Below are 230686 nucleotides of genomic sequence, written 5' to 3'. Positions count from 1 at the left end.
TTGCCAAGGGAGCAGCACCCTTGACATGAAGATCAATGCCATCGCCTTTGACCGGAATGCGGCCATTTGCCGACATATTAAGCCCTTGCGGCCCATTTGCATTGAATTGCTCAAGATTAAGAACATTATTTTCATAACGCGCCTGAGCATTCAAACTGATTGGCGTAAGGCCGTTTTTTGCCAACAGATCGGCTCTCAAGCCTTGGCCTGAAAGATTGAATGTTGCCGTCGGTGCTTTCAACTGTCCGCCGACGTGGGCGTGACCGGAGACGGTTCCACCAAGATTCTGATTGGCAACAAAACCATTTGCCAGAGCAACGGGCAAGTTTTTCAAGCTTATATCGAGATCGAGATTTCCTGCATCCAGCGGTACTTTGCCACTGGCTTCGACATCAAGACCGGAACCGGAAATTCTTGTATCAACATTGACCGATTTGCCATTGGTTCTGCCTTTGGCATCAAGTGCAAATGGTGCTATCTTTTTGTCTTTAAGAAGGCCGATAGACAGACCTTCGCCTTTCATATCAAAGGCGACATCAGGTGTATCCGGCGTTCCTTTTATATCGGCTTGACCGGTTAAAGTACCGGTTGCACGAAGATCCGGTTTTACCAGATTGGCAAGTGAAACGGGCAAATGATCCATTTGCAACTCTAAATCAAGTTTTGCTCCGCCATCGCCTTTAATCGAAAATTTCCCGCCATTGACATCCAATATCAAAGGCGAAATCCGGTAACTATCGTCAAACAAAATCACCGAAGCCGGATTTAAAAGCTTTGCATGAACCGTATCCTGTGTAACGTTCAAAGAATCCAGCGCGATCGTCAACCGCCGATTATCCCCTTGACCGTTTTGCACTTCATCCCCGTTTGCTGGAGGGTAGATCGAGAGACCGGAAAGATCGGCCTTGATATTGTTCTGGACATCCGCAGAAACCTGGAAAGCGGTTTTTCCATCCATGTCTTTTGCAGTCGCTTTTATCGTATTGACGACAAAATTGGCAACACGAATATCCGAAGCATTGACAAAACCATTGACACGGAAAGCGCCTTTCGGGTCATCGAGCGTCAAATTCATATCAAGGCTTTCAACATGATTTTCGCCTATAACCAGTTTGTCGATATGAGCCTTCAGACGACCGCTCTGTTTTCCTTCACTTTCGCTTAAATTAAAGTCACCCGTCATACTGCCATGGCCGTCGGTGAGCAAAAGCGCACTCAATGTTGAAATATCGCGTGCGTCAACATGGATATTGCCGTCAATCAGTCCTTCCAGATTTTGCTTCAGATTGCCGTTCACATGCGTTTCGCCGACAAGAATGTCGAGATTGTTCAGACTTTTGAATTGGTCACTATCGGAAAAACTTCCGCTTAGTTTCAGTTTTTCACCTCCGAATAGGCCGCTACCGTCTACATAACCGCTCAAATAGGTGGCGACAGGAGAGGTGTTATCAAGAACGGCATTGGCAAAAATTGCCGTATCCTGCATTTTCTGACCTGATAAAGTTGCTTCTTTTATCTTTGCTCCAAGACTTAAAGCAACAAGACGGTTATGACCACGGGCAGCACCCTGCAATTCAACGGCTCCATGCATACGGGAATTGACGAGATTAAGGTCGGAAAGATCAAGCTGATAGTCCATATCGGCTTCATCACTCGAGAAGCTGCCATTCGCTTCAAGCTTGATATGGTCGTTACCAAGCTGAAATTGGCGCGTTGTAATTCCGGTTTCGTCGCGTTTTATTCCGCCCGACAATCTGACATTGCCAGCCAACAAACGATCAAGCGTCTCATTGCCGGTTTTCAAAGCCACAGTTTTTCCGGAAAGGTCAAGGTCGAAAGAACCACCGACAAGGCCGATGATACCATTTGCCTCAATATCGGCTGCTCCTGAAAGCGGTTTTCCGCTCAACATTGCCAAAGGTTCCAATGTATCGGCTTGAATGCCGAGATTTCCCTTGAATTGAAGCTTCTCGACCTGCCCCTTCAGCCATAAAGTAAGCCCGTTAGCAGAAAGATTGACAGTGCGTATAGTCACCGGCTGACGGGCAAGAATATCGGCATCGACTTTCAAATTGACCGATTTTCCCAAAGCATCCGAAATCTTGCTCTTGGGCGTTGCCATGCCGTTGATTGCGCCGCTGATCTGCAACCCGACATGACGATTATTCACATCATCGAGATTTTCCGAGTCCCCACCCATATCAACAGTAATATCATGGGCAATGAAATTTTCGTTTGCAAAATTATTGACGATAAATTGCCCATTCCACATTGAGCTTTCATTGCGCCCATAATCAATATTAAGAGCAATATTATCGGCACGTGTCTTGCCTCCGGCGACAGGCAAAATAATTGCCTCACCTGTTTGCGCTTTGACTGATGCTTTGACCGCCAAACGGCGCAAAAAACCGTCTGACAATGTTTCTGCATTTGCCGCTATATGAACGCCCTCACCATTGATCGAAAATTTGTCAAGCCGAAAACCGCCGTCCTTTTTCAGCAAAGCTGCCAATTCAAGATCCGTCCTTGCCCCGAAAAATGCCCGATATTCGTCCGGCATCAAAAGGACAATTGGCCCCGACAGGTTAACATTTATCGATTTTCCGCTTTCTGTGCCCTGAAGCTTGAATTTGCCATTCAACACCGGATCGGCACCGGCTTTCATAGAAAGACCAAGCTCGAAATTATCAAGCGGTCCTTCGCCTTTTGCTATCAAAGCAACAGAGGGGCGATTTTTTATTTTTAAAAGATTGGCAACAATGCCGTTTTCCGGCTCCGAGACTTCAATATCGATTTTTGCCTTATTGGTGCTGTTGGAAATATCGGCCAACACGTCGAAATTGCCGGGCTTGTCCAGACGTTTCATAACAAGTCGGGCTGCGAGATCACCATCGGCAAGGGTTATACCGCCTTGCAACGACACTTCGGAAGGAAGATTGAATAGTGGTTCTCCGAATGCAACTGTCTTTGCATCAAGCGATTTGATGCTTATTGCAACTGGCAAGTCCGGTATAGAAAAGCCCTTGGACTGGGGACTGGGTGCCGAAGTATCAGGCAAAGGTTTTCTGAAAATATCAATTTTTTCGGCTGACAATTCGTTAATAGACACTTGCCCGCGCAATAGTGCCAAACGATTCCAGTCAAGCTTGGCATTGGTGATCTTGAGCCAAACGCCTTGTCGATCGGCAATCGTAATCGAGCCGATTGTGGCATTCGACGACAAAGCCCCTTCAATATCGGCAAAACGGATTTGCCGGTTGGGTGAGGAAATCTTGCTTTCAATAAATGACAAAACCCACGATTTTTCGGCCGCAGCCGTATCATGACCGGCGGGTGAAGAAGTCTCGGCAAAGCTTGCCGTCAAGCCTGCAAAGATCAGGAACAATGCGGTCATAAAAGCTGAAAGTGAAAAATTTTTCATCATCAGAACGCCTGCCCTATGCCAACATAAAAACCGAGATCGGGGTCGCCGACCGCACCATCAAGAGGTGCTGCGACATCAAAACGCAATGGTCCGAGCCCTGTCATATAACGAACACCAATACCGGCACCGACTTTGGTGTTTTCGGAAAAATCCGGTGTGGAATCAGCCCCCACAACACCGGCATCGACAAAACCGACGAGACCGATTGTATCGGTCACCATTGTGCGCAGTTCCGCCGACCCTTCGACAAGTGAACGGCCGCCAATTGTATCGTGCGTATCGGTTCTGATACCAATATTGCGGTAGCCATAGCCACGTACCGAACCACCGCCACCGGCAAAGAAGAGCATATCGGAGGGGATTTCGCGCGCTTCCGGACCGGTAATCGAACCGATCTTTGCCCGCGTTGCAATGACATAGCGATCTTTTGAATCAAGTGAAAAATAGGAACGGCCTTCCAATGTCATCTTGCCGATAAAGTTTCCATAATGAATTTCGTAAATCGGCTCCAGAACAGCTTCGCCATAAAGACCATGTTTCGGATTGGATTTGTTGTCACGGCTGTCATAAAGCAAACCTCCCAAAAATCCGACTGTTGTAAAATCGCGATTGCCGAAATAATCGTCTTCCGATTTGGTTTGGGCAGCATTGAAATAAAGGCGTCCCGATAACTCGTCGCTAAAAATTTGCGTTAAACCAAGCTGTCCGGTTAACCCCGTGGTTGTATAATTATCAAGAACCTCACGTTGACCTTTGAGACTCGCGACGAAATCGGTGTCAGGCGTAATAATACCCGGACGGGTGAAAGTCGTTCCCAACAGATAACTGAAATTTTTCGGATTATACGAATCATCCTGACTACCACCAATGCCGCTAATCTTGGCATCAAAACGCAAGCGTTCCGCATGACCGAACAGATCTCTGTGCATCCAATAGGCTTCAAAGCCTGCGCCATCAAGTGTTGAATAGCTGCCGCCAACGCCGAAACGATGGAGTGGCCGTTCTTGCACCGTAAGATTGAGCGGCAAACTGCCATCAGCCTTGATCTTGTCTGCTTCCCTTACATTGGCAGCACGAAATACATCAAGCCGTGCCAGACGTTTATTGGCCTTGGCAATATCATCGGGGTCATATTCCTGCCCCTCTTTCAGTCCTGTCATCCAAGCAACATAGGCTGAATCCATGCGCGGTTTTTCACTGACGTTTTTAACTGTCAAGGGACCGTAATGTGCCTTCTGACCGGGCTGAACCTCGATATTGGAATCGACAGTGCGACTGGCATGATCGGCAACCACATCGCGATTTTTTACGCTAGCCTTGGCGTAACCCTGCTGGCGCCAGCCCTCGATGGCTAGCTGTTCCGCCTTGAAGACCGAACCGGATTTTGCAACATCCCCTGACGCATATCCAGAATCGGCCGGAAGAGGAACTTTGTCTTTTTTGTCGTCGGTTTTTGGCGCGAGATCATGAACGCTCGCAACACCGAAATGATATTGCGGTCCGGTATCAATTGTGATGACAATGTCGGATTGGTCGGGCAATTCTGTATCTGGTCGAATATTGGCTGCTTCTGCGCCATTTACAGCAATGCTGATTGTTCCCCCGTAATAACCATCGGCATAAAGAGCGGCCAGAATTTTCCTGTAATCACCGCGCGCTTTGGCCAAAAGTCCTGCAGAACCGGAGGCAGCTTTATCTTCATCCTCGACAAGTGAAGACGCTGCCTTGACAATTTTTACGCCCGCTTCCGGTGCATTCGGAGCATTGGTCACTTTAACTTTATAATGTTTGGGAACACCGATAACATCGGAATTTTTGTCGGTCTGGTCTTTCTTTCCCCATAAATGGATACCGAAAAGATCAAAAGCAGTTGCTGCTTGCGGGTAAGAAAAAGCGAGTGCAAAACAGGCTCCGAAAGCGACAAAAGCGCTTCCCCTCTTCAACCTCGACTTTGTACTCGTTGTTACCAAAACACTTAACTCTTTATCGCAAAACTCTGAAATTGACCCGTTTATTCACTGAACATAGCGCCCCATAGTTCCGATTCCACGTTTTTGCCGACGGCAAAAGACAAACATCACCTGATGTTTTAAATATGTCTTTTTCTTCGATACCATAGGTTCTTGTCTATTCATACACAACCAAACATGATTTTGCTTCATTTTCGTCAAGGAAGTGTTAAGCGTCAATTTTCAACCGGATATAGAAACAACTATAAATTTATTATTTGTTCATGAAATGTTCTTGATTTTCACTAAAAATAATGGTTGTCTCATTTTGATACAACTCACATGAGAACAAGACAAATGGTTGCACGTATTACGACTGTTGCCTTTTCCGGCATTGACGCTTTACCTGTTGATGTTCAGGTTATGATTGCCAATGGTAAAATGGGGATGTCGATTGTCGGCCTTGCCGACAAGGCGGTTGCAGAAAGTCGCGAACGCGTGCAGGCAGCACTTCATGCCTGTGGTTTATCCATGCCGATTAAACGGATTACTGTCAATCTTGCACCGGCCGATTTACCCAAAGAAGGTTCGCATTATGATCTGCCGATAGCCGTCGGGCTTATGGTCGGAATGGGGCTTTTACCCCCTGAAATCGGGCAAAAATACGTTGTCATGGGGGAATTGGGGCTGGATGGTTCTATCGCACCGGTGAGCGGTGTCTTGCCCACAGCCATGACCGCTGTCGCTTCCGATAAGGGGCTGATCTGCCCCGAAAAATGCGGGCCGGAAGCCGCCTGGGCAGGATCCGACATCGACATTTTAGCTCCTTCAAGTTTGCTTGCTCTGGTCAATCATTTCAAAGGTTCGCAATTTCTTTCGCCGCCACAGCCACGCCAATATATTGTTCAGAATAATTTGCCTGATCTTGCCGACATAAAGGGGCAAAATGCCGCCAAACGTGCACTCGAAGTTGCCGCTGCCGGACGCCATAATTTGTTGTTTGTCGGCCCTCCCGGAGCTGGCAAATCGATGTTGGCCGAGCGTTTACCTTCCATTCTACCGCCGCTCGATGCCCGTGAACTTCTTGATGTTTCGCTGATTGCCTCGATTGCCGGAGAAACAACGAACGGTTCTGTTTCCATTCATCGGCCTTTCCGTGCGCCCCACCATTCGGCATCCATGGCCGCTATGGTCGGCGGCGGCATTAAAGCTCGCCCCGGTGAAGTTTCACTTGCCCATAATGGTGTGTTGTTTCTCGACGAGTTTCCCGAATTTTCGCCACAGGTTCTCGATTCTTTGCGCCAGCCGCTTGAAAGCGGAGAATGCGTTGTTGCGCGTGCCAACCGGCATGTCAGCTATCCGGCGCGTATCCAGCTTGTAGCCGCCATGAATCCTTGTCGTTGTGGCATGGCAGGTGAACCGGGGCATGTTTGCGCCAAAGGCCCGAAATGCCAGCTTGATTATCAGGCACGCATTTCCGGACCATTACTCGACCGCATAGATTTGCGTATTGATGTGCCGGCCTTATCGGCACTTGATCTCATCAAACCGGCTGAAGCCGAACCAAGCCGCATTGTCGCCGAGCGCGTTAGAAAAGCACGTGATATACAGACTAAAAGATATGCAGAACTGGGAATACCCCAAATCCGCACCAATGGCGATTGTCCTGCAAATCTGATCGAAAAAGTTGCTGTTCTTGATGGTGCCGCAACAATATTATTACAAACGATAAGCGAAAAAATGCGCCTTTCAGCGCGCGCCTACCATCGTGTCCTGAAAGTTGCTCGTACGATTGCCGATCTTGACGGTGAGACGCATCTTACCAAACGCCATCTTGCCGAAGCGGTTTCCTATCGTTTGGGAAACGAGCGACTTGCAGCCGTTGCCTGAATTATTTTCTGAAATGTTCCAATATTACTGAATATGTTGCATGAAATATTGATGAAGTAAAAGACTATCATTTGTGACTATGATGGTCTGTGCCACTAAACATTCATCCGTTTTAAAACATCATAACAATCTTCCTGAATTTTTCAGAAAACAAATAAAATTTATGAGAAGAAGTGGTTTTAGTGCCGGTGCAAGTTTTTGAATGTTTCGATCAGAAACAGAAAATTGCCTGCACCATAATTCAAAACATTTGCACTACAATGCTTGAGGCAAACCGGATTTATGTAAACACATTTATATAAATTCGCGGCATTCCGATTTCACCTGAAAAGATAATTAACCTATAATAAAATCATTAAATAAATTAAATTTCATTACAATTAAAAATAATGTAAACATGAAAAATAACTTAAATATAACAATAATTATATATATAAGTTAAAATTTTAAATAAATAAAACAAATTTATTTAAAATTATAATAATTAGCAAAAATTAAAAAATATTATATAAAATATTCATTTCTAATATCATTAAAAAACTTACATTTTTTTTATTCATTATCACATCATGAAAAACCGAAGAATTGAAGATTAACCGATAGACGGACTTTCACCTATTCAATTCTTGACAATGTTTTTCTCTCAATCCTGCAAAAAGCAGGAGCGAAATTTCGCAAATATTAAAATTTCGCAGATATTTCGCAGATATAAAGACAGTAGCATTATCGAAGACGGGTTGGACGAAAGTTTTAATGGAAATCGCGGGATTTTGGCAGAGCACGGAACTGACGGGGATGGTGTGCCACAGGTTCGCTTTCAATTGCTGCAAAATGTTCGGGAATTTCGCTCAGATTGATAATGTCCATACTTCTATCTTCAATATAAGAGGCAACAAGATGGGTAACACCGGAAGAATCCCGTTGTATTTTACCTGTTATCAATAGGAGTTTTCCCCCCATGACCTCGCGGCGAAAGCGCAACATTATTTTTGGCCAGACAACAATATTGGCAATGCCGCTTTCATCTTCCATTGTCAAAAAGACCACGCCTTTGGCACTGCCGGGCTTTTGCCGGACTGTAACAATACCGGCTATTGTTGCAGAAGATCCACCTGCAATTTCCATTGCCTCATGACAGGTAAGCACACCCTTTTTTATAAGGTCGTTTCGCAAAAAACTGACCGGATGGGCTTTGAGCGACAGTCGTGTTGTTTCATAATCGGTAATAACATGTTCACTCAATTTCATCGGCGTAAAGATAAGCGGCTCTTCTTCACCGAGATCGGATTGTTGTGCTGCCGCAAATAATGGCAAATTTCCATGATCGGGCAAACGGCGCACTGCCCATAAAGCCGAGCGCCGCTCTTTATTGATACTTAAGAAACAATCGGCATCAGCAAGAAGTTCAAAGGCGCGTTTTGGTAGCACCACCCGACGATGCAATTCTTCAATCGAAGAAAACGGCCCTTCAGCTTGTTGAAGTTCGATTCTTTTTCCCCATTCAATGGCAAAACCGTTGATTTGGCGAAATCCCAATCGCAAAGAAAAACCAGTGCCGTTTTTTTCCAGACAATGGTCATAATGGCTATGATTGACATCGACCGGTAAAACCTCGACACCGTGATTGCGGGCATCCCGAATAATCTGGGCGGGGGCATAAAATCCCATAGGTTGGGAATTAAGAAGAGCAGTCGCGAAAATTTCCGGATGATGGCATTTGAGCCAAGCCGAAACATAAACAAGGTGGGCAAAGCTTGCAGCATGGCTTTCAGGAAAACCATATTCACCGAAACCTTCAATCTGTTTGAAACAATTTTCGGCAAAATCGCGCTTGTAACCTCGCCTGACCATTCCCTCGACCATTTTTGCCTGCATGGTATGAATGGTTCCAACCCGCCGGAATGTTGCCATGGCACGGCGCAAAAGATTGGCTTCATCGGGAGTAAATTTGGCAGCTTCTATGGCAATGCGCATTGCCTGTTCCTGAAAAAGCGGCACGCCCAAAGTTTTCCCCAGAACACGTTGCAATTCGTCAGGCGGGCCGAATTGTGGTGAAGGTGAGGGATAAACAACTTTTTCCATATGGTTGCGACGGCGCAAATAGGGGTGCACCATATCACCCTGTATCGGGCCGGGGCGGACAATAGCCACTTCAATGACCAGATCGTAGAATTGTTTCGGCTTCAATCGCGGCAACATGTTCATTTGTGCCCGGCTTTCAACCTGAAAAACTCCGATTGAATCGCCTTTCGACAACATTTTATAGACGCTTTCGTCTTCCCGCGGCACATCATGCAAGCCAAGGCTGATATTTTTATGACGTTTCAAAAGATCAAAAGCTTTGCGGATCAAGGTCAACATCCCCAAAGACAAAATATCGACCTTCATCAATTTGACCGTGTCGATGTCATCTTTATCCCACTCGATGAAGCTGCGGTCTTTCATGGCAGCAGGGCCGATCGGTACGGTTTCGTCAAGCCTTTGCTCAGTCAAAACAAAACCGCCGACATGTTGTGACAAATGCCTTGGAAAGCCGACCAATTCATGAGCAAGACGTACCGTCAGACCAATCATCCGGTTTGTCGGGTCGAGTCCTCTTTGAGCAATCTCCTCATCGCCCACTTTTTTACCGGATGTGCCCCAGACAGTCGAGGCAATCGCTCCTATAATATCTTCGCTCAAGCCCAAAGCTTTGCCAACATCGCGAATGGCACTGCGACTGCGATAACAGATGACCGTTGCAACAATTGCTGCTCTATGGCGACCATAACGACGATAGATATATTGCATCACTTCTTCGCGTCGCTCATGCTCGAAATCGACATCAATATCGGGTGGTTCATTGCGTTCTTCGGAAATAAACCGCTCGAACAACAGATCAATCTGTTGCGGATTGACATTGGTAATGCCCAAACAGAAACATACCGCCGAATTAGCGGCCGAACCGCGCCCCTGACAAAGAATGCCTTGTGATTTTGCAAAACTGACAATGTCATAAACAGTCAGAAAATAGGGAGCATAGCGAAGCTTCTTGATAAGCTTCAATTCTTTTTCCAGAAGCGGTTTTAGGCTCTCATAAGCTGTTTTTGGAAACCTTTCAGCCATGCCTTTCCAGGTCAATTCTTCCAGATAGGATTGGGGCGTTTTACCGGCAGGAACCGGCTCGTCCGGATAGGAATAGGAAAGGTCATCAAGTGAAAAGGAAATGGGAGCTACAAAATCCTGTTGCGTCTTGATTGCTCCGGAAAAATTCCGATAAAGCCGTTCTATTTCTTTCACCGGCTTCAGATATTTTTCGCTATTGGCTTGAAGCACAAATCCGGCTTCGTCAATTGTTTTATGAAGGCGGATTGCTGTCAGAATATCTTGTAAAATGCGCCTTTCTTCACTGTGATAGAGAATATCGGCAGCAGCAATGAGGCCGACGTTAAAGTTTTTGGCCATTGTTGCCAGATATTCGCCATAGCGGGCATCCTTGCCGGTAAAATTCATCGGCAAACCCAGAAAGACTTGCCCCTTTGCCACCTGTTGCAAATTTTTCAACGTGTCTTCCAGTTTTTCGCCATCTGTAACAATGATCTGGAAACCGCGCGCACGAAACAAAAAATCTTCAAACTTTAATTGGCAGGCTCCTTTTTCGCCGGATTTTGCTTTTCCTTCACTCAACATCCGGCACAACATGCCATAAGCTTTTCTGTCTCGTGGATAGACAACAAGATCCGGCGTTCCATCCGAAAACACCAGCCGGCAACCGACAAGATAGCGGAAGGAAGGGTCAAGTTTTAAAACTTCCCGTGCCATGGCAAACCCGCGAACCACACCGGCCAATGTGTTTTCATCGGCAATGCCGATGCCTGCATAGTGGAGACGTGCCGCCTCGCGCACCAGCTCTTCGGGATGGGAAGCGCCTTTTAAAAACGAAAAATTGCTTCTTACAGACAATGCAAACATGTTGACGCCTTATTTTGTCCGGTCGTTTCTTGGCGGAAAGATTTTTTTGCCCGACGTAAAGACATGTTTTTCAAAAAACCGGACTTTCTGGTAGAGAACAAAAACCAATGCATAATGCGTAAACTTGCCTTTGGAGCCTCTGGAAACTGAAAAATTTCAGGCAAATAATCCATGCAGAAACCATTTGGTTTTCGGATATTCGCCATAACGGAATATCCAGAAACGTTCGCCATTTTCATCTTCCACGCGATAATAATCACGATCGGGACCCGAATGTTTCCACCATTCCGCACTGATACGTTCAGGCCCTTCGGCAAGGCGGATTTTATGGATAACCCTTCGCCAGCGAAAAGATGCTGGCGGATCATCCGGCAAAGCGGCAATGACATCAATAGGCTGTGGCGGGCAAAAAAGCCTGATAGGGCGTTCTGGCGGATTGGAATGAAGCGGGAAAAATCCTTGTGCCTTCAATTGTGCATCCAAAGCTTTCAAAGCTTCGGTGTGCGGTTTATGGTGCTGCGCTATTCCCCAAAAAGCCGCATATTCGGGAATATGACTTTCTTTGCTACCGGCAACCAGAACATGATCTGCCCCCAGACGGGTTGAAAGCCGATCAACCAGTTGCCCGATTTCTGCCGGTTCGAGATCATCATTGACAAGCTCTGTCTGAAGGGGGCGAAGGGGAGCGGAACGACTTGCCGAAAGAGCCAAAGTATCATAGCCATATCCCGCATCGAGTGGTGTCTTCAAGCTTTTCAGCCGTTCCTCAAGAAGCGACAGGAATTGTACGGGGTCGCTCAAAGGGCGACCGGTCTCGATGCCTATCCGGTCAATATGTCCATCAACCCGATAAAGGATGATGTTTATCATCAGACACCCCAGACCGAGCTTCGTCAGACGCTTGAAAAATTCTTTTGCCAGAACAAAAAACTGTTTTTCAACCATTGTTACATCAATCAATGGCTCTTCCAAACGTAATGACAAATAAAGGGATGGAGGCGGGTTTATGAATGAAAGCGGTTCCTGTCTTTTTCCATAAAGGGCATCAAGGCGGGCAGGCAAAACTTCGCCAAAGCGTGCAGCCAAAGCTTTTGGTGAAACCGCCTGAATATCTTTCAAACAATAAAATCCGGCACGGCGAAGTGCCATCTGGACATCCGGCTTTGCTTCAAGTGCCGGTAGTTTCAGCCGATCCAATGTTAAAACAAAATCTTCTTTTGTGACAAAACGGTTGACACCAAAACGGGCAAAAGCCCGTGCAGCTGCCGGTGTTATTGTCAGTGCAGAGAGTGTCTCAAGCCCCAGCCCCTTATAATAAGCGGTCACTTTTTCGAGCATTTTTTGTGGCCCCCCGAAAAGATGATCGCAGCCTGTTACATCGAGTATCAAACCAAAGGGAAGGCTATAGGCTACAAGAGGGGTGAACCGTCCGGCATTTCGGGCGAGATATTGAAGATAGTCCTTGTCGGCCTCTTCCGCTTCATTGACTGTTTCTATTCTTTCACAAAGGCTGCGTGCATGAACCAGAGAAAGCCCCGGATAAAGGCCGGCATGTATAGCCGCCTCATTGACACAAACAAGCCTAAGTCCGTGAACAGAACGGCCAACAATTGCAAAAGGTTTTGTGAAATCCGGTGCTTTTTCAGGCGGCAAAACCGTCTTCAGACGGTCTATTGGCAGGCGAGGAAAAGCGAGTGCCAAATAGAGCCGGCCGTGTGTGCCGTATTTCTTGGGGGTTTGTAAAAATCTGGTCATGGATGTTCCATTGCATCAACCAATGTCCGGTATATCCGGTTCTATTTCGCAAAAGCGTGACATCATAATTTGTTAGCCCCGGTGCTTTTGCACCCGAACTTTCGGAAGGTGCTGCTTTGATTTGCCAACGTGTGGCAGCGTTGCTGTTTTTCAATGCTTCTTTGCCAAGCACCAGAACAACCGGCGAATGTGCTTTTTCTGCTGCCAGATGCAAACGTCGGGTGGCTGTAAAATCAAGCGCCCGACAAGCCCCCGAAAGGCTTAACAACAAACCACCAACACGAGACGTTGCCAATGCATCATCAGCCGCTTTCAATACATCTTCGGCTTTCGGACAACGCACCAGAATAAATCGCGCCGGATCAAGCCCGAAAGCAGAAATACCGACCGGATAAGGAATGCCATATTCTATTTCTGTGCTTTCTTCTTCCAGCCAGATGAAAGGGCAGTTTGCCTTTTCATTGCGTTTGAGAAGACCGAGAGAAAAACCGGTTGCACTATTCATGGCGGCTGGCCCTGAAATAACTTCATGCAAGGCATAAGAGGGAAATGGGCCGGCCATAAAATCGGCTGTTTCGTGACCGAGATTAAAATAGCCTTCAGGAAGAACAGGCTTTTCTTTGCCCTTCCTCTTGCCATCTGTAGAAAAAGCGACAGGTTTTCCTTCAATGCGGGCAATGAGGCGGCGTAATTGGGCTATATCCGGCATAAAAGACTCACACAATGTTCTTGTTTTGTTCTATTATTGAATCGAATATAAATGAGAGTCAAGCGCCGAATTTTACAAAAGAAATTCCTCTCTTCAATTTTGAAATATCTTTTGACAAGTCAATTCCGGAATATCCCGTAAAAAGGATTCCTGAAACAGGAAACTTGTAAAATTATGCGTCCTTCCTACTTCTATCATTGTTAACGGGGCGTGCTTTGAGAACATTTTTCCTTATGGGATTTTAAGATGGATAAAAAAACAATTGATAAAATTCTGAAGCCCGAATCAGAAGAAACGCAAAAAAGCCGCGCTGCAAAAGTACGGGCGACTTTCTGGAAAACAGTTCGCAAAGCGGCTGGCCACATTCCTTTTATGGAAGATGTTGTTGCCAGTTATTATTGTGCATTCGACCCTCAAACACCGACACGTGTACGCGGCATTCTTCTTGCAGCACTCGCCTATTTTGTGATGCCTTTCGATCTTATCCCCGATATGTTGGCCGTTATCGGCTTCACGGATGATATTGCAGTCCTTACAATTGCGATTTCCGCAGTACGCGCCCACATTACCGACGCGCATTATCAGGCAGCCCGCAAAATATTGGAAAAAAACCCGATTGAAACGCCAAAAAAATAGTTTTTCCGCAGAAATTGATATTTTTACGCGAAACTTCACCTTTTGGTAACCATAAACTAGTCAAAATTGCATGTAACAACTGTCGGCATGTTGCAAGAATGATATGCCGGTTTTTGAAAATCGCCGGTTTGAAGCCACATGGCTTTGCCAATAGAAAATTAAAAGTGAGCTGAGTATACGATGTTTGGAAAAACTTTTGTTGCTGCGTCTGTCATGATTATGGCTATTGCCGGAACTGCTTCGGCACAAACACCAACACGCATCAACCAATTCGATGCATGGGGTGCCTATTCCTATAAATCCGGAAACAACACAGTATGTTATGTGCTTTCCGCCCCGATCACTGCGGAACCAAAATCGGTCAACCATGGCGACAATTATTTCCTCGTCAGCAAACGTGCCGGAAATCCGGTTACATATGAACCCCAATTCATGGCGGGTTATGCCTTGAAGGATAAAGTTACCGTTTCTGTTGACGGCAAGAATTTTGAATTCTTTACCAAGGATTCATCGGCATGGGCAGCTTCGCCGGCAACCGAAAGCCAGCTTGTTGCAGCTATGAAAAATGGCTCCAATCTTTCTGTCAAAGCTGTTTCCCAACGTGGAACAAATACGAGCTACACCTATTCCCTGAAAGGAATTACGGCAGCCCTGAATGCTGCACAGAAATGTAAATAAATAAAACTTTTTGTTTTTCATCAATTTCAGGCACTGCAACATAATAATACCATGTTGCAGTGTTTTTTATGGAGCATAAGTGTGGTGACGTTTGTTTGCTTTTGTGCTAAATGCGCATGGCAGAACTTTATTCAGAGCATTTGAAAGTATGAGCGTATCCTACGATCTTAAACCTATTGGCGCGGCATCACTTTTGCGTCCGGCAAAAATGGATGAAACAAAAGCATCCCTGATCGGTCTGTCGCGCGCTGAAATGGCTAGTGCTTTACAAGAAATAGGCGTTCCGGAACGTCAGACACGTATGCGTGTGAGCCAGCTTTGGCATTGGCTTTATGTGCGCGGTGTTTCCAATTTCGACGATATGTTCAATATTTCCAAGGATATGCGGGAAAAAATGAAAAAGCATTTTTCCATCGCGCGTCCGGAAATTGTCGAAGAACAAATATCCAACGACGGGACACGCAAATGGTTGTTGCGCTTTCCTTCCCGTGGAGCCGGAAAACCCGTCGAGGTTGAAATGGTCTATATCCCCGAAGAGGGGCGCGGCACTTTGTGCATGTCCTCGCAAGTGGGATGTACGCTCACATGTTCGTTCTGTCACACCGGAACCCAAAAGCTGGTTCGCAATCTCACGGCGGAAGAAATTCTTGGACAATTGCTGATCGCCCGCGACCGGCTCGGCGATTTTCCTGATAAAGACACGCCAGATGGCGCTATTGTACCGGCAGAGGGGCGCAAAATCACCAACATCGTCATGATGGGAATGGGCGAACCGCTTTATAACTTTGAAGCGGTCAAACAGGCATTGTTGATTGCTTCGGATGGTGAAGGGCTGTCACTTTCAAAACGCCGCATCACATTGTCGACATCCGGCGTTGTTCCGGGAATTTTCAAAACCGGTGAAGAAATCGGCGTTATGCTTGCCATATCGCTTCACGCAGTTCGCGACGAGTTGCGCGATATATTGGTTCCCATCAATAAAAAATATCCTTTGGCGGAATTGCTTGATGCCTGCCGCGCTTATCCGGGGCTATCAAATGCAAAACGGATAACGTTTGAATATGTCATGCTCAAAGATGTCAATGACAGCCTCGACGATGCCAAACGGTTAATCAAACTTCTGAAAGGTATACCGGCTAAAATCAACCTTATTCCTTTCAATCCCTGGCCGGGAAGCAATTACCAGTGTTCGGATTGGGAACAAATCGAACGGTTTGCCGATTTAATCAATCAGGCTGGCTATGCTTCACCGATTAGAACACCGCGCGGACGTGATATTCTTGCTGCATGCGGGCAACTCAAATCACAATCGGAACGTTTAAGAAAGTCGGAACGGTTAAAACTTGAAGCCATGATGATTGCCGGACACGGCGACTGAAAATGGTGGCTCGAATAGGAAGTGACATGAAAAGTATTACAGCATTCCACATTACATGGATTTTGGTCGGTTGTATTTTTGCCGAAGCGGCATTTATGATTGTACAAATCGGCTTGACTGTTTTGTTACTCGAACATGACATAACATTACATGATTTATTGTCACCGAATAATCCGCTTTATGATATTCCGCCGCATTTCATGATTGTGGGTATTGTCTTTATTGCTGCGATTATTTATGGCGAACACCGCCATTTCTACAAAATGCACTATTATTTATTGTCAGCCGTCATTGCCGCTATTCTTTATTTCATCTCGCTCTGGTTGAGTGGAATGGCGCTATCTTTCGGAGAGACTGTCATCAATCTCGTTGCATCACTCGTTTCCGGCGGGGTTTACTGGTGCATCACGCCGCGTCGGTATAACCGTCGTACTTTGGCAGCTCTGAGACATCAATAATTCGACCACGCTAAAATAATTTTACCGCATCAGTCTTGTTAACCGGGCAGCAAATTTTGCAAGCCCGGTTTTTCAATTGCCCAAGTCCGGAAAATTTCCTATCGCCGGTTTTCAATTATGATCCATTATTTTAATGGGCTTTATTCAAGCCTTGCGTTCCTGGCGCAAAGCATGTTCCCTTCACCCGCTTCCCAAGGCTTCCCAAGACGATAGTTTATATCGGGTCAATTGTAGTTTTGATTTTCTATTGAAGGCATTATTTTGCTCTTCATGCTCTGTAGAGCCGGGATGCTAAACAACCTATAAAGTCGGCTCAGGAAAAATGGTATCCTCGAACCAACAAACGCCGGTGGCGCTCTGCAAGCCGGTCTTTCATTTTGCCGTCTCTTACCATTTGGCGCAATTTTTCAATGTGTTTACGGCGCAATTTCGGCGAAGCACGACGCACCATCGGCCACAAAATCCATGGCAAGGCAAAAATATGAAACATCGCAAAAACAATGATTGTTGCGACCTTCGATGCCATAAGATAAGACCCGCGCGAGCGCAAAATGTAATAAGGAATGCTGGCGCATATGGCTACGAGAACCGCCCATAAAGCCGGTATGATAATAGCCAGAAGAAATACCCCGAATTTTCCCAGATTGATGAAAAATGTCAGGTTCCAAGCGTGGATAATCCAGTTCGACAGACCAAGCAGACCAACCAACAAGGCGCCATAAATAAAGATAATAAACATGATGAGAAAAGTAAGCGGCGCGGCTATACCCGGCTCGCGAAAGCGGTCATCATTCTGATGGGCCAAAGAGGTCATTATTTTGTCCTGCCATTGAAATTTACCGGACATATCAACTTAAATCCGGTCATAAAAGCCTATCAGTGGTCTTGTTGCCGGTCAACTCTTGAAAGCTGAGCCACCTCACCATAAAAATAAATGCCCGCAATCGGCATTGATTCCGGGCATATAGAATATCTCAAGCAATCAACGCGATCTCAAGCAGCATTCGACGCAGCCGGATGCTGGGTGAGAAACGTATGAATGGCTGCCGCATCATGTGTATTGCGCAATTTTTGCACCATATCACTATCACGCAAAACGCGGGCAATGCGCGAAAGTGCTTTTAAATGATCGGCACCGGCACTTTCAGGTGCCAGAAGCAGAAAAACAAGATCAACCGGCTCGTCATCAAGTGCCTCGAAGTCGACCGGTGTTTCAAGACGGGCAAAAACCCCGATAATACGGTCGACATTATTAAGTTTGCCATGTGGAATAGCAATGCCATTGCCAACGCCGGTGGAACCAAGCTTCTCCCGCTGGAGAATCGTTTCAAGCACCGTGTGTGCATCGAGCCCCGTCAAAGAAGCGACTTTTTCTGCCATAATTTGCAAAACCTGTTTTTTGGAATTTGCCTTAAGTGCAGGAATAACCGCTTCAGGTGCTATCAAATCACTGAGATCCATGTGGTTTCCTTTTTCCATCCCGAATCCTCTCTCAAGCTGACAATCATGCCCGGAGAATGAAAGGGTGTGGATGATTCCCTTTTTATCGTATTTGTAAAACCGTTAAGGAAAAGGTTTTTCCCCGATTCAAGCTTTATTGGTGATGGATGACGGGTCGATCCAACCGATATTGCCGTCTGCACGCCGATAAACAATATTGATTTTTCCATCGGCTGCATTGCGAAACACCAGAACAGGGTTATCCATCAAATCAAGTTCGACAACAGCATTGGCAACAGACATATCGCGCAATGTCATGGATGTCTCGGCAACGATTGTCGGCGCATAATCTTCCGGCAAGCCCTCGTCTTCATCGGGCACCGGTTCCATAATGTGGTATGCAAATTCGGCAAAAGCGGCATTATCATTCTGCTTGTTGCTGCGGGATTTCAAACGCCTTTTATAACGACGAAGACGTGTTTCCAACCGTTCTGCTGCCGCATCGAAAGCGGCTTGCGGGTCTTGTGCCTGACCGGTTGTTTGCAACACTGCTCCGGAGCTTAAATGCAATACGCATTCCGCCGAAAAACGTGAACCCGATTTGACAACGGTAACATGTCCGGTAACGCCGCCGGCGAAATATTTTGAAATCGCATCATTGATACGGTCTTCAATCCGCGTACGGAAAGCTTCACCAATATCCATGTGCTTTCCTGAAATGCGCAAGCTCATTATAAACCTCGTTCATAATTCGTGATTTTTGCAGTTTAACGACATCTTCGAGAGGAAGCAACTCAAAGCACGCCCTTTTCCTGAAAAGACAGGAAAACCGCATTTTCTGGGCGGGCTTCTAGTCATTTATCAACAACAAGTCAATCGACAAACTCATTCTGGAATTGTTCCAAGTTTTGCCTTTTTTTCTCTTCTGCGTAACACCGAGGAAGATATATTCATTACTTCTCTATATTTAGCGACAGTTCGTCGGGCGAGAACTATATTTTCTTTTTTGAGCAATTGAACAAGTGTATCATCGGAAAGAACATGATCGACGTTTTCATTGTCTATCAGCTCGCGAATACGATGGCGAACAGCATCGGCTGCGTATTGCTCGCCTCCTTCGGTCGATTGCAAAGCAGCCGAAAAGAAACTGCGCATCTCGAAAATGCCGCGCGGCGTTGCCACATATTTATTTGCTGTTACACGACTTATTGTCGATTCGTGCATGTGAACCGCTTCGGCGATTGTCGCAAGTGTGAGGGGTTTTAAAAAAGAAATGCCGCGCCGCAAAAATTCCTGCTGATGGCGAACAATCTCGGCACTCACAGTAATCAATGTTCTTTCCCGCTGATCGAGCGCCTTTATCAACCAATTGGCATTCTGGACACAGCTATTGATGAAGCTGCGATCAACACTGTCTTTACCTATTTTGACAGCATAATCCCGATGAATAACAAGCTTTGGTAAAACCGCAGGGTTCAGTTCGACGAAAAATTCTCCATTCGGCCGTTTTGAAATAATCACATCCGGTATGACAGGCACTGCTGTCGATGTATTATAGGCGGTGCCGGGTTTCGGATCGAGACCGCGAATCTCTTTTAAAATATCCGAAACTTCACTTTCATCGAGACCGGAAAGCCTGGAAAGCATTACAAAGTCCCGCCTTGCCAGAAGCGGAAGATTTTGAAGCACAATTCCGATTGCCGGATCCATGCGATTTTGTCGTTCAAGCTGCAATGAAAGGCATTCACAAAGCGAGGTCGCAAATATTCCCGGCGGGTCGAATTGCTGAAGGCGTTTCAAAATATTTGAAACCAATGTTTCGGATACCGAAAATTCTTCGGCTACTTTTTGAATTGAACCGGTAAAATATCCCGCGTCATCCAGATCGCAAGCGAGATAACAGGCAATGTCGTGTTCATTTTTATCTTTGAAGGCAAAAGCAATCTGCTCGGCAACAAAATCCTGTAAATTCGGCTTTTCGGCAATCGACTCGATAAAATTGAAATCTTCGATTGGTAAAGCTTTCGCGGAAGCACCCGTCCATTCAGAGGAATAACCGTCTTTTTGGTTCCCGTCAAATGTCGGGCTTTGTGAAATACCGACCTCGTCGGCGCCATCAAACATGTTGGAGAGTGTTTCAGGATCAAATGTTTCGTATGGCTGCCCGTCTTCGACAATTTTTTCTTCCGGCATTTGCGCGACACCGGAAAAATCTTGAAATTCGCCTTCTTTGGCGCCCGCATCATCTAAATTGCCGCCATTATTGTCATCAACTGCCAAGCGTTCAAGCAACGGATTTTTTTCCAACGCTTCCTCGATGAATTGTTCCAATTCACCGGCAGTCATCTGCAAAAGTTTGATGGATTGCATCAACTGGGGTGTCATCACCAGCGACTGCGATTGGCGTAACTCGAACGATGGTGACAGCGCCATAAACCTTAATCCTCCCCAATGGACCCCGCGCGAAACGGTAAATGAACATCACGCAAACGAACCGACATGTTTAACTTCGGTCGGATAATTTTCGTAAAAATCTATCCTTCAACGAAAATGGTATGATCCTTGCTTGTCAACTAAAAAATGATAAAAAATCAAAAGCTGCGTTTCGGCTTGTGCATTTCAACAATTTTTATATTTTTTCACCGGTGTGCGATGTGTTCGTCAAATGAAATCAATGAATGAACATTCAATTCGTTGTGTCGTTGTTTCCGACAAGAAAAAACCAACAAACGGATTTTATGTTGACGATCCGGTAAAACCGGATTGATTTATCAATAATCACCCGCCGTTTTTGATATTTCACTCCTCCATTTCGCGTTTTTTATTTCCTGCTTGCTATTTCCCGTTTTCTTTTCTCGATTGGCACACTGCCCCGTAACCGGAAATAAAAACATCGCCATGCGGATTTTTCAGCATGAAAAACAACTATTCTGTTTTGGCTCGCATCCGGAATGCGTGTGCAAGCATAGGCACATGTCAGAATTTGATTATGAAAGAGCGGTTCATCGCCGCCAACCGGTTTTTGTTCGGCCGTTTATCATGTGCAAAGGACAGCCGCTTTACCACAATCTATGTGTTTTACAGTGTTAGCGTGTTTTTTAGCGCCAGCCGCTTATAGCTGATAGTGCAAAAACATCCCCGCGCACCCATTACAAAGCACATTGAAACATATTTTCATAAGTTCCTTGCATTTTCACCTTGCGTTATTAATTTCCGAAAAAAATAAATAGTGCCGACGACAGCCTCAGGAAGGCTTTGGCATATCTTACCCAAACTCCGCCTGTTGGAAAATCTGTCGCCATCAGGAACGACAAGCCTTGCTGCACGCCATAATTTTTTTAATGACAAGCGCTTTCAGCCATTCTTGTCATCAAACATAATTCAGGCAAACACGAAGAACTCAGAGAGAAAATTGATCGCCGAGATAAAGCCTGCGTACATCCGCATTGGTGACAATATCGTCCGGCTGGCCATGGGTGAGAACCTGACCATCATGGATAATATAGGCGCGATCGACAAGCCCCAGTGTTTCACGAACATTATGGTCGGTCACCAGAACGCCGATGCCGCGGCTTTTCAAGTGCCGTACCAATTGTTGAATGTCGGCTATCGCAATCGGGTCGATACCTGCAAAAGGTTCATCGAGCAACATGAAGTTCGGACGCGAAGCAAGCGCACGCGCAATTTCCAAACGCCTTCTTTCGCCGCCGGAAAGAGCCAATGACGGGCTTTTGCGCAAATGCGCAATCTTGAATTCATCAAGCAGCGCATCAAGTTCTTCCGCGCGTTTTTTGCGGTCTTTTTCGACCACTTCCAAAACCGCTTTGATATTATCTTCCACTGAAAGACCACGGAAAATAGAGGCTTCCTGCGGCAAATAACCGATACCCAAACGGGAACGCCTGTACATCGGCATATCGGTGACATCAAAACCGTCGATTTCAATGCTTCCGCCATCCACTTCGACAAGTCCTGTCACCATGTAGAAACAAGTCGTTTTGCCGGCTCCGTTGGGGCCCAGAATGCCGACAATTTCTCCGGCGCGCACACCGAAAGATACACCTTTTACAACCTGACGCCCGCGGTAGGTTTTCGTCAAATCGCGAGCAACCAACGTTCCTTTGAGGCGTTCTTTGAGGCTTTTACCCGAACCATCTTCATAGGCTATTTCTTCAAAAGCCATTTGCGAATCACTTTGTGACATAAAACGCTCATTTTCCGTTTTGTTCGTTGCGATTCATAATGATCGATACACGACCATTTTGCCCCGCCGATTTACAGCTTTCGAGAAAAGCTTTGCCTGTATCCATATGGGCCGTCAATTTACAACCGGTTGCTACATTATCACCATCTGCCAAAATGACGCGTTTTCCTGTCAAAACCATCAATTTCGATTTGCCATCGAAAATACCTTCATCGCCGGTCGCGACCTGTGTGGCTGTTTTGATATAGACTTTGCCGGATGCTTCCATTTTTTCAACACCCGTCGAGCCAAGGCCACCGGCACCGGCGACGGCTGTTTTGGTGGCAGCATCCCCTTTGCCCTGATCGGAAGCGTCGCTTGCTGTTGCGGACTTGTCTTTATTGGCATCGTCAGGTGCTTTGGCGTAATGCACAATCAATTTGGAAGTGCGCAAAATCCGGTCGCCCTGCACAACAGAAACATTGCCGGTAAAAATTGCGACGCCGTCTTTGTCACGCATTTCCAGATTATCGGCGTTGAGTTCAACCGGCTCTTTCCCGCCCGAAAGATTAACCCCGAAATTTGTCTGTTGAGCCCATAAAGGCATTTGTCCGAGGCTCATGAAAGCCAATCCTGTTGCCGTCACTGCACCAAGCTTAGAAAAATACTGCTTTAAAGGCTTCATTTTACAATCCTCGAATAAACGAAACACCGCACATTTTTAAAATGGCAAGTGCCCCTCATTTTATTGCGCATTTGCGTTGTCAATGACAAGACTGACACCACGATTAAAAAACAACACTTGCCCATTATCACGAATTTGTAAACCGTTCGCTTTCAAATGTTGCCCGCCACGACGAATATCAACCGGCTTGTCTGTGCTTAATTGACTTGTCGCCAGGTTGACATCGGCAGCATCAAGCTTTGCGACCATTCCATCATTTGTTTTTACTTCAAAAGGTTTATCGAATTGCAGGCGACCATTGACATTGTCATAGAACGCGCCCACCGCATTGACAGCGGCTTCGCCACGTTCGCCCAAGGGGAGTGTCGCAATAATCCGTTGCAGTTCGATCATACCGGGATGATGCGGATCCTGAATGGCCTTGTCGGCTTTGAGCGAATAGGGTTTGTTGGCCGAAGTATAGCCTTCAAGCTTGGGGTCGGTCATCGTCAATTGTCCGCCACTGCCCTGATCTCCGTTCAAAACAACGAGATCGCTCGTGCTCGGCGTTGCAAAAAATGTAAACCAGGAAAAAACCAGAGCAATAATAATAGCCACGACCGGCAGTAGAAATTTCAATATGTGGACACGCACTGAATGACGGCGTGCAGCATCAAAAACAGCATCAGACTTGAAGCTCGGTGAAAATATTTCTGAACCGTCGTCCATCATACCTCTGAATTTTTCCTGAGTTTTACAAAAACAAACGCCTAGACGAAGTTCCCATATACCAGTTCAATATTTAGAGCAATTCTGCTTTCCATTCAACTTTTCATTGGACCGCCTGTTCTTATCAAATGTCAAAAGCCCACAAGGTAACGTTGAACGTGGCAAACTGCCTTTTTCAAAATTTTTTACCGAACACAAATATTTTTTAATCAAATAACGTTGACGAAATGCGATAGACAGACAATAAACTATTGCGTTAACTGGATTTTGTAGTGAATGATAAAGGACTTCTGGCAAAATTTTTGAACAGAAATTCAAAATGCCTGCCAGTCACGGGATCTGAAAATCGACGAATCGTTATGATCGTTGTTTTTTAGCGGGTCATTGTCACTATGCGGATCAAAATTGGAGGCTGTTTTGATTAAGTCGGAACTTGTGCAGATTATTGCTAACCGTAACCCTCATCTTTTCCAGCGGGATATTGAAAATATTGTGAGTTCTGTATTTGATGAAATATCTACCGCTTTGGCCGAGGGAAAACGGGTAGAGTTGCGCGGATTCGGGGCTTTTTCGGTTAAAAACCGGCCTGCACGCTCCGGCCGAAATCCGCGTACGGGTGAATCGGTCTCGGTTGAAGAAAAATGGGTACCGTTTTTTAAAACCGGCAAGGAATTGCGTGACCGCTTGAACAACGAGTGAAATCATGAATCTGAAACAGATTGTTAGTCTGATAATACTGATACCGGTTGGCATCATCCTGATTGCTTTTATTATTGCCAATCGGACAAGCGTCGCGTTAAGCCTTAACCCGTTTGATACAACAGATAGCAATCTTGTCTATCATGCTCCGCTGTTTGTGTGGCTGTTTCTGGCTCTGGCAATCGGCATTATCATAGGTGGTATAACAGTCTGGTTCAGCCAACATCGCTTCCGCAAAGCCCTGAAAGACACGCAAACCGAACTGCAAGGGCTTAAAATGGATATGTCGAAAAAGTCGAATTTGACAACGACCGAATTGACAATCGCCGACCATTCTTGAATCTGCCAAGCATTTTTGAAACTACCAAGCATTCTTGAAGCTACAAAACAATGGAAAGCATCGTGTTTCGATTCCGCTTCACCATTGAAGAACACTATTTCACATAAATTATTCGCTCTCGAAATAGAATCTCCGCATTAAAAGAAGCCGACGCGCCTATAGAGGTTCGGCGCGGATATAAATCAATGTGAAAATTATTATTCTTTTAATTTTTTCGTCCGGCATAGGCGATTACATTCGCGCAGATTTTTATTTTACACCCGCCTTCCTGGTTCAAAGTTTTGACCAACTTTTACATAAATCGACATATCAAGGCGTTATAACCAAAATCCAAACCTAAAATTATGCTCAAAACACAAAATTATAGTGAGCCCATGTCAATTATAGTGAACCCATGTCATCCATTTAAAAATTCAAAGACCATTTTAATGATTGAACGGTTTATTGACCGGATCATTCAGGATTGCGATGTTGCAAGAAAAATATACCTTTTTGGAAAAGATGTTTTATAAGCAAAGAACGTTCTGTTAATTATGGAAAATGCAAGACTTGTGAAAGCACAACACCCGAAAGACAAGAAAAGGGGAATGAAAACACCGCGCAACGGTGCTGCCCCCTATGCTCCGAAAAAGGCTCTTGAGACAGGAAACAAGCCTGAAAGACGGAAAGCTGTGCACGCCAATAATTCAGGCAATTATCGCAAAATCGTCGAACAGGATAACCAGAGACGCGAGAATCAAAAATTGCAGGCGGAAAATAGCGGCGGAGAAGCACAAAAAATCAAAAGCCGCTTCCTACCTCGCCCGTCAGGAAAAAGACCAGAAGAAAGATTACCGGTTATTCTGGAAACAAGTGCGAACGAGAATTATGCATTGATCGACAGTGGTAATGGCCTCAAACTCGAACGTTACGGCAATTTGCGCATTATTCGCCCCGAAGGACAAGCTTTGTGGCAACCGGCATCAAGCGAAAAAGAATGGCAGGATGTCGATGCGATTTTCACCGGAAATACCGATGAAGAAGGCATGGGGCGCTGGAATTTTCCCAAACAACCCCTTGGCGAAACATGGCCATTGTCATGGGATGGAATGCCGTTTCTCGGCCGCTTTACGTCATTTCGCCATGTTGGGGTCTTTCCCGAACAGGATGCCCATTGGCGTTTTATGGAAGAGCTTATTAAAAAAGCAAACCGCCCCGTCAAAGTATTGAACCTTTTTGGCTATACCGGCCTTGCCTCGCTTATTGCGGCAAGAGCGGGAGCCGAAGTCACCCATGTCGACGCGTCCAAAAAAGCGATCTTATGGGCCAAAGAAAATCAGGAAGTTGCACATTTGACAGATCGCCCCATTCGCTGGATCTGCGATGATGCGATGAAATTTGTCGAACGCGAAGGGCGCCGCGGCAAACATTATGACATTATTTTACTTGATCCGCCGGCTTACGGACGCGGCCCCCATGGCGAGGTGTGGCAACTTTTCGATCATTTGCCCGAAATGGTCAAAGGATGTCGCGCTATTTTATCCGACAACCCGATTGCCGTAATATTGACTGCCTATTCTATTCGTGCCTCATTTTTCGCAATCCACGAATTGATGCGTGATGAATTTACCGGCCTTGGCGGGCGCATCGAATCGGGTGAACTTATTTTGCGTGAAGAAAAAGCACAAAGGGCACTTTCGACCTCTCTTTTCAGTCGCTGGATTTTTTAATATGACAACACAAAAACAACACGGTCAGGTTAAAGAAATTACCTCGCTTGCCAATCCGATCATCAAGGATATGAAATCCTTGTCGCTTAAAAAAAATCGCGATCGTGAAGGCGTTTTCATGGCCGAAGGGTTGAAGCTTATTATTGATGCCCTTGATCTCGGCTGGACAATACGCACACTTCTGTTTTCCAAAGCAGGCCTTGGCAACCCGTTAATTGAAAAAACGGCAGCCCGCACAAAAGCTTCCGGTGGTCTCATCATCGAAGCAAACCAAAAGGTTATGGAATCGGTAACAAGGCGCGACAATCCGCAAATGGTGGTTGGTGTTTTTGAACAACGCTGGCGTGACATGTCTACCTTCAACGCAAAGGGAGAGGATGTCTATGTTGCACTTGACCGCATCCGCGATCCCGGCAATCTTGGAACCATTATCCGCACTGCCGATGCAGTAGGTGCAAAGGGACTTATCCTTGTCGGCGATACAACCGACCCCTATTCGCTTGAGACTGTACGTGCAACCATGGGTTCGATTTTTGCTCTTCCGCTTTTTAAAATAAGTGCCGACGAGTTTTTAAAATGGCGCACCGGATTTCATGGTCAAATCATCGGTACACATTTAAAAGGTTCCGTCGATTACCGCACAATCGACTATAACAAGGGGCCTATCATTCTTTTTATGGGCAACGAGCAACAAGGCCTGCCGGATAATCTTGCCGATAGCTGCGATCAGCTTGCGCGTATTCCGCAGGCAGGACGTGCTGATTCACTCAATCTTGCTGTGGCAACCGGTGTCATGCTTTATGAAATCCGCCGGCATAACCTGACACTTGATCCACGCGAGGCCCGTTCATGAAGGCAAAATCCCTCATCACACTTATAGCGGGGCTTATCATCACTGTCGGGCTTGACCAATTAATCAAATATTGGGTGGTCAATACATTGGCAGTCGGGGAAGAAATCGACCTTTTGCCGTTTCTTTCACTTTATCATGCCCGCAACCCCGGAATTGCTTTTTCAATGTTGTCATCCGTCTCCGATTGGGGGCTTATCGCATTGACATTTTGCATTATCTGCTTCGTTATCTGGTTATGGAAAAACGCCGGTCCGGAAAAATCACTGTCGCGATTTGGCTTCCTGCTGGTCATTGGTGGTGCCATCGGAAATCTGATAGATCGCATACGTTTTCACTATGTCATTGATTACATTTCTTTCCATATCGACGATATTTTCTCCTTTGCAATTTTCAACCTTGCTGACAGCTTCATAACAGTCGGCGCCGTCCTCATAGTGGTTGACGAATTGCTGCACTGGAAACGTGAAAAACAAAAAACTAAATAGGTTTTTCAATAATCATCGCCCAGATGAACGAGCTTTTCCATTTTCATAAAATATACGATTGTCAAAAAGTGGTCTTGCAACAAGTCGACTGGCTAGTTTTGACCGCTTTTCAAATTTTTATAAAATAGCTAAAATTCCGCTTTTAAACCGGTCATTTTATAAAGCCGCAGAACCGCGACAATCTCGAATTTCCATTGATCCGGTTGCTGCGCAAAAAGACAAAAAAGACCGGAAAGACATATCCGTTTTTGACACATTGCCAGCCCGATAAAGCCCGATGCCATTTTTTTGACAGAATGAAAACCGTTTCTTTTCGTCGGAAAACTATAAGCAAGCGATTGATAACAATAAAAAAGAATAATCATTTACTTGTTATTTACTATATTTCGGGCGGAATGTGCATTGCCTTGAAAAAATCACTTTCCCGTCATTGTCATGCAACAAGAGAGTTCTAAATCGACAACATGACATGTTGTTGATTGCTTTTGATCGACAGCGCTTCAATAGGAGCATTGAAATGGTAGCTTATGCAAGGACAGTTCTCGAACAACCGGATCATCAAAATTGCGATACGAGCGATACACTTGTACTTGCAACATTCGGTTCTTTGGAAGCCCGTTTGCGGAGATTATCACATGACCTTATGCCAAAAGTTCCGGCGTCAACAAAAGGCCATATATCCGATGATGGTGACCAATGGTTGATGACTGTCAATGATATTGAAGACCCGCAAAATCTTCTTGCAAGCTGCTGCATGACATTGACAAACGTGTTAGGTGCCGATCAAAATCTCGAAGCGACAAGCCTCGGCGACAGTTTCGAGGTTGAAAGCGGCCGGAATGCATCGGTTTTTTTAACAATTTCACCGTTTAAATGTTTCGACAAAGCGAAAGCCCATCGTGCCCAAGGGCTTTTGTGGCAGGCAATTTCCCGCTTCTGCCTTCTCCAGAATGTCGATTACGTGATTGGAAGTCTGGCATTCAACAGCCGCTACCCTGCCGCACATGCATTGGAACTTTCCTATCTCTACCATTTTTGCCGCTCGCAATCAGGGGTTCATTTGCGCGCTGCCCATGGTGTGACAATGGATATTATGCCGGAAGAAGCAATCAAGCCCGATGAGGTCTTTTCTTCGCTTCCGCCCATGCTACGCTATTGCTTGCGTGTTGGAGCCAAAGTTGCCGACAATGTGGTTGTTGACCGCGCAAGCAACGAAACCCGCATATTTTTGTTATTTCCTGCCAAAAAAATTATCGGCTGAAACAATACGCATGAAAAGCAGAAGTGTTTTTTGCCAACAAACCAAAGTTCAAGAACGGAAGCCGTAAAATGCTTCCGTTTTTTGTTTCCAGAGTTATTTGAAATTCGCTCATCCGCCGCATCCAAAAACGGCTAACGCACTTGATTTATTGACAGATTTTTTAAAACGCGCCAAACGACATGAGACCGTTTTGGTGAATGAACGGGGTATCTTATTTTTGCAGTTTACCCCTGTTTAATCCAGATAAGCTTAATTTAGTGGGCATGTTTGGCTCCAGAATGTTTTTTATCATGATGTCCAACATCACCTGCTTTCAGCCAATGGGCGGAGATTGCATTATATTCGCCGTTTTTCTGCATCAAATGCAGCCATTGGTCGACATAAAGTTTCCAACTGATGTCGCCTTTCGGGAGCATGTAGCCCTTCTCGAAAAACTCCAAAGGCTTATCGGGATTAACGGCGCATAAAGTCGGGTAATACCGTTTTTGATAAAGTGCTTCGGATGCATCGGTAATCATGACATCGGCTTTTTTGTCGACAAGATTTTTAAAAATTGTTGTATTGTCATGAAAAAGTTCGAGTTTGGCATTCGGCATATATTTTCTGACAAATGCCTCATTGGTTCCGCCTGCCGGCTCGATCGCGCGAACACTCTTTTGGTTAAGTGCATTTAACGTATTATATTTTCTTGCGTCTTCACAGCGGACAAACGGAATTTTACCGTCCACTCCAAGTGGTTCAGACATATAAACCTTTTGTTGGCGGGCAAGCGAAATCGAAATTCCGCCCATTGCAATATCACATTTATCGTCAAGAAAATCGGCCATCAGCGTTTTCCAGCTTGTCGGCACAAATTCAACCACCGCACCAAGAGATTTGGCCAAAGAATGCGCCATGGAAATGTCGATGCCTTCGTAAGTGCCATCCGTTTTCAAAAAACTATAAGGTTTATAGTCGCCGGTGGTGCAAACGCGTAATGTTTTAACGTCGAGGACATCATCGAGTTTCGACGCATCGGCGTCTGTCAGCGTTAAAAACGAACACCCCAAAAAAAGCATCATCAGAGTTTTCTTCATCATCATTCCCATCCGGCAATTTAATATGTGTTTTTGTTTTATCCCCGTAGATTTGAATTATAGCTCTTCTAAATTTGGCCACTCAACTTTCAAGCAAACCAATAAAAGCACCAACTGCTTTGGTTTTGAAGCGTTGCGGATTGAGTAACAGTAAAAAATCACGTTTTACGGATAAAAAATTCAACCTTTCAACAAGCCCTGCGGCAAGCAAAGCCGAAACCGCACGTTTTGAAATGGCAGTCAGAGCATTTGACGCAGCTACTGCCGAAAGCACTGCTTCATTCGACGGGAAAGTCTGCATCACCTCAAGATCGGTGAAGTCATAGCCATGGTTTGCAAGTGCCTGCTCGAAAATTGCCCGTGTTCCTGAGCCATTTTCACGCAAAATCCACGGAAACGCCGAAATATCTTGAAACTTCACCGACGATTTAGTTGTAAGAGGATGGTTTTTTGCGGCAATAATGAACAATTCGTCATCAGCCACTTTTTGACGATGAAGGCTTTCATTTTTGATAGTCCCTTCGGCAAAACCGATGTCTGTTAGGCCTGATAGAACAGCATTTTCAACCTGTTCGGTGTTACCGATCGACATTTTGACCGTTATTGCCGGATATAAATTGCGAAATTTTGCAATGACCGGTGGCAAAAAATAATTGGCGATTGTCTGGCTCGCATAGAGACCGAGTGCTCCACGTTTAAGCCCGCTAAATTCACGCAAAGTTGTTTCGGCAAGTTTGACTTGCGCCAATGTGTGGCGGCAATCTTCCACGAAGACAGAACCCGCATCACTCAACTGGATACGCCGTCCAATCCGATTAAAAAGGCGCACCTGATAATGTTCTTCAATCATGTGGATGGCACTGGAAACGGCTGAAGGTGTCAACAAAAGAGCTTTGGCCGCTTCGGTCAAATGCTCGCGTTCGGCGACAGCCAGAAATATCCGCATCTGTTCAAATGTAATCATTGCCGTGCCAATGTTCGATCAAATCGAACAATTCATAACATATTTGAAAATTGATTACATGATTAAACCGCGCTAGCAGATTTTAAAAAAGGATATTTCACTATGACAAGCCGAGTTCAGGCCATTTTTTTTCGTTTTGCACCGGGCATCATATTATGCGCGATTATTTCGGCTGTGGCCATTGTTCTGGAAAAGCTTGAAAAACTCATCTTCGGCGAGGCCTGGCTTGAAAGTCTGGTTCTTGCCATTCTGATTGGCGCAGTCATCCGGACAATCAAAGGCATTCCATCCCAATATGCGGAAGGGGTGGGATTTTCGGCAAAAATTCTTCTTGAATGCGCGGTTGTGCTCTTGGGGGCAAGTATCAGTGTGAGCGCGGTCGTCGCTGCCGGTTTCGGATTGCTTGTCGGTATTATCGTCATTGTGGCCTGTGTGATTGCCGTAACTTACGCAATTGGCAGACTTTTGGGCCTTGGCCCCCGTCTCGCCTTGCTTGTAGCTTGTGGAAATTCGATTTGCGGAAATTCGGCGATTGCCGCTGTTGCACCTGTCATCAAAGCCGAAGGCTCGGATGTGGCTTCATCAATTGCTTTTACAGCAGCACTCGGTATTGTTGTCATTCTGGTCTTGCCACTTGCTGTCCCGCTAGCGAGCTTAAGCTTTACACAATACGGCGTTCTTGCCGGTATGACTGTTTATGCTGTGCCGCAAGTTTTGGCTGCGGCAGCACCTGTTTCACTTATCAGTGTCCAGACAGCGACACTTGTCAAACTTGTCCGTGTTTTGATGCTTGGGCCGGTGATATTTGTGATCGGCCTCATTTACGGCCTCGGTGCCAACACCAAACTCAAATTCGGCAAAATGGTGCCGTGGTTCATTATCGGCTTTGTCATTCTTTTGCTTGCCAATTCCTGCAATATTATTCCCCAATTGGCACTCGATACCATGGCTTTTGTGGCAAAAATCCTGACTGTTATTTCAATGGCTGCTTTAGGACTGGGGGTTGATATAAAGGCTTTGAAAAAATCCGGACCGCGGGTTGTCCTGACAGCTTTCATATCCATCATCATCCTGGCGACCGCAAGCCTGACAATGATCTCGCTTCTTCATTTGTCATAAATAGTCGGAAGTGCGTAAAAGGCTGCTATATCCAAAATAAAACAGCCCCGAAGGGCTGTTTTTGATAGACTATATGCACTCTGTTAGTTTTGAAACTACAGAATAAACCGCGACAAATCGGCATTGGCGGCAAGGTCACCCACTGCTTTTTTGACATAAGCGGCATCAACCTTGAAGGTTGTTCCCGATTTATCCGGTGCTGTGAAGGAAATTTCGTCAAGAACGCGTTCCATCACTGTTTGCAGACGGCGGGCACCGATATTTTCCACAGTAGAGTTCAAATCCACTGCTATATCGGCAAGAGCATCAATGGCATCATCGGTAATTTCGAGTGTCACATTTTCGGTCGCCATCAAAGCAATATATTGCTTGATAAGACTGACTTCCGTTTCGGTCAGAATGCGGCGGAAATCTTCCCGCGTGAGCGCATTAAGCTCGACCCTGATTGGCAAACGTCCCTGAAGTTCCGGCAAGAGATCAGAAGGTTTCGATACGTGAAACGCACCAGAGGCGATAAACAGAATATGATCGGTTTTAACCTGACCATATTTGGTGGCAACCGTTGTTCCTTCAATCAAAGGTAACAGATCGCGTTGCACACCTTCACGCGAAACACCGGCACCGAGGCCGCCTTCACGGGCGGCGATCTTGTCGATTTCGTCGATAAAGACAATACCGTCATTTTCAGTGGAACGAAGCGCTTCCTGAACGATCTGGTCCTGATCGAGAAGTTTGTCGGACTCGTCTTCGATCAATGGTTTGAATGCATTTTTGACCGTTGTTTTCCGCGTCTTCGTGCGTCCGCCCATTTTACCGAAAATATCGGACAAATTCATAATGCCCATTTGTGCGCCCGGCATACCCGGAATATCGAAGGTGGGCGCATTATTCGGGCTGTTATCGGCAATCTCTATTTCAACTTCATTGTCATCAAGCTCGCCCTCACGCAATTTTTTGCGGAAACTGTCGCGGGTTGCGGGACTTGCAGTTTTGCCGACCAGCGCATCCAGAACACGTTCTTCAGCGTTGATGTGGGCTTTGGCTTTCACCTCTTCACGTTTTTTCTCACGGACAAGATTGATTGCCACTTCAACAAGGTCGCGAATAATCTGCTCGACATCACGGCCGACATAGCCGACCTCTGTAAACTTGGTGGCTTCAACCTTGACAAAAGGAGACCCTGCCAGTTTTGCAAGGCGGCGGGCAATTTCGGTCTTGCCGACACCGGTCGGCCCGATCATCAGGATATTTTTCGGCATTACTTCTTCGCGCATTTCGCCTTGAAGCTGCTGACGACGCCACCGGTTGCGCAATGCAATAGCAACAGCACGCTTGGCATCTTTTTGTCCGATAATAAAGCGATCAAGCTCGGAAACTATTTCGCGGGGGGAAAATACAGAACTCATCTAAAAGTGCTCTCTCTTTCACACGTCTTGTCAGGTTTTACGCATGACTGACAAGAAGTGACATGGAAACATTCAATCATTATTCGGCATCAAGCGTTTCAACAATAAAATTGCTATTGGTGTAAACGCAAATATCGGAAGCGATCTTCATGGCTTTGCGGGCAATTGTTTCGGCATCCATATCGGTGTCGATCAGTGCACGCGCTGCCGAAAGAGCAAAGTTGCCGCCAGAACCGATTGCCATAATACCATCTTCAGGTTCAAGCACATCGCCAAGCCCTGTCAAAGCCAGCGTCACATTTTTATCGGCCACCAGCATCATTGCTTCCAGTTTACGCAAATAACGATCGGTGCGCCAATCCTTGGCAAGTTCAACACAGGCGCGCATCAATTGGTCGGGATATTGTTCAAGCTTGGTTTCAAGCCGTTCAAGCAAGGTAAATGCATCGGCTGTTGCACCGGCAAAACCGGCAATAACCGATCCATTCTTGCCAATACGGCGTACCTTTCTTGCATTACCCTTCATGATTGTCTGCCCTAATGTCACCTGTCCATCGCCGGCAATGACAACCTTATTGCCTTTGCGCACTGTAATGATGGTCGTGCCATACATTGTATCGGGCTTATGTTCTGTCACAAGTAAACTCCTTTTATCCACACGCTCCATCCTCGTTAAAAGCAATGAAAAGCGGCTATATAGAGTGCATATTTAGGAACTCGCACATTAAAACTCAACCATATTGACGAAGACATTTTAAAAACCTTCTTACTTTTTAAAAAACGCTTCGGTCATTCCGGAACCCCCATTCAATGATGACTTGCAATGAATGCTCATTGTTGGTGTGAAGAAATCCTGCTAAGAGTTGGCCGGTATGAACATTCAAAGGAAAACATAAAATGCCATTGCCGAGGGTTGCTATAGGTGCATTGGGCGGCACAATTGCCATGGTCTCCGGGAAGTCCGGTGGTGTGGAACCGGAACTTTCGGCAGAACAACTCACCCGATCGGTTCCCGGAATTTCGGGATTGGCTACAATAGATGCCGAAACATTGGCGAAATTACCAAGCGGTTCACTCTCCTTCAAAGTATTGTTTGATGCTCTTGATTGGGCAAATAACCAGATTGATAAAGGTGCAAAAGCCGTCATCCTGACACAGGGAACCGATACACTTGAAGAAACGGCATTTCTCCTTTCACTTTACTGGCAAAAACCCCAGCCGCTCGTTATAACCGGTGCTATGCGGGCACCGATGGCAGCCGGTGCCGACGGGCCGGCCAATCTTTTATCCTCGTTACTCGTGGCAATAGATGAACAAAGCGTGGGCCGCGGCGCTATGGTGGTGATGAATGACGAAATCCATTCCGCCTATTTTGTGAGAAAAAGTCATTCGCTTAAAGTTGAAACATTCAAATCAGGTTTAGTCGGCCCGCTTGGCGTGATTGTCGAGGCAAAACCGGTATTCTTCCACTCTATCGATAGACGACCAAAACCGCTAAGCCTGCCGAAAACGCTTGATAAAAAAGTTGCCCTTGTCGAAGCGTGTCTTTCTTCAGGCGGAGATCATCTTGAACTCGTATTTTCAAGCGGCATTTATCAGGGCGTTGTCGTTGCCGGTTTCGGATCAGGCCATGTCAGTTTCGAGGAAGCCGACATTATTAAAAATTATGCGGGCACTCTGCCGGTTATTGTGGCAACACGGGCCTATAGCGGGCCAACGAGTGAAAGAACCTATGGTTATAAAGGTTCGGAAATTGATCTGATAAGAGGCGGCGTGCTGATGGGCGGGTGGCTTTCGCCCTTAAAAGCGCGGCTGTTATTATGGGCTCTCCTTTCAGCCGGTCATGATAAAGAGAAAATTGAAAAAGAATGGGGTCACTGGCAAATCGGTGAGACAGTAAAAACCGTTTGAAGTCACAAAAGCGGTTCGCCAATGAAAAAAACGTGAAAGCAATTGGATATTTTACACGAATGATTTAACATATTTTACTTCAAAAGTGACGCTGATAAAGCTTATAAATAATACCGCTTCATTAAGCCTTGTGCTCATCGTCAGGTTTTGAAAATAATAACGGGTGAAGCACCTTTGAAGCTTCTTGGAACGGGAACAACATGACGCGCACAGCAACTATAAAACGCAAAACCAATGAAACCGATATTTCGGTTTCGGTCAATCTTGACGGTACGGGAATATTTGAAATTGATACCGGCGTAGGGTTTTTCAATCATATGTTGGAACAACTTTCCCGCCATTCCTTAATTGATATGAAAATCAAGGCTGTCGGTGACACCTATATAGACGATCATCACACAGTGGAAGATTGCGGAATCGCATTGGGTGAAGCTATCAAACAGGCTTTGGGGGAGCGGCGCGGCATTCGCCGTTATGCTTCGCTTGATCTCGCTATGGATGAAACCTGTACGAGAGCGGCCATTGATGTATCAGGGCGCCCGTTTCTTATTTTCAAGGTCGAATTTCCGACACAAAAAATCGGCTCGTTCGATACCGAATTGGTCAGAGAGTTTTTCCAGGCTTTTTCCCAGCACGCCGGAATTACGCTTCATATTGTCAATCATTACGGTTTGAATAGCCACCATATAGCCGAGACCGCATTTAAATCGGTAGCCCGTGTTTTACGTGCTGCAATCGAGGAAGACCCGCGCCAGAAAAACGCTGTACCCTCGACCAAGGGCACTTTGAAAGGCTGATAAAATGCAAGTCGCAATTATCGACTACGGCTCCGGCAATTTACGCTCGGCCACAAAAGCTTTCGAGCGCGCAAGTCATGACCATAGCATAAACGCAAATATTATCCTCACCAATCGGGCAGAAGATGTTATGAAAGCCGACCGCGTGGTTTTGCCGGGCGTCGGTGCCTATGCCGATTGTCGAACCGGACTTGATGCCGTTCAGGGAATGGTTGAAGCTTTGAACGAAAGGGTGCTGAAAGGTGGCTATCCCTTCATGGGGATTTGCGTTGGTATGCAGCTCATGGCTTCCCGCGGAATGGAAAAAACAATCACCAACGGTCTTAACTGGATTAAAGGTGATGTCACTTTGATAAAGCCTCAAGACGATGCTTTGAAAGTGCCCCAGATCGGCTGGAACACCCTCGAACTGAAACGGAGCCACCCGCTATTTTCCGGCATCCGTACCGGTGAACAGGGGCTTCATGCCTATTTTGTCCATTCCTATCAACTTGATTGTCAAAATCCTGATGAATTATTGGCAGTAACCGATTATGGCGGGCCGGTCACAGCAGCAGTTATCCGCGACAATATGTTCGGGACGCAGTTCCATCCGGAAAAAAGCCAGCGTCTCGGCCTTCAACTCATTGCCAATTTTCTGGAATGGAAACCATGATTCTTTACCCTGCAATCGATCTAAAAGACGGCTTTTGTGTCCGCCTGAAACTCGGCGATATGAACAAGGCAACGGTTTATAGTGCCGATCCTGCCGCGCAAGCCCACCACTTCCAGTCGGAAGGTTTCAAATGGCTTCACGTTGTTGATCTCAACGGTGCATTTGAAGGCGTCACAGTCAACGGTTCGGCCGTTGATGCAATATTAGAGGCAACAACCAATCCTGTCCAGCTTGGTGGCGGTATCAGAACCCTTGCCCATATCGAAAACTGGCTGAAAAAGGGGCTCGCCCGCGTAATTCTCGGCACTGTTGCTGTCAGAAATCCGCAACTGGTTCGTGAAGCTTGCAAACTTTTTCCTGGAAAAATAGCCGTTGGTATTGATGCCCGCGGCGGCAAAGTTGCCGTTGAAGGGTGGGCTGAAGAGTCCGAACTTTCCGCCCTTGAACTGGCAAAACGTTTTGAAGGTGCAGGTGTTGCCGCCATTATCTATACCGATATTGATCGCGATGGCATCCTCACCGGTATCAACTGGAATTCAACCCTTGAGCTTGCCCGTTCTGTGACAATACCGGTTATTGCTTCCGGCGGTCTTGCCTCGATGGAGGATATAAAACGGCTTTGTTCACCCGAAGCTGCCATATTGAACGGCGCAATTTCGGGACGCGCTCTTTATGATGGGCATATTGATGCGAAAGAAGCATTGGCATTGATTGACGAGGCAAATAAAAAAGCCGGAAAGAGTGGGCAATTATGACACTCAAAGCGCGTATTATTCCTTGTCTTGATGTTAAAGACGGACGTGTCGTCAAAGGGGTCAACTTTGTTGATCTCGTTGATGCCGGTGATCCGGTTGAAGTTGCAAAAGCCTATGACAGCGCCGGTGCCGATGAATTGTGTTTTCTCGATATTACAGCAAGCAGCGACAATCGCGAGACATTGTTCGATGTTGTAGCCCGCACCGCCGACCAATGTTTCATGCCTGTCACGGTTGGCGGAGGTGTGCGCACTGTAAACGACATACGCAAACTTCTGCTTGCCGGTGCCGACAAGGTGTCGATAAACACAGCCGCTGTTAAAAACCCCGATTTTGTTGCCGAAGCCGCCGACAAATTCGGCAATCAATGTATTGTGGTTGCCATTGATGCCAAAGAGGTCGCAGGGGACGGTAAAAACCGGCGTTGGGAAATTTTTACCCATGGCGGCAGAAACCCGACCGGTATTGATGCTATCGAATTTGCCCGTCTTGTTGAAAAAAAAGGTGCCGGTGAAATTCTGCTCACCTCTATGGACCGTGACGGGACAAAAGAAGGTTATGATATTACATTGACCCGCACCCTTGCCGATGCAGTGGATATTCCTGTTATTGCATCGGGCGGCGTTGGAACACTCGACCATCTCGTGGCCGGTATCCGTGACGGACATGCAACGGCGGTGCTTGCCGCTTCAATTTTCCATTTCGGAACCTATAGCATCGATGAAGCAAAACATTATATGGCAAAAGCCGGCATTCCGGTACGTCTGGATGAATTCGGAGAAGGTGAATGACTGATTTTAGTTTGCATACCCTTGAACATACGATTGCCGAACGTGCAAAAGTTGACGATGGCAGTTCCTATACGGCAAGCCTCGTACAAAAGGGAATGGGACGTGCTGCCAAAAAAATGGGTGAGGAAGCGGTTGAAACTGTTATCGCCTCGATTGATGAAGATGACAAACATTTCATCAGCGAGAGCGCCGACCTGATCTATCATTTGCTGGTTATGTGGCATATACGCGGAATAAAGCTTGATGACGTTATCAAAGAACTTGCAAGGCGCACAGCTCAATCCGGACTTGAGGAAAAGGCATCCCGAAAGAATGGTTGATACACCAGAGCCTACTCACCAATCCGGCGACCTCGGTGATTTTGTTTTCGGCCGTTATTCGCCCTATAGCATTTTTACTGCCTATGAATGGTCTGTCTTTCGTGCCGATACGCCACTGACCCTGACCTTTGACGAGGTCAAGCGATTGCGTTCCATCGGTGATCCGATTGATCTTCATGAAGTGCAACGCATTTATCTTTCCCTTTCCCGCCTGCTTTCGACCCATGTCGAAGCAATCCAGATGCTGTTTCAAAAACGCAAACGTTTCTTGCGCACACAAGACACAGCTAAAACACCGTTCATCATAGGTATTGCGGGTTCTGTTGCGGTTGGTAAATCGACCACCGCCCGCATTTTGCAAGAACTCCTCAAACGTTGGCCATCCAGCCCCAAAGTTGACCTGATAACAACAGACGGTTTTCTTTACCCCAATGCGGTTTTACGAGCAGAAAACCGGATGGATAGAAAAGGCTTTCCTGATTCCTATGATGTCGGCAAACTCTTACGTTTCCTTTCCGCAATCAAAGCAGGCATGGGTGACGTTGTAGCACCGCTTTACTCCCACGCGGCCTATGATGTTTTGCCAAACGAGCAGATTGTTGTCGACCGGCCGGATATTCTTATTGTCGAAGGTATTAACGTGCTTCAGGTCAGGGATTTGCCGCGTGATGGAAAAGCCGTGCCATTCGTTTCCGACTTTTTCGATTTTTCTATTTATATTGACGCAAAAACCGAAATTATCCGCCACTGGTATATGGAGCGGTTCCGCCGTTTCCGGCTCACAGCTTTCCAAAATCCCCAATCATTTTTCCATCGTTATTCAAAAATGACTGAACAGGAAGCGATGGCGGTTGCCGAAAATTTGTGGAACACAATCAATCTGAAAAATCTTGAAGAAAATATTTTACCAACACGGCCACGTGCCGATCTTATCTTGCACAAGGGTAGCGATCATCTGGTGGAATATGTTGCGCTTAGAAAATTATAGGTGAATTATGTCGCGAATATTGGCTCCGATAACATCTTGCCCGATTGAATTTACAACAGAACAATCCGAACACAGCCACCCGATCATTCTGGTCGCAGAAAATGATTTCTCCTTTGCTTCCGAAGACACTGTTGCAGGCTCGTGGGCAAAAGCCAATCACTTCACCGGCAAAAGCGGTGACATATTGGTGGTTCCTGATAATGACGGGATAGCTTCCAGAGCCTACCTCGGAGCGGGCGACGGTAGCGATGCCTTTATAACCGGAAATTTGTTCAAACAATTGCCGGAAGGTGAATGGCATTTTGAAAATTTGCCGGAAAACCCGCTTAATCTTTTTCTGGGACTTGGGTTAGGAAGTTATAAATTCCGCCGCTATCTCCAGACAAAAGCACAAAAAAAACTTAAAATCACCCTTCCTGACAATATTGATAAAGATGAACTGGAACGTCTTACTGAAACAACATTTCTTGTTCGCGATCTCATCAATACGCCGACCAATGACATGGAGCCCGACACAATCGAGGAAGCAATACGCCAATTGGGAAGAACTTACGGCGCGACTGTTACAAGTATTTGGGGAGATGATCTTCTCAAACAAAATTTCCCGATGGTTCACGCTGTCGGGCGTGCCGGCTCGGTAGCCCCGCGTATTATCGACCTCCGCTGGGGAGACATGAACCACCCTAAAGTGACATTGGTGGGAAAAGGAGTGGCATTCGATAGTGGTGGCCTCGATATAAAATCCGCAAATGGCATGTTATTGATGAAAAAAGATATGGGCGGAGCTGCCAATGTCATGGGGCTTGCCAAACTCATCATGGATGCAAAACTCCCCATCCGGTTGCGACTTATCGTTCCCGCTGTTGAAAATTCGATTTCCGGAAATGCTTTTCGGCCCGGAGATGTTTTAAAAAGCAGAAAGGGATTGACTGTCGAAATCGGCAATACCGATGCTGAAGGGCGGCTTATTCTGGCGGATGCGCTCGCCTTTGGCGACGAGGAAAAACCGGATTATCTTTTTGACATGGCAACCTTGACCGGTGCGGCACGTGTCGCATTGGGACCGGATGTCCCGCCCTTTTATTGCAACAATGAAAATCTCGGTCAAAAAATCTCCCGCATTTCAATGGAAATTCAGGATCCGCTATGGCAATTGCCACTCTGGAAACCTTATCAGAAAAAACTCGCCTCCCGCATTGCCGATCTCAACAATGTAACTACAGACGGATTTGCCGGCTCTATTACGGCTGCTTTGTTTTTACAGAAATTCGTCGATCAGGCGGCAAACTGGGCACATTTTGATATTTATGGCTGGACACCGGCCGAAAAGCCCGCTTTCCCGATTGGTGGTGAAGCCCAAGGAATTCGCGCTCTTTATACAATTCTGAAAGGTCTTTGATGGATAAACTTGACCCGCGTCTTCATGCCTATCGCCTCGACCTTGCCGACGAAGCTTTGCGTGGCAAAGTGGAGGCATCCCGATTTGTAGCCGGTTCTTTGAAGCGCATTGTCGCACCTGTTGCTGCTCTTTACAAAATTCCGGACGCGCTCTCAGAACGGCAAAGCGAATGTCTCTTCGGCGAAAATGTAAAAGTCTTTGAAGAAAAAAACGGCTTTTGCTGGGTTCAAGCCCAACAAGATGGCTATGTCGGTTACGTAGAACAGTCAAAAATCGGTTCTATTGGTAATCAACCCACCCATCGGGTGAACGTGCCACGCACTTTCCAATATCGTGATGCGGACTTGCGCAGCCCCATGATTAGCCCTTTATCCATGGGAAGCCGCATCAGCGTGGTTGCAGAGGCCGAAACACGCGGCACCCGTTATGCTAGGCTTGATAACGGAGATTTTGTTGTTTTCAACCATATCATGCCTGTCACCACGGTGGCAGATGATTATGTAACAATAGCAGAATCTTTCATTCACACGCCCTATCTTTGGGGGGGCAAAAGTGGTTTGGGAATTGATTGTTCAGGCCTTGTGCAACTTGCGATGATGATGACGGGACGAACAGTCTTGCGTGATACCGATATGCAGCAGGCAACAATCGGAAAAAATATTTCGCCGGATGACGGCCTCAAACGCGGCGATCTGGTGTTTTGGAAAGGTCATGTAGCCATTATGATTGATTCCGGAACGCTTATTCATGCCAATGGCGCATCAATGGATGTGAAAACAGAGCCCCTCGATCAAGCTATTGCACGCATAGCCCTTCATCACGCCCGACCGACTTGTTATCGCCGTCCGGATTAAAGAAAAAAATTGTCATACCGGTGATGTGGCTCGAAGATTTTCCTGAACCCGCCCGCACCTGTGGTTTCACGAAAGCTACCATATTACCCGTCCGGCTTTCGGGCGAGGCATAAAACTTCCGGAAGAATGGGTGGGAATTCGACTTGTTGAATGGAAAAACCGGTCGAATTGACACCCGACAGTCTCATTATGATGGAAGCGGCGATATATCGGGAACAATCCGCCTGTTTCACAAACGGGTGGCCGCGCGAAAAAGATGATCCCCGACCGGATTCGGGAATAGCGACAAGTGTAGCATTATCGATAAGTTTTTTTCCGCAATGGTATAAAGAAATAAATGAAAAAGCCGGTACTTTTCATACCCGTGTCATTGCCGGAAGTAATGGAAGCGCAATTCTTTTGCTTGCAAATAATGAAACAGATCTTTTATTGGCCTATTCCGGTTATCACGAGACTGCGCGCCAATCGGAAGAAATTCAATTGATTGACAATTGCACATGAAACACTGGTTCCCGTCAGTGTTGTTGATAAAAACGGAAAGCCCGATATTGACCGGAATGACAGAACAGCCTGATCCATTTTTGTTTTTTTACCGCCAACCTTGAAAACGATTATCGCCCGTCATATCGCAAGCTTGGATGAAAAGCCGAATCTGCATGGCGTGCATGAAACCCACTCTTTCAGTTCCTTGGTCGGGCTAAAAGCTACCGTTACTGGTATGGCCTTTCTACCCTATCAACTATGTAAACCGGCAATAGATAGCGGGCTGATCGTGGAAATTGAAAATTTTGCATGGCTTATGCCGCAGGGGACATTGCTCTTTATCGTAAAAAATTTTCAAACCATCCGATCGTTGATAAAATATGGGCTTATTATGTCGACGACCGTTTAAAATAAGCACAAGTATATTTACCTCATTCCGGTTTGGAAATTGATAAAACTGGTTGTTAAAAACCGGTCATATACACGTTTTATTGCGTGAAATATCCGTTTAAATAATATAAAGGCGGTCTTGACTGTATTCGGCTTGGACGAATTTTTGAAAAACCTGAAACCGGCGAGGGGGAAAATGGGGCATCAAGCTAGCGAAGGTAACCGGTCAATCCGGCAAAGCATCAAGGAACACTGGCGCGAATTTGCTGCCGCAAGTGCCGGTAATGCATTGGAATTCTATGATATTCTGATCTATGGTTATTTTGCGATTACAATCGGGAATTTATTCTTCCCGAATAAGGACAGTGCCGTATCATTGCTGATTGCTGTCGGAACATTCGGTATATCTTTTATCACCCGCCCACTCGGCTCGATCGTATTGGGAAGCTATGCCGATAAAGCCGGTCGGAAAGCATCTATGTCTCTTTCCATCTCGCTGATGGTTATCGGCACTGCAATGATAACCTTTTGTCCTACTTATGAAACCATCGGAATTCTGGCCCCGCTTATCATCATCATAGCGCGCATGTTACAAGGATTTTCAACCGGCGGGGAATTCGGTTCGTCTGTTGCTTTTATGGTAGAACATGCCGGAATTGACAAACGTGGATTTTTTGCCAGTTTCCAGATGTCGACACAAGGGCTGGCAACCGTTTTTGCAGCCGGTTTAAGTGCCCTGCTATTTGCTCTTCTTTCTCCCGAACAGCTTAATTCATGGGGTTGGCGTCTTGCCTTTGCCTTTGGTTTGTTAATCGGTCCGATCGGCTTTTATATACGCCGCGGTGTTGCCGAAACAGCCGATTTCGAGACTGTCAAATCCAATCGCCCGAAAAATACGCCTCTACACGATCTCTTCAAATATAATTGGCATGATATTCTGCTTTGCATTGGAGTTGTAGCGGCGGCAACAGCATTCAATTACGTACATAAAATTTACATGCCGACTTATGCGATCAAACAATTGCATTTACCCGAAACTTTTTCTTTCATCGGAGCAGTGATTACCGGATTTATGCTGTTAATCGTCTCGCCGATGGTCGGCACGATTTCCGACCGGTTCGGACGTATCCGGATCGTCGCTATTTCATTCGTATTTCTTGGTGTTACATCCTGGCCGCTATTCTATATTCTTAACGCAATGCCTACACCTGCGGTACTCTTTGCGGTACAGGCTTTTGTCGGTTTTCTTCTGGCGTGCGGCCTTGCGGCAATACCTGCACTTATTGCCGAGATTTTCCCGACCAATGTGAGAAGTACCGGTCTTGCGGTCAGTTACAATCTGTCGGTCACTATTTTCGGCGGTTTTGCACCGCTGATAGCAACCTGGCTTATTCAGACTACGCATAACAACATGTCGCCAAGCTTTTACGTCATGTCCACGGTTCTTCTGAGCCTGATATCAATCCTCCTATTGGCTCGTCGCCATAAAGCGACAGATAAAAACAAGGATTTCAGTTAAGATCATGAATACCAATCTCGAACAATATCCGATCGAATTGCCGTTCCCCGACCTGTCGGCGTGGAAACAAGGTAATTGCGGTGTCGATTATATTTATCAGTTCAAGTCGGGGCATCCCGGTAAACACGCTATGATTATGTCGCTCATCCATGGCAACGAAATCAGCGGCGCATTGGTTGTCGACAAGCTCTTGCGTGACAAATTCAAACCCGAACGTGGTACACTTACTTTGGGTTTTGCCAATGTTGCCGCCTATGAAGCATTTTCTCCCGATGCACCCGATGCTACGCGGTTTCTTGACGAAGATATGAACCGCGTCTGGAGCGAAGAAGCCCTTGATGGATCCCGTGACAGTCTGGAATTGCGTCGGGCGCGTGCGTTACGCCCCGTTGTCGATCAGGTTGATCTGCTGGTGGATCTTCATTCTATGCATGAATCCGATCCGGCAATCATGATGGGGGGTTACCTTAAAAAAGGGGAAGATCTCGCCCGCCAAGTCGGTGTTCCTGAATATATTGTAATGGACAAAGGCCATAAAGCAGGAAAACGGCTGCGTGATTACGGTGATTTCGGCAATCCGCAAAGTCGCAAGGCTGCAATTTTATTTGAATCAGGTCAACATTTTGAAAAACAGGCCTACCCCGCAGCTCTCGATGTTGCTGCGCGATTTTTGATGGTTGCCGGTATTGCTGATAGAAAAACTGTTGAACATTACCTCCTGCCAACAGCTCCACAACAACAGAAACTGGTTGATATTACCGAAGCTGTTACAATCAAAACAGATAACTTCCGTTTTTCCGACAATTTTAAAGGCATGCAACTGATTGGCAAAGCTGGCACTATCATAGCCTATGATGGTGACGAAGAGATCAAAACGCCTTACGACAATTGCATTCTCGTTCAACCGTCAATGCGCCATGCCCGCAAAGGTAACACGGCAGTACGTCTGGGAAAGCTCGTTGAATAAAATCCGGAATATAAATTTGAATGGCGGTTTTTTCCCGCCATTCGATTAAAAACCTTCAACGACAAGTTTGCCGACCGAGCGGTGCGTTTCGATCAAACGGTGGGCTTCTCTCAAATTGGCAGCATTGATTGGCGACAAAACCTTTGAAAGCGTGGGAACAAGCTTTTTCTCGTCGATCAATTGCGCGACATGATGCAGAATTTGTCCTTGGCGCGCAATATCGTCTGTCACGAACATGGAACGGGTAAACATTGATTCCCAATGAACCGAAACGCTTTTCATCTTTAGCGGGTTAATATCAAATGTTTTCGGTCCATCAATAAGACCAAGTCGTCCTTCGGGGGCGATAATATTGACATATTGAGGTAAATAACCGTCGGAATTTGCTGTCGAAAAGATGAATGACGGATTGGGGAAGCCGATCTTTTCAAGTTGTGGAGCAAAATCTTTTGTGTGGTCAATGACGTGATGCGCTCCCATCTTCAACGCCCATTCCTGTGATTGCGGGCGGGAAGCGGTTGCAATAATTTCAACATCGGAGAGTTGACGAGCCAATTGAATGGCTATCGAACCCACTCCACCAGCACCGGCAATCATCAAAAGGGCATTTTTGCCATTGTGAACCGGTTTCAAAATATCAATGCGGTCAAACAACATTTCGTAAGCGGTAAGCGATGTGAGCGGCATCGCAGCCGCTGTCTTGAAATCAAGACTTTCCGGTTTAAGTGCAACAAGGCGGCTATCAATAGCTTGAAATTCACTGTTTGAACCTTGCCGGTTGATAGCACCGGCATAAAAAACTTCATCTCCCTCGTGAAAACCGGTAACATTTTTACCAAGTTTTTGCACAATGCCGGACGCATCAAACCCTAAAATTCGTGGGCTACCGTCAAATGGTTTACCGGTCTGGCGCGTTTTCACATCAATCGGATTGACCGAAACAGCCTTCACCGCAACCAGAAGGTCGTAATCGCCGATTTCCGGCATTTCCAAATCGAAATCCTGCAAAGACCGATCATCAGTAATCGGCAAATTCTCGAAATATCCGACGGCTTTCATAATGGTTTTCCTTTGGCGAGAAACATTTAAAACATCTATAAAATGGCTAGGGTAGAAGCTAATCGTTCTCCTACCCTACCAATTTAGAGTATTTTTGAAAGAAAGCCAATTCAACCTGACAAATCAGTGATCGCATTATTTTGCATCTGATAGAGATGAACAATGCCGAATAGAACCGGAATTTCAAAAGAACCCGAATTATTTGGCAATTTTTTTCTGATCTTGTGATGAATCCTCTACATGGTCAATATCGTCGAAATCGGGATCTTTGAACTGTAAATCATGGAGGTGCTTATAAAGGCCGCCTTCAATCTTCAACAATTGATGCTGGGTTCCCTGTTCGACAATCCTGCCGTTTTTCATAACAACAATTTTGTCGGCACGCGAAATTGTCGAAAGCCTGTGGGCTATGACAATGGTTGTGCGGTTGGTGGTCAGACGTGCCAAAGCTTCCTTGATTAACGATTCCGATTCCGAGTCGAGAGCACTTGTCGCCTCGTCCAGTATCAGAATTTCACTATTGCGCAACATAGCGCGTGCGATAGCAATACGCTGTTTTTGACCACCCGAAAGATTGCCGCCATTATCACCGACATCGGTATCGTAACCGTCTGGCAGTTCCATAATAAAATCATGTGCATTGGCAAGCTTGGCAACTTCCTCTATTTCTTCTTCGGTCGCCCCTTCGCGCCCTAACCCGATATTATAGCGGACAGTGCCTTGGAAAAGAAACGTATCTTGCCCGACATAAGACATCAATTCGCGCAATGATTTGAAACTGGCATCACGAATATCCTGACCATCAATCAGAATGCGGCCTTCCTGCGGATCATACAGGCGCATGATAAGGTTAATCATTGTCGATTTCCCCGATCCGGAAGGCCCGACCAATGCCGTCATCTTTCCTGCCGGAATATCAAGAGTGATGTCATGCAGAACCATGTGATCCTTCACATAGGAAAAGCCGACATGTTCAAGCCGGACATCGCCCTTCGAGCGGTCAAGATCAACCGGATTTTCTTTTTCCATAAGGGTAAGCGGATGATCGAGAATTTCAAACATCATACGCACACCGATCATGCCTGATTCGATTTTGACACGCACATTGGCAACCCGCTTTGCCGGTTCATAGGCCAGAAGGAGTGCGACAATAAATGACATCAGCTCGCCTTGAACGCCAACTCTTTGCGTCGCCATATAACCGGAAAAACAAATAACAACAGCAATTGCAATACCGGCAAGAGTTTCCATAATCGGACTGGTTGCAGCTTCCAGCTTGGCAATGCCGTTTGAACGTACTTCGACATCGGTAATCGCCTTATTCATGCGCCGTTTCATCAGTTCTTCGAGCGAGAAAGCTTTAATGACACGAATGCCAATTGTTGTTTCCTGCATAACTTTAATGATTTCAGCAATGGAAGAGAGTTCCTTTTCCATTAACCCGCGAACGCGCTTCAAAACCTGACGGACCCCGATAAAAGCGATAGGGCCAACCGCCAAAGCGACAATGCTGAGTAGAAAATTCTGATAGAGCATGACTGCGAGAAGGCTGATAACCGAAAAAAGATCACGTACAAACGTGGTTACAATCGTATCGATAATGTTGCGAGCAGCATTTGCATTTTGCGTTACACGCACAAGCAGATCGGATGAAGACGTATTCTGATAGAAAGCAACACCTTGTTGCATAAGGCGCGAATAAATACGGCGCTGTTGTTCTGCAACGATACTGTTTCCTGCCTTACTCAAAAAATAGGTCTGCGCAAAAGTGGAAAATCCTTTGATAATAAAGATAACCGCCACTCCGGTCGAAACCATCGCAATGACCTTGAAATCATTTGCTTCGATGATGTGATTGACTACATCACGCATAATCCAGGCACTTGCGCCGGTCGTAGCAGATATGACGAGCATTGATATGATTGCGCAAATATACCAGAATGCATGTTTGCGGAAATTATCATGCAGCAAACGAACAATCAGTCTTTTATCAAATGATGATAACTGTTTCTTTTTAGCCATAAATAGCCGAACCTTTTTAAATGACTGCCTCTAGTAACAGATAAGTAGAAGCATCATCAACGAGCACTACTGGTAGCTTGTTCCTATCCTGTTGAAGATCGAGATGCAAGAATTCCATCCACTCTGCCATATGTTTCAAGTTTAATGGAACCGACGGTTATGTGCAATATTACGCGTTTATGTCATTTTGATCGGTACATTATCTCAAAAGTGCACAGATGCCGGACGCCTGTGGCTTTTCCTGCCTGTCAAAAAGCCGCCACCCGATTTTGTGCACATCTTTTTAAAAAAATCCGCCGATTCATTATTTTTAAAACTGCCCTTATAGGCTGCAAACTCTTACGTCGGGCCAACTCCTATGTTCGACCAGTTGTTATGTCGACTCAGCTCTTAGACCTGAAACGGGAACCGGATTGCGAATTGCCGTCATTGCGATTCGATACATGGTTGAAATGTCCGGATTTTATACGGCTTTGCCAAAAAATATAAAATAGCCCCGACGGCAGGCTCTCAAAAGCCGCTCATCGGAGCTCAAAAAGCGATACCGAAGGTTATCCTTCGACTTCCGGCACTGTCGAGAGTTACTTCTTCTCGTCGTTTCTCAGTTGTATGCTATCGGCTGTCTTTTCAATTTCATCGCTATAGGCAGCCAATGTTCCCTTCTCGCCGGTTGCGTGCATGAAAATCGGATGCCCGTCATTGCCCACAGCCGCATAAATAACAAGATCTACCGGATCGCCTTTCATCTCTGCTGTCGCCTGCAACCTCAAACCGGGGTGGCCAGCGAACTTTGTGTGCGAGGTCTTGCGATCTGCGACATTGTTAACGGTCCCTTTGATAGAGTTAAGATAATTATCGACAACCTTGTCGAGAGGAGCACCCTGAGCCGTTTCAAGCCCCTTTGTCACCACAATATCGGGACTTTCAGCACTATCTTTTGTATAAGCCGGAATGGTCAACATTGCCGAACTGTTCATAATGGAGCCAACAAATTCAAATGGCGGTTCAACACCAAAAGTAAATGGAAGAGCGCTTAATTGATCGCCTTCATCATTATGACGGGCAAGCGAAACGGATGCGAAAATCTTCATCGCATCATCCAATGCGAAATGTTCTGTTTCAGGAGCCTGTACGGTAATCACGTAAGAAGCATTCTGTGCAAAAAGCATTGAAGACCATTTATCAAAAACACCATTGGCGGCAGTTTGCTTTCCCTGATAAACAAGCAAAGCATTACCATCACGCGATTTCGTGCGGGAACGTGAAGTAATTGAATAATGATGATTATCCATAGCGGATATGAATGTTTTTTCGTCGTTAAATAACTTTTTCACACTGTCACTGGCTGGCGGCATTGTTGCAACGATAATAGATGCACCGGACTTTTTGTCTATAAAACCGCTAAAATCGGTTGTCAGAGTAAAGCTGTCGGGCACACTAATATAGACCGCTGTTCCCGGAACTTTCTGGTATACAGCCGCTTCCGCAGCCATCGGCGCCAGGCATAAAGCAATAACAGCTGAAAAGAAACTTATTGGTTTATACACTTAAACATACCTCCAGCATGGCAAACTATCTAAATGTAACATTCTGTCCGAACAACACTCGTGAATATAATATAATAAATAAACGCATTTCAGAAAAAAACGTTCATCATAAAATGCCATTAAGAGCGGTCATTCACGGAAATGTGACGCGCTATGTTACTTTTCCTGAAACCGTAACAAAAATAGAGTACGATGCCAATAAGGTTCCACAACAGAAAATAATATTGGGTTTTCGATGGAAGGCTGAAAAACAGATAAATGCAGCCTATTGCACTGAGCGGGCCGACAATAAAGACCAAAGGTGTTTTGAATTTTCTGGGAACATCGGCTGCTGTTTTGCGTAAAACAATCAGGCATATGCCAACAGAAGTGAAGGCAACCAGCGTTCCGGCATTGGCAAGTGCAGCTATTTCATCAAGTCGGAAAAGCCCGGCAATTGCGGCAATAATGACGGCGGTAAAAAGCGTCGTTGCAACCGGCGTTCCGGTTTTTGCGTTGACGCGCGAGAGGAAACCGGGAAGGGTTCCATCGCGTCCCATAACAAAAAATATACGTGTCTGGCCATAGAAGAATGCCAGTAACACTGTCGGCAATGCTATAACAGCCGCAATGCCGATCAGACCGGCAATGCGGTTCGAGCCTAATGTACGCAAAATATGGGCAAGCGGTTCTTCACTATGCGCAAAACTGGTGTAATGGAGTGCACCTACTGCTCCAAGGCCGACGAGAACATAAATGATGATACACGCAATCAGCGAACCGACGATACCGATAGAAAGATCCCGACGCGGTTGTTTGGTTTCCTCGGCAGCGGTTGCAATTGTATCAAAACCATAAAATGCGAAAAATATAATAGCGGCCGCAGCCATCACACCACGTTCTACACCATCCGGTGACATGACTTTGGAAAATCCGTTCGGCATGAAGGGATGAAGATTTTCAAGATTGAAATGGGGAAGTGTGACAATAATAAAAAGTACCAAAGCTGCTATTTTGATAACAACAAGGAACAAATTCAATGTCGCACTTGCTTTGGTACCAATCATCAACATGCCGGCAATAACAAAAACAATAAACACAGCCGGAAGATTGACAAACCCGTGCACACCGGTTGCCGGATCTACTGCGTTGTAACCTGCCGAAAGCCAGAACGGCAAATGAATGCCGATGCCGTGCAAAAATCCTGTTGCGTAAGCCGACCAGCCAACGGCCACAGTGCTGACCACAAGTGAATATTCAAGAATAAGGCTCCACCCGACAATCCAGGCAATCAACTCGCCTAATGCTGCATAGGAATAGGTATAGGCTCCGCCTGCTAGCGGAATAAGAGTTGCAAGTTCCGCATAGGCAAAAGCGGCACATGCACACACAACACCGGCAATGACAAAGGATAACAGCACGGATGGCCCTGCTCTGTCGGCACCAATACCGATGAGGGTATAAATACCGGTCCCGACAATTCCACCGACACCTAACGCGACAAGATGGGGCCAACTTAATGTCGGAATGAGTTTTCGTTCCCTTTGTGACGTTTGCCCAATCACCGGTTTACGTCTAAGCCATCCTGACATTACATATAATCCCTACTCTTGCCGCATAACCATGCTTTCTATATTTCAAAAAAACATGTTTCCCTTCGCGGTATAAAACTCGAAACACAACTTCTATGCTTTGAACAGCATAAAAACAAAATACGATATGTTTACTATTTCATTTGCCGATTAGGGTTTGCAACTAAAAGTTAATAAAAAAGCACCGTTATCAACGGTGCTTTTTAAAAAATACACAAAATTATTTGGGCGCAATAACCATCATCATCTGTCGCCCCTCAAGTTTTGGCTCGGCTTCAACTTTTGAAATACCGGCTGTATCCAATTTTACACGTTCGAGAAGCTGCATGCCCAATTCCTGGTGCGCCATTTCGCGGCCACGGAACCGAAGGGTAATTTTGACCTTGTCGCCACCTTCAAGAAATTTTCCGATTGCCTTCATTTTTACCCCGTAATCGTGGGTATCAATGTTCGGCCGCATCTTGATTTCTTTGATTTCCACGGTCTTCTGTTTCTTGCGCGCCTCGGATGCCTTTTTCTGGTTCTGATATTTCAGCTTTCCAAGATCAATGATTTTGCAAACCGGTGGTTCGGCATTTGGAACAATCTCGACAAGATCGAGACCTGCCTCTTCAGCCATTGCTAAAGCATCTTGCGTCGGAACGACCCCGTGATTATGCCCCTCATGATCGATAAGTTGTATGCGAGGAATGCGGATATCCTGATTGGAACGCGGCCCATCTTTTGGGGTTGGCGTTGTTTTAAACGGTCGGCGAATGGTCGATTCTCCCTATAATAGTTTCAATTATCCAGTTCAGATACAATTTATCCTTTAAAACCTGTGTGATAACTTGGTTTACCCAAGATTTCACACCGGATATTTTATTTCAGTCGAATAAATTCATCTGTTTTTCGTCATATACAAATTAACGTTCAAAAACAACCGAAATGCTAGGTTTTATTGAATATTGGCTTTAAAGCGGCATTAAGGGTTTATGTTCGCGATTTTCCGGCTAAAATAAGTCTATCTATAATATTTGTTATCGTTCCGGCGATGTAAGGAGTTTTTCATGCAAAATGGTGATCTTGAATTTTTAACTGTCGGCCATCAAAAACTCGCAATACGTGCCCTTGAAGGAACAAAACACCCCGGTTTGATGTGGCTACCGGGTTACCGCTCGCACATGATGGGGGGAAAAGCCGTTGCATTGAATGCATTTGCAGAAAAAAACGGCTATCCGTTTTTGCGCTTCGATTATTCGGGCACTGGCGAATCGGAGGGCGATTTTTACAAGGGAAGCATTTCCTTGTGGTTGCAGGAAAGCCTGACGCTTTTTGAAAAATTTTGCCGCGGCCCGCAAATTATAGCAGGTTCATCAATGGGTGGATGGATAGCGCTTCGCATGGCGCAGGAATTGGCAAAGAAACACATTCCGCTTGCCGGTTTGTTGCTTCTCGCCCCTGCAACTGATTTCACCCGTGACCTTGTTCGCCCGCAAATGACAAGCAAACAAAATCGGGAACTGGAAGAACGCGGCTTTTTTGAAGTCCCTTATGAAAACGAGCCGGAACCGGTTCCTTTTACCAAAATCTTTCTTGATGACGGTGATAAAAATCTGGTTATGGAAGGCCTTATCGATATTCATTGTCCGGTTCATATCATTCAGGGAATGGCCGACAATGAAGTTCCTTATCAGCATACGCTTGAACTTGTCGAACATCTGCCTTTCGATAATGTTACACTCACTTTGATTCGTGATGGCGAACACCATCTCTCCCGTCCGCAAGATATTGCCGCCATCCTCAACGCTTTGGAGATGCTGATAGCAAACGGTGCGCGTTGAATATGCCTGATCGATATGACAAGGAAAGAATAAAACCGGTTCTTCATTTTAGACGAATTGATTAAAAGGCAAAAACGGAAGAGAATAAAAAGGATTCCCTTTTATAAGGAAATCCGGCTCTACCCGCCGATATGTTTGCGGTGGGTGTGACATGGTTTCAGTCCGTTGTGATAATAATTTTCCTATAATATGATTAAATCTCTTCAAAAAACGCTTTCATTTCCTAAATAAGGCCCATGTTTTCTAGCCTCTCCCGCTCGCCTGATTTGAAACCGGAAAAGCTGCAATTGACACTTCAATTGTCAGACCGTTCCTTGCCGCTTACAATCGTGAAAACTGCGCGCGCAAAAAGGCTGACATTGCGCATAGAAGCCGGCGGAAAAGGCGTTCGTGTCACTGTTCCTCCGAAAACATCGGAAAACGAGATTACGAGCTTCATTGAACGTTATAAAGGTTGGATAGAAAGCCGCATTTCCCGTTTGCCAGCGCCTCGCAATACGCCGATGTTGAAAGCCGGTGCTGCTATACCTATTCTGGGCCATCCCTATGAAATCATACATCGGGAAGGGCGGGGCACAGTCACCATCATTGCCGATGATAATGGTAAGGGTGGAAAAATAATTGTTTATGGTGACGAGCGTTATTTACCAAGGCACATTGGAGACGCACTTAAAAAACAGGCCGCTCATATTATTGCTCCGCTTGTCGAAAAGCATTGCGCTACCGTAGGCCGGAAGCCGGTTTCCGTCCGCTATAAGGACACCAGAAGCCGTTGGGGGTCGTGTTCTGCTGACGGGCATTTGTCATTTTCATGGCGAATTGTCATGGCTCCTTTGGGAGTTATCGACTATCTCGTTGCCCATGAGGCTTCCCACCTTGTTGAAATGAATCATAGTTCCAAATTCTGGGCTTTATGCGAAAAATTATGCCCGCGAACGAAAGAATGTAAAGCATGGTTGAAACGCAATGGACAAGCCTTGCACGCCATTGACTTCAAATAGATCGGTTGAATGATCGTCAATTATTACGCATCAAGCCCCATTTGCCAGAATTCGGTTTCGAGACGCGTAGCCGTGTTGAATATTTCGCTCAAACGTTGAAAACGCACTTCCCCTTCATATTTTTCCGCAAGCTTGTTGAAACTATCAATAAAGGCTATCACCCCTTTGATATATTCTTCGCTTTCGTAATTTTTAATCCATTCCGAATAGGGATTGCCATTAAAGACAGTGGTTTTGGAACCTGCAAGCCGCAAGCCGACTTCGGCATAACCGGCAACGCAGGGCAATAGAGCGGCCATCAAATCAAGCCGGTCGCCGGCATATCCGACATCGAGAACGTAGCGCGTATAGGCAATTGTTTCCAATGCCTCGGTTGCTCTACTCATTTCCTGTTCGGAAATTCCCCATTTTTTGGCATAAGCGACATGAAGCGGCATTTCTTCAATAATGGATTTGAGGCCATCAAGTGCTTCCCTGATATCTGCAATATTTGTCGATTTTGCCGCGAGAAGCGCATAACCGCGGGAAAAATGAACCAGAAACAAATAGTCCTGCGTCAAAAATTTTCTGAAACATTTCTCGGCCAGTGTTCCCGCTGCCAATTGATTAACAAAGGAATGGCCAACATAAGCCTGCCACAGCTCGCCAGCCTTCATCCGCAACTTTCCGAAAGGACCTCGTTCAAAATCAGGTTTTTCCATTAATCCTCCGCTATATCGGCCTGACAGGACTGTAAAACGACTTTTTCTGCCTTTGACTGGTCGTTATCTTTATAGGTGAGACTTGCGTCGTTCCCCTTTATATGGAAACGATAATTATCCTGATCGTCAACAGCAATAAAAAGCCTTTCCGGCCCTTTGACATCTTCATGCATTGCTACCAATTTTCCATCAACAAAAATAACCGCATAAGAATCATCTTTATCTTTGATAAAAATCGCCTGCAACGCCACACCACGTTCACAAATATAGGTTTGATTACGCACTGAAGAAGCTTGTGCATTGGCCGCAAAGCCATAAAGAGCAGCCAGGATAAATGTCATAAGGAAAGTCTTTTTCAACATTCTTCAAGCCCTTTTGAATGAAATCAAAATTTTTTGGAACTTTATATTCGGCCACTCGTTTAGTGAGCACCAGGACGAAACCTGGTATCCCCCAAGGTGCCCGATAGAGTTGCCCCCGCTTGTCTAGTCGGGCACCCCTTTCTTCTCATTATACGCCTCCTCCCATATAATGAGGACTAACCTACTACAATCGGTGTTCCAACCGGAACCCGATTGTAGAGGTCGATAATATCCTGATTCATCAGCCTGATACAACCGGATGACATTGATTGCCCGATGGACCACCATTCCGGTGAACCATGGATTCTATATCCCGTATCGCGCCCGTTTTGATAAATATAAAGCGCGCGTGCACCAAGCGGGTTGGTCGGCCCCGGTTCCATACCATTACGATATTCGACAAGTTCGGGTTTTCGACCAATCATTTCAGCAGGCGGTGTCCAGCGCGGCCATTCACGTTTAAACTGGACATTGGCACGCCCCGACCATTGGAAACCGGCTGCACCAATACCGACACCATAGCGCAAAGCATCGCCGTCAGGCTGGATGAAATAAAGAAAATGGTCTTTCAGGCTCACAACAATTGTACCGGGTGGTTCGCCTGTCGGATTGGGTACAATCTGCCGTAGAAATTGTTTTGGAACTTTATCATAAGGTATGGCGGCAAGCGTATAAGGACCTTCATGAACGGCCGCATACATTTTGTCGGGCGTTGTAAAACCTTTATCAATTCCGATCGGGGGGCGCGGGATTGCTCCGGTGGTCATATTACTATAACCATCTCCCAAAATTCCGCTGCTTGTGCAGCCACTCAAGACCCCGATAAAAGCTGTTCCGCTTCCGACAAGGAAAGTGCGGCGAGTCAAAGAGGGGCATGATTTTTTCATAAAATACCTGAACTCGTCTTCAAAAATTTGCAATTCAGAACGGATTCAATTTCCGATCATTTCCGTTCAACCAATATTCAACTTTTGCGATAATGCATAAGGATGGTTTCCGATTGGTTAATTCTGTTTTAAAACTGCTTCCACAAGTGCACACCAGAAAATTGCTCCATCCACCAGATTGCGATCGTCAAAATTATAGTGAGGGCTATGAAGGCTTGCACTGTCGCCATTGCCGAGAAAGAAAAATGCTCCCGGACGGGCTTGTAGCATAAAGGCGAAATCCTCGCTTACAGTGGTCGGTATTTCATTCTGGACGATTTTATCAGCTCCCAATCTCTGTTTTGCGACATCAAGAGCAAAATCGCTGTATTCAGAATGATTGACCAGCGCCGGAACCAGCCGGTCATATTGCACAGAAGCGCGCGCTCCGAAACTTTGCGCCTGCGCTTCAACGATTTTTTTGATCCGGTCTTCAACAAGATTTTGAATATCTGCCGAGAAACTGCGCACCGTCAGTGAAATTGTCACACTATCCGGAATGATATTGAATGCTTCACCGCCATGTATCGAGCCGGTCGATATAATGGCTGATTGGAGTGGCGGAATATTTCGGGAAACAATTGTTTGCAATGCCATGACGATTGAAGACGCTACAATGATCGGGTCGATTGCAGTTTCAGGGCGGGCTCCATGACCACCCTTTCCATAAACGACAATTGTTACGGAATCGACAGAGGCCATCATTGCATTTTTGGTAAATTGGATTTTCCCTTGCTCCAATCCCGGCCAATTATGTAGCCCATAAACCGCATCACAAGGAAATCTTTCAAACAATCCGTCTTTAATCATAGCCATTGCACCGGCACCGATTTCTTCGGCCGGTTGAAAAATAAGATGCACTGTTCCGTCAAAATTTCTTGTTTCGGCTAAAGCGCGCGCGGCTGTAAGAAGTGTCGTTGTATGCCCGTCATGTCCACAAGCATGCATCACACCTTCATTTTTGCTGGCATATTCGAGATTTGTTTCTTCCCTTATCGGCAAAGCGTCCATATCGGCTCTGATGCCGATGGACTTTCGCCCATTGCCATTTTTCAATGACGCGACAATACCGTTCCCACCGACGTGACGTGTGACTTTATAACCATATTGTTCGAGAAGTTCGCCGACACGAGCCGATGTTGCCGTTTCCTTTCCCGACAATTCCGGATTTTCATGAACAGTATGTCGAAAAGCTGTCATTTCCGGCAAATAGGAGAGAACCAAATTTTCGATTGTTTTTTCAGTCATCTTTCCCGTCCCCGTTGATAATCCTGCCTATTATGGATGGTGTAAAAGATGATTATCAAGAAATGACCAACCAAATTTTCTTTTTGTCCGGATATTTTTTCTCGCTACCCGATGTTTCCCGCCGGGTTGCTATTCTAAATAATTGGCGAGGTGCGATTGCATATAAATTGCATATAAATTGCGTAAAAATAGTCTTTCCGAATGAAAACCCGCCTGTTTCCCGTGAGTGGATTTTTAAAAACAGGCGGGCAAATAGTAGATGACAAGTTGGTTTTCCGGCTAGATGCAACGAATATCTGTTGAATATCCGGTTCGCAAAAAAGCAACTTGAAATTTTAAAATGTTCAAGCTTTGGCGAGATATTTTTCAACCAGCGCACCCCACAGGGTTGCTCCTACAGCAATACCATCATCGTTGAAATTGTATTGGGGAGTATGGAGGCCTGTACTGTCGCCATTACCCATAATGATATAAGCACCCGGAACTTTCTCCAGCATATAGGAAAAGTCTTCACTCGGAGTTAGCGGCTCGGCATTTTCGACGACATTTTTGTCGCCGACAATCTGTTTTGCGACGTCCAGCGCAAAATCGATCGATTCGGCATCATTCACAGTAACAGGATAGCCACGTTCATAATTGATAATGGCTTCGGCACCATAGCTTTCGGCCTGCGATTTGGCGAGTTTACAAATCCGTTCCTGTAACAATTTTCTGACTTCAGGTGAAAATGCGCGGATCGTCAGCTCCATCTTGACTTCTTCTGGGATGACATTGGAAACACTGCCCCCCTTGAACATACCGACAGTGATAAGTGCGGCCTCAAGCGGTGGGACATTACGGGAAACGATGGTTTGCAAGGCCATAACGATAGACGATGCTGCAACAATCGGATCAATTGTTGTTTCCGGCCGTGCCCCGTGACCACCTTTACCGCGAACTGTAATATAAGCGGTATCGACAGAGGCCATCATCGGCCCCTTGGTGAAACGCAATGTTCCGGCAGGAAAGCCCGGCCAGTTATGCAGGCCGTAAATCCGGTCGCATGGAAATTTTTCAAACAATCCGTCATCAATCATTTTCTTGCCGCCGCCAAGACTTTCTTCAGCCGGCTGGAAAATAACGCGAACTGTGCCATCAAAATTCCTGGTTTCGGCAAGATAACGGGCGGCAGTCAGAAGAATGGTTGTATGCCCGTCATGACCGCAAGCATGCATGACACCTGCATTTTTACTCGCATAAGGCAAATTCGTTTCCTCTTCTATCGGAAGGGCGTCCATATCGGCACGTATACCGATGATCTTTTTGCCATTACCGACTTTCAATGTGCCAACAATGCCGGTTTTACCGACACCCCGCACAACGTCAAAGCCCCAGCTTTCAAGAAGGCTCGCTACTTTATCGCCGGTTTTATGCTCGTTAAAGCCCATTTCAGGGTTTTCGTGAATTTGGTGGCGGATTGCCACCATTTCATCAATGGTTTTCTCAATGTGTTCGCGAATATGTTTCATAGATTTAAGTCCTATATCCTACATTTTTCGGGAATGTAGCCTTCAAAAGTCATTTCAAATATGTTTCAGCCAATGAAACCCAATAACAACCACCAAGAGGCAGCAATTCATCGTTGAAATTGTAATTGGGACTATGCAAAGGTGCACTATCTCCATTTCCGATGACAACATAGGACCCTGGCACTTTTTCCAACATAAAGGCAAAGTCTTCACTTCCCGATGGTTTCGTCATATTGTCATCAACATGGTCGCGCCCGAAAACTTTTGCCGCAACATCGACAGCAAATGCCGTCTCTGCTTCGTGGTTGACAAGAACAGGATATGAACGTTGATAATCAACTTCAGCGGTTGCACCAAAACTTTCCGCCTGTAACTTGGCGAGACTTTCGATACGCGATTGCAGTAAATCCCTTACGTCCGGACTAAAGCAACGGACAGTGAGCAACATTTCCGCACTATCGGGAATAACATTTGCGGCAAACCCTGCATGAAAGCTGCCAACAGTGACGACGGCTGTTTCAAGCGGTGGCACATTTCGCGAGACAATCGTTTGCAGGCTTGAAATGATCGCAGCACTTGCTGCTATCGGATCAATTGCCTTATCCGGAACAGCACCATGGCCGCCCTTGCCAATCACTTTGATTTTGACAGTGTCGCTTGAAGGCATGAATGCCCCTGTATTAACAGAAATTTTGCCGGTTGGAGACCCCGGCCAATTGTGCATACCAAAAACGGCATCACACGGGAATTTTTCAAAAAGGCCATCATCAATCATTGCTTTTGCACCGGCAAAACCTTCTTCTGCCGGCTGGAAAATGAGGTTGAGTGTCCCGTTGAAATTCTTCGTTTCGGCAAAATAGCGTGCGGCCGTTAACAACATGGTTGTGTGGCCGTCATGACCACAAGCATGCATTTTGCCTTCATGACAACTGGAATATTCAAGATTGGTCATTTCTGTAATCGGCAGAGCATCAAAATCGGCACGCAAACCAATGGATTTTTTGCCATCGCCAACTTTCAAGCGCCCGACAACACCGGTCTTGCCAAGGCCTGTTGTAACTTCATAACCCCATTTTTTCAAAAGATCGGCAATAACTTTTGCCGTTCTATGCTCTTCATAAGCTGTCTCTGGATGGGCATGCAAATCGTGGCGCACAGCTTCCATTTCCGGCACATAGGATGCCATGGTTTGAAGAATTTTTTTCGCGTCTGGCGAAAGGTGTTCATTACTCATCGGAATTCCCCTGTTTTCTATCATTAAATCTCATTCTTTAAATCTCGTGGCGCTTTTCATCGAAAGCCAGATATGCCGCCATACCAACGACGATAGCAACGCCAAGATACCAGAATGGCGCCATAATATTGCGGTCGGATATTTTAAGAAGAAATGTTACAATCATCTGTGCTGTACCACCAAAAATTGAAACACCAAAAGCATAGATAACCGCCGTTGCAGTTGCGCGAATTCTCTTCTCGAATGCTTCTATAATGAAAAGAACCGATAAAGTTAGCATCAACCCCATACAAATCATTGACACGGTGTAAAAGGCAAGAAAAACATGCATATTTTGCACAAAGTGGAATGCAAAATAGGACGAGATAAAGGTGACCGCCAGAACTGTGACAGCCGCGCCTTTACGCCGTTCCAACCGGTCGCAAAAAAAGCCTGCAAAAACAGTTACAACGATAACAATGACACTTGCATAACTCGATACAAGGAACGATTGCGAGTTTCCGATTTCCGTGACCGTTTTCAGATAATTCGGCATAAAAAACACCAAAATATACATCATGACGGTTGACGGGAAAACCATAAGAATACCGAGTATCGTCTGTTTTGTATGTTGGCTGATAAGCTCTTTGAACGGATGTATTGTGTGTGCTTCAGCAGTTGGTGCCTTATATGTTTCCTTGATATGGGCGCGGATATAAAGCCCGACAGGAATAATAAGGAGTGAAAAGATAAACGGTACGCGCCAACCCCAGCTTTCCATGGCTTCCGTGGAAAGACACCCCATTAATAAGGCGGCAAGTAGTGAACCGGATAAAGTACTCAAGCCTTGTCCGAAAAACTGCCAGCTCACGAAAAATCCGCGCTTGTTACGTTCGGCCGATTCCATAAGAAGCGTTGTTGCCGCGCCAACTTCTCCACCGGCTGAAAATCCTTGACAGAGACGCCCCAAAACAATCAACAGTGGTGCAAAAATACCGATTGCTTCATAAGGTGGTGCAAATCCTATCAAGGCACTGCCAATGGCCATCAATACAATTGTCAGTAACATTGCGGCTTTACGCCCATGGCGATCGGCATAGGCACCGATAATAATACTGCCTAATGGACGCATGACAAAGCCTACACCGAAAACCGATACCGATATCAGCAATGAAATCAGCTTATCTTCAGAATTGAAAAAGACGTGTCCGATAATAGCGGCAAAAAAACTATAAACCGTAAAATCGAACATTTCGAGAAAATTGCCGACACCTGCTCCGACAATCAATTTCGTTTTACTACCGACAGGTGTAAGGGCAACATTCCCCTTATCATTGTCAGGAGTATCTACCAATCCGGCCATAATAGTTATCCCTTGATAATTTCCCCACCAATTTAACCCGATCGACGAAATTCGGGCACGCAATTTCTTTAGCAGCCGGATAAAAATATTAACAATATATTTTCTTAATTATCATCAAATTGGTGAATAATAATTGTAGATACTGTTTGAAACAAAGGACAATAGCAATGATGACACTCAAGGATCCTGTAGCTTTGGCGCAGGCACTTATCCGTTGTCCATCTGTTACGCCGCATGAAAACGGTGTATTAACGCAAGTTCAAACATGGGCAAAAAGCCTTGGTTTTTCTGTTGAACGACCCATTTTTACAGATAAAAACACACCCGATATTGAAAATCTTTATGCGCGTGTCGGCAAGAACGGGCCGCATCTTGCTTTTGCCGGTCATACCGATGTTGTACCGGTTGGTGACGAAAAAGCGTGGAACTTTCCGCCATTTGAAGGTGCGGTAAAAGACGATAAACTTTACGGCCGTGGCGCTGTTGATATGAAAGGCGGAATTGCCTGTTTTATTGCAGCGGTTGCCCGTTATTTGGAAAAAAATCCGCTTGAAGGCTCGCTCAGCCTGTTGATAACAAATGACGAAGAAGGCCCCGGTATTAATGGCACGATAAAGCTTTTGAAATGGGCAGCCGACAAGGGCGAAACGTGGGACGCAACAATTGTTGGCGAACCGACAAACCCGAACCATTTAGGTGATATGATTAAAGTGGGTCGACGCGGTTCGCTTTCAGGGGTTATCACAGTGCAAGGAAAGCAAGGGCATGTTGCTTATCCTGACCGTGCTGCCAATCCACTTTATTTGACGATCAAGCTGTGTGAAGCCCTGAAAAATACACCCCTTGATGAAGGTTCAAGTCATTTTCAACCAAGTAATCTTGAAATTACCGCGATTGATACCGGCAATCCGACAACCAATGTTATTCCGGCACAAAGCACGATCCGCTTCAACATCCGGTATAATGACAATTGGAATATCGACACGCTAAAACAGGAAATTGAAAACCGTTTGGCTAAAGTGAAATTGCAGCATGGCAATGCATCTTCGGCAAGTTACCGGCTTGACTGGATGGTAAGTCCGGGTGGTGTATTTTTGACAAAAAACGAACGGCTGGTCAGTCGTTTGAGTGCCGCTATTGAAGCTGTGACAGGTCGTACTCCGGAATTATCAACCTCTGGCGGAACATCCGACGCAAGATTTATCAAAGATTATTGCCCTGTTGTAGAGTTCGGGCTTGTCGGGCAAACCATGCATATGATCGACGAGTGTGTTTCCATTAACGATCTTGAACAGCTCACAGAAATATATGAAAAATTTCTGGAATTTTTCTTTGCCGATAACAGCAATGAATAAATAACGGCATTGCCCTATGTTCAATATCCGGTTTTTATTGGAAATGAAACTCGCGCCCATAATCAAAAAGGCGGAACAAATAATCAAATAACAGAACACAAGCCCGAAAGGGCGAACTATGTTTCCGCCTTTCTTCTTTTCCAAAAAGGTCATGCATAAAAGGCCATGCATAACATGACGTTTCTATGGAGAATTTGTTAGTTTTTGCTGTTATCGGCGTTATTGCCGCCAATGCCTTCAAAAAATTCTTTCATACGGGCAAAAAATCCGTGTGACTGCGGCGAATTTTCATCGACTGACAATTTGTCGAACTCTTCCAGCAACTCGCGCTGCCTTTTACTCAATTTTTGCGGCGTTTCAATTGCCACCTGAATATAAAGATCGCCGGTTGTCTGTTGGCGCAAAACCGGCATACCTTTGCCTTTCAAGCGGAATTGCCGGCCATTTTGCGTACCTTCCGGTACTTTGACACGTGTTTTCATGCCATCAAGTGTGGAAACTTCAAACTCGCCTCCGAGTGCGGCTGTTGTCATGGAAATAGGCACACGGCAGTAAAGATCGGCTCCGTCACGCTGGAAGAATTCATGCGGTTTAATAGACAGGAAAATGTAAAGATCGCCAGCCGGTCCGCCATGGCTTCCGGCATCTCCTTCTCCTGCAAGGCGAATGCGTGTTCCATCTTCAATCCCTGCCGGAATATTGACAGTCAATGTACGCTCTTCTTCTATGCGCCCCTGTCCATGACATTTCGGGCAAGGATCCTTGATCGTTTCGCCACGCCCCTGACATGTCGGGCAGGTTCTTTCAATCGAGAAGAAACCTTGAGCGCTACGAACCCTTCCTGTTCCGCCACAGGTTGCACAAGGTTGCGGTTTTGAACCTTTCTTGGCTCCCGTTCCCGAACAAAGATCACAGGTGATCGAGCCCGGCACTCTGATTTGTGCGGTTTTACCGTGATAAGCCTCTTCCAGAGTAACTTCCATATTGTAGCTGAGATCGGCACCACGTTCGCGCCCGTCAGCGCGTTTGCGCCGTGCACCGCCCATCATCTCGCCGAAGAAGTCTTCAAAAATATCGGAAAAACCACCGGCAGCAAACCCGCCGCGTCCGAACGGATTTCCACCACCGCCACCACCATTTTCAAAAGCGGCATGGCCAAAACGGTCATATGCGGCACGCTTTTGCGGATCTTTTAAAACCTCGTAGGCTTCGCCGATTTCTTTGAATTTCTGTTCCGCCTCTTTGTCGCCCGGATTCCTGTCGGGGTGGTAACGCATGGCAAGTTTACGAAAAGCAGATTTGAGCGTTTTTTCATCGCATTCCCGTGAAACGCCCAATGTTTCATAATAGTCAATTTTCATCACTTATTCCTGCAGTTCTTCTGCCGTTCACTGATGAGACGACATTTGCCGTATTTGTTTCCGCTCAGGCTGTTGTCATTGGTTCTTTGAAACAGATTATAGTTCCGGTTTTCCATTGCGAACGGATTGGTTGTTCCATAACAAAGCCCGCCCTTTTGATTAAAAGGTCGGGCTTTTTTCAATTTACAGAGACATAAGAGCAATTATTTCTTATTGTTCTTATCGTTATCGTCGACCTCTTCAAAATCCGCATCGACAACATCATCGTCCTTATGTTCTTCTTTTGCCGCATCGTGAGCAGCGTCGGCTTCAGCCTGTGCTTTTGAAGCAGCATACATTGCCTCGCCCAGCTTCATGCTGACTTCGGACAATTTCTTGGTTTTCTCAGGAAGACTATCAACATCATCCGATTCGATAGCTTTCTTGACATCAGCCATTGCAGCTTCAATTGCGGACTTGTCTTCAGCCGAGACTTTGTCACCATAATCGGCAAGCGATTTCTCGGTTGTATGAACAAGAGCCTCTGCCTGATTCTTGGCTTCAACGCCTTCACGACGCTTCTTGTCATCGGCAGCATGAGCTTCGGCATCCTTGACCATCTTGTCGATATCGGCATCGCTCAAACCGCCAGAAGCCTGAATGCGGATCTGGTGTTCTTTTCCTGTGCCTTTATCTTTTGCCGAAACACTGACAATACCGTTGGCATCAATATCGAATGTAACTTCGATTTGAGGAACACCACGCGGTGCGGGCGGAATACCGACAAGGTCAAACTGGGCAAGCAACTTGTTATCAGCCGCCATTTCACGTTCACCCTGGAAAACACGAATGGTTACAGCATTCTGATTGTCTTCCGCAGTCGAGAAGGTTTGCGACTTCTTGGTCGGAATTGTCGTATTACGTTCGATCAAGCGTGTGAACACGCCACCCAATGTTTCGATACCCAAAGATAGCGGTGTAACATCAAGCAACAGAACATCTTTGACATCGCCCTGCAAAACGCCACCCTGAATAGCAGCACCCATGGCAACAACTTCATCCGGGTTGACGCCTTTATGCGGATCCTTGCCAAAGAAGGTTTTTACAATTTCCTGAATCTTCGGCATACGGGTCATACCGCCAACGAGCACGACTTCGTCAATATCACCAGCGCTCAAACCGGCATCTTTCAATGCAGCCTTACACGGGTTGATTGTGCGTTGAACCAGATCTTCGACCAATGACTCGAATTTTGCACGGGTCAATTTCATGGTCAGGTGTTTAGGACCGGTTGCGTCAGCAGTAATGAACGGCAAATTGATTTCTGTTTGTTGCGAAGAAGACAATTCGATCTTGGCTTTTTCGGACGCTTCTTTCAAACGCTGCAAAGCCAATTTGTCTTTTCTCAGATCAATGCCGTTTTCTTTTTCAAATTCTTCGGCAAGATAGGTGACCAGACGCATATCAAAGTCTTCACCACCAAGGAATGTATCACCATTGGTCGATTTAACTTCAAAAACGCCATCACCGATTTCGAGAACCGAAATATCGAATGTACCGCCGCCCAAGTCATAAACAGCAATTGTCTTACCGTCTTTCTTGTCAAGGCCATAAGCCAAGGCAGCAGCCGTAGGCTCGTTGATGATACGCAAAACATCAAGACCGGCAATCTTACCGGCATCCTTGGTTGCCTGACGCTGGGCATCATTAAAATAGGCAGGAACTGTAATAACCGCCTGCTCGACTTTTTCGCCCAAATAGGACTCAGCCGTTTCTTTCATTTTCTGCAAGACCATTGCAGAAACCTGGGAAGGTGAATATTTCTTGCCTTCTACTTCAACCCAGGCATCACCATTTTCCCCTTTGACGATTTTATAAGGAACAAGTTCTTTGTCCTTGGTAACCATCGGGTCGTCAAAACGACGGCCAATCAAACGCTTGACCGCAAAAATAGTGCCTTCAGGATTGGTTACAGCCTGACGCTTCGCCGGCTGTCCAACAAGACGTTCGCCACCCTCTGCAAATGCTACAATAGAAGGTGTGGTACGGGCACCTTCCGAATTTTCGATAACTTTCGCGTTTTTGCCATCCATGACGGCTACGCAAGAGTTTGTCGTACCTAAGTCAATACCGATTACTTTTGCCATTTCTACTCTCCATTCAGCAAGCTGTCGGGACCTCTAGCGAGCATTCCTGTCAGACAGCTCCTTATCATATGAAAAGCCCGTAATGGCCACTCAAAAATCGGCAACCATAACGAACCTCGTTGAGGCGTATATAAGGGCACCCCTGTAGACGTGCAAGAGATGTTGAAAAGATTCATTTGATAAAGCGGTTTTTTAGAGGTTTTTCATGCAATTGAACGGCATTTATCATGCATTTTTCCGGCAAAACTATTGTTTCTTTGGCGCTCACAAATTTTCAAAAAAGCCGGTAAAGCTGTTCATAATCGTGTCCAATCCTGCTTTCAAAGCTTATCAAGATAAAAAACAACGTTCTGTATTTGCAAATAAAATCCGATTATGTTTCTATGACCGCGTCACAAAGCAAATGTCCTCGTGCAATTTCGTGACTTGAATAAAGCACTGTTTGGAACATTTCTTTATTGATGGTTCTAAAATAAAGAGTTTTAACAAAAGCAGTGTGTGATGACATGGAGCATCAACGCTTCAAAAACAGGAGAAATTAAAATGAAAAAGATTCTCGCAGTCTCTTTGGCTGGCCTATTGGCAGCAGGATCAATGGTATTGGCCGCCGAAGCCCGTAATGCTTCAGGTGACGGTTCGGTAGAAGATAGCTATGTAGAAGGTCAAAAGGCAAAAGCACCGGAAGGCAATGTCCATCACGATCACGGTGGCAAAGCCGGTCGTCACGATGGTGATGGTTCGCGCGAAGACAGCTATGTTCCCGGTGAAAAGAAAGATTCGCCGTTGGATAAAACTGTGATTCAGGACGACGAAAAAGGTGAATCCGACGACGGTACACCGAGAAAATAATTGCAGTTTTTTAAAAAAACGAGGCGGGTTTAACCCGCCTTTTTTAATCCACCTTCACATGGTTCAACAAAACCATTCCGGCCAATTCCGTCTGGCCTGACAAATCCCGTTTCGGTTTTCACTTTAAAACCGGTGCCGAGGCATTCAAAAAAATAGGTTCAAGCACCTTTGCCCGCCAACAAAAACCATCATCGCCGCCGCTTGATAGGCGCATAAACTACATAAAATTTGCTGAACTTTTCTGCCGGTTATGCGGCTCTTATTTTGCCGGTTCGGCGGATATGACTTGTTCTTTTTCCACCATTTCATCTTCTTCCGACATTTCGCGGGAGATCCGGCAAAAATACCGGCCGCTAGGCTCGAATACCGTCAAAGATGCCGAACCGGACAAAATTTCTGGCTTTTAACCGGCTTTGACATTGTGGCTTTGCTTGAAATTGCGGGCTATCAGCGGGAAAATCCGGCGGAAAAATCTCCCTCCTTTGCTCCTTTGCCCCTTTTCCCCCCATTTGCCCCGCTTTTGAAACCGGCAAAGTGCACAGGCTCATCAATTGTCACGATCGGCGTGATGATGACAAACGCCGCTGCCAATTGTTCCACTCACAGAAAATGCAAATGGCACGTTTTCGGATGAAACAAAAACCGGATAGAACCGGATTTGTTCGCCATTGCTATTCATTTGCCATCGTTGTTTTGAAAAACCGGTCTATTTCAAATCGTAAAACTGACGGATAATGTCCCAACCCTCGTCGGCACTTTCGACGTAAGTTATCAATTTCGCGTCATCGGGCGAAATTGTTCCCTGTTCGGCAAGATATTTCACATTCAGCACATTTTTCCAGAATTCACGCCCGAACATCAATATGGGAACACGTTTCATTCGACCCGTCTGAATAAGCGTTAACGCTTCAAACAATTCGTCAAGAGTGCCGAATCCACCCGGAAAAATAGCAATCACCTTGGCGCGCATCAAAAAATGCATCTTGCGCATCGCAAAATAATGGAAATCAAAACAGAGGGCAGGTGTTACATAAGCATTCGGTGCCTGTTCATGGGGTAAAACAATATTAAGCCCGATACTGGGAGCGCCGACATCGTCCGCGCCACGGTTACCGGCTTCCATCACACCGGGACCACCGCCGGTAATAATGACAAATTCATGATGGCCGGTAGAGGCCGAATAAAGCGAGCAAAGTTGTGCGAATCTGCGCGCCTCGTCATAATAACGGGAGGCTTTTTCAAGATTTTGCTTTTGTTCGGGATTTTTTGCCGATCTGGCTTCTTTACCGGGTTCGGGAATACGGGCTCCGCCAAACAGAACAACGGTCGATTTGATACCATGTTCGACAAAGCCGACTTCCGGTTTCATCAGTTCCAGACCGATTCTTACAGCACGCAATTCGCGCCGCATCATGAAATCTTCATCGACATAGGCAAGGCGATAAGCTGGTGAACGCGTTTGGGCCGTATCGGGAACTTCATGAACTTTACGGGCATCCTCTTTCGAGTGCCGAAAAGGTGTCCAACCGTTTTTTTCGCCATTAGCCATTCAGGATCTTCCTTTTCATTGACCACAATTGTTTCTTGCATTAGGCCGAAGAGAATAAATGCTGATGCTTTCGACTTACTTAACGGAGACCTAATGCCATGACCAATCTGTCCCAACTGGAATCCATCATTGAAAAGGCGTTTGATGAACGCGAAAAAGTCAACATCCTGACAAAGGGAGAAATACGCGAGGCGGTCGACCATGTGCTCGACCTTCTCGACAAGGGAAAACTGCGCGTCGCCGAACGTGAAAATAACGGCAACTGGAAAGTTCACCAATGGCTCAAAAAAGCGGTTCTGTTATCTTTCCGGCTCAATGCCATGGGACTGATTTCCGGTGGTCCCGATCAATCTTCGTGGTGGGATAAAGTTCCATCGAAATTCGACGGCTGGAACGCCGACAATTTTGAAAATGCCGGTTTCCGCGCGGTTCCGAACGCTATTGTACGACGGTCTGCCTATATTGCTCCAAGCGTCGTTTTGATGCCGTCATTCGTCAATATCGGGGCTTATGTCGGTGAAGGCACAATGGTCGATACATGGGCTACTGTCGGCTCTTGCGCGCAAGTGGGTAAACACGTCCACCTTTCTGGCGGAGCCGGAATTGGCGGCGTTCTGGAGCCGTTGCAGGCAGGTCCCACAATCATCGAGGACAATTGCTTTATCGGTGCGCGTTCGGAAGTTGTAGAAGGTTGTATTGTCCGTGAGGGAGCCGTGCTCGGTATGGGCGTTTTCATCGGCAAATCGACAAAAATTGTCGACCGCGCAACCGGTGAAATTTTCTATGGCGAAGTACCGCCCTATTCCGTTGTTGTTGCAGGAACCATGCCGGGAAAACCACTTCCAAATGGCGAGGCTGGCCCCAATCTTTATTGCGCCGTCATTGTCAAACGGGTCGACGAAAAAACCCGCTCAAAAACATCTGTCAACGAATTGTTGCGCGATTAAAAAACCGGTTCTCCGGAATCTGTTTTTCTGAACCATCAGTGAAACCGGTCAAAACCGGTTTCTGTTAAATTGTTGATCGAAGTCGTTCAAATTTTGTTGATTTAATCATACCGATCTACGCAATCAAACAAAACAAAAAACAGGTGAAAAAGCATAATGCCTCTTCACCTGTTTTCCATTTCAAGCACCTGTTTTTTTACAGGCAAATAAGTGCAGCAGAGTATGCGGGGGTGTAACTCTGCTGCGCCGGGTCATGGTCATAAGAATGACATAACCCAACTGGTTATCAGCCCCCTAAGGTCCGAATATCAAAACCTTTTTTGAAATTTATGGGGCAAATTATTAACCGGCTTATTATTTTGCGTCAACACCCAAACGCGATAAAATGCGAGAAATAACCCTCGTCGCAGCATCTTATGATTGAAGCCTTTATTCCACGTGCAGTGTAGATTGCATTATTTTGGATTCAACCGGTTTGAAGATCCAAAAACGGGGAAAATTGATAATTAAATCGATTAATTTGCTCTCGAATGCGAATCAGTTGCTTTTTGTGGTTTTTTATAAGAACCGTTTTTCAAACGTTCCTTTTCAAGGTCTGATGGTAGCGGATAGTCTGGCACTAGCAAATTCAAAACGTCCTTCCACTGCGGCAGTTGATTAGTCTGTCAATTGTTTTCCATTGCAATGATTTTTCCGGCATTTTTCCGGCATGTTTTCTTTCCGGAAGTTTTCCGGCAGTTTTTTTGCCAGATTTTCAAATCAAGTTCAGCTTTGACGAAATTTCCGGTGTGTTCAACCCGATGTGTTCAACCCGATGTGTTCAAAAAAGACGGAATATTTTTCAACCTGAAATCACGCAGATCATTTTTAATGATCTTAAATTGATATTCAACGTAACCAGCCCCATGCATTGCAGTTTAACGTTCAATGCTCACAAACGGCTATTACGGTCATATTCCATAAAACGGCAATTAATCGTTCATTTTCAAAGCTTGAATAAACGCCTCTTGCGGTATTTCAACCTTACCGAATTGGCGCATACGCTTTTTGCCTTCTTTCTGCTTTTCGAGAAGCTTACGCTTGCGGCTGACATCGCCACCATAACATTTGGCTGTCACATCTTTACGCAAAGCGCGGATATTCTCGCGAGCGATAATCTTGCCACCAATGGCGGCCTGTATCGGGATCTGGAACATGTGTTGAGGAATGAGTTCCTTCAATTTTTCACACATTGACCGGCCACGTTTTTCAGCGGCAGAACGGTGCACGAGAACAGAAAGTGCATCCACCGGCTCTCCATTCACAAGAATGGACATTTTGACGAGATCACCTTCTCGATAGTCCGTTACATGATAATCGAAGGATGCATAGCCTTTCGAGATCGACTTCAGACGGTCATAAAAATCGAAAACCACCTCGTTTAGCGGTAAATCATAGGTAACCATCGCACGAGTGCCGACATAGGAAAGGTCAACCTGCACCCCGCGACGATCCTGACAAAGTTTTAAAATTGCGCCGAGATATTCATCCGGCGACATAATCGTGGCGCGTATCCACGGCTCTTCAATAGAAGCAATCTTCACAATGTCGGGCATGTCGGCCGGATTATGCAGCTCTTTGACTGATCCATCGGTCATATTGATGCGGTAGACAACAGAAGGAGCCGTAGCAATAAGGTCGAGATTGAACTCGCGTTCGAGCCTTTCTTCAATGATTTCAAGATGCAAAAGCCCTAAAAAACCGCACCGGAAACCGAAACCCAAAGCTGCGGACGTTTCCATTTCAAAAGAAAAACTTGCGTCATTCAAGCGCAGTTTCCCCATCGCCGCTCGAAGATCGGCAAAGTCGTCGGCATCAACCGGAAACAGGCCACAGAAAACCACCGGCTGGGCAGGTTTGAAGCCCGGCAAAGCATGGTCACACGGGCGATGATCTTCGGTAATGGTATCGCCAACGCGGGTATCGGCCACTTCCTTGATAGAGGCGGTGATAAAACCCAATTCGCCCGGCCCCAAATCTTCAATCGTAGCCATTTTAGGGGTAAAGACACCAACACGCTCGACCGGATATTTTGCATCGGTTCCCATCATGCGGATTGTCTGGCCTTTTTTCAAAACGCCGTCGATAACACGCACAAGAACAATGACACCGAGATAGGCATCATACCAGCTATCGACCAGCATTGCTTTCAGCGGTTTATTGCGATCGCCCTCCCGCGGTGCAGGCAATTTATGAACAATCGCTTCCAGAACCTGATCGACTCCCATACCGGTCTTGGCAGAAATTTCAATCGCATCACTGGCATCTATGCCGATAACTTCTTCTATCTGTTCTTTGACGCGTTCCGGTTCGGCGGCGGGCAAATCAACCTTGTTGAGGACAACGACCAGTTCATGATTATTGTCGATTGCCTGATAGACATTGGCAAGCGTTTGTGCTTCCACACCTTGAGACGCATCGACAACCAGAAGCGACCCTTCACAGGCCGCTAGAGAGCGTGAAACTTCATAAGCAAAGTCGACATGACCCGGTGTGTCGATCAGATTCAGAATGTAGGTTTCACCATTTTTTGCTTTGTAATGGAGCCGCACCGTTTGCGCTTTGATGGTGATGCCGCGTTCGCGCTCGATATCCATGGAATCGAGCACCTGTTCTTTCATTTCACGTTGGGCAAGACCGCCTGTCATCTGGATGAGCCGGTCAGCCAAAGTTGATTTTCCGTGGTCGATATGAGCCACGATGGAAAAATTCCGTATATGGTCGCGATCTATTGTCATGAAATGCGATTTAGCAAGGAACGCAAAGAAACGCAAAGCCGAAATGAACGTTAAAAAGCTTGTTCATGGAAATCTTTTTCTTTCCACAGAAGTGGTTCCAATCGTCGCCCGAATTTTACCTCGAATATTGTCGCTGTTTTTCATTTCGGGAAAACGATAAAACACAATATGACTTTGTGACTTCCCGTCATTATGGGGCATTTTGCTGCGACAATGCTCATAAAACAATGCCAACAAAAGAGTCGGTTCAATTTTGAAATCCCGACGCTACACACATTTCAAATAATCCGTTACGAGCAAATAACACAGTCAATTATAAGCAGATCATTCTCACTATACGGGTAGTCTTATCGCTATATAGGTAGTTTTTGAAAAACCGGCCTTTATGCTTTCAGCCTGCTTTATCTATGGCTGCGGCATTTTCCGGCTTTTTCGGTTTCAACTCGGAAACCAGAATGCCGATAATAATCAACAGCGCACCAAATAGTGCCGATTGGGGTAAACGCTCGCCTGCGATTCGCCCCATCAGGCCGGCCCATATCGGCTCGCCAGTGTAGATGATGGTGGCGCGTGTCGGCGAGACCGATTTTTGTGCCCAGTTCATCGTAAGCTGTATCAGCGCACTCATTGCAGCCAGACCTGAACCGGCCAAAACCCAACCCCATGAAAATGAAGGAACAGTTTCGCCATTGAACGGCATTGCAGCAAAAGAAAAAATACCGGCAATAAAAAGCTGCACAACAGTAACACGCCGACTATCGACCCGCCCCGCAAAAAGACTGATAAGAACAATTTCCGAAGCAATTGCAAATGCCGATAAAAGAGTAAAAAATTCGCCTTTTGAAAAGGCCAAACCTTGAAATCCCTGACCGGATACGAGAAGCAGACCGATAAAAGCAAAAGCAATGCCGATAAAACTCGTGAGCCCCGGTTTTTTGCGCAAAATCGCCCATTGTAACAAAGGGACCAAAGGCACATAAACAGCGGTAATAAACGCCGACTGACTGCTTGCAATTGTCTTTAATCCGGCTGTTTGCAAGCCGTAGCCGAGACATATCGGCAAACCGATAACGATACCGGCGAAAAACTCGTGAATTGTCAAGTTTTTGAGGCTGCGCCAAAAAATGGCACTGGCAAATAGGCCGGCAAGAATGAAACGGAATCCGACGAAAAACAGCGGCCCGCTTGAACGCATGGCGAGCTGGACGATCAGAAAAGTCGTTCCCCAAAGGAAGGTAATGCCGATCAGGGCAAGTTCTTGCCTCGTCAGAAGAAAGATCGACTTCGTTCCGTCTCTGGTCATTCAGCAGGCCCCATTGAGGCGACCTACCAGATCATGGAGAAAAGTTTCCAGTTCAACAGCTTCAAAATCGACGAAAGCCGGAATTTCTTTATCCTCGTTATGACCAACGAGAATTGTCGTCATGCCAAGTTCTTTACAGGTTGAAAGATTGGCAAGATTGTCTTCAAACATTGCAGTTTTTTCCGGATCGATCGAAAAATGTCCTAAAAATCTGTGATAGGCTTGCCGGTAAGGCTTGGGCAGAAAATCGGTAAATGTCACATCATAAATGCCGTCAAAACAGTTTTCCAAGCCACGATGTGCCAGAACACGGCCAGCGTGAGCACGGTCGCCGTTTGTGAAAATGAATTTTCGTCCGGGCAAACTTTTAATATCTTCGGCAAGCTGCGGATCTTTTTTTAACGGCGAATAGTCGATATTATGAACATCTCTCAAATAGTCTTTTACATCGACGAAATATTCTTCGATCATTCCACGTAGAGCGCCGCCATAAGTTTGCCTGAAATATTGGCGAAATTTTTTGACCTCTTCATCATCGTCAAGTTCCAACTGTTTTTTGACATAGGCACTGATACGTTTGTCGATCTGTGCCCAAAGCCCGCTATTACGCGGGTAAAGCGTATCATCCAGATCAAACACCCAGACATTGATGGCTTTTAGCCGTGAAACCGCTTGTTCGTTCATCATGGCACAATCAACGTACCCGCGCCGCGTTCGGTGAAAAGTTCAAGCAAAACAGAATGGGCCGTTTTGCCATTCAGAATAACAACGCCTTCAACACCACGATCAATCGCCTGTATGCAGGTTTCAACTTTCGGTATCATGCCGCCCGATATAGTGCCGTCATGAATAAGCGTTTCACATTGTTTGACTGTCAATTCTTTATAAAGAACACCGTTTTTGTCGAGAACACCGGGCACATCCGTCAGGAACAACAGACGCTTGGCTTTTAGTGCACCGGCAATTGCACCGGCAAAAACATCGGCATTGATGTTGTAAGTATTGCCATCCCTACCCGGTGCAACCGGCGCAATGACCGGTATCATCTCGGAGCGGGCAAGCAGATCAAGAAGTGTGCGATCAACTTCCACCGGTTCGCCGACAAAACCCAAATCAAGAATACGCTCAATATTAGAATCGGGATCGATCACCTTTTTCTGGGCTTTTTCGGCAAAAACCATATTGCCATCTTTGCCGCAAAGGCCGATAGCCCATTCGCCTTCGGCATTAATCATTGCAACAATTTCTTTGTTGATCGAACCGGCCAGAACCATTTCGACGACTTCGACAGTTTTGGCGTCGGTTACACGAAGTCCACCTTCAAACTTCGATTCAATTCCCATTTTTCCAAGGAGTTTTGCAATTTGCGGGCCGCCGCCATGAACCACGATCGGGTTGATACCGGATTGTTTGAGGAGCGCAATATCGCGGGCAAAAGCACGACCCAGTTCGGGGTCTCCCATAGCATGACCGCCATATTTGACCACAACTGTCTTGTTCTCGTATTTCTGCATATAAGGCAAAGCTGCAGAAAGCAGCGCAGCCTGTCTTTCAGCAACATCGGCAGCGTCGGTCGTTAAATCATCCATTAAAATCGCCCTCCTCGGAGTTACGGAAAGATTTGAATCGACATTTTCATATCAAGAAATTTTTCCGTCTCAAACCGTTAATACATGTAATTACCATCACGTTATCGCAATGCGAGGTATTTTTCTATCAATACAATTTAACACTGGACAGAATTTTTTACCCCGCCGGTTCTGAATAGATAAATTTGCTTGTCATGCTTTAAAAATTGGTCGAGCGGGAAAAACGAAAATTCTGTAAACAAATAAACAAGGGGCGGCGCACCCGCGAAAAAATAGAGTAATAAGGCTAACGTTGCGGCTGTGACAGATTTTAAACGGCGATCATTTTGGTCTTGAAGGCTATAAATGCTATCCGGTTTTTCCGTTTCACTTAACGTTTTTACTTAACGTTTTTACTTAACGGTTTCTCTTAACGGTTTCTCTTAGCGGTTTTTGGCAATAAAGAAATCAATAAAAGCACGAAGAGCTGCGCGCATTTTTTGTTGCGGATAATAAATGTAAAACCCCGAAAATGGCGGTGTCCAATCTTCCATTACTTTTATAAGCTTGCCCTGACTGATCTCGTCTTTCACATAATTTTCAAATATATAAGCCAATCCGGTATGCTGAAGCACTGCGTCGATAACCAATTGATGGCTATTGACGACAAGCTGTTCGGGAGGAGTAACCGTCAATTTTTTCCGGCCTTTCTCGAATTCCCACACATAAGTGCGTTGTTCGTTGAAACGATATAAAATTGCTCTATGATTTTTCAAATCGACAGGGTGGCAGGGAACCGGATGGTTTTCAAAATATTTTGGCGTCGCGACAAGAACGCTTTTCAAATCGCCACCAATTTTTGCGGCAATCATATCTTTTTCGACATGTTCGTGAATGCGTATGCCAGCGTCATAACCGGATTTTACAATGTCGACAAACCGGTTATCAATCACGAGATCAAGGATAATATCGGGATAGGCTTCTGCGAATGCTCCAAGATAAGGAGAAATAAGAAATTTTGCTGCCGAATAGCCGGTATTGATCCGCAAAAGACCGGAAACATTGTCATGCGTTGCTTTTGCCGCGTTAAAACCGTCTTCTATCATTCCCAAAGCAGAAGCCGTTTGGCGAATGAGCACTTTTCCGGCAGGGCTTAATCCCAGACTGCGAGTCGTACGGTTAAAAAGCTGTACATCCAAACTTTCTTCCAATTTTCCAATCGCGTAAGATACGGCAGAAGGTGCAATATTCAGCCTTTTTGCGGCGGCGCGAAAACTACCTTCTTCAACGACTGTTTCAAAAATCAACAAATGGGAAAGCTGTTGACGATCCATGGTTTTTACTTTTTTCTATTGTTCTAATTATTCGATCACATTTAGCAAATTAAACAGGATAAACAAACAGTAATAATTCTTCTAGATTCGTTACAGCGGTAAAAACATAAAGATAACAAAAAGGAATTGAGTATGAAGAAACGCAAAATCGGTGCATTGACTGTCTCGGAAATCGGACTTGGTTGCATGGGCTTTACACATGCTTATGGCGGCGATGATGAACAATCGGCGATCAAAACATTGCATCGTGCGGTTGAACTTGGCGTTACCCTTTTTGATACGGCCGAAATGTATGGCCCTTTCAATAATGAAATTCTTGTCGGTAAAGCGCTAAAACCATTTCGCGATCAGGTGGTCATTGCCACAAAATTCGGTTTTAAACTTGAGCGTCAGCCTGATGGCCACATTGATGCCACCGGTGTTGACGGGCGACCGGAACATGTGCGTGAGGTTGCCGAAGCCTCGCTCAAACGTTTGGGCGTCGATGTCATTGATCTTCTCTATCAGCATCGGGTTGATCCGGATGTGCCGATTGAAGATACGGTCGGTGCCATGGCCGATCTCGTCAAAGAAGGCAAAGTGCGTGCGCTTGGCCTTTCGGAAGCAAACAGCGAAACGCTAAGACGCGCTTCAAAGGTTCATCAGATCAGTGCACTCCAAAGTGAATATTCGCTCTGGACACGCGATCCCGAAAAGGAAATTTTGGCAACATGTCGCGAGCTTAACATTGGCTTTGTCCCGTATAGTCCCTTGGGACGCGGTTTTTTCGCCAGCGATTTTACAACCAAAGGCTTGGGCGCTAACGATTTCCGTCGTTTGCTGCCGCGTTTTCAGGAAGGTGCTTTTGAAAAAAATCGGCAGATTATTACCGAAATGGAAAAAATGGCAAAAGAGAAAAATGCCACCGTTGCACAGCTTGCATTGGCATGGGTTCTAAGCCGTGGCGATTTTATCGTGCCGATACCGGGGGCAAGAAAAATCCGCCATCTGGAAGACAATGTTGCTGCCACCGAAATTCAACTCACAAAAGATGATTGCGTGCGGCTTGAAAATATTGTCAGCCCCGATAAAGTTGCCGGAAAACGGTATGATGACAGCCGTTTGAAATTGGTTGACAAATAACCGGTTTCCGATTTTTCAACAGGATTGCTCCGGCTTAAAGTCTATAGGCCGGAGCAGATCTCATTCCGTAGGATGAGACAATCAATCATTTTACACGTTTGCTTAAGACCCGATTATCAAACAGAAAAATCGCGCACAATTTTTCAACTTATCGAAATTATAGCGGCCACCAGAGGTTTTCTCCCCTAAAAATCGAGAAATTTTCCGGTATGCAACGCCAGCCTGTTTCTTGTCTGCGCATTTTTATATGTTCATCTCTTATAGCAAAGAAATGCCGACATCCGGGAAATGTAAAAAACCGTCTTCGATTATCAAATTCTTGAATCCGGTTTTCTATTCAAGGAAAATTTGGACAGCAGGAATCTCCGCCGGTGTCCGATTGATTTTTCATTATCAATCGTATTTTCAAACGGCCGATTACTTCGGATTGCAGCAGCTTTCCTAGCCAATTTGTTCCAATGTATATGGCAAGGCATCACGCTGGTTATAATTGACCGTTAAACGATGTTTTAGCGGCGGTGCTGCCCTGTTCGGACACCGCGTGCGCGGACAAATCCTGCACGAAATGCCGATCGGTTCATAGGCTGCATTATTATCAAGATTAAGGCCATCGGCATAAACAAATTGCGACGCATTCGATATTTCACAGCCGAATGCCAAGGCATAATGGGGATGCGGACTATGGTAACCGCCATTTCTTTTCACTACCTGAACAGCCAGACAAAGATAGCGCACGCCATCGGGCGTTTCGGCAAGTTGGCGGATGATATTGCCCGGCGTTTCAAAAGCCTGATGTGCATTCCATACCGGACAGGCCGCGCCATAACGGCCGAATTGCAATTTCACAGCACTATGACGCTTGGTTATATTTCCGGCACGGTCGATGCGCGCAAAGAAAATCGGCACACCCTTCAGACCTGGCCGTTGCAAAGTTGAAAGCCGGTGACAAACCTGTTCCAAAGAAACGCTGAAACGGGCGGCAAGCAATTCTATATCATGACGAAGCGCACTGGCTGCACGCATAAAAGGTTTATAGGGAAGAATGAGCGCACCGGCAAAATAGTTGTAAAGCCCGATGCGACATATCTCATTGGCTTCCTCCGATTTGAAAGATGCTTTTTTGATGATTTCATCACAAAGCGGATCCGCTTCAAATCGTGCAAGTTGGATAGCCAATTCAAAAGTGCGTTGTTGCGGCGCTATATAAGGATTCAAAGTCAAAATACGGCTCACCGGATCATAACGGCGTACCATACCATCGTCAGCAGTTCCCCAGTTGACACTGACCTGATATTTTTTTTCAAGCCGTTCGATAATGGCCGAATGATTATCGCGTTCCCCGATACCCATTTCGCCCGCAAGATCTTCTGCACTCCGGTCGAGGTCATCAATATAATTATCCATGAAATGGAAAAAGTCGCGCACCTCTTCATAAGGTAAAATTTCTGTGAGCCCACCCGCTTGCAACCATCCATCTGTACTTGCCAATTGTTCGGAAGCCAGACGATAGGCCTGATGGCAAGTAATCAAAGCACGCGCAAGGCCAGGGGCATTTTGTGTAATAAGCCGCAATTCCTGCATAGCTGCGCGGTGATTCTTGAATAGAGGATCGGTTAAAGTTTCGCTCAGAGCGGAAAGCAGCCGGTCGTCCTCACCCGAAGAAAGACTAGAAATATCAATATGAAATTTTTCAGCCAAAGACAGCAGAACCGCAGCCGATACAGGCCTTTGATTGTTTTCGATCTGATTGAGATATGAAGTGGAAATACCTATGCGCTCGGCAAAATGAGCCTGCGTCAATTTCTGGTCTTCCCGCAATTTACGAACTTTTCTTCCAATATAGAGTTTTCCGATAGACATTTTTTTCACAATTTCGCAATTTACAATTTGCATTTTTATAACTTATGCATTCGCACACGATCAAGCTTTATTATTTTTTTCGCTGTGTTAGCCTTGGATTGTCGGAGGAAAAAAAGCTTTGTCTTTTATGAATAGGATATATGTGGGAGGAAAAGAAAAGGCAGCGTGGGAGAGCGCGCCTTTTCTTTTTTTTACCTTTATTGGTTATCTCTACAACATCAACAAAACAGTAAAATCTGCTCTTTAAAATTTTTTAAAAATCATGAGAGTCATAACGGATAGATTATTTTACTGGGAAAAACATAGCGCAGTCCATCCGGAACAGCCCCGAATGAGAAATAAACATCAGATACTCTACATAAAACGACCGGAAATATGCATTATGCAGACACTTCGTCCATAACCGGCCATATAAATTCAACTTAAACGAAATGTCGCAATCCCGCTCGATTTCTATTTCCGGCTATCTCGCTCGAAAAACCGGCATTCACCTTGCCAAAATCCGGTTCCTGCTAAACAACACCAATTTGCATAGAACTATGTTTCAAAGAAATTCTATTCCCGCAAAACTTATAAAACGAACAAAAGCCGCAGAACCGGAATCTGCCGCTTTGTTGGCAACAACTATAGCAAAGCGATGACTTTCGGGGATGACTTTCAAAAACAACTTTCAGGGACAACTTTCAGAAACAAACAGTGTTGCTGCAATCTTCAACTTATTTTAGATGTTACAACAACAAATACCTCGATTTTCTCTCCGGAAGAAGGATAAAGACACAGCAACCGGAGGGGTTATTCTAGGTTTCATTATACTAAGGAGTTTTATCTGTGCGTCACTTTGGTCGTTTAAATCATGTAGCTATCGCCGTACCGGATCTTGAACAAGCCGCAGAACTTTATCGCTCGGTCAATGGCAATATCACCACTGTACAGGAATTGCCGGAATACGGCGTAAAGGTTGTTTTTGTTGAACTATCCAATACCAGACTGGAACTTATGACACCTTTGGGCGACCATTCGGAAATTGCGGATTTTCTTGAAAAGAACCCTTCTGGCGGCCTTCATCATATTTGTTTTGAAGTTGAAAACATTTTAGAAATGCGTGACCAGTTGATAGAAGAGGGAATTACAATTCTGGGTGACGGGAACCCGAAACCGGGTGCTCGTGGCAAACCGGTATTGTTTATTGACCCGCAAAATTTTGATGGCACATTGGTCGAATTAGAAGAGCAATAAGCACGAAAAACGCTTTGCTATCTATCAGACCGAATGGGGGCTATCTATCAAACCGAGTGCGGGTCTGCCTCAAGAACGGTTGCACCGGCAATAGAAAACAACCTTTTTTCTTCTTCGTCCATTTTCTTGTCGGTAATCAATGTCCATTTGGCAGGACACTTTGCCCAACAATGCTGTTCTGCCCGATTTATTTTATCAGCATCAGCCATTACGACTGTGTTACGCGCCCTTTGCATCATTGCTTCTTTTAAAATAGTCTGCTCCAGACTTGCTTCACATAAGCCCAACCCCGGAACGACACCGTCAGCACTCGTGAAAAAATAGTCTGCCGTAAATGATTCAAGATTTTTGATCGCAAGAGCGCCGAAAATGCCCATACTGGTATTCCGGCATTTACCGCCGATTATTGTCAGTTCCAGATTCGTTTTTCCTTCAAAAAGCGGCACCAGCATAAGGTTATTTGTAATAATGTGAAGTTTACGCTCTTTCAATAAAAGCCCTAACGCGCAGACTGTCGAACCGGCATCAAGTAGAATGGTGTCGCCGTCGGAAACCAATTCATTGGCCTTCTTGGCAATACTATGTTTGCTATCGCTATGACGTGCCATACGCTCGACAAAAGACGTTTCCGGCACAGCCTGACTGAGCACCGCTCCGCCATAGGTTCGCTGAATATGGCCGTTTTTTTCAAGTTGTTGCAAATCACGCCGGATTGTTGAAGCAGACACACCAAATTTTTCTGCCATTGCCTCGACATTGACAATGCCGACCTTGATCGCGTGGATGAGGCATGTGAGTCGTTCCTTGCGGGTCATAGCAGCTTTGTTCTCCAACAAAAAGACTTTGAGTTCAGGAATATATATTCCTGAACTCTCCGTCTTTATTTTGCAACATAAGTCCTATCCGTTTCAAATAGAACTTGCTGTTCGTCTATTCCGGTTATTATACCAGATGACACGAAACAAAACTACAAAAACACTATTCCGTTCGTGGTGCGAGTTCGGCAGCCTGCCGCAATGCTTCGACCATCGATTGCTCGTCGGCAATTCCCTTTCCGGCAATATCGAAAGCTGTACCGTGATCGACAGATGTACGAATGACCGGTAGACCCACCGTGATATTGACGCCGCTTTCAAGCCCTAGAACTTTTATCGGTATGTGTCCCTGATCGTGATACATGGCAACAACCATATCATAATCACCCCGACCGGCGAGATAGAACAATGTATCGGCAGGAAGTGGCCCTACAACATTCCAGCCTTTTGCCTGACAAGCCTTGACAGCAGGAACGATTTTCTTTTCTTCCTCGCCGTAACCGAAAAGGCCATTTTCTCCGGCATGCGGGTTGATTGCACAAACAGCAATCTTGGGGTTTTTCATGCCACGCTTGACAAGAACGTTATGCCCACGTGAAATTACCCTTTCGACAAGACCGGGTTCTATCTTCGCGATTGCGTCAATCAAGCCGATATGTGTCGTAACATGGATGACTCGTAATTTGGGCGAGACCAGCATCATGGAAACTTCCGGCGTATGGGTGAGATGGGCCAGAAGTTCTGTATGTCCGGGAAAATTGTGTCCTGCATTATGCAATGCTTCCTTGCAAAGTGGAGCCGTGCAAATAGCATCAGCCTTGTGATCCATGACAATTTCGGCCGCCTTTTTTATATATTGATAAGCGGCCTCGCCGGATTCTTTCAGTACAACGCCGAATGGATGATTGGCTTTCAACAATTTCAAATCAAGACAATCAACTGTGCCGAATTCACATTTTGCTTCCTCGACATCGTTTATCGAGCGGACATCAAGGCCAGCGTGAACAATTTTACCTGCTTCTTCCAGACGCAATGCATCGCCAATGACAACAGGCGAGCACATATCATAAACATCTTTATGTTTTAGCGCTTTCATAATAACTTCCGGCCCGATTCCGGAAGGATCACCCATTGTAATTACGATTTTCGGCTTATTCATCAAAGTTTTCCTTTATTCCTTATGTCGGAAAGTCTGTCGAAAATTTTCACCAGACTGTTTTCATCACCAAAGGCTCCCGCTTTCGTGGCGATTGGTACGACAATTTTTCCACGCGTTATACCGAGACAAACACCTGCTTCAATCTCGTCATCCAAAGTAATGCCGTTCACTCCTAATGCATCCATCAAATAAGTTGCAGTTTCACCACCGGTTGCGGCAAAACCGGCGAGATCATTCCCCACACATTGAAGTGCTCCGGCAAGATCGAGAGCAAGCCGCGATCCAAGTGACATATCAACATTCTTACCCACAGTAATTTCAACCAATATATCATCGCCCTTTCGCAAAGCCTCTGCCACGTCGTGCGAAAAACCGGCAATCCCTGCTCCTCCTTCTAAGAGAACATCCGGATCAACAGGGAAATGCCGCAGCAAACGGGTATCCAACAGCTTCTTTGCGCTCAGGCGGGAAGCTTTGGCCAACGACCCCACCACAATCATGATGCCACCTTCATTTTTCACATTTATTATGGCGTTGCGCGGCCTTTCAGGGCATCTTGCAGCAAAAGCGTGCGCAAGACCTGCACTTCCTATAAAGAAATGTGATGAATCCGCTTTGGAAAAAGCATTGGCAATCTGTTGCAGATCTTCGGGCGTTTCGGCATCAAAAATAAAAACGAAATCTTTATTTTGCTGCTCGATATTCGCAATATAGGCAGACAGTCTATTGGCGTCTTGCCTTAAGGTTTCGAGATCTATAACAAAAGCTTTCAAACCGACATCATGAAGAATCTGCTTTAGATCGGATGTCGGATAAGTATGGTCACGCGCCCAAAGCTCGGTATTTTCCAGCTCGATATTGTTGACAAAAATCTTTCCGCCTCTGGTGGTACGCTCTGTCGCAGGAAATGCCGGTGCCAGAACGCCCACGGCACGCCCTGTATGCTGTTTCAGAAAATCGGACGTTGCAGCAATGACAGCTCCCGGTTGCCCCCGTAATGTCGAATCTATCTTACAAAACAGGAATGCTTGCGGCGACCAGAGTTTTTCCAATGTTTGATGCTGGAGACGGACACTCTCGCTTACATTCAATTCGCGGCTGTCAATATTATAAGAAAATATTTGTGCCCGATCTGTCAGTGAAGGATAGGCATTCTTCCAGCCGACGGTCGCTGTTGCTCCCTGACGGCAAAAGGCGATTGCACAATCGGCTGCACCGGTGAGATCATCTGCCAGAATAAGCCAGTTTTTCATAATGCCACTCCCTTATTCCAAACCGCTTTCTTCTCCGGCTTCTGCTACCGGTCTCCCGTATTTTTTAGAAACCCAGGCTGTAACGAATGGCACTAATACTGTTGTCACCACAACGCAGGCCGCAACAAGCATTGTTGCCGGAATTGCTGCATCTGCATAAGCAGGATTGGCGGAAGCGACAATTGCCGGTACGGCGGCAGCATTACCGGCTGTGGATGCAGCCGCTACACCGGCAACACCTGTGCCGCCGGTTAACCTGTCGGCAAAAAACAGCGGAATTCCGGTAATGATGACCACGCCCACTCCCATGGCAAGTCCTAGAAGTCCGGCTTGCCAGACCTTGGAAAGATCAAGCGAACCTCCAAGGGCGAAAGCAAAAAACGGAATCATCACACCGCTGGCTTTACCAAGAAATTCACGCATTTCCTTGTCGAGATTACCCAATATCATTCCGACAACCAGTGGTAAAATGCTGCCAACCAATGCTTGCCATGGGAAGGCAGAAAGCCCCGCCACTCCTAATGTAATCATAGTTAGAAACGGTCCTGACTCCAAACACATGATCGTATAGGCTCCGACATCGCGCGGGCGCCCGTATTGCCCCATCAGTGCCATATAAAGACCGCCATTTGTATCGTTCAGAGCTGCCACCAGTGCCAAGGTCGAAACGCCCGCAAAAATACCGGAAGTAATTGGCGCCTCACCTAAAAACCTGCCGGCAATAACACCAACCAGAATGGCTATGCCCACCTTCACGATAAATAATGTTCCACCTTTTTTAATAATGTAGGGAGCTGCTTTAAAATTGATGCTTGCCCCCATACAAACATAAAAAACTGCCAGTATCGGCAACGAACCTTTAAAAAGCGCTCCGGTGAATGAACCGAAAAATCCCGGCGCTTCAGGGAAAAAAGTAGCTATCACTGCACCAATCAGGAGGGGAACAACCATCATTCCTCCAGGTACTTTTTCAATCCCGCGTTTTATAGGTATTTGCATTTCGATTCACTCCCTGAAATTTGCCTCCACAAATCGAGACAATTCGTACTCTTCAAGGATATTAATTGCGTATTTTGCGCAGTTCGTCAATTGTAAATGCCAATATTAAGCTTAAAAATGCGTATTTTGCGCAATTAAAGCGCGGCTATTGTTCATTTTGTGCTTTTTATAAACATAATTGATATTGTTGATTTGAAAGAACTTTTCTAACAGAGAGGATTTTTCACACTATCAATTGTGCAAGAGACAACTGCCACACCATTCGTATCAAACGAAGAAAAACATATAAAACAGTAATATCGGGCGGGAGTGGTATCACTCTGACAGAAGCCTGAAATGGCGAACATTTTATAATATGACACGGGTTACAATCGTCACTTCATAATAGTCACTTCATAATAAATGGGTTGATAACCATCACGTCACAGCTCGCTTGATCTTTATCGCGGATTTTTCATCACCTGTTAAAGCCTGTTAAGCCCTATTCAATATTGAATTTTTCATACCGCTCCGGTCACTTGTTTCAAGCTATAAATAACGCGAATAAAAGCGAATAAAAAAGCTCAAGCCAGTTCGCTGATAATATAATTCAGCACCATGCGGCCTTTTCCGGTTGCACGGATGCGGCTATTGCCCACCATTTCTACCAGACCTTGTTGTTGAAGATCGGCAACTTTTTTCTGGTTCAATCCTTGAATCGCCAGTTTCTCGTAGCGGGCAAGATCAAGCCCTTCGGTGAGGCGCAGACCCATCAAGACCATTTCTTCCGCCTGTTCACTTTTTGTCAAATGTTCTTCTTCAACAATACCGTGACCTTGTTTTTCAACCAGTTCCAACCAGCGTTCGGGGATTTTTTCTGTGATCGTTACCAATCGCCGATCCGGAAAATCGCCATTTGAAACTGGAAGAAACCTGCCATGCGCCCCCGGACCAATACCGACATATTGCTGGTAGCGCCAATAAATGAGATTGTGTTGCGACTGCGCATTGGCGGCTGCATGATTGGATATTTCATAAGCAGGAAGCCCGTGACTTTCGGTTATTTCCTGTGTGAGATCATAAAGATCGGCACTCAAATCCGCCTCCGGCAATTTAAGTTTTCCGGCTTTATAGAGCCTGTCAAACCCCGTGCCCTCTTCAATGGTCAATTGATAAAGCGAAAGATGGTCGGCTGCGAGATCAATTGCTTCTTCCAGTTCATGTTTCCACGAATGCAATGTCTGGTTGGGGCGCGCATAAATAAGGTCAAAGGAAAGCCGCGGGAAAATCTCGCGTGCAATGCCAATAGCAAAACGCGCCTGTTCGACATTATGAATGCGCCCCAAGCGTTTCAATTCTTCATCGTTTAAAGATTGGACGCCCAAGGAAAGCCGGTTGACACCGGCTGAACGATAACCATGAAAACGCCCGGCCTCGACGCTTGAAGGATTGGCTTCCATTGTAATTTCGGCATTGTCTACAATCGGCCAATAGCGATCAATGCTTTTCAGCAGTGATTCGACTGTCTTTGGCGACATCAGCGATGGCGTACCACCGCCGATAAAAACAGTCGTTGCCTTATGGGCTCCTGTCCATTCACGCACTGTTGCCATCTCTCTTGCAAAAGCTTTGGCAAAACGGTCTTCATCCACGCCTTTCAACCGGACATAGGAATTGAAGTCGCAATAAGGACATTTGGCGGCACAAAACGGCCAATGGACGTAAATACCGAATGGCTCGTCCATCAGTTTTCCAGTAACGCTTCGGCAAATTGTTTGAAAGCCCGTGCGCGGTGTGACAAAGCATGTTCGTCGCCCGGCTTCCAACCATGTTTTTCCTCTGCCGTCATTTCACCGAATGTTTTGTCATAACCTTCCGGCTGGAAGATAGGATCAAAACCGAAACCCTTTTTGCCACGCGGCGGCCAGACCAAAGTGCCTTCGATTTCACCACGAAAATATTCCGCATGTCCATCAGGCCAGGCAAGGCAAAGCACCGAGACAAAACGGCCATGCCGTTTATCAGGCGTTGTTGCACCTTTCTTTTCCAATGCATCTTCAACTTTTTTCATTGCTTTGTCGAAATCGCGGTGGCCGTCAGGTTCTATCGCCCAATCGGCAGTATAAACGCCGGGTGCCTTGTCAAGAGCGTCTGCCTCAAGTCCTGAATCGTCCGACAATGCCGGCAAACCTGTCGATTTGGCTGCAAAAAAAGCCTTGATATAGGCATTTTCTTCAAATTTCGTGCCGGTTTCTTCCGGTTCTTCCAATCCCAATTCACCCGCCGATGTGGTTTCAAACCCGAACGGGCCAATAAGATCGGCTATTTCCCTGAGTTTGCCGGAATTATGCGTTGCAACAACCAGTTTTTTCCCTTCAAGCTTTCTCATCGATAATCACCTTTCAGGAAGCTATCACTTTCTTCTGCAATTCAATCAAATCATGAATGCCGCTTTTAGCCAGAGACATCAATGTCGAAAACTGCTCTTCACTGAACGGATCGCCTTCTGCAGTGCCCTGTATTTCGACAATTCCGCCTTTGCCGGTCATCACGAAATTGGCATCGGTTTCGGCATTGGAATCTTCTGCATAATCGAGATCGAGCACCGGCGTTCCCTGATAAATACCGCAGGAAATTGCTGCAACATGGTCTTTCAGTACCTTATTGCGCAAGACCATCTGGCGTGTTTCCATAAAGCCCAGACAATCATAAAGGGCAACCCATGCGCCGGTGATTGATGCTGTGCGGGTTCCGCCATCAGCCTGAATGACATCACAATCAATCGTAATCTGCATTTCGCCCAAGGCTTTCAAATCAACGACCGAACGCAACGAACGGCCGATCAGACGCTGGATTTCCATGGTGCGCCCACCCTGTTTGCCGGAAGCGGCCTCGCGGCGCATTCTTTCACCGGTCGAACGGGGCAACATACCATATTCGGCGGTAACCCATCCTTTGCCGGAATTGCGCATCCAGTTGGGGACACGTTCTTCAAGGCTTGCTGTACATAACACATGGGTATCACCGAACTTGACCAGACATGACCCTTCGGCATGTTTGTTCACATGACGTTCAAACGAAACGGCACGCATCTCGTTGCTGGCACGATTGGACGGGCGCATAAATATTCCTTTCCCTGAAGCGTTGTTTGAAGCATCTTTAGACCATTTGACCCGTGTTTGGCAAAACTTATATAGAAGGAAAGAAATTCTGTCATTGAAGGAATATGATGAAACACGCCACCATTCCGGATGAATTGAAAAGTCTCGACGAAAGATCCCGCGATATTTTCAGGCGAATTGTCGAAACCTATTTGAGCGAAGGAGACCCGGTCGGTTCCGCCAATCTGTCCCGACAATTGCCACAAAGCCTCTCTCCGGCGACCATCCGCACAGTTATGAGCGATCTCGAACATCTCGGCCTTATCTATTCGCCCCATATTTCTGCCGGTCGTATGCCGACACAATCGGGCTTGAGGTTTTTTGTCGACGCTTTTATCGAAGTTGGCGACCTTCCGGAAGACGAACGCAAAGCCATAGAAACACAGGTTGAAGAAGCAGGACATAGCCAATCGGTCGAACAATTCCTGACCGGTGCGAGCCAGATTCTATCCGGTCTTTCACGTGGTGCCGGACTGGTTTTGTCGACAAAAAACGAAGGAACACTCAAACATATCGAATTTGTGCGGCTTGATTCTTCCCGCGCCATGGCAGTTCTCGTAACCCAAAATGGTGATGTGGAAAATCGTATTGTCAATTTGCCCGAAGGGGTAACATTGTCGCAATTAAGCGAAGCCACCAATTTTCTGAACGCCCATATTCAGGGACGAACTTTAAGCGAAGCCAAGGCTGAAATTTCACGACAAAAGGATGAAACCAAGGCAGCTCTTGATGAATTGTCGCAGCATCTCGTCGATCAGGGGCTTGCCGTTTGGGGAGGCGAAGATCAGGGGCGCAAAACCCAACTTATTGTGCGCGGGCGCGGCAACCTTCTGGAAGATGTCAAAGCCGCAGAAGATATTGAACGTTTGCGCCATCTTTTTGATGATCTTGAAACACGTGAAAGCATGATGCAGCTTCTTGACCTTGCCGAGGAAGGTTCAGGTGTGCGTATTTTTATCGGTTCTGAAAACAAGTTGTTTTCGTTATCGGGCTCGTCGCTCATCGTTGCGCCTTATTGCGATTCAAACCAGCATGTTCTTGGCGCTCTCGGCGTTATCGGGCCAACCCGTTTGAATTATGCGCGTATTGTTCCGATGGTCGATTATACTGCCCAACTTGTCTCGCGACTTCTCAAATAGACGTAAATCAAACGCCGGTAAATATATTAAAACTTCCGCTTCTATTGCACTTATCGGCTAGAGATGGGATACTTTCCGGATAGGCCCTGTCATTGTCCGCCCCTTTCCGCAAGCCACATCTGTTTTATGGGCTGCATTTGTTTTACGGAAAGTACAAAGGAGAGCATCCCATGAAAGCCGTTTTCATCCATGCCGTTGTACTACTGAATGCGTTTTTATTTTTCACTTTATCCGGATTTGCCGAACCAGTGCATTTTGTTCTGGCACTCGCCCGCAGCACAACAACGCCGGCGGAAGAAACATTTACCTATGCCATTCCCAAACAACTCGGCTATTTTCAGGAAGAAAATATCAATCCGTCCTTGCTTTATACGGATGGCTCCACAGCAGCTCTTCAGGCAGTTGCATCCGGTTCTGCCGATATTGCCTATGCGTCTTCGGCCAATATTGCCGCTGCCGTTGATAAAGGTGTGCCGCTCAAGGCATTTGCCGGAATAACGGTCAGATGGCCTTATTTTATCGGTGTCCCGAAAGGCTCCACTATAAAATCCATTGCCGATCTTAAAGGAAAACGGGTGGGCGTAATCAGTCTGGCTTCGGCTTCTTATGCCGATTTACGGGCGAATTTGAAAATTGCCGGTTTGAAAGAAAGTGACGTTACAATTGTACCCGTTGGTGCAGGTGCACGTGCGGCAGCAGCGCTCAATGCGAAGGATATAGACGCAGTTGACAGCTATTCCGACAGTTTTACCGTTATGCGTCAGAACGGTGTCGAATTCGATCTCTTGCAACGCCCTGAAGAAATGAACCGCCTTTTCAGCGTTACTATGGTCACAAGCCAGAAGATATTCGATGACAAGCCACATGAACTTTCGGCTTTTGCACGCGCTGCCTATAAAGGCATGATCTACACCAAACTTTATCCCGATAGTGCCTTGAAACTTGCCTTTAAAGAATTTCCGGAACTGGGGGGTGCTGATAACCCGACGGGACAGGATGCCAAAAATACAGCCGAAGCAATGGCCATAGCACTTGCCGATTCGACACCGGCTGACAAACCGGATCCGGCAAGTTGGGGAAAATGGCTTGATATTCCTGATGAACGCTGGCAAGCAGTTTTGTCTTTTGCGCATCAAACAGGTTCAACCGAACGCCTGCTTCATGTAAAAGACGTTTGGAACAATTCCTTGATGCCGGAAATATACAATTTCGATATCAAGGCAATTGTTAAAAAGGATTAATCCGTCTAAACCCACGGTTATTTACCTGAAAGATCGAGAAAACGTCTATGCCGTCTGTCAAAAAACCCCTTATCTCCATCAAGGGATTGCACAAATGCTATGAAAGTAAAAAAGACGGCACGATCGATGCGTTGAAAGATGTCAATCTTGAAATAGCCGAAGGTGCTTTTGTTGCACTCGTTGGGCCATCCGGTTGTGGCAAAACGACTCTGCTTAAAATCCTTGCCGGTCTTGTTGACAATTTTTCCGGCGAAGTCATGCTTAATGACATCGCCGTTACCCGCCCTTCGCCGGAAGTAGGCTTTGTCTTTCAGGACCCTACGCTGCTTCCGTGGCGCACAATCCTGCAAAACATCCTCTTGCCGGTCGAATTGATGCATCTTGACAAAAACCAATATTATGACCGTGCTTTGATGTTGATGGAAACAGTGGGACTTAAAGGGTTTGAAAACAAATTGCCCACCGAGCTTTCAGGCGGAATGCGCCAACGTGCCGGAATTTGCCGCGCCCTTATCCGTGACCCGAAAGTCCTGCTTATGGATGAGCCATTCGGGGCGCTTGATGCAATGACCCGCGAAGTTTTGAATAGCGAATTGCAAAATATCTGGCTTGAAAGCAAAAAAACCGTGCTTTTTGTCACCCATTCCATTCCCGAAGCGGTATTTCTTGCCGATAAGGTGGTGGTGATGAGCCCGCGCCCCGGTCATATCGAGGAAATTGTCGATGTCAAATTGCCCCGCCCGCGCGAACTTCAGGAATTGACAGATAAAAAAGTCGGAAAAATTTTAGGCCAAATAAGACAACATTTTGAAAATTTTAGTATGAATTGTTGAACTGCCGTTGCATATCCATCAAATCCTGTGATTGAGAAATCGGCAAAACCGCAGAAAGGCTGGCAATGTTTAAAAATGAAAAAACGCTTCAAGCATTGCTTGTTGTTGTTGTTTTTATTCTTGTTGTCGGCTTCTGGGAAACATCCGTGTGGCTGTGGCAGGTTCCGAACTATCTGTTGCCACCTCCCAGCCGCATTTTTTCCCAGCTTGTGCGGCTGCTGCAGTCAACCCTTTTCTGGGATAATCTCGGTGTTACAATGGTCGAAGTTTTGCTCGGCTATATTTGCGGCTTGGTGCTTGCGGCAATTCTCGGCATTGCCATTTCGCAAGTTCGCGTTTTCCAGCTCGCACTTTTGCCTTATATCATTGCCTTCCAGACGATACCGACGGTTGCTCTCGCGCCGATTTTTCTGCAATGGTTCGGCTATGGCATCACATCAAAAATTGTTATGGCCGCACTTATTTCGTTTTTCCCCATGCTCATCAATGTCATTGCCGGTTTACAATCGGCAGGACGCGAAGAAATACAGATGCTCAAGGCTTTCGGTGCCAACGAAATACAGATTTTGCTGAAAGTTAAATTGCCGGCTTCCCTGCCGTTTGTATTTGCAGGTCTCGGCCTTGGCATTATCTTTGCCCTGATTGGCGCGATTGTTGCCGAATTTGTCGGCGCTCAAAAGGGGTTGGGCAAAATGCTTATGCAGTTCAACGAGCAGTTCAACATTGCCGGCCAATTCGCCATTCTTGTCATTCTGGCACTCATTGGTGTTATCATGCATTTGATTGTCGGTTTCGCAAAACACAGAATCATTTTCTGGGATGGACAAAGATAACCTGATTTTTTGCCACCGGCTCGCAACATATCGCTTCAAAAAAACGTTATAACCAACGCGCAAAACAAAGAATTATTTGTTTCTTTTCCTGACATTTTAAGGAAAAATTGCCTTAAAATTTGAAAATGACACTCTGAATCACAATTTAAGCGAAGAGAACTTTCTTTTATGCGCAAGTTGAGTTAGATACTCTTAGAAACGCTCTAAAGAGTGTGAAGTTCGATTATTGGAATATACGGAATAGGCTTAGAGTTATGCGGATAAGGCTTGGAACACGGAAAAGTGCGTTAGCGCGCGTGCAAGCGGAAAGTGTGGCTAAGCTTTTGCGGGAGCTTGATCCTACATTGACAGTTGAAACTGTCTTGCTTGGCTGTGTAGGTGACAAAGATAAGCACACGAGTTTTCAGGATATAGGCAATGTCGGTGTTTTCACCAAGAGTGGTGAAGAGGCATTGTTGAATCGGGAAGTGGATGTTGTTGTCCATTCTTTGAAAGATTTGCCGACAGTGCAGCCCGAAGGGCTTGTTCTGGCTTCGGTTCCCAAGCGTGAAGACCCGCGTGACGTTCTTTGCGGCTTGAAATTTGATGATATTCGCAGCAATCATCATAAAATCGGCACCGGCTCCATTCGTCGTGCTGCCCAGCTCAGATCGTTCTTTCCGGACATCGAGATTGTGCCGGTTCGTGGCAATGTACCGCCGAGATTGCGCCGTGCGGTTGACAAAAACGGTATTGACGCAACAATTCTTGCGGCTGCCGGATTAAAACGGCTTGGCCTTTTTGAAGACAGCATGGAATGTCTCAATCCGCAAATATTCCCCTATGCTGTTGCCCAAGGGGCTCTTGGTATAGAATGCCGTCAAGGCGACCGCGATATTTTAAGACTGCTTAAAGCAATTGAATGCAAAAAATCGCGTGCCGAAACCGACGCCGAACGTTCATTGATGAAATATCTCAATGCCGGATGCAATTTGCCTGTGGGTGTTTGCTCGACATGGAAAAACACAATGCTTTATATGAAAGCCACCGTAACAGGCGTTGACGGCTTGAAGCAGATTGTCGATTACGCAACAACTTGTACTTATGGCGTTGAAGAAATGGGCAAGGTTCTGGCGGAACGGCTACTTGATAAGGGAGCCGGCGAGCTGCTAAGAGCCTGCACAGTCAATAGCAATAGAAAAAAGGTCGAAAGCCTGCTTAAAGCTTGAATCCCGACAATTTTTCAACCGGCTACCGATTATCGGTTAAAAGCGGGGGGCTGAACGTATTTAGACTGTCGTTTTACACGGTTTGCCTCTTGATTTTTCTCGCTAAAATTTCGATATCGAATTTAACAACTATTATCGAGAAGTAGGAATCCTATGTCTGAGGAAAAAAAGAAGTCTGGCGAAAGCGATATCAATAACCGTGACATAAAGAATCCGGCTGACAGAGATGCATTGAAACGTGCGGCCGATGATTTCTTGAAACAGCGCAAGGAAGAAGCGAAAGCCGAAGCCGAGGAAGATCAGGTTACCGATGAAGGTGCTGATCCGGTTGCTGCCATGCAGGCAGAAAATGACGAACTGAAAGATCAGGTTTTGCGGCTCGCGGCTGAAATGGAAAATTTGCGCCGCCGCACGGCTCGTGACGTTGCCGATGCGAGAGCTTACTCTGTCGCCAATTTCGCGCGCGATATGCTTCAGGTTTCGGATAATCTCAACCGCGCTTTGCAGGCTATTCCCGAAGGTGCACGTGAAAAAGATTCCGGGCTGAATGCTTTGGCCGAAGGGGTTGAAATGACGGAACGCGCCATGATGGCGGCGTTGGAGCGCAATGGCGTGAAAAAAATTGAACCTGAAGGTCAGAAATTCGACCCGAATTTCCATCAGGCTATGTTTGAAATCCCGAATACCGATGTGCCAAACAACACCGTACAACAAGTTGTTCAGGCCGGTTATGTCATCGGAGATCGCGTATTACGTCCGGCCATGGTCGGTGTTTCCAAAGGTGGGCCGAAAGAAACAAATACGAAAAGCACGGAAAACACCGAGCATAATGACAAGAAAGCGGATTAGAGCCTGTTTGCGCTTTAACCCGTATAACTGTACAAAAAAAGCTGTCAGGAAGCCCTCTGTCGAGGTTTAGAGTGTCGATCCGTTGTTCAGCTCTTTATTAAAGGCGGTAAAATTCCGCCTTTTTTTAATTTGCAACAGTTCAAGCCTTCTTTTTTCTGAATGCTTTCGGGAAACTTCATCGTTTCATTCCCGTTGCACCGCGTAGAAACATTGTTCCTGAAAGGGGAATTGGTCGAGCCGTAACGTGCACCATACCGGCTATATTTATCAAACAATCTATGAATCTATATCCATTATCCGGCAAGCATTTGGCTTCGTAATTGGCAATTGTTAAAGCTTCGTGATTGGCAATTTATAAATATGGCAGTGATGGAAGTTGATTATGCTTGGGCATAATTCCTGAATAGATTACCGGCTTCCAATCATTACAATAACCGGCTAGGTTCAATTTATTTAAGCACTGCCCTTCAAACTCTCTCCATGAGACAAGTGCCAAAACAATATAAGGGCAAAGACAATCTTGCACATTCCGTCATTTTGGCAGTTGAATAAAAATATCTCCGGTTCTTACCCGAAGCTTCGGTCTTTTTACCAAAATTCAGCCAATGTTTTAAACAATGACGTTCACGGCGATAAAAGGATTATGCATGCGTTCCGGAAAGATTATCCGGTGTAGTTGCCAGCTTTTCCTATCAAAAAAAGCTATTTCAATTCGCAACAACAAAACATGAATAGGCTTGTGCTGTTATTTTGCCACAAGCTGCATTTGCTTCACTTTCGCTTCCGAATGAACCGAACCTGACGCGATAAACCCTTTTTCCGTCAACAGTTGCCGGTTCGACATGGCCGAGCGATGCAACATTTGTATCGGACAAAGATTTTTTTATTGTTTTCAAAAAGCCTTCCGCTGAACCTTTATCCGGTAACGCGGCCACCTGAACAATGTAATTTCCCGACATTTCATTTTTTAGAATGTCGGTGACTGTCTTTTTGCTATCATCGGCATAAGCCATTGTCGTCGGGCTGGTTTCAACTTTGACTGTTTTTTTCACCGGAATAGAAATAGTAGAACGTGTTTCTACAACAGTTTTTGCCGGTTCGGTTGCGCGATTGCCACGTTGGGAAACAGAAGCTGTCACAATCTCGGCATTGTTTGTATCCGGTTGGACATTCTTTGGCTGTGGTTGTCCACGCCAAGCCGATTGGGCTACGTTCCATTGGGCAAAAATACGTTTTTTCGTCGACCGGCTGGCACTCCCCATATAGGCATTTGCAAGCAATACAACGACATCATCACGCTGACGGCCTGAAGTACCGCCAAGCACCACAACAACCAGTTTTTTGCCATCCTTGGCGATAGTTGTGGTAATTGTAAAACCTGCAAGGCCGGTAAAACCGGTTTTTAATCCGTCTGCACCGTCGATCCTGTCAAGAACACGGTTGTGACCTTTATAAACCTGGCCGCGATAACTGAATTCGCGCTGACTGAAAAGGTGATAATATTGCGGGAAATGGTCACGCATGGCAATTGACATCAAAGCAATATCGCGGGCTGTCGATACATGCCCTTGTGCAGGTAGACCATTGGCATTTCTGAAAGTCGTGTTCCGCATGCCGAGAGATCTTGCTTTCAAAGTCATAACACGCGCAAAATTTTCTTCGCTCCCGCCCAGATATTCGGCAGCAACAACGGCCGCATCATTGGCCGAAAGAACAATCATGGCATTGACTGCATCACGTACCGAAATTCTGGAACCGGCAGGCAAGCCCAGTTTCATCCGCGGTTTGCTCGCAGCATATTTGGAAACCGGCATTTCGGTATTCCAACTCAACCGGCCGCTTTGGATTGCATCGAAAACGAGATATAACGTCATGACCTTGGTAATAGACGCCGGTGCCCGTATTTCATCCGCGCGATTTGCATAAAGGACATTTCCGGTATTGGCATCAACCGCTATTGCCGGAAGCTCGACAGCATTCGATTTCGCCTGAACTGATGCAAGAGTAAAAAACAAGACGCTCGCAACCGCAATGATTAACGCGATCGAAAACCGTAAAACTTTAAAAAGACGCATCAGTCTACCCTGCCTGAACCTAAGCAATATGAAACAAGAAACGCAAAGAACCTAGCTCTTTCTATCATGCTGCATAAGAACGTTTACGTTAAGACCCGCTCCTGTAACAACGTTAATTTTTAGTAAATAACGCCGGTGAGTCGTATTTCATAATTTTTGTTATACAGGATTCAAGATGATAATCAACCTATCGGTTTCAACACGGATAGGAGATTCATCATAGATACCATTCATTACTATGTATTTTCTATTCATTTTTAACATAGGCTGCGTTTTCTGTATTTTGACCGATCGTTTTAACCATTAAAAAATTAAATATTATTTTATAATTACTTTATCACTCTTATATGTCATTGTAACAAAACTTGAAGACAAGCCGGATAAAAAGCCATGCTTTTTATCAAACGGGATGCTGGCACAGCTTTATAATTCTTCCCGTATTTTCGATAATTCTATCTGCTGATAGTTTGAGGGTTAATTCGAGGGGTAAAGGAGGAATGCACGAACGGGTCAATGACCTGTCAAACGTCATTTGTTGATCTATTTTTATGGTTTTGCTTTCACAAAAATTTTTGGATCCAAAATACTTGAGCAAATGGAAATACAAAAATGAAACCCGATCCTGTAAATGCAAAAAACTGCAAGCTTGCTGCAAAAGGGCGACGCCGTTCTTCCAGATCAGCACGAACGGCCATATCTGCATGAACGGCTTTGGCGGGTCAAATTGATTCCCGTTCATTTTTCGCTTCAACCGGCGACGGGATATAAATTCCGGATTGACCGACGATCAGATATAAACAAAAATTCGCGAATTAAAAAACCTCTCAATTTACGGTCCAGCAGGCTTTTACGCACTGGAATAACCATTTCATTTCGAGGAAAATACGATGGTGTCCGCGGTGGGATTCGAACCCACGACCCCAGGATTCATACCACTTCGACTTTCGCCGCCGGTCAAAACTATGACCGTTTGTGGTCTGGACTGTCCCTTCACCATTGGCAAAAGCCTTTAGGTGCTGCCCGTCCAGTCTCTACACCTTCCCTTTGTGAGGGCTTGGTTCGGGATTGGCAATGGCTATAAAAAGCCAGAAGCGTTCCCCGACTTTGAGCAGATCCGCTTCAAAAGTTTCCTTTAGAGGCGCCCAATTTATTTCAGGAATCCTGTGCTCTATCCTGCTGAGCTACGCAGACTTCATCGTAGTCGAAGCATTAACCAATATGACTGCTTCGATCAATCATTTTTCACCAAGTTTTTGTTTAAGAAATGCCAATACTTTTTCCGGCGGTACGTTTTTGGCAATGAATGATTGGCCCAAACCGCGTGTGAGAATAAAAGTCAGGCTACCGTGTTCGACTTTTTTGTCTTGCGAAATAATTTTCATCAATGTTTCAGCATCCGGCACACCACCGGGAACATCCTGCAAGGCAACAGGAAGGCCGACAGTGCTCAAATGGGTTTCAACACGGGTTGCAACATCGGCCGGACAAAGACCGAGGTAATTTGAAAACTGGTGGGCAAGAACCATGCCGATAGCGACACCCTCGCCATGTACAAGTCTGGCCGAATCATAATTTGTGACTGTTTCCAGTGCATGACCAAAGGTGTGCCCCAGATTCAATAATGCACGCTCGCCCGACTCATGTTCGTCATGGGCGACCACTTCGGCTTTTGAACGACAGGATTGCGCTATAGCTTCGATTCGCTCATGTCCTCCCAGAAAAATTTGCCGCCAGTTTTTTTCCAGCCATGAAAAAAAGTCGGGCTGATTGATTAAGCCATATTTGGCGACCTCGGCATAGCCGGCTCTGAATTCGCGTTCAGGCAGAGTATCAAGAATCTCTGTATCAGCAATGACAAGTTTTGGCTGATAAAATACACCGACGAGATTCTTTCCTTGCCGCGTATCAATACCGGTTTTGCCGCCCACCGACGAATCAACCTGAGCGAGAAGTGATGTCGGAATCTGGATAAAGTTCATGCCGCGGCGCACAATTCCGGCTGCAAATCCCGCAAGATCGCCCACCACACCACCGCCGAAGGCTATAACGAAATCGCCCCGCTCCAGATGATTATCAAGAATTTGATCTACCACGTTTTCCAGCGTTTCAAAGCACTTCGATTTTTCGCCTGCCTTGACCACGACCGGTACAACATCAATGCCGCTATCGCGCAAACTTTGTGTCAACATGCCAAGATGCAATGCTGCAACATTTTCATCCGTCACAACGACAACGCGTCTTTCCGGAAAACGGTTGGCAATTTCCTTACCTGCCGAGACAACCAGACCGGGTCCTATCAGAATATCGTAACTACGTTTCCCCAAGGTTACTTTAACTGTCTGATTTTCCATTTTTTAGCTGTCCTTTATTGCTGTTTCCCGATTTTGAAAGATAGCTTTCAACCGAACGCACAACATCGCGTGCCACCACGTCACGACGCGTCTTCCGGCTGTTTATGCGAATGTCGGCCAAAGCATAAACAGGGTAACGTTCTGCCATAAGTTTTTCCATAAAGGCACGCGGATCAGGTCTTTTTAACAAAGGGCGGTTTTGACGGTGGGAAACCCGTTCCATCAATACATCAAGCTCCGCATGAAGCCAGATAGAAATACCCTTTTCGGCAATAGCACTGCGCGTTTCCCCGTTCATATAGGCACCACCGCCCGTAGCAAGTACCATCGGCCCGTCTTTCAACAGCCGTAAAATCACACGCCTCTCAAGATCACGAAAAGCCGGTTCACCATAAGACTCGAACAATTCGGGTATTGTCATGCGTGCCGCCTGCTCGATCTCGTAATCGGCATCATGAAAAGGAAGCTCCAGCATAGTGGCCACACGTTTGCCGATCGTTGATTTGCCTGCCCCCATAAGCCCTACAAGGACGAGCGAACGCCCGTCCAGATGAGACATCAGACGATGCGCTGTTTTTGCCATCGGGCCAGTTTTTGAAAATCTGCTTTTCATGATTTTGTTTCGACATTTATCGCAGAATAAGTCAATCCCTGTTAATCTTTATAAGGCATGATAGTGTTTATAACCTTTTCGATTTTGGATAATTTTCTCTTGCCATGCCGACTCTTACCCGTTTGTTACTCGCCCTCGTCATATTGGTTGCGCTGATTTACGGTGCAATGGTCGGGCTTGTTTATCTCGTAAAACCGGTAACCACCGATATAACAATCGAAATTCAGCCGGAAAACCTGCATTTGCGTGATCGTGCATCTATCTCCCCAACGACAGAACAGAAAATGCCGACAAATAATGAGACTGATATGCAGCAAATGCCCGATGGCAAACCGTTGTCGAAAGATGAAGCGGGTGGCCAGACAGACAGCGGGAAAGATGATAATTCCTCAATCTCCGAAAACCGGCACAGCCAAGAGTCTGGCGAGCGGAAAGAGCAGAAGCCGGACATGTCGGAAGGCGGCTCGCCTGCACAAAGGAATGGCGGCAACAAATGAATCTTGCAGCAACAATCGACAATTTTCTTGAAATGATGAGTGCCGAACGTGGTGCTTCAAAAAATACTCTTGAAGCCTATCGCCGTGATCTTTTTTGGGCAAATGAAGAACTGGCGGCGTTCAAAACAACGCTGTTGGAAACAAGCGGGGATGAGCTCGCCAAAATATTGGCGTCTATGCAAAATGACGGCTTTGCCGCAACGTCGCAAGCACGGCGTTTATCGACTTTACGCCAGTTTTTCCAATTTCTTTATGCGGAAGGATTGCGCAATGATGATCCTTCAAGCGACATTGATACCCCGAAAAAGCGCGCGAATTTGCCGAAAATCATCAGCGAGAAACAGGTTAGTAACCTGCTCGATCTCGCCGAAGCAAATGCCAAACGTGAAGATGTATCACCGGCTGAACATAAAAGGGCTATGCGTCTTCATGCAATTGTCGAATTGCTTTATGCAACGGGCTTGCGCATTAGCGAACTTGTGAGCCTGCCGGTTCGTATTGTTCGTGGAGCGCCGGATTTTTTGCCGGTTCGCGGAAAAGGTTCCAAAGACCGGCTGGTGCCACTTTCGCAAAAAGCCAAAGAAGCCGTCAGGCAATGGCTGGAGTTACGTGATAAAACCTCAGGCAGCACCAGTCCCTATCTTTTTCCTACCCATGCCGATCAGGGCTATATCGCGCGCCAACTTGTCGCACGCGAATTGAAAGCGCTTGCCGTTGAAGCCGGAATCAGCGCCCATAACATTTCACCGCACGTTATTCGCCATGCTTTTGCAAGCCATTTGTTGCAACATGGTGCAGATTTGCGCGTTGTTCAACAGTTACTCGGCCATTCCGATATATCAACAACACAAATCTATACCCATGTTCTGGAAGAAAAGCTGCAAAGTCTTGTAAATGAGCATCACCCGCTTGCCGAGCGCTCTCATGCAGAGTAAAGAAAATGATATATTATTTATAAGACAGCGTGAAAGCTTGAAATAAGCCGTCAAATGGTATGATAAAAGCCGAGTAACACGATAAAAGTTGGAGCCGATGTATAATTATCTTGATTTCGAAAAGCCGGTTGCTGATCTGGAAGGGCAAATCTTTGAACTGAAAAAAATTGCCCAGGAAAAAGGTAGCGTCGACATGGGCGACGAAATATCCCGTCTTGAAGAACGCTCGCAAACGGCCTTGCGTGATCTTTATAAAAAACTCACTCCCTGGCAGAAGGCCCAGGTTGCACGTCATCCTGACAGGCCGCATTTTCTTGATTATTCAGCCGCACTCTTTACCGACGTAACACCCTTGGCCGGTGACCGCAAATATGGCGAGGATGAAGCCATTCAGGCGGGTTTTGCCCGTTTCAATGGACAGGCGATTGCCTATCTCGGACAGGAAAAGGGGTACGATACCCAATCACGGCTACGCTATAATTTCGGTTCGGCACGTCCGGAGGGATACCGCAAGGCCGTAAGAATTATGGAACTGGCCGACCGTTTCTCGCTTCCGGTCATTACTCTGGTTGATACAGCCGGTGCCTATCCGGGTGTAAGCGCTGAAGAACGCGGACAGGCAGAGGCTATCGCACAGTCAACCGCCGAAACGTTGCGATTAAAAGTTCCTGTTGTTTCTGTCATTATTGGCGAAGGTGGTTCGGGCGGGGCTATTGCTATTGCCGCAGCCAACAAAGTCTATATGCTTGAACACGCTATCTATTCTGTCATCTCTCCCGAAGGGGCTGCTTCTATATTATGGCGGGATGCAACGCGAGCAAAAGATGCCGCAACTTCAATGCATATTACAGCTCAGGATCTTTATAAACTGAAAATCATCGACGGTATTATTCCCGAACCTCTGGGTGGTGCGCATCGCAATAAAAAAGAAGCCATTGATGCAACTGGGCAAGTGATCGAAGCTGCTTTGAAAGGCATGGCGGGGAAAGATGGCGAGACATTGAAAAGAGAACGTTGGGATAAATATCTCGAAATCGGACGCTCCCTTTCATAATCCCGACGTTCATGGTTGTAACCATCGAAACGTTGTGATTGCGGAAGCTCGTCTGCAATCGTCGACATAGCCGTTTATAAAAGACACTTATATTTTATTTCACGTGATATATTTTGTTTCACGTGAAAACATCTGTTTCAATGATTGGATGTTTGACCTGAGCATTATTTATATCGCGCTGTTTCAATGTTCGATAAAATTTCCGATCATCCTGATAATTGAAAAGCGCCTGTTATCGGCTCCCTCAATTATTCTCGTCCAATTTTTAAAAATAGAAGAAGAATGCCGGAAACATATTGGCATTTCTTCAACAGAGCGGTTGAAATATTTAAAATGCCGGTGCCCCCCGAATGGTCGACCGCCGGATAGCCGATGAATTTTAGGCTTATCACATTCCACAACCTTATAAAATTCTTCCCGTTACAAGCCTATCGGGATCACCATTCAGTAGAAGTTCACGAAACCCCGATCGTGAATAGATCAATTGGTGTGCTCAAATGGTAGGTTCAAACGGTATGTTCAAATAGATGCTCAAACCGTTTCCACCCTGTTCATATTGTCGTTTTCCAACCGAACAACAAAATAGCGAACCTATCCGGAAGTTTTACTTTCATAAATTCCCGCAACAAACAGTTTTGTTTTTCCTGACGGAATAAAGGACTTACCTATTCCCTACCGCGGATGCTTTTTCTCAAACACTGCGCATGTTTTTTCTTAAACAGGCCGGCCGGTTTTGACCGAGTTAATGTGCCCAATGTCATTATTCTGGTTTGACGTGAAACAAAGGGTAAAATCCGTTCCATTGTGCGTTTTGAAACAGCTATACAACCCTCGGTCGGTTTGTATTCAGGGTGTGCGAGATGAAAAAAAATAGCGCTACCACGTTTTTGTATCCGGCAACGGATATTCCAATCCGGTATCAATGCAATATCGTAGAGCTTATCATCACGAAAGAGTTTTTCTGCGCTATTTCTGTAAGGCAATCTGACAGGACGATTATAATTTGCGTCCCATGGCTCATCGCACCAGCCATCGGAAGGTTTTATACGGTGGAGCTTCATCGGATGATGTGGTAGGCTGACAAAACCGCTTTTCCTGAAACCGCCAAGAATCGGCATAACAGCAATAGGCGTTGCACCATCGCCTTCCCGCTTCCTTGCAGTAAACCCGCTTCTTCCCAATGCACAAGGAAAACGGTATTGACCAATTGCCAAGATCCCTTTTGTTGTTGTACCGCATTTCTTGCGCACAACGATAAAAGGAACAATTTTTGGTGTTTTTAACGAATTTCTGATGAAAGACACTTGCATGACGTTCAGTTTTTCGTGATTGTTGACTGCAATTATTACATAACGCGTTAAAGCGTTTTTTATAAGGACTGAAAATGACCGATCGCACCCTTTTGATTGTAGATGATGACGAGGATCTGCGCTCTATTCTGGTAGAGCAACTACAAATGCATGAAGAATTCAATGTTCTTCAGGAAAGTACGGCTGCAAAGGGTCTCGAAACCGCCAGAAACGAGAATGTAGACCTGATTATTATGGATATTGGTCTGCCTGATCTCGACGGGCGTGAAGCGGTAAAAAAATTGCGTCAGGAAGGATTCCGTGCACCTATCATCATGTTGACCGGCCATGATACCGATTCGGATACCATTCTCGGCCTTGAAGCCGGTGCTAATGATTATGTAACAAAACCTTTCCGTTTTGCGGTTCTTCTTGCCCGCATTCGCGCCCAGTTGCGCCAACATGAACAAAGCGAAGACGCAACATTTCAAGTGGGGCCTTACACTTTCAAACCGGGGCAAAAACTGCTTATCGACGATAAGGGAAGCAAAATACGGCTAACTGAAAAAGAAGCTGCCATTATCAAATTCCTCTATCGTGCCGGTGACAATGTTGTAAGCCGTGACACGCTTCTGGAAGAGGTGTGGGGATATAATTCGGGTGTAACAACGCATACGTTGGAAACCCATGTTTATCGCCTCCGGCAAAAAATCGAAAAAGATCCCGCAAATGCGCAGATATTGATAACTGATAGCGGTGGCTATAGATTAAATCCGTAACGTTTTGGCAAAATAGACATATAACTTTATTTGCCAAAACCGGCACTTACGAAGCGTGACGCAATGAATTGGCCGAAATAAATCGTCAATTCATAAAAATAGGGAGTTTTCGTTGGCGATTACCGACGACATTGCTTTATTGGAAAAATTCGATTTTTTCAGCAAAATGACGACTGAACAATTGCGTTTGTTGATTTTTGGAGCAGAACGAAAGGAATTTGCCACCGGAGAGATTATTTTCACAGAAGGACAGCCCGCTGAAAGCGCCTATGTCGTTCTTTCCGGAACGGTCAATCTTTATCGGCAAAATAGCCAACCCAACCAGCCAATTGACATCATCAACAAAAATGCCCTGCTTAATGAGCTTGCTTTAATCACGAAAGTCAACCGGCCGTTCACCGCAATAGCGCAAAGCAATACGAAAACACTGAAAATAAATCGTATCGTATTCCTGAAGCTGATAAGTGAATTTCCTGAAATTACCCAACATATATATGACTATGTAAGCGAGCGTATGCGCGAGCTTGCAAGCAATATCAACCATCTCACCGATTTGAAAAAAAACTGAACAGAGTTGCTGCGATTATCCTGTTTGTTTCCCCGTTCATTTCTTTTCTTGCTTTTCAACGAACTCTATATAATCCCCGAAAAAATAATCCCTGAAAAAGCCACTCCCGAACAGTTTACGGCCTTTTTCTATCAAATCGACGGGGCTTTGCTTATTGACCATTTTGGCCGCCGCCCCTGATTTTCAAAAGTTCAAGCTTTTAATCTGCGTAATGTCACAAAAGTAGCGACGTAAAAAGTCGCGGATTATGCGGGAAAGCAAAATCAATCCGGTTTTAATGAACCCATTTTAAAGTGACGCACTCGAATGGCTCAGTTAGCAGAATCATTCCGTATAATATCGGCAGCACGAAATGATTTGCGATTGGTGATTTGCGGAGATAAAGCCGGTATAAATACCCGACGTGACTGGCGACGATGAACCAACAATCCCTGAAATAAGCGTTTTTGAGCCTCGCAAACAATAATACCACCAAAATAAGGAAAAAAGCTCCGCGCCAGAGGCTCGTAAACCGCGGAAAAACCGCGTGCCAAAGCACCACCGGAAGGTGAAAAATAAAGTGCTTCACCGATTTTGACGACGCTGAAATTGGTTTCATGCAATAATTGTAACAATTGTTGGCGGCTATAAGGTTGGCCACTGCCGAAAGGCGTATGGTCATTGCGCGCCCAGAGGCCCCGCCGGTTGGGGACAACGATAATGATACGGCCATTCGGAGCAAGCACACGCCACATTTCGCTAAGCATTTCGCGCGCATTTTCAGCAAATTCCAGCGAATGGATCAAAATAATGCGGTCAACTGCGGAATCCGATAATGGTAAATCTTCTTCAAATACCAATGCGGTTGCGACTTTGTCTGCCGATGGCCAGACACATGCCCCTTGATGGGCAGGCATGAAAGCAAAACATCTTTCGGAGCGATCTTTCAATTGTTCAAGATAGGGCGTTACATATCCGAGTCCCAAAACCCGTTCACCGGCGACATCACAATTTTTTAGGGCGAGCTTGTTTGTAATGGTTGAAAAAACTTTTTCACCAAGCACTGTCTGATAAAAGGATCTGAATGTCAGTATATCCAAATAGGATCCTTATTCTCTCACTGTATATCGGCCGGTGCAGAAACCGGCGCCTGTGACTGAACCGGTTGTGCGGACTGCACATTCCTATCCCAACAACCAAGATTTTTTCCCCGCAAATTATGTGCATCAATATCAACAAGTGCACGTTGGTCGTCTTTCATCATATAATAACGCGTTCTCGTCTTTACATTGATTTTTTGCCAACCGGCACATTCTGTCGGCAATTCCACCTTCTGGGTCGTAATTTTTTCAGTCCATGCAGTCGCTTGGGTAGCACATCCCGTAAGCATCAGAAAACATGGCAGAAATAATGTTTTGGCTGATATAAAACGATTCAAACTGGCCATGAATTATAATCCATTCATTCGATATTCGTGCGTTGTCCGAAAAATGACAATAACAAACTTTTCCCTCAAAATAAAAATATTCGTTAATTTACGGTTAAAATCTGACAAAAGCATGAAATTATCAAAACCCTGTGAGACGCTTTCCCCTGAGTGGAAAAGTGGTTAGGCTCGAACAATCACTTTTGCCAATAGACAATACGTTTCTTGCCGGCAGAGAACCGTTGAAAGGACACTCCATGAAATATCGTGCTTTGGGTAATACCGGTTTCAATATTGTTCCTCTGGTTTTCGGGTGCAATGTCTTCGGCTGGACGCTGGACGAAAAACAATCCTTTAAAATACTTGATGCGATTTCGGAAAGCGGACTAAATGCGATTGATACAGCCGATGCCTACTCAACATGGGTTGAAGGAAATAAAGGGGGCGAATCCGAAACCATTATCGGCAACTGGTTGAAACAAAATCCGTCCAAGCGAGACAAATTCTATATTTTCACCAAGGTCGGCTCGGATATGGGGATAGCCGGTCACAAAGGTCTTTCTGCGCGCTGGATCGAACAGGCTGTCGAGGATTCTCTTCGTCGTTTGCATGTCGAGTTTATCGATCTTTATCAATCACACTGGTTTGACCCGGAAACCCCTTTTGAAGAAACACTGGAAGCTTATAGCAAATTGCTGAAAGCGGGAAAAATTCGCGCAATCGGCTGTTCAAACATAACGGCAGAACAGCTAGAACAAGCAATGAAAGTCGCTAAAAATAACAATCTCCCCTCTTATCAAACGCTCCAGCCCGAATATAATTTGTATGATCGCAACACATTCGAGGGGCCGCTTGCCGATACTGCTCGAAAATATGGGCTCGGAGTCATTACCTATTATAGTCTCGCTTCAGGATTCCTTTCCGGTAAATATCGCTCGAAAGAAGATCTTGCCGGCCATAAACGTGGTTCAAGAGTTGAACAATATTTGAACCCCCGCGGAATGCGGATTTTGGACGCTCTTGATACAATCAGTGAAAAGCATAACGCCAAACAGGCTGAAATTGCCCTTGCCTGGCTTATCGCCAAACCGGCAGTAACCGCACCAATTGCCAGTGCTACCAAGATTGACCAGCTTTCCAGTCTTGTGAAAGCAGTGACAATCAATCTGAACAATGAAGATATTGAAATACTCGATCAGGCAAGCCGCTATTAATAGCTTCCATTCATGAACCGACAAGTAAGAGGAAGTTCTTGCAGCAAGCACGAACTTCCTTTTTATTCGGTATGCGTTTTCATTAATTGCTTCCACATTAGAAAAAAATTTTATTTTTTTGAAGCGAACAATATTTTTTAGCTATATCATTCTAAATTTTGCCTTTATCCTGATAATCAAGAATTGCCGCAGCCATTCCGGCGGTTTGCGGATTTGTCATCTTAAATATCTTCAGGGAGATCGGTCATGACGGATAAACATTCGGAGAAAAAAGGGCGCGGCATCATTTATAATTCTGTTTTGGATACGATCGGAAACACGCCGCTCGTCCGCATAGACCATTTTGCCAAAAATAAAGGCGTAAAAGCCAACCTTCTGGCAAAGCTCGAATTTTTCAATCCTTTGGCAAGTGTCAAGGATCGTATTGGTTTGGCTTTGATTGAATCATTGGAAAAACAAGGAAAAGCTAAACCCGGCAAAACAGTGCTGATAGAACCCACATCCGGCAATACCGGTATTGCGCTTGCTTTTGTTGCTGCTGCCAAAGGTTACAAGCTGATTTTGACAATGCCTGAAACCATGTCTGTCGAGAGGCGTAAATTGCTGAAGTTTCTCGGCGCCGAACTGGTATTGACCGAAGGCGCGAAAGGAATGAAAGGTGCGATAGCCAAAGCCGAAGAGCTGGCCGCCGAAAATCCCGATGCTATTATTCCCCAACAGTTTGAAAATCCGGCAAATCCGGAAATTCACCGTCAGACCACAGCCGAGGAAATCTGGAACGACACCAATGGCAATGTCGATTTTCTGGTAGCCGGTTTCGGTACGGGCGGCACTATTACCGGAATTGGTGAAGTGATAAAGAAACGTAAGCCCGATTTTAAAATCGTTGCTGTCGAACCGAAAGATTCTCCGGTTTTATCGGGTGGACAACCTGGCCCACATAAAATTCAAGGCATAGGCGCGGGTTTTATACCGAAGATACTCAACACCGAAATAATTGACGAAGTTATCACCGTTTCAAGTGATGATGCTTTCAAGAATTCACGCGATCTTGCTCATCTGGAAGGAATTCCCGTCGGTATTTCGGCCGGTGCAGCATTGACTGCCGCTATCGAGGTGGGCAAACGTCCGGAAAACGAGGGAAAAAACATCGTTATCATTATTCCCGATTTTGCAGAAAGATATTTGTCTACCCTGCTTTTTGAAGGTTTGGATTAATCATCTGAAAGTCAAATTTCCCGTGCCGACTTCAGGCGGCGTCGACCGTTAACAGTACCATTATGATGGGCAATGAATGAGTTCGGAGAAGAAGTGGAAATAACGCGATTAGCCGTCCGGGCACGTCTCGGACGGATTTCTCTTCCACTTTCCCTCACACGTGGAGGATAACTCAAACCCGTTTCATCGGTCTCAAAAAAACCCGTTTCATCGGTCTCAAAACTTGACAAAAAATCGCCGTCATCAATTTCCATGATAATTACCCTTCATGATCGAGAAAGCTGAATAAACTACCCCAATGAAACTAAGCCTCTTCAGCAACGGGCTTATTCATGTAAAAAGATGTATAAAATATCTGGAAAACTTATTGGCTGTCGTGTTTTTTGAGCCAATCCTGCATTTCAGCGATTTCTTTTTGCTGTGCAGAGATAATTGTTTCGGCCAATTTTCTGGCTTCCGGATCCTTGCCATATTGCAATTCGACTTCCGCCATGTCGACAGCCCCTTTATGGTGGGCCAGCATCATTTTGATAAAATCGACATCAGCATTGCCGCTCATTTTGACCGACATATTCTTCATCATGGATTCATTGACTTTATCCAAAGCCGTTGAAGATGCAGACAAAGTTTGAGAAACAGCCGATGCTGCCCCTTGTGCTTTATCAACGATATTCTGATTGACATTTTGCGCTGCCGAATAACCGATAGAAGCACAAGAAATACATAAGGCTGCAATAATTTTTTTCATATCTCATTCCTTTTCACAGTCGATATAACGTGTCAAATCCAATATAGTTCCATGAATAAAGAATAAAATTGATCTAATTCATTATTTCTTAAAAAAAAATATTTTTGTTTCATTTTTTGTAACAACTGCGTGACCGGCTAAATGCTTCAACTCAATGGATAGAAACAGACTGTCCGAAAAATTGTTAGAGAAAATTATATATCAATAATAACAATAGGTTATAATAATTATAAAATTATCCATTAAAATTTTTCGCGCTGCGGCAACGCTAATCCGTCCGCTTTGAATAGAATAAAAGCCCACCTTTTTCCGATTTATTAAACGAAAAAAGAATCCCGAATTTTCACAATCCGTCTAATATTTATTAAACAATACTTATACTAAATTTGATAATAATGAACGCAAAAGACGGGTTTTATTATACTGATAAATGTCGATAACCGGATGCCGGAAGAAGATACATCCGAGATGACATATAGCCATTTGCACTAGAGAGGCAATTTCCATTAGCGAGCCAATTTTCGTTATCGGCGCAATTTCCATTATTGATGGAGCAAAAGAAAGTTTCAGACTCTCCGGCCTGTAAAAGCGGCAGCAATTCCGGCATTCAAAAACAAACTGCCGACAGACAATCTGCCGGAATATTGATGTCGTCATTATCAATATCAATATCAATCGAACTTCAACAATCGTTCGAGATATTCTTTCTCGCTATCGGGTAATGCAGACTGACCTAATTTTTTGCGGATTTCATCGAGGATGCGGCGTGCACGTTGCATATCGCTTTCTTGCGGAATACCATTTTTTTCTGTCTGATGGCCTGCCGAGCCGAGTTTGCGCCCAAGTGGATCTTTTGAAAGACCATCGCCATTTTTACCATCATTGCCATTTTTTTTCATGGCTTCCTGCATTTCTTTCATCAGCTTGCTTGCGCCATCACGCATTGCATCCAATGCTTTTGACTGTTGGTCTGCCGAGCCGCCGGCATCTCCCTGCTGAAGGGCTTGACCGGATTTATCCATTTTATTTTCGGCATCCTTCAGGCCTTGTCCCGATTTCAAGCCTTTATCAGTTAAATCCTTATCGAATTTTTTTAATTCCTGCTGGAGTTCGTCTTGCCGTTTTTTCAAATCATCAAGATCTTTTCGATATTCTTCAGGAGTCTTTTCTCCGCGCTCGCGTTCGTCCTCAAGTTTATGGGTGTCGTTTAAAGTCTCTTGCTGCTTGCGCATCAAATCGCCAAGCTTGTCAAGCTGCTTTTGCATTTCGCTTGTTTGGCTTCCCTCTTCCCCCGATCCGCCACGACTTACTTGAAGATTATCCATGAGTTGCTCAAGTTCGTTCAAAAGCTGTTCAGCGGCTGTGTGGTTGCCCAATTTTGCCGTATCTTCAAGTTGTTTCAGTTTCTCGGCAAGTTCATCAGGTGAAAGATTTTGTGCCTTTTCGGAAGGCTTTTGGCCAAGGCCATCGTTTTGTTGCTGTTCGGCAAGTGCGGCAATATAGTCATTCATCGCCTGACGCAAAGCCTCTGTCAAACGTTCGATTTCTTCAGGCGAAGCGCCATTTCTCAAAGCGTCACGCAATGCCGCTTCGGCTGCTTTCAAGTTTTTTTCAGCCTGATTGACATTGTCTCCCTCGATACCGATGGCTGTCTGCCACATAAAATCGGCTACATTTTTCAGATCGTCATCGGTTTCTGCCAGATGAAGTCGTGTCCATATGCTACGTAATGCCAAATAATGGGTATAATTATTGATTGTTTCTTCCGGCCGCAACGTTAAAGCCGACAACATATCAAGAACCCGATCGCGCGAAAGTGTATTAAGAGCCAGCAGGCGACGTTGTTCAACCACGGCTCGCGCAAGCGGATTGCCGAAATTTCTTTGCGGCAATGTGATGGTTCGGGTTTCACTTCTTCCCTGATGACCGGCACCATCTTCTGCAACCAGTGTCAAACGCACTTCCGAACCTGCCCAAGGATGGATACTGACATCCTGCACTGTACGCGCATCCCCTTTTCCGCCACGCGGAATCAGCAATTTTATATCAGGCGCATCATAAAGAGGAAGTCCGGTTTCCTTAACAGACGATGTCGGGGTGATTTCTACGTAAGCTTTCTCGACACCATAATCATCATCAAGCGCATAATTGAGTTCCAGCGATCCGTTGAGAATGCGCCCCGGTTCCTTGGTCAGTCTGATTGTCGGTGCACGATCAACCACAACATCAAAATTCCAGTTCTTTTCATAATGGCGGGTTTTTAATGTCAATTCACTCGACGAGAGCAAAATTGTCTCGAATGTCCGGCTATTGGTTTTGGTCGTATCATGCTCTTCAAGAGCGCCAATATTTTCTGTCTTTCCGGTTTGTTTATCATGCAATTTCAATGTTGCGTCGCCACCATCAACCAACCGGATAGTCACTTTGCTTCCTTCCGGAATTTTTGCGCCCTGAAGGTTGCTTTCAGTGAGATAAAGAGGTGCTTTACCGGTATAGGCTGGCGGGGTAACCCAGGCATCTACCCGCATTCTAGACAAATTGACCGGCCGCGAAAAATCAAAAAGATCAGCAATCCTTCCGCCTGACGTGCCTGAAGAATAGGCAAAAGCTGTTACTGTGAACAACACCACCAGCGCCCGCAATGCCAGGGGATCAGACCGCGTCATACCGGTTTCGGGAACGCCTGTTTTCAGGTTTTGCAGCTCACCGGCCATACGGCGTTGGTGTTCGGCCCAAAGAGCTTTGGCAAAAGCATTGTTGTCATCATTGACCGGCTTATCATACAGCGTTTCGAGTGGCCGGTTTTTCAGGCCGCTTGCCTGTTCAATCCGGCGGTCGATGTCGTGTCGCGAAGGAAAATGGAAACCGGATATAAAAAGCAGCGAACCGATTGCTATAAAAAGCAATGCCCAAAGCACGATCACATGTGGCCAATAGGAAAGATAGTTGAAAACGCCGAACCATGTGAGTGACAGCAACATCAACAAGACGATAACGCATGTAATGACACGTGGCCACAGGCGCTCGAATGTCAGAACACACCAAGCGGCAGCTCTTGCTCTGGCAAGTGCCGATAACCGGAACCGGAAAGGGTGTTCATGATTGAGCAAAATTTATGTTCTTTCCTTCGAGTTGATTTTGCATATCATAACAATGAAACCGGCAAAGGCGAATCCCTTTGCCAGAATGTTCGGCCGATTTTACCTGAAAACCGGCCGTTTCGACATCAGGAATTTTCTACCCATTCAGGGACACGATCGAATTCTATCAGCTCTTCATATGAAATACGCGGGCGAATAATATCAAAACGACTATCACTCACCAACACTTCCGGTACCAACAGCCGTGTATTATAGGTGCTTGCCATAACGGCACCATAAGCCCCTGCGCTACAGATAGCCAGCAGGTCACCGGCTTTTGGCGAGGGAAGAAACCTCCCAAGCCCCATATAGTCACCCGTCTCGCAAACCGGACCGACAATATCGGCCATCATCGGCTTATCACTCTGCTTTGGCTCTTTTACAGGAACAATGTCGTGCCATGCATCATATAAAGTCGGTCGGATAAGATCATTCATCCCGGCATCGACAATAACGAAATTTTTTCCGGCTCCATGTTTTATATAGATGATGGATGTAACCAGAATGCCCGCATTACCGATGATATTACGACCCGGTTCCATAATGATCTCGACATTAAGAGGCGCAAAATGTTTTTTGACAACATTTGCATATTCGGCAGGGGAAGGTGGAGGCGTATTATCATTGCGAAAAACAATGCCAAGCCCGCCGCCGACATCAACATGGCGAATATCGTGCCCCTCGTCGCGCAGGACATGAACAAAATCGGCAACGAGTGAAAAAGCATCCTCAAAGGGCTGCAAATCGCAAATCTGGCTGCCGATGTGAACATCCACTCCATGGACATCAAGACCGGGGAGTTTTGCTGCCTGTTCGTAAACGTCACGTGCTACTGCAATAGGAATGCCGAATTTGTTTTCAGACTTTCCGGTTGCTATTTTTCGATGTGTTTTGGCATCAACATTGGGATTGATGCGCAAAGACACGCGTGCCTTTTTACCCAGTGCAACAGCACGCGCGGATAATTGCTGCAATTCCGGTTCTGATTCGGCATTGAAACAATGGATATCATGACCAAGAGCAAAGTCGATTTCTTCAACAGTTTTGCCAACACCGGAATAGACTATCTTGTCGGCAGGAATACCGGCTTTGAGCGCGCGTCGCATTTCTCCGCCCGATACAACATCTGCACCAGCGCCTTGTTTTGCAAGCAGGCTTAAAACTGCCTGATTGGAATTGGCTTTCAGTGCAAAGGCGACAAGTGCATCGGTGTCGGCAAAAGCATGACGATACTGCTCGAACTGGTTCACAATGGCTGTTGCCGAATAGCAATAAAACGGGGTTGGAATTTTTTTTGCTATATCGGCAATTGCTACATTTTCTGCATGTAGAAAGCCATTACGATATTGAAAAAGCTGCATTTAGTGCCTCTGCTTAATCAATGGATCAAGAATAAACGGTTTTTCTACTTTCGGTTTTTGAACCATTTTGCCGTTAGAGTCCTCAATCATCGTGGACGGCGGCGGTTCAAGCGGACCTTTACGCCCGCAACCGGCCAAAGCCACGCCACAGATTGTGACAATCATCAAACCGGCCAGAGTTTTTTTCATGATCGCGTCTCTTTCCAAAAAGCTTGTCCCATTCAAAAATAGCAAGCGTTACGCTCGTTGCGAACTATTTCAAATCTATTCCTATTCAATCTATTCTTTGTGTAGCGTTCAAATTCAGGCTTTGGCAAGGCGTTTTTTCCAATAGTCGATTTGGCGACGCACTTCTTGTGGGGCGGTACCACCATAACTTTTGCGACTTTGAACCGACTTTTCAACACTCAAGACATCAAAAACATCTTCTGTAATATCAGGGTAAACTGTTTTCAAATCTTCCAAAGTAAGATCGGAAAGATTACATTTTTTCTTTTCTGCCAGAGCGACCGCGTGACCGGTAATATGATGCGCTTCACGAAATGGCAGACCCAATTTTCTAACAAGCCAGTCAGCAAGATCGGTTGCAGTCGAATAACCCGAACCGGCAGCTTTTTTCATAACGTCACGGTTGATCTCGAGATCGCCAATCATACCTGCCATTGCAGCAAGCGATAATTCCAACGATTGGGCGGCATCGAAAACCTGTTCTTTGTCTTCCTGCATATCTTTTGAATAGGCAAGCGGCAGACCTTTCATAATGGTCAATAAAGCAATCAGTGACCCGTTGATCCGTCCGGTCTTTGCGCGAACAAGTTCTGCCGCATCCGGATTTTTCTTTTGCGGCATAATGGATGAACCGGTCGAAAAAGAATCAGGCAAATGGATAAAGTTGAATTGTGCCGTTGACCAGATAACAATCTCTTCGGCAAGGCGCGAAAGATGGGTGGCGCATATGGCCGTTGCACTTAAAAATTCGAGTGCAAAATCACGATCGGACACACTGTCAATCGAATTTCTTGTCGGCTCTCTGAAACCCAAAGCCTTTGCAGTCATGAAACGATCGGTAGGAAAGCTCGTACCGGCAAGGGCGGCTGCTCCCAAAGGTGATTCGTTCATCCTTTCACGTGCATCATGCATACGCGACAAATCGCGGCCGAACATTTCGACATAGGCCATTAAATGATGGCCAAGGGTAATAGGCTGGGCAACCTGCAAATGCGTAAAGCCCGGCATAAGTGTTTCAACTTCCTGATCGGCACGACCAAGCAATGTTTCAATCAGATGTCTGATAGACTGTATTGTTTTATCGGTTTCTTCCCTGACCCAGAGCCGGAAATCCAAAGCAACCTGATCGTTTCTCGAACGGGCCGTGTGAAGCCTTCCGGCAGCCGAACCAATCAATTCTGCAAGGCGGGCTTCAATATTCATATGAATATCTTCAAGTTTGCGAGAAAAGACAAATTTGCCGCTCTCGATTTCGGCGAGAATGGTTTTCAAGCCTTTTTCGATCTCGTCATAATCGGCAGCCGATATAATACCTTGAGCTGCCAACATAGCGGCGTGTGCCGACGAACCTTTAATATCTTCTTTATAGAGTTTTTTATCAAAACCGATCGAAGCGTTGATCTCTTCCATAATGGCCGCCGGTCCTGAGGCAAAACGACCACCCCACATCTGGTTGCTTGATCCACTGTTGTTCATATATGTTAGCCCCCATCGAAAGGAAGAAAAAATGGTTGCAAGAATTCTAGAAAAAGCAAAATTTTCCGGAACATTCCGGAAAATCATTGCCAAGACTACACTTGGTGCCCTGAGCATATACGCGATAATGATGGGGTCTGACAACCAAGTTTACTCTTTTCCTTCGCTGATTTCTGTTGCCCATGCCGAAGCCGCTTCCCCCTGCACCGGAAATGCCGGAAAAATTGATTTGATTAAACAATCGGCAAACGGTTTTTTCAAAAATATGCGTTTTTCAGACGAACCTTATGATGCGCGCAAACTCGCCTTCAAAGATGAAGCCGGTAAAGATCACACATTGGCCGAATTTTCCGGCAAAACCCTACTTGTCAACCTCTGGGCAAGCTGGTGTGTACCCTGCCGCACCGAAATGCCTGAACTTGCCAATCTCAAACGTTCCATTCACAGTGACTCATTCGATGTCATGGCCATCAATATTGATAAAACCGCAAGCGACGAAAAAGTGAAAGACTTTTTGAAAAGCATAAAAGCCGACAATATTGTTTTCTATCGTGACCAATCCATGGATGTTTTTAATGAAGTGCGCAAACAAGGGCTGGCTGTGGGACTTCCCATTACCATGTTGATTGATAAAAATGGGTGTTTGCTCGGCTCTTATAACGGTTCGGCACCCTGGAGCAATGCCGATTCGGAAAAACTGATGAAAGCGGCAATGGAAGCCGATAAAAAAGACTGATTACCGGTTTTCCATCCAAAACAGCACCGAACACAATAATCAGTATATGAAATTGCCGGTTGAAAACCGGTCAAAGCCGGTTTTTGGTAAAATCGGTCTCATAGCCTTGACGTTTTTTGCGTTGCACAGCCAAATCAAGCGCACCAAGAAACGCTGAACGATCACGGCCGGAAAACGGGCGCGGGCCACCGGTTACGACACCACTTTCCCGCAGATTTTCAAAGAGATTACGGGTGGCCAATGCCGCGCCTATTGTGGCCGCGTCAAAGAGCCGACCGGAGGGGGAAATAGCCACTCCACCCTTTTTGACCACACGATCGGCCAATGGCACATCATTGGTAACAACAATACTGGCCTCGTCGGCCTGTTCTGCAATCCAGTCATCTGCCTTGTTGAGCCCTTTGTCGACAATAACAGCTTCAAGAAAATCCTCGTTCGGTATTCTCATGAAGCTGTTCGAGACGATAAACGTTTTGATATGATAACGTTCAGCTACACGATAGGCTTCGGTTTTGACAGGGCAGGCATCGCCATCAAGAAACAACTTTATTATCGGTTTGTCTGTCATCGTTTTGCTGTTTGAGCCCTTCTTCTTTTTCCTTGTTCTGTTCTATCGCACGCACCAATTGGCCAGGCTGTTGCTGGCGGTTACGGTAAAACATAATGGCTGCGTTGATTTCTCCGCCGAGAATAAAAATGGCACTCAGCATATAGAGGAAGATGATTGCCACCATGATCGAGGCAAGCCCTGCATAAGTGGAAACATAATTGGCAAACGTTGCCAGATATTGTGCAAATAGCATGGAAGCCACAACCCACACCACCATGGTTACACCGATTCCGGGCAAAATATCGGCCAGTTTCCGTTTTCCGGCAGGAAGCCATTTATGGGCAATCAGCAGGCTAATCAACAAAACAACCACCGCAATGGCATAACGCCAGATGCGGATTGTGCCGACATATTGGGCAATCACCGGATAATCATGTTGAAGGATATTGATGACAAGCGGTGCCAGAACCAGAAGAAAACTGATAACCATCAGGCCGATCGTGCCGACAATCACAAAAAACAGGCTTTGAAACCGGCAGAAAAAGAGACTGCGTCTATCAACCACGCGATAGGCACGATTGAGCGCTGTTCGCAATGCTTCCACGCCATTTGAGGCAAAATAGGCTGTCCCGATGACCGATATTGTCAACAGACCACCGCGCTGAATGGTCATAACATTGACGACTTCCTTGACAATCGGGCCTGCGATAGCATCCGGCAACATTTTCAAAAGTGCATTGACGCTTTGCTGGGTATAGGCACGTGCCCCGATAAAACTTGCAAGCGATGTTGCAAAAATCAGAAAAGGAAACAGCGCCATCAAACCGGACAAAGCTATATGACTGGCAAAAGCGCTGCCAGAATCACGGAAATAGTGGCTGACAGCGTTATATAAAATGCGCCAACAAAAGCGTAAGGGTCTCAGCGTCAAATCAATGTCTTTCCCGTTAATGAACCCGCACCTAACGGGCAAAACGCACAGACTACCGTATAAAATTATTTTAATTGAGAACGCAATCTATACAAGCATTACAATGAGCATTTCAATGTTTTCCCGTCATTTGATAACGTCACATAAGTTTCATGGACATTGGGACAACAAAAGCTATCTATATTTTCAAATAGAAAATGGCTTCTCAAGGAACTTAAAAAATGGTCAAAATCAATAAAATCTACACGCGTACCGGTGATGATGGTACAACCGGTCTTGTTAATGGTCCCAGACGCTCGAAAGCCGATTTACGCGTTGACGCTTATGGTTCGATAGATGAAACCAATGCAACAATAGGGCTTGCCCGTCTTGAAACCGTAAGCGATCTCGACAAAATGCTCGAAGAAATACAAAATGATCTTTTCGATCTTGGAGCTGATCTTGCAACTCCTGAACAAAGCGAAAATAAAGGCGATTTACGCGTTCTTTCAACCCAGACAAAACGGCTCGAGAATGAAATCGACAGATTGAATGAAAAACTCTCGCCCTTGAAATCTTTTGTTCTGCCCGGCGGATCCAAAGCATCAGCCTATCTACACCTTGCCCGAACTGTTGCAAGACGTGCCGAACGCATCATTGTCGCATTGAGCGAGCAAGAAAATGTCAATAAAGATGTTCTAGGCTATATCAACCGGCTTTCGGATTTTCTGTTTGTCGCTGCCCGTTATGCTAATGATTGCGGCAAAAATGATGTATTATGGGTGCCGGGAAAGAATCGCTAGAGGAGGAGCACGCACATGATAAAGACGGTCGCTATTGTCGGAGCAGGGCAAATGGGTGGAGGAATTGCCCAAACTGTTGCGACTGCCGGTTTCGAGGTTCTTCTTTACGATATTTCTGCCGAACAGGTTGAGAAAGCAATTTCAACCATAAAATTCAATCTTGCCCATCTTGTCAAAGCCGGAAAAATGAATGAGCAAAGCCGCCTTGACACAATCAAAAGGCTTTCAACCCGACTGACTTTGGATGAATTGAAGGGGGCCGATCTTATCATTGAAGCAGCAAGCGAAGATGAAAATATAAAACGGGATATTTTTATCGGATTGTGCGAGAACCTTTCACCTTCAACAATTCTTGCGACCAATACCTCTACCATTTCCATCACCCGTCTTGCTGCAACCACAAACCGTCCGGAAAAATTCATTGGCACGCATTTTATGAATCCGGTGCCACAAATGAAACTTGTTGAAGTGGTGCGCGGCATTGCAACAAGCGAAGAGACCTACTCGACAATCTGCGATTTTGTCACTTCAATCGGAAAAACTTTTACCGTTACTGAAGACTTTCCGGCCTTTATCGTCAATCGTGTCTTGGTGCCGATGATTAACGAGGCAATTTACGCTCTTTATGAGGGCGTGGGGGATGTCAATGCTATTGATACAGCTTTGAAACTCGGTGCAAATCATCCGATGGGGCCATTGGAACTTGCCGATTTTATCGGACTCGATGTCTGCCTTGCTATTATGCATGTTTTGCATCAGGGATTGTCCGACACGAAATATCGCCCTTGCCCGTTATTGATAAAATATGTCGAAGCAGGCTGGTTGGGGCGCAAAAGCGGCCGCGGTTTTTATGACTATAGCGGTAAAACGCCTATTCCCACACGTTGAGCTTTTTCCGGAACTTTCCGGCTAAAAATGCTCTGAAGAAGAAAAATGGCAACAAACAGTCTTTGAAATTTGACCCCCTGCGGGTGTGATATTCATAAGCCCATCATCCGGCTTCAAAAAACAGTTCGGATCGATTGTTATTGGTTCGCGGTTAAAGTCTTGGCCTGTTAGGCGATGAAAAGCTGCAAGAATAATTTGAAAGTTCGCCTGTTAGCTTCGCTTCCCTCTCTTTTTATTCTGCTTGAAGATATTTTTATGCAAAACTTTATCGATGGACAATTTCAAATGAACGGCAAAAAAGCCGACATCTAAAAAACGGCTTACCGCCAACAATGTAAGCACGTGAAATTGCCCGACAGAAATCGGTTTTCTCAATCAGAACGGCGCTATTGGAGCGCTGTAAACAGCTATCCACACCGCTTTTGACAAAGACCAAAGAATTTCCGTGAAAGAATCAGCTACGGAATTTTTCGGGTATGATACGATCAGGCGGACGGTGATGATCGATAAAAGCTTTGATATTGATGATAACTTTTTCACCCATATTGATCCGGCTTTCAACTGTTGCAGACGCCATATGCGGTAAAAGTACAACTTTGCCCAGATGCGCCAATTTTGCCAAAGCCGGACTGAAGGCCGGTTCTTTTTCAAATACATCAAGTCCTGCACCTGCAAGTTTGCCACTTTCAATCTGGCGCGCAAGTGCATTTTCATCAATAATTTCGCCACGGGCTGTGTTGACGATATAGGCTGTATCTTGCATTGAAGCGAGCCTTTCTTCCGAAAGGAGATGATAGGTCATTTCGGTAAGCGGACAATTGATTGAAACAATATCCATTGTTTTCAACATTTCATCGAGATCGGCCCAATAGGTCGCTTCAAGCTGTTCTTCGATTTTTTCGCTCACGCGGGAGCGATTATGATAGTGGATCGAAAGACCGAACGCTTTGGCGCGGCGGGCAACCGCTGTGCCTATACGACCGAGACCAATAATGCCGAGCTTTTTTCCGTAGATACGTCTTCCTAACATCCAGTCAGGAGACCAACCCGGCCAAACACCGTTTTCACTCAGCACATTGGCACCCTCGACAAGGCGACGTGGCACTGCCAGTATAAGCGCCATTGCCATATCGGCTGTATCTTCTGTTTGTACATTCGGGGTATTGGTCACAAGAATGCTGCGGCCGGTCGCCGCATTAATGTCGATATTATCAACACCGTTGCCAAAATTGGCAATCATTTTAAGATTATTTCCTGCCTGATCGATAAGGTCCTTGTCAATAACATCAGAAATGGTCGGAACCAGAACATCCGCGCGTTTGACCGCAGCAACCAGCTCTTGTCGAGACATTGGCCGATCCTGTTTGACGACTTCTGTATCAAAAAGCTCGCACATACGCTTTTCAACCTGATCCGGAAGTTTGCGTGTCAAAATGACCAATGGTAATTTTTTCCCCTGCATAGAAATCCTCGAAATATTTCCAGTGTTTTGCCCGAATGTTGAGACCTCTTTAACCACCGATGTGGCATAGGATCATCAGACTGTCTTGAGTCTGATCTGTTATAGCAGAAAAGAAATCAAAGAACATATGAGAAGAAAGGCATGCACAGTGGACAGTTTCGACAAGTTCCGTTTTTCAACCATCGCGAAAATGCTCGTCTATTCCGCGTTGACGGTCTTTTCTACATTATCTCTTTCCGCTGTAAGCTGTGCACAGGAAGAAACCGCTCAGGAAACTCCCGCCAATGTGGGGCCTAGCGGTTTACCATTGCCGCGTTTTGTTTCTATCAAACCGGCACGGGTCAATGTGCGTGTTGGTCCCGGACGCAATTATACGGTTGTGTTTTCTTATCAAAAACAAGGATTGCCTGTGGAAATCACGCAGGAATACGATCAATGGCGGAAAATTCGCGACTCGGATGGTGATGAAGGTTGGGTCTACCAGTCCCTTTTATCGGGTCATCGCACAGCCATGATAACACCTTGGCAAAAAGATAAATCCAAACTTGCCCCCATGCGTCAGGAACCGAGTGAAAACGCACCGCTTGCTGCCGAACTTGAACCCGGTGTCATTGGCACTATTCACAAATGCGACGGGAAATGGTGCGAGCTCAACATAAACCATACGCGTGGCTATGTGGCTCAGGATCAACTTTGGGGTGCTTACCCTGGCGAAAAAGTCAAAGATTGACAAATTTACCCACATAACCGGAATTGCAATTGCTTTCACCGGTTTTCCCATTGGAGAAATTGATAAGCTTTCAAGCGGTTTCGGGAAAAAATTTACGCACATCTTGTCCAAAAACCGTTTCACACTTTTTGGGATGTCGCTTTTAAGTGCACGCACATCTTGTCCAAAAACCGTTTCACACTTTTTGGGATGTCGCTTTTAAAGTGCACGCACATCTTGTCCAAAAACCGTTTCAAACTTTTTGGGATGTCGCTTTTAAGTGCACGCACATCTCGTCCAAAAACCGTTTCATACTTTTCGGGATGTCGCTTTAAAGTGCACGCACATCTTATCCAAAAACCGTTTCACACTTTTCGGGATGTGGCTTTTAAAGTGCACGCACATCTTGTCCAAAAACCGTTTCACACTTTTTGGGATGTCGCTTTTAAGTGCACGCACATCTTGTCCAAAAACCGTTTCACACTTTTTGGGATGTGCGTGTGGCGATGTGCGTGTGAAAACCATATCACCTCAGACAACCTTCACCACCAGATCATCCAGTCCATCAATATGGCCTACCAATTCATCACCTTTTTGCACCGGCCCCACGCCCGACGGCGTTCCCGTCATGATAATATCTCCCTCCCGCAACACGAATAATTGCGACAAATAGGCAATCATTTCAGGAATTTTCCAGATCATCTCGTTCAGATTGCCCGACTGGCGACCTTTACCGTTCACCGAAAGGGTAATCGAACCTTCGTTCATGTTTTTGGTTTGTGATTTTTCAATCAAATGAGAACAGGGAGCCGAATGTTCAAAAGCCTTTGCGGTTTCCCATGAGCGCCCCGCTTTTTTAAGTTCGGCCTGCAAATCACGTCGCGTCATATCAAGGCCGACAGCAAAACCGAACACGCAATCGTCTGCCTCTTTCGTTGTCAGATTTTGTCCACCTTTTTGAAGAGCAACAACAAGCTCTATCTCATGTTCAACATCATGGCTTTTCGGCGGATAGGGGAAAACGCCGTCAAATACCAGATTATCGGGATTTTTCTGGAAAAAAAACGGCGCTTCCTTTGACGGGTCATGACCCATTTCTATCGCATGATTTGCATAATTGCGACCAACGCAATAAATTCTGTGAACCGGAAAAACTTTACTGCTCCCTTTGATCGGAATGCCGATAATTGCAGGGGGCGTAAATATGAAATCACTCATTTCTTTATCCTCTCGTTTGAAAGAAATTTTCGGAAATTTTCGGAAACTTTCAAGACCGGAAAATCCGGATGACCGGCTTTTATGAAAAATCGAACTCTATAAAGTTTTTAACCGTTTTTCCGAATACAAATTTTTGCAATTTTCAAATTTATAGCCATTTTTCCCGATGAGATGAAGCCGATATTTATTTAACTTCGGTCACGATCAGACGGACAGCAAAGGCTGTAAAAATTCCGGCCATTAAAAAATCAAGTATTCTTACAAAATGCGGGTTTTCTTTTAAGGCTTTGGCAAATTTGTCGGCAGCCAATACCATCGAAACCGTGAAGGGAAGGGAGATGGGAATGAAAGAAGCTCCGAGAAAAAATATCTTTCCGGGCGCATGCGGGTCGAGCGCATCAACAAATTGCGGCAAAAAGGTCAAATTAAAAAGAAGCACTTTCGGATTTAGAAGATTGATCGCAAGACCGGTAAGGTAATTCCGTCTCACACTGAGCTTCTTCTGCTTTTTTCCGTCGACCAAAAAATTCGACCGGTTCAAAAGCGCTTGTAGCGCAAGCCATAAGAGATAGACGGAACCGGCCACTTTGAGGATAAAAAACGCCATTGGCGAGGCTATTATCAACGCCGATAGGCCGACAGAGACCGCAAAAACCTGAATGATAATGCCGGTTGTACAACCGGCAATGCAAGCAAGGCCTGCCGCTTTTCCCTGCGATATGGCTCGGCCGACAAAAAGTGCCATATCGGGACCCGGAATGAGCGTCAAAATGATTGCTGCACCGGCAAATTCCAAAAACACATGGGCGTCAGGCAAGAAAGACATGGTCATGATCTCTCGTTAATCATCTTTGTCTTATTGTTTTATCAAACCATTTCAATCTGTTTTTATAAGTTTTATGTAAGAAAAAATTTTTGATTGCTTGCATGGTTGCTATCTCCTGATAAAACAGCTCATATCAATTCAATCGGGTCAATCAATTGGGGCCATTAATTATCGGACAGAAAAAATGGAAAAGTGGAAAGACGTTAAAAAAGTTGTACTGGCCTATTCAGGCGGCCTTGATACTTCAATCATATTGAAATGGTTGCAAACCGAACTCGGTGCTGAAGTTATCACCTTCACAGCCGATCTGGGGCAGGGCGAAGAGCTTGAGCCGGCACGCCGCAAAGCCGAAATGCTCGGTGCCAAACAGATTTTTATGGAAGATTTGCGCGAAGAATTTGTTCGCGATTTCGTATTTCCGATGTTTCGCGCCAATGCGGTTTATGAAGGTGTCTACCTTCTTGGAACATCAATTGCCCGCCCGCTCATTTCAAAACATCTGATTGAAATTGCCGAAAAAACCGGTGCCGATGCGATTGCTCATGGTGCAACAGGTAAGGGCAACGATCAGGTTCGTTTTGAACTCTCAGCTTATGCTTTGAACCCTGATATAAAAATCATTGCGCCATGGCGGGACTGGAATTTCAAGAGCCGCACAGAGCTTCTGGATTTTGCACAAAAACACCAGATTCCTGTGACAAAAGATAAACAGGGTGAAGCACCATTTTCGGTTGATGCGAATTTGCTGCACTCGTCTTCAGAAGGTAAAGTGTTGGAAGACCCGTCACTTCCGGCTCCCGAATATGTGCATTTACGCACTGTCTCGCCTGAAACCGCACCTGATAAACCGACGATTATCACCATCGGCTTCAAGAATGGCGATGCCGTTTCAATCAATGGCAAACAAATGTCGCCGGCAACTTTGCTAACCGAACTCAATAAATATGGTCACGATAACGGTATCGGTCGTGTTGATCTGGTTGAAAACCGCTTTGTCGGTATGAAATCACGCGGTGTCTATGAAACGCCGGGCGGTACAATCCTGCTTGCAGCCCACCGCGCAATTGAATCGATCACGCTTGATCGCGGTGCAGCACATTTGAAAGACGAGTTGATGCCGCGTTATGCCGAGTTGATTTACAACGGCTTCTGGTTTTCTCCCGAACGCAAAATGTTGCAGGCTGCAATAGATCTGTCGCAGGAAAATGTTGAAGGGGAAGTCAAGCTGAAACTCTATAAGGGCAATGTCATTATTGAAGGTCGCAAGAGTGACAAATCGCTTTATTCGAGTTCACTCGTTACATTTGAAGATGACCACGGCGCCTATGACCAGAAAGATGCTGCAGGCTTCATCAAATTGAATGCTCTGCGCCTTCGCACCCTTGCTGCACGTGATCGTAAATAAGCATTTTTATCCATATTTTACAAAAGCTCCGGAATGAATCTTCCGGAGCTTTTTATTGTCTTTTGTCATCTCTAAATCCGGCCCGAATTTAGCAAGTTACGTCGTTAAAAGATTTCTCAAAAACAACAAAAAAATACCAATTATCAGGTGCTTTTCGTCCCATGTGCCAAGGTGAAAGACCCCGAATTGCCGGCTAAAGGATTGTTTTTTCCCTTATGCAGGACTAAATCCAAAAGAGAAATAAATTGGAAAGGCTCCTTGGATGAAACAAAATCTTGGTAGCGTTGATCGCATTATCCGTATTATTATCGGTGTTGTTCTGCTTTCTCTTATTTTCATTCTTGATAGTGGCGCGCGCTGGTTTGGTTTGATCGGCCTTATTCCGCTTATCACTGCAATTATCGGTTTTTGCCCGCTTTATAAAATATTCGGCCTATCAAGCTGCCCTTTGAAACACTGATAAAACGATTCGCCGCTTTGGTACATTGACCCGAAAACTTCAGTCCGTTAGCGGGTTCCCATGAATAGTAATTCGGGAATTTGGATGATGCTCGGATAAGTCACCAACATCATTCCGCCAGTAAAACTCAATATGAAAATAATTGTTGCGACGATGACACCGGTTGCACCATTCATAAAAGCCGGTGTTTCAATCGGGTTCCGGTTTATCGGCTTTTCGTCGCGGTCTTCCGGATCATCATCTAACGTGACAATGAATAAGCCGAGATTGAGAAGTGGTATAACCAGGAGCCAGGCAGCGCCTTTTTTACCGAATCCGTCCCGCGCACGGGAAACAGAAAGGTACATGGCAATATAACCGAACAGAAATGGCGGGATAGCTGCAAGCAAAACCAGAAATGCCAGTGGCAATGTGCCAATTAATCTGAACACTAGCAAATTGATTGCATAAGTTAATAAAACATAACCCAAAAACGCAAAGGCAAGTATAAACATATAGGGAATGCGATAAAGCGTCTTCAGACTGATATTGGTAAAATAGGCGAGCACAGCACCAAACAGAAACGAAAGCAGAAGTCCATCCAGTGAAAGAGTAAAACCTTTAATAGAAAAAATGTAACTTAACATTTCTATTACTTCTTTCTGAAATTGCAGTTCGAGTAATTACAAAAATTCGTTGAATAATTCCGCCTATTAAAAAACTTTTTTAAACGATCATACCTCTCTTTTCGGAGAATAGTATCGTTACCCGAACCGGGCTATATATACCCCGATCGGGATTATATCTCAATCGGGATCGGGACGTGAACAACAATGCAATTATAAGATGAATGCCGATTGAAAAACACGTCGCTTTTAGCTGTTATTATTCTTTAAATATTGTTTTATCTGAACATTAGTGACGATCGACCGAAACGCCATTTTTATCAATTGTCAATTCGACGCCGGATGGTTTTTGCTGTTGTTTCTGTTGGTAAGTCTTATAACCCAAGCCTGCAACAACAACGATAAGAATGCCGATAATAAGAAAAAGGAAATTCCGGTTCATCAAATTGCTCCCTGTTCAAAGTAATAGGGAGCAATATGGAGCACTATTTTCTATTTCAAGGGCAGTATCACCCGGTATTCAATTCAGAATAACCGGAATAACACTTTCAATATGGCTCATTTTAATGGGCTTCATCCCAATTTTTTGCTGCGCGTGCATCGACTTTAAGTGGCACAGATAGGGATAGTGCCGGCATTGTCGCGTTCTCCATCACATTTTTTACAAGAGCGGTGGTTTTTTCAACCTCGTTCTCCGGCAACTCGAAAATCAGTTCATCATGAACTTGCAACAACATTTTTGCCGACAAGCCGGCTTCCTTCAGCGCGTCATCCATTTTTATCATGGCGCGACGGATAATATCGGCAGCAGCCCCCTGAATTGGTGCATTAATTGCCGCCCGCTCGTTAAATGCACGCATTTGCGCATTTTTTGAATTGATTTCCGGATAATGGATACGACGCCCGAAAATTGTTTCGACAAAACCATGTTCATGCGCATAGGCTTTGGTTTTTTCCATATAGTCCTTGATACCGGGGAAACGTTCAAAATAGGTGCGGATATATTGGGCTGCTTCCTCGCGCGGAATCGACAATTGATTGGCAAGACCGAAGGCAGAAATGCCATAGATAATCCCGAAATTAATCGCCTTGGCGCGACGGCGAACCTCCGGTGGCATACCCTCGATCGGCACACCGAACATTTCCGATGCCGTCATTGCATGAATATCAAGGCCATCTGCAAACGCTTTCTTCAGTGCTTTAATATCGGCGACATGGGCAAGAACACGCAATTCGATCTGGCTGTAATCGGCCGACAATAGCAAATTACCGGGACCGGCGATAAAAGCGGCACGGATTTTTCTTCCCTCCGGTGTGCGAACCGGAATATTTTGCAAATTCGGGTCTGACGAGGCAAGCCTTCCGGTCGACGTTGCAGCCATTGAATAGTTTGTATGAACGCGCCCCGTATCAGGTAAAATATAATTCGGAAGAGCATCCGTATAAGTCGATTTCAATTTTGTTAGCTGGCGCCAATCAACAATCTTGCGGGGTAATTCATGCCCCTCTGCTGCCAGATCTTCAAGAACCTGAGCCGATGTTGACCATTGGCCGGTTTTGGTTTTCGAGCCACCGGGCAAACCCATTTTGCCGAATAAAATTTCACCCAATTGTTTGGGCGAACCGATATTGAACTTTTCTCCGGCAAGTTGATAGATTTCATCTTCCAAAGCGGCCGCCGACTGGGCAAGCTCACCGGATAGTCGCGACAATAATTGCCGATCAACCAGAACACCACGTTCTTCCATGCGCGCAAGAACGGTCACCAATGGCCGCTCCAGACGTTCATAAACACGGGTAACACCGCGCGCGACAATTTGCGGTTTTAACACCCGCCAAAGTCGCAACGTAACATCGGCATCTTCGGCCGCATATTGTGTTGCCCGTTTCAAATCGACGGCTGCAAAGCCGGTTGCCGTTTTTCCACTTCCGGCAACCTCTTTGAATGTAATCGGCTTATGTCCCAACCAACGCTCTGAAAGTGCGTCCATCCCGTGTGTCAAAGTTCCGGCGTCAAGAACATAGGAAAGCAACATCGTATCGTCGAAAGACCGGATTGTGACCTGATATTGTCGCATCACCAGCCAATCATATTTCATATTTTGCGCGATTTTGAGAATTGCTGGATTTTCCAAGACCGGTTTCAATAAAGCGACCGCTTTTTGTGTATCAATTTGTCCCTTCAGGCGTCCGCCACCCAATAAATCATTGCTACCATCGACATGGTTAAGTGGCACATAGGCTGCTTCACCGACATTAAGGCCTATAGAAAAGCCCACAAGTTCCGCTTGCATCGGATCAAGTGAAGTCGTTTCGGTATCAAATGCAAAGAACCCCTGTTCCAAAGCCCGATCAAGCCACTGTTTCAGTTCAGCTTCGTCCGTTATGGTGTGATAAGCGGTGGTATCTATTTTTTCTGTGAGTGCTTCTTTTTTACGTTTTTCTGCAAGAAGCTGCGGGGTGTTTTCCTGTACACCGTCAGAGCCGCTTTTTTGTTCTTGTTGAAGATTGCCACTCGCTTCCGGCGCTCCGCCGACATCCGAACCCGCCTCAAGATCAGGACCGTGGGCACTCTTGCCCCATTCGACATCAAGATTGACCGGCTCGATCAAAGCTGCATCACAATTGGTCGCTTCTGCAACACGGCGCGTCAAAGAATTGAATTCCATTGCTTTCAAAAAGCCGATAAGGCGCGGCCCGTCGGTTGGCTCCAATAGAAGCCCATCAAGACCGATTTCAAGCGGAACATCGGTTTTTAAGGTTACAAGTTGGCGTGCCAATCTTGCTTGATCGGCAAATTCGATGATATTTTCACGACGTTTTTGTTGTTTGATGTCTCCGGCATGAGCCAACAGCGTATCAAGATCACCGAATTCATCAAGAAGCTGGGCTGCTGTTTTCGGGCCAATACCCGGAACACCTGGAACATTATCGGTGGAATCGCCGGTAAGAGATTGCAAATCAATCATCTTTTCAGGCGGGACACCCCATTTTTCGATCACTTCTTTAATGCCGATCGGGCGGTCTTTCATGCCGTCATACATCCCGACCTGTTGATTGACGAGTTGCATGAGATCCTTGTCGGAAGAAATGATTGTCGTTTTTGCACCACTTCGGGTGGCCGCAGAAGCATAAGTCGCGATAATATCGTCAGCCTCATAACCTTCTTTTTCAATGCAGGGCAGATTGAAAGCGCGGGTAGCCTGCCTGATAAGGCTGAATTGGGGAATAAGATCGTCGGGTGGAGTAGGGCGGTTCGCTTTATATTCGGGATATATCTTTTTACGGAACGTTTCCGATGAATAGTCAAAAATGACAGCAAAATGCGTCGGCACAACGCCAACTGCTGTATCACGCGCATCACACAGCAATTTCCAGAGCATATTGCAAAAACCCGCCAGTGCACCAACCGGCAAACCGTCTTTTTTCCGTGTTAATGGCGGCAAAGCGTGATAGGCGCGAAAAATATAGCTTGAACCGTCAACGAGAAAAAGGTGATCATTTTTGTGCATCGTCAATCCTGACATCGAATTTTGAAAACATTTTATAGTCTAAAAGCATATTGAACCAAAAAAGCCCATCGGCAAACGATAGAAAATGTGGTGCGCGCAAAATTTATCGTCAGGTCCTTATAGGTTCTTTTCACGCATTTGTTACAAAATGTTAATATAGTTGCCCTTGAAAAGCCATTTTTAAATTCTTTTATATGACCTATCGACACTGCGTCGATATGTCCGGTTGTCCGGCTTTGTCCCCCGCCGTTTACCGGATGCAACAGTCTACTTTCCCTCTCCGGACTGTTGATTGAAGTGCAGTAAAAAAGGCCGTTGTGGTTTCCCCCTCTCCACAACGGTCTATTTTTATAAACCGGTCTATTTTTATCAAAAGACTGCCTGAAAACAGGTTCTAACAAGATCGAACAGATTCAACTGCAATAAAGTCGATTGCAAGAACATCTATAAATCATTCGTTAGAATAGGCGCCGCTCGATTGTAAATTCCCTTTTTAGCTAAGTTTCAAAGGTGTTAGCTAATTTTTTTGAATTTCAAATCGCTTCTGTCGGAAATTGATCTCATCTTTTTTTAAAGATTTCACAAAAACCAATCCCCGCGTCAGAATATTTCGGATTTTGCCAATATTCGGCTTTTGCCGACACTTCAATTTTTAATGTGGCTCCACATGGCTTTTTCGCCGATTTTTGCAAGCAAAGCGTCATGGGCGGCTTTATCTTCTTCGCTCAAACGGCTTGGCAGTGGCTGAGGGCGAGTTTTCAGAACAATTTTACTCTGATCTTCGTTTTCGTTTGATTGGCTGTCAGCTTTTCCACCGTCAAATCCCAGAGCACCCTGTTTGCCGCCAATAAGTTCGATATAAACATCGGCGAGAATTTCAGAGTCAAGCAAAGCGCCATGTAGCGTCCGGCGTGAATTATCAATACCGAAGCGTTTACACAAAGCATCCAGAGAATTCGGCCCCATCGGAAATTTCCGTCGCGCCATCGCCAATGTATCAATAATACGATCAACACTGATAAGAGGTTTATGAATACGCCCCAATTCCGCATTCAAAAAACCGAGGTCGAAATTCGCATTATGGGCAATCAGTGTCGCGCCTTCGATAAAGGAAAGAAAATCATCGGCTATTTCTTCAAATTTCGGCTCGTCCTTGAGGCGCTCATTGGTAAGACCGTGGACTGCTACAACCTCGTCAGGGATAATCACACCCTGAGGATTGAGATAGACGTGAAAAGTTTTATCGGTGAGATAGCGATCAACCATCTCCACACAGCCGATTTCGACAATACGGTCTGTTTCTTTGTGAAGGCCTGTCGTTTCAGTATCAAAAATAATTTCTCTCATAAAAACCTGCTCTCACCTACTCTTTAACCTGCCTTGACTTGCATTGCTGTTTTTGCACGAATTGCACCTTCATAATGGATTATTTCCTATCTTTCTTGCGTTTTGAAGACGCAATAAACAACAAATCCCGTTTCCGATGCTGTCGTTTCCTATATTCGCTCACCTCACCGGAAGGATGAAAATCAAAAAAAATCGACGCAAAAACGTTTTGATGATTCCTACATCCTATCTCTGAAAGAAACTATGGATAATCCGGATATAATTCGCCAAAATCTGCGATTAAGTCGTCATTTCAATTTTACAAAAATTGTCACCCGAAAATACCCTTATTTTTTATCGACGGGCAGTTTACTTGCCGACCAAGCGTGCAATCAGATGTTTTACCTGTTCTCTGGCGTCATCAAGGCTCTTGCCGGTATCAATAACAAAATCGGCACGCCTTCGCTTTTCTTCATCGGTTATTTGACGAGACAAGATGCGGTCGAGTTTCTCATCATCCCAGCCGCTGCGGGCAAGCACACGTTGCCGCTGGATTGCAAGCGGAGCCGAAACAACCGCTATTTTGTCAACCCGTCCTTCCGGCCCCGTTTCAAATAATAAAGGAATATCGAGAACCACAAGCGGGGCACCCTGATCGCGGTGCTTTTTGACAAAATCTTTTTCTTTTTTGCGTACCAGAGGGTGAATGAACTTTTCTAAAACGGCAAGCTTTGACGGATCTTTGACAATAGCTTTTGATAATTTTGACCGGTCTATCCGGCCATCAGTCAGACAATCGGGGAAAATACGGCTTAAATTTTCGATAACCTCTTTACTTTCGTAAAGTTCATGAACAGCCTTGTCGGCATTATAAACAGGAACACCGGCTTCCTCGAAAAAGCCGGCCGTTGTCGTTTTTCCCATGCCTATAGAACCTGTAAGCCCAAGGATAATCATTTATTCGCCCATTTTACCCAGAATTTCTTGTCGTAATTCATTGTCCACAACAGGTCTCATTCCAAACCAACGTTCAAACCCCGGTACAGCCTGATGAAGCAACATTCCGATTCCATCGACATAATTGAGGTTCTTGGCTTTGGCTTCCAATAGAATTGGTGTCATCAAAGGAGTATAAACAATATCTGTCACCAGAACAGACGGCTTTGCCTGATCGAGATGGATAAACGGTTTGCTATCTTTTTCGATAAGGTTATTTGTCATCCCCAAAGATGTCGTATTGACGATTAAATCCGCCAGAGGAACGAGATCATCTATTTGGCTCCAATTGCGTGCTTTGACCTGATTGCCAAAATAACCGGCAAGCTTTTCGGCACGTGCTCTCGTCCGGTTTACAAGATAAATATTGTCAAAACCGCGTTGTTCGAGTGTATAGATAACTGCCCGCGCTGCCCCTCCGGCACCAATAACAAGTGCCGCATTTCCACCCCAACCGGGGGCAAAATCGTCAAGATTGGCTTCAAAGCCATAGCCATCGGTATTGCTTGCACAAAGTATGTTATTCTCGAACCATAATGTATTGGCAGCACCTATCCTTAATGCGGCCTCATCTTTTTTTTCGGCAAGGCGGAAGGCTTCTTCCTTATGGGGCAGCGTAACATTGCCGCCGCAAAAACCTTTTTTTTGCAGCGAATTGATAAATGTTTCAAAATTTTCCGGTGTTACCTCGACCGCATCATAAGTTCCGGCCAACTTATATTTTTTGAGCCAAAAGCGATGGATTTGCGGTGAAAGGGAATGCCCGACCGGATAGCCGGTTACAAAAGCATGGGGTATTTCTGTCGTTATATGTGTCATCTTATCGAATGATGATTCCTGTCTCGCGTAATTTCTGCAACAATAATAAGAGAGGTAAACCGATAATGGTAAAATAATCTCCTTCTATTTTGTCAAATAGCTGGATACCCAAGCCTTCAACCTGATAGGCACCGACACTTGATTGAACATTTTCTCCTGCTTTCTCGATATAATAATCTATAAATTCCGGCGATAATGAACGGACTGTCATTTTTGCAGTCGAAAGCCCGACCCAATCGGCTTTACCGGCTTTTGCCAAAGCGATACCGCTATGAAGATAATGTGTTTTTCCCGATAAAGCGACGAGACGCTGACGCACGCCCTCAAGATTTGACACTTTGTGGAGTGCTTTTCCTTCAAGATCGAGTGTTTGATCGCATCCGATAACAAGCGAATCGGGAAACCGGCCAGAAACATCTTCAGCCTTTTTTATTGCCAATTCTTTGGCAAGCTCTTGAGGCGTAATTTTTCCCAAAGCTTTTTCCAGTTCACGTTCATCTATTTTTGCTCCTTCAACACCGAATTCGAGACCGGCATTTTCCAGAATCGATTTTCGGAACGGGCTTAAAGATGCGAGAATGAGCGGTTTATGTGGCATAATTTTTCTTTTTATCAATATTCAGATCTGATGATCGCGCAGGTAAAGTTCGAGAATTGCAGTTGCCGTTTCCTCGATAGAACGGCGTGAAACATCGATAATAGGCCAATTGTTGCGCATGCAAATCTGTTTTGCATTATTGAGTTCCTGCGCGATGCTTGCTCTGTCGATATAGCTTTCGGTAGAAAGCCCGCCACCAATGTTACGACTTTGCCGCACCTGACTTATCCGGTCAGCAGAAGCAATAAGACCGACAATTAACGGTTTTTTTGACAAAAAGAGCTGATTGGGTGGTTCAACACCCGGCACCAGTGGAACATTGGCTGTTTTTATACCACGATTGGCAAGATAGATACTTGTCGGCGTTTTTGACGTTCGCGAAATTCCAACGAGAATCACATCGGCATTTTGTAAGCCATCCGGCAATTGGCCGTCATCATGATCCATTGTGTAATCGAGTGCCTCGATGCGCTTGAAATAATCTGCATCAAGTTGGTGTTGGGCACTGGCACGCCGGTTTGCCGGCAGCCTTAAAAAGGAATGAAATGCCTGAAAAACCGGATCAAGAACAGAAACCGAAGGCACACCCATTTTATCACATGCCGAATGTAATAAATGCGCTATTTTTTCATCCACTATTGTATAAAGCACAATTCCGGGGTTCCGGTTGATCTGGCCAATCACTTCCTGCAATTGGGCTTCGTTACGAATAAGCGGATAAACATGTTCGATTGCACGCGCTTCTACATATTGCGAGGCCACAGCACGACCTGCCGACAGGAGAGTCTCTCCGGTCGCATCAGAAATCATATATAAATGAAAGTCCAATTTTTCTTTTGTCACAGGATTCACAGGCCCTTGTTGAAAGATGTGCAAAGAAACAGGCATTTTGTGCACACCAAAAAAATGTGAGGATAACTCCATGATGTTATACACAAGCCAATGCATTGTGGGAAATTCAAATTCACGCTTCTGGATTATGGGGAAAACCCTGTTTCGTTAAAAATTTATAGCACCCTTTATAACCAATCGTAAAACAAAGAACCTGCTTGATTTTATATATCTTTTTGCAATTTATCGGTTAAATAGAGAGGCTCTGAAAAAAACCGCTTTGTAATTTTTTAAAATTCCGCCAAATCTGTGGATAAAATAAGGTTAATAAATAATTAACAGAAAACACAGACTCTAAGAATCAGAATCCCAGATTCAAAATAATTTCTTTATTGAAACCCACTTATGGAAAAGCCAACATAAGCCATGACAAAAAAACTTATTGAAGTCTTAAGTGGTAAAACACTTTCTCCGCCACCTGTCTGGTTGATGAGACAAGCCGGACGGTTTTTACCCGAATATCGTGAGGTGAGGAAACAAGCAGGAAGCTTTCTTGATCTTTGCTACAATCCTCGCCTTGCTTTTGAAGTCACGATGCAACCGATCAGACGATTCGGTTTTGATGCAGCAATCCTGTTTTCGGATATACTCGTCGTTCCTCATGCTTTGGGAAGAAACTTACGTTTTGAAGAAAAGAAGGGACCGATTCTTGATCCACTATCGGTCAATGAAATTGAAAAATTAAATGTCGAAAAGGCTCAGGAAAGACTGGCTCCAAGTTTTGAAACTTTATCTCTTCTCAAAACTGCTTTAGCTCACGATACAACACTGATCGGATTTTGCGGCGCCCCCTGGACTGTGGCAACCTATATGATCGCCGGACATGGCACTCCGGATCAGGCTCCCGCCAGATTGTTCGGTTTCACTCACCCTGAAGCAATGAAAACTCTTCTCGAAATTCTTGCCGACGTTTCAGCCGATTATCTTGTCAATCAGGTCAAATCCGGAGCCGAAGTTTTACAGATTTTTGATTCCTGGGCAGGCGTTCTTGATGAACAAAGTTTTGATGAATACGTCATTTATCCGATCAAGCGGATGGTTCAGCGTATCAGAAAAGTTTTTCCCGAAGTTCCGATAATCGGTTTTCCGAAGGGTGCCGGCGCGCTTTACGAAAATTTTGCCCGAAAAACAGGGGTGACTGCCGTCGGACTTGATTGGTCTGTTCCGCTTTCCTTTGCCAAAAAATTGCAACAGATAACGCCGGTTCAGGGAAATCTCGATCCTTTGCGGCTGGTTTCGGGTGGCGCTGCTCTGGAAACAGGAATAAATCATATTCTCGAGAATCTTGGACATGGGCCGTTGGTTTTTAATCTGGGACATGGAATAACACCACAAACGCCTATCGAAAATGTTGAAAGACTGGTCAAACTGGTGAGGAATTTTAACAAATGACAAATTCTAAAACGCATATGACAACGGGGACAATCTGGCTTCGCGCCATCGTTTCACTCTTGATTGTCGTGGTTGTTTTATGGGGGTTGTTTCACGTGAATCCTGATGAATATCCGGATTCGACTTTATGGATCAAATCTTTTCATGTGATTGCCATCATCTGCTGGATGGCGGGAATGTTTTATTTACCGCGTTTGTTTGTCTACCATTGTCAGGCCGAAATCGGCTCGAAACAATCCGAGACGTTCAAAATAATGGAACGGCGGTTGTTGCGGGCCATTATCAATCCGGCGATGATAGCGTCTTGGGTAACAGGCTTATGGATGGCCTGGAAAGTTTATGAGTTTCAAGGCGGTTGGCTTCATCTCAAACTTCTTGCTGTCGTTATTTTATCGGGCTATCACGGTTTGTTATCACGTGGGGTTCGCCATTTTGCCGAAGATAGAAACAATTTTTCTGAAAAAACCTGGCGCATTTTGAATGAAGTTCCGACTGTTTTGATGATTATTGCTGTGATTGCTGTGATTGTGAAACCGTTTTCTGGATGAAATCTTCTTGATTTCTTCAGACAAGGGCATTAGATGGAGTTACCCTCCTTTTTTATTTTCCATAGTTTCTGAACAAGATGCTTTTCAAAGGAAAATAATATTTCCACGATTATAAGAGTTTATATTGGATGCAGAATATTCAACAGATGAAACTACAAGAGCTGAAAAGTAAGACTCCGGTCGAGCTTGTCGCTTTTGCCGAAACGCTGGAAGTCGAAAATGCTTCGTTAATGCGCAAACAGGAATTGATGTTTGCCATTTTGAAAAAGCTTGCCCTTCAGGATGTTGAAATCATCGGTGAAGGTGTTCTGGAAGTTTTGCTCGACGGTTTCGGGTTTTTACGCTCGGCCGATGCCAATTATCTTCCGGGTCCTGATGATATTTATCTTTCCCCTTCGCAAATCAGGCGGTTTTCATTAAAAACCGGCGACACTGTTGAAGGACCAATACGCAGCCCCAAAGAAGGCGAGCGTTATTTTGCTCTGTTAAAAATCAATACGATCAATTTTGAAGATCCGGAAAAAATCCGCCATAAAATCCATTTTGACAATTTGACACCTCTCTATCCGAACGAGAGGTTGAAAATGGAATTGAATGACCCGACAAACAAGGATATGTCGGCAAGGGTAATTGATCTTATCTCGCCTTTGGGTAAAGGGCAGCGTGCACTGATTGTTGCACCGCCAAGAACCGGTAAAACAGTTCTTCTGCAAAACATTGCCCATTCAATTACAGCCAATCATCCGGAATGTTTTCTGATTGTGTTGCTCATTGATGAACGTCCGGAAGAAGTGACCGATATGCAACGTTCGGTCAAAGGCGAAGTTGTTTCTTCAACATTTGACGAACCTGCATCCCGTCACGTTCAGGTTGCCGAGATGGTCATTGAAAAAGCAAAGCGCCTTGTTGAACAGGGGCGCGATGTGGTCATTCTCCTTGATTCGATCACCCGTCTTGGTCGTGCCTATAATACGGTTGTACCTTCATCAGGAAAGGTCTTGACCGGTGGTGTCGATGCTAACGCTTTGCAACGCCCCAAGCGCTTTTTTGGTGCAGCCCGCAATATCGAAGAAGGCGGTTCGCTCACGATTATTGCTACGGCTTTGATAGATACCGGAAGCCGTATGGATGAAGTTATTTTTGAAGAATTCAAGGGAACCGGTAACTCGGAAATCGTGCTTGACCGGAAAGTAGCCGATAAGCGAATTTTCCCGGCAATGGATATTTTGAAATCCGGAACCCGCAAGGAAGATTTGTTGGTTTCCCGTCAGGATCTGCAAAAAATATTTGTTTTGCGTCGTATTCTCGCTCCAATGGGCACAACCGATGCAATCGAATTTTTGATCGATAAATTAAAGCAGACAAAAACCAATGCGGAATTTTTCGATTCAATGAATACTTGATTTGGGAATACCTGACTTGGGAATACCTAATTCGGAAATAGCGAATTTGAAAACACCAAATTGGGTGATACTCGGTCGGCTACGTTATACTCCGGATAATATCCGGGGATGATGTCTGGCAGGTGTTTTTTAAAAAATAGACCTAACAGTTTTTCCGTCCGGAATTTTTTTCGGACGGTTTTTTATTTTTGATTTGGCCGAACAACAGCTTCAAGCGAATCTCGAAGGAGTTTTGCTAAAAAATGAATGGTCTCTTCTGTTTCAAATGGCTTATAGAACATTTGTTGAATTGTAGAATTTTTGTCCGTTCAAAATGAAGCGGGTGAGATTGTAAAGCACATTCCGCAACGAGGATAATGACTATGGATACTATTTTTGCTCTATCAAGCGGAAAACTTCCCTCCGGAGTGGCCGTAATCCGCGTTTCAGGAAAAATGACAAAATCCATTGTTCAAACATTGCTTGGCAAAATTCCGGTGCCGCGTGTCATGAGTTATAGAAAGCTTGTATCTCAAGACGGTGACTTTCTCGATAGTGCTTTAACGGTGTTTTTTCCCTCACCACACAGTTTTACCGGTGAAGATTGTGCCGAATTTCATCTTCATGGTGGAAAGGCCGTTATCGACCGGTTTTTGAATGAACTTGCTAAGTTCGATTCATGTCGGTTGGCCGAACCCGGTGAATTTTCAAGACGGGCATTTTTTAACGGCAAGCTCGATTTGACGGAAGCCGAGGGACTGGCCGATCTCATTGAAGCAGAAACCGAAAGCCAGAGGCGGCTTGCCATTATGGGCGCAAGTGGAGAACTTGCGACACTTTATCGGCAATGGCGGAGCGATCTTATCAAAGCGCGTGCCATGATCGAAGCCGAGCTTGATTTTTCCGATGAGGAAGATGTACCGGGTTCTGTGAGCGATATTGTTTGGGATCATTTACAAAATTTAAGCCGGTCAATCTCGGATTTTATCATAAAAAGCGAACGTGTTGCATCAATGCGCGACGGGATAAAAATTGTTATTGCCGGTGCTCCGAATGCTGGAAAATCTAGTATTATCAATAAGTTAGCTGGTTTTAATGTTGCCATTGTAACAGATGAAGCCGGCACAACACGCGATGCTTTGGAGACGCGTATTGTGATTGATGGCTATCCGGTTTTGATAACTGATACAGCCGGCTTGCGAGAAACCGATAACAAGGTTGAAAAACTCGGTATCGAGGTTGCCTATGATCGCGTGAAAGACGCGGATCTCGTACTGCTTGTTGATGATTTGGCACATCCGGTTCCGATAGAGCTTCCCGAAACCGATGCGGAAATCTGGCATATCGGAAATAAAAGCGATTTGGCGAACGGTTCAATAAGACAATGGCCAATCCAATTTTCAACGAGAACGGGGGAAGGGTTTGACGCTTTTGTAAAAGCTATTGCATCTTTCTGTTCAAAATTTTCATATGATGTGGGTGAAGTTGTCACCGCTAGAAAAAGACAATTAGCATTTCTGAAGATTGCTGTCTCCGAGATAGACAATGCAGTTCAGCATTCCAATCGTGATTTATCGTTGAGAGCCGAACATTTACGACTCGCTGCCGATTCGCTTGGTCGAATTACCGGAGACATTGATGTTGAAGACATATTGGATGTTATTTTTTCGCAATTCTGTATTGGTAAATGATTTGAATAAGAGAGAGCGAGTTATTTTTTCCGCTGAAAAACAGTGATTCACGTGAAACATTTTAAAAATAAAATGTTCAATCTTTAAAAATAATGATTCACGTGAAACATTCCATGTGTTAGACAAGTGAGATAATTCGTGCACGTTGCAAAGCACAGTGATATTCCGCAATAAGGTTTGGTTCTTTGTTTCACGTGAAACGTTAAAACTTTAACGGTGTTTGTATAAAATTGGCTGATAAATTTGATGTAATTGTTGTCGGGGGCGGACACGCCGGATGTGAAGCTGCTTCTGCTGCTGCACGTACCGGCGCAAAAACGGCGCTCATCACCTATCATTTTGCTTCCATCGGGACGATGTCATGTAATCCGGCAATTGGTGGCCTCGGAAAAGGCCATCTTGTGAGAGAAATTGATGCACTCGACGGGCTGATGGGGCGCGCTGCCGATAAAGCCGGAATACAATTTCGTTTGCTTAACCGGAGAAAAGGACCAGCCGTTAGGGGGCCGCGAACACAGGCAGACCGCAAGCTCTATAAAAAAGCTATGCAGACGTTGATTTCGGAACAGCCCAATCTCACGGTTATAGAAGATGAAGTCATTGATCTTATTGTGAAAAATGACACCGTCGCGGGTGTCGTATGTAAGACTCGTGGACCAGTTGAATCCGGTGCGGTTGTCTTGACAACGGGTACATTTTTGCGTGGCCTTATCCATATAGGTGAAATAACATGGCCTGCCGGAAGAATGGGTGAAGAACCCAGTAATCTTTTGGGAGAACATCTGGGACAATATGGTATCCGTTTGGGACGGTTGAAAACCGGCACTCCTTCACGCTTGAGTAAAAAAACGATTGATTGGGATAATCTTCCAAAGCAGAGTGCTGACGTGGATCCCGTACCGTTCTCGTTTTTGACCGATACAATTTGTCAACCGCAAATTGACTGTGCCGTTACAAGAACCAACCATAAAACCCATCAGATCATAAAAGATAATATTCATCGTTCGGCGATGTATTCGGGCGCTATCAAAGGTATAGGTCCGAGATATTGCCCGTCGATTGAAGATAAAATTGTAAAATTCGGCGAGCGTGATGGACACCAGATATTTCTGGAACCGGAAGGACTGGATGACGATACGGTCTATCCAAACGGTATATCCACATCTCTGCCGGAAGAGGTTCAACTCGATTTTATCAAAACCATTGAAGGGTTGGAACACGCCAAGGTGTTGCAGCCGGGCTATGCAATCGAATATGATTTCGTCGACCCGCGCCAACTTTATGCAACATTGGAATTAAAAGCACTTCCAGGCCTGTTTCTGGCCGGTCAGATCAATGGAACGACAGGTTATGAAGAGGCAGGAGCACAAGGTTTACTTGCAGGATTGAATGCTGCAAACAGAGCTTCGGGGACAGATCAGGTGACGATTAGCCGGTCAACGGCCTATATCGGTGTTATGGTTGATGATTTGATTACGCGTGGCGTCAGTGAACCTTATCGTATGTTTACTTCTCGCGCCGAATTCCGTTTGTCTCTAAGAGCGGATAATGCCGATGAGAGGCTGACACCATCGGGATTAAAATGGGGAATTGTCGGCTCGCTGAGACAGAAGAGCTTTCAACATAAACAGGAGTTACTGGATAAAGCCCGTCATCTGTGTCAATCGGTATTTATCACGCCAAATGAAGCGACAGAAAAAGGATTGCAGATAAAACACGACGGAATTCGCCGGAATGTTTATGATTTGCTTTCCTATCCGGAAATGTCACTCTCGCGGTTGAGTGAAATTTGGCCATCGCTCAACCAGATTGATAAAAAAACGGCCGAAACATTGGAAATTGAAGCGCAATATGCGGTTTATCTTGATCGTCAGGCGCAAGACATTGCCAATCTTCAGCGCGATGAACAACTCCGTATTCCGGCAGAACTCGACATTGATGTGATTTCCGGTCTGTCGAATGAACTGAAAGGAAAAATCCGTCAGCGCGCGCCTCAATCAATCGCCGAGGCACAAAAAATTGACGGCATGACACCGGCAGCTCTGTCTCTTATTATTACCCATATCCAGCGGTTACACCGCGAAAACCGGAGAAGCGCCTGATGATTGAATGGGTAGAAGAAAAATATCAATCATTGCTGCAAATTGTACCTTCGGTTTCACGTGAAACAGCAGAAACTTTGATGGCATTCGAGGAGGCGGTTAAAAAGTGGCAATCCCATATCAATCTGATTGCAAATGCGACTTTGCCCGATCTCTGGAAACGGCATATTCTTGATAGCGCACAAGTAGCCGGATTTAAGCCACAAGCAAAAAACTGGTGTGATATTGGTTCCGGTGGCGGTTTTCCCGGAATTGTCATAGCCATTCTTTTAAAAGACCAAAGCGGTTTTCATATTGATCTCGTCGAAAGCAATAGCAAAAAAGCTGCATTTTTAAGAAGTGTCAGCGCCGAATTCAATTTGCCTGCTACAGTTCATACATGCCGCATTGAAACAAGTTACATCCACATTAACAAGCCGGAAATTATCACGTCACGTGCCTTGGCATCGCTCGAAAAGCTTTTTGAATTGACACAACCCTGGTTCGAGCAAGGCGCAACCGCCCTATTCCAGAAGGGCCGTGATTATAAGAAGGAAATAGCCGAAGCAGAGAAAAACTGGACATTCGATTTTGAAGTTCATCAAAGCAAGATTGATAAGCAGTCTGTTATTCTCGAAATTAGCAAGATCGATTCACGTAAGGGGTGAGAGAAATGAGCGACACACGTATTATCGCCATTGCAAATCAGAAAGGCGGGGTTGGCAAAACAACAACAGCTATCAACCTTGCTACTGCGCTTGCGGCCATCGGCGAGACTGTATTGGTTATGGATATAGACCCGCAGGGGAACGCCAGCACCGGACTGGGAATAGATCGTAACAGGCGCCCGCTATCTTCTTATGATGTTATTGTTTCAGGTGCATCGGTCAATGACGCCGCTTTGGAAACAGAAGTGCCAAACCTTTACGTTGTGCCTTCGACACTCGATCTTCTTGGAATCGAAATGGAAATTGCACCGGCAAATGACCGGATACAGCGGCTACAAAAAGCTTTGAGAAAAAATCCTATGGTGACGGAGAAATTTTCTTATATTCTGATTGATTGCCCCCCTTCCCTCAACCTTTTGACACTTAATGCAATGGGGGCGGCCGATTCCGTTCTTGTGCCTCTGCAATGCGAATTTTTGGCACTTGAAGGCTTAAGCCAATTATTGGAAACGGTAAAACAGGTTCGCAGTTCCCTTAATCCTGCGCTGGAAATACAGGGTATTGTGCTCACTATGTATGACGGCCGTAACAATCTTTCCAATCAGGTTGTAGAGGACGTACGCTCCTTCATGGGAGACAAAGTCTATCAAACCGTTATACCACGCAATGTTCGCGTGTCGGAGGCTCCTTCATTCGGTAAACCGGCTTTGCTTTATGATTTGAAATGTGCTGGCAGTCAGGCCTATTTGCAACTTGCTTCCGAAGTCATCCAACGCGAACGCCAATTGCGCGCCGCTTGAATTTTTTAACCTATTGAATAATCAAGGAAATAAAGATGAGTGACGATCAATCGAAAAAACGGCTTGGACGTGGTCTTGCTGCTCTTATCGGCGATGTTGATCTTGGTATTGATAAACCTGCCAATGCTCCGAAAACATCGTCGGAACGTCAGGTTCCTATCGAATTTATTTCCCGTAACCCGCAAAATCCGCGGCGACACTTTACCGAGACCGAGCTTGATGATCTCGCCCAATCTATCCGTGAACATGGCGTGGTTCAGCCGGTTGTTGTTCGTCCCTCGCCCGACCATCCGAACCGGTTTGAATTGATCGCCGGTGAGCGTCGCTGGCGTGCTGCCCAGCGCGCAAATCTCGCTGAAATACCGGTTATTATCCGCGATGTCGATGATCGCACGGCTTTGGAACTTGCCATTATCGAAAATGTCCAAAGAACCGATCTCAATCCGTTGGAAGAAGGCATGGGCTATCAGCAACTGATTGATGAACATGATTATACACAAGCCGATCTTGCACAAGTGATCGGCAAAAGTCGCAGCCATGTTGCCAACACATTGAGATTGTTGAAACTTCCGGCCAAAGTGCAACAATTCATCAATGATGGCCAATTGTCGGCAGGCCACGCGCGCTGTCTGATAACAGTCGATGACCCTTTGGCACTTGCCGAAAAAATTATCCGTGATGGCTTGTCTGTGCGTCAGGCCGAAGCTCTGGCAAATGGACAATCAACCGCAAAGGCAAAAAGACGCACACCGAGCGAAAAGGATGCCGACACCAAGTCGCTTGAAAAACTGCTTGCCGATGTCATAGGCATGAAAGTTGCCATCAAACACGGGAAAAAAGGCGGGGATGTAAAAATCCATTATTCCTCGCTGGAGCAGCTTGACGATATTTGCAGGCGTTTACAGAACTAGGGCGGGTTGTAGTCAATCTCGCACCCCGTTTTTTCGGGAGAGGTGACGCTTGACGTTATCCGGCTTTGAAGTTTGTGTAACGGCATGTATTTTCGTGTGTGGAGATGTCTTTTTCACTCCGGAAGCTCCGCAAAGTTACTCTTATCCATGTGAAAACTCTTTGTAACTTTGTTTATGAAAATGACATCCGGTTTGTCCCGATCGTAAAAAAATGACCTGAAAAGAACATAGAAAAAGAGTCGAAAAATATTTAAGTAAAATTGTATAATAGTCTCCTATCTGATAATACAAATAACATAAATCTCTTTTCTTAATGTGACTGTTTATATTTTTAAAAGTATTGTTTAGGTTTAAATATTTATAATTTACTGAACTATTACATTTATATCTGAATATGATGTTTTGTTTTATACAAGTCCGGTGTTTAACTGATCGCGTTACGAAAAAGCACGTGAAAAAATTAATCAAACCTTACGCTATTCAAGGTAGTCCCGATTTTGACAGTCGGCAATAAAATTCTATTGTTCGAGAACCTTACGAATGCGGTCGGCAAATTGTTTTCCGAATTCGAGATTTTCCTTTGAAACTGTTGTGCTATCGTCAAATATCGCATCCTGATCTTCAAGCGAGGATGCAGCAGCCAGACTTGCTTGTAATGCCAGATAACCGACAACGTAATCTTTTGGTTCAAGCGCATTTTTTTTCAAAATATTCATGACGCGCTCATCTTTTGAAATGGTTTTAACGAGCCCGTCAATACTGCCGTCATTTCCGGTTTCGGATTCCGAAAGCCTGATCGTGGACTCCGACATTTCCTTTTGGACATTTTCCATCTTAGCCAGAAAAGCTTCATTCAAAGGATATTCCGCTACAATCTTAGGATTACCCGTCGGAGAGAGATAGAATTCGCTTTGCTTGTCATTCTGCTTTGGCGCATCTTCGCCAAAAGCGGCAACCGGAAAAACAATCAAACAAAGGGCAATGACAAATCGCTTGATAAACATTCAGAAATGATCCTTGCGTTTTCTTAATTCGGCAAAAACAGCGACATCCGAAGCATTTTCCATCTTCAATGTTTTGCATATATCGGGGTCATCACAGCGTAAAAAGGGATTTGCCGCTTTCTCGCTTTTGATCGAGCTTGGGAGCGAGGTTTCACCGACTGCGATAAGCCGGTCAACAGCAGCAGCGCGATTGATAAGCGCAACATTATCGGGATCGACCGAGCGTGCAAACCGCGCATTTTCTTTGGTATATTCATGCCCGCAATAAAGCTTTGTATCGTCGGGAAGAGCTTTGAGCTTTTCAAGCGAAGAAAACATCATCTCGGCTGTTCCTTCAAACAGTCTCCCGCAACCCAGAGAAAACAACGTATCACCGGTGAAAACCAGTTTGTCATGAGGAAAATAATAGCAGACGGATCCAAGCGTATGACCGGGAGTTTCAAGCACTTTCACATCGAATTTTGCGAATTTGCAGCCTGATTGTTCATTGACCGCTTCATCAAGTTCACCAATTTTGTCGGCTTCACGTTCCGGCCCGATGATTTTTGTGCCATAAACGGCTTTAAGTGCGGTAATTCCCTCGATGTGATCCATATGATGATGGGTTATGAAAAGGACATCAAGCTTGTAACCTTTGCGGTCAAGCGTTTCACAAATTGTCTTTGCGTCCGGCGCATCAATAGCCGCAGTCAGTCCGCTTGCCTCGTCATGAAGCAGAACTCCGAAATTATCACTGCGGCAGATGAACTGTGTAATTTCCATTGTTTCAATCCCATCGGTTTTTGAAATTCCCGACCTATTCATCGAGCTTTGTCTGTTTCACACCTATTGGCGAGGTTGCATGTTTCATGACAATCGGCATTTGTGCAATCATAAAAATAATGGTGATAGGCATGACACCGAAGACCTTGAATGTCGTCCAGAAATCATTGCTGAAATTTCGCCATACCAATTCGTTCAAAACGGCAAGAAAAATAAAAAACCATGCCCAGCGACGGGTTAGAATTTTCCAACCTTCATCATCAAGTTGAAAGGCAGAGTCGAGCACATAACCGAGAAGCGATTTATTGAAAGCGAGACCACCGAACAGGATAAGGCCGAACAGTGTGTTGATAATTGTCGGCTTCATCTTGATGAATGTATCATTATGGAGCCAAAGCGTTAAAGCCCCGAAAATCAATACAAACACGCCGGAAATAAGCGGCATGATCGGGAGTTTTCGTGCAATAATCCACGAGGCAACGAGTGCGATAACAATGGCAACCATGAAAATCGCCGTGGCAGGAAAAATCGGTTTTTCAAACCCCTGAAACAGGCCGACATGTTTGATAAGCCATTCGCCTTTGTAGTTGGCAAAGAAAAACACCACCAATGGCCCCATTTCGAGAACGAGTTTGAGTGCCGGTGACATATGAAGCTCTTTCACCGCTTTGGTATCTTCCGGATCGGGTTCAAAAAGTGAATTGGTCATTCGTGTTTTCCTGCTATTGCTTCGGCAAAGTCCGAAGCTGCAAAGGGTTCGAGGTCATCAATGCCCTCTCCTACCCCGATAAAATATACCGGCAACTTGTATTTTGCCGCTATTGCAACAAGAATGCCGCCGCGCGCTGTTCCGTCAAGTTTTGTCATGACAAGGCCGTTCACACCGGCAATGTTGCGGAATATTTCCACCTGGTTCAGCGCATTCTGGCCGGTTGTCGCATCAAGTGTTTGTAAAACAGTGTGTGGCGCATCCGGATCATGCTTGCTTAAAACACGCACAATCTTGGCAAGCTCGTCCATCAGTTCGGTTTTATTCTGCAACCGTCCTGCCGTGTCAATGATAAGAACATCACTTCCGGCAGCTTTGGCTTTTTCATAAGCGTCATAGGCAAGGCTTGCCGCATCGGCACCGAGTTTGGTTGAAACAACCGGTGCATTGACACGGTCTCCCCAGATATGGAGTTGTTCGATAGCCGCAGCACGAAAAGTATCACCAGCCGCGAGCATCACCTTTAATCCGCCGGCGGTAAGCTTGGCCGCCAATTTTCCGATTGTTGTGGTTTTCCCCGTTCCATTCACACCGACAACCAATATGACATGCGGCTTATGGCTCAAGTCCAGTTCAAGCGGGCGGGCAACCGGTTCAAGTACTTTCTTGATCTCGTCACTCATGATCGTGCGTACTTCGTCGGTTGATATATCTTTGCCATAACGACTTGATGCGAGAGTATCGGTAATACGGAGAGCGGTTTCAAGACCAAGATCGGCCTGAATGAGTACATCTTCGAGATCTTGCAATGTCGCTTCGTCAAGCTTGCGCTTGGTAAAAATGGAACTGATCGAATCACCAAGTTGACGGGAGGAACGGGCCAAACCGGTTTTCAACCGTTCAAACCATGACATTTTTTTAGGTTCATGGAGGGGCAAATCCGGTTTGCTGACCTTGTTTTCGTTGCTTGTTACCTTGTCGGTAATTGTTACGGTGTTGTGAGCAGGAAGGTTGGTTCCGGCCTCGGTTGTCTCTACCCTTTGTGAACCGACAAACTCCGCTTCCGGAATTATCGGTTTTTTTGCCGGTTGATTTTCAACCTTTTTCTTTTCGGCTAAAGCGGGTTCTTTATCTTCCGACGGAATATCCGGCCGCTCTTCTTTCGTTTCGACCGGTTTGTTGTTTTCGGTGTTTGTGGCTTCGCTCTGTTTTTTTGCCTGAGCTGCCTTATAGGCTTCAAAGGGTGACAAAGCGGGTGTTGCAGCATCTTTTGTCACATCGTTGTCTGAATCCGTTTTCGGGTTCGAGCCAAAAGAAAAAACTTTTTTAAATAAACCTTTAGCCATAAAAATCCCCGGTCAGGCAGCGTTACGTTCGTCGAGCTTGGCAATAAGCTTGTCACCATCCTGGCCGACAATGTGGCCTTTAACGATGGTTCCGGCAATTGCACCGTCGATTTTGGTCAGTGTGAAATCCTCCGTACGGCCGATTCCATCATGTTCGACAAGAATCATGTGTTCGGTGTTTTGTAAATGCTTGAGATGGTCGTTATAGGCTTTTTGCCCCTTTTGCCGCAGTTTTTCCGCTCTCAGTTTGACAATGTGCCGATCAACCTGCGGCATACGGGCAGCCGGTGTGCCTTCCCGCGGGCTATAGGGAAAGACATGAAGATGTGTCAGTTTACAATCATCAACGAGTGCCAATGTATTTTCAAACATTGCATCGGTTTCGGTCGGAAAACCGGCGATAAGATCGGCGCCATAAACCATTTCGGGGCGTCTGTCGCGTAAATCATTGCAAAACCGGATTGATTGATCGCGTAAATGACGCCTTTTCATCCGTTTCAAAATCATATTGTCGCCAGCCTGAAGTGAAAGGTGCAAATGCGGCATTAACCGTGGTTCATAAGCCAGTAATTCCATCAATTCATCATCGACTTCTACCGAATCTATTGAAGAGAGGCGCAAACGCGCAAGATCGGGAACGTTTCGCAAAATCGAACCGACAAGTTTTCCAAGCGTTGCCTTTCCGGGAAGATCAGGTCCATAGCTGGTAAGATCGACACCGGTGAGGACAACTTCCTGATAACCGTTTCCGTTAAGGCGTTTTATCTGTTCGACAACTGCACCCATTGGAACCGAGCGTGACGGACCCCTTCCATAGGGAATAATGCAGAAAGTGCAGCGATGATCGCAACCGTTTTGCACTTGCACGAAAGCGCGCGAATGACCTTCGATCGAGTCAACCATATGGGGCGCATTTTCTTTCACTTCCATGATGTCGTTGACTTTGAGTTTCTCGTAATTATTGACACCGAAATCAGGGAGCTGCCGATAGGAATGGGCATGCAGTTTTTCTTCATTCCCCAAAACCAGATCAACTTCATCCATATCGGCAAAATCCTGCCCCAGAGTTTGGGCAGCACAGCCTGTTACAATGATACGTGCAAGCGGGTTTTCACGCCTTGCTTTGCGAATTGCCTGTTTTGCCTGACGTACGGCTTCAGCCGTGACCGCACATGTATTGAAGATGAAAGCGCCGTTTTCCAGCTTATCAAGACCGGCTTCAGCACTTTCTTTGCGCATGACTTCTGATTCAAATGCATTCAGCCGACAGCCGAAGGTGACAATTTCAGTTGCCATTACGAAATCCTTTGATATTCACCCGAAACCGGATCGAACTCTCCGCTAAACTCGAATTCCGTTGGTCCCGTCATGATGATATGGTTGTCTTTATCCCATAAAATATCGAGTTTTCCACCCGGTAAGGTTACCGTTACATGCCGTTTTGTGAGCGCACGTCTTGATGCGGCAACAGTTGCGGCACAAGAAGCGGTGCCACAGGCGCGTGTAAGGCCTGCTCCCCTTTCCCAAGTCCGCAAAGTCAAAGAAGTGGGCGATGTGACATGGGCAATTGAAATATTGCAGCGTTCGGGGAAAAACGGGTCATGTTCAAGTTCGGGACCATATTTATCAAGAGCTATTTTCTCTATATCATCGCCAACAAAGAAAATTGCATGCGGGTTTCCCATAGAAACAAGCGAGGCATCACGAAGCGGCCCGCGACCGATAGAAGCATGATTTGTGTCGTCGATAGCGTGTGACACAGGTATTTCCTGCCATTCAAGATGGGGGACCCCCATATCGACCGATACCAAACCGTTTTCACGACGTTTTGCCCTGACAATGCCGGCAGCCGTGTCCAGTTTGAAATTGTCGCCCAGATTTTGTTTATAGAGCCATTCAACAACACAACGTGTACCATTTCCACAGGCTTGAGCCTTGGATCCATCCGAGTTCCATATCACAATGTGATAATCACCACCGGATTTTGTCGGCTTGTGGACTGCCATTATCTGGTCGAACGCCGTATCGCGTTTTTTAGAAAGAGCAATCGCTGCCTCCGGCGTAATGTCTGTTTTGGCCTCGCGCATATCGGCAACAATTATCTCGTTGCCAAGACCATTCATTTTTTCAAAAGGGATCATATTTGCCATCTACCTGATATTTATTACGATAATATGGCTGAAAATCCAAAAAAATTCCAGCACAAGCACTTTTTACAGTCGGAATAGACCGGAGATATATAAAACCCGGAGAATATAAAACCCGGAAATGTCTAAAATATTGACCGGATTTTGAAAATGATTGCGGTTGTCTGTGTTAAAAGCCGGTTTGCGGCCATATTTTATTGCTCTTTCCGGTAATTTCTCGATTTAAGGTAAACAGCTTTCCGGAATGAATGAGTTTTAAAAAAATATAATAAAAACAATATGTTATAAAAATCCTATCAAGACTGGCTATTTTTCTCATCGTATGAAAGTCCCGTTCATTGTCCGCTTTCTTTGTGAATCATGAAGAGAAGCGGATGTTTTTCTTTTTTTCTGATACTTTTTTGCTATGTATAGTCTTTAAATAAAATTTAACCATCATGCCTTTCCTTTGTACGGATTTTACTGCGCAATCATGCGATTGAAGAAAGTAGGAATATGACAGTCTCGAAGAATTCACTTCTGGTGTTGACAGTTATGGCAACAATGCTTGCCGGTTGTGCGAATTCACGATTCGGCAACAATGGCGGCGGTGAGCCACCGCAAGTCGTTATGCCGGGACCGGCAAGTTCGGGCGGGGTCAGTCAATCGGAGTTGCCGCCGCCGGATAATTTTCCGTCAGCGCCTAATAATAGCGTAAGTAGCAGTATCCCGCAGTCGCAAACCGATGTAGCCAGTCTTCAACCACCTACAAACGCTTCCGATTTAACGCCTGGAGCCATTGCCGGTGTATGGAAGGCGTCGGTTGGCGGGCTGAATTGCCAGATTGCAACACCACAGACCAAATATGGTCAAGGCTATCGCGCCGGACCATTGCATTGTCCTGAAGCCTTCACCAAGGTTGCGTCATGGGCGGTAAGCGGAAAGCAACTGAATTTCTATGATGGTGCAGGTAGTCCTGTCGCAACACTTTATTCTGCCGGACCAAGCCGGTTCGAGGGAAATACGGTAAACGGTCAAGCCGTTATCTTGAGTCGTTAAACAGTTTTCGGAGAGGCCATAAGGCCTCTTCAATTTTTTGATACAAGGAGGGGCTTGTTAATGGGATTGATGCGTGAGCGCTATGATGCTTTGGTTGAAAACGGTGAAATCAGCCGCGATGAAGCACAGATTGCCTTGATTTCCCATTTTGACCGTCTTCTTGACGAGCTTTCTGTCAAGCGTGTATCGCAAAAAAGTTCGCCGCTCGGCTGGCTTTTTGGCAAACATAAAGACAATCATTCAGGTGTGCATGGCCTCTATGTTTACGGCGAAGTCGGTCGTGGCAAAACCATGCTTATGGATTTGTTTTTTTCCTGCCTGCCCGATGGCGACAAAAGGCGCGCCCATTTCAATGATTTTATGGCAGATGTGCATGATCGGATAAACCGTCACCGACAGGCATTGACACGTGGCGAAACCAAACAGAACGACCCTATTCCTCCGGTTGCTTCAAGCCTCGCCAAAGAAGCGAAAGTCCTTTGTTTTGACGAGTTTACGGTTACCGATATTGCCGATGCAATGGTGCTTTCAAGACTGTTTACCGCTTTATTCAAGGACGGTGTAACGCTTGTTGCCACTTCCAATGTTGCACCCGAAAATCTTTATAAAAACGGTCTCAACCGGCAATTATTTTTGCCTTTCATCAAGATTCTCGAAGAAAATGTCGAGGTTTTCAATCTTGATGCCGATACAGATTACCGGTTGGAAAAAGCTGATCGAAAGCCGGTTTATATTACACCGCTCGGCCATGTCGCACAGGAAAAGATGGATGCAGCATGGGCACTCATTGAACAAGGGCACATAGCAAAACCGGAAATTGTCGATGTTCGCGGTCATCCGGTTCACGTGCCGCGCGTTGTAAATAATGCTGCCCGCTTCGATTATATAGATCTTTGCTCCGTTCCCTTGGCTGCTGCTGATTATCTAGCTTTATCAAGCCGTTACGATACTTTTTTCATTGATAATGTGCCGATTATGGATGACGAGCACCGAAACGAGACAAAACGTTTCATTTTGTTGATCGATACGCTTTATGATCGTCATATCCGTTTGTTTATTTCGGCGGCGGCAACTCCCGATAAACTCTATCAGGGAAAGAACCAGACGACCGAAACATTCGAGTTTGAACGTACTGCATCACGTCTTTTTGAAATGCAAAGCGAGGAATATTTGGCCAATTGGAGTGAAAAACAGGTCAAATAATACGAAAAAATCGCCCAACACGTGTAAATTGTGTCGATTTGACGCACAAAAGTGAAGAAAAATTGACGTTTACGTAAAGTGAATTCAATATAACCGTTTGAATTTATTGGATTTCGATAATTCTATTGTAATTTTCCACGATTCAGCCTATCGACGATAGAGGTGTAGATCTTGAAGCGGCGTATCGACGTGACAAAATCTATACGGGAGTTTTAACAAACCCGACTTTCTATCCGGTCTTTCGAGCCGGGTAAAAATGAGGGGCGTTTGTATCACGTCGGAGAGGAGCAAATCTGCTTTACAATTCCGACAATTTTTTAGGGAAGAAACCAGAATGGCACGCAATAAAATAGCTCTCATCGGTTCAGGTATGATCGGGGGCACATTGGCACACTTGATAGGTCTCAAAGAACTTGGCGACGTTGTCTTGTTCGATATTGCCGAAGGTGTACCACAGGGAAAAGGTCTTGATATTGCCGAATCTTCACCGGTTGAAGGTTTCGACGCCAAATACACCGGCGCCAATAGCTATGCAGCTATCGAGGGAGCCGATGTTATTATTGTGACAGCAGGTGTTCCCCGTAAGCCCGGAATGAGCCGTGATGATCTTCTTGGCATCAACCTCAAAGTTATGGAACAAGTTGGCGCCGGAATTAAAAAATACGCTCCCAACGCATTTGTTATCTGCATCACCAACCCGCTTGATGCAATGGTTTGGGCTTTGCAAAAATTTTCAGGTCTTCCGGCAAACAAGGTTGTCGGCATGGCCGGAGTTCTCGATTCCGCACGTTTCCGCTATTTCCTCGCTGAAGAATTCAAAGTTTCGGTTGATGATGTAACGGCATTTGTTCTGGGCGGTCACGGCGATTCAATGGTACCGCTTGCCCGTTATTCGACAGTTGCCGGTATTCCTTTGCCTGATCTTGTCAAAATGGGTTGGACAACCGAGGCAAAGCTTGAAAAAATTATTCAACGTACCCGCGATGGCGGTGCAGAAATTGTCGGTTTGTTGAAAACCGGTTCTGCTTATTATGCTCCGGCAGCATCGGCCGTTTCGATGGCAGAAGCTTATTTGAAAGATAAAAAGCGTGTTGTACCGGTTGCTGCGCATCTTTCCGGCCAGTACGGCGTTAAAGACACATATGTCGGTGTTCCTGTTGTTCTGGGCGCTGGTGGTGTCGAACGCGTTATCGAAATTGAACTTGATAAGAAAGAAAAAGAAGCTTTCGATAAATCTGTCCATGCTGTTCATGGACTTTGTGAAGCTTGCTTAAAACTTGCACCAAACTTGAAATAAGTGGGGGGTTGCCCCACTTTTTCATTCACATAAGTCGGATATACCGATTTTCCGGGACCGGACTTTCGGCCCATAATAGAAAAGGAAAAATGAATGAATATCCATGAATATCAGGCCAAGCGTCTGCTTCATGAATATGGCGCACCGATTGCAAACGGTGTTGCTGTCTATTCTGTAGAGCAGGCAGAGGAATGGGCAAAAAAATTGCCCGGACCGCTTTATGTCGTTAAAAGCCAGATCCATGCTGGTGGCCGCGGCAAGGGTAAGTTTAAAGAACTTGGTCCCGATGCTAAAGGTGGCGTCCGTCTTGCAAAATCGGTTGAAGAAGTTGTTGCCAATGTCAAGGAAATGCTTGGCAAAACACTTGTAACCAAGCAGACGGGTCCGGCCGGAAAACAGGTAAATCGTCTTTATATTGAAGATGGTGCCGATATTGAACGCGAACTTTATCTGTCAATTCTCGTCGACCGTACAGTCGGAGAGATCGCTTTCGTCGTTTCGACAGAAGGCGGCATGGATATCGAGACCGTTGCACATGATACACCGGAAAAAATCCTCACCCTTCCGATTGATCCGGATAAGGGCGTTACTGCTGAAGACAGCGCAAAACTTTGCGATGCTCTGAAGCTTGATGGCGTTGCTCGTGAAGACGGATTGAAACTCTTTCCGATTCTTTACAAAGCTTTTGTCGAAAAAGACATGAGCCTTCTTGAAGTCAACCCTCTGATCGTCATGAAAAACGGCCATTTGCGGTTGCTGGATTCAAAAGTATCGTTCGACAATAACGCACTTTTCCGTCATCCCGACATTGTCGAGTTGCGCGACACTTCCGAAGAAGATCCGAAGGAAATCGAAGCTTCCAAACATGATCTTGCCTATATTGCTCTTGATGGCAATATCGGTTGCATGGTCAACGGTGCCGGTCTTGCTATGGCAACGATGGATATCATCAAGCTTTATGGCGGCGAGCCGGCAAACTTTCTTGATGTTGGTGGTGGTGCTTCCAAAGAACGCGTAACTGCCGCTTTCAAGATTATTACAGCCGATCCCCATGTGAAGGGCATCTTGGTGAATATTTTCGGTGGCATCATGCGTTGTGATGTTATTGCTGAAGGTGTTCTGGCTGCGGTCAAGGAAGTCGGTTTGAAGGTTCCTCTCGTTGTCCGTCTTGAAGGTACAAATGTCGATAAGGGGAAAGCTCTTATCAACGAGAGTGGTTTGAATGTCATCTCGGCGGATGATCTTGATGATGCCGCCAAGAAAATTGTTGCAGCCGTAAAGGGAGCTTGAAGTCATGTCGATTCTTATCAACAAGGATACAAAAGTTCTCGTGCAGGGTTTGACCGGTAAAACCGGTACGTTCCACACCGAACAGGCACTTGCCTATCATGGAACCAAAATGGTTGGTGGCGTTAACCCGAAAAAGGGTGGCGAAACCTGGCACGGTTCCAATGGCGAGGAATTGCCGATTTTTGCAACAGTTGCCGAAGGCAAGGACAAGACCGGTGCCGATGCATCTGTCATTTATGTTCCGCCGGCAGGTGCTGCTGCTGCAATCATGGAAGCGATTGATGCCGAAATCGGCCTTATTGTTTGTATCACGGAAGGTATTCCGGTTCTCGATATGGTCAAGGTCAAGGCGAAATTGAGAAAATCGAAGTCCCGCCTTATCGGCCCGAACTGCCCCGGTGTTCTCACACCCGATGAATGCAAGATCGGCATTATGCCGGGATCGATCTTCAAAAAAGGTTCGGTCGGTGTTGTATCGCGTTCCGGAACTTTGACCTATGAAGCTGTTTACCAGACAACGGTCGAAGGTCTCGGTCAAACAACAGCCGTCGGTATTGGTGGCGATCCGGTCAAAGGCACAGAATTCATTGATGTGCTGGAGATGTTCCTTGCAGATGACGAAACCAAGTCGATTGTTATGATCGGTGAAATTGGTGGTTCTGCCGAGGAAGACGCTTCCCAATTCCTGATTGATGAAGCCAAGAAAGGGCGCAAGAAACCGGTTGTCGGTTTTATCGCCGGTCGTACAGCACCGAAAGGCCGCACAATGGGTCATGCCGGTGCGGTCATATCGGGTGGCAAAGGTGGAGCCGAAGACAAGATCGCTGCTATGGAAGCAGCCGGTATTCGGGTTTCCCCGTCGCCCGCACAAATCGGCAAGACTCTCGTAGAGGTTCTTAAAGGCTAATTACAAAAAAGCCACTCGGACGGCCGGTTCGGGTGGCTTGAATTTTTAACAGAAGCAAATGCTTCTTCAACACCAATTCGTAGGGTACTCCCACGGATATCAAGGAGACGGAACAGGCGTTCCGGCAGAATATATGGCAAGGCAGGACCAGACAAACGATCTTTTTGAACAAACTTCGTTTTTATATGGTGGCAATGCTGACTATATAGATCAGCTTTATGCCGAGTATGAGAAAAACCCCGCAAGCGTTGATCCGCAATGGCGCGAGTTTTTTGAAAATTTGAAAGATAACAAGGAAGATGTGCTCAAAAATGCTGAAGGCGCATCCTGGCAGCGTGACAATTGGCCGGTAAAACCGGAAGGCGAGCTGGTATCGGCTCTTGACGGCGATTGGTCGGCTGTTGAAAAACACATGGGCGACAAGCTCAAAGGCAAAGCAGCAGAAGCAGCCAAAAAAGGCGGCTCGGCTGTCAGTGATGCCGATATTATTCAGGCTACACGCGATTCAGTGCGCGCAATAATGATGATCCGCGCCTATCGTATGCGCGGCCATCTCCATGCAAAACTCGATCCGCTACAATTGCGTGAAGCACCGGAAGATTATAACGAATTGTCGCCTGAGACCTATGGTTTCACAACGGCTGACTATGATCGTAAAATATTTATCGACAATGTTCTCGGGCTTGAATATGCAACAATCCCGCAGATGTTGGAAATATTGAAAAACACCTATTGCAATACAATCGGTGTCGAATTCATGCATATTTCCGATCCGGCAGAAAAAAGCTGGATTCAGGAACGGATCGAAGGCCCGAACAATTGGGTATCGTTCACGCCTGAAGGTAAAAAGGCGATTGTCCATAAGCTCGTCGAAGCCGAGGGCTTTGAAAAGTTTCTGGATACAAAATATAAGGGCACAAAGCGTTTCGGTCTTGATGGCGGTGAATCGCTTATTCCGGCTCTTGAACAGATCATCAAGCGCGGTGGTGCTCTTGGTGTTGAAGAAATCGTTTTCGGCATGGCTCACCGCGGGCGTCTTAACGTTCTCTCGCAGGTGCTCTCCAAGCCCCATCGCGCAATCTTCCATGAATTCAAGGGTGGCTCTTATAAGCCTGATGATGTTGAAGGTTCGGGCGATGTGAAATACCACTTGGGTACGTCTTCCGATCGCGAGTTCGATGGCAACAAGGTGCATTTGTCGCTTCTTGCCAACCCGTCCCACCTCGAAATTGTCGACCCTGTTGTAATCGGCAAAACCCGTGCAAAACAGGATTTGCTTGCCGGTCCGAGCCGCAGTGATCTTGTTCCGCTCAGTGAACGGGCGAAAGTCATGCCGGTTCTTATCCATGGTGATGCGGCTTTTGCAGGGCAAGGCGTTATTCAGGAAACATTGGGTCTTTCGGGGCTGAAAGGTTTCCGTGTTGCCGGTTCTATCCACTTCATCATCAACAACCAGATCGGCTTTACCACCAATCCGCGTTTCGGTCGCTCGACGCCTTATCCGTCAGATATTGCCAAAATGATCGACGCGCCGATTTTCCACGTCAATGGCGATGATCCGGAAGCTGTTGTTTATGTTGCCAAGGTTGCAACAGAATTCCGCATGATTTTCCATAAACCGGTTGTTATCGACATGTTCTGCTATCGCCGGTTCGGTCACAATGAAGGTGATGAACCATCCTTCACACAGCCATTGATGTATAAAGCCATTCGTGGTCATAAAACCACTTTGGAACTTTACGACGAGAAGCTGGAAAAAGAAGGCCTTATCAAAGCCGAAGAACTCGACCAGCAAAAGCGCGAGTGGCACGACAAACTTGAACAGGAATTTGAAGCAGCCACTTCCTATAAGCCGAACAAGGCCGATTGGCTTGATGGCACATGGACAGGCTTGAAAGCCGCCGACAATGCCGACGATCAACGTCGCGGTGCAACCGGTGTGCCGATCAAGACACTGAAAGAAATTGGTGAACGTCTGGTTGACATTCCTGCCGATTTCCATGTTCACAAGACCATTAAGCGCTTCCTTGATAACCGTGCAAAAATGTTTGAAACAGGTGAAGGAATCGATTGGGCAACCGGTGAAGCTCTGGCTTTCGGTTCACTCGTAATCGAAGGTGCTCCGGTTCGTCTTTCCGGTGAGGATGTCGAACGTGGTACATTCAGCCAGCGTCATTCTGTTCTTTACGATCAGGAAAACGAAAACCGCTATATCCCGTTGAATAATCTCAAAAAGGGTCAGGCCATTTATGAACCGGTCAACTCGATGCTTTCGGAAGAAGGCGTCTTGGGATTTGAATATGGATATTCACTGGCGCAGCCTCTCGGCTTGAATTTGTGGGAAGCCCAATTCGGTGACTTTGCCAATGGGGCACAGGTTCTTTTCGACCAGTTCATCTCGTCTGGCGAACGCAAATGGTTGCGTATGAGCGGCCTTGTTTGCCTGTTGCCTCACGGATTTGAAGGTCAGGGACCTGAACACTCTTCAGCCCGTCTTGAACGTTATCTGCAACTTTGTGCAGAAGATAATATGCAGGTTGCCAATTGTACGACACCGGCAAATTACTTCCACATCTTGCGCCGTCAGATCAAACGCGATTTCCGCAAACCGTTGATCCTGATGACACCGAAATCCTTGTTGCGTCATAAACGCGCTATTTCATCGTTGAGCGATATGGGAGCCGATACAACGTTCCATCGCTTGTTGCTTGATGACGCCCAACAGCTCAAGGATCAGGCAATCAAGTTGCAGAAGGATAACAAGATCCGTCGCGTCGTTCTCTGCTCTGGCAAGGTTTACTACGACCTTTACGAAGAGCGCGAAAAACGCGGCATTGACGATGTCTATCTGTTGCGCGTCGAACAGCTCTACCCGTTCCCGGCAAAAGCCTTGATTACTGTGCTTTCCCGCTTCTTGCAGGCGGAAATCGTCTGGTGTCAGGAAGAGCCGAAAAATATGGGTGCCTGGTCGTTTATCGAACCGTATCTTGAATGGGTACTGGCTCATATCGGTGCGAAATATCCGCGCGCCCGTTACGCCGGTCGTCCCGCAAGCGCTTCGCCGGCAACAGGGCTCATGTCGCAACATCTTCAACAGCTTGCCGCGTTCCTTGAAGACGCGTTGGCTTAATTCTCAAATCACTCTGACGTATGGAAAAAAATTATGGCTAATGAAATCCGTGTTCCTACTCTGGGCGAGTCCGTTACTGAAGCAACCATTGGGAAATGGTTCAAAAAGGTTGGCGATGCTGTCGCTATGGACGAGCCGCTGGTTGAACTTGAAACTGATAAAGTGACAGTCGAGGTTCCCTCGCCTGTCGCCGGAAAACTGACAGAAATCACTGCCAAAGAAGGTGACAATGTCGAAGTTGGCGCGCTTTTAGGCGCAATTGAAGCCGGTGCTGCGGGCAATGTTGCTCCGCAGCCGAAAGCCGCACAACCGGCTCCGAGTGCTCCTGCACCACAACCGGCAGCAAGTGCACCGGCAGCAGCTTCCGGCTCGATGCAGCCAGCTCCTTCAGCAGCCAAGCTCATGGCTGAAAACAATCTGTCGGCCGGTCAGGTTGACGGTTCGGGCAAGCGTGGACAGGTGCTTAAAGGCGATGTTCTTGATGCACTTGCAAAAGGCATTTCGTCGGCTGCTCCGGTTGCAGCACCGCGCGCGGCTTCCCAACCGCAAGATGCTGCACGTGAAGAACGCGTCCGCATGACAAAATTGCGCCAAACAATCGCCCGTCGTTTGAAAGACGCACAAAATACCATGGCAATGCTCACCACTTTCAACGAAGTGGATATGACGGCTGTTATGGACTTGCGTAAACGCTACAAGGAAATGTTCGAGAAGAAACATGGCGTCAAGCTCGGCTTCATGGGCTTCTTCACCAAGGCTGTTTGCCATGCTTTGAAAGAAGTTCCTGCTGTTAATGCCGAAATTGACGGTACCGACATTATTTACAAGAATTACGTCAATGCCGGTATTGCCGTTGGTACAGCCAAAGGCCTTGTTGTTCCGGTTGTCCGTGACGCAGACCAGCTTTCAATCGCAGGAATCGAAAAAGAAATCGGTCGCCTCGGTCGTCTGGCACGTGATGGCAAGCTTGCTGTCGCCGATATGCAAGGTGGCACATTCACCATCACCAATGGCGGTGTTTATGGTTCATTGATGTCCACACCTATCCTGAATGCTCCGCAATCGGGTATTCTCGGTATGCATGCCATCAAGGAACGTGCTGTCGTCGTCAATGGTGAAGTTGTTGCCCGTCCGATGATGTATCTTGCTCTTTCTTATGACCACCGTATCGTTGATGGTCAGGAAGCTGTTACATTCCTCGTTCGCGTTAAAGAATGCCTTGAAGATCCGGAACGTCTTGTTCTCGATCTTTAAAAAGGGATAGTCGCAAATGAATGCACCAGCAGCATTATTGGCCATAAGTGTCATATTGTTGTTGGTGCATATTTTTTTGCAAGCTTTTCTCACAACACGTGAATTGGGACGAAGCTGGAACGCCGGACCAAGAGATGGCGGAGAAACGCCGAAATCTGTTTATGCCGGTCGGGCAATGCGTGCCAGCGCCAATTTCCGCGAAACTTATCCGGCATTTCTGGCATTGATGTTGCTTGGTGATTTTGCACCCAATAATATCATGTTGACCGTGGCAGGAGGATCTATATGGGTATTAGCAAGGATTATCTATATTCCGCTTTACCTTTCGGGCATCCCCTATATTCGTAGCATTGTCTGGCTAATTTCCATTTTCGGATTGGTCATCATGCTTGTCGCTGCTTTCTGGAGATGATTGATGGCTCCTTATCTGGTCGAATGGTCAACATTGATGGCTGTGTTCGCAATTGCGGCAATAACACCGGGTGCCGATTTTGCATTGATTTTGCGCCAATCGCTGGTTCATGGGCGGAAGGCTGCTTTTGCAACCGCTTTCGGCATCGGAGCGGCTTTGCTCTTTCACGTGAGTTACACGATTCTGGGACTTGGGTTGCTCATCTCGAAATCCCTTATTCTGTTTAATGTCGTTAAATGGCTCGGTGTTCTCTATCTTCTCTATATCGGCATTAAAAGCATCACCTCGCGTGGTGTTGCTGGTGGAGAAAATGAAAATGGAAAAAGTAGGAAAACACGGCAGAGTTTGAAAAAAGCATTTTTTGCCGGATTTACCGTTAATGCTCTTAATCCGAAAGCGGTGTTTTTCTTTCTTTCGATTTTTTCGACATTTGTCGCACCGGTAACGCCTATGGCCGTCAAGTTCGGCTATGGTTTATCGATGTCGGCACTTCTTATTGGATGGTTCGTTTTGGTTGGCATTTTTATGACGACCCCTGCCATTCGCTCATTATATCAACGCGCCGCCAAATGGATTGATCGTCTTTGCGGAGCAGTTTTCATCGCATTCAGTATCAGGCTTATGTTTCAGAAAGCCTCGTAAGTTTTAGAAAATTCAGGTCTCAGCGGCCGTAACGAAAGGAAAAAGAATGTCTTATGATGTTGTCGTAATTGGAGCAGGTCCCGGTGGCTATGTTGCAGCAATCAAGGCTGCGCAACTCGGACTAAAAACAGCAATCGTTGAAAAGCGCGATACATTGGGCGGTACATGTCTTAATGTCGGCTGTATTCCTTCCAAAGCTTTGCTCTATGCTTCAGAAATTTTTGCCTCGGCTCAGCATGGTTTCGAGGCTCTTGGGGTTTCGGTTTCCAAACCCAAACTCGACCTTGCGGGCATGATGGCTCACAAGCAGAAAACCGTTGATGGTAACACAAGCGGTGTCGCTTTTTTGATGAAGAAAAACAAGATTGACACCATTTACGGCACGGCAAAAATTCTTGGGGCAGGCAAAGTCGAAGTTGCCGCCAAGGATGGCTCGAAGCAGACTCTCGAAACCAAAAATATCATCATCGCAACAGGTTCCGACGTTGCCGGTATTCCGGGGCTGAAGATCGATATTGACGAAAAAGTTATCGTTTCCTCAACCGGTGCTTTGTCGCTTGCCAAAGTGCCCCAGCACATGGTTGTTGTCGGCGCCGGTGTAATCGGTTCGGAGCTTGGTTCGGTCTGGAGCCGGCTTGGTGCAAAGGTAACAGTTGTCGAATTCCTCGACAAGGTTTTGGGGCCGATGGATGGTGAAGTGTCCAAACAGTTCCAGAAACTCATGGAAAAACAGGGCATCGAATATAAACTCGGCGCAAAAGTAACCGGCGTTGAAAAAACCGCATCCGGCGCAAAAGTTACCTTTGAACCGGTCAAGGGTGGTTCGGCTGAAACTCTTGAGGCCGACATTGTTCTCGTTGCAACCGGTCGGCGTCCTTACACGGAAGGGCTTGGTTTGAAAGAAGCCGGTGTAACACTGGACGAACGTGGTCGGGTGAATATTGATTCACATTGGCAAACGAATATTGCCGGAATTTACGCGATTGGCGATGTTGTCAAAGGTCCGATGCTTGCTCATAAAGCGGAAGATGAAGGCGTTGCTCTGGCTGAAATTCTTGCCGGTCAAAAAGGCCATGTCAATTATGATGTCATTCCGAGTGTCGTTTATACCGAGCCGGAAGTCGCATCTGTTGGTAAAACCGAAGAAGAACTCAAAGCAGCCGGTATTGAATATCGCGTTGGCAAGTTCCCCTTCTCGGCCAATGGTCGTGCCCGCGCTATGTTGAAGACCGACGGATTTGTAAAAATCCTTGCTTGTGCCAAGACCGACAAGGTTCTGGGCGGTCATATTCTCGGCTTCGGTGCCGGTGAAATGATCCACGAAATTGCTGTCTTGATGGAATTTGGCGGCTCGTCGGAAGATCTGGCACGGACCTGCCATGCTCACCCGACAATGTCGGAAGCTGTGAAAGAAGCTGCATTGGCTGCTTTTTCAAAACCGATCAATATGTAAGCGAATTGACATATCTTTCAAAAAGGCCGCCTTCGGGTGGCCTTTTTATTGTAATCAAACCGGATTGATAAGGTCACTCCGGAATTTTCAGGTCAGGTTGGAACAGAAGCGGCAATTTTCTCTGACAATCGGGGTTCAATCACGAAAATACGTCAATATTATTCGTATTAATGAATGCAATGGCAAAACTTTGCTTTGAGCTTTGTCGGTTAAAGAAGCTATTGTTGATTTAATAAAAGTGACCAAACCGGAAAAACAGAAAAAGCTGTTATCCGTTACCTGTCGCAAACAACAGGGTGAACGCGCAATTTCCGACCTTGAAGAGCCTATCTTAGAGATTAATAAGTCGCGACAAAAGAAAACCTTCTGCCGATATATTGTTTTTTTTTATTGTCAAAGTTTTATCGGGCTAACCTGATAGCCATGTTTGCGTAATTGTTCGACAAGGCCGCTATCGTCAACCATATGCGCCGCACCGACCGCTATGAAGCTGTTTCCTTGTTCAATCAAAGGAAGTGCGCGTTCAGACATGCGTAGATTGCGTTTAGTCATTAAAATATCTTTAAAAATGTCCTGATCTTTTTCGCTGACCGTCGTTTTGAACATGGTATCAAGAGCCAATATTTCGCCAATGCGACTTTGTTTATAAAGTTGCATTTCCGTATAAAACATATTGGCGTAAAACTTGGGATTATCGAGGTAGTCTTCGATCGAGTTTGCCTGAAAACTCAACGGTAATTTTTCAATCGCCGATAATTGTTCATCAACTGTTTCAAGGCCGAGAACCGGTTTTCCAAGTTTTTTGGCGTTTTGCCCGATTTCTACATCAAGTGCATGGTATCCATAGGCTTCTCGACGCGCTTCACAGGCCGGAAGGCTCAATGTCATCCAGATGAACCATGGCTTGTTATTGGCAATAAGCTGAAAAGGTAGGCCGTGGGTTTCAAATGTGGTCTTAAGCTTTTGGAATTCTTCCCTCGAAAGCCCGTCCTTGAAACTCTCGCCTTTTTTGGGGGTAAGAAAATCGGGCGAGGCAGCAAGCTTTGTTGCCATGGCTTTACCATTATCATCCGCCGCCTCGCTCAGTTCGAGGGCGACACGATCTGCATTTTCGAGCGCGGTTTTGACCGACGGAGCAAGATTGACAATGGCCGGATCGCTAACATGCATTGTGCCGAAAAGATAGGACGGTCTCGTTCCTTTCTTTTCAACCTTCCAGAATCGCGCATTGCCATTTTTTATTTTTTTGGCACGGTTCAGAAATTTCCGGTTTTCCTCTTTTGAAAATTTTTCGGTTAAATCCTCGCCGGAGCAGACAGGCGGCTCTTCATGTTTTTTTTGCTCAAGAAGCGCCTTCGGTAAAAATTTTTCAAAAAATTTTGGTTGTGACGCTGTCTCTTCACTGCTTGATGCCGGTGAAGAAAAGCAAAAAGTGCCGGCAAAAAAAGCAAAAAGAAAAGCAAAACGTCTCGAAAATCTTGCGATCGTCCTGAAATTTATTCGGCTTTTCTTTTTCATCACAGCCTTCCGGTTTATCAGCTCGTGTCAGTCATTAAAGCTATAAATCAAGCTTTTTATCTTCTTTTCCTTCGCGAATTCGGGTGGGAAGCCCCATTTCATCAAGCTTCTTCAGAAATGGTTTCGGTGGCAATTCTTCCACATTGGCCATGGTTTTTACATCCCAATCACCAAGCGCCACCAATATGGCCGCTGCAACGGCCGGAACACCGGCTGTGTAGGAAATAGCTTGTGAGCCTGTTTCAAGATAGGCTTCTTTGTGGTCGGCAATATTATAGATGAACAGTTCACGCTCTTTGCCGTCTTTTTCACCCTTGATAAGGTCGCCAATACAGGTCTTGCCGGTATAATCGGGTGCAAGCGAAGACGGATCCGGTAAAACAGCTTTGACCACTTTGAGTGGCACAACTTCCAGACCTTCAGCCGTTTTTATAGGCTGTTCGGATAGAAGCCCAAGATTTTTCAACACATTGAACACGGTGATGTAGCGTTCACCGAAACCCATCCAGAAGCGGATATTCGGCACATCAAGATTCTTTGACAAAGAATGGATTTCGTCATGACCGGTCATATAGGTATTGCGCCTGCCGACAACCGGCAAATCCCATTCATGACCGATTTCAAACATTTTGTTTGAAACCCACTTGCTGTCTTGCCACGACCAGACCTGACCGGTAAATTCGCGGAAGTTGATTTCCGGATCGAAATTGGTGGCAAACCAGCGCCCGTGACTACCGGCATTGATGTCAATAATGTCAATATCGCTGATTTTATCGAAATAGTCGTGATGGGCAAGTGCTGCATAAGCATTGACCACGCCGGGGTCGAAACCTGCTCCGAGAATGGCCGTTACTTTACGGGCTTCACATTCTTCGCGGCGCGGCCACTCATAATTGGCGTACCAAGGGGGAGTCTCGCATATTTTTAGCGGGTCCTCGTGAATGGCGGTATCAATATAGGCTGCACCGGTTTCAATACAGGCCGACAAAACCGACATATTGAGAAAAGCCGAGCCGACATTGATAACAATTCGGCTTTTTGTTTTGCGAATAAGGTCTGCTGTCGATTTTATATTCATTGCATCAAGGTGGTGAGTTTCAAACACACCTTTCACCTTCATGGATTTTTTCTCTTTTACAGATGCAATGATCGACTCGCATTTTTGCAATGTTCGTGATGCGATATGAAGATCACCGAGAATATCGTTATGTTGAGCACATTTATGAGCAACGACCTGAGCTACTCCACCTGCGCCAATAATCAGGATATTCTTTTTCATTCCCGGTTTGTCTCCTAAATTCTGCTTTCAAAATCTTTGTTAAACTTGGCGCCTTTTTCAAGAAAGGCTTTCACAATAGTCTTTATACCCGAATTCACGTTGAACACGAATGGTTCCATCCAATTCTTTTATCGCAATAGCGGGCATATTAAGACCGTTGAACCAGTTTTTTTTCACCATTGTATAACCGGCTGCATCTTCTATCGACAAATGATCGCCGATTTTCAACTTTTCAGGAAAACGGTACGTTCCGAAAATATCGCCCGCAAGGCATGATTTGCCACAAATCATAATTTCATGCGCCCCCTGATTTGGCGAAATTTTTGCTTTTTCCCGATAAACGAGAAGGTCAAGCATATGGGCTTCGATCGAACTGTCAACAATCGCGAGATCTTTGCCATTATGCATGGTGTCGAGAACGGTAACTTCGAGTGTTGCACTATTGGTAATAGCCGCTTCTCCCGGTTCAAGATAAACCGTTACACCATATTTATCCGAAAAACGCTTGAGCCTGTCGGCAAAAGCTTCAAGCGGGTAATCTTTGCCGGTAAAATAGATACCGCCGCCAAGGCTGATCCATTGCACGTGGTGAAAAAGTTCGCCGAATTTCTGTTCTATATCGGAAAGCATCCGGTCAAATAACGAAAAGTCGCCATTCTCGCAATTATAATGAATCATGAAACCGTTTACGAGCGGCAAAACCGCTTCGATCTTTTCATAACTTGTCTCGCCAAGACGACTGAAAGGACGGGCAGGATCGGCAAGGTCGAAGCCGGAACAACTGACCCCCGGATTTAATCGCAAACCTCTTTCGATATTTTCGGATTTTTTTGCAAATCTGTGAAGCTGGTTGATGGAATTGAATATGATTGTATCGGCATAAGTGATTGCTTCATCAATCTCGTAATCGGCCCAAGCGACGGAATAGGCATGGGTTTCTTTACCGAATTCTTCTTTTCCCAAACGCAGTTCATAAAGAGATGACGATGTGGTGCCATCCATATATTGCGCCATAAAATCGAAAACGCCCCATGTTGCAAAACATTTCAACGCCAAAAGCGATTTTGCACCCGACAAATCACGAAGGCGCGCAATTTTTTCCATATTGCGCAGCAACTTCGATTTGTCGACAAGGTAGTAAGGCGTTTGAAGCATTTTTCAATCCTGTAATGGCCGGTTTTGTATGATGGCTTTCAAAGCCTCGAACACATATAGAAACACATTTCTATAAGCGCAAATATGTTCTTCATTAACTATAGCAAAAAAGAGTGCAGTTTTCTCGATTTGATGTCTGCTATAGTCCTCATGTGTCGTTCTGGGAAGGATTCTTAATGCCTAAAATCAATAAATCTTTTTGTTTTTTTGTTGGACTGCCATTGGTCGGATTGGTTACAGTTTTTTCCACATTGGCGGCCGACTTTGATGGAAACATTGCAGTTGCACAAAACTCCAGAACAACCGAACCGACAGCCGTAACCAGCCAGAGCCGTGGCGAATTGAACGGTTTCAAAGGCTATCGTCATCACCGTACCGGTTATAAAAAACATACAGATGGCTGGTGGTATCCGGAAGCAGCATTTGAGCCCGGAGCACATGCCGATAGTAGCAATGTAAAACTTAAAAAAACGCCACAAAAATCCAAAAAAGAAGATGACAAGCCATGGCTTATCAAAAACCATGTCGATTTTTGTTCGTCAAAATATAAGTCCTATACAAGTTCCGACAACAGTTACCAGCCTTTTGACGGCCCGCGAAAACAATGTGTATCGCGCTATTACAGCCCGAAATGAAAATCGTCCGGTTGATGGAAATCGGACTTTATAAACTCCCCATTCCGGTGAAATGAGGAAATTTAAAAAAAACGACAAATTTTTCCCGATTAAGCTTTTGAAAAGGCTTGCGTTATATGCTTGAAACCATCCAATATAAAACTCAGGTGATACCGATTCATTTCCGGTGACCTATATAGAAACGAGGCCCCGAAAAAGAGGATGGTTTATAGATAATGACAACACGGGAAGCAATCTTGATATTGCTGGTAATACTTCCCTTTGTCGGTAGTGCCATTATCGGTTTTTTTCGTTCTACAGCAAAAAACAATGAAGCATGGTTTGTCGGTGCAATCGCGCTGATGGCACTGTTTTGTACCATTATGCTTTATCCGGCCATTTCAGCCGACAATGTTATAAGATTGGATATTGTCTGGTTGCCGCAATGGGGGTTGAATTTCACCTTGCGGATGGATAGTTTTTCCTGGTTGTTTTCGGTTCTTATAACGGGTATCGGCCTGCTCGTTGTTGTCTATGCCCGTTATTATATGAATCCGGCCGATCCGGTTCCGCGGTTTTTTTCATTTCTGCTTGCCTTTATGGGCTCGATGCTTGGAATGGTGTTGTCGGGCAACATTGTTCTCCTCGTTGTCTTCTGGGAACTCACCAGTATTTTCTCGTTTCTTTTGATCGGCTACTGGTATCATAACGCAAGTGCGCGTGACGGCGCACGCATGGCTCTGACGGTGACAGGGTTTGGCGGCTTTGCGCTTCTTGTCGGGATGTTGATTATCGGTCACATTGTCGGCAGCTATGATCTCGATGTGGTGTTGAAGTCGGGGTCACTCATCAAGGCAAGTCCGCTTTATATTCCGGCACTTGTCTGTGTGCTTCTCGGAGCATTGACAAAAAGCGCGCAATTTCCGTTCCATTTCTGGCTTCCTAATGCAATGGCCGCGCCAACGCCGGTTTCTGCCTATCTTCATTCGGCAACAATGGTCAAAGCCGGTGTGTTTCTTATGGTGCGGTTCTGGCCGGTACTGGCGGGAACAGAAGCATGGTTCTGGATTATCGGCCTTTGCGGTTTGATTACGCTTTTGATCGGTGCCTATTTTGCTATGTTCCAACAAGACCTTAAAGGTCTGCTTGCCTATTCGACGATCAGTCATCTGGGGTTGATAACCACGCTTTTAAGTCTTGCAAGCCCGCTTGCTTGCGTTGCAGCGATTTTCCATACCGTCAACCATGCCATCTTCAAGGCATCGTTATTTATGGCAGCGGGCATTATCGACCACGAGACGGGAACCCGCGATATGCGCAAATTATCGGGGCTTTTCCGCTATATGCCGTTTACCGGAACGCTGGCGCTGGTTGCAAGCGCTGCCATGGCAGGTGTGCCGCTTCTCAATGGCTTCATATCGAAGGAAATGTTTTTTGCCGAAGCGGTTGAAGTCCATCTGGAATCCTGGCTCGATAAGATTACACCCTATCTTGCAACGCTGGCAGGATTGTTGAGTGTTACCTATTCGGTACGTTTTATTCATGGGGTGTTTTTTGGCGGAAAACCGCATGATTTGCCAAAAACTCCACATGAACCACCGCATTTCATGCGTTTTCCTATCGAATTATTGGTGTTTTTATGCCTTCTCATCGGTATATTTCCGGAATTTGCTATCGGTGGCATTTTGGGAACAGCCGTCCATTCGGTATTGGGGGCAGAAACGCCACATTATGATCTCGCTCTCTGGCATGGTTTCAATACGCCGCTTGTCATGAGCCTCATTGCTTTGATAGGCGGGCTCATACTTTATATTCTCACGCGCAAATATCTGAAATCCTGTGAAGGTGGCCCGCCATTTTTCAGACATTTGAAAGGGCAGCGTATTTTTGAACGCGTATTGGTAACAATATCATGGAAATGGGCGCGTTCGGCGGAAGCTTTTCTTTCTACCCGTCGCCTGCAAGTTGAAGTGCGCTGGATTATCCTTGCGCCAATCGTTGCACTCTTGTTGTTGATTGCCGGAAATCAATGGATTGATGCGGGAGCATTGCCGCTTTTCCCGCTTGATCTGCCATTTTTAATTATCTGGTTGATCGGTGGTGTTTGCGCAATATTGGTTGCATGGCAGGCAAAATTCCACCGCTTCGCTTCGTTGATACTTCTGGGTGTCACGGGGCTTATGACCTGTGCCACATTCTTGTGGCTTTCCGCCCCCGATCTTGCATTGACACAATTGGTTGTGGAGGTTGTCACAACAGTTCTTCTGCTTTTGGGGCTTAGATGGTTGCCCAAACGTTTGCAGGCTCCTGACCCTATACCGGATGGTTTTAGACCTTGGTTGCGAAGAGGCCGCGACTTCCTTATCGCTGTTGCAGGCGGGGGCGGGCTTGCGTGGCTTTCCTATTGTGTGATGACGCGCCCGCAGGGCGCAACAATTTCCGACTTTTTCCTCACCCGTTCCTATGCGGATGCGGGTGGGCGCAATGTCGTCAATGTGCTTCTCGTGGATTTTCGCGGCTTTGATACGATGGGCGAAATAACGGTGCTCGGTATTGTGGCGCTCACCGTTTTTGCCCTGCTGCGTCGCTTCCGTCCGGCCGTTGAAAGTATCGAGGCCCCCACACAACAACGGGTTCAGTCAGCTTTTGACGAGGCAAGACCTGATCGCGAGGTCGGAGACACAGTTTCCGATTATCTTGTTATTCCGCGCATTATCATGCATTGGCTGTTTCCGGTTATTATGGCCTTTGCCGTCTATTTGTTCATGCGCGGGCACGATTTGCCGGGTGGCGGTTTTGCCGGCGGTGTCACCATGGCTATCGGATTTATTTTGCAATATGTGGCATCGGGAACGCGGTGGGTGGAAAGTCATCTCACAGTTTTACCACTGCGCTGGATCGGGTTCGGTATTCTTCTGGCATTGGTAACCGGTATCGGTTCGTGGTTTTTCGGCTATCCGTTTCTTACCTCCTATTTTCAATATACGAAGATTCCGTTTATCGGAAAAATGCCGACAGCCAGTGCTATGGCATTCGACCTCGGTGTTTTTTCACTGGTGGTCGGTGCAACCGTGCTGATGCTCATCGCAATAGCCCACCAATCAATCCGGCATTATCGTGTTGGTAAACGCACAATCCGTAAAGAGGAGGAACGCTGATGGAAATTGTTCTTTCTTTGGGGATTGGTGTGCTTGCCGGTTCAGGAATCTGGCTCGTTTTGCGGCCAAGAACCTATCAGGTCATTCTAGGGCTTTCACTTATTTCCTATGCGGTCAATCTGTTTATTTTTTCGATGGCGCGTCCCCGCTCGAACGCAGCACCGATTGTTGACCCCTCCAATCCTGTCAATCCGGCAAATTATGCCGATCCGATACCGCAAGCGCTGGTTCTTACAGCCATTGTGATCGGTTTTGCGACAACCGCATTGTTTCTTGTTATTCTGCTGGTTTCACGCGGTCTAACCGGTTCGGACCATGTCGATGGAAGGGAAAATAAATGATAGAAAATTTTCTCCAACATCTCGTTATTTTGCCCATCCTCCTTCCTATTGCGACTGCGGCACTTCTCCTTTTTTATGATGAAAGACGCCGCAAACTCAAATTATGGATAAGCCTTTCGTCGATAGGGCTTCTCATTCTTGTTTCTATCGGGTTGATCGGGCGCGCTATTGATTTTTCACCTGAAGCAGAGGTTTATAACCTCGGAAATTGGCAAGCGCCTTTCGGAATAGTTCTGGTGCTCGACCGGTTAAGTGCGGCGATGGTTTTTCTGGCAAGCATTCTTGCGGCAGCTTCATTGGTTTTTTCGGCTGCCCATTGGCATAAAGCCGGTCCGCACTTCCATTCTCTCATGCAATTCATGATTGCCGGTGTAAACGGCGCTTTCCTGACCGGAGACCTGTTCAATCTTTTTGTGTTCTTTGAAGTTATGTTGACAGCATCCTATGGGCTTGCCCTTCACGGTAGCGGGCAGGCGAGGGTGCGCGCCGGTATGCATTATGTGGTGGTCAATCTTATTGCCTCTTCGTTTTTTCTGATCGGCGCAGCACTCATTTATGGTGTTTGCGGAACATTGAATATGGCCGATCTTGCCTTGAAACTCCAAACTCTCAAATCGGCCGATCGTATTATTTTCGAGTCCGGCGCGGCAATTCTCGGCATTGCCTTTCTGGTCAAGGCCGGCATGTGGCCACTCAACTTCTGGCTGACACCGACTTATAGTGCTGCGGCGGCACCGGTTGGAGCAACATTTGCTATTTTAAGCAAGGTCGGCATTTACGTTGTTTTGCGCCTTACATTACTGGTTTTCGGAACGGATGGCGGAACTTTAAGCGGTTTTGGCAATGACATATTGTTTTATGGCGGCCTTGCAACTTTGATATTCGGCTTTATCGGCGTGCTCGCAAGTCAGGCTCTGGGAAGACTTGCTTCTTATAGCGTTCTGGTGTCGTCGGGAACACTGCTTGCCGCTATCGGAACCGGCAATGCTTCACTTACCGCTGGTGCGCTTTTTTATATTGTTTCCTCCACTTTGTCTCTTGCGGCATTTTTTCTGTTGGTCGAGCTTGTCGAACGCACTCAGGACACAGCAGCCAATGTTCTTGCGGTAACAATGGAAGTTTACGGCGAAGACGAGGAAGATGAAGAGGATGAAGTCGGCACTTATCTTCCGGCAACGCTTGCAATTTTGGGTGCATGTTTCGGAATAACGGCCATTCTCATTATCGGTATGCCGCCATTTTCGGGGTTTGTCGCAAAATTCATGATGATTACCGGTGTTTTCAATCCGGACGGGTTGAATGGCGATGGTTACCAACCTAGCGCGCGGGATTGGACTTTTGTTGCTCTTCTCATTTTTTCCGGTTTTGCCGCACTTATCGCTATGACAAGAACCGGTATCCGCACTTTCTGGGCTTCGATTGAAGGTAAAGTGCCACGCGTACAAGTGATAGAATTTGCTCCCGTTGCAGGTTTGCTCGGCTTGTGTCTTCTATTGACCATTGCTGCCGGTCCGGTTGCCGATTATATGGGACAGACTGCCAGAGAATTGCATCATCCGCAAAATTATATCGGCAGTGTTTTGCCACAAAAAACAGTCACAGCAAGCCGGATCTCGTCAGAAGAAATAACGGCGGGGTTTATTGATAAGGTTGAAGTTGAAAGGGGTATGGAATGACCCGCATAATCCCCTATCCTTTGTTGACCTTGTCGCTTCTTCTCATGTGGATGATTTTGAACGGCTTTACCTTGGGGCAGGGCGTCATCGGTATTGTCGTTGGCATTGCGGGCGGGTTTTTAATTCGGCTTTTAAAACCGCAGAAGGTGCACATCCATAATTGGAGTTCTGTTATAAAGCTGTTTTTCCGTGTTACGCTGGATATTGTGAAATCGAATTATGATGTTGCCCTCTATGTGCTTTTTAACGGAACAAAACGGAAAAAATCAGGCTTTATAACGGTTCCGCTGGCACTCAAAAATCGCACAGGACTGGCTGTTTTATCCTGTATTATGACGGCAACGCCGGGGACTGCCTGGATAGCCTATCACAGCAAGGAAAGCAGTCTTCTTGTCCATATTCTCGATTTTGATATGGATGATGAAAATTATTGGAGAGATTTCATTAAAAACCGTTATGAAAGTCTGCTTCTGGAGATATTCCAATGAGTATTGTTATTCTTTATTGGGGCATCAATATTTCGCAACTGTTTCTGGGATTAGCAATGATATTGTCGTTCATACGGCTTGCACGCGGTCCCCGTGCACAGGACAGAATTTTGGGGCTTGATGCACTCTACACAGCGACATTGATGTTATTTGTCACCTTCGGCATGCGTACCGGCACGACAATCTATTTCGATTCCGCATTGGTTATCGGCCTTTTGGGATTTGTTTCAAGTTCGGCTTTGGCGAAATTTCTGATGCGCGGGGAAGTGATCGAATGATTGAAGACTTTCCTCTTTGGCTTTCTATTGTCATTGTGTTTTTCCTGCTTTTAGGCTCAGGGCTGACATTGATCGGCGCCATCGGTCTTAATCGTGCAAAAAGCTTTTATGAACGTTTACATATGCCAACGCTTGGAACAAGCTGGGGTGTCAGTGGCATTATCATTGCCTCGATCATCTATTCAACGGTAAGCGGTCACAAACTCATTTCCCATTCTATATTGCTTGCCATATTTATTATCGTAACAACACCTGTCACACTCATGTTGTTATCGCGGGCAGCTATGCAGCGCGATCAATCCTCCAATTCAACCGAATTGCCGGAGAAAATGCGCTATCAAAAGATCGACGATAGTTTGCCGACGCCGCAAGAGCTTCTTGAAAAAACGCCGAGCCTTGATGATTTCAAGTAAATTGTGAAACGTGCAGTCATATATTGTTCGGGCAAATGCCGAAGCAATTATCCCGCATGATTGATAATGTGACTACCTGATTGTGGCTTAAAAAAAACCGGCGAATGTTTTGCGCCACATGCCCTTCAATTCTATCGCCGGAAAAGCCGCAATCCTATATCCGGACAATAGAAAATCGAATTATGGAAAAGAATGCAAAGAAGCGCATCTGGTTCTGTTCAAATGCGCTCCCTTTTCAAAATGGGTTATTTTTTCAGATCTTCGGGGTGTTTGCGGGCAACCTGACGACCAAAATCGGGTGCGTCGACTTCCTGTCCCGCATCAATAATGCCGCGTCTTACGGCACGTGTACGCGTGAAAAGGTCAAACAGAGCCTGCCCATCTCCCCAGCGGATTGCGCGTTGGAGCGAAGCAAGGTCTTCACTGAAACGTCCGAGCATTTCAATAATAGCGTCTTTATTGTTCAGGCAGATGTCGCGCCACATTGTCGGATCGGAAGAGGCAAGACGGGTAAAATCGCGAAAACCGGAAGCCGAATAGGCAATAACTTCGGAATTGGTGACTTTTTCAAGGTCGCTTGCCGTGCCGACAATGTTATAGGCAATAAGATGTGGCAGATGCGATGTGATTGCCAGAACCAGATCGTGATGTTCGGGGTCCATTCTGTCAACTTTTGCACCACAGGCTTCCCAGAATTCGGTCAATTTGGCGATTGCTTTTTCATCCGTATCGGGAAGCGGTGTCAAAATGCACCAGCGATTGATGAAAAGGTCGGCAAAACCGGCATCGGGACCGGAAAATTCTGTACCGGCAATAGGGTGACCGGGGATAAAAATAACATTATCTGGCAGTTCCGGTTTCATCTGGCGAATAACCGAAGCTTTGGTAGAACCGACATCGGTAACAATGGCACCGGGTTTTAGATGTGGTGCAATTTCTTTTGCGACCTGACCGGATGAACCGACCGGCACCGAAACAATAACGAGATCGGCATCTTCAACCGCTTTGCCATTGTCGGTGGTATAGCTGTCACCCAGTTTGAGTTCGCGTGCCCGCTCAAGCGTTGTGCCTGTGCGGGTGGAAATGGCAATAAGATCGGCCAATTTTTTTTCACGGATAACACGGGCAAGAGAAGAGCCGATAAGGCCGATACCGATAAGGGCGATTTTTTTAAATTTCACTTCAGACATTTTTCTACTTCAAAAAATTTTTCAATGTGGCGACAACGCCGCGATTTGCTTCTTCGGATCCAATGGAAAGGCGCAACGCGTTCGGAAATCCGTATCCGGTAACGCGGCGCAAAATATACCCGTTGGATTTCAGATAATCATCAGCCAGAGCAGCCGATTTTTCCTTGTCTGCCGGAAAATGGATGAGCAGAAAATTGGTGACAGAAGGCGTAACCTTGAGCCCCAAAGCCTCGATTTCATGTGTGAGCCAGGAACGCCATTTTGAATTATAGGCTATCGCATTCCGGATATAGGCACGGTCACGAAAAGCAACACTTGCAGCAGCCTGTGCCGGAACACTGACATTGAAAGCTCCACGAATACGGTTGACCGCATCAATGACATGAAGAGGCGCATACATCCACCCCACACGCAAACCGGCAAGTCCGTAGATTTTGGAAAATGTGCGCGTCATGACAACATTTTCATTGGCCGAAACAAGTTCGACGCCGGTATCGTAATCATCCTCGGTAACAAATTCGGCATAGGCACCGTCAAGAACTAAAAGTACATTTTTAGGTAGCCCCGCATGAAGTCTTTTGACCTCGGTTGCTGTCAGATAAGTGCCCGTCGGATTACCGGGATTGGCGATAAATACGATTTTTGTTCTTTCTGTTACTGCGGCAAGAATAGCGTCAATGTCAATGCGGCAGTCTTTTTCTTTCACAATAACAGGTTTTGCGCCGGTCCCTCTGATTTGTATCTCGTAAACGCTAAAGCCGTGTTCGGTCATGATTCCTTCATCACCGGCTGTAAGATAGGTATTGGATAAAAGACCTAACAAATCATCCGAACCGTTTCCCGCCATCAAATTGCTTCTTGCAAGCCCTGTCACTTCGGAAATGGCTTCAAGAAGGGGTGTGGCCGAACCATCCGGATAGAGTTCAAGATGTGCTGCGGCCTGACGATAAGCATCAATCGCTGCAGGACAGGGGCCAAGCGGCGACTCATTGGAAGAAAGTTTGAAAACTTTTCTTGTATTTTCGGTCTCGCTTGATCCGGGAACGTAAGCTGCAATATCCAGAATACCTTTTCTAGGCTGTGGACGGTCAACAAGAACATCTTTTTTCATCGATATTTATCCGGTCTGGTAGTTTAATATTTTAGGAAATACCCTTGCTTTCATCGGAAGTCGAGAGAAATTCTTGACATTTGTCAGAGGAGGCGACTAGCTATTCTTTTTCTTTCAAGACGGTGCAACCGACATGACACAAATAAAATCGTCCGGAAAATCTTCCGGCGCGAAAAATTCCCAAGCCGATTTTCCTGACAGTAAAGTAGCGCTGTTCGGGCAAGACGAGCCGCTACAGCTTGATAGCGGCGTTGTTTTATCGCCTTTCCAGATTGCCTATCAGGACTATGGCACATTGAATGAAGACAAAAGCAACGCCATTTTAATCTGCCATGCCCTCACTGGCGACCAGCATGTTGCCAATACCCATCCGGTAACCGGAAAGCCCGGTTGGTGGGATATATTGGTGGGGCCTGGTAAAATTATTGATACCGAACGCTATTATGTAATCTGTTCCAATGTGTTAGGGGGGTGCCTCGGCTCGACCGGTCCGGCATCGAAAAATCCGAAAACGGGAAAACCCTATGCACTCGATTTTCCTGTCATCACGATAGGCGATATGGTGCGCGCGCAGGCAATGCTTGTCGAAAAACTGGGAATCAAGACATTGTTTTGTGTGGTTGGTGGTTCCATGGGCGGAATGCAGGCATTGCAATGGGCTGCAGCCTATAAGGAAAAAGTGTTTTCATCTGTCATTCTTGCAACCGGCGCGCGCCATTCGGCACAAAATATCGCTTTTGATGAAATTGGCAGACAAGCCGTTATGGCCGATCCCAACTGGTTGGGCGGGCGGTATCTCGAAGCGGGAAAACGCCCGACAAAAGGCTTGGCAGTTGCCAGAATGACAGCCCATGTGACCTATCTTTCGGAAGCAGCACTCCATCGTAAATTCGGGCGGAATTTACAAAATAGAGATCAGATAACATTCGGTTTCGATGCCGATTTCCAGATTGAAAGCTATTTGCGTCATCAGGGGATGACATTTGTCGAGCGCTTTGATGCCAATAGCTATCTTTATTTGACGCGTGCGATGGATTATTTCGATCTTGAAGCCGAATATGGCGGCCATCTGGCAGACGCTTTCAAGGGTTCGCGCGGGCGGTTTTTTGTTGCTTCGTTTTCCAGTGACTGGCTGTTTACCACCGCACAATGCCGTACCTTTGTGCACGCACTCAACGCTGCCGGAGCGCGGGTTTCATTCGTTGAAATCAAAACCGACAAAGGCCATGACGCTTTTCTGCTTGATGAACCGGTGATGTTTTCTGCCATTCACAGTTTCCTGACAGCGGCTGCAGAACAGAGGGGATTGACGGCATGAACGAGGATGAAGAATTGTTGTCGGCGTTAAAATCCCGTACCGATTTTGAAGTAATCGCCAATTTTATCAGGCCGGGGGCGCGTGTTCTTGATGTCGGTTGCGGCGATGGCAGTTTGCTTTATCTGTTGCAAACGCGGCGCAATGTCGATGGACGCGGTGTCGAATTGTCGCAACAGGGTGTTGACCAATGTTTGCTTAAAGGTCTCTCGGTCATTCAGGGAGATGCCGATAGCGATCTTATCTATTATCCTGATTCCGGCTTCGACTATGTTGTTCTGTCACAAACCTTGCAGGCAACGCGCAATCCGAAAGCTGTGCTTGAACAACTTTTGCGCATCGGCGAGAGGGCCGTTGTCTCGATTCCCAATTTCGGTTATTGGCGCGCCCGCGCACATCTGCTTTTTCTCGGTCGTATGCCGGTTACCAAAGAGCTTCCCTATAGCTGGTATGATACGCCGAATATCCATTTCTGTACGATTGAGGATTTTGTCGATCTGGTCAATGAAATAGGGGCAAAAATAGAAGAAGCGGTGGTGTTGAACCGGCAGGGAAAACCCGTCAAACGCAAATTGCCTTTGGGAGCCTGGAATTTGTTCGGGCAGCAGGCAGTGTTTCTGTTACATAGATGATGATGAAAGCCGAAAACGATCTTCCGACTTTGGTAAGGGATCATCTTGCTTGTTGGGATATTCCAGATAGCGCCCGCATCGACCTTCTTACCATATCGGAAAATGCGACTTTTCGGGTAACGTTCGGGAACGAGACGAGAATTATACGGGTTTATCGGCCTTCCTATCATCAAAATGATGAAATTTTATCCGAACTCCTTTGGCTTCAGGCAATCGAGCAATCCGGCATTGTGACCGTTCCACATCTTTTCGTTTCCCGTTTTGGTCAATTGTTTGTCGAAGCGGGCATTTTCAGGCTTGCCTGTTTTTCTTTTATAAGCGGTCATGAACCGCAGGCGGATGACAGACTTGTGCGCCGGTTTTTTGAACTTGGTAAAATTTCCGCCAAATTGCATCAACAATCTATAAATTGGGTAAGGCCGGAAAGGTTCAATCGTAAACATTGGACTTATGAAACAATGATCGGCCCGAATGCTATCTGGGGAGATTGGCGAAAGGCCGAAAATCTTCAGCCCGCTGACCGTGAAATTCTTGAAAATTGCGATAGAATGCTTGAATTTTTTTCTTCAACTTTTCCGAAAGATAAAGCCCATTACGGTCTTATCCATGGCGATTTGCGGCTTGCAAATCTGTTGATTGATGGCGAAAACCTTGCCGCGATCGATTTTGATGATTGCGGCTTTTCATGGTTCGGACTGGATCTTGCCAATTCTTTGAGCTTTATTGAAGATAATCCATTTGTACCAAGCTATATCAGTGCATGGCTTCAAGGCTATGGAGAAGTGATGCCGGTAAACCGGGAAATGGCAGATATGATTGTCCACCTCGTCATGATGCGCCGTTTGCAACTGACGGCTTGGCTTGAAACGCACAATCAAACGCCAACAGCTGAAAAACTTCGCAAAACTTTTTTGAAAGGCACGGTTGAACTTGCGCGAATCTATCTTGAAAAAGTTAGCCCTCTTGCTGGTCGATCAGGGCAACGCCTTTAATTTGGGCATAAACGTCCATTCCTTCTTTAAGCCCTAATATTTGCCATGAATGGCGTGTGAGGCGTGAAAGAAAATGCGCTCCCTCTCCATTGCCACCCAATTCCAGTTTGACCAGAACTTCAAAATGCCCCTGTTCCCGCATTGTCAGAATACGCGCCGGCATCACATTGAGGATCGAGCTTTTCAGCGGTTTTTCGACAGCAAGGCTCACATCATTGGCAGCAATGCGAATGCGCATTTTTTTCCCCCCTACAAAAGGTGCGGACGGGGCAATGAACGTGCCGCCCGGTACATCCACTTCGACAAGGCCGGTATGTTCGTTATAGGATTTGACATAGCCGTCAAGATTGACAGCGGCTTCGCGAGTATTGGCAAGCGGCAGATCAGGATTTGCTTCGATTTCTCTCAAACTGCCGGAGGCAATAACTTTGCCACTATCCATCAAAACCAATGTGTCGGCCAACCGTTCGACTTCGTAAATATCATGGGTGATATAAATGATCGGCATTGAAAGACGGTCACGCAGACCAATCAGAAAGGGAAGGATTTCATCTCTCGACCGTTTGTCGAGTGCCGATAGCGGTTCATCCATAAGGAGAATCTTGGGATGCGACAAGAGTGCGCGGCCAATCGCTACACGTTGACGTTCACCACCGGAGAGATTGTGGGGTGCCCGATCGATAAGGTGGGCAATATTCAAAAATTCCACCACTTCGTCGAATGTCGGCGAGAGATTGTTTTCGCCTTTCGCCATAGCAAAGGTAAGGTTCTTTCTGACAGACAAATGCGGAAACAAACTGGCTTCCTGAAAAACATAGCCGAGGGGACGTTTATAAACAGGAACGAAACCGGTTTCGTTCTGCCAGCATTCATTGCCGATTTCGACTTTTCCTGAAAACCGGTTAAGTCCGGCAATGCCGCGTAAAACAGAAGTTTTCCCGCATCCGGAAGGGCCGTAAAGCGCAATGACGCCGCGAAGCGGGGCATGAAATGAACAATCGAGCGTAAAATTGCCCAGTGTCCCTTTAAGATCGACAGAAATAGTTTCACTCATAATGTTCGCGCCTGCATGAATTTTTGCAAGAGTGAAACAGTAAGAATGATGCAGAATGAAAAGATAACCATAATGATTGATAAAACATTGGCTTCATGCATTTGACCGGCTTCGACATAGCTCATAATGGTGGTCGAGATCACGGCCGTCTTGCCGGGCAGGTTTCCACCAATCATCTGCACAACACCGAATTCGCCCACTGTATGGGCAAAGCCCAAAACAGCGGCAGTCATAAAACCGGGGCTCGCAATCGGAAGCGCTACTTTCCAGAATGCTTTCCAGGGCGAAGCACGCAACGTTGCTGCGACCTCCATCGGCCGCTTTCCCATAGCCTCGAATGAATTGCGGATGGGTTGAACAACAAAAGGCATGGAATAAATGACCGAGCCGATGACCAGCCCTTCAAAAGTGAAGGCAAATTTATCCATGCCGAACCATGGTGCAATAAAGCCACCCGGTCCATTAGGCCCCAGAAATACCAGAAGATAAAAGCCCAGAACCGTTGGTGGTAAAACCAAAGGTATGGAGATAATGGACGCGACGATTTCTTTTCCATAAGTTTTGGATCGCGACAGCCACAAAGCAATCGGCGTTCCGATAGCCATCAGAAAAAATGTGGTTACCGTCGCCAATTCGGCCGTAAGCTTGATCGCGGTCCATGTCTCATTGGAAAGAAGCATCATGCTTGCTACTTTGTTTCCGGCAGGGCGTAGCCATATTTTTTGATAATGGTTGCTGCTTCCGGACCTTTGAGGAAGCTCACAAAAGCCTTTGCCGCTTCATTATTTTCACCGGTTTTCAAAAGCACGGCATCCTGACGGATCGGGTTATAGTCGGTTTGAGGAACAACCCATTTCGAGCCGCCTTTTTCATTGATAATCTGCGAAAGAGCGACAAAGCCGATTTCGGCATTTCCGGTTTTGACAAACTGGTAGGCTTGCGAAATGTTTTGTCCTTCGACAAGTTTGTCCTTGATTTTGTCGTGAACTTTGAGCGCATCCATGGTTTCGACAGCCGCCTTGCCATAAGGGGCAGCATCGGGATTGCAGAAGGAAATGTGGGTGATTTTGCTATCCGTCAAAGTTTCAGGACCCTTTACAAGGTCATCTTTTGCGCTCCACAACACCAATGTGCCGATTGCATAGGTAAATTCGGTTCCTTTGACACCATAGCCTTCTTCAACGGCCTTGGTTGGCCTTTCGGTATCGGCTGCAAGAAATACCTCGAAAGGAGCACCATTCTTTATCTGTGTATAGAAATTACCGGTGGCACCGAATGAAAGTGTTGCCGTGTGCCCGGTCTTTTCTTTGAATTGTTCGGCAATTTCCTTGACGGGTTCGGTAAAATTGGCAGCCACCGCAACAACGGTTTCACCGGCATGGGCAAAGGTTACACTTGCCAGCAACAGACCTATCGATAAAGCGAGTTTGGATTTCATTGCCTTCTCCTAACATGTTGCAATAATGATGTTTTCAGCCTTGATAAGCGCAAGAACAGGTTGATTGGCCGTAAGTCCTTTAAGTACTGGGTCGTCCGGTCGGGTTGTTGCAATCAATGTTTTGTCTTCACCAATTTCAACGTTAAGCTCGACACTTTTTTTGCCAATCGTTATCGACTCTAAAATTCCCGGAATCCGGTTTTGTTCAGAAAAATCTTCCTTGTCTTCAAAAGGTACGACCCTCACAAAGGGTGCTTTGATAAGAGCTGCAACCTGCCGCCCCTTGACAAGTCCGAGCCGTTCGACACTTTTTTCGGTAATTTCGGCTTTGATTTCGATTTTTCGGGAAATACCGATGGTTACAAATGCGGCGGGCGGTGCACTTTTGATGGTTAAAATATGGCCTGATAAAACATTGCGCGCCGAGGTTCTCATCATGAAACCTTGTAAAAGCCCTGTCGAACTCAGACCTATTTCCGACAGATTATCGGAGGCTTGCTTCATCATTGTGGCAAGTCCGGTTTCAAGATGGTGAAAAGTTTCGATGAGTTTTAGCGCTTCCGGTGTCAGGGTAGCACCACCACCATTTTTCCCGCCGATGTTCTTTTTCAAGAGCGGTTTTGCAACGAGGTTTTGCATGGCGCCAATGCCATCCCATGCCGCTTTGTAGCTAAGCCCGACAGAACGGGCGGCGGCAGAAATCGAACCTTCACGGCCGACAGCCTCAAGAAGCTTGATACGCTCCCGACCGACCGAGCCGATATGATCTTCTGTGAAAGATAAGGTTGCTTTGACCGACATAGATACACCATTCTGTTATATAGATTAACTATATAACGTTCATGACGAAAGCAAGGTTTCCGCACCAATTTTTCTAAAGCCGGTTTTCCATGTTTTTCCGGTGTTTTATCGAACGACTATTTGAGTGGCCGATTAATAGCCGCGCATCCGGTTGACTACGGTCGGCAAGTTTCCGGTTTTTCGCCAATGAGCTATATTTTTTGCCACAATTTTTGCGGCACTTTCTTTGTTTGTAGGAGCCGAAATATGGGGGAGTACGGTTATATTTTCATTTTGCCATAAGGGCGAATCGGGCGGCAAAGGTTCCTGATCGAAAACGTCAAGAACCGCATGATCGAGCTCATGTTTATTAAGAGCCTCAACAAGAGCATCAGTATCAATAACAGGCCCTCTGGAAAAATTGATAAGGCTTGCTCCCTTTTTCATATGGGCAAATTCGTTTTTTCCGAGAAGCCCTGTTGTTTCATTGGTGAGCGGTATAAGCAGAACGACAATATCACTTGTTTCAACAACTTGCATAAAACCGGCTCTTCCACTCGAACATGTGACATTATCAAGTGTTTTTTGGCTCTTTGACCAACCGTTTACCTGAAATCCGGTAAGTGTCAGCAATTTGGCCGCAGCTTTTCCCAATTGACCTAAACCAAGAAGGCCGATTTTCCATTGTGAGGCGGGCTTATAGCTATGCGGTTGCCAGAGTCGCTTTTGTTGCTGACGATGATAGCGCGGCATATCGCGGGTTAAATAAAGCGTCCACGCAAGAACAGCTTCGGCCATGGCTTCGGTCAAAGCGGGATCAACGAGCCGGACAATCGGTGGTGCATTTTCGGGTAATTCCTTCACCATCCGTTCGACACCTGCCCATAGGCTTTGTATCCATTTCAGATTTTTGAGTTTTTTCAATTGGTCGGGATCGGGGTTTGCAACAATGGCAAGTTCGATTGCGCCATAATCTTCCGGTTTCAAATCGTTGAAATCTACAATCTTTTCATCGCCCAAATTTTCGGAAAGGATTTTTAACCAGTTATCCCTTTCGGTTTGTGCGCTACGGCTGACAAAAGCGATCGGTTCTGCCATCGGATATTTTCCTCATGAAAAAAAGCGGCATGAATTGATTGGCCGCGACATCTCGGCTATTGCTGCTCTGTCAAATCTGCCTTAAGTTCAGCCAAAATTCCATAGTGATTTTTAAACGCGGAAAATGATCGTCCGGAAAGACTGGAAGACTTCCGATTTCTAAAACCGGAATATCCGGATTCTCTCCGGCAGGATAAATCTTTTCCACTGGTGAATGATGTTGAAGAGGTTAAAATACGATGACACGCACCGTTTATGTCAACGGCGATTGGTTTGATGAAACAAATGCCCGGATTTCGATTTTTGACAGGTCTGTCATGTTTGCCGATTCCGTTTATGAAGTCACCTCTTTTCTTGACGGAAAGTTTCTCGACTTTGACGGACATATCAAAAGGCTTAAAAATTCTCTGAAAGCGCTGGAGATAGAATTCAACGTGGATAGAGATGAATTTCTTGATATTCATCGCGAGCTTGTCAAGCGAAACGGTCTTGATAACGGCACTGTCTATCTTCAGGTTTCGCGTGGCGCCGGTGATCGTAATTTTGTTTATGACAATAGCGAATTGAAGCCCTGCCTTTTCATGTTCACCCAGACAGGCATTGTCAAAAATCTCGATAAAATGCCGCAGTTGAAAATGATATCGGTGAAAGAAGGCCGCTGGTGCCGCCGCGACATCAAGACAACGCAGCTTCTTTATTCGTCATTGACCAAGACTCACGCTCATGCCGAGGGTGTTGATGATGCTGTTTATGTCGAAGATGGCTATCTGACCGAAGCAACCTCGTCCAATTTCTTCATTGTCGATCGTCAGGGAACGCTTGTCACCCGTCAGTTGGATCACTCCATTTTGCCCGGTATTACCCGCGGTACGATTCTCGAACTTGCCCGCAAAAACGGCATTAATGTCGAAGAACGGCTCTTTACATTGGAAGAAACCTATGCCGCCAGTGAAGCGCTGATTACCTCGACCACCAATTTTGCCGCTCCTGTTTTGAGTGTTGACGGGCGTAAAATTGGCGATGGTAAGCCCGGAAAAGTAACAATGCGCTTACGCGAGCTTTATATCGAACACGTCAAGCGCAGTTAGAGCTTTTGTTTAAAACCGGAATCTAGTTCTGGCGCTTTGATTGGACAGCAAGCGCCAGAAGTGCCTGCCGGATAACCGGTTCGGCAAGAGCCGCATTTTGCCTGCTTTCAAGAACAGCTTTTTGTAGCCGTTCCATGGCTTCCGCAATCCGCTGCAATGTCCAACGGCTGAGTGCCTGTTCCATGATCTTTTGTCGGCGAAAGAAAATAGGCGGACGCGCCGAAGCAATGGCCGAGGAGGGCGACTTTCCCTCGACTTCCACTTGCTGGCGCAAAAGTTGCAATTGTTGGAATTGTCTCTCGGCAGCGCTTAATATCAAAAAAAGTGCGTTACCGGTTGCAACCTGACGGTCGAAACGGTTGTTGAAGCCGACGAGATCACCAATGAGCACAGCATCAATCATTTCATCATAAGTGAGGCCGCTTACATCACTGACGGCAGCTTTTACGTCATCAAGTGTAATCTCGTCTTTACCCATTGCGTAAAGGCAAAGCTTGTCCAATTCACTACGCGAGATAAGCCGGTCACCCCCCAGACTTTCTTTAAGCCATTTTCTTGCTTCAAGCGAAATAGCAAGGTGATATTCACCGAGCACCTGATCAATCAGACCTTCAAGCGAGCGTGCATCATCGGCATAACAGGGAAGCGCCATGGCTGACGCTGCAGTTTCTACAGCCGAGCGTAGGCCGGCACCTTTTTTAAGGTCTCCGGCTTCTATCATCAGATAAACATTTTCAAGGCCGGTTTTTGCAAGTTTTTTGATGACTTCGGTGAGATTTCGTCCATTGCCGGCGTTTTTTATCGAGATGAGCCGCTTTCCGCCAAACAGCGAAACCGTATGGGCTTCGTCGAGAAGGCGCGTAGGGTCGCGTTCAAGATCGGCCGCTTCAAGCCGGATATTGGAAAACGGGTCATCAAGTTTGACGCCTGTGAGCTTGGCAAATTTCGACGCCCGTTCGGAAACAAGCCCCTTATCGGGACCGTAAATGAGAACAATGGGGTATTGCGCTTGTAAACGTGAAAGGAAACCGTCAACCTCATGAGCTTTTTTCTGCGCCATGTTAATCCATCAGCAGCTTGTCATCGTCGAGCGCTTCACCCCTGACCTTCTGGAACATGCCGACAAGGTCGCTCACATCAAGACCTTTGCGTTCTTCTTCGTGCACATCAAGTATCACCTTTCCACCATGCAGCATAAAGGTACGATCACCATAATCAAGTGCCTGCCGCATAGAATGGGTAACCATCAAAGTGGTCAGATTGTTTTCCTTGATAACTTTTTCTGTCAGTTTCATGACAAATTCGGCCATCCCCGGATCAAGTGCGGCTGTGTGTTCGTCAAGCAGCAAAACATCGGCATCCGACAAGGTGGCCATAATTAACGCCAAAGCCTGACGTTGCCCGCCCGAAAGACTGTCCATCCGGTTCTGGATGCGGTCTTCAAGGCCAAGACCGAGAGCGGCGATTCGGGCGCGGAATATTTCGCGGTTTTCTTTTGTCAAAGCCGAACGCAACCCCCGCCGTTTCCCGCGACGGGCGGCAAGGGCGAGATTTTCTTCGATGGTGAGTGACCCGCAGCTTCCCGCCAAGGGATCCTGAAAAACCCGTGCGATCATGCCTGCCCGTTCGGCTGTCGATTTTCTCGAAACATCAATATTGTTGATAATGACTTTGCCTTCATTGGGCAAAATATCTCCGGCGAGAACCCCAAGCATGGTCGATTTGCCGGCACCATTCGAGCCGATAATGGTTACAAAGCTGCCACGCTCAATTTTTAGGTTGAGATCGATAAGCGCCTGTTTTTCCAAGGGCGTTCCGGCTTTGAATGTTACACCGATATGTTGCAGTTCAATCATGCTTTTTTGCCCCCAGATAATGCGGCAAAACAAGAGTCAATACCACAATCAAAGCGGTAATAAGCTGCAAGTCTGTCGATGTATCAATGCCAAGGCTGCTGCCTTCAAATGCAAATTGCACAGCAACACGATAAAGGACAGAACCGACAATGCAGCTTATGATAATCAGTAAAAGGTTTCGGGTTCTAAACAATGTCTCGCCGATAATAACGGCAGCAAGCCCGAACACAATGGTTCCTGCACCTCCTGTTATATCGGTCGCAATAGCGGTCTGGATATAAAGCGACCCGCCAAGAGCAACGAGACCATTTGATAATCCCATACCGGCATAAATGAGAAGTGCGGTTTTGATTCCCTGAGCTTTCGCCATACGCTGATTCGTTCCGGTTGCCCGCATGGCAAGGCCGACTTCACTTTCCAGAAAACGCCAGACAAGAAAAGCAACAATGATGACGAGAATACCGACGAAAAGCGGGCGGATAATCATATCCGGCAATCCGAACAGATTATAAAACGGTGTGAGCGCGGTATCTGCCGAACCCAGATTGACATTCGATACCCCCATAATTCCCATAATGCGAAGATTGATGGTGTAGAGCGCCGACATCGTCAATATGGATGCAAGGAGGTTCAGAATGCCGAACTTCAAATTCAAAAGTGCGGTAACAAGTCCGGCAATCATTCCTGCAATCAAAGCCGAAAACATGGCAAACCACGGATTAAAACCGCATAGAATCATAACACCGCAGACAGTCGAGCCTAACAGAAACGAACCGTCTACCGTCAAATCCGGAAAATCGAGAATCCGGAACGATAAATAGACTCCGATAGCGACAAACGCATAAACAAGCCCGAGCTCGACAGCACCGGTAAAGGCAAACATACTCATGAGGCAATTGCCCCGCTTGCAATTATGTCAGTATCGAAAAATTCCACCGTCAGGATACCTTATTTGTTGATAATTTTTGCAGCCCGATCAAGTACCGGTTGGGGAATCACAACCCCCATTTTTTCTGCAGCTTGAAGGTCAATCGCCACATTTTTTCCGTCCGGTATGACAACAGCGATGTCTGCGGGCTTTTCACCTTTTAAAATACGGCCAACGAGTTTACCCGCCTCAAGTCCCGAATCATAATAATCGATTCCCTGGGCTGCAAAGGCGCCACGTCCAATCGAACTCGGATCAGCCGTAAAAAGCGGTGTTTTTGATTCGGCTGCTACTTTTGTTGCCCCTTCAAGCACCGAGATAATTGTATTGTCTGTCGGTACATAAATCATATCGACTTTGCCGATAAGGGCGCGGGTTGCTGCCTGCACGTCGGATGATTTCGGTGCAGCCGAGGGGATAACCTCTATGCCGTCTTCTTCTGCGAGCTTTTTCAAAACATTCAGGGTCGAAACCGAATTGGCCTCGGCAGCATTATAAAGGTAGCCGAGTTTTTTCAGATCAGGTCTGATTTCTTTCAAGAGTTTTATATGTTCTTCAACCGGCGAGCGGTCGCATATGCCGGTGACGTTTCCACCGGGGTTTTTCATATCCGGTACGAGCTTTGCTTCAACGGGGTCTGAAACAGCCGCAAAAACAATTGGTATGTTCTTGGTTGCTGCAAGCATGGTCTGTGCCGACGGCGTTGAAATGGTCACAATCACATCCGGCTTGTCGCCAACAAATTGGCGGGCAATCTGGGTTGCTGTGGAAATGTTTCCCTGTGCTGACTGGAAGTTGAGAACAAGATTCTCCCCATTCTTGTAACCCTGTTGTGCGAGGACATCCTCTACGCCTTTGCGCACGGCATCCAAAGCCGGATGGGCAACAATCTGCGTAATATCGACTTTCACTTTATCGGCTGCGAATGAAAAATTTCCCAATGCCAGAATAGCTGCGGCTGCCAGAACCAAACGACGCATAATCACTTCTCCCTCTAAAACCTCTTAAAAGCTTTATTGGAGCCATGACCGGAAATCAATATTTTCAACGATTTTTAAAGCATGAAAAACGAATATTGAAAGAATTTTATTTTTTATGTTGCAATCGTCGCAAGGTTGGGTCATATAGGCACGACCGAAGCGAAGCGCTTCCGGTTTGTGAGCGGGTGTAGCTCAGGGGTAGAGCACAACCTTGCCAAGGTTGGGGTCGTGGGTTCGAATCCCATCGCCCGCTCCAATAAATCTTGAGAGAATCAAGAATTAGACAAGCGCCGTAAGGCGCTTTTTGTTTATGTAAAATCACGCCGAACCAATTCGGAACCAAATGAATTAAAATAAGCCATTTTGTTTGACCAGTTGTCGCGATTATAAACAGAAAGCAATACGAGAAATGGCTATCCAGACGACTGCGGCTCCGTCTATGTTGTCTTTGAATTTTCTTTGTGCATCATTCTGTTGCCTGCGCTATCTGTATGGGGTGGCATATTGGAAAAGTACCACTGCGATACTGAATGAACGCCATACAAAAAGCGGACAAACAGAATCACCCTTTCCATTGATTCAATGCTGATGTGAAGTTCATCTCTGAAATTGGAAGCAGCGCAAGTGTGCGATTGAAGAAAGAATAATATATTTTATGCTATCACAATGAAAAATCTATATTTTATAGAATGATAATGACAACCTTAGATGAAATTTCGCTCACTACTATTTATAAAGAGTCAAGCGATAAAATTCATAACAACATCGTTATGCACAAAGGAACATTAAATATCCACAGTTTCGTATTGATTTTTGTTAGGCAATAATCCATATATATCCATAATAAGACCCGCCACGCCTCGGACAATGATTCGTCATTGAACTGCGCACCCAGGCGGGTTTTTTGCTTTTATAAACTTAAAAAATAGTTTAAGCAGTATTTATGAAATTTATAAAACCGCCAATAAGTATAGATGAACAAATAATACTCTTAAAAAAGCGTGGCATGTTGATTCATGACTATGATCGAGCCGTGCATTATCTAAAACATATAAGTTATTATAGATTGCGTGCATACTGGTTACCTTTCGAGATAAAATGCGATGTTCCTGATGAGCATGCTTTTAAGGAAGGAACTTCTTTTGAGGATGTTGTCGATTTATATGTTTTTGATAGAGAATTACGTCTTTTAATAATGGATGCTGTCGAGCGTATTGAAGTTTCAGTACGTGCTTCATGGGCTTATTATTTAGCCACTACGTATGGAGCGCATGGTTATTTAGACCGAAATCTTTATGCAAAGCCTACTCACTATGATGAAGCTTGTTCATTATTGATTAATGAAATAAAGAGATCAAAGGATACATTTATTGAACATTATAAAAATAAATATGGTGACCCAACGGAGCCTCCAATCTGGATGACTGCCGAAGTAATATCTTTAGGGCAATTGTCAAAATGGATTGCGAATTTGAAGTTCCGGAAAGATAGGCAATTAATTGCTGAAAATTTTAAATTAGATGAAAAAGTGTTTGTATCTATAATTCACCATCTCGCCTATATAAGGAATATATGTGCTCATCATGGTAGATTATGGAATAAAATATTTACCGTCACCATGACAATACCTAATTATCCTGATTATTTGAATATTTCAATGAATAGTAAAAATTTAAAAAACATTTACAATACATTATGTATTATAAATTACCTATTAAAAATAACTGCTCCTAATACACAATGGAAAAACAAGTTATATGAATTACTTGGCCGATCAAATGTTGATCTAAAACCTATGGGCTTTCCTGATGATTGGAAAACATTTCCAATTTGGAAAATTGATATGTAACATCTGTGAGCCGTGTAACACCATAAAAATATCCTTCGCCACCGCCCAAAAGCATGTGACTTTGTCGGGAATATCAATTCTCATCCTCAAGATCTTTGCAACTATCAAAACAACCTGTTATTGAACTTATGAATGTGGTTGCTATGTAGAAAACAGTTCTCTTTAAAAAAACGCAATCAGCCGCGAGAAATCGGGTTTGCTGTTCTAAACAGGAAAAACACATAATGACCAAAAAAATTACGCAATTTTCAGGCGTGAATGCCCTCATGGGAGGCGTTTTTGAAGGTTTATTTCCCATATCGGAGATAAAAAAGCATGGTCATTTCGGTTTGGGCTGTTCTGACGGTTTGACAGGGGAAGTCATCATAGATTGTTGTCATTTTCTTGATGCCAAGGGCAATAAGCCATTGCGCATAATGGATGATAACGAAAAAATGCCTTTTGCCCAGATTACGACTTTCGAGCCTGAAGCAAGTTTTGAAATTTCACAGTTATCGAAAGCCACTTTATATCAGGAATTATCCAGACATCTGAAGTTTGACAATGTGTTTCTGGCGCTGAAATTGGAAGGCAAATTCGGCCATTTGAAAGTGAGAAGGCCGAGAGAGCTTCAGCAACGCTTCAAGAATGCATTGGAAGTTGCAGAACATCAAATTGTTGAGGATGTCGAAGATGTCGAAGGAGAACTGATCGGATTCTGGACCCCTGAATTTTTCCAGAACATTTCTGTTGCCGGTTTTCATCTTCATTTCATTGATAAAAGCAAAACATCGGGCGGGCATGTCATTGATTTTTCAATTGAACAAGGCACTTTGGCATACGAGGTGAAATACGGGTTGGATATCGAGCTATCAGACAAGAGAGCTTATCTCGACCATGATCTGAAAATTGCCGATATGGATAAAATTATCAAAAAAGTTGAAAATTGAGTGCTTCTGACAGTGATGCCGTGAGGACAAAAATCGGGAAAGCCTTTTATTGCCGGAAGAGGTGCATGATCGGGATGAAATTGGCTTATCTAATATGCTCTTGATCCGGATCACTTTTCAGTAAAACAGTTTGCATGAAGTACAAGGTTATCAATTGGACTCATTGCCGATCATCCGGTTAGCCGTCATTGACGGGTTCAATCCGTTATCGGAAAACGCGCAATTTATATTTGCGACGATGCGGCTATCTGTGATTTAATTTTTGTCCAAAACTGTTAAAACATAGACAACAAGTTCCATTTCGTTTAAGCCGGAAAGACTACCGGGGAGAACAGAAAATGGATGCTGGCAACGTTAATCTTCTCAAATTTTTGGAAGATGCCCGCCAATTTATCATTCCGATTTATCAACGCAAATATTCGTGGACATCAACACAATGCGAACAATTGTGGCATGATATTTTGCGCGCCGGTAGAGCAAATGACAATGCAGGCCATTTTCTTGGAACAGTTGTCTATATCGCCAATAATGATGCTCATAATGCGCCATTACTTGTCATAGATGGTCAACAAAGAATAACCACTTTGACATTGCTTTTATTGGCACTTGCCAAAACCGTTGGAACAAGAGAACCTTATGACGGTTTTTCGGCTCGTAAGATATTCAATTATTACCTTGTCAATGAATATGAGGACGGAGATCGGCATAACCGTCTTCTTTTAACCGAAACCGACCGCGATACATTGTTGGCGCTTGTTAATGACACGCCTTTGCCGGCAGCAGAGTCGGAACGTATTTTGGCAAACTACCATGATTTCCAAACTCAACTTGCCAGGCTCAATGAACAGGAATTAAAGCTTCTATGCCGGGGAATTGCAAAACTTCTTATTGTTTATGTGGCTCTTGCCAGAGGGCAAGATAATCCGCAGCTCATTTTTGAAAGTATGAATTCGACAGGTCTGCAATTGACACAGGCAGACCTTATCCGGAATTTTTTTCTTATGGGACTGGAGCCGGATCAACAGACGCGGCTTTATCGTGCTTATTGGCAACCGATGGAAAAACTTTTCGGGCAAGAGGCCTATGACACAGAATTCAACAGTTTTATGCGGCATTATCTCACAGTCAAAACCGGCTCAATACCGCGGCTGGATGAAGTTTATGCCGGCTTCAAGCAGTTTGCACGCACTGACAATATTAAAACAATCGAGAACATTGTTGATGATATGTTGCGCTTTGCCCGCTATTATTGCGCAATGGCTCTTGAAGGGGAAAATGATAAAGAGCTGGCACAAGCTTTTTTTGATTTGAGCGAACTTAAAGTTGACGTCGCATATCCTTTTTTGCTGCCGGTTTATGCCGATTATGCCAACGGCACCCTTGAAAAAAGTGATTTTATCGAAATTGTCCGTTTGGTGGAAGCCTATGTGTTCCGAAGGGCAATTTGTTCGATTCCGACCAATTCGTTGAATAAAACCTTTGCAACGCTTTATCGTGATATTGATAAAAGTGATTATCTCGAAAGTGTGAAAGCGGCCTTCAGTTTGATGACGTCTTATAGGCGTTTTCCGACAAATGAAGAGTTTAAAGAAAATTTCCAGCACCGTGATCTCTATCATTTCCGCAGTCGGTCTTACTGGTTGCGCCGGTTTGAAAACTTTGGTCGTAAAGAGCGGGTCGCTGTTAATGATTACACAATTGAACATATTATGCCGCAATCAACGCCATTGCCGAAGGATTGGCAAAAAATGCTTGGGGAAGATTGGCAACGTGTTCAGGAAGCATGGTTGCATACTGCCGGTAATCTGACACTAACAGGGTATAATTCCGAATATGGCAACCGGTCATTTGAAGACAAACGCACGATGCGAGGCGGTTTTGCCGAAAGCCCGCTCCATCTCAATAAAGGGCTTGGTAAACTTACGGAATGGACAGAAAAAACAATCATAGCGCGGGCGAAGAACCTTGCCGATCAGGCGGTCAATATCTGGCGTGCACCGGATATATCCGAAGAATCGCTTGAACGTTTCAAACCGGAAAAACCGGTTTTGAAATCATATACAATTGCCGATCATGCGTTTTTACAAAGCGGCATTACACGAGAATTGTTCGAGGCCTTCCGCAAAGAAATACTTAATCTTGATGACAATGTGCGAGAGGAATTCTTGAAACTCTATATCGCCTATAAAGCGGAAACGAATTTCGTTGATGTTGTGCCGCAATCAAAACAATTAACGTTGAATCTCAATATCGAGATAAACGAGCTCGATGACCCGCGTGGTCTTTGCCGCGATATCTCACAGATTGGTCATTTTGGAACCGGTTTTGTGGAAGCCAAATTCAGGTCTCTGGATCTGCTTCCTTATATGGTTGGTCTTGCCCGTCAGGCGCTTGAAAAACAATTGGGCGATGACAGTTGAATTTGAGCGGGCTTGTTAACCCCGTTTACTTTGCGCTAGATGAAGTGAAATAGTTTTAAAGGGAAGTCGTGAAATGTCCGAGAGCCAACAACAGCGTCAAGCATTGCATCGCCAAATCTGGCAAATCGCCAATGATGTGCGCGGTTCGGTCGATGGCTGGGATTTCAAGCAATATGTGTTGGGCACATTGTTTTATCGTTTTATGAGTGAGAATTTTTGCGACTACATTCAAGCAGGCGATGAAACGATCAATTATGCAAAAATTGCAGATAAAGACATTCCCGACGAAACGCGTATTCTTGCGATAAAGGAAAAAGGTTATTTTATCGCTCCCAGTCAATTGTTTGAAAATGTCGTTGCAACAGCTGACCAGAATGACGAGCTCAATATTGAATTAAGACAAATATTTGATGCTATTGAAAATTCCGCAAATGGGCATAAGTCCGAGCCGGATATTAAAGGCCTTTTTGCCGATTTTGATACAACCAGCAACAGATTGGGAAATTCTGTTCAGGATAAAAACAAAACCTTGGCCAAGGTGCTAAAGGGTGTGGCGGAATTTGATCTTGGAGATTTTCAGGATAATCACATTGATCTGTTTGGCGATGCTTATGAATATCTGATTTCCAATTATGCTGCCAATGCCGGTAAATCCGGTGGCGAGTTTTTTACGCCGCAAAGCGTGTCAAAACTTATTGCCCAACTTGCCTTATATGGTCAGGACCATGTCAATAAAATATATGACCCGGCAGCCGGTTCCGGATCTTTGTTGCTACAGGCAAAGAAGCAATTTGACAAACACATCATTGAAGAAGGATTTTTCGGTCAGGAAATCAACCATACCACCTATAACCTCGCCCGTATGAATATGTTTTTGCATAATGTCAATTATGACAAATTCGACATTGCTTTGGGCGACACATTATTGGAACCGAAACATAATAATGACAAACCGTTTGACGCGATTGTTTCCAATCCCCCCTATTCGGTTCACTGGATTGGCAGCGATGACCCGACCCTTATCAATGACGAGCGTTTTGCCCCTGCCGGTGTATTGCCACCGAAGTCGAAGGCAGATTTTGCTTTTGTTCTCCATGCTTTAAGCTATCTTTCTCCCAAAGGGCGCGCGGCAATTGTCTGCTTTCCCGGCATTTTTTATCGTGGCGGGGCCGAACAAAAAATTCGCCAATATCTGGTTGATAACAATTATGTCGATACCGTTATTGCTCTGGCACCCAATCTGTTTTTTGGCACCAGCATCGCGGTTAATATTTTAATTCTGGCAAAAAACAAGCGACATACTGAAACGGCCTTTATAGATGCCGGAGATATTTTCAAAAAAGAAACCAATAATAATATCCTGACAGAAGACAATATTGCCGAAATCTTGAAGCTCTTCGCAGATAAGCAAGATGTCGATTATAAAATGAAGATGGTTTCTTATGAAGCGATCAAGGAAAACAATTATAATCTTTCTGTAAGTTCTTATGTGGAACAGGAAGACAAAAGCGAAAAAATCGACATTCAAAAACTCAATACTGAAATCAAAGAGACGGTCAAAAAAATCGATAAACTTCGCGCTGAAATCGACCAGATTGTTGCGGGAATAGAAGCATGAGCCAATCAATCATAGAAAAGCTGCTCAAAGGTGCCGAGGTCGAATGGAAACCAATAGACGAAATTTTTACATTAAAAAATGGATATACACCCAGTAAATCTGTTAAAGAATATTGGATCGGCGGAACGGTTCCTTGGTTCAGGATGGAAGATTTGCGAGCGGGTGAACGTATTTTAAAGGACTCTGCTCAAAAAGTTCATATCAATGGAGTGAAAGGCAAATTATTTCCTAAAGATTCAATTATCATGTCTACATCGGCAACAGTGGGAGAACATGCTCTTATACTAACCGATTTTCTATGTAATCAACGTTTTACAAATTTTTCCGTTAGGGGAAAATATAAGACGCTTTTAGACATAAAATACGTTTACTATTATTTTTTTGTTATTGATAAAAAAGCGCAAGAAAACACCAGTATATCGAGTTTTCCTTCCGTCCAGATGGATAAATTAAAAAAGTGGATGTTTCCTATACCGCCATTATCTGTTCAAAAGGAAATTGTCCGGATATTGGATGCGTTTACGTCTCATGCCGCAGAGCTCACCGCAGAGCTCACCGCAGAGCTTAATCAACGTAAAAAACAATACACCTATTATCTCAATAAATTACTTACTTTTTCTGACAATGAAGTTGAATGGACGGTATTAAAAGAAGTCGTAACACTAAAAAATGGAAAAGATTGGAAAAGCTTAAATTGTGGATGTGTTCCGGTATTTGGTACAGGCGGCATAATAGGCTATGTAGATACTTGTTCATACGATAAACTATCTGTCTTGATACCGCGGAAAGGTTCATTGAATAATATTTTTTATTTAGAAGAACCATTTTGGAACGTAGACACAATTTATTATACAGTAATAAATGAAAAAATAATCTTTCCAAAATTTTTTTATTATTTTATAAAAAATTTGAATATTGAAAAACTGGATACGGGTTCAAGTAGGCCGAGTCTTACGCAAGCTATTTTAAACAAAATTCCAATACCTATTCCTCCCTTATCTGCACAGAAAGAAATTGTGCAGAAATTAGATGCTTTTTCCGCGTTAGCAACTTCGATTTCAGAAGGATTACCGAGAGAAATTGAATTGCGAAATAAACAATATGAATATTATCGGAACCAGTTGTTGAATTTTCCTAAACCGGGAAATGATGCAATAAAACAGAGTCCGACGAACCTATAAATTAACTGCATAAGGCGGGGAAAAATGGCTGTTGAAACAAAACCGATTGCCGAAACTAATAGTTTTATTGTGCTTGATCGTTACGACACCATAGAACAAACAGGTGCTACCTACCAGACTGAAGCCGGTCTTGAAAATGAGCTTATAAAAGATCTGTCTTCCCAAGGCTATGAATATTTGCCTAAGCTCACCTCACACGAAGCATTACTTATAAATTTGCGCGAGCAATTGGAAAAATTGAATTCCGTCCATTTTTCCAATAGTGAATGGCAGAGGTTTCTAACCGACTATCTTGATCGCCCAAGTGATACGATTATAGATAAAACCCGCAAAATCCAGAACAACCATATCTATGATTTTACTTTCGATAATGGCGAAATAAAAAATATTTATCTCATTGATAAGAAGAATATTTTTCGCAATCAGCTTCAGGTTATCAACCAGTTTGAACAAGAGGGTACCTTTGCCAACCGCTATGATGTAACCATTCTGGTCAACGGCTTGCCATTGGTTCAGGTGGAGCTCAAAAAGCGTGGCGTTGCCATACGTGAAGCATTCAACCAGATTCATCGCTATACCAAAGAAAGCTTCAATAAAGATAATTCACTTTTCAAGTTTTTGCAGATATTTGTCATTTCTAACGGTACGAACACACGTTATTTTGCCAACACCACCAAGCGTGACAAAAATAGCTTCGATTTCACAATGAATTGGGCGCGTTCGGACAACTCGATTATATCGGATTTGAAAGATTTTACCGCTACATTTCTTTCCAGGAACACGTTGCTCAATATACTTATAAATTATTCGATTTTTGATGTGGAAAATACGCTGTTGATTATGCGCCCCTATCAGATCGCCGCAACAGAACGTATTTTATGGAAACTCAAATCCGCCCATAACGCTAAAAAGTGGCACAGTACAGAAGGCGGCGGCTTTATCTGGCATACAACAGGTTCGGGAAAAACGCTGACCAGTTTTAAAACAGCGCTTATGGCAACCGAGCTCGATTTTATTGACAAGGTTCTCTTTGTGGTCGACCGCAAGGACCTTGATTATCAAACGATGAAAGAATACCGGCGTTTTTCGCGCGATAGCGTTATCGGATCCAACAACACGGCCGGATTGAAGTATAATGTCGAGAATAATGATAATAAAATCATCGTTACGACCATTCAGAAACTCAACAATCTGATAAAAAGTGAAGATGATTTGTCAATCTATAACAAGCAGGTCGTTTTCATTTTTGATGAAGCGCATCGATCGCAATTCGGGGAAGCACAAAAGAACATTAACAAGAAGTTCAAGCAGTTTTATCAGTTCGGTTTTACAGGAACTCCGATTTTTGAAAAAAATGCTCTAGGCGCCCAAACGACCGAAAGCGTTTTCGGCAAATTATTGCACAGCTATGTTATCACCGACGCTATTCGTGATGAAAAAGTTTTAAAATTCAAGGTTGATTATAATAATGTGCGCCCGCTTTTCAACAAAGTGGAAAGTGAACAGGACATTGAAAAGCTCTCGGCTGCGGAAACCAGCGACGCATTGCTACACCCCAATCGGATTAAAGAAATTTCGCGTTATATTCTCGACAATTTTTCTATCAAAACACACCGCAATGTACCAAATGGCAAAGGTTTTAATGCCATGTTTGCGGTTTCAAGCGTAGAGGCTGCCAAAGCTTACTATAATTGCCTGAAAGCCTTGCAAAAAGACTGCGATCACAGTTTGAAAATTGCAACGATTTTTTCTTTTGCAGCCAATGGCGAACAAGATGCACTTTGCGAAAAACTACCCGATGCTAAAGGCGAAATTGCCGACGAGAGCTTTGATCCCTCACAGCTTCAACAGTCGGATAAAGAATTTCTAACAGCAGCGATCAACGATTATAACGAATATTTTAAATGCAAGTTCAGTGTCGATAGTGAAGGCTTCCAGAATTATTATCGTGATCTGTCTTTAAGGGTAAAAAAACAGGAAGTTGATCTTCTGATTGTTGTCGGCATGTTTTTGACCGGCTTTGATGCACCACAATTGAATACTTTGTTTGTTGATAAAAATCTTCGCTATCATGGCCTTATTCAGGCCTATTCGCGCACAAATCGCATTTATAATGCAACCAAAACATTCGGCAATATTATAACCTTTCGTGATCTTGAACAGCCGACAATCGACGCCTTGAAACTTTTTGGTCAAAAAAATCATGACGACATTGGAGCTATCGCTCTTGAGCGGCGTTTCGAGGATTATATCAGGGGCTATACGGACGAGCTTACAGGCGAGCGGCACCGTGGCTACATCGAGATTGTCAACGAACTCGTGAGCCGGTTTCCCAACCCGACTGCAATTCATACGGAAAAAGACAAAAAGGACTTTGTCAAACTCTTTGGCGAATATTTGCGCATTGAAAATATATTGCGAAATTACGACGAGTTTACCTGTCTTCATGAACTTAAAAAAATAGACATTGAAAACCCTGAAGATGTTGCCGCTTTACAAGCAAAATATCAGATTGATGATGAAAAATTGAAAGAACTGCAAGAGATTGACGTTCCTGACATTCGTCTCTTGCAAGATTACCGGTCAACCTACAACGATATTCGCGATTGGCTTCGTCGAGAAAGAGATGGTGAAAAGCCGGACGATATACCCGATATATGGGAAGACGTCGTCTTTGAAGTCGATTTGTTGAAATCGCAAGAAATCAACCTTGATTATATTCTCGAACTTATTTTTGAAGAGACCAGAAAAAACAAGGATAAGGCGACGATTGTTGAAGAGGGACGCCGGTTGATCCGCTCAAGCGTGGGAAGCAGAGCCAAAGAAAGCCTGATTGTCGATTTTATCAATCACGTCGATTTCGATAAAATTCCCGATAAATCAAGCATTATCGACGAGTTCTATCAATTTGCACAAAAAGAACAGGCGCGGGAAGCCGAAGAACTGATTGCTTCCGAAAATTTGCGGGAGGATGCCGCAAAACGCTATTTGGCGACCTCTCTAAAGCACGAATTTGCCAATGAGAACGGCACTGACTTGAGTGAGGTTCTTCCAAGAATGAGTCCGCTTAATCCGCAATATGCGTCAAAAAAGAAAACAGTTTTTGATAAAATTTCTGCTTTTGTTGAAAAGTTTAAAGGCATTGGCGGAAAAATTTGAAGACCGTATATCCGATCAAAGACATGACATCGACAAAAGTCTGGTTGGTTCGCGGTCACCTTTTCAAACAAACGAATTTCCGTGAGCGCTGTATTTTTTAAAAAATTATGCAAATCAAAGATTTATGAAGTGAAAAATGGGTAAACTACGGCCAATGCATAATAAACCGATAGATCAATCGCAAAACAAACCTGCAAATGATCGCATAGCGAAAGCGAATATCGTGGATTTTATTCGTTGGATGATCGTCCTCAGGATTCTATTTCCATCATTTGAATGATAAGCCGTGCGTTTCAAATCTGGATAATGTGGCAAGAAAAATCATATTATTGCCAGTTTCATTCAAAGTGATATTAAGATGTGGATGTTTCATGAGACCAAGGCTTCTTTTGACTGGTCTATAAACTGAAACCTTCTATATAAACCCCTTACTGGAGAAGCCTTCATAAAGGATTATATTGATGCAATCCCTAAGCAAATTAAACCAGAAACTATCGGAATATGTACCTTTTCGTATTATTCCCGGTATTATTTGTGTGCTCATTTACTGGGCTTTATACATGTCGCCGAAGCCTGCCGGTTTGACCGCAGAAGCTTGGCATTTTGTAGCCATTTTTGTGGCAGCTATTCTTGGCATCATTCTCAAGGTTATGCCTCTTGGCGTCATGTCGATGATTACGATTGCCGTGGTCATGTTGTCCAAGGTGACATCACCAACCTCTCCGAAAGCTGTTGCCGATGCGCTTGGTTCGATGGACAATGCACTCATATGGCTCATTGTTATTTCGGTCATTGTTTCGCGCGGCCTGATTAAAACAGGTTTGGGTGCGCGGATTGGATATTATTTCATCCGTCTTCTCGGTAAACGGACGATCGGTATCGGATACGGGCTTGCACTTTGCGAATTATTGCTTGCTCCTTTTACCCCAAGCAATACAGCACGCTGCGGCGGTATTATCCACCCGATCATGCGCTCGATTGCCCTTGCCTACGATTCTGTTCCCCAGAAAGGAACGCAAGGCAAAGTCGGCACTTATCTTGCTCTAGTCAATTATCATGCAAATCCGATCAGCTCGGCAATGTTTATTACAGCGACCGCACCAAATCCGCTGGTTGTCAATTATATTGCCGAAGCAACCCATCAAGGTTTCACGCTTTCATGGAGCACCTGGGCACTTTGCATGTTGGTACCGGGCATTGTTGCAATGTTGATTATGCCCTTTGTCATTTATCTGATTTCTCCGCCAGAACTGAAAGTCACTCCGAATGCCGTCACTTTTGCTCATGACGAGTTGCAGAAATTGGGTAAAGTCAAAGCTCCGGAAATTATTATGTTGCTCACATTCATTATTATGCTTCTGTTGTGGGCAGGTCTTCCGGCTGCATTGTTCGGCCCGTCCTTTGCGGTTGATCCGACAGCAGTCGCATTTGTCGGTCTTGTTATCCTGCTTTTGTGCGGAACACTGACCTGGGATGATGTGCTGAAGGAAAAAAGCGCATGGGATACACTTATCTGGTTCGGTGCGCTGGTTATGCTTGCCGGCCAGCTTAACAAACTTGGCGTTATTGCCTGGTTCTCTGACGGTCTTCGTTTCGCTATCGAATCAAGTGGAATGAGTTGGCCTGTAGCTATGGCTATATTGATCCTGACATTCATGTATACACACTACGTGTTTGCAAGTACGACAGCCCATATCAGCGCGATGATGCTGGCTTTCCTGATGGTTGGTGTTCACCTCATTCCCGCTGATTATGTCAATCTCTTTATGTTGCTGATGGCTGCTGCTTCGGCAATCATGATGTGCTTGACCCACTATGCCACCGGTACATCGCCGATCATCTTCGGTTCCGGTTATGTCAGTCTCGGCCGCTGGTGGGGCGTGGGCTTTGTGATGAGTGTCGTCAATCTTCTGGTCTTCGCAATTATTGGCGGAATCTGGTGGAAAATATTGGGCTATTGGTAAGCCTCTGAAACCATCAATTATCGATGGTTTCCTCCGATCTGTTAAAAAACAGCGGAGAGTTTCAATTATGCTTGAAATGCCGGTTTATACCGGCATTTTTTTGACCAGAATATTTCCGGAAACATCAATTTCACGGCTATCGGAAATTGCGGCTCGCAATAGCTCGTCAGAATCCGTGTTTTTCCTGCCATTTCCGGACAAGTTTTCTCCGTTCGTCAGTACTATTTTCCCGTTGAAGTTGCTCTACCAAGGCCTTCGGGGCTTTCTCAGGTGTTCCACAATCAAATGGCGGTTCGGGATCATATTGCATGCGCAATTGAATTTTTTCGGCCGTTTCCTGGCCAAGAAGTTTTGCGATGATGACCAAGCCGAAATCCATACCTGCGGTAATCCCGCCGGCGGTTATGATGTGACCATCGGCAACCACGCGTTCCTCAACAGGAATGGCTCCGAAAATCGGTAGAAATTCCATGGCGCTCCAGTGGGTTGTGGCTTTGCGACCTTTAAGAAGGCCGCTTGCACCCAGAATAAGCGAACCGGTGCAAACCGATGTGAGAAAGCGGGTCTCTTTTGCTTCTTTACGGATGAAATCGAGAACCGGTTCATTGTTCAAAAATTGATTGACGCCATTTCCTCCGGGAATGCACAGGACATCAAGCGGAAGGATTGTGCTGATGTCATGATCGGGCGCAAAGGATAATCCGCTCGTCGTTGTAATTGGCTTCAAGCTTTCTCCGATGAGAGAAACTTCTATTTCAGGAGTTGAACAAAATTCATCATAGGGTGCAGCAAAATCCAGAAGTTGCATTTCATCAAAGATAAAAAATCCGGCTTTTATAGTCATAGGCGATCCCTTTTTTAAAAATATGTTTTAAAAAACTATAGAGCACGTTAAATTGGCAGTTATGACAAAGTCCCCACAATTTAAGCCAAGTAAGAAATGTTCGATCGATTTTTCGACAACTATTGGACCGGCAAGCATTGCGCCAAAAACTATTGCGCCAAAAACTATTGCTATCGTCTGTTTTAACGATGCGCAATTGCTTGACATTACGGGGCCAATGCAGGTTTTTTCGAGTGCCAACGATCTTTATGAAGGTGACGTGAAGCCCTACCGGCTTTTGACAATTGCCGAAAATGACAAGATTAAAACGACAAGCGGTCTCGAATTGGCGGTTGAACCTTTGTCCTTGGCTCCCGATCAGCTTGATACGCTTATCATCAGCGGTGGTCGCGGCATCAACCGCTTTGCCCGAAACAAAGCGATACTTCAATGGCTTGATATGATGAACCGGAAAACGCGGCGCACAGCATCGGTCTGTAGCGGCTCTCTGGCATTGGCAAAACTTGGGCTACTTGACAGAAAAAAAGCAACAACGCATTGGAGCAGGATAGACGAATTCCGGAGGGATTATCCGGATGTTTTATGGACAAACGAGGCAATTTTTATTCGCAACGGAAAGATCTGGACATCTGCCGGAATCACCTCCGGTATAGATATGGCTTTGGCAATGGTGGAAGAAGATTTGGGGTTCAATCTGGCAAAATCTGTTGCCCGTCAATTGGTTGTTTATCTGCGTCGTCCGGGCGGTCAAAGCCAGTTCAGTGAACTTCTCGATTTTTATTGCGAGGACGAACGATTCAATCTCCTCAATCAATGGATTATGAAAAATCTCTCCCGTCCCTTGTCGGTTGCAATGCTTGCCGAAAAATGTGGTATGAGCGAACGGAATTTTTCCCGCCTTTATACCCGTGATACGGGGTCATCGCCGGCCAAAGCCATAGAGCTTTTCCGGCTTGAGGCTGCACGCCAATATCTTGAACAGAACTGGTCGATAAAAAAGACAGCCCGCCAATGTGGTTTCGGTAGTGAAGAAACTTTAAGACGGGTTTTTCAACGTCACCTTCATGTTTCGCCGCAAAATTATCGCGACCGATTTTCACGACTTCCGGACGAATGACGGTTCAATCGCCGATCATCCCGTCTTGCCATAATTCGTAAAAATGGTGAACAGGCCCATGCCCGTGTCCGACTTCGAGTTTATTAGAAGCGGCAAGTGCACCGGTCAGATAACGTTTGGCGAAACGGACCGAATCAACCAGTGGTGTCGTTGGTAATAAAGCGGCAATGGCTGCCGAAATCGTGCAACCTGTGCCATGATCATTTTTTGTTGCAATGCGTGGAGCTTCAAGTTCGATAACACCGTGGCGGTCACAAAAAATATCGGGGCTTGTCGGGGTTTTGAGATGCCCGCCTTTAAGGAGGACAGAACGGCATTGAAGCTCCAGAATATCGGGCGCGCACTTTCTCATTTCTTCAAGTGACCATTCCGGTTTTGTCTTAAGAAGGACCGCTGCTTCCGGCAGATTGGGGGTGATAATGGCAGCCATCGGAACAAGTACATTGCGAATAATTTCTATGGCATCGTTTTCAAGCAACAAGTCACCGCTTTTTGCCACCATGACCGGATCAAGAACAATATTGCTTGCGCCATAATGCATAAGCTTATCGGCAATAACTTCGGCAATTGCGGCATTGGCTACCATGCCGATTTTTACCGCATCGACTTTGATGTCCTCGAAAACAGCATCAATCTGGTCGGCTACAAAATCGGCATCCATGGCTTTGAATGCCCGGACACCTTGCGTATTTTGTGCGACAACGGCTGTGACAACACTCATGGCGTAGGTTTTCATGGCCGAAAAGGTTTTGATATCGGCATGCATTCCCGCGCCTCCGGAAGGGTCGGTTCCGGCAATTGAAAGAATGCGGGGAATCACAGTTCCGTTTTTCTTAACTGGTGACGTCATTGCAGCGTTTTCCTGTCCACTCATATTGGGGAATGTTTAAATCTGTGCCCCAAAGGCCTTCAAATTCATCAAATTTTTCATCAAATTTTAAAATAGCAAGTCCCGTGCCATATTTATCATTCCATTTGACTGTCCGTTCACGCCCTTGCTTTTTTATGACTTCCTCAATCGTTCCTTCCGTTACCTCGTCACCGTCGCGATAAGTCATTTTGCCGATCAGGCGACCGTCTTTCGTTTTCCCGATCACAACTTCGGAGCGAACGAGATAACCGGCATTATAGACAAAACCGCAATAGCGCCCCTCCGGCCCGTCAGGCAGCTCGCCAGCAAATGATAAGGACAACCAAAACACCAGCCAAAAAGCACTAAAGGCCAAGATTTTCATGAAGTTCCGTTTTACCGCAATTCCTGTTTTACATTTTTTCCGAACATAAACGATAACGGAAAAATAGAAAATGACAAAAAATGTGACAACCAGCTGAAGGTTTATCACTTTTCCGGAGCTCACACTCTTGTTGCTTAAATATCACGATAATTCGTGTAACGAGGGCACTGTAATTCGCTCGTGGAGGTATTTATGACACGAAAAAATTTGAACGAAACCAACCTGTCCATTACAAGACGTGGGCTTCTACTGGGGGCAGCAGCATGTGCTGCCGCTGCACTATCGGCCCGTCATGTCATGGCACAGCCACAAGGGCCAGTTCCTTTACAAAACTATCAGCGGTCGTTTTTCAACGCTGAAGAGTGGGCCTTTGTGATGGCCGCTACTGCCCGAATTATCCCGTCAGACGGGAAAGGACCGGGTGCTTTGGAAGCACGTGTTCCGGTTTTTATTGACAAGCAAATGGCTGATCCTTGGGGGCAAGGTGACCACTGGTATAGACAAGCGCCTTTCAATCGTGATGCGCCCCGTTACACAGGCTATCAGGCAGAACCTTCACCTGCCGAAGCCTATCGTATTGCCATTCCGAAGATCAATGAATGGTGCAAAGCCCAATATGGTGCAATTTTTGCAGAGCTTCCCGCTGAAAAACAGGATGAAGCTTTAAAGCGTGTCGAAAAGGATGAAGTCGAAATTGCCGAATTGCGTTCCGGTGATTTCTTCTCGTTCCTGTTGCAAAACACCAAGGAAGGTTATTTCGCCGATCCCCAATATGGTGGCAATTATGACATGGCTGCATGGGTTTACATCGGGTTCCCCGGTGCACGTGCAAGCTTCCTCGAATGGGTCGAAAAGGATAATGTTCCTTACAAACTCGGGCCCGTTTCACTCTCAGGTCAAAGGGCTTAAATCATGACACAAACAATGAAGAAGAAAGACGTTGTCATTATCGGCCTCGGATGGACCGGTGCAATCAGCGGCATCGAACTTGCAAAAGAAGGTCTGGAAATTGTCGCACTGGAACGCGGTGAAGACCGCGATACAGTTCCGAGTTTCGCTTATCCGAAACCGGCTGACGAATTGAAATATGGTGTCCGTCTCGGCACTGCCGTCCGTCCGCGCGATCATACAGTAACGATTCGCAGAGGTCTTGATCAGGTTGCTCTCCCCTATCGCCAATTGGGTTCTTTTCTTCCCGGTATCGGTGTTGGCGGGGCAGGTATCCACTGGAACGGCATGACATGGCGTGCACAGCCGGAAGAACTCAGAGCCCGTTCCTATATCGAGGAAACCTTCGGCAATATTATTCCTGAAGATATGACAATTCAGGACTGGGGCGTTAGCTATGACGAACTGGAAAAACATTTCGATATGTTTGAAAAGGTCGCAGGCGTTTCGGGTACTGCCGGCAATCTGAACGGTAAAATTCAGGAAGGTGGCGATCCTTTTGAAGGCCCGCGCAAGAATCCTTATCCTATGCCGGCTTTGCCTTATACCTATAACGGGCGGCTCTTTGCAGAAGGTGCAAAGAAAATCGGCCTTCATCCGTTCCCTTGCCCGTCGGCTATCGCTTCCGAGGCTTATACCAACCCTTATGGTATGCAGATGGGGCCTTGTAACTATTGCGGTTTCTGCGAACGTTATGGCTGCCTCAATTATTCAAAAGCTTCACCGCAAGTCAGTGTTCTGGCTGCTTTGAAACGCTATAAGAATTTTGAATACAGAGTTAAGTCGGAAGTCTTGCGCATTGAAAAATCCGCAGATGGCAAGACTGTAACCGGTGTTACTTATGTCAATGAAAAGAATGAAGAATTCTTCCAACCGGCCGATCTCGTCATTCTCGGCGGTTTCATGATTAACAATGTTCACCTGTTGTTGCTCTCCGGCCTTGGTCAACCTTATGACCCCAATACCGGTGAAGGTGTTATCGGTCGTAACTATGCCTACCAGACTGCTATTGGCGGTGGCACATTGTTCTTCAAGGATAAGGTATTCAATCCATTTGTCGGTACAGGTTGTAACGGTTCCTATCTTGATGATTACAGCTTCAACCAGATCGATATGGCAAAAGAAGGCTTTATCGGTGGCAGCCGTATTTCGTCAGGCCAGACCAACGGCCAGCCAATTCGCAATATGCCGTTGCCGGGTGGCACACCGGCATGGGGTGCGGAATGGAAGAAGGCTATTGGCGATTGGTATGGACATGCCATGTCGATCAGCCAACACGGTTCGGTTATGTCCTATCGTGATGCCTATCTTGATCTTGACCCGACTTATAAAGATAAATTCGGCCGTCCGTTGATGCGTATGACATTCAACTGGCACAATAATGAAATCAGGATGTCGCAATTCATCACAGACAAGATCAACAAGATTGCCGAGGCGATCGGTCCTGATAAATATCGTCAAAATCCGGCGATGAAAGAAGGCCAGCAATATGATACCCGCATTTATCAAACAACCCACACTGTGGGTGGTGCGATTATGGGTACAGATCGCAAACGTTCGGCATTGAACCGTTATCTCCAACACTGGGATTACCACAATCTGTTTATTCCGGGTGCCAATGCTTTCCCGCAGAATATCCAGCATAATCCTACAGGAACGCTCGGCGCTTTGACCTATTGGATGCTTGAAAATATCAAGTCCGATTACCTCAAAAACCCGCGGCCTTTGGCATAGGAGAAACATCCGATGAAACGTTTAGTACAGATTATTATTGGATTGGTAATCCTTGCAATTATTGTCATTCTGGCAATCATGTTTGTGCCAATCAAACGAACAGGCCCGACAGAAGCTCTTTCTCCGGACTTCAAACCGGAGCAGGGACGGGGTGAATATCTTGCCAGAATGGCCGATTGTGCAGCCTGCCACACCGCACCCGGCGGCCAACCTTATGCAGGTGGTCGTGAAGTCAAAAGTCCGTTCGGCATTATCTATTCATCCAACATCACACCGGATGAAAACGGTATAAAGAATATGACACTTGACCAGTTCCGTGATGCTTTGCGTGACGGTATCGGCAAAAATGGCGAGCTTCTTTATCCGGCAATGCCTTACGAAAACTATCGCAAGATCAGCGAGCCTGACATTGTTGCGCTTTATGATTATTTCATGAATGGCGTTAAACCGGTTAGTGCGAAGGTTAAGGAAACCAATCTGTCATTTCCGTTCAACCAGCGTTGGGGAATCCGTCTTTGGAACTTCTTTGCGATTTCCGGCAAAGGTGGTTTCGAGCCACGCTTCAACGATGCGAAACTTGATCGCGGTGCCTATCTTGTCGAAAGCTTGGGTCACTGTGGCGCATGCCATACACCGCGTGATTCCATGTTCCGCCAATCTGGAACGAATAGCGACAGCAACAAATTCCTGACCGGTGAAACGATTGACGGTTTCTATGGGCCGAATTTGCGTAGCCCGAATTCATCCGTTGCGAATTGGACAGCAGATGATTTGAAGGCCTATTTGCAGACAGGTCGTAACAGTCATTCGGCCGTTGTCGGTCCGATGACGCTCGTTGTCGAAGAATCAATGCAATTTGCAACCGAAGACGATCTTGATTCGATTGTTGCCTATCTCAAACATATTGCACTTCCAGGTGACGCATCAAAACAGGTACGTGATCCGAAAAAGACAACAGATATGTTGACTGAAGCCAAACCGGATATGGCACTTGGTGCCCGCCTTTACATGGACAATTGCAATGCTTGTCACTTTGTAAACGGTAAAGGTGCAAAAGGTGTCTTCCCCGAGCTTGATGGTGCAAAAATCGTCAATGCAAAGGATGCAAGCGGATTGTTACGCGTGATCGTTAACGGTTCTCGTATGCCGTCGACCGAAAAACGCCCTGCCGATCTTGCAATGCCGGGCTTTGGCTGGCGCATGAATGACGACGAAGTTGCAGCACTTGCTACCTTCTTGCGTTCGAGCTGGACCAATGATGCTCCGGCAGTCACAGCCGCAGATGTCGCCAAGGTTCGCACGAAATAATAAAGTGTGAAAATTGCAAACAAATTTGAAAACGGCCTACGGGCCGTTTTTTATTGAGGTGTTTTCTCGAAAGATTTTGCTCTATAAGCAAGATTGATTTGAATAGCTTGAAATGGAAACATTATGGTTCTTGCAATCCGGTCAATCCTGTTTACGGCAGCATTCTATGTGACAACTTTTGTCCAGATGATTCTTTATGCGCCGTTCTACTTTTTTCTTCCGCGCAAAAAAGCATGGATTGTGCCCAAAACATGGGCGCGAGTGAATTTATTTCTGCAAAAACATATTGCCGGAACGGATTTTGAAATCGAAGGCCTCGAAAACCTGCCAAAAGGTGCCTACATCATTGCACCAAAACACCAATCGGCATGGGAGACGTTCGGCCTCGTTCCTTTTCTTGACGACCCCTCGCTCATTATGAAGCGTGAATTGACATGGATACCGATCTTCGGCTGGTACATGTTGAAAACCGGCATTATTCCCATTGATCGCGGCTCGCCTTTGAAAGCCATGAAGGCGGTTCTCACCGGCGCCAAAGAAAAAGCGGCAGAAGGTCGCCAGATTCTGATTTTTCCGGAAGGTACGCGCCGTCAACCGGGAGCAGAACCTGCTTATAAACCCGGTATTGTTGCTATTTATAATGAACTCGGTTTGCCGGTTGTGCCCATTGCCCACAATGCCGGGCTTTATTGGCCACGCGGCAATTTCCGCCGTTATCCGGGAAAAATTCGTGTCCGCGTTTTGCCACCTATTGAAGCGCATCTCAATAAACGCGAATTTTTACCGCGTCTGATAAAAGATACCGAAAGTGCTTGTGATGAACTGCTCGTGAAGGCCGCGCTTGATCCGAACCCGCCGGCTATGCCGCCGACAGCGGTCAAAAGGCTGAAAGAGTTGGGCGTTGACTGGACAGGGCCAACCCGCGATTAGCGCTTGAACTATTGGTCGGATCGACAGAAAATTCTTCATTAATCGGGGTATTCCACTGACATGATTGAACTTAAAAATGTTTGTGTCGAGGCGGGCGGCCACAAGATACTCGATCATTTGAATTTGAAACTTTCCGAGAAACGGATTGCTATTATTGGTGCCAATGGTTCGGGCAAAAGTACGTTTGTGCGATTGCTCAACGGTTTGCGATTGCCGACATCGGGTGAAGTGCTGGTGGATTCACTCGACAGTCGCAAATATGGCAAAGACATCCGTCGCAAAGTGGGTTTTGTCTTTCAAAATCCCGATAACCAGATTGTCATGCCGGTGGTTGAAGAAGACCTTGCATTCGGTTTGAAAAATATCGGTGTTGAAAAAGCCGAAATCGCGAGACGGATCGATTATGTGCTTGACCGCTTCAACCTTCAAGCTGCGAGGTTGCAATCTGTGCAAAGTTTGAGTGGTGGACAAAGGCAATTGGTTGCACTTTGCGGTGTTATTGTCATGGAACCGGAAGTTATCGTTTTTGATGAACCCACCACGCAGCTTGACCTTTCCAACAAACGAAAAATGACAGAAACAATTTTCGGTCTTTCCCAGCAAGTTATCGTTGTTTCACACGATCTTGATATGCTCAAAAACTTCGATCGGGTTATTGTCATCGACCATGGTAGAGTTGTCCATGACGATATACCGGAAAAGTCAATCAGCTATTATGAGGAGGCGATGGCATGATTGATCCGAGTTACGGGACGACATTTATTCATCGGCTCCCGGCAGGATTGAAGCTTTTTATTGTTTTTTTCGTGAGCATCGGTCTCTTTTATTTTGCGTCGCTTCCATTGGCGATTGTTTCTCTCATTGTCGTCTGGTGTCTTTTTTTTCTTGCCGGATTTCCATTTTTTAAACCCGTTTTCGAACTCAGAAAAATTTCGTGGCTTCTTGTCGCTCTATTCATTGTCCAGTATTTTTCGGTGAATTTTGAAAGTGCCACACTTATTGTCATAAGGTTATCAAGTCTTCTTCTGCTTGCAACGCTGGTAACCTTGACGACGCCATTTTCCAAAATGATGGCCTGTTTTGAAAAACTGTTTTCATTTATGCAGGTTTTCGGCGTGAATCCGGCAAAAATATCGCTTGGTTTATCGCTGACTTTACGATTTATTGCAGTGTTTTCCGATATTTCTCACGAAGTGCGTGAGGCACAAAAAGCGCGGGGGTTGGAGAATAGTGTATTTGCAGTCATTATGCCGGTTCTGATAAGAAGTCTTAAAGTTCAGGCCGATGTTGCAGCAGCAATCGAGGCACGTTGTTTTGATGAAGACGTGAACAATAAAAACGGGAAAAATTGAGCGGGGGAGAAAATGTCTGTTCGTGATATAGTAGCAGTGGCACTTTTGGCGGCTTTTATAGCGGTTTTGGGATTATTTCCGGCCATTCCGGTGCCTGTCATACCGGTGCCTATAACAGCCCAGCTTTTAGGAATTATCCTGTCCGGTGCAATTCTGGGCTCTAAAAGGGGGTTTGCCGCCTGCCTTTTGTTTCTGATACTGGTTGCAGCGGGGCTCCCGCTTTTATCCGGCGGGCGTGGCGGCATATCGGTATTTTTTGCACCCACAAGCGGCTATCTTTTCAGTTTTCCTTTTACAGCAGGCTTTATCGGCTATTTCTATTCTCTCTTTCGCAACAAGCTGACACCGGCAAAAGAAATACTCATCATGATGGTCGGTGTTTTTTGTATTAATCACCTCTTCGGCATTATCGGGCTTGTATTTATTGGCGGAATTGATTTTTCCAAAGCTTTTTTAGGGGATCTTATTTTTATTCCCGGAGATATGGTAAAAATTGTTCTCGCCTATTTGATTGCAAGCCGGTTGCGCAAAGCTTTGCCGGACTTAATGACCGATAATCAATAAAAAGCAAAATTCATGGAAAACTATATGTTTCATAAAAAAAGCGGACGTAAAGTCCGCTTTTGATACTTCGTTGAATGAAATGATTATTTAATGACCATAACCGGACGTTCACTCATGGCCAGAACTTCGGAAGCCTGACTGCCGAGAATAAGACGATTAACGCCACGGCGGCCATGAGAGGCAATGATAATAAGATCCGCATTATGTTCATTGGCTGCATCAACAATGCCGGCAGCAGCAAGCTGGTTTTCTGCATGAACGCCTTTTGCTTTAACGCCCTGTTTTTCAGCCTTATTGAGTGCACCTTCAAGAATCTTGCGTGCACCATCTTCCATTTCTTTACGGAATTCGTCAAAAGCACCGGGGCTGGAAGCCCATTCTGCGCCGACAACAATGCCGTAAGACGGCATCAGACTTGTTACTGTCACAACGAAAAGTTCACCGCCGGTTTTCTTTGCAAGTTCGACGGCTGCATCAACGCCACGGCCAGCAAGTTCCGAACCATCCGTTGCCACAAGAATACGTTCATACATATTTATTTCCTTCCCTCTTCTATTCGGACTTATGCCCTACCACGCAAATAAGAATTATCTCGCTCCGCTTCAATAATTTTAAAGCTAAACTTGTCCGAAGTATACTATATTTTATTCGCGCTTCCATATCGGGGCAGGAAAAAACATTTGTTCACAGCTAAGCCGCTCTTGAAGGCGGCTATATCCGGTAAATTCGCATCAATTTACGTGCCAATCGCCATATTTTTATGCGGTTTTGAATTTTATGAGCTATAGGATTAATAAGCTTCATCTGAAAATGATAAGATCTATTTTTCCGGTCAAAAGCCGGTTTCAAGAGAATCGCTAATGAAAACAAAAGTCCAATCAGGATCCGAAAACCAATCCGGATCTTACAATATGTGTAAAATAACGGGTCTACCCGTCCTTTTTATAATGTTTTTTATAAGTTTGGCTGTTGCCCATGCCAACCCTTATATATCGGTGGATGTCGCAAGCGGTCGTATTCTTGCCCATAATGAAGCATTCGACCGTTGGTATCCTGCTTCCTTGACAAAGATGATGACTGCTTATGTCACTTTTCGGGCACTCCATAATGGCGAGGTTACGCCTGAAACAAGAGTAACGATAAGCATGGCAGCCGCAAAGCTTCCACCCAGCCATTCGGGATATAAACCGGGTTCCGTTCTTGACCTTGATACAGCCTTGTCAATCACCTTGGTAAAATCCACCAATGATCTTGCAACAGCGATTGCCGAGACAGTTGGCGGCTCCGAACAGGCTTTTGTTGTACGCATGAATGAAGAAGCCCAAAGACTTGGCATGTTCGGAACACATTTTGCCAATGCCAACGGCCTTCCCAATCCCGACAATTATTCAACCGCCCGTGATCTTGCCGTTCTGGCAGTACAGATCCGTCGGGAATTTCCCCAATATGCCCATTATTTTTCTATTCCCGCGATTGATTTTGGCGGCGGGCGAAAAGTCGAACAGAATTCAAACAATCTGATCGGCCGTTTTTCCGGTGCCGATGGCATGAAAACCGGTTTTATATGTGCGTCCGGATTTAATCTTGTCGCATCTGCCACCCGCAACAAACGCACAATTATCGCGGTAGTTCTCGGTGCTGATCGTATCGACCAGCGTGAAGCGCTCGCCGCCAAACTTTTGAACGACGGTTTTTCGAGCCAAGGCTCGTCACAAACAACACTTGCAACTTTGCAGCCTTATGGAACGAAACTAACGCAAATTAGCGATATTAAAGACAGGATTTGCAATGATGATGCGTGGAAAGCACGCATGCAGCATCGTGATGAAAAGGGGAAAGTGGTTTTCGATTCTCCCTATATTTCAGCGCGGCCACTTGATGTTACACCCATGCAGGTTCGGCTGATTTCGGCACCGGCGCCTGCAAAACCGGGTGAAATACCGGCATGGAAAATTCCTGTTCCGAAACCTCGTCCCCAATCAATGGATGCACAATGACGAATTCGATGAACCGTATCGCTGTTACAATTTTTACAGGTTTTTTAGGGGCGGGCAAAACCACTTTGCTTAATCGCGTTTTGAAAGACCCGATGCTCACCGATACAGCCGTTATTGTCAACGAATTTGGCGAGGTTGGAATTGATAACCTTCTTGTCGAACAAGCCGATGACGGCGTTATCGAATTATCCAATGGTTGTCTTTGTTGTACAATGCGTGGCCAGCTTGTCGATAGTCTTGCAAGTCTTGTCGACCGGCTTCAAACAGGGCGTATCAAACGCTTGAACCATGTTGTTATCGAAACAACCGGCCTAGCTGATCCCGCACCCATTCTGCAAGCTTTGTTAGGTCACCCCGCAATGGTTCAGGCATTTGTCATAGACGGGGTTATCACCGCTGTTGATGCGATAAACGGACTGGAAACTCTGGCAAGGCATAAAGAAGCACGCAATCAGGTTGCATTGGCTGATCGGATTGTTCTCACCAAAACCGATCTTGTTGAAGATAAAAAAACTCTCGAACCATTGATGAGCGAACTCGGCAAACTTAATCCCATGGCCGAAATTCTTTATTCCGATGCTGCCCATTGCCCGCCTTCGGCACTCGTCAATATCGGCGATTTCGATTTGAACAAGAAAGTGCCGGATATAAGAAACTGGCTTGGTAAGGAAGACGATCACGATCACCATCATCACCATCATGATGTCAATCGCCATTCCGATACGATTCATGCTTTTTCTCTCACCCATGACAAACCTGTTCCCTATTTTGCGCTGGAAGCTTTCATAGATCTTTTGCGCGCCAATCACGGGCCAAAAATGTTGCGTATGAAAGGCATTGTCGAGCTGGAGGAAGACCCGTCACGTCCGGTTGTCATCCATGGTGTCCAGACATTGTTCCATCCGCCGGTTCGCCTGCCCGAATGGCCGGAAGGCCGTCATGAAACGCGGCTTGTTGTGATTACCGACGGGGTGGATGAAACCACAGTGCGGGAAATGTTCGACGCTTTTTTGGGAAAACCTGTGCTTGATAAGGCTGATCGGGCAGCAATGACAGATAATCCGCTCGCAATACCGGGATTCAAATTCTAGTCTAATATTTTCTGCCCCCGAAGATTTTTGCTCCCATTCAACTAGCACCGGTTTTTGGCCGGTCTATCTTTTTATTTTGCTTTTCATGAAACGGGGCGTCACGAAATGCGGCGCCATGAAACGGGGTGTCGAGTGGTTATCCCCTTCCTTTTAAAAGCTGATAATGCAAAACACCGCGGCTGATCTTGTTATAGGCGTTGCCAATTTTTGACAGGAAGCTTCAAGTAAACGAAACATTGCCCGTTCCGGAAAGATTTGACGTGAGGTAAAGAGCCGAAAAATCAAGGAGAAGATCTCCGCAATTCCGGTAAAAGCGTAATCACGTCATTTGCACATAACCGGAATTTCAGGGCGTAGCACTAAAGAAAAATTACCTGCCACGGGATAAAGCCGGACTGTCGTGAGGCTATCGCAATGACCTGAAGAGTACGCCTTTCAGGAAGCGGGCAAAGAAATTACTCTTTTTCTCTTTTGACTATGTTCCGGTATTCAGGACTGTCCTTGTGGTATGATGGCAAGGTGATGAATGCCGTTTACAAGGCTTTTTTCAAAGCCGTAATTATTTTGGTGGCAATAATTGGCTATATCCAGAGGTGCCAGAGGATCATCGCTCAATATAACGAGCGTCATATTATCCGGTAGTGCGGATAGCTTTTTTCTTGCCTTCAAAAGAACAAGCGGGCATTTCAGCCCGCATAAATCATATATAAAACTTTTTTCAACCACCAAATAATTTCCAGAGCGATTTCTTTGTTTGGGGTTCGCCTGCCGCCGGAGTAACCGGCGCACCGGAATTTTGTGCTTCCTCTTCGGCAAGCGACTGGCCGGCGACTTCAGGTTTTTGTGCCGGTACAACTGTGCTTGCTGTCTTTTCATTGGAAACAGCAGCTTTTGACGCAACGGCATTTTCCTTTGCTATATCCGGCGCATCAGGTGTTTCTTTCGATGCCGGTGTCAGTGACGGCGGCTCGCGCGATACTTGTACACCGGAAGCACGTTTACGGCTCCAATCGGCAACCAGAGAAGCTTCTTCCACACCTTGAATTGTCGGTGCCGGTGCTTTCATTTTCTTTTCGCGGGCAGATGAAAATGCATCATCATATTTCTTTTGATATGATGCAAAAGCCGTCTGCAATGCTGCATCGGGTGTTGCAACCGGACATACACCTGCCGGTGTCAAAGCCTTGCCATCGGTATTACGATTGAAAACATAGCGTTTTTCACAGACATCAACCTTTGGCGGGCGTTTTGTGACTTCAAAAATGTCATAGCCTTCTTTCAGCATTGTCCAGAATTTATAATTCGGATCGTTGCGGTAACGAGCCATGTTTTCGGCAGTCATGCGGAATGGAAAAGCTTGAAGCTGGAATTCACGTTGTCCACCTTTGAACGAGTCACGCCCGAATGCGTAAATCTGAGCAATATTTTCATCGCTCATCGAATAGCAGCCGGATGACGAACATGCCCCATGAACCATCAAATGTTGGCCGGTGCGACCGTTGACCTGATCGTATGCGTTCGGAAAGCCGATATTGAAAGCCAGATAATAGTTTGAATTCGGATTCATCTGGCTTGGGCGGATTGTATAGAAACCTTCAGGAGCCTGCCGGTCTCCTTCCATATATTTAGGTCCAAGTTTTCCCGACCATTTGCATATGTTATAGGTGGAAATCAGGTCATATTTTCCGGTGCGTGTCTGCTTCCATATCTCGACGACACTTTCTTCCTTGAAAACCCGCACAACGATAGGCGAATATTTTTCCATATTCTTGGCAACCATCTTGTCTTGCAGCTTTTTCGGCAATTCTTGTGTCGCTTTACCGATTTGCGGCAAGTTCGATGATTCCTGGCAACCACTCAGAAAAGTCGCTGTAAGAAAGAAAGAAGCAAGAAGCGCAGTTCTAAATTTCATTCATAAAGCTCCGGATGAGCAGGTCCTCACCAATACCAGATTCAATCGAGGTGATTTCATCCATTTGAAAGATGAAACCTGACCAGTTGTGTTTACTATAACATAACACCAAAAAAATTAAACATCCCCTAAAAAGCCCGCATTTCTATAGCCACGAGAATATAACAATCCGGTTTACCGCCGTTTTTTCAATATTATTGTTTTCGCGACCGCGGTTTCTTACCCGATCTTTTCAAGTTTTGAACGGCTATTCAATTATGGTCGGGACATATGAACCCGTTGAAGCGGCGACCGGTTTTTCCGGATTTTTCCTGAAATTGTGGTCGTCCATGGCAGCAAATGGAACAGAAAATTTTGCCATATTATCAGCCACTCTGCTGCTGGCATTATTTACCACCACAATCACAACAATGAAGGCAATTGCCAGTGAGAGAACTGCCCGGATAATGCGCATCAACCACATATCTGTTCTTCTACCTTCTTCGAGGAGCCATATTCCGGCCTCCTCTTGCCAGCTCTTTTAATCTTTCAATCCGGCTTTTATTTAAAGCCTGTCAGATAAAACCCCCGACACGGCTCAAAGCCGGTCAGATAAGATTATTGCCTATATTGATAATATAGTGATTTGAGGAACGACTTCTAAGGGGCAAAGGTTGCGAATTTTAAAATTGGTGAAGATATAAGTCGGTCAATCAGGACGGTTTCGAGTTTTTTCCCGTCTATTCCTTGAACAGGCATGGTTTCACGGGAAACCCGTTTGTTTGAACCGGATTTTCAAAAAACCGTTTTATTTTTTACGGTTTCATTTGCCAGATTGTTACATGCTTGAAACTGTTATCTTCTATTGCTTTTGAAACATGTAGCTTGAAAGATGTTTTTGCTTCCATCCATTCGACCGGTAGATAGGCGCGTGCAGGATCACCAACGAATATGACGGTTTTTGATCTGTCAAAGAGTTTTAGCCAGCTTATAACCGTTTCGCTCATTGTTTTGTCATAAAAAACATCACCTGCGAGGATAACATCGAAAGAGTTTTGAAAGTGGCTACCATCTTTGACAAGATTGTTATTGTCGATTTCGATTGATACATGATTGAGGCGGGCATTAAGCCGGATTGCCTCACATGCAAAAGCATCAATATCATTGGCAAGAACCAGAGAAGCTCCCGCTTTTTTCGCAGCAATGCCGACAAGCCCCGAACCGGACGCGAAATCGAGCACTTTTTTCCCCCTTACTGTTTCGGGGTTTTCCAGAATATAGAGTGCCAAAGCTTCGCCGCCTGCCCATGGAAAAGCCCAAAAGGGTGGATCCAAGCCGATTTTTCCCATTTCCGCTTCTGTCATATGCCAGAGGTCGTGGATTTCATCGGCCTGATACAGTTTTATCGCCGGTATATTGAGACAGGGGAGTGGTGAAGTGTTTTCAAGGATAAATGTTTCTTTGTTTATCACAGTGGCAAAACCGGTCCGGCCGGGGGCAATTTGATTAAGGGCAATTCGACCAAGGGCAATTCAGCTAAGGAATTGTCAAGGTGCCGGTAAAAGCCCTCCCATTTTACAGACTTCCAACCATTCATCTTCGCGTACCGGCTGCACCGAAAGGCGCATGGATGTCACCAAAGACATATTGGCAAGTTTCGGATTGGCTTTGACAGCTTTCAAAGTAACGGGTTTCGGCATGTCGCAAACAGCGCGAATATCGACACATTCCCAACGCGGATCATCGGTGGTCGAATCGTGGTGGGCGGTTTTGCAAACTTCGACAATGCCAACGATTTCCAGCCCTTCATTGGAGTGGTAAAAAAAGCCTTTGTCACCAAGTTTCATGGCACGCATATTGTTGCGTGCCTGATAGTTGCGCACACCGTCCCACTGTTCTCCTTCGGCGCCTTTATTTTTTTGCATGTCCCACGACCATTTGAATGGCTCGGATTTGAATAACCAATAAGCCATTTAAGCTTCCTCGGGATTATTGACACTCCAGCGCCACGGACGGATTTTCATATCACTGAAGAGGCCGGCTTTTGCATAAGGGTCGTTTTCGGCAAGACTTTTGGCTTCTTCCGGTGATTTTGCCTCCACAACAACCAAAGTGCCATCGGGTTTTTCATCAGCATCAAGAAACGGACCGGCAAATTTGAGAGTTTTGCCAAGGCTTTTCAAATATTCGAGATGCTTCGGGCGTATTTCAAGACGAATATGCAAATGGTCTTTTTTGTCATTGCAGATAACGGCGTAAAGCATTGTCTAATCCTCCGATTTCAATGGGCGAGTTATAAGTGCGGTAACAGCCTGATCGATGGTGATACGTCTGTCAAGCAGGTTGGCGACAGCATCAATAACCGGTGCAACGATATTTTTTCTTTTGCATAAATCGGCAGCACCGGGTGCGGTAGCAACGCCTTCCGCCAGTTTCAAACCGTCTGTCGATTTCCCTTGTCCAAGTGCAAAACCATAAGAAAAATTACGCGACTTCGACGATGAACAGGTGAGGATAAGATCGCCCAGTACCGAAAGCCCTGTCATGGTTTCGGCTTTTGCGCCCATAACCTTTCCGATACGGCGCAATTCGGCAAAACCGCGGGTTACAAGAGCGGCTTGTGCACTTGCTCCCAAACCTCGCCCCGCAGCCGCACCGGCAGCAATAGCAAGAACATTTTTCAACGATCCGCCAATTTCTACGCCCATAATATCATCACTAGCATAACAACGGAAAACCGGTCCCGAAAATACATTGGCAATCTCGCGGGAAAGGTCGATATTTTTTGCAGCAATGGTTACCGCCGTCGGTAAACCACGGGCGACATCTTCGGCAAAACTGGGTCCGGAAAGAACAGCTAAACTGTGATCGGGCAAAATATTCTCGACAATGTCGGACATAAAGCGTCCGGTTTTTTGTTCTATGCCTTTGGCGCACAGAACAACCGGTGTCTTTTCGGGAATGAAGCGGGCAAAACCGGCCAAGGCAGAGGCAAAAACCTGTGCCGGAATAACCGCAAGGACAAGATCGGCAGAAGAGAGTGCACTTCCTGCATCCGTTGTCGCAGAAATGCCGGAGGGTAAAACCACATCCGGAAGATAATAGGGGTTGATGTGCTGGGTGTTAATTTTTTCAACGGTTTCGGGATTGCGCCCGTAAAGTGAGACATTGTGCCCCAGATTACGAGACAGAACGGCAAGCGCTGTTCCCCATGCACCACTTCCCATCACGGCGATTTTTTTGGAAGTTTTGGTCACGCTTTGGCTCCCCGTCGTCCGGCACCGATCAATGGTGATGACTGTTCATCAAGTGGCCAGCGCGAACGCGGCGCAATATCGAAGGATGAACGGTCACCGTGAATAAAATGTTGTAGCCCTGCATAGGCAATCATGGCCGCATTGTCGGTGCAAAGGCCGATTGGTGGTGCGATAAATCTGAACCCGTGCGCATCGCACAATTGTTGCAAACAATTTCTTATGGCTTTGTTCGATGCAACGCCACCGGCAACCACAAGAGAAGCCTCTTTATCAGGATATTCGTTTTTGAAAACGGCAAGTGAACGTTCGACACGGTCGCTTAGCGTATCGGTCACAGCAAGTTCAAAACAGGCTGCAATATCGGCAATATCTTTGTCGCTTAACGGTGCCATCTCCAGAGCAATTTGTCGTACCGCAGTTTTAAGACCGGAAAATGAAAAATCGAGCCGTTTTTCACCCTTCAACGGTCTTGGCAGTTCTATTCTTTGATTATCGCCCTGAGCGGCCAGTTTTTCGATAATCGGTCCACCGGGATAGGGAAGGCCAAGAAGCTTTGCGGTTTTATCGAAAGCTTCCCCCAATGCATCGTCAATAGTTGTGCCAAGGCGTTGATAATCACCCAATCCTTTGACCAGAATAACCTGTGTGTGACCACCTGAAACAAGAAGCAGAAGATAGGGATAGTCAAGATTATTGGTAAGTTTTGCAGTCAGCGCATGGCCTTCCAGATGATTGACTGCAATAAAGGGCTTGTTTGCAGCAAGAGCCAATGCTTTTGCCGTCATCAAACCCACAATCAATCCGCCGATAAGTCCGGGGCCACCTGTTGCGGCAATGGCATCGATATCCTGAAGTCCGGTGTTTGCTTCCTCAAGGGCACGTTTGACAAGCCCGTCAAGAATTTCGACATGCGCGCGTGCGGCAATTTCCGGAACAACGCCACCATAAGGAATGTGGTCTTCAATCTGGCTCCAAACGATATTGCTCAATATATGTGCTTTGTCACCTTCGTCACGTTCGACAATAGCGGCCGCCGTTTCATCACAACTCGTTTCAATTCCTAAAACACGCATTTTGCGCCTCAAGCACCTTTCCGAAAGCCGTTTCAAAGATATTTTCCATTATGGTTTTGAACTTAATCTTGTCTGTCACCAAGATCGTTAGCAAAGTTGTTATCAGGACAATCAATTGTCAGTTTTAGCTTTTTTGGCTATCATGAAAACAACGATTTTAAAACCGGTTCTATCAAATAACCAGTTCTATCGAATAGAATTTGCCATGTTATAAAGCAAAAAGATAAATCCGGATTTATCTTTCGGCTTTTTTAAGAAATGGAGTTTTCCTTTATGGTCATTCTGGTGACGCGTCCTGAACCTGGTGCAACGCGAACCGCCGAACATTTGCGTCGTTTGAATTTCTTTCCCTATGTTTTGCCTTTATCAAAAACCATCGCGTTACCTGCCACCCGTTGCGAGGTTTCATGTGATGCTGTTATTGCCACAAGTGAATCGGCATTTTTATATGCGAAAAGGGATTTATTGGACCAAATTCGCCAAAAACCTCTCTATCTTGTCGGGGAACAAACGGCAGAAGCGGCCAAAAAAGCAGGTTTCACCAATATTGCGGTTGTTGCTCCTGATGCACAAACTCTTGGTTATCGAATAGAAAGAGCCTCGACCGATCATCTTCTTTATCTTGCCGGTCATGTGCGCAGACCCGATCTTGAAGACCATTTGCGGCAAAAATACAAATTTTTAAAGCTGATCGAAATTTATGATACAGTACCGATAAGGCTTGATGAAAAACAAAAACGTAAGATTCCGCAAAAAATCGAGGCCGTTATGCTCTATTCGGCGATGGCAGCTTCTGGTCTTGAACAAATTGGCGGCTATATTAATCAATCAACGGTACTTTTATGTCTTTCGATGCGTATAGCAAATGCTATTCCGAAAACATTTTTGAATGCACCGATTATAGCATATGAACCGAACGAGAAAGCAATGTTAGAAGGCTTGAAGGCAATATTGGCTTAAACTATTTTCAATATTTTCAGGTGATTTAAACCATTCTTTCATCTCACGCCCATATTCTGGCGAGAGATTAAACAAGGAAAGCGAGGAGCAATGGCAGAGCCTCAAAAACCAAAGGCCAAATCCCGGCATTCGGGGAAAACCCGTAAGCCGCCGGTTGTCGATCTTCACGCGGAAAAGGCCATTCACTCGGGAAAGAACGGTATTCCGGAAGCCGAACCTGTCGCTTTTGATGAAAACAATAAAAATGCGATGGCGGAAGCCTCGGGGAAAAACGGGAAAACTGCTGTAGCGAAATCATCATCGGTCGCAAAAGCCGAAACAAAAACATCTGCCACAGATAGTGCGGAAACCTCCGCCAATAGAAAAACCACTCCAGTGACCAACAGAGAAAAAAACGAGGTAAAAATGGCAAGTGACCAGACCTCTCGTGCCGATGAAAAAAACAATGGCGCTTCGACAGCTTCGAGACAACAAAAATCCACCGGTGCAAAAACAGGCAGTGTCAGCCATTTTGCTTCAGGTGTTGCCGGTGGTGTTATTGCCCTCGTTCTTGGAGCGGGGTTGCAATGGAGCGGTTTGTTGCCGGCCTTTTCCCGTCAGGATAGTTCCACACAAACCAGATTGGCTGAACTTGAAAACCGGATTTCAAGTCTCAAACAGAATGCGACAGATGGTGCTGCAATTACCGCCGAACTTTCTTCCGAAGACCGCGAAGCACTTGATAAAGTTGTTTCTTCTGTTGGCGAACTCGATAGCAAAACCAATGCAATGGGCGAGCAATTGTCGGGCGTTATCGACAATGTTGAAACATTGAACAATGTCGTCAACTCATTGGGAAGTGATAACGCCAATCCTCAGGCCGCCGAAGTTTTGACAAAGAAATTTGATGATATTCAAAACCGGTTGCAATCAGTCTCCGCAATATCGGAAAAATCCGGTGAGGCTTTGGATTTGGCTCATAAAAATGCCGAAGATATAGATCATTTGAAGAATGAGATCGAAGCGGTAAAAAGCGAATTCAAGAACCCTGTTCAGGGGAAGGACATTGCGTCGATAACAGCGGCCAATGCACTTAAAAATGCGATTGATCGCGGTGGTTCCTATGCAAGCGAGCTTGATATGCTCAAAAATCTTGCGCCCGATTTGACTTCGCTCGATAACCTCGAACAATATGCCGATAAGGGTGTTCCCAATCAGGCCGAACTTTCGCAAGAATTTGCCCATGTTGCCGATGAAATTGCCCGAACTGAAAATCAACCTGCAAGTGACGCAGGTTTCGGTCAAAAATTATGGGCAAGTGCAAAAGGTCTGGTTGCTTCCCGTCCGGTCGGAAATGTAGAGGGAGAAAATGCACCGGCAATTGCTGCAAGAATGGAAGTCGCAATTAAAAAAGGCGATAATGAACGTGCTTTGAGCGAGTGGCAGAATTTGCCCCAAAGTGCCAAGGATGTTTCATCGGATTTTATAACAAAATTGAAAATGCGGCGTGATGCCGATGCGGTTTTATCGGAGATTTTAAGCAAGCTTATGTCTCCTTCCAAAGCACAAGATTTGAATTAGAGGAGTATTCAGAAAAATGGTTCGCGTACTCTTTTATGTTCTTGTGGTAGCAATTCTTGGTGCCGGATTTGCGTGGATTGCAAACAATCCCGGAGATCTGGTGATGGATTTTGGTTCAAGCCGGGTAACAGTGTCGGTTCTGACAGCCGTGATTGCCTTTGTTCTGCTTGTGGTCATTGTCTTGTTGTTGCTCTGGCTCCTGAAATCTATCTTTTCTGCACCCCATAGGCTTTCGCGTCATTTCGCAGAACAACGGCAGAAAAAAGGTCGTGACGCATTGTCGAACGGGCTGTTGGCAATTCTATCCGGTGATATTGACACTGCAAAACAGATGAACAAACGGGTTGCCCGTTATCTCGATAGCGACAACGAACCTCTGGTAAAACTTCTGGAAGCAAGAACCTTGCTTGCAGAAAACGATGTTCCCAATGCACTTCGCATTTATGAGGAAATGAGCAAGTCTCCGAAAACGAAACTTGCGGGGTTTTACGGGCTTTATCGTGAAGCCATGAGATCGGGCGCTTATGAAGCAGCCGGTCAATATGCAGAAAAAGCAAGTCTTGTTGCTCCTTCGGTTACATGGGCCAATCAGGCAATGCTCGACCGGTTATGCTCGGAAGGGGCATGGGATAAAGCCATTGCGCTGTTTGACCGCGAGGTGAAATCGCTGCCGCGCTCGAAACGGGCAGATAAAAAACTGACGCATAAACGTGTTGTCCTTTTGACCGGTCAGGCAAAGGATATGTTTGAATATTATCCCGACGATGCGCGTAAAACAGCATTGAAAGCCCAAAAGCTCGAACCGTCATTTGTTCCGGCAACATTGGTCGCTGCCGATATTCTCTATCGCCAGCATGAAATCGGCAAAGCTGACAGGCTCATAGAAAATTTATGGAAAACCTCGCCCCATGGTGATTTGGCAAGCCTTTATCTCGATGGCGAAGAACGTGCTGTCGACCGCTTGAAAAAATCCAGAACACTTTTCCAAAAAAATCCGCAAGCCTATGAATCGTTCTATATTGTTGCACGGTCGGCCTTTGATGCGGGAGAATTGCAGCTTGCGCGCGATCAGGCGGAAAAAGCGTTAAAAATTGCTCCTCGCGAGAGTGCCTATCTGTTGCTTGCCGATATTGAAGAAGCGCAAAGCGGCGATCAGGGGCGGGTACGTCAATGGTTATCTTTGGCGGTGCGCGCCGACCATGATCCGGTTTGGATGGCGGATGGCAAAATCTTTGAAAAATGGCAACCGGTTTCACCGATCAGCGGCAAATTGGATGTTTTCCGGTGGCAAGCCCCTTCACGCAATCCGGGACTGACTTTAAATCCGGATGAAGTTATACCTCCTGCCATTGAACAATCGCCGAAGGAGGCAAAAAAAGCATCCAATACCGGAAAGAGCGGAGCGCTCAAAGCGGAGGCGAAAATCGGATCGGAAAAAATCGGAAACCATGAAGGGGAAGGAACGCAAGCATTCCACACAAAACCGATAATGATTGTCGATGCTGTTGACCCGTCAAAACCGGAGACACCTGTCGATGTTACGCGCATTAATGTCGATGATCCCGGTGTTCATAAGAAATAAGGTTTGAAAAATTACCAAAAATCGGCCAAAGTTTGAAAACCGGTTGCGGATGGTTTCCTGTTGGGACGATTGAAAAAATATCGGGTTTCAAACCGGATAAAAAATCTAAAACCGGATAAAAAACCTAAAACCGGATGAAAAATCTAAAACGGGATAAAGAATCCGGATAGAGAATAAAGTCGAACGTTTTGTATTTTCTCGTTGAATGGCGGCGTGCCACATCAACCTATTCCGAAAAGGCGAGGGCAGGGATTGATATTAAAGCATCTGACAGATTTTTTACAATCGCTTGCAAATACCAATCACGTGTTTGGCGATGATGATCCACGCGTTGCAGCGGTCGCCCTTGCTTTTCACGTTGTCGATGCGGATGGTCAGGAACAGGGTGTAGAGAAAAAAGTTCTTTATGATATTATTTCCCATGAGTTCGCGCTTGCCGGATCCGAATTGAAGGCATTGATCGAAGCAGGAAAAGCAGCCAATCGTGACAGTCTTGATATATTCCAATTTACCTCGACATTGAAACGCCACCTTACGCGTCAGGAATGTATCAAATTTATAGGATTGCTATGGGAAATTGCATATGCCGATGGTTATATTTACGAATTGGAAGACACACTGATCTGGCGAATTGCCGAAATGATCGGGGTTGACCGCAAGGATCGTCTGGAATTGAAAAAAATGGCGGGGCAAAGAAAACAACTTACGGAAAAACCGGAAGCCCCCATAGAGAATGAATAGGTCGTTTTATTAAAATGTCAGTGGCAGAAGAAAATTTCTACCCGAAAGAAAAAAAGCAAAAAATAGCGGTAGTGTTGCATCAGGCCTCTTCAACCACAGGCCGGATCGGGCAAATCTTGCAACGAAACGGGTTTGAACTCAGCATTTATCGTCCGGTGTTAGGGGATTGTCTGCCTGCAACATTGGAAGATTATGCCGGAGCCATTATTTTTGGCGGCCCGATGAGTGCCAATGATAATGAGCCTTTTATCAATCGCGAGATGGACTGGATTTCGGTAGCCCTTAAAGAAAATAAACCGTTTCTCGGTATTTGCCTTGGGGCGCAATTGCTTGCCAGAAATCTTGGCGGGGTGGTCAAACCGCGTAGCGATGGCGAGGTGGAGATCGGATGGTATCCGATCGAAGCAACCGGAAGGGGCAAAAGTGTTATGGATTGGCCGAAAATGGTTTATCATTTCCATAGCGAAGGCATTTACGATTTGCCGCAGAGTGCCGAACTTCTGGCCAAGGGCAACACTTATCCCACACAAGCCTTCCGTTATGGTGAAAATGCGTGGGGGTTGCAATTCCATTCCGAATTGACACGTGCAATGATGCAGCGTTGGGTGGTGCATGGTGCGGAACGTTTGGAGTTGAAGGGCGCCCAATGTGCAAAATCGCAACTGGAAGGGCGTTTTGTCTATGACCCTGCTTTGCGCCGCTGGATCGAACAGGCACTTGTCAAGATATTCGGCAAGCCGGAAAAAACCATCCAATCCTGACCGGTAATATCCGAAGCGGCTTTAAAGGTTGTCGATTATTGGATTTCATCAATCCTGAAGAAGTTTTGCAAGCTTTTCCAGAGACTTGTCGGGAATGCCCATTTTTCTCAAACTTGCCGCAGTATTAACCACGTAATCAACGTTGGAACCGGCAAGCCCGTGACTTTTGCGGATGATGAGTGCCATATTTTCCGGATCAAGCTTTTTTGCATATTGCTCATGTGATTGATCGGCGACAAAGAACAGCCCGTTGACAACGCGACCGTCTTTCAAATAGATCGGCTTCATCTTTTCGATATAGACACTGTTTACCTGTTCACGTTCAATCAGATAATCGTAGGTTTTTTTAGTATCCTCTACCGGAACGTGGAAAGCCAGCCCGTCGCAACACCCACCGCGATCAAGTCCTAAAACAAGGCCGGGATTTTCTACTGTTCCGCGATAATGGTTGGAATAGATACATAAAGAGCGGTGGTAGCCATAAAGGCGGGCAGGCGACATAAAATCATAGGTAAAACCCGGATTCCACATCAAAGAACCATAACCGAATACCCAAAAGTCGTGCATTTGCTGCCGATCCTTATTCCATGCACCATTATAGACATCGATATATGCACTAAAAAAAGCATAAATGTCTATGGAGATATAAGTTGTTATTCTCTATGATCGGCGAACCGGCATTGATGGAAATTGCGAGAAAACCGAAAGATGACCTCCTCCGACTTTGTGTCTCACCGTAAATCACTCAAGCACAGATATTTGAAACGGGGTATTTTTTCCATTGTCCTGATTGTCGTTCTCTATTCGATTCTCTGGTATTTTCTGGCAGCAAAGGTCGAGGAAAAAGTTTCCGGACAATTGGCAAGCTATAATGAAAACGGCTTTGTTGCGATATGTGAAAATATGCATAAAACCGGCTATCCGCTCAGAATCGGCGTTTCCTGCGACACAGTCAATTTGCAGCAATTGGTCAAAGGATTTGCTTTTTCCGGCGGGAAAATAATTACCGGTGCTCCGGTTTATGCACCCCGCTGGCTGGAATTGTCGCTAAATTCCCCAATATCTCTCGAATTTCCGGGCCTTGTTCCACTTTCTGCCAAGTGGAGTGATATGAAAATTGAAACAGATATGAGCCATCATATCCCCGATGCTGTCAGTTTACGGACTGATGACATAGAAATTGGAACCAGAACAGATGCCGACCAGCTACAAGACAGAACGACAGGAAAATTTCTGCGTTTTGATGCTCATGGTTTGAATAGCAATCTTGATGCCAGATTGACATTTGTCGATTTGCAGTTGCCCTTGACTGTTCCGCATGAAAATACGACGGTACCGGAAATGAGTGGTGATATTCAATGGACACTCGATGAAGCTTCATCCCTTTTTACAAGTGACGAAAACCACGATATTCCGATCGAGCGACTACGCGGTCACAAAGGTTTTTTGAAATCGTCGACAGTGCGTTTTGCAACCGGCGGGGCGTTAACTGTTTCGGGACCATTTTCCTTTAACGAGGAAGGTTACCTCAATGCAAAATTCGACATTGCAATAAGTGACCAGAACAAGCTCATGCAAACGGCCCGTTCAACATTTCCTTCACAATTCGACAATCTCAAAACAATCTTTTTCGCTTTAAGCGCTATGCCAAAGAATGATAAGGGCGATCCGGTTCTGCAACTATCAGTGAAAAACGGTGAAGTGCGATTGGCCTTTTTTAAAATTGGACACATTGATCCGATATAATTACCGAAACAATTTTTAATATCCGATTTGAAATAAATTCAATCATTAAAATATATAAATAGCTTTTTGGAGCTATATGAAGTTTTTTATTTTATAAAATAATGATATTGGAATTTTGTATAAAATTTTTATAAATTTATATTTCAAAAAAATGATCTTTATAAAATGGTCATATGTAATTTCAGGAACTTAAAGCGACGATAATTTCCAAATGGCGCTATTATAGATTTCCCGACTATTCCGTTTCCGACTATTCCGTTTCCGCCCATTCCTGTTCCGCCATTTGATTGCTGGAACTTTGCTGCCGATTGTCACCAATTTCTCACTTGTGGCAAAGTGAAACAGGTTTTAAATAAAAGCTTGTTTTATGAAAAAGGCATTGTTGATGAGCAATTCTGGAAAATCTGTTCTTGTTATTTCAAGTCATGTCATTCGCGGTTCGGTCGGCACACGTGTGAGCGTCAATGCTCTCGAACAAATGGGATATGCTGTTTGGGATATGTTGACAGTCAGCATGACATGGCAGCCGCGCCATGGTCCTTCCCACCGGCTGATCGTTCCGGTAGCCGATTTCAAAGCCTGGGCGGATGATATTATCCGCTCGAAATGGGTGGGTGAAATTGCAGCAGTCATGACCGGCTATTTCGGAAGTGCCGAACAGATCGAGATTACCGCCGATCTTATCAAAACGCTCAAACAGAAAAATCCGCATCTTGTCTATTTTTGTGATCCGGTTCTGGGGGACGAAGGCGGGCTTTATGTCGGGGAAGACATCGCCAAAGAAACTGTCGAAAAACTGTTGCCGCTTGCCGATATTCTGAAACCCAACCGGTCGGAACTTGAATGGATTGTGTCGAAAAAACTTGATACCAATCACGAGATTATTGAAGCTGCACGAAAAACGGGTTGCAAGACAACTCTTGTTACTTCTGCATGGCCACTTTTAAAAAACGCCACCGGCAATCTGCTTGTGACCGATAAATCCATCCTGCTTGCCGAACACCCGTTGGTGAAGGATCCGGTTAACGGGCTTGGTGATCTCACAGCGGCACTTTTCCTTGCCCGTATTCTTGATGGTGACAATGAAGAAGATGCTCTCCGTTTTGCCACTGCTTCTGTTTATACCATGCTCATGGAAACAACGAGGAACAATGGTTACGAATTGATGCTTGAAAGCGGGTTGCACCGGCTTGGCACACTCGCCGAGCGCGTTACGTTGCGCTATCTCAAAGATACGGCAGAAGTGGCAAAAAACAAATAAAAGGCGGGAACAGCGAAAGCTGCCCAGTGATTGTTAAGTGAAGTGATTGCCCAGTGATTGCCCAGTGATTGCCAAATGATTGCCAAATGACTGATTGATTGATGATGGATTTCCCTGAAAAGCTTTTAAACGGCTATCATATATTTATGAAAAGCCGTTTTACTCATGAGCGCGAGCGCTATAAACAATTGGCTTATGAAGGGCAAAAGCCCGAGACCATGGTCATAGCCTGCTGCGATTCGCGAGCTGCACCGGAAACTGTTTTTGATACCGATCCGGGTGAAATATTTGTTATGCGTAATGTTGCCAATCTCGTGCCGCCATTTCACCCTGACAAGGAATATCATGCAACTTCGGCGGCACTGGAATTTGCTGTCCAGTCTTTAAAAGTCAAAAACATTGTTGTACTTGGCCACGCGCGTTGTGGCGGCATACGCAATGCACTTGACCTTGATGGAGCACCCCTTTCAACGGTCGATTTTATCGGTAAATGGATGGGGCTATTGACACCGGCTGCCGAAGCGGTTGCAACCAATACATTGATGACATCGGGTGAACGTCAAACCGCACTTGAGCGGATTTCCATCCGCTATTCAATCAATAATCTGCGTACGTTCCCATGGATAAAACGACGGGAAGATCAGGGAAAGCTTGCCCTTCATGGAGCGTGGTTCGATATTGCGACAGGCGAATTATGGATTATGGACAGGCGTACCGGTGATTTTATCAGGGCAGAAGAATAATCTTTGCGGCAGTCCGTTTCAAACCGGTCGCGTTGTCGAACAAAAGTTTTATAGAAAAAGCCCGCCGGATTGGCAGGCTTTCAAGACTTTAACAAATATGACTTTTATCGCCACTTTATAGTTATTGCCGGATAGCGGAATGGAAAAATACCATTTGCCATGAAACGGCAAGGCGCTTCATCAATTGCCGTCTATCTGTTTACCCATAATGGCAATTGACTGCTGGTAAACGCTTGCATCATTCCAACCCTGAATGGCGGCGAAATTGGGTTCTCCCGGTTGATAGCCCTGTCCCGGTTTCCAACCATGGTTACGCAAGAAATTGAATGTCGAAGCAAGTGCGTCGGCTTTCGAGTTAATCATGTCAATGTGACCGTTGCCATCACCATCGGCGCCATAAAGCAGAACATTTTTCGGCAAAAATTGGGTTTGTCCGATTTCGCCATGCATCGCACCGATAGAATTCGGGTCGAAATCTCCGCGGTCAATCAGCTTTAAAGCGGCATAGAGTTGGTCGGTAAAAAATGCGCTGCGCCGACAATCATAAGCCAATGTTGCAACGGCGGACAACGTATGTTGTTTACCCATATAGGAACCGAAGCTCGTTTCCATTCCCCAAATGGCAATCACCGGACCGGATGCAACACCGTATTTTTTCTCAAGCCGGTCAAACAGTGCCGCATTCTGCTTTTTCATCACTCTGCCACGGGCAACAATGGTTGACGAGCCGCGTTTTTTCATGAACTGGTCAAGGCTCAGTTTGAAACTTTTCTGGCCACGGTCTGCATTGATGGTCGCCTGCGCATAATGCACATTGTTCAACGCGGCTATGCCCTGTTTGCCGATTCCGTTTGCGGCTGCTTCCTGTTTGGTTGCCTCTACCCAGTTTTCAAAACCGGCCGAAGTGTTTCCGCATTTCGGAGCCGCGACGGCAACTCCTGTGGTTGCGGCAAATGCCAAGCCGATAAAACC

At 45.7% G+C, this 230686-nt stretch carries 207 protein-coding genes, 1 tRNA gene and 1 pseudogene (2 of these 209 running past the window's edge); 105 read left to right on the top strand and 104 right to left on the bottom strand.

Annotated elements, in window-relative coordinates:
• Together GQS64_RS01965 and GQS64_RS01960 are read right to left on the bottom strand one after the other, a co-directional pair.
• Positions 1-3424, bottom strand: partial view of a translocation/assembly module TamB domain-containing protein gene (locus GQS64_RS01965; protein ID WP_077990371.1) — the 5' portion only. The gene continues 1271 nt to the left of window position 1, outside the view; only the first 3424 of its 4695 coding nucleotides appear in the window; the start codon lies at positions 3422-3424; its stop codon lies off the left edge, out of view.
• On the bottom strand, positions 3424-5367 hold the full coding sequence (locus tag GQS64_RS01960; protein WP_149866713.1) for an autotransporter assembly complex protein TamA: 1944 nt from the start codon (positions 5365-5367) through the stop codon (positions 3424-3426). Before GQS64_RS01960 ends, GQS64_RS01965 begins: the two co-directional genes overlap by 1 nt.
• Before the next feature lie 363 nt (positions 5368-5730).
• On the opposite strand from GQS64_RS01960, the gene GQS64_RS01955 reads away from it, so the two are divergent.
• On the top strand, positions 5731-7263 hold the full coding sequence (locus GQS64_RS01955; protein ID WP_198230458.1) for a YifB family Mg chelatase-like AAA ATPase: 1533 nt from the start codon (positions 5731-5733) through the stop codon (positions 7261-7263).
• Between the two features lie 750 nt (positions 7264-8013).
• Here the strand turns inward: GQS64_RS01955 and GQS64_RS01950 are convergent.
• The 3 genes from GQS64_RS01950 to GQS64_RS01940 all read right to left on the bottom strand — a co-directional run bounded on the left by GQS64_RS01950 (position 8014) and on the right by GQS64_RS01940 (position 13678).
• Positions 8014-11214 carry an error-prone DNA polymerase gene (locus tag GQS64_RS01950; RefSeq protein WP_198230457.1) on the bottom strand — a complete coding sequence of 1067 codons (3201 nt, stop codon included), beginning with the start codon at positions 11212-11214 and terminating at the stop codon, positions 8014-8016.
• A 156-nt stretch (positions 11215-11370) separates the two neighbouring features.
• Positions 11371-12969 (bottom strand): Y-family DNA polymerase, encoded by a 1599-nt coding sequence (locus tag GQS64_RS01945; protein WP_198230456.1) that lies wholly within the window; start codon positions 12967-12969, stop codon positions 11371-11373.
• Positions 12857-13678: an ImuA family protein gene (locus GQS64_RS01940; RefSeq protein WP_198230455.1), complete on the bottom strand. Its 822-nt coding sequence runs from the start codon at positions 13676-13678 to the stop codon at positions 12857-12859. The genes GQS64_RS01945 and GQS64_RS01940 overlap by 113 nt, the downstream gene beginning before the upstream one ends.
• A 246-nt stretch (positions 13679-13924) precedes the next feature.
• On the opposite strand from GQS64_RS01940, the gene GQS64_RS01935 reads away from it, so the two are divergent.
• The 4 genes from GQS64_RS01935 to GQS64_RS01920 all read left to right on the top strand — a co-directional run bounded on the left by GQS64_RS01935 (position 13925) and on the right by GQS64_RS01920 (position 16828).
• Positions 13925-14314 (top strand): YkvA family protein, encoded by a 390-nt coding sequence (locus GQS64_RS01935; protein WP_077990362.1) that lies wholly within the window; start codon positions 13925-13927, stop codon positions 14312-14314.
• Positions 14315-14494: 180 nt separating this feature from the next.
• Complete coding sequence (locus GQS64_RS01930) at positions 14495-14992, top strand: invasion associated locus B family protein (protein ID WP_077990360.1); 498 nt, start codon at positions 14495-14497, stop codon at positions 14990-14992.
• 148 nt (positions 14993-15140) lie between these two features.
• Positions 15141-16370, top strand: coding sequence for a 23S rRNA (adenine(2503)-C(2))-methyltransferase RlmN (gene rlmN / locus GQS64_RS01925; RefSeq protein WP_077994381.1), 1230 nt, complete (start codon positions 15141-15143; stop codon positions 16368-16370).
• 26 nt (positions 16371-16396) lie between these two features.
• On the top strand, positions 16397-16828 hold the full coding sequence (locus GQS64_RS01920) for a hypothetical protein (RefSeq protein WP_077990359.1): 432 nt from the start codon (positions 16397-16399) through the stop codon (positions 16826-16828).
• 313 nt (positions 16829-17141) lie between these two features.
• Here GQS64_RS01920 and GQS64_RS01915 read toward each other — a convergent pair whose 3' ends face one another.
• From GQS64_RS01915 to lptC, 7 genes are all read right to left on the bottom strand, one after another.
• Entirely contained in the window at positions 17142-17642 is a 501-nt protein-coding gene (locus tag GQS64_RS01915) for a hypothetical protein (RefSeq protein WP_188318055.1), read from the bottom strand.
• Positions 17643-17821: 179 nt separating this feature from the next.
• Positions 17822-18289 (bottom strand): PTS IIA-like nitrogen regulatory protein PtsN, encoded by a 468-nt coding sequence (ptsN, locus tag GQS64_RS01910; RefSeq protein WP_077994380.1) that lies wholly within the window; start codon positions 18287-18289, stop codon positions 17822-17824.
• Between the two features lie 126 nt (positions 18290-18415).
• The gene (gene hpf / locus GQS64_RS01905; protein WP_077990357.1) at positions 18416-19000 is read right to left on the bottom strand and encodes a ribosome hibernation-promoting factor, HPF/YfiA family; all 585 of its coding nucleotides are present in this window, start codon (positions 18998-19000) and stop codon (positions 18416-18418) included.
• Between the two features lie 153 nt (positions 19001-19153).
• Entirely contained in the window at positions 19154-20701 is a 1548-nt protein-coding gene (gene rpoN, locus GQS64_RS01900) for an RNA polymerase factor sigma-54 (RefSeq protein WP_198230454.1), read from the bottom strand.
• A gap of 967 nt (positions 20702-21668) precedes the next feature.
• Positions 21669-22451, bottom strand: coding sequence for an LPS export ABC transporter ATP-binding protein (gene lptB / locus GQS64_RS01895; protein WP_149866712.1), 783 nt, complete (start codon positions 22449-22451; stop codon positions 21669-21671).
• Between the two features lie 28 nt (positions 22452-22479).
• Positions 22480-23136 (bottom strand): LptA/OstA family protein, encoded by a 657-nt coding sequence (locus GQS64_RS01890; RefSeq protein WP_198230453.1) that lies wholly within the window; start codon positions 23134-23136, stop codon positions 22480-22482.
• Between the two features lie 60 nt (positions 23137-23196).
• Positions 23197-23847, bottom strand: coding sequence for an LPS export ABC transporter periplasmic protein LptC (gene lptC / locus GQS64_RS01885; RefSeq protein WP_246786397.1), 651 nt, complete (start codon positions 23845-23847; stop codon positions 23197-23199).
• A gap of 414 nt (positions 23848-24261) precedes the next feature.
• On the opposite strand from lptC, the gene GQS64_RS01880 reads away from it, so the two are divergent.
• The 6 genes from GQS64_RS01880 to GQS64_RS01855 all read left to right on the top strand — a co-directional run bounded on the left by GQS64_RS01880 (position 24262) and on the right by GQS64_RS01855 (position 29191).
• Positions 24262-24543: an integration host factor subunit beta gene (locus tag GQS64_RS01880; protein WP_077994377.1), complete on the top strand. Its 282-nt coding sequence runs from the start codon at positions 24262-24264 to the stop codon at positions 24541-24543.
• Between the two features lie 4 nt (positions 24544-24547).
• Positions 24548-24883, top strand: coding sequence for a lipopolysaccharide assembly protein LapA domain-containing protein (locus GQS64_RS01875; protein WP_077990350.1), 336 nt, complete (start codon positions 24548-24550; stop codon positions 24881-24883).
• Positions 24884-25470: 587 nt separating this feature from the next.
• Positions 25471-26592: an RsmD family RNA methyltransferase gene (locus GQS64_RS01870; protein WP_198230869.1), complete on the top strand. Its 1122-nt coding sequence runs from the start codon at positions 25471-25473 to the stop codon at positions 26590-26592.
• Position 26593: 1 nt separating this feature from the next.
• Complete coding sequence (locus GQS64_RS01865; RefSeq protein WP_198230452.1) at positions 26594-27445, top strand: TrmH family RNA methyltransferase; 852 nt, start codon at positions 26594-26596, stop codon at positions 27443-27445.
• Complete coding sequence (gene lspA / locus GQS64_RS01860; RefSeq protein ID WP_198230451.1) at positions 27442-27930, top strand: signal peptidase II; 489 nt, start codon at positions 27442-27444, stop codon at positions 27928-27930. Before GQS64_RS01865 ends, lspA begins: the two co-directional genes overlap by 4 nt.
• Positions 27931-28447: 517 nt before the next feature.
• Positions 28448-29191: a hypothetical protein gene (locus GQS64_RS01855; protein ID WP_198230450.1), complete on the top strand. Its 744-nt coding sequence runs from the start codon at positions 28448-28450 to the stop codon at positions 29189-29191.
• A gap of 254 nt (positions 29192-29445) precedes the next feature.
• Here the strand turns inward: GQS64_RS01855 and GQS64_RS01850 are convergent, their stop codons facing one another.
• Complete coding sequence (locus GQS64_RS01850) at positions 29446-30273, bottom strand: transporter substrate-binding domain-containing protein (RefSeq protein WP_246798480.1); 828 nt, start codon at positions 30271-30273, stop codon at positions 29446-29448.
• A 76-nt stretch (positions 30274-30349) separates the two neighbouring features.
• Positions 30350-31231: a LysR family transcriptional regulator gene (locus GQS64_RS01845; RefSeq protein WP_198230449.1), complete on the bottom strand. Its 882-nt coding sequence runs from the start codon at positions 31229-31231 to the stop codon at positions 30350-30352.
• 102 nt (positions 31232-31333) lie between these two features.
• Here GQS64_RS01845 and GQS64_RS01840 point away from each other — a divergent pair, with 102 nt between their 5' ends.
• Positions 31334-32350 (top strand): YeiH family protein, encoded by a 1017-nt coding sequence (locus GQS64_RS01840; RefSeq protein WP_198230448.1) that lies wholly within the window; start codon positions 31334-31336, stop codon positions 32348-32350.
• Positions 32351-32445: 95 nt separating this feature from the next.
• Here the strand turns inward: GQS64_RS01840 and hslU are convergent, their stop codons facing one another.
• Entirely contained in the window at positions 32446-33756 is a 1311-nt protein-coding gene (hslU, locus tag GQS64_RS01835) for an ATP-dependent protease ATPase subunit HslU (RefSeq protein ID WP_077990338.1), read from the bottom strand.
• 79 nt (positions 33757-33835) lie between these two features.
• The gene (gene hslV / locus GQS64_RS01830) at positions 33836-34393 is read right to left on the bottom strand and encodes an ATP-dependent protease subunit HslV (RefSeq protein WP_075869579.1); all 558 of its coding nucleotides are present in this window, start codon (positions 34391-34393) and stop codon (positions 33836-33838) included.
• A gap of 266 nt (positions 34394-34659) precedes the next feature.
• Between hslV and GQS64_RS01825 the strand changes: the two genes are divergently transcribed.
• The 12 genes from GQS64_RS01825 to GQS64_RS01770 all read left to right on the top strand — a co-directional run bounded on the left by GQS64_RS01825 (position 34660) and on the right by GQS64_RS01770 (position 45585).
• Entirely contained in the window at positions 34660-35667 is a 1008-nt protein-coding gene (locus GQS64_RS01825) for an asparaginase (RefSeq protein WP_198230867.1), read from the top strand.
• Between the two features lie 200 nt (positions 35668-35867).
• On the top strand, positions 35868-36464 hold the full coding sequence (gene hisB, locus GQS64_RS01820; RefSeq protein ID WP_077990336.1) for an imidazoleglycerol-phosphate dehydratase HisB: 597 nt from the start codon (positions 35868-35870) through the stop codon (positions 36462-36464).
• Between the two features lie 4 nt (positions 36465-36468).
• Positions 36469-37119, top strand: a complete 651-nt coding sequence (gene hisH, locus GQS64_RS01815; protein WP_198230447.1) for an imidazole glycerol phosphate synthase subunit HisH — start codon at positions 36469-36471, stop codon at positions 37117-37119.
• Entirely contained in the window at positions 37116-37874 is a 759-nt protein-coding gene (gene hisA / locus GQS64_RS01810; protein WP_198230446.1) for a 1-(5-phosphoribosyl)-5-[(5-phosphoribosylamino)methylideneamino]imidazole-4-carboxamide isomerase, read from the top strand. The genes hisH and hisA overlap by 4 nt, the downstream gene beginning before the upstream one ends.
• Positions 37871-38665, top strand: coding sequence for an imidazole glycerol phosphate synthase subunit HisF (gene hisF / locus GQS64_RS01805; RefSeq protein WP_198230445.1), 795 nt, complete (start codon positions 37871-37873; stop codon positions 38663-38665). Before hisA ends, hisF begins: the two co-directional genes overlap by 4 nt.
• Positions 38662-38985 carry a phosphoribosyl-ATP diphosphatase gene (locus GQS64_RS01800; protein WP_198230444.1) on the top strand — a complete coding sequence of 108 codons (324 nt, stop codon included), beginning with the start codon at positions 38662-38664 and terminating at the stop codon, positions 38983-38985. Before hisF ends, GQS64_RS01800 begins: the two co-directional genes overlap by 4 nt.
• A complete protein-coding gene (gene coaA, locus GQS64_RS01795) occupies positions 38978-39973 on the top strand; it encodes a type I pantothenate kinase (RefSeq protein WP_077990327.1) in 996 nt (331 codons plus the stop codon). The genes GQS64_RS01800 and coaA overlap by 8 nt, the downstream gene beginning before the upstream one ends.
• 7 nt (positions 39974-39980) lie before the next feature.
• Positions 39981-41372, top strand: coding sequence for a leucyl aminopeptidase family protein (locus GQS64_RS01790; RefSeq protein WP_198230443.1), 1392 nt, complete (start codon positions 39981-39983; stop codon positions 41370-41372).
• Positions 41372-42226 carry an NlpC/P60 family protein gene (locus tag GQS64_RS01785; protein ID WP_198230442.1) on the top strand — a complete coding sequence of 285 codons (855 nt, stop codon included), beginning with the start codon at positions 41372-41374 and terminating at the stop codon, positions 42224-42226. The genes GQS64_RS01790 and GQS64_RS01785 overlap by 1 nt, the downstream gene beginning before the upstream one ends.
• 150 nt (positions 42227-42376) lie before the next feature.
• Positions 42377-42727 (top strand): hypothetical protein, encoded by a 351-nt coding sequence (locus GQS64_RS01780; protein ID WP_198230441.1) that lies wholly within the window; start codon positions 42377-42379, stop codon positions 42725-42727.
• 568 nt (positions 42728-43295) lie between these two features.
• Entirely contained in the window at positions 43296-44618 is a 1323-nt protein-coding gene (locus tag GQS64_RS01775) for an MFS transporter (protein ID WP_077994370.1), read from the top strand.
• 4 nt (positions 44619-44622) lie between these two features.
• Positions 44623-45585 carry a succinylglutamate desuccinylase/aspartoacylase domain-containing protein gene (locus GQS64_RS01770; protein ID WP_198230440.1) on the top strand — a complete coding sequence of 321 codons (963 nt, stop codon included), beginning with the start codon at positions 44623-44625 and terminating at the stop codon, positions 45583-45585.
• Between the two features lie 45 nt (positions 45586-45630).
• Here GQS64_RS01770 and GQS64_RS01765 read toward each other — a convergent pair whose 3' ends face one another.
• The 5 genes from GQS64_RS01765 to infC form a co-directional block, all read right to left on the bottom strand.
• Positions 45631-46644: a zinc-binding alcohol dehydrogenase family protein gene (locus GQS64_RS01765; RefSeq protein ID WP_077990320.1), complete on the bottom strand. Its 1014-nt coding sequence runs from the start codon at positions 46642-46644 to the stop codon at positions 45631-45633.
• Between the two features lie 198 nt (positions 46645-46842).
• A complete protein-coding gene (locus tag GQS64_RS01760) occupies positions 46843-48666 on the bottom strand; it encodes an ABC transporter ATP-binding protein (RefSeq protein WP_077990318.1) in 1824 nt (607 codons plus the stop codon).
• Positions 48667-49247: 581 nt separating this feature from the next.
• Positions 49248-50159 carry a hypothetical protein gene (locus tag GQS64_RS01755; RefSeq protein WP_149866620.1) on the bottom strand — a complete coding sequence of 304 codons (912 nt, stop codon included), beginning with the start codon at positions 50157-50159 and terminating at the stop codon, positions 49248-49250.
• Positions 50160-50332: 173 nt separating this feature from the next.
• Entirely contained in the window at positions 50333-51784 is a 1452-nt protein-coding gene (locus tag GQS64_RS01750; protein ID WP_198230439.1) for an amino acid permease, read from the bottom strand.
• Between the two features lie 220 nt (positions 51785-52004).
• Positions 52005-52541 carry a translation initiation factor IF-3 gene (infC, locus tag GQS64_RS01745; RefSeq protein WP_077990314.1) on the bottom strand — a complete coding sequence of 179 codons (537 nt, stop codon included), beginning with the start codon at positions 52539-52541 and terminating at the stop codon, positions 52005-52007.
• 292 nt (positions 52542-52833) lie between these two features.
• On the opposite strand from infC, the gene GQS64_RS01740 reads away from it, so the two are divergent.
• Together GQS64_RS01740 and GQS64_RS01735 are read left to right on the top strand one after the other, a co-directional pair.
• Positions 52834-53607 carry an alpha/beta hydrolase gene (locus GQS64_RS01740; protein ID WP_198230438.1) on the top strand — a complete coding sequence of 258 codons (774 nt, stop codon included), beginning with the start codon at positions 52834-52836 and terminating at the stop codon, positions 53605-53607.
• A gap of 236 nt (positions 53608-53843) precedes the next feature.
• Positions 53844-54608: a M48 family metallopeptidase gene (locus GQS64_RS01735; RefSeq protein WP_198230437.1), complete on the top strand. Its 765-nt coding sequence runs from the start codon at positions 53844-53846 to the stop codon at positions 54606-54608.
• 23 nt (positions 54609-54631) lie between these two features.
• Here GQS64_RS01735 and tenA read toward each other — a convergent pair whose 3' ends face one another.
• From tenA to GQS64_RS01700, 7 genes are all read right to left on the bottom strand, one after another.
• Complete coding sequence (gene tenA / locus GQS64_RS01730) at positions 54632-55309, bottom strand: thiaminase II (protein WP_198230436.1); 678 nt, start codon at positions 55307-55309, stop codon at positions 54632-54634.
• Entirely contained in the window at positions 55309-55671 is a 363-nt protein-coding gene (locus GQS64_RS01725) for an MliC family protein (protein ID WP_198230435.1), read from the bottom strand. The genes tenA and GQS64_RS01725 overlap by 1 nt, the downstream gene beginning before the upstream one ends.
• 176 nt (positions 55672-55847) lie before the next feature.
• On the bottom strand, positions 55848-56558 hold the full coding sequence (locus GQS64_RS01720) for a L,D-transpeptidase (RefSeq protein ID WP_077990305.1): 711 nt from the start codon (positions 56556-56558) through the stop codon (positions 55848-55850).
• A gap of 117 nt (positions 56559-56675) precedes the next feature.
• Positions 56676-57845, bottom strand: a complete 1170-nt coding sequence (locus GQS64_RS01715) for a M20 aminoacylase family protein (RefSeq protein ID WP_198230434.1) — start codon at positions 57843-57845, stop codon at positions 56676-56678.
• A 344-nt stretch (positions 57846-58189) separates the two neighbouring features.
• On the bottom strand, positions 58190-59353 hold the full coding sequence (locus GQS64_RS01710) for a M20 aminoacylase family protein (protein WP_198230433.1): 1164 nt from the start codon (positions 59351-59353) through the stop codon (positions 58190-58192).
• Between the two features lie 49 nt (positions 59354-59402).
• On the bottom strand, positions 59403-60587 hold the full coding sequence (locus GQS64_RS01705; protein WP_077990299.1) for a M20 aminoacylase family protein: 1185 nt from the start codon (positions 60585-60587) through the stop codon (positions 59403-59405).
• Between the two features lie 37 nt (positions 60588-60624).
• The gene (locus GQS64_RS01700) at positions 60625-61929 is read right to left on the bottom strand and encodes an MFS transporter (protein WP_198230432.1); all 1305 of its coding nucleotides are present in this window, start codon (positions 61927-61929) and stop codon (positions 60625-60627) included.
• A 167-nt stretch (positions 61930-62096) separates the two neighbouring features.
• Here GQS64_RS01700 and dapE point away from each other — a divergent pair, with 167 nt between their 5' ends.
• Complete coding sequence (dapE, locus tag GQS64_RS01695; protein ID WP_198230431.1) at positions 62097-63284, top strand: succinyl-diaminopimelate desuccinylase; 1188 nt, start codon at positions 62097-62099, stop codon at positions 63282-63284.
• A 197-nt stretch (positions 63285-63481) separates the two neighbouring features.
• Here dapE and dnaJ read toward each other — a convergent pair whose 3' ends face one another.
• Together dnaJ and dnaK are read right to left on the bottom strand one after the other, a co-directional pair.
• Positions 63482-64645: a molecular chaperone DnaJ gene (gene dnaJ, locus GQS64_RS01690; RefSeq protein WP_077990294.1), complete on the bottom strand. Its 1164-nt coding sequence runs from the start codon at positions 64643-64645 to the stop codon at positions 63482-63484.
• 203 nt (positions 64646-64848) lie between these two features.
• Entirely contained in the window at positions 64849-66771 is a 1923-nt protein-coding gene (gene dnaK, locus GQS64_RS01685; protein WP_198230430.1) for a molecular chaperone DnaK, read from the bottom strand.
• 543 nt (positions 66772-67314) lie between these two features.
• Here dnaK and GQS64_RS01680 point away from each other — a divergent pair.
• On the top strand, positions 67315-67620 hold the full coding sequence (locus tag GQS64_RS01680) for a hypothetical protein (protein WP_077990292.1): 306 nt from the start codon (positions 67315-67317) through the stop codon (positions 67618-67620).
• A gap of 547 nt (positions 67621-68167) precedes the next feature.
• On the opposite strand, the gene GQS64_RS01675 is transcribed toward GQS64_RS01680, so the two are convergent.
• Together GQS64_RS01675 and GQS64_RS01670 are read right to left on the bottom strand one after the other, a co-directional pair.
• The gene (locus GQS64_RS01675; protein WP_256435134.1) at positions 68168-68299 is read right to left on the bottom strand and encodes a hypothetical protein; all 132 of its coding nucleotides are present in this window, start codon (positions 68297-68299) and stop codon (positions 68168-68170) included.
• Between the two features lie 27 nt (positions 68300-68326).
• Positions 68327-69169, bottom strand: a complete 843-nt coding sequence (locus tag GQS64_RS01670) for an LOG family protein (protein ID WP_077990290.1) — start codon at positions 69167-69169, stop codon at positions 68327-68329.
• Between the two features lie 98 nt (positions 69170-69267).
• Between GQS64_RS01670 and dapD the strand changes: the two genes are divergently transcribed.
• The gene (dapD, locus tag GQS64_RS01665) at positions 69268-70116 is read left to right on the top strand and encodes a 2,3,4,5-tetrahydropyridine-2,6-dicarboxylate N-succinyltransferase (protein WP_077990289.1); all 849 of its coding nucleotides are present in this window, start codon (positions 69268-69270) and stop codon (positions 70114-70116) included.
• Between the two features lie 971 nt (positions 70117-71087).
• On the opposite strand, the gene lepA is transcribed toward dapD, so the two are convergent.
• From lepA to GQS64_RS01640, 5 genes are all read right to left on the bottom strand, one after another.
• On the bottom strand, positions 71088-72893 hold the full coding sequence (gene lepA / locus GQS64_RS01660; protein WP_077990286.1) for a translation elongation factor 4: 1806 nt from the start codon (positions 72891-72893) through the stop codon (positions 71088-71090).
• Between the two features lie 391 nt (positions 72894-73284).
• Positions 73285-74196, bottom strand: coding sequence for a DMT family transporter (locus GQS64_RS01655; RefSeq protein WP_198230429.1), 912 nt, complete (start codon positions 74194-74196; stop codon positions 73285-73287).
• Positions 74197-74883 carry a pyrimidine 5'-nucleotidase gene (locus GQS64_RS01650; protein ID WP_198230428.1) on the bottom strand — a complete coding sequence of 229 codons (687 nt, stop codon included), beginning with the start codon at positions 74881-74883 and terminating at the stop codon, positions 74197-74199.
• Positions 74880-75785, bottom strand: coding sequence for an acetylglutamate kinase (gene argB, locus GQS64_RS01645; protein WP_077990283.1), 906 nt, complete (start codon positions 75783-75785; stop codon positions 74880-74882). The genes GQS64_RS01650 and argB overlap by 4 nt, the downstream gene beginning before the upstream one ends.
• A 422-nt stretch (positions 75786-76207) precedes the next feature.
• Entirely contained in the window at positions 76208-77098 is an 891-nt protein-coding gene (locus GQS64_RS01640; RefSeq protein WP_198230427.1) for a LysR family transcriptional regulator, read from the bottom strand.
• A 132-nt stretch (positions 77099-77230) separates the two neighbouring features.
• Here GQS64_RS01640 and GQS64_RS01635 point away from each other — a divergent pair, with 132 nt between their 5' ends.
• Positions 77231-78220, top strand: a complete 990-nt coding sequence (locus GQS64_RS01635; protein ID WP_198230426.1) for an aldo/keto reductase — start codon at positions 77231-77233, stop codon at positions 78218-78220.
• Positions 78221-78661: 441 nt separating this feature from the next.
• Here GQS64_RS01635 and GQS64_RS01630 read toward each other — a convergent pair whose 3' ends face one another.
• Positions 78662-80080, bottom strand: a complete 1419-nt coding sequence (locus GQS64_RS01630; RefSeq protein WP_077994369.1) for a helix-turn-helix domain-containing protein — start codon at positions 80078-80080, stop codon at positions 78662-78664.
• Positions 80081-80908: 828 nt separating this feature from the next.
• On the opposite strand from GQS64_RS01630, the gene mce reads away from it, so the two are divergent.
• A complete protein-coding gene (gene mce / locus GQS64_RS01625) occupies positions 80909-81316 on the top strand; it encodes a methylmalonyl-CoA epimerase (protein WP_077990275.1) in 408 nt (135 codons plus the stop codon).
• 47 nt (positions 81317-81363) lie between these two features.
• Here mce and GQS64_RS01620 read toward each other — a convergent pair whose 3' ends face one another.
• From GQS64_RS01620 to rph, 7 genes are all read right to left on the bottom strand, one after another.
• Entirely contained in the window at positions 81364-82131 is a 768-nt protein-coding gene (locus tag GQS64_RS01620) for a DeoR/GlpR family DNA-binding transcription regulator (RefSeq protein ID WP_198230425.1), read from the bottom strand.
• Between the two features lie 163 nt (positions 82132-82294).
• Complete coding sequence (gene pdxA, locus GQS64_RS01615) at positions 82295-83290, bottom strand: 4-hydroxythreonine-4-phosphate dehydrogenase PdxA (RefSeq protein ID WP_198230424.1); 996 nt, start codon at positions 83288-83290, stop codon at positions 82295-82297.
• Positions 83290-84543, bottom strand: coding sequence for a four-carbon acid sugar kinase family protein (locus tag GQS64_RS01610; protein ID WP_198230423.1), 1254 nt, complete (start codon positions 84541-84543; stop codon positions 83290-83292). Before GQS64_RS01610 ends, pdxA begins: the two co-directional genes overlap by 1 nt.
• A gap of 12 nt (positions 84544-84555) precedes the next feature.
• Complete coding sequence (locus GQS64_RS01605) at positions 84556-85542, bottom strand: 2-keto-3-deoxygluconate permease (RefSeq protein ID WP_210329417.1); 987 nt, start codon at positions 85540-85542, stop codon at positions 84556-84558.
• A gap of 563 nt (positions 85543-86105) precedes the next feature.
• Entirely contained in the window at positions 86106-87266 is a 1161-nt protein-coding gene (hemW, locus tag GQS64_RS01600) for a radical SAM family heme chaperone HemW (protein WP_198230422.1), read from the bottom strand.
• Positions 87266-87910: an RdgB/HAM1 family non-canonical purine NTP pyrophosphatase gene (gene rdgB, locus GQS64_RS01595; protein WP_198230421.1), complete on the bottom strand. Its 645-nt coding sequence runs from the start codon at positions 87908-87910 to the stop codon at positions 87266-87268. Before rdgB ends, hemW begins: the two co-directional genes overlap by 1 nt.
• Before the next feature lie 13 nt (positions 87911-87923).
• Positions 87924-88643, bottom strand: a complete 720-nt coding sequence (rph, locus tag GQS64_RS01590) for a ribonuclease PH (RefSeq protein WP_077990265.1) — start codon at positions 88641-88643, stop codon at positions 87924-87926.
• A gap of 107 nt (positions 88644-88750) precedes the next feature.
• Here rph and hrcA point away from each other — a divergent pair, with 107 nt between their 5' ends.
• The 6 genes from hrcA to grpE all read left to right on the top strand — a co-directional run bounded on the left by hrcA (position 88751) and on the right by grpE (position 94785).
• Positions 88751-89821, top strand: coding sequence for a heat-inducible transcriptional repressor HrcA (gene hrcA / locus GQS64_RS01585; protein ID WP_198230865.1), 1071 nt, complete (start codon positions 88751-88753; stop codon positions 89819-89821).
• A gap of 170 nt (positions 89822-89991) precedes the next feature.
• Positions 89992-91062, top strand: coding sequence for an ABC transporter substrate-binding protein (locus GQS64_RS01580; protein ID WP_198230420.1), 1071 nt, complete (start codon positions 89992-89994; stop codon positions 91060-91062).
• A gap of 47 nt (positions 91063-91109) precedes the next feature.
• Positions 91110-91895, top strand: coding sequence for an ABC transporter ATP-binding protein (locus tag GQS64_RS01575; protein WP_198230419.1), 786 nt, complete (start codon positions 91110-91112; stop codon positions 91893-91895).
• Between the two features lie 65 nt (positions 91896-91960).
• On the top strand, positions 91961-92728 hold the full coding sequence (locus GQS64_RS01570) for an ABC transporter permease (protein ID WP_077990259.1): 768 nt from the start codon (positions 91961-91963) through the stop codon (positions 92726-92728).
• Positions 92729-92982: 254 nt separating this feature from the next.
• Positions 92983-93936 carry a hydroxymethylbilane synthase gene (gene hemC, locus GQS64_RS01565; protein WP_077990257.1) on the top strand — a complete coding sequence of 318 codons (954 nt, stop codon included), beginning with the start codon at positions 92983-92985 and terminating at the stop codon, positions 93934-93936.
• A gap of 153 nt (positions 93937-94089) precedes the next feature.
• Positions 94090-94785 (top strand): nucleotide exchange factor GrpE, encoded by a 696-nt coding sequence (gene grpE, locus GQS64_RS01560; protein WP_198230418.1) that lies wholly within the window; start codon positions 94090-94092, stop codon positions 94783-94785.
• Between the two features lie 707 nt (positions 94786-95492).
• On the opposite strand, the gene GQS64_RS01555 is transcribed toward grpE, so the two are convergent.
• From GQS64_RS01555 to GQS64_RS01545, 3 genes are all read right to left on the bottom strand, one after another.
• Positions 95493-96860, bottom strand: a complete 1368-nt coding sequence (locus GQS64_RS01555) for a serine hydrolase (protein ID WP_198230417.1) — start codon at positions 96858-96860, stop codon at positions 95493-95495.
• 1235 nt (positions 96861-98095) lie between these two features.
• Positions 98096-99211: a 3-dehydroquinate synthase gene (aroB, locus tag GQS64_RS01550; RefSeq protein WP_198230416.1), complete on the bottom strand. Its 1116-nt coding sequence runs from the start codon at positions 99209-99211 to the stop codon at positions 98096-98098.
• Positions 99192-99794, bottom strand: coding sequence for a shikimate kinase (locus GQS64_RS01545; protein WP_077994367.1), 603 nt, complete (start codon positions 99792-99794; stop codon positions 99192-99194). Before GQS64_RS01545 ends, aroB begins: the two co-directional genes overlap by 20 nt.
• Positions 99795-99928: 134 nt before the next feature.
• Between GQS64_RS01545 and GQS64_RS01540 the strand changes: the two genes are divergently transcribed.
• From GQS64_RS01540 to GQS64_RS01530, 3 genes are all read left to right on the top strand, one after another.
• On the top strand, positions 99929-100321 hold the full coding sequence (locus GQS64_RS01540; RefSeq protein ID WP_198230908.1) for a hypothetical protein: 393 nt from the start codon (positions 99929-99931) through the stop codon (positions 100319-100321).
• Complete coding sequence (locus GQS64_RS01535) at positions 100318-101256, top strand: site-specific tyrosine recombinase XerD (RefSeq protein WP_198230415.1); 939 nt, start codon at positions 100318-100320, stop codon at positions 101254-101256. Before GQS64_RS01540 ends, GQS64_RS01535 begins: the two co-directional genes overlap by 4 nt.
• 97 nt (positions 101257-101353) lie before the next feature.
• Entirely contained in the window at positions 101354-102310 is a 957-nt protein-coding gene (locus GQS64_RS01530; protein WP_077990247.1) for an acetyl-CoA carboxylase carboxyltransferase subunit alpha, read from the top strand.
• A gap of 665 nt (positions 102311-102975) precedes the next feature.
• Here GQS64_RS01530 and GQS64_RS01525 read toward each other — a convergent pair.
• Positions 102976-103620, bottom strand: coding sequence for a L,D-transpeptidase family protein (locus GQS64_RS01525; protein WP_198230414.1), 645 nt, complete (start codon positions 103618-103620; stop codon positions 102976-102978).
• 74 nt (positions 103621-103694) lie between these two features.
• Between GQS64_RS01525 and GQS64_RS01520 the strand changes: the two genes are divergently transcribed.
• Together GQS64_RS01520 and GQS64_RS01515 are read left to right on the top strand one after the other, a co-directional pair.
• The gene (locus tag GQS64_RS01520) at positions 103695-104378 is read left to right on the top strand and encodes a response regulator transcription factor (RefSeq protein WP_077990245.1); all 684 of its coding nucleotides are present in this window, start codon (positions 103695-103697) and stop codon (positions 104376-104378) included.
• Positions 104379-104490: 112 nt separating this feature from the next.
• On the top strand, positions 104491-104946 hold the full coding sequence (locus tag GQS64_RS01515; RefSeq protein WP_198230413.1) for a Crp/Fnr family transcriptional regulator: 456 nt from the start codon (positions 104491-104493) through the stop codon (positions 104944-104946).
• A 311-nt stretch (positions 104947-105257) separates the two neighbouring features.
• Here GQS64_RS01515 and GQS64_RS01510 read toward each other — a convergent pair whose 3' ends face one another.
• Both GQS64_RS01510 and GQS64_RS01505 read right to left on the bottom strand, forming a co-directional pair.
• Complete coding sequence (locus GQS64_RS01510; protein ID WP_198230412.1) at positions 105258-106025, bottom strand: class I SAM-dependent methyltransferase; 768 nt, start codon at positions 106023-106025, stop codon at positions 105258-105260.
• 17 nt (positions 106026-106042) lie between these two features.
• Positions 106043-106372 (bottom strand): hypothetical protein, encoded by a 330-nt coding sequence (locus GQS64_RS01505; RefSeq protein WP_246798479.1) that lies wholly within the window; start codon positions 106370-106372, stop codon positions 106043-106045.
• Positions 106373-106608: 236 nt separating this feature from the next.
• Here GQS64_RS01505 and GQS64_RS01500 point away from each other — a divergent pair, with 236 nt between their 5' ends.
• Positions 106609-107565: an aldo/keto reductase gene (locus GQS64_RS01500; protein WP_198230411.1), complete on the top strand. Its 957-nt coding sequence runs from the start codon at positions 106609-106611 to the stop codon at positions 107563-107565.
• A gap of 246 nt (positions 107566-107811) precedes the next feature.
• Positions 107812-108783 (top strand): cysteine synthase A, encoded by a 972-nt coding sequence (gene cysK / locus GQS64_RS01495; RefSeq protein ID WP_077990236.1) that lies wholly within the window; start codon positions 107812-107814, stop codon positions 108781-108783.
• An 11-nt stretch (positions 108784-108794) separates the two neighbouring features.
• Here cysK and GQS64_RS01490 read toward each other — a convergent pair whose 3' ends face one another.
• The 6 genes from GQS64_RS01490 to argH form a co-directional block, all read right to left on the bottom strand.
• Positions 108795-109037, bottom strand: a complete 243-nt coding sequence (locus GQS64_RS01490) for a hypothetical protein (protein WP_077990234.1) — start codon at positions 109035-109037, stop codon at positions 108795-108797.
• 110 nt (positions 109038-109147) lie between these two features.
• Positions 109148-109531 carry a DUF305 domain-containing protein gene (locus GQS64_RS01485; RefSeq protein ID WP_198230410.1) on the bottom strand — a complete coding sequence of 128 codons (384 nt, stop codon included), beginning with the start codon at positions 109529-109531 and terminating at the stop codon, positions 109148-109150.
• Positions 109532-110202: 671 nt separating this feature from the next.
• Complete coding sequence (locus GQS64_RS01480; RefSeq protein WP_198230409.1) at positions 110203-112641, bottom strand: TIGR02302 family protein; 2439 nt, start codon at positions 112639-112641, stop codon at positions 110203-110205.
• Positions 112642-112757: 116 nt separating this feature from the next.
• The gene (lysA, locus tag GQS64_RS01475) at positions 112758-114032 is read right to left on the bottom strand and encodes a diaminopimelate decarboxylase (protein WP_198230408.1); all 1275 of its coding nucleotides are present in this window, start codon (positions 114030-114032) and stop codon (positions 112758-112760) included.
• The gene (gene lptM, locus GQS64_RS01470; RefSeq protein ID WP_077990227.1) at positions 114033-114221 is read right to left on the bottom strand and encodes an LPS translocon maturation chaperone LptM; all 189 of its coding nucleotides are present in this window, start codon (positions 114219-114221) and stop codon (positions 114033-114035) included.
• 114 nt (positions 114222-114335) lie between these two features.
• Positions 114336-115736, bottom strand: a complete 1401-nt coding sequence (gene argH, locus GQS64_RS01465) for an argininosuccinate lyase (RefSeq protein WP_077990226.1) — start codon at positions 115734-115736, stop codon at positions 114336-114338.
• Positions 115737-115767: 31 nt separating this feature from the next.
• Between argH and GQS64_RS01460 the strand changes: the two genes are divergently transcribed.
• Entirely contained in the window at positions 115768-116472 is a 705-nt protein-coding gene (locus GQS64_RS01460; protein WP_198230407.1) for a TlpA disulfide reductase family protein, read from the top strand.
• 70 nt (positions 116473-116542) lie between these two features.
• Here the strand turns inward: GQS64_RS01460 and GQS64_RS01455 are convergent, their stop codons facing one another.
• Both GQS64_RS01455 and GQS64_RS01450 read right to left on the bottom strand, forming a co-directional pair.
• A complete protein-coding gene (locus tag GQS64_RS01455; protein WP_198230406.1) occupies positions 116543-117040 on the bottom strand; it encodes a YaiI/YqxD family protein in 498 nt (165 codons plus the stop codon).
• Entirely contained in the window at positions 117006-117953 is a 948-nt protein-coding gene (locus GQS64_RS01450; protein WP_198230405.1) for a YihY/virulence factor BrkB family protein, read from the bottom strand. The genes GQS64_RS01455 and GQS64_RS01450 overlap by 35 nt, the downstream gene beginning before the upstream one ends.
• Positions 117954-118174: 221 nt before the next feature.
• Between GQS64_RS01450 and GQS64_RS01445 the strand changes: the two genes are divergently transcribed.
• Positions 118175-118735 carry a cob(I)yrinic acid a,c-diamide adenosyltransferase gene (locus tag GQS64_RS01445; RefSeq protein ID WP_077990221.1) on the top strand — a complete coding sequence of 187 codons (561 nt, stop codon included), beginning with the start codon at positions 118175-118177 and terminating at the stop codon, positions 118733-118735.
• A 15-nt stretch (positions 118736-118750) separates the two neighbouring features.
• Positions 118751-119623 (top strand): 3-hydroxybutyryl-CoA dehydrogenase, encoded by an 873-nt coding sequence (locus tag GQS64_RS01440; protein ID WP_077990220.1) that lies wholly within the window; start codon positions 118751-118753, stop codon positions 119621-119623.
• 454 nt (positions 119624-120077) lie between these two features.
• On the opposite strand, the gene GQS64_RS01435 is transcribed toward GQS64_RS01440, so the two are convergent.
• Positions 120078-121085 (bottom strand): 2-hydroxyacid dehydrogenase, encoded by a 1008-nt coding sequence (locus tag GQS64_RS01435; protein WP_198230404.1) that lies wholly within the window; start codon positions 121083-121085, stop codon positions 120078-120080.
• A 148-nt stretch (positions 121086-121233) separates the two neighbouring features.
• Here GQS64_RS01435 and GQS64_RS01430 point away from each other — a divergent pair, with 148 nt between their 5' ends.
• On the top strand, positions 121234-121815 hold the full coding sequence (locus tag GQS64_RS01430; protein ID WP_225868126.1) for an SH3 domain-containing protein: 582 nt from the start codon (positions 121234-121236) through the stop codon (positions 121813-121815).
• A 510-nt stretch (positions 121816-122325) separates the two neighbouring features.
• On the opposite strand, the gene GQS64_RS01425 is transcribed toward GQS64_RS01430, so the two are convergent.
• Together GQS64_RS01425 and GQS64_RS01420 are read right to left on the bottom strand one after the other, a co-directional pair.
• Positions 122326-123012, bottom strand: coding sequence for a fumarylacetoacetate hydrolase family protein (locus tag GQS64_RS01425; protein WP_198230403.1), 687 nt, complete (start codon positions 123010-123012; stop codon positions 122326-122328).
• A 184-nt stretch (positions 123013-123196) separates the two neighbouring features.
• The gene (locus GQS64_RS01420; RefSeq protein ID WP_198230864.1) at positions 123197-123838 is read right to left on the bottom strand and encodes a LysE family translocator; all 642 of its coding nucleotides are present in this window, start codon (positions 123836-123838) and stop codon (positions 123197-123199) included.
• A 184-nt stretch (positions 123839-124022) separates the two neighbouring features.
• Here GQS64_RS01420 and GQS64_RS01415 point away from each other — a divergent pair, with 184 nt between their 5' ends.
• The gene (locus GQS64_RS01415) at positions 124023-125243 is read left to right on the top strand and encodes an argininosuccinate synthase (protein ID WP_077990216.1); all 1221 of its coding nucleotides are present in this window, start codon (positions 124023-124025) and stop codon (positions 125241-125243) included.
• 262 nt (positions 125244-125505) lie between these two features.
• Positions 125506-125703, top strand: coding sequence for a YgaP family membrane protein (locus GQS64_RS01410; protein WP_077990215.1), 198 nt, complete (start codon positions 125506-125508; stop codon positions 125701-125703).
• A gap of 47 nt (positions 125704-125750) precedes the next feature.
• On the opposite strand, the gene GQS64_RS01405 is transcribed toward GQS64_RS01410, so the two are convergent.
• From GQS64_RS01405 to GQS64_RS01370, 8 genes are all read right to left on the bottom strand, one after another.
• The gene (locus tag GQS64_RS01405) at positions 125751-126329 is read right to left on the bottom strand and encodes a hypothetical protein (protein WP_198230402.1); all 579 of its coding nucleotides are present in this window, start codon (positions 126327-126329) and stop codon (positions 125751-125753) included.
• Positions 126330-126597: 268 nt separating this feature from the next.
• A complete protein-coding gene (locus tag GQS64_RS01400) occupies positions 126598-126750 on the bottom strand; it encodes a hypothetical protein (protein ID WP_188318054.1) in 153 nt (50 codons plus the stop codon).
• Between the two features lie 121 nt (positions 126751-126871).
• Positions 126872-129820, bottom strand: a complete 2949-nt coding sequence (gene polA, locus GQS64_RS01395; protein ID WP_198230401.1) for a DNA polymerase I — start codon at positions 129818-129820, stop codon at positions 126872-126874.
• Between the two features lie 645 nt (positions 129821-130465).
• On the bottom strand, positions 130466-131167 hold the full coding sequence (dnaQ, locus tag GQS64_RS01390; protein ID WP_077990210.1) for a DNA polymerase III subunit epsilon: 702 nt from the start codon (positions 131165-131167) through the stop codon (positions 130466-130468).
• Positions 131168-131515: 348 nt separating this feature from the next.
• Complete coding sequence (gene coaE, locus GQS64_RS01385; RefSeq protein ID WP_198230400.1) at positions 131516-132103, bottom strand: dephospho-CoA kinase; 588 nt, start codon at positions 132101-132103, stop codon at positions 131516-131518.
• Positions 132104-132961: a shikimate dehydrogenase gene (locus tag GQS64_RS01380; protein ID WP_198230399.1), complete on the bottom strand. Its 858-nt coding sequence runs from the start codon at positions 132959-132961 to the stop codon at positions 132104-132106.
• Position 132962: 1 nt separating this feature from the next.
• Positions 132963-133559 (bottom strand): Maf family nucleotide pyrophosphatase, encoded by a 597-nt coding sequence (locus tag GQS64_RS01375; protein WP_198230398.1) that lies wholly within the window; start codon positions 133557-133559, stop codon positions 132963-132965.
• A 21-nt stretch (positions 133560-133580) separates the two neighbouring features.
• Positions 133581-134402 carry a pyruvate, water dikinase regulatory protein gene (locus tag GQS64_RS01370; protein WP_198230397.1) on the bottom strand — a complete coding sequence of 274 codons (822 nt, stop codon included), beginning with the start codon at positions 134400-134402 and terminating at the stop codon, positions 133581-133583.
• A 414-nt stretch (positions 134403-134816) separates the two neighbouring features.
• Here GQS64_RS01370 and hemE point away from each other — a divergent pair, with 414 nt between their 5' ends.
• The 8 genes from hemE (at position 134817) to GQS64_RS01330 (ending at position 143923) form a co-directional block, all read left to right on the top strand.
• Positions 134817-135842: a uroporphyrinogen decarboxylase gene (gene hemE / locus GQS64_RS01365; RefSeq protein ID WP_198230396.1), complete on the top strand. Its 1026-nt coding sequence runs from the start codon at positions 134817-134819 to the stop codon at positions 135840-135842.
• Positions 135839-136390 carry a protoporphyrinogen oxidase HemJ gene (gene hemJ / locus GQS64_RS01360; protein WP_198230395.1) on the top strand — a complete coding sequence of 184 codons (552 nt, stop codon included), beginning with the start codon at positions 135839-135841 and terminating at the stop codon, positions 136388-136390. Before hemE ends, hemJ begins: the two co-directional genes overlap by 4 nt.
• Before the next feature lie 137 nt (positions 136391-136527).
• Positions 136528-137793, top strand: a complete 1266-nt coding sequence (gene rho / locus GQS64_RS01355; RefSeq protein WP_077994731.1) for a transcription termination factor Rho — start codon at positions 136528-136530, stop codon at positions 137791-137793.
• 362 nt (positions 137794-138155) lie between these two features.
• Complete coding sequence (gene mnmE / locus GQS64_RS01350) at positions 138156-139463, top strand: tRNA uridine-5-carboxymethylaminomethyl(34) synthesis GTPase MnmE (protein WP_198230394.1); 1308 nt, start codon at positions 138156-138158, stop codon at positions 139461-139463.
• Positions 139464-139693: 230 nt separating this feature from the next.
• Positions 139694-141565, top strand: coding sequence for a tRNA uridine-5-carboxymethylaminomethyl(34) synthesis enzyme MnmG (gene mnmG, locus GQS64_RS01345; protein WP_198230393.1), 1872 nt, complete (start codon positions 139694-139696; stop codon positions 141563-141565).
• Positions 141565-142212: a 16S rRNA (guanine(527)-N(7))-methyltransferase RsmG gene (rsmG, locus tag GQS64_RS01340; RefSeq protein ID WP_198230392.1), complete on the top strand. Its 648-nt coding sequence runs from the start codon at positions 141565-141567 to the stop codon at positions 142210-142212. The genes mnmG and rsmG overlap by 1 nt, the downstream gene beginning before the upstream one ends.
• 5 nt (positions 142213-142217) lie before the next feature.
• A complete protein-coding gene (locus tag GQS64_RS01335) occupies positions 142218-143012 on the top strand; it encodes a ParA family protein (protein ID WP_077994345.1) in 795 nt (264 codons plus the stop codon).
• A gap of 35 nt (positions 143013-143047) precedes the next feature.
• Positions 143048-143923, top strand: coding sequence for a ParB/RepB/Spo0J family partition protein (locus GQS64_RS01330; RefSeq protein ID WP_198230391.1), 876 nt, complete (start codon positions 143048-143050; stop codon positions 143921-143923).
• Between the two features lie 518 nt (positions 143924-144441).
• Here the strand turns inward: GQS64_RS01330 and GQS64_RS01325 are convergent.
• From GQS64_RS01325 to dapF, 6 genes and pseudogenes are all read right to left on the bottom strand, one after another.
• The gene (locus GQS64_RS01325; RefSeq protein WP_198230390.1) at positions 144442-144927 is read right to left on the bottom strand and encodes a hypothetical protein; all 486 of its coding nucleotides are present in this window, start codon (positions 144925-144927) and stop codon (positions 144442-144444) included.
• Positions 144928-145689: a hydroxyacylglutathione hydrolase gene (gloB, locus tag GQS64_RS01320; RefSeq protein WP_198230389.1), complete on the bottom strand. Its 762-nt coding sequence runs from the start codon at positions 145687-145689 to the stop codon at positions 144928-144930.
• 34 nt (positions 145690-145723) lie between these two features.
• Positions 145724-146398: a septation protein A gene (locus tag GQS64_RS01315; protein ID WP_077994341.1), complete on the bottom strand. Its 675-nt coding sequence runs from the start codon at positions 146396-146398 to the stop codon at positions 145724-145726.
• Positions 146395-147324 (bottom strand): annotated as a pseudogene (gene ftsY / locus GQS64_RS01310) (signal recognition particle-docking protein FtsY); the annotation flags it as partial. The gene GQS64_RS01315 and the pseudogene ftsY, both read right to left, overlap by 4 nt.
• Before the next feature lie 432 nt (positions 147325-147756).
• Entirely contained in the window at positions 147757-149040 is a 1284-nt protein-coding gene (gene mtaB, locus GQS64_RS01305) for a tRNA (N(6)-L-threonylcarbamoyladenosine(37)-C(2))-methylthiotransferase MtaB (protein ID WP_198230387.1), read from the bottom strand.
• Positions 149040-149885: a diaminopimelate epimerase gene (dapF, locus tag GQS64_RS01300; RefSeq protein WP_198230863.1), complete on the bottom strand. Its 846-nt coding sequence runs from the start codon at positions 149883-149885 to the stop codon at positions 149040-149042. Before dapF ends, mtaB begins: the two co-directional genes overlap by 1 nt.
• A gap of 501 nt (positions 149886-150386) precedes the next feature.
• Between dapF and GQS64_RS01295 the strand changes: the two genes are divergently transcribed.
• The 10 genes from GQS64_RS01295 (at position 150387) to lpdA (ending at position 162517) form a co-directional block, all read left to right on the top strand.
• Positions 150387-150929 (top strand): AprI/Inh family metalloprotease inhibitor, encoded by a 543-nt coding sequence (locus GQS64_RS01295; protein WP_198230386.1) that lies wholly within the window; start codon positions 150387-150389, stop codon positions 150927-150929.
• Between the two features lie 60 nt (positions 150930-150989).
• Complete coding sequence (zapE, locus tag GQS64_RS01290; RefSeq protein WP_198230385.1) at positions 150990-152132, top strand: cell division protein ZapE; 1143 nt, start codon at positions 150990-150992, stop codon at positions 152130-152132.
• Between the two features lie 334 nt (positions 152133-152466).
• A complete protein-coding gene (mdh, locus tag GQS64_RS01285; RefSeq protein WP_077994333.1) occupies positions 152467-153429 on the top strand; it encodes a malate dehydrogenase in 963 nt (320 codons plus the stop codon).
• A gap of 93 nt (positions 153430-153522) precedes the next feature.
• The gene (gene sucC / locus GQS64_RS01280) at positions 153523-154719 is read left to right on the top strand and encodes an ADP-forming succinate--CoA ligase subunit beta (protein WP_077994331.1); all 1197 of its coding nucleotides are present in this window, start codon (positions 153523-153525) and stop codon (positions 154717-154719) included.
• A 4-nt stretch (positions 154720-154723) separates the two neighbouring features.
• Positions 154724-155626 carry a succinate--CoA ligase subunit alpha gene (sucD, locus tag GQS64_RS01275; RefSeq protein WP_077994329.1) on the top strand — a complete coding sequence of 301 codons (903 nt, stop codon included), beginning with the start codon at positions 154724-154726 and terminating at the stop codon, positions 155624-155626.
• A 133-nt stretch (positions 155627-155759) separates the two neighbouring features.
• A complete protein-coding gene (locus GQS64_RS01270) occupies positions 155760-158756 on the top strand; it encodes a 2-oxoglutarate dehydrogenase E1 component (protein WP_198230384.1) in 2997 nt (998 codons plus the stop codon).
• Between the two features lie 33 nt (positions 158757-158789).
• The gene (odhB, locus tag GQS64_RS01265) at positions 158790-160010 is read left to right on the top strand and encodes a 2-oxoglutarate dehydrogenase complex dihydrolipoyllysine-residue succinyltransferase (RefSeq protein ID WP_077994325.1); all 1221 of its coding nucleotides are present in this window, start codon (positions 158790-158792) and stop codon (positions 160008-160010) included.
• Between the two features lie 16 nt (positions 160011-160026).
• Positions 160027-160422, top strand: a complete 396-nt coding sequence (locus GQS64_RS01260; RefSeq protein ID WP_077994324.1) for an MAPEG family protein — start codon at positions 160027-160029, stop codon at positions 160420-160422.
• A gap of 3 nt (positions 160423-160425) precedes the next feature.
• Complete coding sequence (locus GQS64_RS01255; RefSeq protein WP_077994322.1) at positions 160426-161064, top strand: LysE family translocator; 639 nt, start codon at positions 160426-160428, stop codon at positions 161062-161064.
• Between the two features lie 46 nt (positions 161065-161110).
• Positions 161111-162517 (top strand): dihydrolipoyl dehydrogenase, encoded by a 1407-nt coding sequence (lpdA, locus tag GQS64_RS01250; protein ID WP_077994320.1) that lies wholly within the window; start codon positions 161111-161113, stop codon positions 162515-162517.
• A gap of 393 nt (positions 162518-162910) precedes the next feature.
• Here the strand turns inward: lpdA and GQS64_RS01245 are convergent, their stop codons facing one another.
• The 3 genes from GQS64_RS01245 to GQS64_RS01235 are packed head-to-tail and all read right to left on the bottom strand — an operon-like array spanning position 162911 to position 166469.
• On the bottom strand, positions 162911-164035 hold the full coding sequence (locus GQS64_RS01245) for a TraB/GumN family protein (RefSeq protein ID WP_198230383.1): 1125 nt from the start codon (positions 164033-164035) through the stop codon (positions 162911-162913).
• A gap of 40 nt (positions 164036-164075) precedes the next feature.
• Positions 164076-165314, bottom strand: a complete 1239-nt coding sequence (locus tag GQS64_RS01240) for a saccharopine dehydrogenase family protein (protein WP_198230382.1) — start codon at positions 165312-165314, stop codon at positions 164076-164078.
• Positions 165315-165371: 57 nt separating this feature from the next.
• Positions 165372-166469: a carboxynorspermidine decarboxylase gene (locus GQS64_RS01235; RefSeq protein WP_198230381.1), complete on the bottom strand. Its 1098-nt coding sequence runs from the start codon at positions 166467-166469 to the stop codon at positions 165372-165374.
• 176 nt (positions 166470-166645) lie between these two features.
• Here GQS64_RS01235 and GQS64_RS01230 point away from each other — a divergent pair, with 176 nt between their 5' ends.
• From GQS64_RS01230 to mnhG, 7 genes are all read left to right on the top strand, one after another.
• Positions 166646-167104, top strand: a complete 459-nt coding sequence (locus GQS64_RS01230) for a BA14K family protein (RefSeq protein WP_198230380.1) — start codon at positions 166646-166648, stop codon at positions 167102-167104.
• A 215-nt stretch (positions 167105-167319) separates the two neighbouring features.
• Entirely contained in the window at positions 167320-170241 is a 2922-nt protein-coding gene (locus GQS64_RS01225; protein ID WP_198230379.1) for a monovalent cation/H+ antiporter subunit A, read from the top strand.
• Positions 170241-170582: a Na+/H+ antiporter subunit C gene (locus tag GQS64_RS01220; protein WP_077994306.1), complete on the top strand. Its 342-nt coding sequence runs from the start codon at positions 170241-170243 to the stop codon at positions 170580-170582. Before GQS64_RS01225 ends, GQS64_RS01220 begins: the two co-directional genes overlap by 1 nt.
• Positions 170579-172258: a monovalent cation/H+ antiporter subunit D gene (locus tag GQS64_RS01215; protein ID WP_210327966.1), complete on the top strand. Its 1680-nt coding sequence runs from the start codon at positions 170579-170581 to the stop codon at positions 172256-172258. The genes GQS64_RS01220 and GQS64_RS01215 overlap by 4 nt, the downstream gene beginning before the upstream one ends.
• On the top strand, positions 172255-172746 hold the full coding sequence (locus tag GQS64_RS01210) for a Na+/H+ antiporter subunit E (RefSeq protein WP_198230378.1): 492 nt from the start codon (positions 172255-172257) through the stop codon (positions 172744-172746). Before GQS64_RS01215 ends, GQS64_RS01210 begins: the two co-directional genes overlap by 4 nt.
• Positions 172743-173024: a K+/H+ antiporter subunit F gene (locus tag GQS64_RS01205; protein WP_077994303.1), complete on the top strand. Its 282-nt coding sequence runs from the start codon at positions 172743-172745 to the stop codon at positions 173022-173024. The genes GQS64_RS01210 and GQS64_RS01205 overlap by 4 nt, the downstream gene beginning before the upstream one ends.
• Positions 173021-173437 (top strand): monovalent cation/H(+) antiporter subunit G, encoded by a 417-nt coding sequence (mnhG, locus tag GQS64_RS01200; RefSeq protein ID WP_075869468.1) that lies wholly within the window; start codon positions 173021-173023, stop codon positions 173435-173437. Before GQS64_RS01205 ends, mnhG begins: the two co-directional genes overlap by 4 nt.
• Before the next feature lie 245 nt (positions 173438-173682).
• On the opposite strand, the gene GQS64_RS01195 is transcribed toward mnhG, so the two are convergent.
• Positions 173683-174627, bottom strand: a complete 945-nt coding sequence (locus GQS64_RS01195) for a prephenate/arogenate dehydrogenase family protein (protein ID WP_198230377.1) — start codon at positions 174625-174627, stop codon at positions 173683-173685.
• A 4-nt stretch (positions 174628-174631) separates the two neighbouring features.
• Positions 174632-175738 (bottom strand): histidinol-phosphate transaminase, encoded by a 1107-nt coding sequence (gene hisC, locus GQS64_RS01190; RefSeq protein ID WP_198230376.1) that lies wholly within the window; start codon positions 175736-175738, stop codon positions 174632-174634.
• 133 nt (positions 175739-175871) lie between these two features.
• On the opposite strand from hisC, the gene metX reads away from it, so the two are divergent.
• Genes metX through GQS64_RS01175 form a run of 3 tightly spaced genes read left to right on the top strand, consistent with a single transcriptional unit; the run spans position 175872 to position 178677 of the window.
• Entirely contained in the window at positions 175872-177056 is a 1185-nt protein-coding gene (gene metX / locus GQS64_RS01185; protein ID WP_198230375.1) for a homoserine O-acetyltransferase MetX, read from the top strand.
• The gene (gene metW, locus GQS64_RS01180) at positions 177053-177685 is read left to right on the top strand and encodes a methionine biosynthesis protein MetW (RefSeq protein ID WP_077994298.1); all 633 of its coding nucleotides are present in this window, start codon (positions 177053-177055) and stop codon (positions 177683-177685) included. Before metX ends, metW begins: the two co-directional genes overlap by 4 nt.
• Positions 177682-178677, top strand: a complete 996-nt coding sequence (locus GQS64_RS01175) for a phosphotransferase enzyme family protein (RefSeq protein WP_198230374.1) — start codon at positions 177682-177684, stop codon at positions 178675-178677. The genes metW and GQS64_RS01175 overlap by 4 nt, the downstream gene beginning before the upstream one ends.
• Here GQS64_RS01175 and modC read toward each other — a convergent pair.
• The 5 genes from modC to GQS64_RS01150 form a co-directional block, all read right to left on the bottom strand.
• A complete protein-coding gene (modC, locus tag GQS64_RS01170) occupies positions 178640-179731 on the bottom strand; it encodes a molybdenum ABC transporter ATP-binding protein (protein ID WP_198230373.1) in 1092 nt (363 codons plus the stop codon). The two genes, GQS64_RS01175 and modC, sit on opposite strands and share 38 nt — an antisense overlap.
• Positions 179728-180414, bottom strand: a complete 687-nt coding sequence (gene modB, locus GQS64_RS01165) for a molybdate ABC transporter permease subunit (protein WP_077973323.1) — start codon at positions 180412-180414, stop codon at positions 179728-179730. Before modB ends, modC begins: the two co-directional genes overlap by 4 nt.
• A 5-nt stretch (positions 180415-180419) precedes the next feature.
• On the bottom strand, positions 180420-181169 hold the full coding sequence (modA, locus tag GQS64_RS01160) for a molybdate ABC transporter substrate-binding protein (RefSeq protein WP_077994295.1): 750 nt from the start codon (positions 181167-181169) through the stop codon (positions 180420-180422).
• 9 nt (positions 181170-181178) lie between these two features.
• Positions 181179-181970 (bottom strand): TOBE domain-containing protein, encoded by a 792-nt coding sequence (locus GQS64_RS01155; RefSeq protein WP_198230372.1) that lies wholly within the window; start codon positions 181968-181970, stop codon positions 181179-181181.
• A 132-nt stretch (positions 181971-182102) separates the two neighbouring features.
• The gene (locus tag GQS64_RS01150; protein WP_198230371.1) at positions 182103-183047 is read right to left on the bottom strand and encodes a 2-hydroxyacid dehydrogenase; all 945 of its coding nucleotides are present in this window, start codon (positions 183045-183047) and stop codon (positions 182103-182105) included.
• Between the two features lie 239 nt (positions 183048-183286).
• Between GQS64_RS01150 and GQS64_RS01145 the strand changes: the two genes are divergently transcribed.
• Positions 183287-184135, top strand: a complete 849-nt coding sequence (locus tag GQS64_RS01145; protein ID WP_198230370.1) for a D-amino-acid transaminase — start codon at positions 183287-183289, stop codon at positions 184133-184135.
• 22 nt (positions 184136-184157) lie between these two features.
• Here GQS64_RS01145 and holA read toward each other — a convergent pair whose 3' ends face one another.
• Genes holA through GQS64_RS01125 form a run of 4 tightly spaced genes read right to left on the bottom strand, consistent with a single transcriptional unit; the run spans position 184158 to position 187899 of the window.
• Entirely contained in the window at positions 184158-185195 is a 1038-nt protein-coding gene (gene holA / locus GQS64_RS01140) for a DNA polymerase III subunit delta (protein ID WP_198230369.1), read from the bottom strand.
• Between the two features lies 1 nt (position 185196).
• Positions 185197-185991 carry an ABC transporter ATP-binding protein gene (locus GQS64_RS01135; protein WP_075869455.1) on the bottom strand — a complete coding sequence of 265 codons (795 nt, stop codon included), beginning with the start codon at positions 185989-185991 and terminating at the stop codon, positions 185197-185199.
• Positions 185984-186880 carry an ABC transporter permease gene (locus GQS64_RS01130; protein WP_198230368.1) on the bottom strand — a complete coding sequence of 299 codons (897 nt, stop codon included), beginning with the start codon at positions 186878-186880 and terminating at the stop codon, positions 185984-185986. Before GQS64_RS01130 ends, GQS64_RS01135 begins: the two co-directional genes overlap by 8 nt.
• A 59-nt stretch (positions 186881-186939) precedes the next feature.
• A complete protein-coding gene (locus GQS64_RS01125) occupies positions 186940-187899 on the bottom strand; it encodes an ABC transporter substrate-binding protein (protein WP_198230367.1) in 960 nt (319 codons plus the stop codon).
• A 181-nt stretch (positions 187900-188080) separates the two neighbouring features.
• Between GQS64_RS01125 and GQS64_RS01120 the strand changes: the two genes are divergently transcribed.
• The 8 genes from GQS64_RS01120 (at position 188081) to GQS64_RS01085 (ending at position 201019) form a co-directional block, all read left to right on the top strand.
• Positions 188081-188155, top strand: a tRNA-Gly gene (locus GQS64_RS01120).
• A 687-nt stretch (positions 188156-188842) separates the two neighbouring features.
• Entirely contained in the window at positions 188843-189748 is a 906-nt protein-coding gene (locus GQS64_RS01115) for an Abi family protein (RefSeq protein WP_198230366.1), read from the top strand.
• A 224-nt stretch (positions 189749-189972) separates the two neighbouring features.
• Positions 189973-190677, top strand: a complete 705-nt coding sequence (gene budA / locus GQS64_RS01110; protein WP_198230365.1) for an acetolactate decarboxylase — start codon at positions 189973-189975, stop codon at positions 190675-190677.
• A 338-nt stretch (positions 190678-191015) separates the two neighbouring features.
• A complete protein-coding gene (locus GQS64_RS01105) occupies positions 191016-193097 on the top strand; it encodes a DUF262 and DUF1524 domain-containing protein (protein ID WP_198230364.1) in 2082 nt (693 codons plus the stop codon).
• 73 nt (positions 193098-193170) lie between these two features.
• Positions 193171-194715 (top strand): type I restriction-modification system subunit M, encoded by a 1545-nt coding sequence (locus tag GQS64_RS01100; protein ID WP_198230363.1) that lies wholly within the window; start codon positions 193171-193173, stop codon positions 194713-194715.
• Positions 194712-195896 carry a restriction endonuclease subunit S gene (locus GQS64_RS01095; RefSeq protein ID WP_198230362.1) on the top strand — a complete coding sequence of 395 codons (1185 nt, stop codon included), beginning with the start codon at positions 194712-194714 and terminating at the stop codon, positions 195894-195896. The genes GQS64_RS01100 and GQS64_RS01095 overlap by 4 nt, the downstream gene beginning before the upstream one ends.
• Positions 195897-195920: 24 nt before the next feature.
• On the top strand, positions 195921-199055 hold the full coding sequence (locus GQS64_RS01090) for a type I restriction endonuclease subunit R (protein WP_198230361.1): 3135 nt from the start codon (positions 195921-195923) through the stop codon (positions 199053-199055).
• 461 nt (positions 199056-199516) lie between these two features.
• Positions 199517-201019 carry a DASS family sodium-coupled anion symporter gene (locus tag GQS64_RS01085; RefSeq protein ID WP_077994272.1) on the top strand — a complete coding sequence of 501 codons (1503 nt, stop codon included), beginning with the start codon at positions 199517-199519 and terminating at the stop codon, positions 201017-201019.
• Between the two features lie 166 nt (positions 201020-201185).
• On the opposite strand, the gene GQS64_RS01080 is transcribed toward GQS64_RS01085, so the two are convergent.
• On the bottom strand, positions 201186-201863 hold the full coding sequence (locus tag GQS64_RS01080) for a DJ-1/PfpI family protein (protein WP_198230360.1): 678 nt from the start codon (positions 201861-201863) through the stop codon (positions 201186-201188).
• 61 nt (positions 201864-201924) lie between these two features.
• On the opposite strand from GQS64_RS01080, the gene GQS64_RS01075 reads away from it, so the two are divergent.
• Positions 201925-202980 carry a GlxA family transcriptional regulator gene (locus GQS64_RS01075; protein ID WP_198230359.1) on the top strand — a complete coding sequence of 352 codons (1056 nt, stop codon included), beginning with the start codon at positions 201925-201927 and terminating at the stop codon, positions 202978-202980.
• A 4-nt stretch (positions 202981-202984) separates the two neighbouring features.
• Here the strand turns inward: GQS64_RS01075 and thiD are convergent, their stop codons facing one another.
• Together thiD and GQS64_RS01065 are read right to left on the bottom strand one after the other, a co-directional pair.
• The gene (gene thiD / locus GQS64_RS01070; RefSeq protein ID WP_210329413.1) at positions 202985-203830 is read right to left on the bottom strand and encodes a bifunctional hydroxymethylpyrimidine kinase/phosphomethylpyrimidine kinase; all 846 of its coding nucleotides are present in this window, start codon (positions 203828-203830) and stop codon (positions 202985-202987) included.
• On the bottom strand, positions 203814-204215 hold the full coding sequence (locus GQS64_RS01065) for a hypothetical protein (protein WP_198230358.1): 402 nt from the start codon (positions 204213-204215) through the stop codon (positions 203814-203816). Before GQS64_RS01065 ends, thiD begins: the two co-directional genes overlap by 17 nt.
• 192 nt (positions 204216-204407) lie before the next feature.
• On the opposite strand from GQS64_RS01065, the gene GQS64_RS01060 reads away from it, so the two are divergent.
• The 7 genes from GQS64_RS01060 to GQS64_RS01030 all read left to right on the top strand — a co-directional run bounded on the left by GQS64_RS01060 (position 204408) and on the right by GQS64_RS01030 (position 211051).
• Entirely contained in the window at positions 204408-205124 is a 717-nt protein-coding gene (locus GQS64_RS01060) for a gluconate 2-dehydrogenase subunit 3 family protein (RefSeq protein WP_198230357.1), read from the top strand.
• A gap of 3 nt (positions 205125-205127) precedes the next feature.
• Positions 205128-206897, top strand: coding sequence for a GMC family oxidoreductase (locus GQS64_RS01055; RefSeq protein ID WP_077994260.1), 1770 nt, complete (start codon positions 205128-205130; stop codon positions 206895-206897).
• A gap of 12 nt (positions 206898-206909) precedes the next feature.
• The gene (locus tag GQS64_RS01050; protein WP_198230356.1) at positions 206910-208205 is read left to right on the top strand and encodes a c-type cytochrome; all 1296 of its coding nucleotides are present in this window, start codon (positions 206910-206912) and stop codon (positions 208203-208205) included.
• A gap of 123 nt (positions 208206-208328) precedes the next feature.
• Positions 208329-209135, top strand: a complete 807-nt coding sequence (locus GQS64_RS01045; protein WP_198230355.1) for a lysophospholipid acyltransferase family protein — start codon at positions 208329-208331, stop codon at positions 209133-209135.
• Positions 209136-209195: 60 nt separating this feature from the next.
• Positions 209196-209870, top strand: a complete 675-nt coding sequence (locus GQS64_RS01040; RefSeq protein ID WP_198230354.1) for an energy-coupling factor ABC transporter ATP-binding protein — start codon at positions 209196-209198, stop codon at positions 209868-209870.
• A complete protein-coding gene (locus GQS64_RS01035) occupies positions 209867-210487 on the top strand; it encodes an energy-coupling factor transporter transmembrane component T family protein (RefSeq protein ID WP_210329411.1) in 621 nt (206 codons plus the stop codon). The genes GQS64_RS01040 and GQS64_RS01035 overlap by 4 nt, the downstream gene beginning before the upstream one ends.
• Positions 210488-210499: 12 nt before the next feature.
• On the top strand, positions 210500-211051 hold the full coding sequence (locus tag GQS64_RS01030) for a biotin transporter BioY (RefSeq protein ID WP_198230353.1): 552 nt from the start codon (positions 210500-210502) through the stop codon (positions 211049-211051).
• Positions 211052-211134: 83 nt separating this feature from the next.
• Here the strand turns inward: GQS64_RS01030 and GQS64_RS01025 are convergent, their stop codons facing one another.
• Positions 211135-211584 (bottom strand): universal stress protein, encoded by a 450-nt coding sequence (locus GQS64_RS01025; protein ID WP_077994243.1) that lies wholly within the window; start codon positions 211582-211584, stop codon positions 211135-211137.
• 378 nt (positions 211585-211962) lie between these two features.
• Between GQS64_RS01025 and GQS64_RS01020 the strand changes: the two genes are divergently transcribed.
• Positions 211963-213048: a D-alanyl-D-alanine carboxypeptidase family protein gene (locus tag GQS64_RS01020; protein ID WP_198230352.1), complete on the top strand. Its 1086-nt coding sequence runs from the start codon at positions 211963-211965 to the stop codon at positions 213046-213048.
• Entirely contained in the window at positions 213045-214139 is a 1095-nt protein-coding gene (locus GQS64_RS01015; RefSeq protein WP_246798477.1) for a CobW family GTP-binding protein, read from the top strand. Before GQS64_RS01020 ends, GQS64_RS01015 begins: the two co-directional genes overlap by 4 nt.
• Before the next feature lie 489 nt (positions 214140-214628).
• Here GQS64_RS01015 and GQS64_RS01010 read toward each other — a convergent pair whose 3' ends face one another.
• From GQS64_RS01010 to tsaD, 8 genes are all read right to left on the bottom strand, one after another.
• Positions 214629-214865 carry a sulfurtransferase TusA family protein gene (locus GQS64_RS01010; RefSeq protein ID WP_369805178.1) on the bottom strand — a complete coding sequence of 79 codons (237 nt, stop codon included), beginning with the start codon at positions 214863-214865 and terminating at the stop codon, positions 214629-214631.
• A complete protein-coding gene (locus GQS64_RS01005) occupies positions 214858-216051 on the bottom strand; it encodes a L,D-transpeptidase family protein (protein WP_077994233.1) in 1194 nt (397 codons plus the stop codon). The genes GQS64_RS01010 and GQS64_RS01005 overlap by 8 nt, the downstream gene beginning before the upstream one ends.
• A gap of 247 nt (positions 216052-216298) precedes the next feature.
• Positions 216299-216505 (bottom strand): hypothetical protein, encoded by a 207-nt coding sequence (locus tag GQS64_RS01000; RefSeq protein WP_198230351.1) that lies wholly within the window; start codon positions 216503-216505, stop codon positions 216299-216301.
• Between the two features lie 340 nt (positions 216506-216845).
• Entirely contained in the window at positions 216846-217502 is a 657-nt protein-coding gene (locus tag GQS64_RS00995; RefSeq protein WP_198230350.1) for a class I SAM-dependent methyltransferase, read from the bottom strand.
• Positions 217503-217577: 75 nt separating this feature from the next.
• Positions 217578-218003, bottom strand: a complete 426-nt coding sequence (locus tag GQS64_RS00990; RefSeq protein WP_077994211.1) for an EVE domain-containing protein — start codon at positions 218001-218003, stop codon at positions 217578-217580.
• The gene (locus GQS64_RS00985) at positions 218004-218294 is read right to left on the bottom strand and encodes a YciI-like protein (protein ID WP_077994210.1); all 291 of its coding nucleotides are present in this window, start codon (positions 218292-218294) and stop codon (positions 218004-218006) included. It abuts the gene before it with no gap.
• A gap of 3 nt (positions 218295-218297) precedes the next feature.
• Positions 218298-219287 carry an NAD(P)H-dependent glycerol-3-phosphate dehydrogenase gene (locus GQS64_RS00980; protein WP_198230349.1) on the bottom strand — a complete coding sequence of 330 codons (990 nt, stop codon included), beginning with the start codon at positions 219285-219287 and terminating at the stop codon, positions 218298-218300.
• Positions 219284-220360 (bottom strand): tRNA (adenosine(37)-N6)-threonylcarbamoyltransferase complex transferase subunit TsaD, encoded by a 1077-nt coding sequence (gene tsaD / locus GQS64_RS00975; RefSeq protein WP_198230348.1) that lies wholly within the window; start codon positions 220358-220360, stop codon positions 219284-219286. Before tsaD ends, GQS64_RS00980 begins: the two co-directional genes overlap by 4 nt.
• Positions 220361-220633: 273 nt before the next feature.
• On the opposite strand from tsaD, the gene GQS64_RS00970 reads away from it, so the two are divergent.
• From GQS64_RS00970 to GQS64_RS00950, 5 genes are all read left to right on the top strand, one after another.
• The gene (locus GQS64_RS00970) at positions 220634-221320 is read left to right on the top strand and encodes a uroporphyrinogen-III synthase (protein WP_198230347.1); all 687 of its coding nucleotides are present in this window, start codon (positions 220634-220636) and stop codon (positions 221318-221320) included.
• Between the two features lie 90 nt (positions 221321-221410).
• On the top strand, positions 221411-222880 hold the full coding sequence (locus GQS64_RS00965; protein ID WP_198230346.1) for a COG4223 family protein: 1470 nt from the start codon (positions 221411-221413) through the stop codon (positions 222878-222880).
• A 16-nt stretch (positions 222881-222896) separates the two neighbouring features.
• Complete coding sequence (locus GQS64_RS00960; RefSeq protein ID WP_077994204.1) at positions 222897-224462, top strand: heme biosynthesis protein HemY; 1566 nt, start codon at positions 222897-222899, stop codon at positions 224460-224462.
• A gap of 252 nt (positions 224463-224714) precedes the next feature.
• A complete protein-coding gene (locus tag GQS64_RS00955; protein WP_198230345.1) occupies positions 224715-225203 on the top strand; it encodes a TerB family tellurite resistance protein in 489 nt (162 codons plus the stop codon).
• Positions 225204-225217: 14 nt separating this feature from the next.
• Positions 225218-225964: a glutamine amidotransferase gene (locus tag GQS64_RS00950; RefSeq protein ID WP_077994197.1), complete on the top strand. Its 747-nt coding sequence runs from the start codon at positions 225218-225220 to the stop codon at positions 225962-225964.
• A 48-nt stretch (positions 225965-226012) separates the two neighbouring features.
• Here GQS64_RS00950 and GQS64_RS00945 read toward each other — a convergent pair whose 3' ends face one another.
• On the bottom strand, positions 226013-226531 hold the full coding sequence (locus GQS64_RS00945) for a gamma-glutamylcyclotransferase (RefSeq protein WP_077994195.1): 519 nt from the start codon (positions 226529-226531) through the stop codon (positions 226013-226015).
• A 141-nt stretch (positions 226532-226672) separates the two neighbouring features.
• Between GQS64_RS00945 and GQS64_RS00940 the strand changes: the two genes are divergently transcribed.
• The 3 genes from GQS64_RS00940 to GQS64_RS00930 all read left to right on the top strand — a co-directional run bounded on the left by GQS64_RS00940 (position 226673) and on the right by GQS64_RS00930 (position 229714).
• The gene (locus GQS64_RS00940; protein ID WP_077994191.1) at positions 226673-227710 is read left to right on the top strand and encodes a DUF2125 domain-containing protein; all 1038 of its coding nucleotides are present in this window, start codon (positions 226673-226675) and stop codon (positions 227708-227710) included.
• Between the two features lie 385 nt (positions 227711-228095).
• Positions 228096-228971 (top strand): pyridoxal kinase, encoded by an 876-nt coding sequence (pdxY, locus tag GQS64_RS00935; RefSeq protein WP_188318052.1) that lies wholly within the window; start codon positions 228096-228098, stop codon positions 228969-228971.
• A gap of 101 nt (positions 228972-229072) precedes the next feature.
• Positions 229073-229714 (top strand): carbonic anhydrase, encoded by a 642-nt coding sequence (locus tag GQS64_RS00930; protein ID WP_077994185.1) that lies wholly within the window; start codon positions 229073-229075, stop codon positions 229712-229714.
• A gap of 180 nt (positions 229715-229894) precedes the next feature.
• Here the strand turns inward: GQS64_RS00930 and GQS64_RS00925 are convergent, their stop codons facing one another.
• Positions 229895-230686, bottom strand: the 3' portion of a protein-coding gene (locus GQS64_RS00925; protein ID WP_077994184.1) for a lytic murein transglycosylase. It continues 27 nt past the right edge of the window; the window shows 792 of its 819 coding nt (coding positions 28-819); its start codon lies beyond the right edge, outside the window — the gene reads right to left on this strand; it ends in the stop codon at positions 229895-229897.

Origin of the sequence: Bartonella sp. P0282 (assembly GCF_048452985.1) — a bacterium.
In the GTDB taxonomy this organism is placed as follows: domain Bacteria; phylum Pseudomonadota; class Alphaproteobacteria; order Rhizobiales; family Rhizobiaceae; genus Bartonella; species Bartonella choladocola.
The sequence above is the reverse complement of the archived record's forward strand: the minus strand, read 5'-3'. Positions and strand labels throughout refer to the sequence as shown.

Excerpts from the sequence above, each read along its gene's own strand:
- GQS64_RS01955 (WP_198230458.1), top strand. The coding sequence starts at position 5,731 with ATGGTTGCACGTATTACGACTGTTGCCTTTTCCGGCATTGACGCTTTA.
- GQS64_RS01950 (WP_198230457.1), bottom strand. The coding sequence starts at position 11,214 with ATGTTTGCATTGTCTGTAAGAAGCAATTTTTCGTTTTTAAAAGGCGCT.
- GQS64_RS01945 (WP_198230456.1), bottom strand. The coding sequence starts at position 12,969 with ATGACCAGATTTTTACAAACCCCCAAGAAATACGGCACACACGGCCGG.
- GQS64_RS01940 (WP_198230455.1), bottom strand. The coding sequence starts at position 13,678 with ATGCCGGATATAGCCCAATTACGCCGCCTCATTGCCCGCATTGAAGGA.
- GQS64_RS01935 (WP_077990362.1), top strand. The coding sequence starts at position 13,925 with ATGGATAAAAAAACAATTGATAAAATTCTGAAGCCCGAATCAGAAGAA.
- GQS64_RS01930 (WP_077990360.1), top strand. The coding sequence starts at position 14,495 with ATGTTTGGAAAAACTTTTGTTGCTGCGTCTGTCATGATTATGGCTATT.
- rlmN (WP_077994381.1), top strand. The coding sequence starts at position 15,141 with ATGAGCGTATCCTACGATCTTAAACCTATTGGCGCGGCATCACTTTTG.
- GQS64_RS01920 (WP_077990359.1), top strand. The coding sequence starts at position 16,397 with ATGAAAAGTATTACAGCATTCCACATTACATGGATTTTGGTCGGTTGT.
- GQS64_RS01915 (WP_188318055.1), bottom strand. The coding sequence starts at position 17,642 with ATGACCTCTTTGGCCCATCAGAATGATGACCGCTTTCGCGAGCCGGGT.
- ptsN (WP_077994380.1), bottom strand. The coding sequence starts at position 18,289 with ATGGATCTCAGTGATTTGATAGCACCTGAAGCGGTTATTCCTGCACTT.
- hpf (WP_077990357.1), bottom strand. The coding sequence starts at position 19,000 with ATGAGCTTGCGCATTTCAGGAAAGCACATGGATATTGGTGAAGCTTTC.
- rpoN (WP_198230454.1), bottom strand. The coding sequence starts at position 20,701 with ATGGCGCTGTCACCATCGTTCGAGTTACGCCAATCGCAGTCGCTGGTG.
- lptB (WP_149866712.1), bottom strand. The coding sequence starts at position 22,451 with ATGGCTTTTGAAGAAATAGCCTATGAAGATGGTTCGGGTAAAAGCCTC.
- GQS64_RS01890 (WP_198230453.1), bottom strand. The coding sequence starts at position 23,136 with ATGAAGCCTTTAAAGCAGTATTTTTCTAAGCTTGGTGCAGTGACGGCA.
- lptC (WP_246786397.1), bottom strand. The coding sequence starts at position 23,847 with ATGATGGACGACGGTTCAGAAATATTTTCACCGAGCTTCAAGTCTGAT.
- GQS64_RS01875 (WP_077990350.1), top strand. The coding sequence starts at position 24,548 with ATGAATCTGAAACAGATTGTTAGTCTGATAATACTGATACCGGTTGGC.
- GQS64_RS01870 (WP_198230869.1), top strand. The coding sequence starts at position 25,471 with ATGAAAACACCGCGCAACGGTGCTGCCCCCTATGCTCCGAAAAAGGCT.
- GQS64_RS01865 (WP_198230452.1), top strand. The coding sequence starts at position 26,594 with ATGACAACACAAAAACAACACGGTCAGGTTAAAGAAATTACCTCGCTT.
- lspA (WP_198230451.1), top strand. The coding sequence starts at position 27,442 with ATGAAGGCAAAATCCCTCATCACACTTATAGCGGGGCTTATCATCACT.
- GQS64_RS01855 (WP_198230450.1), top strand. The coding sequence starts at position 28,448 with ATGGTAGCTTATGCAAGGACAGTTCTCGAACAACCGGATCATCAAAAT.
- GQS64_RS01850 (WP_246798480.1), bottom strand. The coding sequence starts at position 30,273 with ATGATGATGAAGAAAACTCTGATGATGCTTTTTTTGGGGTGTTCGTTT.
- GQS64_RS01845 (WP_198230449.1), bottom strand. The coding sequence starts at position 31,231 with ATGATTACATTTGAACAGATGCGGATATTTCTGGCTGTCGCCGAACGC.
- GQS64_RS01840 (WP_198230448.1), top strand. The coding sequence starts at position 31,334 with ATGACAAGCCGAGTTCAGGCCATTTTTTTTCGTTTTGCACCGGGCATC.
- hslU (WP_077990338.1), bottom strand. The coding sequence starts at position 33,756 with ATGAGTTCTGTATTTTCCCCCCGCGAAATAGTTTCCGAGCTTGATCGC.
- hisB (WP_077990336.1), top strand. The coding sequence starts at position 35,868 with ATGACGCGCACAGCAACTATAAAACGCAAAACCAATGAAACCGATATT.
- hisH (WP_198230447.1), top strand. The coding sequence starts at position 36,469 with ATGCAAGTCGCAATTATCGACTACGGCTCCGGCAATTTACGCTCGGCC.
- hisA (WP_198230446.1), top strand. The coding sequence starts at position 37,116 with ATGATTCTTTACCCTGCAATCGATCTAAAAGACGGCTTTTGTGTCCGC.
- hisF (WP_198230445.1), top strand. The coding sequence starts at position 37,871 with ATGACACTCAAAGCGCGTATTATTCCTTGTCTTGATGTTAAAGACGGA.
- GQS64_RS01800 (WP_198230444.1), top strand. The coding sequence starts at position 38,662 with ATGACTGATTTTAGTTTGCATACCCTTGAACATACGATTGCCGAACGT.
- coaA (WP_077990327.1), top strand. The coding sequence starts at position 38,978 with ATGGTTGATACACCAGAGCCTACTCACCAATCCGGCGACCTCGGTGAT.
- GQS64_RS01790 (WP_198230443.1), top strand. The coding sequence starts at position 39,981 with ATGTCGCGAATATTGGCTCCGATAACATCTTGCCCGATTGAATTTACA.
- GQS64_RS01785 (WP_198230442.1), top strand. The coding sequence starts at position 41,372 with ATGGATAAACTTGACCCGCGTCTTCATGCCTATCGCCTCGACCTTGCC.
- GQS64_RS01780 (WP_198230441.1), top strand. The coding sequence starts at position 42,377 with ATGGAAAAACCGGTCGAATTGACACCCGACAGTCTCATTATGATGGAA.
- GQS64_RS01775 (WP_077994370.1), top strand. The coding sequence starts at position 43,296 with ATGGGGCATCAAGCTAGCGAAGGTAACCGGTCAATCCGGCAAAGCATC.
- GQS64_RS01770 (WP_198230440.1), top strand. The coding sequence starts at position 44,623 with ATGAATACCAATCTCGAACAATATCCGATCGAATTGCCGTTCCCCGAC.
- GQS64_RS01765 (WP_077990320.1), bottom strand. The coding sequence starts at position 46,644 with ATGAAAGCCGTCGGATATTTCGAGAATTTGCCGATTACTGATGATCGG.
- GQS64_RS01760 (WP_077990318.1), bottom strand. The coding sequence starts at position 48,666 with ATGGCTAAAAAGAAACAGTTATCATCATTTGATAAAAGACTGATTGTT.
- GQS64_RS01755 (WP_149866620.1), bottom strand. The coding sequence starts at position 50,159 with ATGGCTGCGGAAGCGGCTGTATACCAGAAAGTTCCGGGAACAGCGGTC.
- GQS64_RS01750 (WP_198230439.1), bottom strand. The coding sequence starts at position 51,784 with ATGTCAGGATGGCTTAGACGTAAACCGGTGATTGGGCAAACGTCACAA.
- GQS64_RS01740 (WP_198230438.1), top strand. The coding sequence starts at position 52,834 with ATGCAAAATGGTGATCTTGAATTTTTAACTGTCGGCCATCAAAAACTC.
- GQS64_RS01735 (WP_198230437.1), top strand. The coding sequence starts at position 53,844 with ATGTTTTCTAGCCTCTCCCGCTCGCCTGATTTGAAACCGGAAAAGCTG.
- tenA (WP_198230436.1), bottom strand. The coding sequence starts at position 55,309 with ATGGAAAAACCTGATTTTGAACGAGGTCCTTTCGGAAAGTTGCGGATG.
- GQS64_RS01725 (WP_198230435.1), bottom strand. The coding sequence starts at position 55,671 with ATGTTGAAAAAGACTTTCCTTATGACATTTATCCTGGCTGCTCTTTAT.
- GQS64_RS01720 (WP_077990305.1), bottom strand. The coding sequence starts at position 56,558 with ATGAAAAAATCATGCCCCTCTTTGACTCGCCGCACTTTCCTTGTCGGA.
- GQS64_RS01715 (WP_198230434.1), bottom strand. The coding sequence starts at position 57,845 with ATGACTGAAAAAACAATCGAAAATTTGGTTCTCTCCTATTTGCCGGAA.
- GQS64_RS01710 (WP_198230433.1), bottom strand. The coding sequence starts at position 59,353 with ATGAAACATATTCGCGAACACATTGAGAAAACCATTGATGAAATGGTG.
- GQS64_RS01705 (WP_077990299.1), bottom strand. The coding sequence starts at position 60,587 with ATGAGTAATGAACACCTTTCGCCAGACGCGAAAAAAATTCTTCAAACC.
- GQS64_RS01700 (WP_198230432.1), bottom strand. The coding sequence starts at position 61,929 with ATGGCCGGATTGGTAGATACTCCTGACAATGATAAGGGGAATGTTGCC.
- dapE (WP_198230431.1), top strand. The coding sequence starts at position 62,097 with ATGATGACACTCAAGGATCCTGTAGCTTTGGCGCAGGCACTTATCCGT.
- dnaJ (WP_077990294.1), bottom strand. The coding sequence starts at position 64,645 with ATGAAAATTGACTATTATGAAACATTGGGCGTTTCACGGGAATGCGAT.
- dnaK (WP_198230430.1), bottom strand. The coding sequence starts at position 66,771 with ATGGCAAAAGTAATCGGTATTGACTTAGGTACGACAAACTCTTGCGTA.
- GQS64_RS01680 (WP_077990292.1), top strand. The coding sequence starts at position 67,315 with ATGAAAAAGATTCTCGCAGTCTCTTTGGCTGGCCTATTGGCAGCAGGA.
- GQS64_RS01675 (WP_256435134.1), bottom strand. The coding sequence starts at position 68,299 with ATGAATAGCAATGGCGAACAAATCCGGTTCTATCCGGTTTTTGTTTCA.
- GQS64_RS01670 (WP_077990290.1), bottom strand. The coding sequence starts at position 69,169 with ATGGCTAATGGCGAAAAAAACGGTTGGACACCTTTTCGGCACTCGAAA.
- dapD (WP_077990289.1), top strand. The coding sequence starts at position 69,268 with ATGACCAATCTGTCCCAACTGGAATCCATCATTGAAAAGGCGTTTGAT.
- lepA (WP_077990286.1), bottom strand. The coding sequence starts at position 72,893 with ATGACAATAGATCGCGACCATATACGGAATTTTTCCATCGTGGCTCAT.
- GQS64_RS01655 (WP_198230429.1), bottom strand. The coding sequence starts at position 74,196 with ATGACCAGAGACGGAACGAAGTCGATCTTTCTTCTGACGAGGCAAGAA.
- GQS64_RS01650 (WP_198230428.1), bottom strand. The coding sequence starts at position 74,883 with ATGATGAACGAACAAGCGGTTTCACGGCTAAAAGCCATCAATGTCTGG.
- argB (WP_077990283.1), bottom strand. The coding sequence starts at position 75,785 with ATGGATGATTTAACGACCGACGCTGCCGATGTTGCTGAAAGACAGGCT.
- GQS64_RS01640 (WP_198230427.1), bottom strand. The coding sequence starts at position 77,098 with ATGGATCGTCAACAGCTTTCCCATTTGTTGATTTTTGAAACAGTCGTT.
- GQS64_RS01635 (WP_198230426.1), top strand. The coding sequence starts at position 77,231 with ATGAAGAAACGCAAAATCGGTGCATTGACTGTCTCGGAAATCGGACTT.
- GQS64_RS01630 (WP_077994369.1), bottom strand. The coding sequence starts at position 80,080 with ATGTCTATCGGAAAACTCTATATTGGAAGAAAAGTTCGTAAATTGCGG.
- GQS64_RS01620 (WP_198230425.1), bottom strand. The coding sequence starts at position 82,131 with ATGACCCGCAAGGAACGACTCACATGCCTCATCCACGCGATCAAGGTC.
- pdxA (WP_198230424.1), bottom strand. The coding sequence starts at position 83,290 with ATGAATAAGCCGAAAATCGTAATTACAATGGGTGATCCTTCCGGAATC.
- GQS64_RS01610 (WP_198230423.1), bottom strand. The coding sequence starts at position 84,543 with ATGAAAAACTGGCTTATTCTGGCAGATGATCTCACCGGTGCAGCCGAT.
- GQS64_RS01605 (WP_210329417.1), bottom strand. The coding sequence starts at position 85,542 with ATGCAAATACCTATAAAACGCGGGATTGAAAAAGTACCTGGAGGAATG.
- hemW (WP_198230422.1), bottom strand. The coding sequence starts at position 87,266 with ATGGACGAGCCATTCGGTATTTACGTCCATTGGCCGTTTTGTGCCGCC.
- rdgB (WP_198230421.1), bottom strand. The coding sequence starts at position 87,910 with ATGAGAAAGCTTGAAGGGAAAAAACTGGTTGTTGCAACGCATAATTCC.
- rph (WP_077990265.1), bottom strand. The coding sequence starts at position 88,643 with ATGCGCCCGTCCAATCGTGCCAGCAACGAGATGCGTGCCGTTTCGTTT.
- hrcA (WP_198230865.1), top strand. The coding sequence starts at position 88,751 with ATGAAACACGCCACCATTCCGGATGAATTGAAAAGTCTCGACGAAAGA.
- GQS64_RS01580 (WP_198230420.1), top strand. The coding sequence starts at position 89,992 with ATGAAAGCCGTTTTCATCCATGCCGTTGTACTACTGAATGCGTTTTTA.
- GQS64_RS01575 (WP_198230419.1), top strand. The coding sequence starts at position 91,110 with ATGCCGTCTGTCAAAAAACCCCTTATCTCCATCAAGGGATTGCACAAA.
- GQS64_RS01570 (WP_077990259.1), top strand. The coding sequence starts at position 91,961 with ATGTTTAAAAATGAAAAAACGCTTCAAGCATTGCTTGTTGTTGTTGTT.
- hemC (WP_077990257.1), top strand. The coding sequence starts at position 92,983 with ATGCGGATAAGGCTTGGAACACGGAAAAGTGCGTTAGCGCGCGTGCAA.
- grpE (WP_198230418.1), top strand. The coding sequence starts at position 94,090 with ATGTCTGAGGAAAAAAAGAAGTCTGGCGAAAGCGATATCAATAACCGT.
- GQS64_RS01555 (WP_198230417.1), bottom strand. The coding sequence starts at position 96,860 with ATGCGTCTTTTTAAAGTTTTACGGTTTTCGATCGCGTTAATCATTGCG.
- aroB (WP_198230416.1), bottom strand. The coding sequence starts at position 99,211 with ATGGAAAATCAGACAGTTAAAGTAACCTTGGGGAAACGTAGTTACGAT.
- GQS64_RS01545 (WP_077994367.1), bottom strand. The coding sequence starts at position 99,794 with ATGGCAAAAACAGCGCATCGTCTGATGTCTCATCTGGACGGGCGTTCG.
- GQS64_RS01540 (WP_198230908.1), top strand. The coding sequence starts at position 99,929 with ATGCCGACTCTTACCCGTTTGTTACTCGCCCTCGTCATATTGGTTGCG.
- GQS64_RS01535 (WP_198230415.1), top strand. The coding sequence starts at position 100,318 with ATGAATCTTGCAGCAACAATCGACAATTTTCTTGAAATGATGAGTGCC.
- GQS64_RS01530 (WP_077990247.1), top strand. The coding sequence starts at position 101,354 with ATGTATAATTATCTTGATTTCGAAAAGCCGGTTGCTGATCTGGAAGGG.
- GQS64_RS01525 (WP_198230414.1), bottom strand. The coding sequence starts at position 103,620 with ATGCAAGTGTCTTTCATCAGAAATTCGTTAAAAACACCAAAAATTGTT.
- GQS64_RS01520 (WP_077990245.1), top strand. The coding sequence starts at position 103,695 with ATGACCGATCGCACCCTTTTGATTGTAGATGATGACGAGGATCTGCGC.
- GQS64_RS01505 (WP_246798479.1), bottom strand. The coding sequence starts at position 106,372 with ATGGCCAGTTTGAATCGTTTTATATCAGCCAAAACATTATTTCTGCCA.
- GQS64_RS01500 (WP_198230411.1), top strand. The coding sequence starts at position 106,609 with ATGAAATATCGTGCTTTGGGTAATACCGGTTTCAATATTGTTCCTCTG.
- cysK (WP_077990236.1), top strand. The coding sequence starts at position 107,812 with ATGACGGATAAACATTCGGAGAAAAAAGGGCGCGGCATCATTTATAAT.
- GQS64_RS01490 (WP_077990234.1), bottom strand. The coding sequence starts at position 109,037 with ATGGAAATTGATGACGGCGATTTTTTGTCAAGTTTTGAGACCGATGAA.
- GQS64_RS01485 (WP_198230410.1), bottom strand. The coding sequence starts at position 109,531 with ATGAAAAAAATTATTGCAGCCTTATGTATTTCTTGTGCTTCTATCGGT.
- lysA (WP_198230408.1), bottom strand. The coding sequence starts at position 114,032 with ATGCAGCTTTTTCAATATCGTAATGGCTTTCTACATGCAGAAAATGTA.
- lptM (WP_077990227.1), bottom strand. The coding sequence starts at position 114,221 with ATGAAAAAAACTCTGGCCGGTTTGATGATTGTCACAATCTGTGGCGTG.
- argH (WP_077990226.1), bottom strand. The coding sequence starts at position 115,736 with ATGAACAACAGTGGATCAAGCAACCAGATGTGGGGTGGTCGTTTTGCC.
- GQS64_RS01460 (WP_198230407.1), top strand. The coding sequence starts at position 115,768 with ATGGTTGCAAGAATTCTAGAAAAAGCAAAATTTTCCGGAACATTCCGG.
- GQS64_RS01455 (WP_198230406.1), bottom strand. The coding sequence starts at position 117,040 with ATGACAGACAAACCGATAATAAAGTTGTTTCTTGATGGCGATGCCTGC.
- GQS64_RS01445 (WP_077990221.1), top strand. The coding sequence starts at position 118,175 with ATGGTCAAAATCAATAAAATCTACACGCGTACCGGTGATGATGGTACA.
- GQS64_RS01440 (WP_077990220.1), top strand. The coding sequence starts at position 118,751 with ATGATAAAGACGGTCGCTATTGTCGGAGCAGGGCAAATGGGTGGAGGA.
- GQS64_RS01435 (WP_198230404.1), bottom strand. The coding sequence starts at position 121,085 with ATGCAGGGGAAAAAATTACCATTGGTCATTTTGACACGCAAACTTCCG.
- GQS64_RS01425 (WP_198230403.1), bottom strand. The coding sequence starts at position 123,012 with ATGAGTGATTTCATATTTACGCCCCCTGCAATTATCGGCATTCCGATC.
- GQS64_RS01420 (WP_198230864.1), bottom strand. The coding sequence starts at position 123,838 with ATGTCTTTCTTGCCTGACGCCCATGTGTTTTTGGAATTTGCCGGTGCA.
- GQS64_RS01415 (WP_077990216.1), top strand. The coding sequence starts at position 124,023 with ATGGAAAAGTGGAAAGACGTTAAAAAAGTTGTACTGGCCTATTCAGGC.
- GQS64_RS01410 (WP_077990215.1), top strand. The coding sequence starts at position 125,506 with ATGAAACAAAATCTTGGTAGCGTTGATCGCATTATCCGTATTATTATC.
- GQS64_RS01405 (WP_198230402.1), bottom strand. The coding sequence starts at position 126,329 with ATGTTAAGTTACATTTTTTCTATTAAAGGTTTTACTCTTTCACTGGAT.
- GQS64_RS01400 (WP_188318054.1), bottom strand. The coding sequence starts at position 126,750 with ATGAACCGGAATTTCCTTTTTCTTATTATCGGCATTCTTATCGTTGTT.
- polA (WP_198230401.1), bottom strand. The coding sequence starts at position 129,820 with ATGCACAAAAATGATCACCTTTTTCTCGTTGACGGTTCAAGCTATATT.
- dnaQ (WP_077990210.1), bottom strand. The coding sequence starts at position 131,167 with ATGAGAGAAATTATTTTTGATACTGAAACGACAGGCCTTCACAAAGAA.
- coaE (WP_198230400.1), bottom strand. The coding sequence starts at position 132,103 with ATGATTATCCTTGGGCTTACAGGTTCTATAGGCATGGGAAAAACGACA.
- GQS64_RS01380 (WP_198230399.1), bottom strand. The coding sequence starts at position 132,961 with ATGACACATATAACGACAGAAATACCCCATGCTTTTGTAACCGGCTAT.
- GQS64_RS01375 (WP_198230398.1), bottom strand. The coding sequence starts at position 133,559 with ATGCCACATAAACCGCTCATTCTCGCATCTTTAAGCCCGTTCCGAAAA.
- hemE (WP_198230396.1), top strand. The coding sequence starts at position 134,817 with ATGACAAAAAAACTTATTGAAGTCTTAAGTGGTAAAACACTTTCTCCG.
- hemJ (WP_198230395.1), top strand. The coding sequence starts at position 135,839 with ATGACAAATTCTAAAACGCATATGACAACGGGGACAATCTGGCTTCGC.
- mnmE (WP_198230394.1), top strand. The coding sequence starts at position 138,156 with ATGGATACTATTTTTGCTCTATCAAGCGGAAAACTTCCCTCCGGAGTG.
- rsmG (WP_198230392.1), top strand. The coding sequence starts at position 141,565 with ATGATTGAATGGGTAGAAGAAAAATATCAATCATTGCTGCAAATTGTA.
- GQS64_RS01335 (WP_077994345.1), top strand. The coding sequence starts at position 142,218 with ATGAGCGACACACGTATTATCGCCATTGCAAATCAGAAAGGCGGGGTT.
- GQS64_RS01330 (WP_198230391.1), top strand. The coding sequence starts at position 143,048 with ATGAGTGACGATCAATCGAAAAAACGGCTTGGACGTGGTCTTGCTGCT.
- GQS64_RS01325 (WP_198230390.1), bottom strand. The coding sequence starts at position 144,927 with ATGTTTATCAAGCGATTTGTCATTGCCCTTTGTTTGATTGTTTTTCCG.
- gloB (WP_198230389.1), bottom strand. The coding sequence starts at position 145,689 with ATGGAAATTACACAGTTCATCTGCCGCAGTGATAATTTCGGAGTTCTG.
- GQS64_RS01315 (WP_077994341.1), bottom strand. The coding sequence starts at position 146,398 with ATGACCAATTCACTTTTTGAACCCGATCCGGAAGATACCAAAGCGGTG.
- mtaB (WP_198230387.1), bottom strand. The coding sequence starts at position 149,040 with ATGGCAACTGAAATTGTCACCTTCGGCTGTCGGCTGAATGCATTTGAA.
- dapF (WP_198230863.1), bottom strand. The coding sequence starts at position 149,885 with ATGATCCCTTTTGAAAAAATGAATGGTCTTGGCAACGAGATAATTGTT.
- GQS64_RS01295 (WP_198230386.1), top strand. The coding sequence starts at position 150,387 with ATGACAGTCTCGAAGAATTCACTTCTGGTGTTGACAGTTATGGCAACA.
- zapE (WP_198230385.1), top strand. The coding sequence starts at position 150,990 with ATGGGATTGATGCGTGAGCGCTATGATGCTTTGGTTGAAAACGGTGAA.
- mdh (WP_077994333.1), top strand. The coding sequence starts at position 152,467 with ATGGCACGCAATAAAATAGCTCTCATCGGTTCAGGTATGATCGGGGGC.
- sucC (WP_077994331.1), top strand. The coding sequence starts at position 153,523 with ATGAATATCCATGAATATCAGGCCAAGCGTCTGCTTCATGAATATGGC.
- sucD (WP_077994329.1), top strand. The coding sequence starts at position 154,724 with ATGTCGATTCTTATCAACAAGGATACAAAAGTTCTCGTGCAGGGTTTG.
- GQS64_RS01270 (WP_198230384.1), top strand. The coding sequence starts at position 155,760 with ATGGCAAGGCAGGACCAGACAAACGATCTTTTTGAACAAACTTCGTTT.
- odhB (WP_077994325.1), top strand. The coding sequence starts at position 158,790 with ATGGCTAATGAAATCCGTGTTCCTACTCTGGGCGAGTCCGTTACTGAA.
- GQS64_RS01260 (WP_077994324.1), top strand. The coding sequence starts at position 160,027 with ATGAATGCACCAGCAGCATTATTGGCCATAAGTGTCATATTGTTGTTG.
- GQS64_RS01255 (WP_077994322.1), top strand. The coding sequence starts at position 160,426 with ATGGCTCCTTATCTGGTCGAATGGTCAACATTGATGGCTGTGTTCGCA.
- lpdA (WP_077994320.1), top strand. The coding sequence starts at position 161,111 with ATGTCTTATGATGTTGTCGTAATTGGAGCAGGTCCCGGTGGCTATGTT.
- GQS64_RS01245 (WP_198230383.1), bottom strand. The coding sequence starts at position 164,035 with ATGAAAAAGAAAAGCCGAATAAATTTCAGGACGATCGCAAGATTTTCG.
- GQS64_RS01240 (WP_198230382.1), bottom strand. The coding sequence starts at position 165,314 with ATGAAAAAGAATATCCTGATTATTGGCGCAGGTGGAGTAGCTCAGGTC.
- GQS64_RS01235 (WP_198230381.1), bottom strand. The coding sequence starts at position 166,469 with ATGCTTCAAACGCCTTACTACCTTGTCGACAAATCGAAGTTGCTGCGC.
- GQS64_RS01230 (WP_198230380.1), top strand. The coding sequence starts at position 166,646 with ATGCCTAAAATCAATAAATCTTTTTGTTTTTTTGTTGGACTGCCATTG.
- GQS64_RS01225 (WP_198230379.1), top strand. The coding sequence starts at position 167,320 with ATGACAACACGGGAAGCAATCTTGATATTGCTGGTAATACTTCCCTTT.
- GQS64_RS01220 (WP_077994306.1), top strand. The coding sequence starts at position 170,241 with ATGGAAATTGTTCTTTCTTTGGGGATTGGTGTGCTTGCCGGTTCAGGA.
- GQS64_RS01215 (WP_210327966.1), top strand. The coding sequence starts at position 170,579 with ATGATAGAAAATTTTCTCCAACATCTCGTTATTTTGCCCATCCTCCTT.
- GQS64_RS01210 (WP_198230378.1), top strand. The coding sequence starts at position 172,255 with ATGACCCGCATAATCCCCTATCCTTTGTTGACCTTGTCGCTTCTTCTC.
- GQS64_RS01205 (WP_077994303.1), top strand. The coding sequence starts at position 172,743 with ATGAGTATTGTTATTCTTTATTGGGGCATCAATATTTCGCAACTGTTT.
- mnhG (WP_075869468.1), top strand. The coding sequence starts at position 173,021 with ATGATTGAAGACTTTCCTCTTTGGCTTTCTATTGTCATTGTGTTTTTC.
- GQS64_RS01195 (WP_198230377.1), bottom strand. The coding sequence starts at position 174,627 with ATGTCTGAAGTGAAATTTAAAAAAATCGCCCTTATCGGTATCGGCCTT.
- hisC (WP_198230376.1), bottom strand. The coding sequence starts at position 175,738 with ATGAAAAAAGATGTTCTTGTTGACCGTCCACAGCCTAGAAAAGGTATT.
- metX (WP_198230375.1), top strand. The coding sequence starts at position 175,872 with ATGACACAAATAAAATCGTCCGGAAAATCTTCCGGCGCGAAAAATTCC.
- metW (WP_077994298.1), top strand. The coding sequence starts at position 177,053 with ATGAACGAGGATGAAGAATTGTTGTCGGCGTTAAAATCCCGTACCGAT.
- GQS64_RS01175 (WP_198230374.1), top strand. The coding sequence starts at position 177,682 with ATGATGATGAAAGCCGAAAACGATCTTCCGACTTTGGTAAGGGATCAT.
- modC (WP_198230373.1), bottom strand. The coding sequence starts at position 179,731 with ATGAGTGAAACTATTTCTGTCGATCTTAAAGGGACACTGGGCAATTTT.
- modB (WP_077973323.1), bottom strand. The coding sequence starts at position 180,414 with ATGATGCTTCTTTCCAATGAGACATGGACCGCGATCAAGCTTACGGCC.
- modA (WP_077994295.1), bottom strand. The coding sequence starts at position 181,169 with ATGAAATCCAAACTCGCTTTATCGATAGGTCTGTTGCTGGCAAGTGTA.
- GQS64_RS01155 (WP_198230372.1), bottom strand. The coding sequence starts at position 181,970 with ATGTCGGTCAAAGCAACCTTATCTTTCACAGAAGATCATATCGGCTCG.
- GQS64_RS01150 (WP_198230371.1), bottom strand. The coding sequence starts at position 183,047 with ATGGCAGAACCGATCGCTTTTGTCAGCCGTAGCGCACAAACCGAAAGG.
- GQS64_RS01145 (WP_198230370.1), top strand. The coding sequence starts at position 183,287 with ATGACACGCACCGTTTATGTCAACGGCGATTGGTTTGATGAAACAAAT.
- holA (WP_198230369.1), bottom strand. The coding sequence starts at position 185,195 with ATGGCGCAGAAAAAAGCTCATGAGGTTGACGGTTTCCTTTCACGTTTA.
- GQS64_RS01135 (WP_075869455.1), bottom strand. The coding sequence starts at position 185,991 with ATGATTGAACTGCAACATATCGGTGTAACATTCAAAGCCGGAACGCCC.
- GQS64_RS01130 (WP_198230368.1), bottom strand. The coding sequence starts at position 186,880 with ATGAGTATGTTTGCCTTTACCGGTGCTGTCGAGCTCGGGCTTGTTTAT.
- GQS64_RS01125 (WP_198230367.1), bottom strand. The coding sequence starts at position 187,899 with ATGCGTCGTTTGGTTCTGGCAGCCGCAGCTATTCTGGCATTGGGAAAT.
- GQS64_RS01115 (WP_198230366.1), top strand. The coding sequence starts at position 188,843 with ATGAAATTTATAAAACCGCCAATAAGTATAGATGAACAAATAATACTC.
- budA (WP_198230365.1), top strand. The coding sequence starts at position 189,973 with ATGACCAAAAAAATTACGCAATTTTCAGGCGTGAATGCCCTCATGGGA.
- GQS64_RS01105 (WP_198230364.1), top strand. The coding sequence starts at position 191,016 with ATGGATGCTGGCAACGTTAATCTTCTCAAATTTTTGGAAGATGCCCGC.
- GQS64_RS01100 (WP_198230363.1), top strand. The coding sequence starts at position 193,171 with ATGTCCGAGAGCCAACAACAGCGTCAAGCATTGCATCGCCAAATCTGG.
- GQS64_RS01095 (WP_198230362.1), top strand. The coding sequence starts at position 194,712 with ATGAGCCAATCAATCATAGAAAAGCTGCTCAAAGGTGCCGAGGTCGAA.
- GQS64_RS01090 (WP_198230361.1), top strand. The coding sequence starts at position 195,921 with ATGGCTGTTGAAACAAAACCGATTGCCGAAACTAATAGTTTTATTGTG.
- GQS64_RS01085 (WP_077994272.1), top strand. The coding sequence starts at position 199,517 with ATGCAATCCCTAAGCAAATTAAACCAGAAACTATCGGAATATGTACCT.
- GQS64_RS01080 (WP_198230360.1), bottom strand. The coding sequence starts at position 201,863 with ATGACTATAAAAGCCGGATTTTTTATCTTTGATGAAATGCAACTTCTG.
- GQS64_RS01075 (WP_198230359.1), top strand. The coding sequence starts at position 201,925 with ATGACAAAGTCCCCACAATTTAAGCCAAGTAAGAAATGTTCGATCGAT.
- thiD (WP_210329413.1), bottom strand. The coding sequence starts at position 203,830 with ATGACGTCACCAGTTAAGAAAAACGGAACTGTGATTCCCCGCATTCTT.
- GQS64_RS01065 (WP_198230358.1), bottom strand. The coding sequence starts at position 204,215 with ATGAAAATCTTGGCCTTTAGTGCTTTTTGGCTGGTGTTTTGGTTGTCC.
- GQS64_RS01060 (WP_198230357.1), top strand. The coding sequence starts at position 204,408 with ATGACACGAAAAAATTTGAACGAAACCAACCTGTCCATTACAAGACGT.
- GQS64_RS01055 (WP_077994260.1), top strand. The coding sequence starts at position 205,128 with ATGACACAAACAATGAAGAAGAAAGACGTTGTCATTATCGGCCTCGGA.
- GQS64_RS01050 (WP_198230356.1), top strand. The coding sequence starts at position 206,910 with ATGAAACGTTTAGTACAGATTATTATTGGATTGGTAATCCTTGCAATT.
- GQS64_RS01045 (WP_198230355.1), top strand. The coding sequence starts at position 208,329 with ATGGTTCTTGCAATCCGGTCAATCCTGTTTACGGCAGCATTCTATGTG.
- GQS64_RS01040 (WP_198230354.1), top strand. The coding sequence starts at position 209,196 with ATGATTGAACTTAAAAATGTTTGTGTCGAGGCGGGCGGCCACAAGATA.
- GQS64_RS01035 (WP_210329411.1), top strand. The coding sequence starts at position 209,867 with ATGATTGATCCGAGTTACGGGACGACATTTATTCATCGGCTCCCGGCA.
- GQS64_RS01030 (WP_198230353.1), top strand. The coding sequence starts at position 210,500 with ATGTCTGTTCGTGATATAGTAGCAGTGGCACTTTTGGCGGCTTTTATA.
- GQS64_RS01025 (WP_077994243.1), bottom strand. The coding sequence starts at position 211,584 with ATGTATGAACGTATTCTTGTGGCAACGGATGGTTCGGAACTTGCTGGC.
- GQS64_RS01020 (WP_198230352.1), top strand. The coding sequence starts at position 211,963 with ATGTGTAAAATAACGGGTCTACCCGTCCTTTTTATAATGTTTTTTATA.
- GQS64_RS01015 (WP_246798477.1), top strand. The coding sequence starts at position 213,045 with ATGACGAATTCGATGAACCGTATCGCTGTTACAATTTTTACAGGTTTT.
- GQS64_RS01005 (WP_077994233.1), bottom strand. The coding sequence starts at position 216,051 with ATGAAATTTAGAACTGCGCTTCTTGCTTCTTTCTTTCTTACAGCGACT.
- GQS64_RS01000 (WP_198230351.1), bottom strand. The coding sequence starts at position 216,505 with ATGCGCATTATCCGGGCAGTTCTCTCACTGGCAATTGCCTTCATTGTT.
- GQS64_RS00990 (WP_077994211.1), bottom strand. The coding sequence starts at position 218,003 with ATGGCTTATTGGTTATTCAAATCCGAGCCATTCAAATGGTCGTGGGAC.
- GQS64_RS00985 (WP_077994210.1), bottom strand. The coding sequence starts at position 218,294 with ATGCTTTACGCCGTTATCTGCAATGACAAAAAAGACCATTTGCATATT.
- tsaD (WP_198230348.1), bottom strand. The coding sequence starts at position 220,360 with ATGCGTGTTTTAGGAATTGAAACGAGTTGTGATGAAACGGCGGCCGCT.
- GQS64_RS00970 (WP_198230347.1), top strand. The coding sequence starts at position 220,634 with ATGGTCATTCTGGTGACGCGTCCTGAACCTGGTGCAACGCGAACCGCC.
- GQS64_RS00965 (WP_198230346.1), top strand. The coding sequence starts at position 221,411 with ATGGCAGAGCCTCAAAAACCAAAGGCCAAATCCCGGCATTCGGGGAAA.
- GQS64_RS00960 (WP_077994204.1), top strand. The coding sequence starts at position 222,897 with ATGGTTCGCGTACTCTTTTATGTTCTTGTGGTAGCAATTCTTGGTGCC.
- GQS64_RS00950 (WP_077994197.1), top strand. The coding sequence starts at position 225,218 with ATGTCAGTGGCAGAAGAAAATTTCTACCCGAAAGAAAAAAAGCAAAAA.
- GQS64_RS00945 (WP_077994195.1), bottom strand. The coding sequence starts at position 226,531 with ATGCACGACTTTTGGGTATTCGGTTATGGTTCTTTGATGTGGAATCCG.
- GQS64_RS00940 (WP_077994191.1), top strand. The coding sequence starts at position 226,673 with ATGACCTCCTCCGACTTTGTGTCTCACCGTAAATCACTCAAGCACAGA.
- pdxY (WP_188318052.1), top strand. The coding sequence starts at position 228,096 with ATGAGCAATTCTGGAAAATCTGTTCTTGTTATTTCAAGTCATGTCATT.
- GQS64_RS00930 (WP_077994185.1), top strand. The coding sequence starts at position 229,073 with ATGATGGATTTCCCTGAAAAGCTTTTAAACGGCTATCATATATTTATG.